The 230686-nt window shown below is 30.7% G+C and carries 183 protein-coding genes (2 of these 183 running past the window's edge); 65 read left to right on the top strand and 118 right to left on the bottom strand.

The window, feature by feature from the left end; genetic code table 11:
• The 3 genes from gldE to B5464_RS08195 form a co-directional block, all read left to right on the top strand.
• Positions 1-1276, top strand: the 3' portion of a protein-coding gene (gene gldE, locus B5464_RS08205; protein ID WP_172830874.1) for a gliding motility-associated protein GldE. The gene continues 53 nt to the left of window position 1, outside the view; only the last 1276 of its 1329 coding nucleotides appear in the window; its start codon lies beyond the left edge, outside the window; its stop codon occupies positions 1274-1276.
• Positions 1269-1820, top strand: coding sequence for a gliding motility lipoprotein GldD (gene gldD, locus B5464_RS08200; RefSeq protein ID WP_079737970.1), 552 nt, complete (start codon positions 1269-1271; stop codon positions 1818-1820). The genes gldE and gldD overlap by 8 nt, the downstream gene beginning before the upstream one ends.
• Positions 1821-1920: 100 nt before the next feature.
• On the top strand, positions 1921-3510 hold the full coding sequence (locus B5464_RS08195; RefSeq protein ID WP_079737969.1) for a hypothetical protein: 1590 nt from the start codon (positions 1921-1923) through the stop codon (positions 3508-3510).
• A gap of 38 nt (positions 3511-3548) precedes the next feature.
• On the opposite strand, the gene B5464_RS08190 is transcribed toward B5464_RS08195, so the two are convergent.
• The 13 genes from B5464_RS08190 to rplU form a co-directional block, all read right to left on the bottom strand.
• A complete protein-coding gene (locus B5464_RS08190; RefSeq protein WP_079737968.1) occupies positions 3549-5318 on the bottom strand; it encodes a DNA mismatch repair protein MutS in 1770 nt (589 codons plus the stop codon).
• A gap of 9 nt (positions 5319-5327) precedes the next feature.
• Positions 5328-6407 carry a HesA/MoeB/ThiF family protein gene (locus B5464_RS08185; protein ID WP_079737967.1) on the bottom strand — a complete coding sequence of 360 codons (1080 nt, stop codon included), beginning with the start codon at positions 6405-6407 and terminating at the stop codon, positions 5328-5330.
• Complete coding sequence (locus tag B5464_RS08180; RefSeq protein WP_079737966.1) at positions 6408-7511, bottom strand: NTP transferase domain-containing protein; 1104 nt, start codon at positions 7509-7511, stop codon at positions 6408-6410.
• Positions 7498-7980 carry a cyclic pyranopterin monophosphate synthase MoaC gene (gene moaC, locus B5464_RS08175; protein ID WP_079737965.1) on the bottom strand — a complete coding sequence of 161 codons (483 nt, stop codon included), beginning with the start codon at positions 7978-7980 and terminating at the stop codon, positions 7498-7500. The genes B5464_RS08180 and moaC overlap by 14 nt, the downstream gene beginning before the upstream one ends.
• Positions 7980-9170 (bottom strand): molybdopterin molybdotransferase MoeA, encoded by a 1191-nt coding sequence (locus B5464_RS08170; protein ID WP_079737964.1) that lies wholly within the window; start codon positions 9168-9170, stop codon positions 7980-7982. The genes moaC and B5464_RS08170 overlap by 1 nt, the downstream gene beginning before the upstream one ends.
• On the bottom strand, positions 9167-9703 hold the full coding sequence (locus tag B5464_RS08165; protein ID WP_079737963.1) for a GRAM domain-containing protein: 537 nt from the start codon (positions 9701-9703) through the stop codon (positions 9167-9169). Before B5464_RS08165 ends, B5464_RS08170 begins: the two co-directional genes overlap by 4 nt.
• 245 nt (positions 9704-9948) lie before the next feature.
• Positions 9949-10941, bottom strand: a complete 993-nt coding sequence (gene moaA, locus B5464_RS08160) for a GTP 3',8-cyclase MoaA (protein WP_079737962.1) — start codon at positions 10939-10941, stop codon at positions 9949-9951.
• The gene (locus B5464_RS08155) at positions 10934-11350 is read right to left on the bottom strand and encodes a hypothetical protein (protein WP_079737961.1); all 417 of its coding nucleotides are present in this window, start codon (positions 11348-11350) and stop codon (positions 10934-10936) included. The genes moaA and B5464_RS08155 overlap by 8 nt, the downstream gene beginning before the upstream one ends.
• On the bottom strand, positions 11350-11763 hold the full coding sequence (locus B5464_RS08150) for a DUF6691 family protein (protein ID WP_079737960.1): 414 nt from the start codon (positions 11761-11763) through the stop codon (positions 11350-11352). Before B5464_RS08150 ends, B5464_RS08155 begins: the two co-directional genes overlap by 1 nt.
• 85 nt (positions 11764-11848) lie before the next feature.
• Entirely contained in the window at positions 11849-12406 is a 558-nt protein-coding gene (locus B5464_RS08145) for a YeeE/YedE family protein (protein WP_079737959.1), read from the bottom strand.
• A gap of 62 nt (positions 12407-12468) precedes the next feature.
• Positions 12469-13701 (bottom strand): 3-deoxy-D-manno-octulosonic acid transferase, encoded by a 1233-nt coding sequence (locus tag B5464_RS08140; protein ID WP_079737958.1) that lies wholly within the window; start codon positions 13699-13701, stop codon positions 12469-12471.
• 106 nt (positions 13702-13807) lie between these two features.
• Positions 13808-14068, bottom strand: coding sequence for a 50S ribosomal protein L27 (rpmA, locus tag B5464_RS08135; RefSeq protein ID WP_015481656.1), 261 nt, complete (start codon positions 14066-14068; stop codon positions 13808-13810).
• Between the two features lie 40 nt (positions 14069-14108).
• Complete coding sequence (rplU, locus tag B5464_RS08130) at positions 14109-14768, bottom strand: 50S ribosomal protein L21 (protein ID WP_079737957.1); 660 nt, start codon at positions 14766-14768, stop codon at positions 14109-14111.
• 266 nt (positions 14769-15034) lie between these two features.
• On the opposite strand from rplU, the gene B5464_RS08125 reads away from it, so the two are divergent.
• Complete coding sequence (locus B5464_RS08125; protein ID WP_077810865.1) at positions 15035-16342, top strand: pitrilysin family protein; 1308 nt, start codon at positions 15035-15037, stop codon at positions 16340-16342.
• 9 nt (positions 16343-16351) lie between these two features.
• On the top strand, positions 16352-18406 hold the full coding sequence (locus tag B5464_RS08120) for an insulinase family protein (RefSeq protein WP_079737956.1): 2055 nt from the start codon (positions 16352-16354) through the stop codon (positions 18404-18406).
• Positions 18407-18461: 55 nt separating this feature from the next.
• On the opposite strand, the gene B5464_RS08115 is transcribed toward B5464_RS08120, so the two are convergent.
• Positions 18462-19337, bottom strand: a complete 876-nt coding sequence (locus B5464_RS08115) for a DMT family transporter (RefSeq protein WP_079737955.1) — start codon at positions 19335-19337, stop codon at positions 18462-18464.
• A 94-nt stretch (positions 19338-19431) separates the two neighbouring features.
• Here B5464_RS08115 and B5464_RS08110 point away from each other — a divergent pair, with 94 nt between their 5' ends.
• Entirely contained in the window at positions 19432-19905 is a 474-nt protein-coding gene (locus B5464_RS08110) for a cation transporter (RefSeq protein ID WP_079737954.1), read from the top strand.
• 72 nt (positions 19906-19977) lie between these two features.
• On the opposite strand, the gene B5464_RS08105 is transcribed toward B5464_RS08110, so the two are convergent.
• Both B5464_RS08105 and B5464_RS08100 read right to left on the bottom strand, forming a co-directional pair.
• A complete protein-coding gene (locus tag B5464_RS08105) occupies positions 19978-21990 on the bottom strand; it encodes a hypothetical protein (RefSeq protein WP_079737953.1) in 2013 nt (670 codons plus the stop codon).
• A 131-nt stretch (positions 21991-22121) separates the two neighbouring features.
• Entirely contained in the window at positions 22122-24872 is a 2751-nt protein-coding gene (locus tag B5464_RS08100) for a TonB-dependent receptor (RefSeq protein ID WP_079737952.1), read from the bottom strand.
• A 260-nt stretch (positions 24873-25132) separates the two neighbouring features.
• On the opposite strand from B5464_RS08100, the gene B5464_RS08095 reads away from it, so the two are divergent.
• A complete protein-coding gene (locus tag B5464_RS08095) occupies positions 25133-27385 on the top strand; it encodes an inorganic phosphate transporter (protein ID WP_079737951.1) in 2253 nt (750 codons plus the stop codon).
• Between the two features lie 76 nt (positions 27386-27461).
• Here the strand turns inward: B5464_RS08095 and B5464_RS08090 are convergent, their stop codons facing one another.
• Both B5464_RS08090 and uvrC read right to left on the bottom strand, forming a co-directional pair.
• Positions 27462-29660, bottom strand: coding sequence for a patatin-like phospholipase family protein (locus B5464_RS08090; protein ID WP_079737950.1), 2199 nt, complete (start codon positions 29658-29660; stop codon positions 27462-27464).
• 2 nt (positions 29661-29662) lie between these two features.
• The gene (gene uvrC, locus B5464_RS08085) at positions 29663-31456 is read right to left on the bottom strand and encodes an excinuclease ABC subunit UvrC (protein WP_079737949.1); all 1794 of its coding nucleotides are present in this window, start codon (positions 31454-31456) and stop codon (positions 29663-29665) included.
• A 183-nt stretch (positions 31457-31639) separates the two neighbouring features.
• On the opposite strand from uvrC, the gene B5464_RS08080 reads away from it, so the two are divergent.
• From B5464_RS08080 to B5464_RS08050, 5 genes are all read left to right on the top strand, one after another.
• On the top strand, positions 31640-32038 hold the full coding sequence (locus B5464_RS08080) for a hypothetical protein (protein ID WP_079737948.1): 399 nt from the start codon (positions 31640-31642) through the stop codon (positions 32036-32038).
• A 1424-nt stretch (positions 32039-33462) separates the two neighbouring features.
• Positions 33463-34254 carry a sensor histidine kinase gene (locus B5464_RS08065; RefSeq protein WP_079737946.1) on the top strand — a complete coding sequence of 264 codons (792 nt, stop codon included), beginning with the start codon at positions 33463-33465 and terminating at the stop codon, positions 34252-34254.
• Between the two features lie 12 nt (positions 34255-34266).
• On the top strand, positions 34267-34947 hold the full coding sequence (locus B5464_RS08060) for a response regulator transcription factor (protein WP_079737945.1): 681 nt from the start codon (positions 34267-34269) through the stop codon (positions 34945-34947).
• Positions 34948-35111: 164 nt separating this feature from the next.
• Entirely contained in the window at positions 35112-35702 is a 591-nt protein-coding gene (locus tag B5464_RS08055; RefSeq protein ID WP_197684948.1) for a phage tail protein, read from the top strand.
• Positions 35703-35814: 112 nt separating this feature from the next.
• Positions 35815-43131, top strand: a complete 7317-nt coding sequence (locus tag B5464_RS08050; RefSeq protein WP_079737943.1) for an MBG domain-containing protein — start codon at positions 35815-35817, stop codon at positions 43129-43131.
• A gap of 59 nt (positions 43132-43190) precedes the next feature.
• Here the strand turns inward: B5464_RS08050 and B5464_RS08045 are convergent, their stop codons facing one another.
• The 11 genes from B5464_RS08045 to B5464_RS07900 all read right to left on the bottom strand — a co-directional run bounded on the left by B5464_RS08045 (position 43191) and on the right by B5464_RS07900 (position 85339).
• A complete protein-coding gene (locus B5464_RS08045; protein WP_079737942.1) occupies positions 43191-43796 on the bottom strand; it encodes a DUF4230 domain-containing protein in 606 nt (201 codons plus the stop codon).
• Between the two features lie 31 nt (positions 43797-43827).
• On the bottom strand, positions 43828-44445 hold the full coding sequence (locus B5464_RS08040; protein WP_077810849.1) for a lipoprotein signal peptidase: 618 nt from the start codon (positions 44443-44445) through the stop codon (positions 43828-43830).
• Positions 44446-44487: 42 nt separating this feature from the next.
• The gene (locus tag B5464_RS08035; RefSeq protein WP_079737941.1) at positions 44488-45132 is read right to left on the bottom strand and encodes a hypothetical protein; all 645 of its coding nucleotides are present in this window, start codon (positions 45130-45132) and stop codon (positions 44488-44490) included.
• A 57-nt stretch (positions 45133-45189) separates the two neighbouring features.
• Positions 45190-45567: a molecular chaperone DnaK gene (locus B5464_RS08030; RefSeq protein ID WP_077810847.1), complete on the bottom strand. Its 378-nt coding sequence runs from the start codon at positions 45565-45567 to the stop codon at positions 45190-45192.
• Positions 45568-45571: 4 nt separating this feature from the next.
• Positions 45572-49048, bottom strand: a complete 3477-nt coding sequence (gene ileS, locus B5464_RS08025) for an isoleucine--tRNA ligase (protein WP_079737940.1) — start codon at positions 49046-49048, stop codon at positions 45572-45574.
• A 113-nt stretch (positions 49049-49161) separates the two neighbouring features.
• A complete protein-coding gene (locus tag B5464_RS08020) occupies positions 49162-51135 on the bottom strand; it encodes an OmpA family protein (RefSeq protein WP_231963571.1) in 1974 nt (657 codons plus the stop codon).
• Between the two features lie 16 nt (positions 51136-51151).
• Positions 51152-52069: a type IX secretion system membrane protein PorP/SprF gene (locus B5464_RS08015; protein WP_079737939.1), complete on the bottom strand. Its 918-nt coding sequence runs from the start codon at positions 52067-52069 to the stop codon at positions 51152-51154.
• Between the two features lie 25 nt (positions 52070-52094).
• Complete coding sequence (locus B5464_RS14335) at positions 52095-77771, bottom strand: Ig-like domain-containing protein (RefSeq protein WP_172830873.1); 25677 nt, start codon at positions 77769-77771, stop codon at positions 52095-52097.
• 26 nt (positions 77772-77797) lie between these two features.
• Positions 77798-81733, bottom strand: coding sequence for a DUF11 domain-containing protein (locus B5464_RS07910; protein ID WP_172830872.1), 3936 nt, complete (start codon positions 81731-81733; stop codon positions 77798-77800).
• Positions 81734-82086: 353 nt separating this feature from the next.
• Complete coding sequence (locus B5464_RS07905; RefSeq protein WP_154066952.1) at positions 82087-84423, bottom strand: DUF11 domain-containing protein; 2337 nt, start codon at positions 84421-84423, stop codon at positions 82087-82089.
• Between the two features lie 151 nt (positions 84424-84574).
• Positions 84575-85339, bottom strand: coding sequence for a TerB family tellurite resistance protein (locus tag B5464_RS07900; protein ID WP_077810843.1), 765 nt, complete (start codon positions 85337-85339; stop codon positions 84575-84577).
• Between the two features lie 156 nt (positions 85340-85495).
• Here B5464_RS07900 and B5464_RS07895 point away from each other — a divergent pair, with 156 nt between their 5' ends.
• The 3 genes from B5464_RS07895 (at position 85496) to B5464_RS07885 (ending at position 86877) form a co-directional block, all read left to right on the top strand.
• Positions 85496-85906, top strand: a complete 411-nt coding sequence (locus tag B5464_RS07895; RefSeq protein ID WP_077810842.1) for a BrxA/BrxB family bacilliredoxin — start codon at positions 85496-85498, stop codon at positions 85904-85906.
• Positions 85907-85980: 74 nt separating this feature from the next.
• Positions 85981-86214 carry a hypothetical protein gene (locus tag B5464_RS07890; RefSeq protein ID WP_079737937.1) on the top strand — a complete coding sequence of 78 codons (234 nt, stop codon included), beginning with the start codon at positions 85981-85983 and terminating at the stop codon, positions 86212-86214.
• A gap of 3 nt (positions 86215-86217) precedes the next feature.
• Positions 86218-86877, top strand: coding sequence for an HD domain-containing protein (locus B5464_RS07885; protein ID WP_079737936.1), 660 nt, complete (start codon positions 86218-86220; stop codon positions 86875-86877).
• Positions 86878-87071: 194 nt separating this feature from the next.
• Here B5464_RS07885 and B5464_RS07880 read toward each other — a convergent pair whose 3' ends face one another.
• Positions 87072-87941, bottom strand: coding sequence for an AraC family transcriptional regulator (locus B5464_RS07880; RefSeq protein WP_079737935.1), 870 nt, complete (start codon positions 87939-87941; stop codon positions 87072-87074).
• A 203-nt stretch (positions 87942-88144) separates the two neighbouring features.
• Here B5464_RS07880 and B5464_RS07875 point away from each other — a divergent pair, with 203 nt between their 5' ends.
• The gene (locus B5464_RS07875; protein ID WP_079737934.1) at positions 88145-88729 is read left to right on the top strand and encodes a DUF3244 domain-containing protein; all 585 of its coding nucleotides are present in this window, start codon (positions 88145-88147) and stop codon (positions 88727-88729) included.
• A gap of 94 nt (positions 88730-88823) precedes the next feature.
• Here the strand turns inward: B5464_RS07875 and B5464_RS07870 are convergent, their stop codons facing one another.
• From B5464_RS07870 to B5464_RS07830, 10 genes are all read right to left on the bottom strand, one after another.
• Positions 88824-89606 carry an enoyl-CoA hydratase/isomerase family protein gene (locus B5464_RS07870; protein ID WP_079737933.1) on the bottom strand — a complete coding sequence of 261 codons (783 nt, stop codon included), beginning with the start codon at positions 89604-89606 and terminating at the stop codon, positions 88824-88826.
• 35 nt (positions 89607-89641) lie between these two features.
• Positions 89642-91051, bottom strand: coding sequence for a PAS domain-containing sensor histidine kinase (locus B5464_RS07865; RefSeq protein ID WP_079737932.1), 1410 nt, complete (start codon positions 91049-91051; stop codon positions 89642-89644).
• Positions 91052-91100: 49 nt separating this feature from the next.
• Positions 91101-91565, bottom strand: a complete 465-nt coding sequence (locus tag B5464_RS07860; protein WP_079737931.1) for a hypothetical protein — start codon at positions 91563-91565, stop codon at positions 91101-91103.
• A gap of 94 nt (positions 91566-91659) precedes the next feature.
• Positions 91660-91917 carry a SemiSWEET family sugar transporter gene (locus B5464_RS07855; protein WP_077810834.1) on the bottom strand — a complete coding sequence of 86 codons (258 nt, stop codon included), beginning with the start codon at positions 91915-91917 and terminating at the stop codon, positions 91660-91662.
• Between the two features lie 90 nt (positions 91918-92007).
• A complete protein-coding gene (locus B5464_RS07850) occupies positions 92008-95358 on the bottom strand; it encodes a class I tRNA ligase family protein (protein ID WP_079737930.1) in 3351 nt (1116 codons plus the stop codon).
• Positions 95359-95507: 149 nt separating this feature from the next.
• Positions 95508-96059 (bottom strand): DUF2911 domain-containing protein, encoded by a 552-nt coding sequence (locus B5464_RS07845; protein WP_079737929.1) that lies wholly within the window; start codon positions 96057-96059, stop codon positions 95508-95510.
• A 92-nt stretch (positions 96060-96151) separates the two neighbouring features.
• The gene (locus tag B5464_RS14330) at positions 96152-96268 is read right to left on the bottom strand and encodes a FeoB-associated Cys-rich membrane protein (RefSeq protein WP_154066951.1); all 117 of its coding nucleotides are present in this window, start codon (positions 96266-96268) and stop codon (positions 96152-96154) included.
• Positions 96268-98379, bottom strand: a complete 2112-nt coding sequence (gene feoB, locus B5464_RS07840; protein WP_079737928.1) for a ferrous iron transport protein B — start codon at positions 98377-98379, stop codon at positions 96268-96270. Before feoB ends, B5464_RS14330 begins: the two co-directional genes overlap by 1 nt.
• Positions 98379-98609, bottom strand: coding sequence for a FeoA family protein (locus B5464_RS07835; RefSeq protein WP_077810830.1), 231 nt, complete (start codon positions 98607-98609; stop codon positions 98379-98381). The genes feoB and B5464_RS07835 overlap by 1 nt, the downstream gene beginning before the upstream one ends.
• 52 nt (positions 98610-98661) lie before the next feature.
• Positions 98662-99342, bottom strand: a complete 681-nt coding sequence (locus B5464_RS07830) for an SCO family protein (protein WP_079737927.1) — start codon at positions 99340-99342, stop codon at positions 98662-98664.
• Between the two features lie 172 nt (positions 99343-99514).
• Between B5464_RS07830 and rseP the strand changes: the two genes are divergently transcribed.
• On the top strand, positions 99515-100861 hold the full coding sequence (gene rseP / locus B5464_RS07825; RefSeq protein WP_077810828.1) for an RIP metalloprotease RseP: 1347 nt from the start codon (positions 99515-99517) through the stop codon (positions 100859-100861).
• 292 nt (positions 100862-101153) lie between these two features.
• Here rseP and B5464_RS07820 read toward each other — a convergent pair whose 3' ends face one another.
• Together B5464_RS07820 and B5464_RS07815 are read right to left on the bottom strand one after the other, a co-directional pair.
• Positions 101154-102020, bottom strand: a complete 867-nt coding sequence (locus tag B5464_RS07820; protein WP_079737926.1) for a cupin-like domain-containing protein — start codon at positions 102018-102020, stop codon at positions 101154-101156.
• A 246-nt stretch (positions 102021-102266) separates the two neighbouring features.
• A complete protein-coding gene (locus B5464_RS07815; RefSeq protein WP_079737925.1) occupies positions 102267-104087 on the bottom strand; it encodes a TonB-dependent siderophore receptor in 1821 nt (606 codons plus the stop codon).
• Positions 104088-104154: 67 nt separating this feature from the next.
• On the opposite strand from B5464_RS07815, the gene B5464_RS07810 reads away from it, so the two are divergent.
• From B5464_RS07810 to B5464_RS07775, 8 genes are all read left to right on the top strand, one after another.
• Complete coding sequence (locus tag B5464_RS07810) at positions 104155-105657, top strand: PLP-dependent aminotransferase family protein (protein ID WP_079737924.1); 1503 nt, start codon at positions 104155-104157, stop codon at positions 105655-105657.
• A gap of 78 nt (positions 105658-105735) precedes the next feature.
• Positions 105736-106995: a Y-family DNA polymerase gene (locus tag B5464_RS07805; protein ID WP_079737923.1), complete on the top strand. Its 1260-nt coding sequence runs from the start codon at positions 105736-105738 to the stop codon at positions 106993-106995.
• Between the two features lie 42 nt (positions 106996-107037).
• Positions 107038-107472: a LexA family transcriptional regulator gene (locus B5464_RS07800; protein WP_077810823.1), complete on the top strand. Its 435-nt coding sequence runs from the start codon at positions 107038-107040 to the stop codon at positions 107470-107472.
• A 69-nt stretch (positions 107473-107541) separates the two neighbouring features.
• The gene (locus B5464_RS07795) at positions 107542-108243 is read left to right on the top strand and encodes a Bax inhibitor-1 family protein (protein WP_077810822.1); all 702 of its coding nucleotides are present in this window, start codon (positions 107542-107544) and stop codon (positions 108241-108243) included.
• 152 nt (positions 108244-108395) lie between these two features.
• Positions 108396-108899: a DUF2975 domain-containing protein gene (locus tag B5464_RS07790; protein ID WP_079737922.1), complete on the top strand. Its 504-nt coding sequence runs from the start codon at positions 108396-108398 to the stop codon at positions 108897-108899.
• Positions 108900-108902: 3 nt separating this feature from the next.
• Positions 108903-109403 (top strand): DUF2975 domain-containing protein, encoded by a 501-nt coding sequence (locus B5464_RS07785; protein ID WP_079737921.1) that lies wholly within the window; start codon positions 108903-108905, stop codon positions 109401-109403.
• A 3-nt stretch (positions 109404-109406) separates the two neighbouring features.
• On the top strand, positions 109407-109910 hold the full coding sequence (locus tag B5464_RS07780) for a DUF2975 domain-containing protein (RefSeq protein ID WP_079737920.1): 504 nt from the start codon (positions 109407-109409) through the stop codon (positions 109908-109910).
• Between the two features lie 2 nt (positions 109911-109912).
• On the top strand, positions 109913-110119 hold the full coding sequence (locus tag B5464_RS07775; RefSeq protein ID WP_079737919.1) for a helix-turn-helix transcriptional regulator: 207 nt from the start codon (positions 109913-109915) through the stop codon (positions 110117-110119).
• Between the two features lie 190 nt (positions 110120-110309).
• Here B5464_RS07775 and B5464_RS07770 read toward each other — a convergent pair whose 3' ends face one another.
• From B5464_RS07770 to B5464_RS07760, 3 genes are all read right to left on the bottom strand, one after another.
• Positions 110310-112808 carry a DPP IV N-terminal domain-containing protein gene (locus B5464_RS07770; protein ID WP_079737918.1) on the bottom strand — a complete coding sequence of 833 codons (2499 nt, stop codon included), beginning with the start codon at positions 112806-112808 and terminating at the stop codon, positions 110310-110312.
• A gap of 96 nt (positions 112809-112904) precedes the next feature.
• On the bottom strand, positions 112905-114125 hold the full coding sequence (locus B5464_RS07765) for an NAD(P)/FAD-dependent oxidoreductase (protein WP_079737917.1): 1221 nt from the start codon (positions 114123-114125) through the stop codon (positions 112905-112907).
• A 4-nt stretch (positions 114126-114129) separates the two neighbouring features.
• The gene (locus B5464_RS07760; protein WP_079737916.1) at positions 114130-114579 is read right to left on the bottom strand and encodes a nucleoside deaminase; all 450 of its coding nucleotides are present in this window, start codon (positions 114577-114579) and stop codon (positions 114130-114132) included.
• A 56-nt stretch (positions 114580-114635) separates the two neighbouring features.
• Here B5464_RS07760 and B5464_RS07755 point away from each other — a divergent pair, with 56 nt between their 5' ends.
• On the top strand, positions 114636-116402 hold the full coding sequence (locus B5464_RS07755; RefSeq protein ID WP_079737915.1) for a 1-deoxy-D-xylulose-5-phosphate synthase: 1767 nt from the start codon (positions 114636-114638) through the stop codon (positions 116400-116402).
• Positions 116403-116452: 50 nt separating this feature from the next.
• Here the strand turns inward: B5464_RS07755 and B5464_RS07750 are convergent, their stop codons facing one another.
• The 5 genes from B5464_RS07750 to B5464_RS07730 all read right to left on the bottom strand — a co-directional run bounded on the left by B5464_RS07750 (position 116453) and on the right by B5464_RS07730 (position 125084).
• A complete protein-coding gene (locus B5464_RS07750) occupies positions 116453-119098 on the bottom strand; it encodes a T9SS type A sorting domain-containing protein (protein WP_079737914.1) in 2646 nt (881 codons plus the stop codon).
• A 50-nt stretch (positions 119099-119148) separates the two neighbouring features.
• On the bottom strand, positions 119149-120486 hold the full coding sequence (locus B5464_RS07745) for a deoxyguanosinetriphosphate triphosphohydrolase (RefSeq protein WP_079737913.1): 1338 nt from the start codon (positions 120484-120486) through the stop codon (positions 119149-119151).
• Positions 120487-120564: 78 nt separating this feature from the next.
• A complete protein-coding gene (locus B5464_RS07740; RefSeq protein WP_079737912.1) occupies positions 120565-121236 on the bottom strand; it encodes a hypothetical protein in 672 nt (223 codons plus the stop codon).
• Between the two features lie 338 nt (positions 121237-121574).
• Positions 121575-123974 carry a ribonucleoside-diphosphate reductase subunit alpha gene (locus B5464_RS07735; protein WP_079737911.1) on the bottom strand — a complete coding sequence of 800 codons (2400 nt, stop codon included), beginning with the start codon at positions 123972-123974 and terminating at the stop codon, positions 121575-121577.
• A 138-nt stretch (positions 123975-124112) separates the two neighbouring features.
• Positions 124113-125084 (bottom strand): ribonucleotide-diphosphate reductase subunit beta, encoded by a 972-nt coding sequence (locus B5464_RS07730; protein ID WP_079737910.1) that lies wholly within the window; start codon positions 125082-125084, stop codon positions 124113-124115.
• 411 nt (positions 125085-125495) lie between these two features.
• On the opposite strand from B5464_RS07730, the gene B5464_RS07725 reads away from it, so the two are divergent.
• On the top strand, positions 125496-126518 hold the full coding sequence (locus tag B5464_RS07725) for a heme A synthase (RefSeq protein ID WP_079737909.1): 1023 nt from the start codon (positions 125496-125498) through the stop codon (positions 126516-126518).
• 21 nt (positions 126519-126539) lie between these two features.
• Here the strand turns inward: B5464_RS07725 and B5464_RS07720 are convergent, their stop codons facing one another.
• Entirely contained in the window at positions 126540-126962 is a 423-nt protein-coding gene (locus tag B5464_RS07720) for a molybdenum cofactor biosynthesis protein MoaE (RefSeq protein WP_077810808.1), read from the bottom strand.
• Between the two features lie 92 nt (positions 126963-127054).
• Between B5464_RS07720 and B5464_RS07715 the strand changes: the two genes are divergently transcribed.
• Positions 127055-127327 carry a DUF3817 domain-containing protein gene (locus B5464_RS07715; RefSeq protein ID WP_079737908.1) on the top strand — a complete coding sequence of 91 codons (273 nt, stop codon included), beginning with the start codon at positions 127055-127057 and terminating at the stop codon, positions 127325-127327.
• A 3-nt stretch (positions 127328-127330) separates the two neighbouring features.
• Here the strand turns inward: B5464_RS07715 and B5464_RS07710 are convergent, their stop codons facing one another.
• From B5464_RS07710 to B5464_RS07700, 3 genes are all read right to left on the bottom strand, one after another.
• Positions 127331-127573, bottom strand: coding sequence for a MoaD/ThiS family protein (locus tag B5464_RS07710; RefSeq protein ID WP_079737907.1), 243 nt, complete (start codon positions 127571-127573; stop codon positions 127331-127333).
• 9 nt (positions 127574-127582) lie between these two features.
• Complete coding sequence (locus B5464_RS07705) at positions 127583-130057, bottom strand: DUF5686 and carboxypeptidase regulatory-like domain-containing protein (protein ID WP_079737906.1); 2475 nt, start codon at positions 130055-130057, stop codon at positions 127583-127585.
• A 126-nt stretch (positions 130058-130183) separates the two neighbouring features.
• The gene (locus B5464_RS07700; protein WP_079737905.1) at positions 130184-131209 is read right to left on the bottom strand and encodes a LacI family DNA-binding transcriptional regulator; all 1026 of its coding nucleotides are present in this window, start codon (positions 131207-131209) and stop codon (positions 130184-130186) included.
• Positions 131210-131386: 177 nt separating this feature from the next.
• Between B5464_RS07700 and B5464_RS07695 the strand changes: the two genes are divergently transcribed.
• The 10 genes from B5464_RS07695 (at position 131387) to B5464_RS07650 (ending at position 149749) form a co-directional block, all read left to right on the top strand.
• Positions 131387-134014, top strand: coding sequence for a TonB-dependent receptor (locus B5464_RS07695; protein ID WP_079737904.1), 2628 nt, complete (start codon positions 131387-131389; stop codon positions 134012-134014).
• A 100-nt stretch (positions 134015-134114) separates the two neighbouring features.
• The gene (locus B5464_RS07690) at positions 134115-135413 is read left to right on the top strand and encodes an MFS transporter (protein ID WP_079737903.1); all 1299 of its coding nucleotides are present in this window, start codon (positions 134115-134117) and stop codon (positions 135411-135413) included.
• A 1-nt stretch (position 135414) separates the two neighbouring features.
• Positions 135415-136356, top strand: a complete 942-nt coding sequence (locus B5464_RS07685; protein ID WP_079737902.1) for a carbohydrate kinase family protein — start codon at positions 135415-135417, stop codon at positions 136354-136356.
• A 7-nt stretch (positions 136357-136363) separates the two neighbouring features.
• Entirely contained in the window at positions 136364-138100 is a 1737-nt protein-coding gene (locus B5464_RS07680) for a glycosidase (protein ID WP_079737901.1), read from the top strand.
• Between the two features lie 92 nt (positions 138101-138192).
• The gene (locus B5464_RS07675; protein WP_079737900.1) at positions 138193-140475 is read left to right on the top strand and encodes an NADP-dependent malic enzyme; all 2283 of its coding nucleotides are present in this window, start codon (positions 138193-138195) and stop codon (positions 140473-140475) included.
• Between the two features lie 36 nt (positions 140476-140511).
• Positions 140512-141093, top strand: a complete 582-nt coding sequence (ruvA, locus tag B5464_RS07670; protein WP_079737899.1) for a Holliday junction branch migration protein RuvA — start codon at positions 140512-140514, stop codon at positions 141091-141093.
• A gap of 4 nt (positions 141094-141097) precedes the next feature.
• On the top strand, positions 141098-148213 hold the full coding sequence (sprA, locus tag B5464_RS07665) for a cell surface protein SprA (protein ID WP_079737898.1): 7116 nt from the start codon (positions 141098-141100) through the stop codon (positions 148211-148213).
• A 30-nt stretch (positions 148214-148243) separates the two neighbouring features.
• Entirely contained in the window at positions 148244-148624 is a 381-nt protein-coding gene (gcvH, locus tag B5464_RS07660; RefSeq protein WP_079737897.1) for a glycine cleavage system protein GcvH, read from the top strand.
• Between the two features lie 52 nt (positions 148625-148676).
• Positions 148677-148967 carry a VanZ family protein gene (locus tag B5464_RS07655; protein WP_231963569.1) on the top strand — a complete coding sequence of 97 codons (291 nt, stop codon included), beginning with the start codon at positions 148677-148679 and terminating at the stop codon, positions 148965-148967.
• A gap of 62 nt (positions 148968-149029) precedes the next feature.
• Positions 149030-149749 carry an energy transducer TonB gene (locus tag B5464_RS07650; protein WP_077810794.1) on the top strand — a complete coding sequence of 240 codons (720 nt, stop codon included), beginning with the start codon at positions 149030-149032 and terminating at the stop codon, positions 149747-149749.
• A gap of 410 nt (positions 149750-150159) precedes the next feature.
• On the opposite strand, the gene B5464_RS07645 is transcribed toward B5464_RS07650, so the two are convergent.
• Positions 150160-150513 carry a toxin-antitoxin system YwqK family antitoxin gene (locus tag B5464_RS07645; protein WP_079737896.1) on the bottom strand — a complete coding sequence of 118 codons (354 nt, stop codon included), beginning with the start codon at positions 150511-150513 and terminating at the stop codon, positions 150160-150162.
• 163 nt (positions 150514-150676) lie between these two features.
• Between B5464_RS07645 and B5464_RS07640 the strand changes: the two genes are divergently transcribed.
• The 3 genes from B5464_RS07640 (at position 150677) to B5464_RS07630 (ending at position 152537) form a co-directional block, all read left to right on the top strand.
• Positions 150677-150877: a dodecin family protein gene (locus B5464_RS07640; RefSeq protein ID WP_079737895.1), complete on the top strand. Its 201-nt coding sequence runs from the start codon at positions 150677-150679 to the stop codon at positions 150875-150877.
• A gap of 131 nt (positions 150878-151008) precedes the next feature.
• Entirely contained in the window at positions 151009-151815 is an 807-nt protein-coding gene (locus B5464_RS07635) for a mechanosensitive ion channel family protein (protein WP_079737894.1), read from the top strand.
• Between the two features lie 32 nt (positions 151816-151847).
• On the top strand, positions 151848-152537 hold the full coding sequence (locus B5464_RS07630) for a hypothetical protein (RefSeq protein WP_079737893.1): 690 nt from the start codon (positions 151848-151850) through the stop codon (positions 152535-152537).
• Here B5464_RS07630 and tsaB read toward each other — a convergent pair.
• From tsaB to B5464_RS07560, 14 genes are all read right to left on the bottom strand, one after another.
• Positions 152534-153220 carry a tRNA (adenosine(37)-N6)-threonylcarbamoyltransferase complex dimerization subunit type 1 TsaB gene (gene tsaB, locus B5464_RS07625; RefSeq protein ID WP_079737892.1) on the bottom strand — a complete coding sequence of 229 codons (687 nt, stop codon included), beginning with the start codon at positions 153218-153220 and terminating at the stop codon, positions 152534-152536. The genes B5464_RS07630 and tsaB overlap by 4 nt on opposite strands.
• Before the next feature lie 91 nt (positions 153221-153311).
• Positions 153312-154634 carry a TolC family protein gene (locus B5464_RS07620; RefSeq protein WP_077810788.1) on the bottom strand — a complete coding sequence of 441 codons (1323 nt, stop codon included), beginning with the start codon at positions 154632-154634 and terminating at the stop codon, positions 153312-153314.
• A gap of 190 nt (positions 154635-154824) precedes the next feature.
• Positions 154825-155046: a hypothetical protein gene (locus B5464_RS07615; RefSeq protein ID WP_079737891.1), complete on the bottom strand. Its 222-nt coding sequence runs from the start codon at positions 155044-155046 to the stop codon at positions 154825-154827.
• Entirely contained in the window at positions 155039-155578 is a 540-nt protein-coding gene (locus tag B5464_RS07610) for a DUF420 domain-containing protein (RefSeq protein ID WP_079737890.1), read from the bottom strand. The genes B5464_RS07615 and B5464_RS07610 overlap by 8 nt, the downstream gene beginning before the upstream one ends.
• Positions 155571-156215 (bottom strand): SCO family protein, encoded by a 645-nt coding sequence (locus tag B5464_RS07605; protein ID WP_079737889.1) that lies wholly within the window; start codon positions 156213-156215, stop codon positions 155571-155573. The genes B5464_RS07610 and B5464_RS07605 overlap by 8 nt, the downstream gene beginning before the upstream one ends.
• Before the next feature lie 5 nt (positions 156216-156220).
• Complete coding sequence (locus B5464_RS07600; protein ID WP_079737888.1) at positions 156221-156871, bottom strand: hypothetical protein; 651 nt, start codon at positions 156869-156871, stop codon at positions 156221-156223.
• Positions 156872-156948: 77 nt separating this feature from the next.
• Entirely contained in the window at positions 156949-157287 is a 339-nt protein-coding gene (locus tag B5464_RS07595) for a cytochrome C oxidase subunit IV family protein (RefSeq protein ID WP_077810783.1), read from the bottom strand.
• Between the two features lie 18 nt (positions 157288-157305).
• Positions 157306-158280: a cytochrome c oxidase subunit 3 gene (locus B5464_RS07590; protein ID WP_079737887.1), complete on the bottom strand. Its 975-nt coding sequence runs from the start codon at positions 158278-158280 to the stop codon at positions 157306-157308.
• A 57-nt stretch (positions 158281-158337) separates the two neighbouring features.
• A complete protein-coding gene (locus B5464_RS07585) occupies positions 158338-158922 on the bottom strand; it encodes a cytochrome c oxidase subunit 3 (protein ID WP_079737886.1) in 585 nt (194 codons plus the stop codon).
• Between the two features lie 10 nt (positions 158923-158932).
• Positions 158933-159835, bottom strand: a complete 903-nt coding sequence (gene cyoE, locus B5464_RS07580) for a heme o synthase (RefSeq protein ID WP_079737885.1) — start codon at positions 159833-159835, stop codon at positions 158933-158935.
• A 200-nt stretch (positions 159836-160035) separates the two neighbouring features.
• A complete protein-coding gene (locus B5464_RS07575) occupies positions 160036-162108 on the bottom strand; it encodes a hypothetical protein (RefSeq protein ID WP_079737884.1) in 2073 nt (690 codons plus the stop codon).
• Positions 162101-162682 carry an acyltransferase gene (locus B5464_RS07570; RefSeq protein WP_079737883.1) on the bottom strand — a complete coding sequence of 194 codons (582 nt, stop codon included), beginning with the start codon at positions 162680-162682 and terminating at the stop codon, positions 162101-162103. The genes B5464_RS07575 and B5464_RS07570 overlap by 8 nt, the downstream gene beginning before the upstream one ends.
• A 2-nt stretch (positions 162683-162684) precedes the next feature.
• On the bottom strand, positions 162685-163431 hold the full coding sequence (gene deoC / locus B5464_RS07565; protein WP_079737882.1) for a deoxyribose-phosphate aldolase: 747 nt from the start codon (positions 163429-163431) through the stop codon (positions 162685-162687).
• A gap of 69 nt (positions 163432-163500) precedes the next feature.
• On the bottom strand, positions 163501-164241 hold the full coding sequence (locus B5464_RS07560) for an energy transducer TonB (RefSeq protein WP_079737881.1): 741 nt from the start codon (positions 164239-164241) through the stop codon (positions 163501-163503).
• Between the two features lie 333 nt (positions 164242-164574).
• Here B5464_RS07560 and B5464_RS07555 point away from each other — a divergent pair, with 333 nt between their 5' ends.
• Both B5464_RS07555 and B5464_RS07550 read left to right on the top strand, forming a co-directional pair.
• Positions 164575-165309: a LytTR family DNA-binding domain-containing protein gene (locus B5464_RS07555; protein WP_079737880.1), complete on the top strand. Its 735-nt coding sequence runs from the start codon at positions 164575-164577 to the stop codon at positions 165307-165309.
• 3 nt (positions 165310-165312) lie between these two features.
• On the top strand, positions 165313-167229 hold the full coding sequence (locus B5464_RS07550; protein ID WP_079737879.1) for a tetratricopeptide repeat protein: 1917 nt from the start codon (positions 165313-165315) through the stop codon (positions 167227-167229).
• Here the strand turns inward: B5464_RS07550 and B5464_RS07545 are convergent.
• Complete coding sequence (locus B5464_RS07545) at positions 167221-167790, bottom strand: DUF3109 family protein (protein ID WP_079737878.1); 570 nt, start codon at positions 167788-167790, stop codon at positions 167221-167223. The genes B5464_RS07550 and B5464_RS07545 overlap by 9 nt on opposite strands.
• Before the next feature lie 85 nt (positions 167791-167875).
• Here B5464_RS07545 and B5464_RS07540 point away from each other — a divergent pair, with 85 nt between their 5' ends.
• Together B5464_RS07540 and B5464_RS07535 are read left to right on the top strand one after the other, a co-directional pair.
• The gene (locus B5464_RS07540) at positions 167876-168463 is read left to right on the top strand and encodes a MarC family protein (RefSeq protein ID WP_077810772.1); all 588 of its coding nucleotides are present in this window, start codon (positions 167876-167878) and stop codon (positions 168461-168463) included.
• A gap of 1 nt (position 168464) precedes the next feature.
• Positions 168465-169070: an FAD-dependent oxidoreductase gene (locus tag B5464_RS07535; RefSeq protein WP_172830871.1), complete on the top strand. Its 606-nt coding sequence runs from the start codon at positions 168465-168467 to the stop codon at positions 169068-169070.
• Positions 169071-169123: 53 nt separating this feature from the next.
• On the opposite strand, the gene glmS is transcribed toward B5464_RS07535, so the two are convergent.
• The 3 genes from glmS to B5464_RS07520 are packed head-to-tail and all read right to left on the bottom strand — an operon-like array spanning position 169124 to position 173415.
• Positions 169124-170980 carry a glutamine--fructose-6-phosphate transaminase (isomerizing) gene (gene glmS / locus B5464_RS07530; RefSeq protein WP_079737877.1) on the bottom strand — a complete coding sequence of 619 codons (1857 nt, stop codon included), beginning with the start codon at positions 170978-170980 and terminating at the stop codon, positions 169124-169126.
• A 13-nt stretch (positions 170981-170993) separates the two neighbouring features.
• Entirely contained in the window at positions 170994-172595 is a 1602-nt protein-coding gene (locus B5464_RS07525; protein ID WP_079737876.1) for a DUF4270 family protein, read from the bottom strand.
• A gap of 10 nt (positions 172596-172605) precedes the next feature.
• Positions 172606-173415: a glycogen/starch synthase gene (locus tag B5464_RS07520; RefSeq protein ID WP_079737875.1), complete on the bottom strand. Its 810-nt coding sequence runs from the start codon at positions 173413-173415 to the stop codon at positions 172606-172608.
• 97 nt (positions 173416-173512) lie between these two features.
• Between B5464_RS07520 and panC the strand changes: the two genes are divergently transcribed.
• The 4 genes from panC (at position 173513) to radA (ending at position 177231) form a co-directional block, all read left to right on the top strand.
• On the top strand, positions 173513-174364 hold the full coding sequence (gene panC / locus B5464_RS07515) for a pantoate--beta-alanine ligase (RefSeq protein WP_079737874.1): 852 nt from the start codon (positions 173513-173515) through the stop codon (positions 174362-174364).
• Positions 174365-174388: 24 nt separating this feature from the next.
• Positions 174389-174739: an aspartate 1-decarboxylase gene (panD, locus tag B5464_RS07510; protein ID WP_079737873.1), complete on the top strand. Its 351-nt coding sequence runs from the start codon at positions 174389-174391 to the stop codon at positions 174737-174739.
• Between the two features lie 2 nt (positions 174740-174741).
• On the top strand, positions 174742-175686 hold the full coding sequence (locus tag B5464_RS07505; RefSeq protein ID WP_079737872.1) for a lysylphosphatidylglycerol synthase transmembrane domain-containing protein: 945 nt from the start codon (positions 174742-174744) through the stop codon (positions 175684-175686).
• Between the two features lie 183 nt (positions 175687-175869).
• Positions 175870-177231: a DNA repair protein RadA gene (gene radA / locus B5464_RS07500; RefSeq protein WP_079737871.1), complete on the top strand. Its 1362-nt coding sequence runs from the start codon at positions 175870-175872 to the stop codon at positions 177229-177231.
• Positions 177232-177306: 75 nt separating this feature from the next.
• Here radA and B5464_RS07495 read toward each other — a convergent pair whose 3' ends face one another.
• Positions 177307-178053, bottom strand: a complete 747-nt coding sequence (locus B5464_RS07495; RefSeq protein ID WP_077810764.1) for a uroporphyrinogen-III synthase — start codon at positions 178051-178053, stop codon at positions 177307-177309.
• Between the two features lie 18 nt (positions 178054-178071).
• Positions 178072-178659 carry a DUF4271 domain-containing protein gene (locus B5464_RS07490; protein ID WP_231963674.1) on the bottom strand — a complete coding sequence of 196 codons (588 nt, stop codon included), beginning with the start codon at positions 178657-178659 and terminating at the stop codon, positions 178072-178074.
• 134 nt (positions 178660-178793) lie between these two features.
• On the opposite strand from B5464_RS07490, the gene B5464_RS07485 reads away from it, so the two are divergent.
• Genes B5464_RS07485 through B5464_RS07470 form a run of 4 tightly spaced genes read left to right on the top strand, consistent with a single transcriptional unit; the run spans position 178794 to position 181816 of the window.
• Positions 178794-179516, top strand: coding sequence for a polyprenol monophosphomannose synthase (locus B5464_RS07485; RefSeq protein ID WP_079737869.1), 723 nt, complete (start codon positions 178794-178796; stop codon positions 179514-179516).
• Between the two features lie 6 nt (positions 179517-179522).
• A complete protein-coding gene (locus tag B5464_RS07480) occupies positions 179523-179984 on the top strand; it encodes a GNAT family N-acetyltransferase (protein WP_079737868.1) in 462 nt (153 codons plus the stop codon).
• Positions 179985-179990: 6 nt separating this feature from the next.
• Complete coding sequence (locus B5464_RS07475) at positions 179991-181331, top strand: dihydroorotase (RefSeq protein ID WP_079737867.1); 1341 nt, start codon at positions 179991-179993, stop codon at positions 181329-181331.
• A gap of 2 nt (positions 181332-181333) precedes the next feature.
• The gene (locus tag B5464_RS07470; RefSeq protein WP_079737866.1) at positions 181334-181816 is read left to right on the top strand and encodes a DUF4296 domain-containing protein; all 483 of its coding nucleotides are present in this window, start codon (positions 181334-181336) and stop codon (positions 181814-181816) included.
• Between the two features lie 3 nt (positions 181817-181819).
• On the opposite strand, the gene B5464_RS07465 is transcribed toward B5464_RS07470, so the two are convergent.
• On the bottom strand, positions 181820-182818 hold the full coding sequence (locus B5464_RS07465) for an SDR family oxidoreductase (protein WP_079737865.1): 999 nt from the start codon (positions 182816-182818) through the stop codon (positions 181820-181822).
• Between the two features lie 62 nt (positions 182819-182880).
• Between B5464_RS07465 and tyrS the strand changes: the two genes are divergently transcribed.
• Complete coding sequence (gene tyrS, locus B5464_RS07460) at positions 182881-184173, top strand: tyrosine--tRNA ligase (RefSeq protein ID WP_079737864.1); 1293 nt, start codon at positions 182881-182883, stop codon at positions 184171-184173.
• Between the two features lie 99 nt (positions 184174-184272).
• On the opposite strand, the gene B5464_RS07455 is transcribed toward tyrS, so the two are convergent.
• The 5 genes from B5464_RS07455 to B5464_RS07435 all read right to left on the bottom strand — a co-directional run bounded on the left by B5464_RS07455 (position 184273) and on the right by B5464_RS07435 (position 187012).
• Entirely contained in the window at positions 184273-184713 is a 441-nt protein-coding gene (locus B5464_RS07455; RefSeq protein WP_079737863.1) for a YHS domain-containing (seleno)protein, read from the bottom strand.
• A 77-nt stretch (positions 184714-184790) separates the two neighbouring features.
• Entirely contained in the window at positions 184791-185438 is a 648-nt protein-coding gene (locus B5464_RS07450) for a DsbA family oxidoreductase (protein WP_079737862.1), read from the bottom strand.
• A gap of 3 nt (positions 185439-185441) precedes the next feature.
• On the bottom strand, positions 185442-185756 hold the full coding sequence (locus B5464_RS07445) for an EthD family reductase (protein ID WP_079737861.1): 315 nt from the start codon (positions 185754-185756) through the stop codon (positions 185442-185444).
• 80 nt (positions 185757-185836) lie between these two features.
• Positions 185837-186388, bottom strand: coding sequence for a carboxymuconolactone decarboxylase family protein (locus B5464_RS07440; protein WP_079737860.1), 552 nt, complete (start codon positions 186386-186388; stop codon positions 185837-185839).
• A 63-nt stretch (positions 186389-186451) separates the two neighbouring features.
• On the bottom strand, positions 186452-187012 hold the full coding sequence (locus tag B5464_RS07435; RefSeq protein WP_079737859.1) for a TetR/AcrR family transcriptional regulator: 561 nt from the start codon (positions 187010-187012) through the stop codon (positions 186452-186454).
• Positions 187013-187098: 86 nt separating this feature from the next.
• On the opposite strand from B5464_RS07435, the gene B5464_RS07430 reads away from it, so the two are divergent.
• Complete coding sequence (locus B5464_RS07430) at positions 187099-187899, top strand: DUF6503 family protein (RefSeq protein WP_079737858.1); 801 nt, start codon at positions 187099-187101, stop codon at positions 187897-187899.
• A gap of 37 nt (positions 187900-187936) precedes the next feature.
• On the opposite strand, the gene B5464_RS07425 is transcribed toward B5464_RS07430, so the two are convergent.
• From B5464_RS07425 to nfsB, 7 genes are all read right to left on the bottom strand, one after another.
• The gene (locus tag B5464_RS07425) at positions 187937-189823 is read right to left on the bottom strand and encodes a monovalent cation:proton antiporter-2 (CPA2) family protein (RefSeq protein WP_079737857.1); all 1887 of its coding nucleotides are present in this window, start codon (positions 189821-189823) and stop codon (positions 187937-187939) included.
• A 3-nt stretch (positions 189824-189826) separates the two neighbouring features.
• Positions 189827-190423, bottom strand: a complete 597-nt coding sequence (locus tag B5464_RS07420) for an NAD(P)H-dependent oxidoreductase (RefSeq protein ID WP_079737856.1) — start codon at positions 190421-190423, stop codon at positions 189827-189829.
• A gap of 29 nt (positions 190424-190452) precedes the next feature.
• On the bottom strand, positions 190453-191076 hold the full coding sequence (locus B5464_RS07415; protein WP_077810748.1) for a MarC family protein: 624 nt from the start codon (positions 191074-191076) through the stop codon (positions 190453-190455).
• A 118-nt stretch (positions 191077-191194) separates the two neighbouring features.
• Complete coding sequence (locus B5464_RS07410) at positions 191195-191995, bottom strand: SDR family NAD(P)-dependent oxidoreductase (protein ID WP_079737855.1); 801 nt, start codon at positions 191993-191995, stop codon at positions 191195-191197.
• Between the two features lie 24 nt (positions 191996-192019).
• Positions 192020-192982 (bottom strand): 2OG-Fe(II) oxygenase, encoded by a 963-nt coding sequence (locus B5464_RS07405; protein WP_079737854.1) that lies wholly within the window; start codon positions 192980-192982, stop codon positions 192020-192022.
• 171 nt (positions 192983-193153) lie between these two features.
• Positions 193154-193993 (bottom strand): DUF4437 domain-containing protein, encoded by an 840-nt coding sequence (locus B5464_RS07400; protein WP_079737853.1) that lies wholly within the window; start codon positions 193991-193993, stop codon positions 193154-193156.
• A 27-nt stretch (positions 193994-194020) separates the two neighbouring features.
• Positions 194021-194680 (bottom strand): oxygen-insensitive NAD(P)H nitroreductase, encoded by a 660-nt coding sequence (gene nfsB / locus B5464_RS07395; RefSeq protein ID WP_079737852.1) that lies wholly within the window; start codon positions 194678-194680, stop codon positions 194021-194023.
• Positions 194681-194924: 244 nt separating this feature from the next.
• Here nfsB and B5464_RS07390 point away from each other — a divergent pair, with 244 nt between their 5' ends.
• On the top strand, positions 194925-195266 hold the full coding sequence (locus tag B5464_RS07390; RefSeq protein WP_077810746.1) for a helix-turn-helix domain-containing protein: 342 nt from the start codon (positions 194925-194927) through the stop codon (positions 195264-195266).
• Positions 195267-195285: 19 nt separating this feature from the next.
• Here B5464_RS07390 and B5464_RS07385 read toward each other — a convergent pair whose 3' ends face one another.
• Positions 195286-196260: an acyl transferase gene (locus B5464_RS07385; RefSeq protein WP_079737851.1), complete on the bottom strand. Its 975-nt coding sequence runs from the start codon at positions 196258-196260 to the stop codon at positions 195286-195288.
• Positions 196261-196421: 161 nt separating this feature from the next.
• On the opposite strand from B5464_RS07385, the gene B5464_RS07380 reads away from it, so the two are divergent.
• Positions 196422-196766, top strand: coding sequence for a hypothetical protein (locus B5464_RS07380; RefSeq protein ID WP_079737850.1), 345 nt, complete (start codon positions 196422-196424; stop codon positions 196764-196766).
• Here the strand turns inward: B5464_RS07380 and B5464_RS07375 are convergent.
• Positions 196754-197806 carry an isoaspartyl peptidase/L-asparaginase family protein gene (locus B5464_RS07375; protein WP_079737849.1) on the bottom strand — a complete coding sequence of 351 codons (1053 nt, stop codon included), beginning with the start codon at positions 197804-197806 and terminating at the stop codon, positions 196754-196756. The genes B5464_RS07380 and B5464_RS07375 overlap by 13 nt on opposite strands.
• A gap of 115 nt (positions 197807-197921) precedes the next feature.
• On the opposite strand from B5464_RS07375, the gene B5464_RS07370 reads away from it, so the two are divergent.
• On the top strand, positions 197922-199463 hold the full coding sequence (locus tag B5464_RS07370) for an aldehyde dehydrogenase family protein (protein ID WP_079737848.1): 1542 nt from the start codon (positions 197922-197924) through the stop codon (positions 199461-199463).
• Positions 199464-199522: 59 nt separating this feature from the next.
• Here B5464_RS07370 and B5464_RS07365 read toward each other — a convergent pair whose 3' ends face one another.
• From B5464_RS07365 to B5464_RS07355, 3 genes are read right to left on the bottom strand one after another with little or no spacing between them, the layout of a single operon-like run.
• Entirely contained in the window at positions 199523-200653 is a 1131-nt protein-coding gene (locus B5464_RS07365) for a hypothetical protein (protein ID WP_079737847.1), read from the bottom strand.
• A complete protein-coding gene (locus tag B5464_RS07360; protein WP_079737846.1) occupies positions 200634-201158 on the bottom strand; it encodes a hypothetical protein in 525 nt (174 codons plus the stop codon). The genes B5464_RS07365 and B5464_RS07360 overlap by 20 nt, the downstream gene beginning before the upstream one ends.
• Positions 201148-201690 carry an RNA polymerase sigma factor gene (locus B5464_RS07355; protein ID WP_079737845.1) on the bottom strand — a complete coding sequence of 181 codons (543 nt, stop codon included), beginning with the start codon at positions 201688-201690 and terminating at the stop codon, positions 201148-201150. Before B5464_RS07355 ends, B5464_RS07360 begins: the two co-directional genes overlap by 11 nt.
• A gap of 110 nt (positions 201691-201800) precedes the next feature.
• On the opposite strand from B5464_RS07355, the gene B5464_RS07350 reads away from it, so the two are divergent.
• The 4 genes from B5464_RS07350 to B5464_RS07335 all read left to right on the top strand — a co-directional run bounded on the left by B5464_RS07350 (position 201801) and on the right by B5464_RS07335 (position 206637).
• Positions 201801-203168 (top strand): DUF1800 family protein, encoded by a 1368-nt coding sequence (locus B5464_RS07350; protein ID WP_079737844.1) that lies wholly within the window; start codon positions 201801-201803, stop codon positions 203166-203168.
• An 11-nt stretch (positions 203169-203179) separates the two neighbouring features.
• Positions 203180-204370 (top strand): DUF1501 domain-containing protein, encoded by a 1191-nt coding sequence (locus tag B5464_RS07345; RefSeq protein ID WP_079737843.1) that lies wholly within the window; start codon positions 203180-203182, stop codon positions 204368-204370.
• A gap of 109 nt (positions 204371-204479) precedes the next feature.
• Positions 204480-205319 carry a LytTR family DNA-binding domain-containing protein gene (locus tag B5464_RS07340; protein ID WP_079737842.1) on the top strand — a complete coding sequence of 280 codons (840 nt, stop codon included), beginning with the start codon at positions 204480-204482 and terminating at the stop codon, positions 205317-205319.
• A gap of 103 nt (positions 205320-205422) precedes the next feature.
• Complete coding sequence (locus tag B5464_RS07335) at positions 205423-206637, top strand: hypothetical protein (RefSeq protein WP_079737841.1); 1215 nt, start codon at positions 205423-205425, stop codon at positions 206635-206637.
• A gap of 60 nt (positions 206638-206697) precedes the next feature.
• Here the strand turns inward: B5464_RS07335 and atpG are convergent, their stop codons facing one another.
• From atpG to trxA, 19 genes are all read right to left on the bottom strand, one after another.
• Positions 206698-207564, bottom strand: a complete 867-nt coding sequence (atpG, locus tag B5464_RS07330; RefSeq protein ID WP_079737840.1) for an ATP synthase F1 subunit gamma — start codon at positions 207562-207564, stop codon at positions 206698-206700.
• A gap of 49 nt (positions 207565-207613) precedes the next feature.
• Positions 207614-209191 carry a F0F1 ATP synthase subunit alpha gene (gene atpA / locus B5464_RS07325; protein ID WP_079737839.1) on the bottom strand — a complete coding sequence of 526 codons (1578 nt, stop codon included), beginning with the start codon at positions 209189-209191 and terminating at the stop codon, positions 207614-207616.
• A 21-nt stretch (positions 209192-209212) separates the two neighbouring features.
• On the bottom strand, positions 209213-209770 hold the full coding sequence (atpH, locus tag B5464_RS07320; protein ID WP_077810728.1) for an ATP synthase F1 subunit delta: 558 nt from the start codon (positions 209768-209770) through the stop codon (positions 209213-209215).
• Between the two features lie 6 nt (positions 209771-209776).
• On the bottom strand, positions 209777-210277 hold the full coding sequence (locus B5464_RS07315; protein WP_079737838.1) for a F0F1 ATP synthase subunit B: 501 nt from the start codon (positions 210275-210277) through the stop codon (positions 209777-209779).
• A 94-nt stretch (positions 210278-210371) separates the two neighbouring features.
• A complete protein-coding gene (gene atpE / locus B5464_RS07310; RefSeq protein ID WP_013620961.1) occupies positions 210372-210563 on the bottom strand; it encodes an ATP synthase F0 subunit C in 192 nt (63 codons plus the stop codon).
• A 74-nt stretch (positions 210564-210637) separates the two neighbouring features.
• The gene (gene atpB, locus B5464_RS07305; protein WP_077810726.1) at positions 210638-211771 is read right to left on the bottom strand and encodes a F0F1 ATP synthase subunit A; all 1134 of its coding nucleotides are present in this window, start codon (positions 211769-211771) and stop codon (positions 210638-210640) included.
• 78 nt (positions 211772-211849) lie between these two features.
• The gene (locus B5464_RS07300; protein WP_079737837.1) at positions 211850-212239 is read right to left on the bottom strand and encodes a DUF6168 family protein; all 390 of its coding nucleotides are present in this window, start codon (positions 212237-212239) and stop codon (positions 211850-211852) included.
• A complete protein-coding gene (locus tag B5464_RS07295; RefSeq protein ID WP_077810724.1) occupies positions 212232-212450 on the bottom strand; it encodes an AtpZ/AtpI family protein in 219 nt (72 codons plus the stop codon). Before B5464_RS07295 ends, B5464_RS07300 begins: the two co-directional genes overlap by 8 nt.
• Positions 212416-212844, bottom strand: a complete 429-nt coding sequence (locus B5464_RS07290) for a polymer-forming cytoskeletal protein (RefSeq protein WP_077810723.1) — start codon at positions 212842-212844, stop codon at positions 212416-212418. Before B5464_RS07290 ends, B5464_RS07295 begins: the two co-directional genes overlap by 35 nt.
• Positions 212844-215072 (bottom strand): tetratricopeptide repeat protein, encoded by a 2229-nt coding sequence (locus B5464_RS07285; protein WP_079737836.1) that lies wholly within the window; start codon positions 215070-215072, stop codon positions 212844-212846. Before B5464_RS07285 ends, B5464_RS07290 begins: the two co-directional genes overlap by 1 nt.
• Before the next feature lie 142 nt (positions 215073-215214).
• Positions 215215-215910 carry an ABC transporter ATP-binding protein gene (locus tag B5464_RS07280; protein WP_077810721.1) on the bottom strand — a complete coding sequence of 232 codons (696 nt, stop codon included), beginning with the start codon at positions 215908-215910 and terminating at the stop codon, positions 215215-215217.
• A gap of 22 nt (positions 215911-215932) precedes the next feature.
• On the bottom strand, positions 215933-217399 hold the full coding sequence (locus B5464_RS07275; RefSeq protein ID WP_079737835.1) for a DUF5687 family protein: 1467 nt from the start codon (positions 217397-217399) through the stop codon (positions 215933-215935).
• Positions 217400-217450: 51 nt separating this feature from the next.
• A complete protein-coding gene (locus B5464_RS07270; protein ID WP_079737834.1) occupies positions 217451-218158 on the bottom strand; it encodes a hypothetical protein in 708 nt (235 codons plus the stop codon).
• A 12-nt stretch (positions 218159-218170) separates the two neighbouring features.
• Positions 218171-218872, bottom strand: coding sequence for a hypothetical protein (locus B5464_RS07265; RefSeq protein WP_079737833.1), 702 nt, complete (start codon positions 218870-218872; stop codon positions 218171-218173).
• Positions 218869-219546: a hypothetical protein gene (locus B5464_RS07260; RefSeq protein WP_079737832.1), complete on the bottom strand. Its 678-nt coding sequence runs from the start codon at positions 219544-219546 to the stop codon at positions 218869-218871. The genes B5464_RS07265 and B5464_RS07260 overlap by 4 nt, the downstream gene beginning before the upstream one ends.
• 3 nt (positions 219547-219549) lie before the next feature.
• Complete coding sequence (locus B5464_RS07255) at positions 219550-220197, bottom strand: hypothetical protein (RefSeq protein ID WP_079737831.1); 648 nt, start codon at positions 220195-220197, stop codon at positions 219550-219552.
• A gap of 4 nt (positions 220198-220201) precedes the next feature.
• Complete coding sequence (locus tag B5464_RS07250) at positions 220202-220852, bottom strand: hypothetical protein (RefSeq protein WP_079737830.1); 651 nt, start codon at positions 220850-220852, stop codon at positions 220202-220204.
• 1 nt (position 220853) lies between these two features.
• Positions 220854-221192 (bottom strand): PadR family transcriptional regulator, encoded by a 339-nt coding sequence (locus B5464_RS07245; protein ID WP_079737829.1) that lies wholly within the window; start codon positions 221190-221192, stop codon positions 220854-220856.
• 185 nt (positions 221193-221377) lie between these two features.
• On the bottom strand, positions 221378-221737 hold the full coding sequence (trxA, locus tag B5464_RS07240; protein WP_077810714.1) for a thioredoxin: 360 nt from the start codon (positions 221735-221737) through the stop codon (positions 221378-221380).
• Positions 221738-221937: 200 nt separating this feature from the next.
• On the opposite strand from trxA, the gene B5464_RS07235 reads away from it, so the two are divergent.
• The 3 genes from B5464_RS07235 to B5464_RS07225 all read left to right on the top strand — a co-directional run bounded on the left by B5464_RS07235 (position 221938) and on the right by B5464_RS07225 (position 227399).
• Complete coding sequence (locus tag B5464_RS07235; protein ID WP_154066994.1) at positions 221938-224019, top strand: prolyl oligopeptidase family protein; 2082 nt, start codon at positions 221938-221940, stop codon at positions 224017-224019.
• 135 nt (positions 224020-224154) lie between these two features.
• On the top strand, positions 224155-226230 hold the full coding sequence (locus B5464_RS07230) for a M13 family metallopeptidase (RefSeq protein ID WP_079737828.1): 2076 nt from the start codon (positions 224155-224157) through the stop codon (positions 226228-226230).
• A 242-nt stretch (positions 226231-226472) separates the two neighbouring features.
• Positions 226473-227399, top strand: coding sequence for an ABC transporter ATP-binding protein (locus B5464_RS07225; RefSeq protein WP_079737827.1), 927 nt, complete (start codon positions 226473-226475; stop codon positions 227397-227399).
• Here B5464_RS07225 and B5464_RS07220 read toward each other — a convergent pair.
• The 6 genes in view from B5464_RS07220 to B5464_RS07195 are tightly spaced (at most 10 nt apart) and all read right to left on the bottom strand, a layout consistent with a single transcriptional unit that may run on beyond the window.
• Positions 227377-227826, bottom strand: a complete 450-nt coding sequence (locus B5464_RS07220) for a 3-oxoacyl-ACP synthase (RefSeq protein WP_079737826.1) — start codon at positions 227824-227826, stop codon at positions 227377-227379. The two genes, B5464_RS07225 and B5464_RS07220, sit on opposite strands and share 23 nt — an antisense overlap.
• Positions 227801-228388: a 4'-phosphopantetheinyl transferase superfamily protein gene (locus B5464_RS07215; protein WP_079737825.1), complete on the bottom strand. Its 588-nt coding sequence runs from the start codon at positions 228386-228388 to the stop codon at positions 227801-227803. Before B5464_RS07215 ends, B5464_RS07220 begins: the two co-directional genes overlap by 26 nt.
• A complete protein-coding gene (locus tag B5464_RS07210) occupies positions 228381-228632 on the bottom strand; it encodes an acyl carrier protein (RefSeq protein WP_079737824.1) in 252 nt (83 codons plus the stop codon). The genes B5464_RS07215 and B5464_RS07210 overlap by 8 nt, the downstream gene beginning before the upstream one ends.
• Positions 228633-228635: 3 nt before the next feature.
• Positions 228636-229910, bottom strand: coding sequence for a beta-ketoacyl synthase (locus B5464_RS07205; RefSeq protein WP_079737823.1), 1275 nt, complete (start codon positions 229908-229910; stop codon positions 228636-228638).
• 3 nt (positions 229911-229913) lie between these two features.
• On the bottom strand, positions 229914-230357 hold the full coding sequence (locus B5464_RS07200) for a 3-hydroxyacyl-ACP dehydratase FabZ family protein (RefSeq protein ID WP_079737822.1): 444 nt from the start codon (positions 230355-230357) through the stop codon (positions 229914-229916).
• Positions 230358-230367: 10 nt separating this feature from the next.
• Positions 230368-230686: the 3' end of a type III polyketide synthase gene (locus B5464_RS07195; RefSeq protein ID WP_079737821.1), read on the bottom strand. It continues 734 nt past the right edge of the window; the window shows 319 of its 1053 coding nt (coding positions 735-1053); its start codon lies beyond the right edge, outside the window; its stop codon occupies positions 230368-230370.

Below are 230686 nucleotides of genomic sequence, written 5' to 3'. Positions count from 1 at the left end.
TACAACTTTAAATAGCATTGCTTTAATTGCATTACTAATTAGTTCTGCTTTAATTTCGGGCTCTGAAATTGCATTTTTTTCACTTTCTCAAACAGATTTAAACGAACTTTCTAATAATGGTAAGGAAGAAAACATAGTAGTTACATTATTAGAAAAACCAAGAAAGTTATTAGCAACAATTTTAATAACCAATAATTTTATAAATATTTTAATTGTTTTATTATTTGCTTCTTTAGCAGAAACACTTTTTGGCAGTTTTAACTTTACTTTAAACCTTTACTTATTTACAGTTTCTATTCGTTTTTTACTAGAAATTATTTTAGTAACCTTTTTAATTTTACTTTTTGGTGAAGTTTTACCAAAAGTTTATGCATCTAGAAATGCTTTAGGATTTTCTAGGAAAATGTCTAAATTTATTAAGTCTGTTAGCTTTTTACTTACACCTTTTAGTATGCCTTTAATTGCTATTACAAAATGGGTAGAGAAAAAATTTGGTAGTAAAGCAAGTAATTTTTCTGTAGAAACACTTTCGCAGGCTTTAGAATTAACATCACAAGGCGCAACTAGTAAAGACGAACAAAAGATTTTAGAAGGAATTGTAAACTTTGGTAATACAGAAACGGTTCAGATAATGAAACCAAGAATCGATATTTTTGCAATTTCTGATGATGAGTCTTACGAAGAAGTTTTAAATAAGATTTTGGTAAATGGTTATTCTAGAAATCCTGTTTATAAAGAAAGTATAGACAATATTATTGGTGTTTTATACGCTAAAGACTTGTTAGCACATTTAAATAAGAAGTCATTTAAATGGCAAAATCTACTAAGAGAACCATTTTTTGTGCCAGAAAATAAAAAGTTAGACGATTTACTTAGCGATTTTAGAGCAAAGAAAAATCATTTAGCCATTGTTGTAGATGAGTACGGTGGCACAAGTGGTTTAGTAACTTTAGAAGATGTTATAGAAGAAATTGTTGGCGATATTAATGATGAATTTGATGATGATGATTTATCATATTCTAAAATAGACGATAATAATTACATTTTCGAAGGCAAAACTTCTATAAAAGATTTTTGCAAAGTTTTAGATGATGAAGACGAAGAAATTTTTGAAGAAGAGAAAGGAGAAAGTGAAACCTTGGCTGGTTTTATTTTAGAGATTTCTGGCAAGTTTCCTAAAAAAGGAGAAAAAATAATTTTTAAAAATTATACGTTTACCATAGAAGCGCTCGATAAAAAAAGAATTAAACAAGTAAAAGCTACAAGAAATGCGTAATATTTTATTATTACTTTTTATAACAACTTTTCTTTCTTGTAAAGAAGATGTGTTGCCAAAACCTAAAGCTTATCTTAGTCTAAAATACCCACAAAAAGAGTATAAAACTTTAGATCTTAAAAGACCATATACCTTTAACGTTTTAAAACACGCTAAAATAATTAACGAAAAAAACAATTGGATAACTATTAAATATCCGAAGTTAAAAGCATCAATAGACATCACATATAGACCTGTTAATAATAACATACAAGAACTATTAACAGAAGCAGAAAAACTAGTCTTTAAACACACTACAAAAGCAGAACAAATTATACCTAAAGACTTTTTAAACGACACAAAAAAAGTATACGGCAGCATGTACGAAATTACTGGTAATGCAGCATCTAACATACAGTTTCATGTTACAGATAGTACAAAAAACTTCTTAAAAGGTTCTTTATATTTTTACGCAAAACCAAACTACGATTCTATTTTGCCTGCAGTAGATTATGTAAAAGAAGATATTTTACACTTAATAGAAACTTTAGAGTGGCAAAATTAAATTTCAAGTAAATTTACCTAGTTTATAAAACAGCTATAACAACGCTAATTTTCTAATAGATTTTTTCGGTTATTTGACAAACTAACCAAACTTATCTATCATGAAAATTAATTTATCAAAAATTTTTGGTGCTTTATTACTGATTTTCTTATTCAATTCTTGCAAAGAAAAAGTTTCTAATACTGTTTTCCCAGAATATGTTTTAAAAATTACGCAAGCAAAAAACACAAATGCACCTGCATTGCAATCTTTTACACATGCCGAATCTTTAGATGGTAAAGAGTGGCTTTTGTTTGCAGGTAGAACAAATTCTTTAGATTCTTTAAACGGCGGAATTCATAATTTAAACGGAAATTATGCTGGTTCTTCTTTTACAAAATCTTCTTACAACGATGTTATTTATGTTTATAATCCTGCAAAAGATGAAGTTTCTGGTAGCTTAACACTTACAGATTTCATTTCTGTAATTGAAAACAAATACAACACAATTAGAGATGGTGTTCCTGCACAATCAAATCCACTTTATCAATTATTACAAACAGTAAAAGAAAACTCAACCATCTTTAAAAACTCAAATGCCTTGGTAAAACAAGTTGGAAAATACTTATACACACTTGGCGGTTATGGACCTTCAGATTTTTCTGATCTTAAAAAAGGTTTTACAACTTACAATCATGTTGCCAAAATAAATGTTAGTAATCTAATAAAACTAGTAAAAGAAAAAACATTAAGCGAAAATGAGTGGACAGATTTACTAAGAGTTGGTAAAAATGACACATTAGTTAGTACAGGTGGCGAATTGTATATTCTCGATGATGTTCTGTATCTTTCTTTAGGCCATAGTTTTGGAAATAGTGCACCAAAATTTTCTGAAGGTCAAAAATATGTAGATGCAGTTTATCCTTTCACTTTAACTAATAATAGTGAAAACATAGCTACTTTAGACATTCAGGTAAATGAACCAATATCAGATATTAGTGATCCAACAAGTAATGCTTCAGACAATATTTCAGTTTTTAGAAGAAGAGACGGACCAATATTACCATCACTATATAAAAATCCTGATAGTAATTCAATAGAAAAAAGCATTGCTATTTATGCCGGAGTTTTTAAACCAGGAGAAACTCTAGAAGCATGGAATGATGCTATTTATGTGCATCCTAATTGGGCAAATAATAACAGTAAATTATATACATACGATACTACTTACAATCAAAAAAACTTTAATATTTATTCTTGTCCGAGTGTAGTTTTATTTGATACCAATAACAATTATTTACAGTCTTTTTTAATTGGCGGAATTGGTGATGGCAAACGCGCTCTTAAACATCATTTATCTGGATTTACAAATTCTAGTGTTCAGATTTCTATGGATATTAGCAGTTTACCTTTAAAAAGCACTCCAAAAACGCTTGACTATAATGTTTTTACAGACCAAGACGAAAATTCGGCTCCATTTTATGGCGCAGAAGCAATTATGTTTCCTAATAGAAAAATAACTTACAGTAAATATTCTGATGAAATTATAGACGTTGCAAAGAGTTTTTCTTCGGATAAAAAAACAATTGAAGTTGGCTATATATTTGGCGGAATAGAAGCTTTTGAATCGAATCCAGGGACTTATGGTGCAAATAAATCGCAAGCATCTAACAAAATCTGGAAAGTAGAAATCACAAAAAACAGTATTTAAAAACCAAAAAAAAGGTAGCTTAATTAAGCTACCTTTTTTTAAATTATTTCCATTTTTTGCAACAAGAAAGAGGCGTTCATATTTTTACAAATTCCGTCTTTTAAAGTATAATCAAAATGCAACTCATTATTTACTATTTCTGCATCAAAGTAATAGTTTTTTATATCTTTAAATTCATTTTCTAATGCACATAAACTTACATCGTGTGTTGCAATTATACCTGTAGATTTAGATTTCGATAATTTTTCTACAAACTTTTTAGATCCAATTGCCTTGTCTTTACTATTCGTTCCTTTCAAAATTTCGTCTAAAATGATAAAATAATCTTCATTTTCAATTTGATCTACTATAAATTTTAATCGCTTTAATTCAGAATAAAAATAAGACTCATCTTCTGTTAAAGAATCTGTGGTACGCATACTCGTGATAAGCTTAATTGGTGCATATTTATAACTTTTAGCACAAACAGGTAAACCACAATTTGCCATAACAATACTTAAAGAAACAGTTCTTAAAAAAGTACTTTTACCAGCCATATTTGCACCAGTAACAATAAAAAATGCTTCTTTTTTTATTGAAAAATCATTGTCAACCCTTTTTGAAGCATTTAACAAAGGATGCCCTAAATTTTCACCATCGATTATATTCTGATGAGAAACTATTTCTGGAAAAACAAAGTTAAGTTTGTTAAAAGTAAAATTGGCTAAAGAATTTTTAGCATCAAAAAAAGCAACCACTTCAAACCATTTTTCAACAACATGTTTATAGTTAGAAATCCATTTTTCTACTTTGCATGCATTGTAAATTTCAGTTAAAAACAAACCGTTACCTACAACAGCAATTAAAATATTATTTCTTTGATCGAACGTATCTAAAATTCTTGCAAATTCTTTAAATATTTTTGATGCTTTTTTTGATTCAGAGTTAATAATCGTTTGTTTTTCTACTAATATTTCTGAATCAAATTTTTCATTTTCTATCTCATTTAATAAAACATGATATTGCTTAAAGGTTTCTCTAACTTTATCGGTTTCAGAATACAGATTACTAGTTTTTTTTAAAAATCTACCTGTTATAAAAAGACCTATAAAAAACCAAAATATTAAATAAGAAAAGGGTAAAAATCCGAATGAAATTAAACCAATAAGTGCTATAGAAATCAAAGAAAATACTACCTGAACTTTCGATAAAACCTTAGGAAAAACACTTTTATAATTAGAAAACCACGATACTATAAAATTTGAATTTGTTTTAACAGAAACTAAACTTGCCAAAGCAGCAAAATTCTGTCTCCAAATAGCTTTTTCAGACAATTCTTTAATTGCTTTTTGTTTACTTTCTATAAAAGTTGTTGCATTTTCTGATAATAACTTTGCTAAAAAATGTTTACCATCTATTGTTTTGGTTCTGTTTATATTCTGAAAAAAAGAACCTTTACCAAACAAATCGATGTCGTTACTATAAAAATGTGTAGGATTTATAAATTCCTCACCTGTTTCTAAATGATGAAATTCTCCATTTGCTACACTAATTTCATCTTTATTTATAGCTATTTTTGCATTTATAATTGCTCTTTTTCGTTGTAAATCTATGTGTTTAACTACTAAAAAGCTAAATAAAACTGCACCTAAAAACCCAACAATAAAAATATCTGGATAAGCGCCCAAAGTTAGATATATTAAAAGGAAAGTTCCTATAAAAACAGTAAATCTAAAAACACTTAAGTTGATAGATTTTCTTTTTAAACTAGCTGCTTCGTTTTCTAATTCCTTTTTTGTATTTGTATAAAAATCTAGTACTTTACTCATTAAAAATATTTATTTGTAAGAAGAAATTCCGCCAGTTAAACTTAAAACTTCTAAATCTGGATACTCTTTTTTTAATCTTTTAGTAGCTCTATAACTGTTTAAACCACGCTGACAAACCATAACATACGTTTTATTTTTATCAACCTTAATTTCTGATGCTTTAAATTTATTAATATGAATCGTTTGCTGTACTTTAAACGGTAATTTCAGATTATTTAAAACTGCAATAATTTCTAAATTCTCATCGCCCAATCTATTTTTTAATTGTTCTGATGTTATTTGCCAATCTAAATTCTGGCCAGAACAAGCGGCATCAACATACGTTTGAACCTTAAATAATTTTGCAATTTTATCTTTTAAAACCGATGTTTTTAACTTCATTTTTAATTGTGTGTTTTGCAACGAATTGTAAATTAACAATTCATTTATTAACGGATTCCCTATGCCAGTTATCAATTTTAAAACCTCATTAACTTGTGCAATCGCAATAATACCAACAATAGCATTTAAAGTACCCGCTTCTTCACAATTAGGTATATCTGTTGCCATTTTGGGAAAAGCATCTCTTAAATTGGCAGAATAACTACCGTCTTTTTGCTGTACATTAAACGTAGCCACATAACCATCAAACTTATATAAAGAACCATAAACCAAAGGCTTACCTTTAATTACACAAGCATCGTTTATTAAATATTTGGTAGGTAAAGAATCTGTACCATCAATAACAACATCTACGTTTTCTATCAGTTCTAAAACATTGTCTTTTGTAATTGGTTTGTTTGTAAAACTCACCTCTGTAAATGGCGCTCTTTTTTTTATAAATTCTGATAAAACTGCAGCTTTGGATTTTCCTAAATCTTCTAAACTATAAAAAACTTGACGATGTAAATTTGTAACATCAACGGTGTCAAAATCAATTAAATGCATTTTTCCAATTCCGCTTGATGCTAAATACACCGCAATCGGACTTCCTAAACCACCGCAACCAACTACTAAAACAGAAGCTTTTTGCAATTTTTCTTGCCCAATTTCACCAATTTCTGCTAAAGTAATTTGACGTTTAAAAAGTTGATTTTTCTCTATTTTCATTTATGAACTAATCTCTTTTTTAGCTCCTCTATATTCTTCTGGTGTATTTACATTTCTGATGAAATCATCATCAATTTCTACAATTTCAACATCAGAATTGATTAACATTTTTCTAGGACAAGAATATCCTTGCGCTAAATATTGTAATAATAATGGATATGCTTTTGGCTCGTAAATAGTAATTAATGGCTCTGGAAAATCTTTATTTTTTCCTTTAATTACCGTGGCAACTTTAGACGGATTTCTACGTTCTAAAACTAATTTTATAATACTTTCATCTACAAAAGGAAGATCTGTTGCTAAAACAAACCAAGCAGAATTTGGATCTTTCTGAAAAGCAGAACAAATTCCGCCAAAAGGACCTAAATCGATAAATTTATCTGCTATCTCACTTTCATTTTCTGCTTTATGTACAGAATAAAAAGTCTCTAAATTATTAATTTCTAAAAGTGTTTTTGCCACTTCTTTTTGAGGTTTTCCAAAATAATTGAGTTCAGATTTATCTTTACCCATTCTTGTACTTTTACCGCCAACTAAAACCAACCCTTTTATTGGTGCAATTTTTTCTTGAATTAAATTGTTTATATGATTAGAAATTGCATCGATTTCATCAATCGAATAACATATTTTATTTTTAATATTTGGGTATTTTTCAACTAAAAAGTCAAAAAATTCGGTCTCAGAATTCAGTTTTAAAATAAATTGTATATTATCTAATTGCGATAACCTTTTTAATACAGAAGCTTCTTTAGCTTCGTCTAAAATTAAAATTTGTTTGGCTCCTTGGTAATGATTTCCGTTGATAAAAACATAATCAAACTGGGCAAAATCTAATCTTTGTTGATATTTATTTAAGTTTCCGGTAGTTGTAATTTGCAGGTTTCCTTGATGATGAAAGACATATTCTGACAATTGATTTCCTTCTACATTCTTCGCGTGAGAAGCATCAAAATAGGCCAATTTATAACTTGGTAACTTTCTAGATACTTGATGCACTAAATCTGAAATTACACTACAATTTGCACCTAAAATAGAAATTTCATTAGGCGCATGGTTATCGTTATCTCTTCTTTCTAAATTTGTATGTTTGCTATGCTTTTTCATTTTTAATATCAGATTTTCCGCCTGTTTTTTCTAACAATTTCACTTCTTTAATTACCATTTTCTGACTGATACTTTTACACATATCATAAATAGTTAAACACGTAATATTTGCGCCGGTCAAAGCTTCCATTTCGACACCTGTTTTACCTGTTATTGTCACTTTACAAAACACTTCTATATTTTCTGAATCTACAATTTCAATATATACATCGACTCCGTTAATTAGCAAAGGATGACACATTGGAATTAAATCAGAAGTCTTCTTTACTCCCTGAATTCCTGCAATAATTGCAGTTTGAAAAACAGGTCCTTTTTTAGTAACTAACTCATCATTTGTAAAATTCGCAATTACTTCTTTTCCTAAAAACATAGTTGCTTTAGCAATAGCTGTTCTTTTGGTAATTTTCTTATCAGAAACATTTACCATTTTAGGGTTATTCTTTTCGTTTAAATGACTAAAACCACTCATTATCTATATCTGATTATTGGGAAATTTTCACCATGTTTAAAAAGTATTTTTTCCGTTTTTGGTAATTGAATAAAAGCACCTGCATTAACCAAACTTGCTAAATCTCCAGAACCATTTCCTTTTACCGGAAAAGCTACTAAGTGTCCAAATTTACTTTTTAATTTTACTTGTAAAAAAAACTCTAAATTGGGTTTAAATGATACATTTTCACCTAAAATTGCAGTTTCTTCTTCTATTTCTAATCCTGTAGATTTATAATACCAAGGATAAAAATACGCCAAACAATTTACAAATGTTGAGATGGGATTTCCAGGAAACCCAAAGACGTTACATTCATTCGTTTTTCCATAGAAAAAAGGTTTTCCTGGTCTTTGCGCTACTTTATGAAACAATTTTTCAACACACAATTCCTCAAAAACTTCTGGCAAAAAATCGTATTTTCCTTTGCTAACTGCGCCACTAAAAAGCAATACATCATAATCTTTTAAAAAACCTTTTATTTTTTGCTTTAAAATAGGTTTATCATCTGTAATATGAGCAGTTTCGGAAGGAATTTGTAATCTTTCTAACAAAGAAACCAACGTAAAAACATTACTTCTTCTAATTTGATGTTTTAACGGAATTTCATTTACGCCAACCAATTCATCTCCCGTAGAAACAATCATAACTTTAGGCTGTTTTGCAACTTTTACTGTTGATTTACCAACCGTTGCTAAAACACCAATTTCTGCCGCTGAAATTATTTTATTTTCTGTAATTAATACATCGCCAACCTTTCTATCTTTACCTTTTACATGCACATTCTGACAATCATTTATTATATTAATATTGATTGTTGCAATTCCGTTTTTAAGCGTAACATCTTCATAACGAATTACTGTATTTGCATTGTTTGGTAAAACAGCGCCAGTCATAACTTCAATACAATTTTCTTTGTTTTGAAGCGTCATTTGTTCACTTCCTGCAGCTTGTATTCCTTCTACTTTAAAATCTCTTTGTCCGTTTTTAAATGCGTTAAAATCGATACAAATTCCATCCATAGAAACTCTATTAAATGGCGGAAAGTCTCTATCTGCAAGAATATTTTCTTTTAAAATTCTACCCACAGATTTTAGAAACGGAACTTCTTCTACTCCGAAGTTATAGGCTGAATTTAAAATTATATCCTTTGCTTCTTTAACTGAAATCATACGTTTAATTTATCTAGAATATTTTTTAATTCAACATCTCTGTTATTCACAACAAAGCAATATTCATCACCCTTTTTGGTAGTTATTTTGATTCCATTATCTCTTAACTTAAAAGTTTTTCTTTTTGTAACAGAAACTATATCATTATAATCAATATTTGTCTGTCCTTTTTGGATATTTAAAGAGTGGCTTTTAAAAATCAATCTTTGATTCGTTAAAAATATTTTACCTCCAACTCCTTCAAATCCTCTAAATAAATTTGCAAAAATCTCTCTTTCTAGCACTTCATCTGCTAGTAAACCTGGTTTAATAGTATCAACTCTTTTCCCTACAAGCTTATTCTTAAGTTTAGGAAACAAGAAAATAAAAAAAAGTGTCATGGCAACACCATAAATTAATGACTGACCTACCAAGTTTTTTAAGGTTAGCTCATTATCTAATAAATATAGAATAAAACCATACCCGAAAGTTACAGAAACACTTAATAATGTAATTTGTTTCCAATTAAGTTTTACTTCAAATTTTTTTTCCATAATATTCTTGTTTTTTATTTAAAAATTATAAATTCCTAAAAATTAATGACAAACCATAAAAAAGCATAAGTATTAAAAATAACCAGTTTTTAAAAAAAGACCTAAATGTTATCTTTCTGGACTTCTTTTCATCAGTATTATTAGATATAAAAAACTTAATAATTATAACTATTTTACATAGTATTACAATAAAAACACCTGTTTCCATAGCATGAACTTCAAAAATGTTATTTAATGCATACATATTACCCACCAATTGTGCTCATACTTTCAGAAGCACCACCGTTTTTTCTATTTGCTTCTGCAACAAAACCATTTTCTGGTTTGTCTTTTACTAATCTTAAGAAAAGTTCTTTTAAATCTTCATTCGATGCTCCTTTTCTAATAAAATCTCTTAAATTAAAAACGCCATCATCAAACAAGCAGTTTTTAAAAGTTCCGGTACTTGTAATTCTAATTCTATTACAATCGTTACAAATAGTTCTTGTAAATGCAGGTATAATTCCGAAAGTTCCTAAGTGGTTTTCTACTTTATAATTTCTAGAGGTTGATGATTTCTCGGACTGGATTTCATCCACAGAAAACTCGGTTTTAACTTCATTTAAAATTTTAGTAAACGTCCAGTTTTCTTGCATATCTCTTTGCCCTTTTCCGTTAAAAGGCATTTCTTCTATAAAACGAACTGCAACATTTTTGTCTTTTGTTAATCCTACAAAATCTACAATTTCATCAGTATTAAAACCAGATTGTACAACCACATTTAGTTTTAAATTTAAACTGCTTTTTTCTAGTAATTCAAAAGTTTTATAAACTTCAGGAAAAACGTCTCTTCTAGTAATTTTGGCAAACTTATCTCTTTGTAAACTATCGATACTTAAATTGATATTCTTTACTTTTTTAAGTTTTTCAATTTTATCAATATGTTGTGAAATTAATGCACCATTTGTTGTAATATTTATGGCATCTAACAAATCGTTATAAGACAGCATTTCTAAAAACCCAACAAAATCTTTACGCACAAAAGGTTCGCCACCAGTTAAACGTACTTTATTAACGCCTAATTCTGTTAAAACGCGAATTAAACGATACATTTCTTTAAAGGTTAATAGCTCTTGTCTTGGCACAATGTCTATACCATGAGCAGGCATACAATATTGACAACGTAAATTACAACGGTCGGTTACTGCTAACCGAACGTATTCCATTTGTCGCCCAAAATTGTCTACAAGTTTACTCATTAAAAGATTTTAAATCTGGTTGTAAAATTTGTTGTTTTGCTTCTTTTGATGTAAAAATATTACCAGAATAAAACGAGGCAATAATTTCTTTAAAATTAGTTTTTAATTTTGAGAATTCCTTTATAAAATCTTGAAAATCGTAGGCATTAGAATTCTGAATGTACTTGTGCATAATTTCTATAGAAGCATAAGTAACTGTTGCATTGTATTTTCCGTCTGCATTGTATTTATCTGCAAAAGCTTTTAATTGTTCACTGTATTTTTTAAAAGCAATTTCTTTACCATATTTTGTAATATAAATCCAAGCTAATCGCAAATGTGCCTCATGCGTAAACCATAAAGGTTTAAAAGTATTATTTGTAAACTTTGTTTCAAATTCTGCATCAGAAATTTTCCAATGACGTTCCATTAATTTGGTAGTTTTTTACTTAGCATACCATAAATTAAGGTACCTAATAAAGCGCCAACTAATAAGATTAATGCAGGCATCAATTTAAACCCAAGAATAACAAAAATTGGGGCTGCACAAGCACCAGAAATACCCCAACCTAAACCAAAAAATGTTCCTCCTAAAATTGTTCTTACAAAACCTTTTTTCTTTGGTTTTGGCACTATTTTATTACCGTTTATATCTTTAATTTTTCCGCTTTTAAATAACTGCATAAAAATTGCAGAAATTAATACAGCACCGCCAATAATACCATACATATGAAAAGATTGAAACTTAAACATTTCGTAAAAGCGAAACCAAGAGATTGCTTGAGTCTTACTTAACACAATTGCAAAAAAGATTCCTAGTATTAAAAATTTGATATTTTTCATTTAATTATATTTTTATAACTTTTGATTTGCTTCTTGACTGAACACAAAAAGACAAATTGAATTTTATTTATTGGTGATGTATCTACTAAAACAATAAAGGTATTACAAACCAAGTTGCTATTATTCCGCCAATAAAAAAGCCAATAACCGCCAATAAAGAAGGCAATTGTAGGCTACTTAAACCTGTAATTGCGTGGCCAGAAGTACATCCGCCAGCATATCGCGTACCAAAACCTACAAATACACCAGAAATTAATAATATTAAAAAACCTTTTAGAGAAAAAACAGCAGCATCACCAAAAATTTCATCAGGAAAATATTGATTACCAATATTAGAAAAACCTAGCTCACTTAACTCTGTTACAGTTTTCGGGTTTAAATCTATTGTTTGGTTTGGTGTTAAAAAATATGCCGAAATAAAACCACCAATAATTAAACCAACTACAAATAGCAATGCAAAATCTCTATCTTTCCAATCTTTTTTAAAATAATCAGAAAATTTATCTGCACCAGCCATTGTACATAAGGTTTCAAAATTAGTAGAAGCTCCAAAGTTTTGACCGAAATAAAAATACAAAAGCAACGAAATTGCAATTAACGGCCCGCCAACATACCAAGCCCAAGGTTGTAAAATAATATCCATAATTAATCTATTTTTATTTATTCTGTATTTTATCCAAAGAGATAAAAACGAATAAACTCTTTTTAAATTTTATTGTTTAAATAATTTATAATTTGTTCTGTTGCACCAAGGTTGTCTTTTATATACCTCTTATTGATAACACCTGTTAAATTTCTAAAGCTTTGATCTTCTTTTAATTTTAATAAAGATTCTGTGAATTCTTTCTGATTATTTATTGACAAACAACCTCCTATTTTGACCAAGTCTACTGCTTCTTTAAATTTGTCGTATTTATTTCCAATAACCACAGGAATTCCAAAAGTTGCAGGTTCTAAAATATTATGCAAGCCAGTTTTTAAACCTCCGCCAACATAAGCAACGTTTGCATTAGCGTAAATTTTAGTTAAAATACCAATTGTATCGATAATAAAAACTTGATATTCTGAAAGATTTTTATCTGATCTATTAGAAAATAATACTGTTTTTTTATTGATTAATTTTTGCAATTCTAAAACTGCATCTACTTTAATATTGTGTGGTGCAATGATAAAATTTTCGTCTTCTTCTGCATTATTGTTGATATAATTTACCAATAAGCTTTCATCTTCTTGCCAAGTACTTCCTGCAACAATTGTATATTTTCCATTTTTAAATTCAGTTATAAAATCTAAAGAATTATCTTGTTCTAAAATTTTTGAAACTCTATCAAAACGTGTATCACCAGCAACGGTTACATTGTTAAAGTCAATTGAATTTAGTAATTTTTTAGATTCTTGATTTTGCACAAAAAAATGATGAAAAGCCTTTAAAGACTCTCTCATAAAACCTCCGTAACTTTTAAAAAATAATTGTTTTTCTCTTAAAATACCAGAAACTAAAATTGTAGAAATTTCTTTTGATTTTAACTCATTTAGAATATTTGGCCAAAATTCATACTTTATAAAAATTGCCATTTTGGGGTTTACAATTTCTATAAACTTTTTAGCATTTGACTTTGTATCTAAAGGTAGGTAACAAACAACATCTGCCAGCTTATAATTTTTTCTTATTTCATAACCCGACGGTGAAAAAAAAGTGACTAATATTTTGTAATTATTATAACCTTTTTTTAACTCTTCTATAATAGGTCTAGCTTGTTCAAACTCGCCTAATGAAGCTGCATGAAACCAAATTGTTTTTTTATTCTTTAGAACTTCAATTTTAGAAAAGGTTTCTTTTCTTCCATTTATAAAAAGCTTAATTTTCTTATTAAAAAGACCAATTATTGGCAGTAAAATAGTTGCTTTAAAAAGTACTAAATTGTATAGAAATTTCATGAGCGTAAAAGTACAAAATACAAACAAGTTCATTAACAACCGTAAGCACAAAAAAAGCTCAAACAAATTAATGTTTGAGCTTTTATGCTTTTTGAAAACTTAAATCTTAAGCTTCAAATGGAGTTACAGATACGTAAGATCTGTTATCTCTTTTCTTTTGAAATTCTACAATTCCATCAACCTTTGCATGTAAAGTATGATCTTTACCCATGTAAACGTTTTCTCCTGGATTGTGCGTAGTACCTCTTTGACGAACAATAATGTTACCTGCAATTGCAGCTTGTCCTCCAAATATTTTTACTCCTAGTCGTTTCGATTCTGATTCTCTACCATTCTTCGAACTACCTACACCTTTTTTATGTGCCATGTTATTGAGTTTTTATAGGTTAAAGTTAAACTATAAGGATTTATTTTTCAATACCTCCGTCTAATCTATCTTGTAATTCTTTTAATTCATCCCATTTACCTTCTGCAGCTAAACCAGCTTGTTTTGGCCAAGTATCAGTCACAATGTGAGATAATCTTGAACTTGCTTCAGATAAAATTTCACTTAATTTAGATGCTTCAGTTTTAGCTACTTTTGCAAAAGTATCTAAACCTGCGTTTACTAGAGCTTCAGCAGCTTTAGGTCCTGCACCTTCAATTTTCTTTAAGTCATCTCCTTTAGAAGATTTCTTTGGAGCAGCTTTTTTAGCTTCTGCCTTTGGAGCAGCCGCTTTTTTAGTTACAGCTTTCTTAGTTGCTTTTTTAGCACCAGAAGCAGCAATAGATTCAATTTGAATCTCTGTTAAAGCTTGTCTATGTCCATTTTTCTTTTGGTAACCTTTTCTTCTTTTCTTCTTGAAAACGATTACTTTATCACCTTTTAAGTGACTTAAAATTTTGGCCGTTACTGCGGCTCCTTCTATAGCTGGGGCGCCAATCGATACACTTCCATTGTCATCTAGTAAAAGAACGTTATCAAAACTTACTTCTGATCCTTCTTCTCCTTGTAAACGGTGAACGTATACTTTTTGGTCTTTTGCTACTTTAAACTGCTGCCCTGCTATCTCTACGATTGCGTACATACTATTTGTTTTGCGTATTTATACTTATTATACACTTTCTCTATAGAAAATGCGGATGCAAATATACATATTTTTTGCAACTCTACAACATTGCTGTAAAAAAATAAACTATTTAATAATCAAGCAAATAAATAAGGTTTGCCCTTTATATTTTATAAGATTCTCACTATTTTTGAAAATAACTTACAAAAAAAGTTAATTTGTTGTAACAAAGATAATTTATCTGCGTCATACAAAGCATCAACTATTAATTAAATAAAAAATAAATGAAAAAAAGTATTTTATCTCTTGCTTCAGCATTGTTGATTGCATTTTCTGCAAACGCACAAAAGGTTGAGTTTGAAGAGTACAAGTTAGACAACGGACTACATGTAATACTGCATCAAGACAAATCTGCCCCAGTAATTATTACTTCTGTAATGTATGGTGTTGGTGGTAAAGATGGTGACAGAAAAAGAACAGGTTTTGCACATTTCTTTGAACACTTATTATTTGAAGGAACTAAAAACATAAAAAAAGGAGAATGGTTTAAAATTGTTTCTTCTAACGGAGGAAGAAATAATGCAAACACATCTCAAGATAGAACTTACTATTATGAAATTTTTCCTTCTAATAAATTAGAATTAGGTTTATGGATGGAATCTGAACGTTTATTGCATCCAATTATCAAACAAGAAGGTGTAGACATTCAGAATGAAGTTGTAAAAGAAGAAAAAAGACAACGTACAAGACCTTATTCTAATCTTTTACCAGAAATATCTAAAAACATCTTTAAAGTGCATCCTTATAAAGATCCAAATGTTGGATATATGGATCATTTAGATGCTGCTACGTTAGAAGAGTTTTTAGCTTTTAACAAAAAATACTATGTACCAAACAATGCAACTTTAGTAGTTGCTGGTGATATGGATATTGCTGCTACCAAAAAAATGATTGAAGATTATTTTGGGCCAATTCCAAGAGGTGAAGAAGTAGTAAGAACTTTCCCAAAAGAAGAACCTATTACAAAAGAGTTTAAAGCTAAAGCTTATGACGAGAATATTCAAATTCCTGCAATTGTAGCAGCTTATAGAACTCCTTCTTTTAAAACAAGAGATTCTAAGGTTTTAGATATGATTTCTACGTATTTAAGCGGTGGTAAAAGTTCTGTTTTATACAAGAAAATTGTAGATAAAAAGAAAATGGCTTTAGCAGTACAAGCTGCAAATGTTTCTCAACAAGATTATGGTGTGTACGCACTTTTTGGTATTCCTTTAGGAAAAACTCCTTTAATGGATTTAATCAAAGAAATTGATGAAGAAATTTTAAAAATTCAAACAGATTTAATTTCTGAAAAAGATTACCAAAAAATTCAAAATCAATTTGAAAACAATTACGTAAACTCAAATTCTAGTGTGGTAGGTATTGCAAATTCTTTGGCTAGATACCACGTAATGTACGGTGATACTAATTTAATAAATTCTGAAATAGATATTTATAGATCTATTACTCGTGAAGAAATTAGAGAAGTTGCAAAAAAATATTTAAACAAGAATCAAAGATTAATCTTAGAGTACTTACCTAAGAAAAAATAATTAAGAAAGATGAAGACAAAAATTTTATCAATTATAGCAGTTATAACCATGTCTTTTGCCACAAATGCGCAAATAGACAGAAGTAAAATGCCTACACCAGGACCAGATCCTGTTGTAAAATTAGGAAGTGCAGAAAAATTCTCTTTAAACAACGGATTAACAGTAATTATGGTAGAAAACCATAAATTACCTAGAGTTTCTGCTACTTTAAGAATAGACAATAAACCTTATTTAGAAGGAAATATTTCTGGTGTTTCTGGTATGATGGGAAGCTTATTAGGTAGAGGAACTACTAATATTTCTAAGGATGATTTTAATGAAAAAGTAGATTTTTTAGGTGCAAGTGTAAGTTATTACAGTACTGGCGCTTCTGCTAGATCATTAAAAAAATATTTTCCAGAGGTTTTGGGTTTAATGGCAGACGGTGTTAAAAACTCTACATTTTCTCAAGAAGAATTCGACAAAGAAAAAGAAGTTACTTTAGAGAATTTAAAATCTACAGAAAAAAATGTACCAGCAATTGCAGGTAGAGTTCAAAATATTTTAGTGTATGGTAAAAATCATCCTTACGGAGAATTTACAAGTAAAGAAACTATAAATGCGATTACGTTAGAAGATGTAAAAAACAATTACAATACATATTACAAACCTAACAATGCTTATTTAATTATTGTTGGTGATATCAATCCAAAAGAAACGAAAAAGTTAGTAAAAGATTTATTTGAAGGTTGGCAAAAAGGAGAAATCCCAACATCAACTTATCCTGCTCCAAAAAATTTACCAACATCAGCAATTAGTTTTGTGAACATGCCAAACGCAAAACAATCTGAAATTTCTGTAATTAATACTACAGATTTAACTTTAGGAGACAAAGATTATTACGCTGCTTTATTAGCCAATAAGATTCTTGGTGGCGGTGGTTCTGCAAGACTTTTTAACAACTTAAGAGAAGACAAAGCCTATACTTATGGTTCTTACTCTGGTATTAGCCAAAGTAGAGAAGACAACACAGCAACTTTTAGAGCAACTGCAAGTGTTAGAAACATGGTAACCGATAGCGCTATTGTAGAAATCAAAAAAGAAATTAACAAAATTCGTTACCAAAAAGTTACAGAAAAAGAACTACAAGATGCTAAAGAAGAATACATTGGTGGTTTTGTAATGGATGTTCAAAAACCTGCTACTGCAGCAAGTTATGCTTTAAACATTGCTTTATATGATTTACCAGAAGACTTTTATGCTAACTATATTAAAAACATCAACTCTGTAACTGTAGGTGATGTTCAAAATGCTGCTATCAAATATTTTAGAGGAGATAAAGCTAGAATTATGGTAACTGGTAGAGGGATTGACGTTCTTAAAAACTTAGAAAAAACTGATTATGTTATTAGTTATTTTGATAAAGAAGGAAATCCTACAGAAAAACCAGAAATGACAATGCCAATTCCTGAAGGAATGACTGCAGAAACTGTAGTTAATAAGTATTTAGATGCTATTGGTGGTAAAGACAAAGTTATGGCTGTAAAAACTACCATGATTGTTTCTAATGCAACTATACAAGGTACGCCTTTGGTTATGACAATGAAAGCTGCTGCACCTAATAAATCTTCTCAAGAAATTGCGGTTATGGGTAATGTAATGCAAAAAACTGTTTTTAACGGTGCCACAGGATATTCTTCTGCAAGAGGTCAGAAAAAAGATATGACTGCAGAACAAATTACAAAAGCTAAAAGCGGTAACGCACTTTTTAGTGATTTAGCTTACAGCGCTGGTAAACTTTTAAGAATAGAGCCTTTAGATGGTAAAAATGCTTATGTTTTAGGATTTAATGACAAAGAAGTGTTTTATGATGCAACTACCGGATTAAAAGTTAAAGAAATTACCACTACTAAGACTCCAGATGGAAAAGAAGTAAAAACACCAACTGTTTATTCTGATTACAAAGAAGTTAACGGAGTTAAGTTTCCGCATGCAATCGGAATTAAATCTGGACCAATGAACTTAGATTTTGTTGTAAAAGAAATTAAAATAAATGAAGGTGTTTCTGATGCAGATTTTAACTAATCAACTTTAGAATCATACATTTTACAAAGAGCCAAGATTAATTTCTTGGCTCTTTTTATTTTTTCTTATTTACTAGATAAACTCCAAAAAGTATAATTACCCCAGCAAATATTTGAAGAGGACTTAACTTTTCTCCGTCTAAAACTCCCCAAAAAATGGCTACTAACGGGATTAAATATGTTACAGATGATGAAAAAACTGGATCTGAAATATGAACCAATTTATTGTATATTGTTTTTGCGATTCCTGTTCCTACAATTGATAAGATAGCTAAATACCCTAAAGACTGCATCAAAATCTTATTATTAACATCAAAATTTTTAAAAAAATCTGTAAAACTTAAAACAATAAAAGCAGGTACAATCAATAATAAAAAATTACCAGTAACAATAGACAAAGCATTTAAATCATTTAAATACTTTTTTACCATATTAGCATTAAAAGCATAACCTATCGAAGCTATAATAATAAGAAACGCATACCAATAATTTTGATCAGGATTTAAAGCTGCTCCTTTTAAAATCAAAATTAATGTACCAATTAAACCAATTAAAATACCATATAGTTGTGTTCTTTTAAATCCGAAACCAAATACAATTGCACCAAAAATAAGTGTATTAAATGGCGTTAAAGAATTTAAAATTGAAACAATAGAACTGTCTATTGTTGTAATTGCAAAAGCAAATAAAAAACCAGGTACAAAAGTGCCAGCAATAGATGTAAAAACGATGTATTTATAATGCTTTTTCTTGATTTTTTTAAGTGACGGAAAAGCGACTAACAATAAAAATATCGAAGTAAAAATCATTCTTAACGCACCCAACTGTATTGGTGTAACACCCAATAAGGCTTTTTTCATCAGAATAAAAGAACTACCCCAAACCAAAGAAAGTAAGGTTAAATACAACCATTTTTGTTGCTGATTATTCATGCTTCGTATATTTCTGAGTACAAAAGTGTAACAAATATTAAAATATAAACACGATTATTGATAAATTTGTAACATAATTTAATAATTAAATATTATGAACACTAAAAGAATATTATTTTCTATAGCTATTACTTGTTTCGTTTTTATAGGATGTGCTAAAGATGTAAAAAAAGAGAATGTATCTCTAGCTATTTCTGGTATGACTTGCGAAATTGGTTGTGCAAAAACAATTCAATCTAAATTATCTAAAAAAGAAGGTGTAATAGATGCCAAAGTTGTTTTTAATGATAGTATTGCTAATATCGCTTACGATGCAAACACAACATCTAAAAGCGAATTGATTGCTTATGTTAACGGAATTGCTGGCGGAGATTTATATACAGCTTCAGAAACTTCAACAGAAGTAACTAAAACTAAAAAATCACATACTTGTTCTGATGATTGTAAAGAAAAGTGTGAATTAAAAGCAGAAAAAAAAGGCTGTTGTTCTGGTAAAACAATCGACGGAAAAATGGTTTGTGCAGAAGATTGTAAAATGGCTTGTTGCGACAAAAAAGAAACTGTTTAAAACAACAGTAATTCTATAAATTAAAAAAAGCAGGCTTAAAGCCTGCTTTTTAATTTTTATAAAAGTTTTAGATTATAAACCTGCACTTTTCCAAGTCCAAGTAGAAACATCTACTTTAGTTCCTGTTTTATAGTCTGCTGTAGTTGTTGCTGCAGCACCATCTATAATAACATTTGCTAAAGGACCATTGTCTTTCATATCGATGTTCTTAGCATAACCTTCTAACCAAATGTTAGTAATAGTTGCACCAGAAGTCTTTTTAAATTGTAAAGCAGTACCATCTACAGTAGAAATAGCAGTTAAGTTTACAAACTTAGGGTTTCCATTAGCTTTATCACCTTCAAAAGCAGTAGAAAAACCAGATTTAGTATGAGAAATGTAAGTATTAGTTACAGTACCATTCCATCCTTCTGTCCAGTCTACAGAATCATCTTCGTTATTTTCTAAGTATAAGTTTGAAGCAGAAACTGTTCCACCGAAAAACTCTACACCATCATCTGCACCATCAACTACAGAAATGTTTTCTACAGTTGTACCAGAACCTACAGCGTAAAAAGAAACTCCGTTGTATTGAGATTCAGAATTAATCTGAGCACCAGTTCCTTTAATTACTAAGTACTTAATAGATCCAGAGTCATCCGCATCTTCTGTTCCACCGTAAATAAAACCACCAACTTCTGCTTCTGCATTAACACCCGCAGACGTTGTTGCTTTACCACAAATTGTTAATCCACCCCAATCTCCTGGCTCACCAGAAGCAGATGCAATAACTACTGGGTTAGTTGCAGTACCTTGAATATCTATTTTACCACCTTGTAAAACTGCAATGTAAACACCAGTTCCACCGTTTCTTGCAGTAATTTTTGTTCCTGCAGGAATTGTTAAAGTTGCACCAGATTGTACAATGTAAGAAGAGTTTAATGTATAGTTAACAGAAGCGTCTAAAGTTACATCTGTAGTTACAGCACCTTGTAAAGCACTAGTTTCAAAAGATAAATCTGTTGGTACCCAATCGAATGCAGAAGCTGCAACAGTTGGTACAACAGTAGTGTTTAATGTATAGAAGTACTCACCTGAAGCAGTCATTTCTTCTTCTGTAGCTAAAGCAACTGGCGTGTATCCATCAGAAAAAACTACGTTAGAAGTAGCACCACCATCTGCCATATCTAAATCTACATCATAACCACTTAAAGATAATCCAGTGATTGTTCCTCCAGAATTCTTTTTAAATTGTAAAGCTTTACCACCAACAGTAGAAATAGCTGTAATATCGTTAAATTTAGGATTTCCGTTATCTTTATCTCCTTCGAATGCAGTAGAAAAACCAGATTTAGTATGAGAAATATAAGCAGTATTTACTGTTCCATTCCATCCTTCTGTCCAATCGATAGAATCATCTTCGTTGTTTTCTAAGTATAAGTTAGAAACAGAAACTGTACCACCAAAAAACTCAACACCATCATCAGAACCATCTATAACAGCAACATTACTTACAGTTGTACCAGAACCTACAGCGTAAAAAGAAACACCATTATATTGAGAGTTTAAGCTAATTTGAGCACCTGTACCTTTAATAACTAAATAGTTAATAGAACCAGAACTGTCTTGATCGTTAGTACCACCATAAATAAAACCACCAACTTCTGCTTCTGCATCTACACCTGCAGTTGTTGTAGCTTCACCACAAAGAGTTAAACCACCCCAATCACCAGGATTTCCTGAAGCTGAAGACATAATTACTGGAGATGATGCTGTACCTTGAATATCTATTTGACCACCTTGTAAAACTGCGATAAAAACGCTTGTTCCGTTGTTTAATGCTTGAATTTTAGTTCCTGCTGGTATTGTTAATTTAGCACCAGAGTCAATAGTAAAAGCTGCATTAAGATTGTATGCCACACCAGGATCTAATGTGTAATCTTCATCTAAATTACCATTCATTATCCCAACCTTTAAGTTTTCTATAACTTCAGATTCGTTACCTGGTAAAATAATATCTGGCTCATCACTACCACAATTGGTTAATGTTAAAGTAGCAAGCGAAAAAGCTACGATATTAAGAATTTTAAAAACTGATTTTTTCATTGTATTTTGTTTGATTTTAATTTTCCACAAAGAAATCAACTAATCCTTTTCTTTTCTTTATGTAAATATTAATCCTATGTTAGCATTTATTACAAAAACTACCCTTTTGTTAAATAATCGTTAACCTAGTCTTAGAAAGTATATTTTACGCTTAATGTAAGCTGACTTCCTTTCTTATAAGATAAAACAGTTTGGTTTGTTTCTATCTCTGTAATTAAGTCTCTAACTTTTTGAGTTTGTTTAATTTCTGGGTTTAATAAGTTTCTACCTACAAACTTTACTACTAAATTATCTGTAAGTTTTTTACTTACAACTAAATCTAAAGCAACAAACCCTTTTTCTAAAATCTCGTCATTATAAAGAGATGCACTATTTGCAAAATCTTCTGGAGATCCTAAGGCAAATATTTTATCCGAAGAATAGTTACCAGTTAAAGTTGCAATAAATTCTTTTTCTTTTTTATCACTGTAACTTAAAGAACTATTTATAATAAAGTCTGAAGCACCTTGTAAACTAGATTCTGTAATATCCTTATATTGAAAGTCTTTTAACAAATCTTGTTTTAACCACATTTTAGTAATGTTACCAGTAATGTTTAAAATACCTTCATCGTCATCATTTTTTATTAAATCTGTTTTAGCTTCAAGTTCTACACCATAAACTTCTGCTTCATCACCTGTATTAGAATACACAAAGTTACCAGAAGAACCTCTTGCTTGCGCTAAGTTAATTGGGTTTATAATTTGCTTATAAAATGCCGTTGCAGAAAACAATTGCCCTCTTTGTGGAAACATTTCGTATTTTAAATCTAAGTTATAAATGTCAGATTTTTCTAACTCAGGGTTTCCTTTAATTACACGACCTGTAGGAGAAACATACTCGAAAGGTGCTAATTCTTTAAATTCTGGTAAAGTTTGTGTAATACTTGATGCGAAACGTAAGTATTGATTTTCTTGAATTTCGTATTTTAAATTTACACTTGGGTATAAACTTTCGTATACTCTATTAATTGTACCTAGTCTACCCACATAATTTGTTACATCCCAAGTAACATCTAATTCATTTCTTTCGTAACGTAAACCTAAATTACCAGAAAGCTTTTCGTTTAATTGAAAATCGAAGTTTACATAACCTGCCATAATATCTAAATCTGCATTGTATCTATCTACCTCACCTACTCTTAATCTTAAACCATTGTTAAAATTAGTTGGTGTAAAAGTTTCTGATAAATCATCTATAGAAGGTGCCGTAAAATCTTTTGCTCTAACACCAACAAATAAAGATCTAAAAGTTCTTTCTTTGTGTCTAAAGTTTACACCATAATTTAAAGAATATGGCTTATCGTCATCTTCGTTTTTAGCACCTAAAGCCCATTTATTTTCTATAAAAGCAGTATATTCTTTATCTTGAATTTTCTGAGTAGATTTTCTTTGCTGATAATCACCAACGTGAGAATACTGAATTAATGGCGAATTTGTAATATCTAAAATATTAACTTCGTTTCTAATTCTGTTTGGCTCTTCTGCTAATACAAAATTGTAACCTCCAGCCCAATTTATTGTATTATTCTCGTTCCATTTATGTTCTCCCATTAATTGGTTTACAAACATTGTTGTTTGTAAAAAGTTTTGATCTCTTACAAAAGCGCCTTCTTCTTGCGGATCTTGATCAAAAACATATCCTAAACCATTTCTACCTTGCTCGTACAAGTTTGTTCTACCTGTATTTACAAAAAGTGTATTGTATTTAAGTTTATTATTATCGTTTAATTTTATTTTAAAGTTTACATAACCTGTTGTATTGGCTACAGAACTATACTGCTCTGCATCAGAAAAACTATTATCTAAAACATTAGATCTGTAAGAATTAAAAACACCTTGTTGGTGTGTAAAAGATTTTGAGTGAGAACCCGTTAAGAAAACAGATACATCTTTACCTAAAACCGTAAATTTATTTGCTGCAGTAAAAGAACCACTAAAATTAACCGGTGTAGACATTGCTTCTGTACCCCAACCTTGGTTTGTAATTAAATCTTGTAATGCAAATGTTTTTTTATGAAAACCTAAAGTAACATCATTATTAATAATTGGTGTTCTAAAATCGCCGTTTAAACTTGTTACGTTTGTGTTAGTACCACCAGAAACAGATATAGAAAAACCTTTTTTAGTATACTCTTTAGAACCTATATCTACATTACCAGAACCTTGGTCTGCATAACTAGAAGTAGCATATGTTTTACTTACACCTATATTTTTAATAACACTTGTAGAAAATAAGTTTAAGTTGATGTTTTTGTTTGATACATTATCCGAAGGAATAGCTAAACCATTCATAGTTGTAGATAAGTATCTATCACCTAAACCTCTAATAAATATATTTCCAGTTCCTTCACTTTTTGTAACACCAGAAATTTTAGTTGTTGCATTTGCTGCGTTAGATACACCAACCTTAGCTAATGTTTGCGCGCCAATACTTTCTTTAATTACAGTTGCTTTCTTTTGTTCTAATAATAATGCATTTGCAGATTCTTTACTTGTAGATGTTTTAATAACAACCTCATCTAAACCTACACCTTCTTCTGCAGACATAACTTGGTTTAAAACTACAGTTTCTCCTGCCTTAATTGTAAATGTTTTTTCAACAGTTTTGTAACCTAAAAAACTAAAAGAAACAACATGTGTTCCTACAGGTACTTTAATAGAGTAATTTCCATCAAAATCAGTTGTTGCTCCAACATTTGTACCTTTAATTAGAACATTCGCAAAAGGCAAAGGCTCGTTATTTGTTTCTTTATCGGTTAATAAACCCTTTAAAGTTCCTTTGTCTTGCGCGATTAACACTTGACTTAATGCTATAAAAGCAATAAATAAAATTTTCTTCATTTTGTATGTTATTTACTTTGGCAAAAGTCCGTTAGGTTTGTAAAGTCTATGTTAGTTGTAAATTATCGTTGCGTTATTAGCGCGTTAAGGCAATGTTAACCAAGCGTGTTTATATGTTAATTTAACATTTCTTAATAATTTTATGGTTTAATAATAAAATTGTTATTTTTGACGCGTTCTTAAATGAATTTCATAACATTAAGATAACGTAGTCAACAGATTGAGTATTTAACTTTGCTGCTTAAAATTTTTGAAGAAAAATGGGTGATCCATATATTTTGATGCTTGTCGCTTTAGCTGTTTTAGCTATTGTAGATTTAGTTGTTGGTGTAAGTAATGATGCAGTAAATTTTTTAAATTCTGCCATAGGTTCTAAAGCCATTTCTGTAAAGAAAATAATGATTATTGCTAGTGTTGGTGTCTTCTTTGGCGCTGTAACTTCTAGCGGAATGATGGAGGTTGCAAGAAAAGGTATTTTTAATCCTGGTATGTTTGTTTTTCAAGATGTTATGTACATCTTTATGGCAGTAATGATTACTGATATTCTATTGCTAGATATCTTTAACTCTTTAGGAATGCCAACTTCTACAACCGTTTCTATTGTTTTTGAACTTCTAGGATCTGCTGTAGTTATTGCGCTTATTAAAATTGCAAATAACGATGCCGAAAACATTAGCGCTATCTGGAATTATATTAATTACAATACCGCTACAGATATTGTTTTAGGTATTTTACTCTCTGTAGTTGTTGCTTTTTCTGTTGGTGCAATTGTGCAATACTTCTCGAGACTTATTTATTCTTTTAACTTTGAAACAAGACCTAATTATATAAATGCTTTATTTGGCGGTTTTGCAATTACAGCAATAACATATTTTATAATAATTAAAGGTTTAAAAGGTACAGATTTCTATGGCAGTATCGCTGGGTTATTAGAAGGAAATACAATACAAATTATAGCTGCTAGTTTTTTAATTTGGACATTAATTTCTGGATTGTTAATTCGTTTTTTAAAGATTAACATTCTTGTTTTAATTATAGGTGTTGGTACTTTTTCTTTAGCAATGGCTTTTGCTGGTAACGATTTAGTAAACTTTATTGGTGTGCCAATTGCAGCATTAAACTCTTATGAAGCTTGGAGTGTTTCTGGTGTAGATCCTCAGTTATTTTCTATGGGAAGTTTGGCTAAAAAAGTACCTTCTAATATTTGGTTACTGCTACTAGCTGGTGCAATTATGGTTGTAACTTTATGGACCTCTTCTAAAGCTAAATCTGTAATAGAAACTGGTATTAATTTATCTAGACAAGGTGAAGGTCATGAAAAATTTCAACCTAATAATGTATCTAGAGTTGTTGTTAGAGCTGCAATGTTTTTAAATGTTGGTATTAATTATATCATTCCAAAGAAAACACAAACATTTATCAATTCTAAATTCGAAAAACCAGTTTTACAACTTACAAAAGATAAAACTTACGAAATGCCTGCTTTCGATTTAGTTAGAGCTTCGGTAAACTTAATTATGGCAAGTGTTTTAATTTCTATAGCTACTTCTATGAAGTTGCCACTTTCTACAACTTATGTAACATTTATGGTTGCAATGGGTACTTCTTTAGCAGATAGAGCTTGGGGTAGAGAAAGTGCAGTTTATAGAGTTGCTGGTGTTTTAAATGTAATTGGCGGTTGGTTTTTAACTGCAATTATTGCATTTATTGCAGCAGGTGTTATTGCTTATTTAATTAGTTTACATATTGCATCTATCCCTTTATTATTAATTCTTTTAGCTGTTTTAATTGGTAGAAACACCATAAAACATCGTAATAAAACAAAAGAAGTAAAAAAGAAAGATTACATAGAAAGAGCTGAATTAATTACTATTAATGGTGTAATTGAAGAAAGTGCAGACCATATTTCTGGTGTTGCAGAAAGAGTAAACAAATTGTATACAAACGTTGTTAACGATTTAGCAAACCACGATTTAAATAAACTTCGTAAAACAGATAAACACGTAGAAAAGCTTAATAATGAGATTGACAGCTTAAAAGATGGTGTATTCTATTTTATAAAATCTCTAGATGAAACATCTGTACAAGCTAGTAGATTCTACATTATGGTTTTAGGTTATTTACAAGACGTTGCGCAATCTATAAGTTATATTTCTAGAGCAAGTTACAAGCACGTAAACAACAATCATAAAAACTTAAAGAAAGGGCAATTAAAAGATCTTAAAGAAATTGATATTGAATTGGCTTCTCTTTTAATGAAAGTAAATGCTACTTTTAAAAATAGAAGTTTCGATGATTTAAGTCAGATTATTTTTGAAAAAAGACAACTCTTAAACCATGTTTCTGATTCTGTAGAAAAGCAAGTTGCTAGAATTAGAACTGATGAAACAAGCCCAAAGAATACAACTCTTTATTTTAGTTTATTACTAGAAACAAAAGATTTAATTTCTGCATTAATGAACCTTTTAAATACATACGAAGAGTTTTTTTTAACTACGAAATCTAAAAAATAAGATTACTATTTATAAATTAAAAAAGCCATGAATTAATTCATGGCTTTTTTTTGTTTATAGTTTTAATTTTAGTTTTTTAAAACCAAAACCCTAAATTAAATAACCATTGCCCATCTGTATGATCTGGCGTCCAGCTATATTTTATTTCTATAGGTCCCAAAAAAGAATCGTAACTATAACCCAAAGCATAACCAGATTTTACATTTTCGAATAAATCTAAATCTTTAAATACATTGTCTTCTAATCGTGCATAATTTGCTATAAATGAAAAATAATGAGAATCGCCTACTCGATATCTAAAATCAAATTGAGATTTTATAAAAGAATTGTTAGACAAATCTGCCAATTCGTAACCATATAAAGACACAAAAGTATTTATGTAATTTTGATTGTAACCACCTAGATAAAAATCGAAAACATTAGAGCTTGGTTGCCCAAAAGTAAAACCAGCTTCATTAGTATTTAGAAATGTAAATCTATCAAAAAAGGTTTTAGCAAAACCTAAAGTTCCTTTTGCTTGTGAAAACATTGTAAAATTATCATTATAATCTGTTGATGCGACATACCATTTAAAATTTAAGTCAGCAAAATAACCTTTGGTAGCAAAATATTTTTTATCGTAAGTGTCTAATTTTATATATCCGAAGGCATTAAAATAATTACTTCTATCGATTATTGTTTCTGGCACATCATTAGTAGATAATGTTTCTGTTGATGCTTTTAACCATTTATGTTCTACACCTACACCTAAAGCAAATTTTCTATTAAATGTAGTCTGAAAAAAGGCTTGATTGGTAATATCTGTATAACTTAAGTTGATACTACTTACGTTGGGCAAATCTGATACTTGATTATATTTCGAATTACTCCTAAAGTGATTGTAACGAGATCTAAACCCGTAACTTATATAAAAACCATTATCAACAAAATAATTTAAATTGTATCTTAAATTATCACCTAAAATCATGTCTAAAGAAAACAAATCGTTTTTTTTAAGTAAATGTTTTTGGTTGTAACTAGCCAAAACACTCGACTTATACAACAAGTCGTAATGTACACCTAACTTTAAGTTTGCATTTTCGTTAGCTTCTTTTAACTTAAAGTCTAACAAATAACTTCCGTCTACTTTTTTAATTAAATTATATTCTATTCGGTTATAATTTCTTGTTGCAGAAAGCAAATAAATCTTCTTTGTAATGTCGTTTCTAGATAAACTATCTCCATTTTTTATATTTAGTTTCCCCAAAACAAATGCTCTAGTATAATAAGAAGCTCCATCAATTCCAATATCAGAAATCAATAACTTTTCTGTGCTAAATTCTAAGTTTTTTCTTTTCTTTTTTGTTTGTTGTTTGGCCGCAATTTCATCAAAAACCTTTGCATATTTAGAAGCTTCAATAACACCTTTTTTTAAAATTTCTTCTTTTTTATCAAAATCTACAACTGTATAATTATAAATTTCTGGATGAATATAAACATCTAACTTTTTTACCTCTTCATCAGATTTACTATACATTTTATAGCTCATAATCTGGTTTAATAAAGCAACAACAGAGTTTATTTTATCTTTCTGAAACAGTTTACCTTCTACATCTACACCAATCACAATATCCATTCCTTTTTGCTTTAAAATACTCACAGGAAAATTATTTGCAATACCACCATCAATTAACAGCTTATCATCAATTTCTACAGGATTTAAAAGTGATGGAAAAGAACCACTTGCTCTTAAAGCTAATGGTAAAGAGCCTTTTTCTAAAATTACTGGCGATCCGTTTTCTACATCTGTTGCAATACAAAAAAACGGAATTGAAAGTTTAGAGAAATCTTGATTGCCATCTACAGAATCGAAAAGTTCTAACAATAAGTTTAATACATTTTGTCCTTTAGAAATTGCTCTTGGTAAACCTATTTTACCTTTGTTAACAGGCAGTGTAACTACAGATTTTTCACCATACTCTTTCTCGAAAAAGGTTTCTGAACTTCTAGGTAATCGATCTCTTAACAGCGTTAAGAAATCTGTTTTTAGAATAATTTCTTCTATTTGATTTGCAGAATAACCAGCGGCATACAAACCACCAACAATTGCGCCCATACTTGTACCGCCAACATAATCTATTTGTATGCCAGCCTTATCAATTGCTTTTAAAACGCCAATATGAGCAAAACCTTTGGCACCTCCTCCGCTTAAAACCAATCCTACTTTTGGCTGTTTACTTTGCGTATAAATACTTAAGGTGATAAGAGAAACAAAAAAAAGTAGTTTTATTTTCATGATTATTGTTTGTGATAATAATTGTAGACTTTTAAAGCTCTAGAATTACCAATTGTAGCTTTTAAATCTTCTAGAGATGCTTCTTTTACACGTTTTGCCGATTTAAATTTACGCAATAATGTAGTAATTGTTTGTTTACCAATATCCGGAATTTGTTCTAACTCAGATTTTATAGCACTTTTACTTCGTTTATTTCTGTGAAATGTTATTCCGAATCTGTGCGCCTCATTTCTTAAATACTGCGTAATCTTTAAGGTTTCAGATTTTTTATCTAAATATAATGGTATTGGATCATCTGGATAATAAATTTCTTCTAATCTTTTAGCGATACCTATTATGGCAATTTTACCACGCAAACCTAAAACCTCTAAACTTTTTAATGCTGATGAAAGCTGTCCTTTACCACCATCTACAATAATTAATTGTGGTAACGGTTTGTCTTCTTCTAACAAACGTTTGTACCTTCTAAAAACAACTTCTTCCATAGAACCAAAATCGTCTGGACCAACAACAGTTTTTATGTTGTAATGTCTGTATTCTTTTTTACTTGGTTTACCATCTCTAAAAACAACACACGCAGCAACTGGGTTTGTACCTTGTATATTCGAATTATCGAAACATTCTATATGACGAGGCTCTACAGAAAGGCGTAAATCTTTTTTCATTTGCGCCATTATTCTTTTTGTATGTCTTTCTGGATCTACAATCTGAACCTGTTTAAATTGCTCTTGTCTATAATATTTTGCATTTCTTTGAGACAGCTCTACAATACGTTTTTTATCGCCTAATTTAGGAATTGTAACTTTTAAATTTTCACCTAAATCTACTTTAAAAGGCACATAAATTTCTGGCGATTGCGATTCGAAACGTTGTCTAATTTCTACAATAAATAATTCTAATAATTCTTTATCTGTTTCGTCTAACTTCTTTTTAATTTCTGTGGTATGCGACTGTATGATCGATCCGTTAGAAATTTTTAAAAAATTAGCATAACCATGGGTTTCATCAGAAATAATAGAAAATACATCTACATTATTTATCGACGGATTTATAATAGTACTTTTAGATTGATAATTGCTAAGTAAGTCTAATTTTTCTTTAATTTTTTGCGCCTCTTCAAACTCCATGTTTTCAGCAAAATTTAACATCATTCTATTAAATTTCTCTAGGCTTTCTTTAAAATTACCTTTTATTATGTTTCGAATTTCTTTTATAGACTCGTTATAATTTGTTTCGGTTTGCAAAGCTTCACAAGGGCCTTTACAGTTTTTTAAATGATATTCTAAACAAACTTTATATTTGCCTTCATTTATATTCTGATGACTTAAATCGTAATTACATGTTCTTAAAGGATATAATTCTTTTATTAAATCTAATAAAACTCTTACTGTTCTTATAGAAGTGTATGGTCCGTAATATTCAGACCCGTCTTTTATAACTCTACGTGTCATAAAAACTCTAGGAAAACGCTCTTTTTTTATACACAACCAAGGGTAACTTTTATCATCCTTTAATAAGACATTATAGCGAGGTTTGTATTTTTTTATAAGATTGTTTTCTAATAATAAAGCATCTGTTTCTGTATTTACAACAATGTGTTTTATACGAACAATCTTTTTTACTAGAACTCTTGTTTTACCGCTATCGTGGTTTTTATTAAAGTAAGAAGCAACTCTTTTTTTTAGGTTTTTAGCTTTACCAACATAAATAATTACATCATTTTTATCAAAATATTGATAAACACCAGGTTCTTTTGGTAAGGTTTTTATTTGAAGCTCTAAAGAAGGTATAGACATAGCACGAAAATACCAATTTTTAGTACATATTTAAGAATGTATTACTAGATTATTTTTTAACATTTAACAAGTATAAACACCTAATTTTAAGTAATTAGTTAATAGTTAACACACAAGTTTACATTATTTTACATATTTTTATTCCCTAACCAAACTTAATATTAACACTTAAATTAACTACAAATGTCAACGAAACCAAACGACATACCAAAACCAAACCCAAGAAACACTATTAGTTTAAAAATTGCAAAAGACTGGGCTAAAAGATGGCGTAAACTAGAAAGTAGCTACAACAATTATAATGATTGTAGAGCATTTAACATTCCTTTAAAAGATTTACAAGAAGTTATAGATGAAGGCGCAGCAAGCGTTAGAGCATACATTGGCGTAGAAAAAACAATGGTTGAAGGAGAAAAAGTATACATCGAAAAATTAATGATGGTTGGTGTAGACAAAAATGGAAAAGATATGATTTCTTCTAAAGACGGACTTACTTTAGATGATGAAGGTGGAGATATTTATGACTTCTCTGAACCTTGCCCAAATGTTTGTGATGAAGAAAGTCCTTTAAATGGAGGTTGATAAATTTATTACAGAGCTAGGTATTTATATTTTATTACTTAATACTGTATTATTTATAACTAGTTATAACAAGAATTACAAAGCACTAAAATACTTTATTATGTATTTGGTGCTTTGTTGCGTTATTCAAAAAATATCAAGTGATATTAGCGCAAAAGGTGATAATAATTTATACTTAAGCCATTATTTTTTTACTGGGCAATTTATTTTTCTAAGTCTTTTTTTTTCAAAAATACTTGAGTTTAAAAAAGTAGCTAAATTTATTTTAGGTTTTACTATTGCTCTTACGGTTATTATTATAACATATTTTTATTTACACGAAGAAGCTTATCGAAAATGGAGTGAATTCGAAATTGTTTTAACCTCAACGCCTCTTTTAGTATATAGTTTTCTGTATTTTTTAAAAAAGATAGAAGTAAGTACAAGTAAAAGGTTTATCTATTTTAATTCTGGCTTCTTTGTTTACACACTTTGTAGTACACTTATTTTTTTGTTGGGTAACCTTGTTACTAAACACATTAAATCATATGTTTGGGATATTAATCAACTGCTGTATTTATTTTTTCAAATAGCAGTTTTAATAGAATGGATTAAAAACTTTAGAAAACAATTTTTATTTCGTTTCAATAAGAATAAAATCTAATCGCAGCATTTTACAATCTTAACAATTTATATGGATTCAATTTTTATAGTACGAAAAAGCCTTATTTACTTAGGTTACGTTGTTTTATTTATAAATGTTATTCTGTATAGTGTAACATATAAGCAAAAATCTATTGCCTATAAATATTTGTATTTCTTTTTACTGTTAAGTTTAATCATTCAAATTATTAGTTCTTATTTAGCTTTTAAAAAAATTAATAATTTATTTTTCTTTCATGTATTTACCATTGGTCAATATATTTTAATGAGTTTGTTTTTTAGTACAGTTTTAACCAATCAAGTAATAAAAACCATCTTAAAATATAGCTGTGTAATTTTACCAATAACACTTATTGTAGTTTTTTGCTTTAAACCTGATTTGCTATTTCGGTTTAATAGTATAGAAATTCTTGTATTTTCAATTCCTTTAATCATTTCTAGTTTTGTTTTTTTTATCGAAAAAATTGATTCTAAAAACAAAAAGTACATCTACTTTAATTCAGGTTTTTTCTTATATCTAATTTGTAGTACATTATTGTTTTCTGCAGGTAATATTCAAACGACAACCACACGTTTATTGTGGTTATTAAACTCTTTTATTTACTTATGTTATCAAGTTTTGATTGTAGTAGAATGGAATAAAATTTTTAGAAAAAACAAAAAACTAGAGCAACAAGTATAAATACCTGTTTTTTCTCTTAGGTTTTTTATATCGCTAATTTTCAACTATTTTTAAATAAAAATTTTTCCTTAATTTCGTTTTTACTTTTCAAAAACCCCTTATGGAAGAATTCTTTGCTAAAGAAGATCAAGTGATTGTTATTGTACTAATAGGTGTTTTATTACTCCTCTTAATGGGAGCTGCCCTACTTTTATTTTTCTTTTTCTCAAGAAAAAAAATAGTAGCAAAAGAGTTAGAGAAAAAAACTTTGCAAATAAACCATCAAAAAGAAATAATACAATCTATAATAGTAACGCAAGAAGAAGAACGCAAAAGAATTGCACAAGATTTACATGACGATATTAGTTCTAAACTAAATGTTATCAATTTAAACGCAAATCTTTTAAAAGACGGAGAATTAAGCCCAGAAGAATACTTATTTGTTAACGAAGGTATTTTAGATGTAACAGATAAAACTCTAGAAAGCGCTAGAAAAATTGCACACAATCTTTTGCCTCCAATTTTGGCTCAGTTTGGTTTAAAAGACGCCATAGAAGAACTGGCAGACAGTTTTAATAATAGTAGAAAAATTAATATTGATTATAAAATTTTATATCCAAAGAAACATTTATCACCACAAAATGAATTGCATTTATTTAGAATTACCCAAGAGCTAATTAACAACTCTGTTAGACATGGTAAAGCTAGAAATTGTACCATCAAAATTAATTATAACAGTAACAAATTATATTTTGATTATGCAGATGACGGTATCGGTTTTAATTCTGAAAACATAGAAAATAAAAAAGGCCTTGGCATAAAAAATATAGAAAGTAGAGTGTCTTTACTAAATGGTCAATTTCAATTAAAAAGTAAACAAAACGAAGGTTTTAAAATTTTAATTACAATATAATACCCTAAGATTATGAGTAAAATTAACATAGTAATAGCAGATGACGAAGAACTTTTTAGAAAAGGCATGCGTTTTCTATTAGAAAGAGAACCTAATTTTAATGTTGTTTCTGAAGCCGGTAATGGTGAAGAATTACTTAATTTTATTCATACAACAGAAGAATTTCCTGATGTAATTTTAATGGATTTAAAAATGCCAGAGATGAATGGTATAGAAGCTACCAAAGCCATACATAAATCGCATCCAAACATTAAAATTATAGCTTTAACAAGTTACGATGGTAAATCTTTTATAACAAACATGATCGATGTTGGCGCATCTTCTTACTTGCTAAAAAACACCAATCCAAAAACTGTAATACATACCATAAACGAAGTTTTTAGTAAAGGATTTTTCTATGATGAAAAAGTACTTAAAATAATACACGAAAACATAATTTCTTCGAGTGGTAAACGTATTAAAAGCGATTTAGATAAAAACTTACTATCTAAACGAGAATTAGAAGTTTTAGAACTTATTTGCGAGCAATTTACAACTGCAGAAATTGCAGAAAAACTTTTTATTAGTCCAAGAACCGTAGAAGGTCATAGAAACAACTTATTATTAAAAACCCAATCTAAAAATGTGGCTGGTTTGGTAATTTATGGAATACAAAAGAAATTGATAGAAATTTCACCCGATTTTCACCTATAAACTTCGTAGAAGTTTTCTTTAGGGTATATATACTTGTTTTTTAAGTATATATACCCTTTTTGCTTTTTAAGAAGTTACGCTCTTAAACACATCAAAGGTTCACCATACATTTGGATTGTATAAAGTATATAAACTAAACTTATTAACTTAAAAATTTAATTATTATGGAACCATTTATTGGACAAATTATGGCATTTGTAGGAAACTTTGCAATTAGAGGATGGGCAAAATGTGACGGTCAACTAATGTCTATTTCAGAAAACACAGCTCTTTTTTCTATTATAGGAACAACTTATGGTGGAGATGGAAGAACCACTTTTGCTTTACCAGACTTAAGAGGTAGAGTGCCTATGCATTATGGAACTGGTAACGGGTTAACCACTAGACCATTAGGCGCAAGAGGAGGGCAAGAAACACACACTTTAACCAGCTTAGAAATGCCTTCTCATAGTCACACTGTTTTAAATAACTCAGCTCAAGATCAGCATGTAATGTTGAGTAAAGATGCTGCTGTAAATCAAATACCTGCTGAAGGGGATGTACCTGCAGCTGCCCAATTTGGTTCAGGACTAAGCGCAACAAAAGTAAATGCCTTTGGACCAGCAACAAATTTAGTGAATGGACAAACTATTAGTGGAAGTGCAGGACTTACCATAGCAAATAATGGTGGAAGTCAAGCTCACAACAATATGCAACCATTTGAAACTGTTAACTATTTAATTGCTTTAGTAGGTGTTTTTCCTTCTAGAAGTTAAATATAAAAGAATAGAATTTTCTAAAATAGTATTCAAATTAATGAAACAGGTAGAAATACCTGTTTTACTGATTAATCTAATCTTTATATTTGTTTAACTAAACTTTTTTATTATGAAAAAAAATACTTTTCTTTTAATTTTTATATTCCTTTTATTTATCAATAACAATTATTTACAAGCTCAAGTAACTCCTTCACCAAGTACTATGGAATTTGGCTCATCTATAGTTGTTTTAGCAAATAACTCAAACCCAAGTGCGGATCAAAGCTCTAATGCTCTTTTAAATGGTTTTGATATGGCTGGTATAAGTAACGGTTCTATTTTTTTAGCTTTTGCAACTAATGGTAATGGTGCTGGCACAGACGCAATTGGCGGAGGAAGTGATGCTGTTTTAGGATGGATAGGAAATGGAACTGCATCTGTATCTTCAGGAACATTAACTACAGATAGTGGTAATGAAATTGGTTTAACTTCAGTCAATTTTGCTTATGAGCAAGCTTTAGGTGGTTCAATTATAGACTTTACTTTTACTGGAAAAAAAGACGGTGCTACAGTAGGTACTTTGTCACTTACATCACCTGCTCACAATTCATCAATAATTGTAGATTTCACAAGCCCTACAACTGGTTCATTTTCAGAAATTGATGAGTTAGTTATTACTCCAGCCTCACCTATATTTGGAGGTTTTGTAATAGATGAGTTAATTGTAACAGCAGCAGTACCTGCGAATACAGCCCCAATAATAGGAGGTACAGTAGCAAATCAAAACGTAAACGATACTGCAACAATACAACCTTTTTCATCAATAACAACCACAGATGTAGATGGAGATAATTTATCTGCAACTATAACTTTAGATGATAACGCTAAAGGTGTAATAACTGGTGATGTTTCTGGCTCAGGACCTTATACTATTTCAAATAGAAATCCAGCAGCAATGCAAACCGCATTAAGAGCTTTGGTTTTTAACCCAACAGATAATAGGTCATCAACCTCAGAAACCACAACATTTACAGTTGTTGTTAATGATGGTACAGATTCAGATACAGATAATGGAACTACTGTAATTTCTAATGCTGTGTCACCAACAGTAACAAGTGTAAGTTCTTCAACAGCTAATGGAATCTATAAAACAGGAGATAATATAACTATTTCAGTTACATTTTCTGAAAACGTAACTGTTACAGGAACTCCTCAAATTACTCTAGAAACTGGAACTACAGACAGAACTGTAAATTTCTCTTCTGGTAGTGGATCCACAACTTTACAATTTACATACATTGTGCAAGCAGGAGACTCAAGTGCGGATTTAGATTATGTTGCCACAAACTCTTTAACTGCTGGTTCAGGTATTCGAGATTCAGGAAATAAAGACGCTACACGAACATTACCAATTCCTGGTGCAGCCAATTCTTTAGGTAATAATAAAGCAATTGTTATTGATGGTGTTGCTCCTACTGTAAACAGTGTTTCTGTTCCTGCAAACGCAACTTACACTTCAGGTCAAAACTTAGATTTTACAGTTAATTTAAGTGAAAATATAACCGTAAATACTACTGGTGGTTCTCCACAAATTGCAATTACAATTGGTTCAACTACTCAGCAAACTGTTTATCAAAGCGGTTCAGGAACTAATGCCTTACTTTTTAGATATACTGTTCAAGCAAGCGACTTAGATACTGATGGAATTACAGTTGGAACCTTAAATGCTAATAGCGGAACATTGCAAGATTCTGCTGGTAATAATGCCAACTTAACTTTGAATAGTGTTGGTAATACAGCGTCTGTTTTAGTTGATGCAGTTGCTCCTAATGGTTATAGTGCATCCATAGATCAATCAACTATAAGAGCTGCTAACGATGATAAGGTAAGTTTTACTTTTGCTAATGCAGAAGTAGGATCAACTTATAATTATACATTTACTAGTGATGGAGGTGCCGGTTCTGTAACAAACTCTGGAACAATTACTACTGCTACAGATAAAATTTCAAATATAGATTTAAGTGGATTACCCGATGGTACTATTACACTAAATGTATCTTTAACAGATGTTAATGGAAATACTGGAAGCAATACTTCAGATACAGTGACAAAAAACACAGTATTAATTGCATTAACCATTACTGGTTTAACGGCTACAGATAAAACGTATGACGCTACAACTGCAGGAAGTGCAATGGGTACAGCTACTTTAAGCGGAGTAATTGGCGCGGATGATGTTTCTTTAGGTGGAAGTCCAGTATTTACTTTTGCTTCTGCAAATGCAGGAACTAATATCAATGTTAACACCACAGGATATACAATCTCTGGAACTGATGCTGCAAACTATACATTAACGCAACCTTCTTTAACTGCAGATATAACAACTGCAGCACTTACTGTTACTGGTTTAACGGCTACAGATAAAACGTATGACGCTACAACTGCAGGAAGTACAACGGGTACAGCTACTTTAAGCGGAATAATTGGCGCGGATGATGTTTCTTTAGGGGGAAGTCTAGTATTTACTTTTGCTTCTGCAAATGCAGGAACTAATATCAATGTTAACACCACAGGATATACAATCTCTGGAACTGATGCTGCAAACTATACATTAACGCAACCTTCTTTAACTGCAGATATAACAACTGCAGCACTTACTGTTACTGGTTTAACGGCTACAGATAAAACTTATGATGCTACAACTGCAGGAAGTACAACGGGTACAGCTACTTTAAGCGGAGTAATTGGCGCGGATGATGTTTCTTTAGGTGGAAGTCCAATATTTACTTTTGCTTCTGCAAATGCAGGAACTAATATTAATGTTAACACCACAGGATATACAATCTCTGGAACTGATGCTGCAAACTATACATTAACGCAACCTTCTTTAACTGCAGATATAACAACTGCAGCACTTACTGTTACTGGTTTAACGGCTACAGATAAAACGTATGACGCTACAACTGCAGGAAGTACAACGGGTACAGCTACTTTAAGCGGAATAATTGGCGCGGATGATGTTTCTTTAGGGGGAAGTCCAATATTTACTTTTGCTTCTGCAAATGCAGGAACTAATATCAATGTTAACACCACAGGATATACAATCTCCGGAACTGATGCTGCAAACTATACATTAACGCAACCTTCTTTAACTGCAGATATTACTGCAAAAGCAATTACAATTACTGCTGATGCAAAAACAAAAGTGTATGGAGAAACGGATCCAACGTTGACGTATTCTGTAAGTCCAAGTTTAGAATCTGGAGATGTTTTAACGGGAAGTGTAGCAAGAGCAACTGGTGAAGATGTAGGGACATATGCAATTGCATCAACTTTAGCAAACAGTAATTACAATATTAGTTTTACAAGTGCAGATTTCTCAATCACTCAAAAAGCAATTACAATTACTGCTGATGCAAAAACAAAAGCGTATGGAGAAGCGGATCCAACGTTGACTTATTCTGTAAGTCCAAGTTTAGAATCTGGAGATGTATTGACAGGAGGTTTGTCAAGAGCAACTGGTGAAGATGTAGGAACATATGCGATTTCTTCTACTTTAGCTAACAGCAATTACAATATTAGTTTTACAAGTGCAGATTTCTCAATCACTCAAAAAGCAATTACAATTACTGCTGATGCAAAAACGAAAGTGTATGGGGAAACAGATCCAATGTTGACTTATTCTCTAAGTCCAAGTTTAGAATCTGGAGATGTATTGACTGGAAGTGTAACAAGAGCAACTGGTGAAGATGTAGGAACATATGCGATTTCTTCTACTTTAGCTAACAGCAATTACAATATTAGTTTTACAAGTGCAGATTTCTCAATCACTCAAAAAGCAATTACAATTACCGCTGATGCTAAAACAAAAGTGTATGGAGAAGCGGATCCAATATTGACTTATTCTGTAAGTCCAAGTTTAGAATCTGGAGATGTATTAACGGGAAGTGTAGCAAGAGCAACTGGTGAAGATGTAGGAACATATGCGATTGCATCAACTTTAGCAAACAGTAATTACAATATTAGTTTTGCAAATGCAGATTTCTCTATCACTCAAAAAGCAATTACAATTACCGCTGATGCTAAAACAAAAGTGTATGGAGAAGCGGATCCAATGTTGACTTATTCTGTAAGTCCAAGTTTAGAATCTGGAGATGTATTGACTGGAAGTGTAGCAAGAGCAACTGGTGAAGATGTAGGAACATATGCGATTTCTTCAACTTTAGCAAACAGTAATTACAATATTAGTTTTGCAAATGCAGATTTCTCTATCACTCAAAAAGCAATTACAATTACTGCTGATGCAAAAACAAAAGTGTATGGAGAAGCGGATCCAACGTTGACTTATACTGTTACTCCTAGTTTAGAATCTGGAGATGTTTTAACGGGAAGTGTAGCAAGAGCAACTGGTGAAGATGTAGGAACGTATGCAATTGCTTCTACTTTAGCGAATAGTAATTATGCAATCTCTTTTACAAGTGCAGATTTCTCAATCACTCAAAAAGCAATTACAGTAACTGCTGATGCAAAAACAAAAGCGTATGGAGAAGCGGATCCAACGTTGACTTATTCTGTAAGTCCAAGTTTAGAATCTGGAGATGTATTGACAGGAGGTTTGTCAAGAGCAACTGGTGAAGATGTAGGAACATATGCGATTTCTTCTACTTTAGCTAACAGCAATTACAATATTAGTTTTACAAGTGCAGATTTCTCAATCACTCAAAAAGCAATTACAATTACCGCTGATGCAAAAACAAAAGTGTATGGGGATTCAGACCCAATGTTGGCTTATTCTGTAAGTCCAAGTTTAGAATCTGGAGATGTATTGACAGGAGGTTTGTCAAGAGCAACTGGTGAAGATGTAGGAACGTATGCGATTGCATCAACTTTAGCAAACAGTAATTACAATATTAGTTTTACAAGTGCAGATTTCTCAATCACTCAAAAAGCAATTACAATTACTGCTGATGCAAAAACAAAAGTGTATGGAGAAGCGGACCCAATATTGACTTATTCTGTAAGTCCAAGTTTAGAATCTGGAGATGTATTGACAGGAGGTTTGTCAAGAGCAACTGGTGAAGATGTAGGAACATATGCAATTGCTTCAACTTTAGCGAATAGTAATTATGCAATCTCTTTTACAAGTGCAGATTTCTCAATCACTCAAAAAGCAATTACAGTAACTGCTGATGCAAAAACAAAAGCGTATGGAGAAGCGGATCCAACGTTGACTTATTCTGTAAGTCCAAGTTTAGAATCTGGAGATGTATTGACAGGAGGTTTGTCAAGAGCAACTGGTGAAGATGTAGGAACATATGCGATTTCTTCTACTTTAGCTAACAGCAATTACAATATTAGTTTTACAAGTGCAGATTTCTCAATCACTCAAAAAGCAATTACAATTACCGCTGATGCAAAAACAAAAGTGTATGGGGATTCAGACCCAATGTTGGCTTATTCTGTAAGTCCAAGTTTAGAATCTGGAGATGTATTGACAGGAGGTTTGTCAAGAGCAACTGGTGAAGATGTAGGAACGTATGCGATTGCATCAACTTTAGCAAACAGTAATTACAATATTAGTTTTACAAGTGCAGATTTCTCAATCACTCAAAAAGCAATTACAATTACTGCTGATGCAAAAACAAAAGTGTATGGAGAAGCGGATCCAACGTTGACTTATTCTGTAAGTCCAAGTTTAGAATCTGGAGATGTATTGACAGGAGGTTTGTCAAGAGCAACTGGTGAAGATGTAGGAACATATGCGATTTCTTCTACTTTAGCTAACAGCAATTACAATATTAGTTTTACAAGTGCAGATTTCTCAATCACTCAAAAAGCAATTACAATTACTGCTGATGCAAAAACGAAAGTGTATGGGGAAACAGATCCAATGTTGACTTATTCTCTAAGTCCAAGTTTAGAATCTGGAGATGTATTGACTGGAAGTGTAACAAGAGCAACTGGTGAAGATGTAGGAACATATGCGATTTCTTCTACTTTAGCTAACAGCAATTACAATATTAGTTTTACAAGTGCAGATTTCTCAATCACTCAAAAAGCAATTACAATTACCGCTGATGCTAAAACAAAAGTGTATGGAGAAGCGGATCCAATATTGACTTATTCTGTAAGTCCAAGTTTAGAATCTGGAGATGTATTAACGGGAAGTGTAGCAAGAGCAACTGGTGAAGATGTAGGAACATATGCGATTGCATCAACTTTAGCAAACAGTAATTACAATATTAGTTTTGCAAATGCAGATTTCTCTATCACTCAAAAAGCAATTACAATTACCGCTGATGCTAAAACAAAAGTGTATGGAGAAGCGGATCCAATGTTGACTTATTCTGTAAGTCCAAGTTTAGAATCTGGAGATGTATTGACTGGAAGTGTAGCAAGAGCAACTGGTGAAGATGTAGGAACATATGCGATTTCTTCAACTTTAGCAAACAGTAATTACAATATTAGTTTTGCAAATGCAGATTTCTCTATCACTCAAAAAGCAATTACAATTACTGCTGATGCAAAAACAAAAGTGTATGGAGAAGCGGATCCAACGTTGACTTATACTGTTACTCCTAGTTTAGAATCTGGAGATGTTTTAACGGGAAGTGTAGCAAGAGCAACTGGTGAAGATGTAGGAACGTATGCAATTGCTTCTACTTTAGCGAATAGTAATTATGCAATCTCTTTTACAAGTGCAGATTTCTCAATCACTCAAAAAGCAATTACAGTAACTGCTGATGCAAAAACAAAAGCGTATGGAGAAGCGGATCCAACGTTGACTTATTCTGTAAGTCCAAGTTTAGAATCTGGAGATGTATTGACAGGAGGTTTGTCAAGAGCAACTGGTGAAGATGTAGGAACATATGCGATTGCATCAACTTTAGCGAATAGCAATTATAACATTAGTTTTACAAGTGCAGATTTCTCAATAACTAAAGCAAGTCAAACTATTTCTTTTGCACCATTAACTCATGATAATGAAGATAGTTTTACACTTACAGCAACAACAACCTCTGGTTTATCTGTTGTATATAGTAGTTCAGACACGTCTATTGCAACAATAAGTGGAAATGTAATTACGATAATTGCTTCAGGATCTGTTACAATTACAGCATCTCAACCTGGAAATAGTAATTATAATGCTGCAACAGATGTTACACAGATATTAAATATAACAACACTTAGCAATCCAGACATATTGTTTGAAAGTAGTAATGTTCTTTTATATCCGAATCCAGCAAAAAATAACATTAAAATTAGATTAGGAATCGAAAAAGCGAATATTAATATTTTTGATATGTCAGGAAAATTAGTAAAAACACAAAAGGATTATATTTCTGATAATAATATTGATATTTCAGATTTACCAATTGGTGTATTTGTTATAAGAATTAATAACGATAAAAAAATGATTACTAAAAGATTGACAAAAACTGAATAGTTTTCAGCAATCAACTTAATATAAAAGAGCTATCAAATTTAATTTTGATGGCTCTTTTTTTATTGCCTTAATATGGTAAAATCATCCAACAAATTTTCTTTTGTATTATCTACAACTTGCCAATTATAAATTGCAGTTAGTTGATATATCTTAGACAATTCTTCTAAAAGCCTTTCTTTTGCTTTTTGTTTTAAAGCAGTTAATTCTATAGTTTCTTCTATTTTAAGAATACTATTTTTATTGATTTTATTTAAGTCAGATTTTGAAAAGGAATTGAAACTACTTTGCTGTAAATCGAAATATTTAATGTCTGGAGAAATATTTACTTCTTCTTTCGGTATTTTATTGATGTAAATAGTCTTACCAATAGAATCTATTTGAAGTTCTAATTTAGATAAATCATAACCAACTTCTACCGAAGCAGTAACAGTTACAATAGCTTTTTTATCAAATGAAAGGTAATTGTAAAAATATTTTTTTGAGTCTGAATAATTATAAACTTCAGAAAAAACACCTTTAGAAACAACAAGTTTACTTAGGTTTTTGATAGAATTTACTACAACCTGAACTTCTTCTTTCTTAACGGTACTGTTCTCTTTTTTATACCACAATTTTGCAAGAATAAAACCCAAGAGAAACACCAAAGCATATTTTAGAAAACGCATTTTTAAATCTTTTTCTAAAGATACTAAAAGTTTAGTCTTTTACTGTTTGCTCTTCTTTTGGAAACGCTTGTTTACTAAAGATAAATAAAAGTGCTACACCAACGCTAATAAAAGCATCTGCAGGATTAAATATGTATTGAAAAAACGTAAAAAAATCTCCACCAATTACAGGAATCCATTCTGGTAAAGTTCCTTGCCAAATAGGAAAATAAAACATATCTACAACTTTACCGTAAAACAAGTTACCGTATGGTTTATCAGCAAATAATGTTGCTACTTGATGGTTAGAATGATCGAAAATAACACCATAAAAAACAGAATCTATAATATTACCTACTGCACCAGAAAAAATTAATGAAATCGCAATAATTACACCGTTATGCACTTTTCTTTTGATATTACCAATTAACCAATAAATTATTGCAGAAACCGCCACCAATCTAAATAAAGTTAAAAATAGTTTACCGGCTTTACCGCCAAACTCAAAGCCCATTGCCATACCATTATTTTCTGTAAAATGAATTCGAAACCAATCGAAAACCAATACCTCTTCACCTAAAGCAAAGTTGGTTTTTACATAAATTTTAATAATTTGATCTAATAAAATAGCGATTACTATTGTAAATATTGCCAGTTTCTTTTTTGACATTTTTTTTAATTTGTGCTCACAAAAATAACAATATTATTGTCTTTATAAGTGCGTTAAGTAAATATTCCCTTTATTTGATGTAATAGTAAGTTTTTTAAAGTTTTTACTATTTAATTCCTGATATTCTTTTTGATAAAAAGCACTGTCTATTTTTATCTTTCCGTTTTTAGAAGCTACGTTTATAGTTGCGTTTTTTATCTTTCCAAAAACCTTACCAGCATAAATTTTTAATTCTAAATCTTTTTGTATGGTATCTAATTTTACGATACCGTTTTCTAAAAATACGCTAAGGTTTCCTTTAAAACTTTTGCTATGTATATTAACATATTCACCAAAAATGGCAACATTTCTATTTTTTGGTATTTTTATGGTTGCTGATGCTCTTTTTAACCTTTCTGTAATGTATTTTCTAAAAACTACTTCTGGTGTTTTTAAATCAGGAATTTTAAATTTAATTTCTAATTCTTTATTTTTTTCATCAACAATAATATGTTGTTTGTTTGGATTTTCTGCATACAAGAAGATTTCTAAAAACTTAGAGTCTGAGTTTTCTAAAGTAAAGCTATCTAAGCCTTCCGTAGAAATTGCTACTGCTGTCGCTGTACTTGTAATTTTTTTTAAAACCTTTTTTTGGCAAACAGTAACCGAAGAAATAAAACTTAATAAAAGCAAAAAAATTGCGCGCATATTATTTAGTTTGTTAATTAAAAAAAGCTTTCAAGTAACTTGAAAGCTTTTTTTAAATTATTGTTTGCGTTTTGCCTCGATACTTAGTGTAGCATGTGGCACTAACTTTAAACGTTCTTTTTGTATTAATTTACGCGTTACTCTGCAAATACCATACGTTTTATTTTCTATTCGAATTAAAGCATTTTTAAGATCTCTAATAAACTTTTCTTGCCTAATTGCTAATTGCACATTTGCTTCTTTGCTCATTACTTCAGAGCCTTCATCAAAAGATTTAAAAGAATGCGAAGTATCATCTGTACCATTACTAGCATCATTTTTATAAGAGCTTTCTAACAAAGCTAAATCTGCCTTTGCTCTGGCAATTTTCTTCTCTATAATCTCCTTAAATTCTTGTAAATCAGCATCTGAGTATTTTAACTTAACATCTGACATATTCTTACATTTTTTCTATTAATATTCTACTTTTAATGGTATCAAATTCAATTTCTGTACCATTAGTTAACTCGTCTACAAAAACCAATTCTTTGGTTAATGTTTCACTCATAATGTAGTCTTTATTATCTAAAATAGATTTTTGTAAGTTTTCGAAATTTAAAACCGTTAATTTTATTTTATCTGTTACTTCTAAACCTGTGTCTTTACGTGCATTCTGAATTCTATTTACCAATTCTCTGGCAACTCCTTCTTTACGTAACTCTTCCGTTATTGTAACATCTAAAGCAACTGTTAACGCCCCCTCATTTGCAACCAACCAACCTTCTATATCTTTAGATGATATCTCTACATCTGAAAGTTCTAAAGTAATATTTTTTCCATTAACGTCAAGAGAAATGTTTTTATCTTTTTCTATTTTGTTAATATCTTCTTGGTTAAATTTTTGCACTTCTGCCGCAATAAAACGCATATCTTTACCAAATTTTGGCCCTAATGCTTTAAAGTTTGGCTTAATTTGTTTGATTAAAATATCTGAAGCATCGTCTAAAATATTAATCTCTTTTACGTTTACTTCGTTTTTAATTAAGTTGGCTACAGCTAAAATTTCTTCTTTTTGTTGCGCAGTATCAACCGGAATCATAATTTTTTGTAATGGTTGACGCACTTTTATTTTTTCTTTTGCTCTTAATGATAAAACTAAAGAAGATATTGTTTGTGCATTTTCCATTTTACGCTCTAAACTCTTATCTACAAAGCTTTCGTCGTATTTTGGGAAATCTGATAAATGAATACTTTCTGATGATTCTTTACCTGTTACAGAATTTAAATCTTGATACAATCGATCCATAAAAAACGGAGCAATTGGCGCACTTAACTTAGCAATTGTATTCATACAAGTATACAATGTTTGATATGCAGAAATTTTATCTGTTTCGTAAGTTCCTTTCCAAAACCTTCTTCTACTTAAACGCACATACCAGTTACTTAAATAATCTTGTGTAAAGTCTGAAATTGCTCTTGCAGCTCTTGTTGGCTCGTATTCTGAATAAAACTTATCTACTTTTGCAATTAATGTATTTAATTCAGATAAAATCCATCTATCTAATTCTGGTCTATTATCTAAAGCGATATCGTCTTCTTTGTATGCAAAACCATCAATATTTGTATATAAAGTAAAGAATGAATAGGTGTTGTAAAGTGTACCGAAGAATTTACGTTTCACCTCTTCTATACCGTCTAAATCAAATTTTAAATTGTCCCAAGGGTTTGCATTAGAAATCATGTACCAACGTGTTGCATCTGCACCGTATGTTGATAATGTTGTAAAAGGATCTGTTGCATTACCTAAACGTTTAGACATTTTATGTCCGTTTTTGTCTAAAACTAATCCGTTAGAAACAACATTTTTATAAGCTACAGAATCAAAAACCATTGTTGCAATTGCATGTAACGTATAAAACCAACCTCTTGTTTGGTCTACTCCTTCTGCAATAAAGTCTGCCGGAAAAGATTCGTTACCATCAATTTTCTGTTTATTTTCGAATGGATAATGCCATTGAGCATAAGGCATAGAACCAGAATCGAACCAAACATCTATTAAATCGCTTTCTCTTTTCATTGGTTGCCCAGAAGCAGAAACTAAAGTAATTTGATCTACAATGTTTTTATGTAAATCTAATTTCGCATAGTTTTCATCAGAATTGTTATCAACTTCAAAATCTTCGAAAATATCTTTTGCTAAAACGCCAGCTTCAACAGCTTTTGCCATTTCTTGTTTTAATTCTTTTACAGAACCAATACAAATTTCTTCTTTACCATCTTCTGTTCTCCAGATTGGTAACGGAATTCCCCAATAACGAGATCTAGATAAATTCCAATCGTTTGCATTTGCCAACCAATTACCAAAACGGCCAGTACCTGTAGATTCTGGTTTCCAATTAATGGTTTTGTTTAACGAGTGCATTTTATCTTTTACATCTGTTACTTTAATAAACCAAGAATCTAATGGATAATATAAAATTGGTTTATCTGTACGCCAACAATTCGGATAACTATGTTTGTATTTTTCTACTTTAAAAGCTTTATTTTCATTCTTTAACTTTAGCCCTAAACGTTCATCTACAGATAAATATTTATCTTGATTTTTTAGAACTTCTGTTAAATTCTCTTTCTGAATTTTTAATTCTTCTTCTAAATCTTTTTCATTTAAATACTCTGCTTTTACATATTCTCCTGCAAAACCATAAATATCATCTTTAATTTCTTTTCTAAACCTACCTTGTAAATCTACTAAAGGAACCAAATTATCGTTCTCGTCTTTTATTAATAAAGGCGGAATCTCTGGTGAAGCCTGTTTTGCTACTAAAGCATCATCGGCACCAAAAGTAGGTGCTGTATGTACAATACCTGTACCATCTTCTGTGGTTACAAAATCTCCAGAAATTATTCTAAAAGCGTCTTGTTTGTTTTCAAACTTACAACCGTAATCTAACAATTGCTCGTATTTAATACCAACTAAATCTTTACCAACAAATTCTTTAACAATGTAAAAAGGAATCTTTTTATCGCCAGCATTGTATGCTTTTAACTCTTCTAACGTTTCAACTTCAACATTATTTTTACCACCAAATTGTTTGCCAACTAATTTCTTGGCCAACACAACTTTTGTTGGTTTAAATGTATACTGATTATAAGTATCTACTAAAACATATTCTATTTTTGGGCCAACAGTTAATGCTGTATTACTTGGCAATGTCCATGGTGTTGTTGTCCAAGCAATAAAGTTAATTGCACCTTCATTTTGTAAAAATTCTGGCAATGTACTTTCTATTGCTTTAAATTGTGCAACAATAGTTGTATCTGTTACATCTTGGTAAGTTCCGGGTTGATTTAACTCGTGAGAACTTAATCCTGTACCAGCTTTTGGCGAATATGGCTGTATTGTATATCCTTTGTAAATTAACTTTTTACTGTAAATTTCTTTTAACAACCACCAAACAGACTCCATATATTTAGGTTCGTAGGTAATGTATGGATCTTCCATATCTACCCAATAACCCATTTTCTGCGTTAAATCGTTCCAAATATCTGTATAACGCATTACTGCTTTTCTACATGCCGCGTTATAATCTTCTACAGAAATCTTTTTACCAATATCTTCTTTTGTGATGCCTAACTCTTTTTCTACACCTAATTCTATAGGTAGACCATGCGTATCCCAACCAGCTTTTCGCTTCACTTGGTAACCTTTCATGGTTTTGTAACGTGGAAAAATATCTTTAATAGCACGTGCTAAAACATGGTGAACTCCTGGAAGACCATTTGCAGACGGTGGTCCTTCGAAGAATACAAAAGGTTCTGCACCTTCTCTTGTTGTTACACTTTTTTCAAATATGTTATTTTCTTCCCAGTAGTTAAGAATTTCTTCTGCAACTTTTGGTAAGTCAAGACCTTTATATTCAGGAAATTTCGCGCTCATTTTCTTTCTTTTCTTATAAGAATGCGAAATTAATCATTTTCTTGTAATTCTTAGATTTATGGCAAAAAAAAAGAGCCTAATTAAAGGCTCTTCTAATATGTTTGTATTTTTTGCTACATTTTTATAATAACAAACTCTGTTCTTCTATTTGCTTGATGTTGTTCTTCAGAGCATTTAACAGTATTTGTATGGCTATTATTATCTACACAATTGTTAACCAATCTTGTTTCTCCGAAGCCTTTTCCAGAAATTCTATAATTAGAAATTCCTTTATTAATTATATAAGCTACAGAAGATTTTGCTCTTCTATCTGATAACGCTTCATTGTAAGCTTCATTACCTCTAGCATCTGTATGAGAACTAGATCTAATTACTAGTTTTTCATATTTTTTCATGATTTTAACAATTTTATCTAACTCTATTGCAGCATCTTCTCTAATGTTAGATTTGTTATAATCAAAATAAATTGGTCTAATTTTAATTATCAATTCTCCTCTTTCGTTATAAGTAAAGTCTGATATAACTTTTAAATCAAAATCTAATTTTAAATCTACTGTTTTATCTGATGTAGTTTCAAAAGATACAGTATCTGGTTGGTAATACTCTTTTGTTGCTTTTAAAGTATATTTTTTATTACATGGCAAGCTAAATGTAAATTTTGCATTTGCGTCTGCATAAATTTCTTCTATAACTTCGCCTTTATCGTCTTTTAAAACAAGCTTAGCGCCGGGTAAAATATTATTAAATTTCTTATCTTTTACAAAACCTGAAACAATTTGTACGCATGGTGTAACTTCTGGCTCGATAAGCGATTCTACAGCATAAATATCATCATCTCCTAAACCACCTTCTCTATTAGAAGATAAATATCCTTTTTTTGTAATTGAATTGATAGAAAAAGCAAAATCATCTAATTTAGAATTTACTGGTGCTTTTAAATTTTCTGGCTTGGTGTATGTTCCATTTTCTTTTTTTGTTGAAAAAATATCTAAAGCTCCTATACCAAAATGACCATCCGAAGAAAAATATAGTACATCATCATCAGAAATAAAAGGAAACATTTCTCTACCTTCTGTATTTACCGTAGTTCCTAAATTCTGAACTTCGCCAAAGCCACCATTTCCTTTAATTTCTACCACATAAATATCTGTACCTCCAACTCCACCAGGCATATCAGAAACAAAATATAATTTTTTACCATCTTTACTAACAGACGGATGACCCACAGAATATTCGCTACTATTAAATGGTAATTCTACTACGTTATCCCATTTATTGTAATTCCATTCTGCTTTTAAAATTTTTAAATTATTATACCCTTCTTTGTCAACTTTATATTTACCTGCTACATAATTGTTTCTTGTAAAATACATTGTTTTTTTATCTGGAGAAAAACTAACAGAAGATTCGTGATATTTAGAGTTTACCTCGTCAGAAAACATTGGTCTCACTTCAGAATCATCACCTTCTACAGTTGTAATTTTTTCTTTTACAACTTTAAAAATATCCAGAAAATATTTATCGTTTCTTGTATGACTTCTTTTTACAAATAAATTTCTTTCTCTTGGTGAAGAAAATAAAATTGTATTTCCGTAGTCTGTCACACCAAAATCTGAATATTTTGTGTTGATACTTCTTTGGTTAACTACTGTAAAATTTGGTTTTCCATTTTTTAATTCATCTAAGGTTACTTCATCATTAGTAAAGTTTTCTCCTCTAGAATCATTCTGCTTCTGTTCATGAAATTTTTTCATCCATAAATTAGATGCATCAAATTTACCAACACTTCTTAGGGTTTGTGCATATCTAAAAATGTGCTCTGGGGATTGATTAGGGTACTTATTAAATAAACGCTCATAAGCACTCGAGGCATTTTGCATATTCACATTAAAATAATAACTATCTGCAAGTCTTTGCAAAACATGCTCTGTTGCATTTTCTGATGCTAATTTCTCATAAGCTTCTGCGGCAAAAACATAAGATAAGTTTTCAAAGTAAGTATCTGCTTTTTTAGTTTCTTTAGTTTGCCCAAGTATGGTTAAAGAACTAAATAAAAGTACGATTGTAATTTGTATTGTTTTTTTCATAATTGTTGTGTTAAAACTAAAAGAATCTTGGAGATTTAATTTTATTTCTTTCAAAATCGAAATTAAATAGCACAAAAACTTCGTGCGAACCAGAGTTAAAATTACCCAAGTTTGTTAATGTATAATCATAAGCATAACCTATTCTTAAACTTTTTGATGCTCTTACATTTATTAATGCAGAAACAGATTCATCTAATCTGTAAGAAAGTCCAAATTCTAATTTGTCATATAAAAGTACATTTCCAGAAAAATCTATTGATAATGGTGCACCTTCTGCAGCCTTTACCATTGTAGATGGTTTTAATTTAACATCATCAGATAAATCGAAAACATAACCCGTTGTTAAAAAAAAGTGTTTTCTTTCTGATGCTCTTGTTACTTGACCACCTTCTTTTTCGAAATGAAATGTTTGTAAAAGATTTGGTATTGATAAACCTGCATAAAACTTATCGGTATAATAAAATGCACCTGCACCTAAGTTTGGTAAAATTTTATTTGCATTCTGATTTATAAATGCTTGATCATTATCATTTACTGTGTTTAAACATGGTAAACAAACATTAAAAAATGTGAAGCCTGCTTTAATACCTAAAGCTAAATTTGCATTTTCACCCACTTTTAATGTATAAGAAAAATCTCCGTATACATTTTGTTCTTCTACCGGACCAATTTCGTCTACAATAACAGAAAAACCTAAACCAACATTTTTACCTACAGGAGAATTTATTCCTAACGTTAATGTTCTAGGTGCTCCGTCTATACCAACCCATTGTGATCTACCTAAAAGATTTACACTTAGAACATCATATGACCCAGCATAAGCCGGGTTTATGATATTCATGTTATACATATATTGTGTATACTGAGGGTCTTGTTGTGCTTTTACAGAAACAGTAAATAATAGCACTGTAATTATTACAATTAATTTTTTCATTTTTATTGCCTTTATTTTTTATCTGTTATCTATTTAAATATACCCAACCTGTAATTGGTTTTCTAACGCCGTCATTAAAGTAAATAATGTAGAAATAAGTTCCTGTTGGTACTGGTTTACTATCGTTTAGAGTTAATCTACCCGTAGAGTAACCGTCCCACCAATCTGGACTCGTTTTACCATTATTACTATACTCGTACACTTTATTACCCCATCTATTAGATATTTCTAATTTAAAATTAGGATAATTAGCTAGTGCAGGTATTACAAACGTATCGTTGTTACCGTCTCCGTTTGGAGAGAATGCATTCGGAACCAAGTCACAATTTGTAACATCCATATGATCTTGAATCTGATCATTGTCACAATCGAACATGTATTCATCGATAGTTAATATTCCATCATTATCATCATCAATATCTTGGAAATCTTTTTTATCATCTGAATCCGTATTTCTAACAACATAACTTAAAATACCGCTATCATCAAACGTTTCTAAATCGTTAAATAATCCGTTCAATCCAGAACCTGTGTCAGAACCATCTATAACTCCGTCATTATTAGCATCTGTTGCACCAGAACCAGATTCTTCTAAATCTGTTAAACTATCTCCGTCTGAATCTAAATCTAAATGATCTGGAATACCGTCATTATCTGTATCTAAACTATTATCACCTCCATTTTCGATAAAGTCTGGAATACCATCATTATCATCATCTAAATCTACACTATCTGGTACGCCGTCTCCGTCGGTGTCATCTGCATCTAAATAATCTGGAATTCCGTCTAAATCATCATCATCATTGTTTAAGTTAGAGTCTCCGTTATTATCTTCATCCGAAGTATCAATTCCATCGCCATCATCATCGGTATCTAGATAATTTGGTATACCATCTTTATCGGTATCATCATCTGTTGGGTCTCCATTGATTAAAGCTACATCTTCATCCGAAGTATCAATACCATCTCCATCGTCATCTGTATCTAAGTAATTTGGTATACCGTCTTTATCAGTATCATCATCTGTTGGATCTCCGCTAACAGAAACAACATCTTCATCTATTGTATCAACTCCATCACCATCATCATCTGTATCTTGAAAGTCTGGTTTACCATCCTTATCTGTATCAATAGGTGTATAATCTATAGTTCCGCTTTCTGGCGTTACCTCAACTCCGTCGAATAATCCATTAGAACCAGAACCAGTATCTGCACCGTCTATTACACCATCATTATCAGCATCTAAAGCTCCATTACCAGCTTCTACGACATCGTTTACACCATCACCGTCTGAATCTAGATCTAAATGATCTGGAATGCCATCATTATCTGTATCTCTTAATGGATCACCATTTTGCTCAACTGAATCTGGTATCCCATCATTATCATCGTCTAAATCAATATTATTAGGAATTCCATCTCCATCTGTATCACCTTCTACCGTAATTGTTACCGTTTCAGTTTTACATACTGATGGACTTACAGCTGTATTACAAACTGTATAATCTACTGTTACTGTTGTTCCTTCTTCTCCTACGGCTGGTATATAGGTCATCTCTCCGGTTAATGGATCAAAACTTACAACACCTGTAGCCGTTCCTGTTCCAGCATCTGTTAATGTCGTATTAGTTCCTGGTAAGTAGTCATCATTTGCTAATACATTTACAACACCTGTTGTATTAATAGTTACTACTAACACATCTGAACTTACGGTTGGAACCAATGGATTTGGATCTGATGAATCTGGATTACCATCATTATCATCATCTAAATCTGTAACATCTGGATCGCCATCATTATCATTATCCGATTGAACTGTAATTGTTACCGTTTCTGTTCTACAAACTGATGGATTAACTGCTGTATTACAAACTGTATAATCTACTGTTACCGTTGTTCCTTCTTCTCCTACCGCTGGTATATAAGTCATCTCTCCGGTTAACGGATCAAAACTTACAACGCCTGTAGCAGTTCCTGTTCCGGCATCTGTTAATGTTGTATTAGTTCCTGGTAAATAATCATCGTTTGCCAATACATTTACAACGCCTGATAAACCTTCTACAACCGTTAACACATCTGAACTTACGGTTGGAACTAATGGATTTGGATCTGATGAATCTGGATTACCATCATTATCATCATCTAAATCTGTAACATCTGGATCACCATCATTATCATTATCTGATTGAACTGTAATTGTTACCGTTTCAGTTTTACATACTGATGGACTTACAGCTGTATTACAAACTGTATAATCTACTGTTACTGTTGTTCCTTCTTCTCCTACCGCTGGTGTATAAGTCATCTCTCCGGTTAACGGATCAAAACTTACAACGCCTGTAGCAGTTCCTGTTCCAGCATCTGTTAATGTTGTATTAGTTCCTGGTAAATAATCATCATTTGCCAATACATTTACAACGCCTGATAAACCTTCTACAACCGTTAACACATCTGAACTTACGGTTGGAACTAATATATTTGGATCTGATGAATCTGGATTACCATCATTATCATCATCTAAATCTGTAACATCTGGATCACCATCATTATCATTATCCGATTGAACTGTAATTGTTACCGTTTCTGTTCTACATACTGATGGACTTACAGCTGTATTACAAACTGTATAATCTACTGTTACTGTTGTTCCTTCTTCTCCTACCCCTGGTGTATAAGTCATCTCTCCGGTTAATGGATCAAAACTTACAACGCCTGCAGCAGTTCCTGTTCCAGCATCTGTTAATGTCGTGTTAGTTCCTGGTAAATAATCATCGTTTGCTAATACATTTACAACGCCTGATAAACCTTCTACAACCGTTAACACATCTGAACTTACGGCTGGAACTAATGGATTTGGATCTGATGAATCTGGATTACCATCATTATCATCATCTAAATCTGTAACATCTGGATCACCATCATTATCATTATCTGGTTGAACTGTAATTGTAACTGCTGTCGTTTTACATACTGATGGATTTACAGCTGTATTACAAACTGTATAATCTACTGTTACTGTTGTTCCTTCTTCTCCTTCAGCTGGTGTATAAGTCATCTCTCCGGTTAATGGATCAAAACTTACAACACCTGCAGCAGTTCCTGTTCCTGCATCTGTTATGGTCGTGTTAGTTCCTGGTAAATAATCATCATTTACTAATACATTTACAACACCTGATAAACCTTCTACAACCGTTAACACATCTGAACTTACGGTTGGAACCAATGGATTTGGATCTGATGAATCTGGATTACCATCATTATCATCATCTAAATCTGTAACATCTGGATCGCCATCATTATCATTATCTGGTTGAACTGTAATTGTAACTGCTGTCGTTTTACATACTGATGGATTTACAGCTGTATTACAAACTGTATAATCTACTGTTACTGTTGTTCCTTCTTCTCCTTCAGCTGGTGTATAAGTCATCTCTCCGGTTAATGGATCAAAACTTACAACACCTGCAGCAGTTCCTGTTCCTGCATCTGTTATGGTCGTGTTAGTTCCTGGTAAATAATCATCGTTTGCTAATACATTTACAACACCTGATAAACCTTCTACAACCGTTAATGTTTCTGGACTTACACCTGGTACTAGTGGATTTGGATCTGATGAATCTGGATTACCATCGTTATCATCATCTAAATCTTCACTATCTGGTATTCCGTCATTATCTGTATCTAAAGAATCTAAATAATCTGGTGTTCCATCATTATTATCATCATCATCATTAAAATTACCATTGTTATTGTTGTCTTCATCCTTAGTTAAAACACCATCATTATCGTCATCTTCGTCTAAATAATTAGGTATCCCATCATTGTCAGAATCGTCATCCGTTGGATCTCCGTTAATACTAACAACATCTTCTTCTAAAGTATTAATACCATCATTATCATCATCTATATCTTGGAAATCTAAAACTCCATCTTTATCTGAATCTTGAGGGTTATTGATTGTTGTACCGCTTTCTGCGCCATCTTCTATTGCATCAAATAATCCGTTTGCACCAGAATTTGTTTCTGCACCATCAATTCTTCCATCGTTGTCTAAATCTACTTGTCCAAAGCCTGACTCTATTAAATCGCTAATACCGTCACCATCTGAATCTAAATCAAGAGAATCTGGAATACCGTCTTTATCTGTATCTCTTAATGGATCTCCGTTTTGTTCTACTGAATCTGGAATTCCGTCATTATCATCATCTAAATCTACGCTATCTGGCACACCATCGTTATCATTATCTTTAATTTCTCTGTAATCTACTTCTGGTGTAGATGTATTATCAAGGTCTGGTAAATCTATTGCACCGTTATCTTGATCATCATTTACATCAAATAATGCACCTGCTGTGTTATTGTCATCATAACTATCTAATAAACCATCTGCATCAGAATCATTATTAACAGTTGCCTTAACAAAACCGGCTTCTTCTGTATCATTTAAACCATCATTATCTGAATCTAAATCTAAATAATCTGGATTAAAATCACCTTCTGTATCTACAGGTATTAATCCGCTTATTACAGCATTGTTATCGTAAGCATCTATTAAACCATCCATATCTGCATCTGCTGTTGCAGAAATTGGCTTGATATAACCTGCTGTAGTTTGCGCTTCTACGTTATCAGGAATTCCGTCGTTATCTGAATCAATATCCTTATCATCTGATATTCCGTCTCCGTCGCTATCAATACCATCATTTACTGTAAATAATGGGAATGTTCCAGGACCTGAGTTTTCTGAAGTTCCGTTGGTTTGTGATGGAGAGCTTGATGCCGTATTTCCTTCAAACAATCCGTTTATTGCACAACCAGAGAATAACACAGAACCTAAGTTTGTATTTGATGATGCTGATAATAATTCTGCAGAGAATCTAATATCAAAAGCAGAAGTATTATAGTAACCAAAGTAAGTTGCTAACCTTGGTGATACATCTACACCTGCATAAGTATCATCTGGTCCCTCAAAAGTTACTAAACCAGTTGCTGAGTTATCTGTAACAGTTAATAATGTTGCATTATCTACCGCATATAAACCTGGTCTAGAAAGTATTACAGATTCTCTAGCGTTAGCTCCATCTATATCAAATATGGCACCACTAAATCTACTAATATTGTAAAGAGTGTTAGTATTATCGTTAACTAATGTAACTCTAAATGCCATTTCTGCTTTATTACCTGTTGGTGTTGGCACAGTGTATTCTGGTTGCCAAGCATCTGGATTACCTGTAGTAGAATTATCTATAGAAATTAATGAAGCTCCTCCTTTAATGTCTGTAATTTCTACAATTGCATCTAAAATTCCACCCGTTCCACCGAAACCTGTAACATCTACAACATTTTCAAAACGATATTTAGCTCCTATAGAACCCGAACCAGAAACACCTGTTCCTGCTACATAAGTTGGATTTTGGAAACTTACGTTTGGTAAAATACAACCAGGGTTGTTTGCTGATGATGAAGGAATATATCCTAACGATTCAACTACATCTACAATTCCATCGTTATCATCATCAATATCTATATCATCTGTAATACCATCACCGTCTGTATCAACTAACACTCCGAAAGTAATTTTATCTCTAAAATCTACTTCTGCTGTTCCTGGATCTTGATCGTTAGGGAATAATGTAACATCTTGATTGTTATTTGATGCTGCATCTGGATCTGTTAAGCCGCCTGTGTTTAAATCAAACGCATCATCTAAACCATCTCCATCTGAATCTACTCCTGAAAATACATTTCCATTGTCTGCAACATTATCTCCATCTGTATCATAAGCTTCAACCGTATCTAGAACACCGTCGCCATCTGAATCTACATCTGTATAATCTGGCGGATCTATACCATCTGTATTTAATGGGAATCTAATTGGGTTACCAGATCCTGGTGCAGTTTCATAAACATCTGCTAAACCATTGCCATCAGAATCTACTCCTGGTGCAATGTAACCCACTGTAGTTTGCCATTCGATGTTATCTACAATTCCGTCATTATCTGAATCTAAATCTAAATAATTTGGCAATGCATCTGAATCTGCATTTTCTGGATTATTTACTGGAGATCCTGTTATAGAACCACAAGGCGCACAGTCTAAATCGTAAGCATCATCGATACCATCTTTATCTGTATCTACACCTGAAGGAGCTACATACGTTAATGGATTTTGCGCTTCGATGTTATCTATAATTCCGTCTGCATCTGAGTCTAAATCTTTGTAATTTGGAACTCCGTCGCCGTCTGAATCTAATACTGGTAATGGATTATTAGCAATCGTATCATCTAAACCATCATTATTAGTATCTGTAAAGTTATCTACTTTACCGTCTCCATCTGCATCAACTCCGCCTGCTTCAACTAAGTCAGAAATACCGTCATTATCTGAATCATTATCAAACTGATCTATAATTCCGTCTTTATCTTTATCAAAATTATCGTCAATTCCGTCATTATTCTCATCTAAAGTAATATTATCTGGATCTTTATAATCTGGAATTCCATCATTATCGGTATCTGCTAATGGATCATTTCCTCCATTTTCAACAACATCTGAGATTCCGTCATTATCATCATCTAAATCAACACTATCAATAATTCCGTCTCCGTCTGTATCTGGAAGAACTGTAACAGTTACCTGTGCTTCATTAGATAAAAGACCATTATTATCCTCTACCGTATAAATTACATTAGCCTCACCTGTAAATTCTAATTCTGGTGTAAATACTATATTACCAAGATTATCAACAGTATAAGTTCCCTCACCTGCAATAATTAATGGTGTAGTAGAATTACCTGTGTTACTAGCATTGTTAGGATCTATTAATATTATTGTAGATGCATCTACAGTACCATCAGTATCTGTATCATTTGCAGTTACAGTTGGTATTGTTACTGGTGTGTTTTGAATTGTTGTTTCAGTATCATTACCTGCAACTGGTGCATCGTTTTCTCCTGTAACAGTAATATCTAATGTTGCATCACTATTTTCATTTCCGTCTGAAACTGTATAAGTAATCTGAGGAACATTACCTGTAAAGTCTAATGCAGGTGTAAAAGTATAACTACCATCAGAATTTATAATTAAATCTCCTTCTGTTAAAGAAATTGTATTTCCTGCTGGTGTATCTACGCCTCCTACAGTAAATTCTAATATTGTTAACGGAGTTCCTTCAACGTCATTATCGTTAATTAATAATCCATTTGAAGCGTTTACAGCTAATACAGTATCTTCTGCAGTTGTATTAACATCTGCAACGGCATTTGGTGCATCATTTACAGCTGTAATTGTTATTCCTATTATTGCTTCGTTAGAAACTAAACCTTCATTATCTTCTACTGTGTACTTAATATCTGCAACACCATTAAAGTTTGGCAACGGTGTAAAAACTACATTACCTAAAGTATCTACAGAATAACTACCAACACCAGATATAACTAATGGGTTAGAAGAGTTACCTGTATTTGCTGCGTTGTTAGGATCTATCAATATAATAGTAGTTGCATCGATAGCTGCACTATCATCGGTATCGTTATTTGTTATTAATGATACATTTACTGGTGCATCTTCATTACTAGTATTTCCTAAATCATCTACAGCAACTGGTGCATCATTAACACCTGTTACAGATATGTCTAGAGTACTTGTTGTTGATAATGAACCGTCTGTAACTGTATAAGTAACTTGAGGCACAGCACCTAAGAAATCTGTTGCTGGGTTATAAATATAACTACCATCTCCGTTTACAGTTATTGCACCTTCTACTAAGTTTACTGTTGTACCTGCAGTATAATCTGTTCCGTTTATAGTAAACTGTGTTAATGTTAAAGGCGTACCGTCTGTATCTGAATCGTTAATTAACAATCCTGCAGAAGCGCCAACACTTAATTGTACATCTTCTGGTGTTGTATTAGTATCTGCAATAGCAACTGGCACATCATTAACAGGAGTAATATTTAATGTTAATGTACTACTAGAATTGTCTGTTGGTGTTCCGTCTGAAATTGTGTAATTAATTACCGGAACCGAACCATTATAATTTGCTGTTGGTACAAAAGTATAACTACCATCTGCATTAATTGTTATTTGACCTTCTGTAATTGTTGCTGTTTCTCCTGCAGTATAGTTTGTACCATCAACCTGGAAAGTAACTACAGTTAGTGTTTCTCCTGGATTAGAATCGGTATCATTATTTAATAAACCATTTACTGCATCTACAGTTAAAGTTACATCTTCTGGTGTAGATTCTGCATCTGGATTTGCAACTGGTGGCAAGAATGATTTTGGCACTGTAATATTTACAGTTGCAGTGTCACACAAGCCATTAGTATCACAAACTTGATATTCGAAAGAATCTGACCCTTTGTTAAAACCAGGGTTTGGAGTATAAGTTATTGTATTATCTCCGTTAATTACCACAGTACCATTTGCTGGCTGAGTAACAATTGATGAAACATTTAACACGTCTCCATCTACATCTGTATCATTTGGTAAAACAGCTATTACTACTGCTACTCCAGGATCTGTTGATGTCACGTCATTTGTTGCTACAGGCGCATCATTTATAGGAGAAACTGAAATATCTAATGTTGAGTTTGCTGTATTTGCACCATCTGTAATTGTATAGGCAATTTGTGGTAAAGAACCATTAAAATTAGCAATTGGTGTAAATGTGTAACTACCATCAGAATTTATTAATAAACTTCCTTCTGCTAAAGAAACTGTGTTTCCGGCAATATAAGTTGTACCGTTTACTGTAAATGTTGTAACACTTAAAGAACTGTTTTCTGTATCAGAATCATTAGTTAATAATCCGTTTGCAGCAGTAACCGTTAACGGCGTGTCTTCATTTGTAGTATTTGTATCTAAAACTGCAATAGGTACATCGTTAATTGGATTTACAACTATATCTAGTGTACTCATCACAGAATTTAACCCATCATTTGCTGTATAAGTTACTTGTGGTACATCACCATTAAAATTAGAGGCAGGCGTAAATGTATAACTACCGTCTGATTCTATTTGTAAAACACCTTCTGTTAAGCTAATTGGAGCTCCTACAGTTTCTGAATTACCATTGATAGTTAACGCTGTAACAGTTAAAGTATCATTTTCTAAATCTGTATCATTAGCTAGAATACCGTTTGCTGCTGATACTATTAATGGAGTATCCTCATTCGTATCATTTGAATCTGCGATAGCAACTGGTGCATCGTTTACTGCAGTTACAGTAATATCTAAAGTTCCTGGTACTGTTGCTGAACCATCTGTAACATTATATGTTACTTGCGGCACTACTCCGTTAAAATTAGATGCTGGCGTAAATGTGTAACCTCCATCAGAAGTAATTTTTAAAACTCCTTCAGTAAAAGTTGCGGTTTCACCTGCACCATAAGTTGTACCGTCTACAACAAAAGTTGCTATACTTAATGGATCTCCGTCTAAATCTGAATCATTTGTTAACAATCCGTTTGCTGCAGTTACAATTAACTGCGTATCTTCTGTTGTCGAATTTACTTCGTCTACAACCACCGGATTATCATTTACTGATGTTACAGTAATTCCGATTGTTGCAACATTTGATGTTAATGGCGTTCCGTCGTTATCCTGAATTGTATAATTAATATTTGCTGGTCCGTTAAAATTATCTGCCGGATCAAATGTTACATTTCCTAAATTATCAACAGAATAAGTTCCAACTCCTGCAATTAATAATGGTATTGCAGTGTTTCCTGTATTTGTTGGATCGTTTGGATCTATTAAAGTAACTGTTGATGGATTTACAGCAACATCATCTGTATCATTATTACCAATTGTAGCAACGGTAACATCGGTATCTTCTAATGTTGTTGTTCCTAAATCATTTAATGCTATCGGTGCATCATTAACAGGTGTAACTGTTATATCTAAAGTTCCAGGAACTGTTGCAGAACCATCTGTAACATTATAGGTTACTTGCGGTACTACTCCGTTAAAGTTAGTTGCTGGTGTAAAAATATAACTACCATCTGATGAAATTTCTATAGAACCTTCTGGTAAACTTACCGTTTCACCTGCTGTGTAAACGTTTCCTCTAACTTCAAAAGTTGCTATACTTAATGGATCTCCGTCTAAATCTGAATCATTTGTTAACAATCCGTTTGCTGCAGTTACAATTAACTGCGTATCTTCTGTTGTCGAATTTACTTCGTCTACAACCACCGGATTATCATTTACTGATGTTACAGTAATTCCGATTGTTGCAACATTTGATGTTAATGGCGTTCCGTCGTTATCCTGAATTGTATAATTAATATTTGCTGGTCCGTTAAAATTATCTGCCGGACCAAATGTTACATTTCCTAAATTATCAACAGAATAAGTTCCAACTCCTGCAATTAATAATGGTATTGCAGTGTTTCCTGTATTTGTTGGATCGTTTGGATCTATTAAAGTAACTGTTGATGGATCTACAGCATCATCATCTGTATCATTATTACCAATTGTAGCAACGGTAACATCGGTATCTTCTAATGTTGTTGTTCCTAAATCATTTACTGCTATTGGTGCATCATTAACAGGTGTAACTGTTATATCTAAAGTTCCAGGAACTGTTGCAGAACCATCTGTAACATTATATGTTACTTGCGGCACTACTCCGTTAAAGTTAGTTGCTGGTGTAAAAATATAACTACCATCTGATGAAATTTCTATAGAACCTTCTGTTAAACTTACAGTTTCACCTGCTGTGTAAACGTTTCCTCTAACTTCAAAAGTTGCTATACTTAATGGATCTCCGTCTAAATCTGAATCATTTGTTAACAATCCGTTTGCTGCAGTTACAATTAACTGCGTATCTTCTGTTGTCGAATTTACTTCGTCTACAACCACCGGATTATCATTTACTGATGTTACAGTAATTCCGATTGTTGCAACATTTGATGTTAATGGCGTTCCGTCGTTATCCTGAATTGTATAATTAATATTTGCTGGTCCGTTAAAATTATCTGCCGGATCAAATGTTACATTTCCTAAATTATCAACAGAATAAGTTCCAACTCCTGCAATTAATAATGGTATTGCAGTGTTTCCTGTATTTGTTGGATCGTTTGGATCTATTAAAGTAACTGTTGATGGATCTACAGCAACATCATCGGTATCATTATTACCAATTGTAGCAACGGTAACATCGGTATCTTCTAATGTTGTTGTTCCTAAATCATTTACTGCTATCGGTGCATCATTAACAGGTGTAACTGTTATATCTAAAGTACTTGTTACTGTATCTATTGTACCATCTGTAATTGTATAAGTTACTTGTGGTAAATTTGCAGTAGAATCTGATGCTGGTACAAACACATAACTACCATCTGCATTAATAGTTATAGAACCTTCTGTAACATTTGCAGTAGTTCCTGCTGTAAAAGTAGTTCCTCCAATTTCAAATTCTTTTACAGAAAGTACATCTCCATCGATATCTGTATCATTATCTAATATTCCGTTTGCAGCATTTACTGTTAACGTAGTATCTTCTAAAGTAGTTTCATTATCTTGATTTGCTATCGGAGCATCATTAATAGGATTAACAGTTATATCTAAAGTACTAGTTGCGTTTGGCGTTCCTGTACCATCTGTAATTGTATAAGTTACTTGTGGTACTGCGCCATTAAAATTAGTTGCTGGTTCAAAAGTATAACCACCACCTGCATTAATTGTTAAATTACCTTGTGGTAAATTAGCTGTACTTCCTGCTGCATAATTTACACCTCCTGCAGTAAACTGTGTTACTGTAATAGCATCTAAATTTGCATCCGTATCATTCTTAATTAAGCTTTTTGCATCAGCATCTGCTACTACTAAGTTAACTTCTTCATCTGTTTGATTAGTATCTGGATTTGCAACCGGAGAGAATGCAGATTGTGGTACTGCAATTGTTACAACAGCAGTATCTGTTCCTCCATTTCCATCAGAAATTTCATAAGTAAATGTGTCTGTTCCGTTGTTAAACCCTGGTTGAGGTGTATATGTAACTACATCGTCTGATGTATCTGCAGGAGTTCCGTTATCAAAAATTACAGCGGTACCTTTTGTTGGTGCAACAGTAATATTACTTATTGATAAAATATCTCCATCTAAATCAGAATCATTTGTTAATACCGGAATATTTACTGAAATATTTGGATCTGTAGATGATGTATCATCTAGCGCCACCGGATTATCATTTACAGGCGTTACAGTAATTTTTAATGTACTGTTTGCTGTATTTACACCATCTGTAGCTGTGTAAGTTACAGTAGGTACAGCTCCGTTAAAGTTTAATGCTGGCACATAATCGTAACTACCATCTGTATTTAAAGTAATTGTTCCTGATGGAATTGTAGCAGTTTGTCCTGCTGTGTATGATGTTCCAGATACTGTAAATTTACTTACAGTTAATGCATCTCCATCAATGTCAGAATCGTTGTTCAATACTCCATTAGCTGCGTTTACATTTAGCGTTACATCTTCTGATGTTGTATCTGTATCTGCAATTAATGTTGGTGTATCATTTGTTGGATTTACTGTAATAATTAATGTTGATGTAGCTGAATCTGTTCCGTCTGAAACTGTATAAGTTGCTGTTTGTACAACCCCGTTAAAGTTTGGTGTTGGCACAAATGTATAACTACCATCTGTATTAATTGTTAAATCTCCTTCTGTAACAGAAACTGAATTTCCTGCTAGAACAGTTGTTCCTCCGATTTCAAATTGCGTTACGCTAATTGAATTTGTATCAATATCAGAATCATTTGTAAGAACACCATTTGTTGATGCTACATTTAAGGTTACATCTTCATTTGTTTCATCTGTATCTGCAATTGCAGTTGGCGCATCATTTACAGGATTAATAGACAATGTTAAAGTGCTATTTGCTGTATTGGCTCCATCTGAAATTGTGTAATTAATAAGAGGAACAGCTCCATTATAATTTAATGCTGGCGTAAAGTCATAACTTCCGTCTCCATTAATTTTTAAAACTCCTTCTGTTATTGTTGCAGTTGCACCCGCTGTATAAACTGTACCGTTTACGGTAAATTGAGTAACAGTTATTGCATCACCTTCTGGATCAGAATCGTTATTCAATAATCCGTTTGCAGCATTTACATTAATTGCAACATCTTCATCTGTTGAATTGGTATCTGTATTTGCAATTGGCGAATCATTAACAGCAGTTACGTTAATATCTAATGTTGTAGATGCTGTTAAAACACCATCTGTAATTGTGTAGGTTACTTGAGGCACAGCTCCGTTAAAGTTACTAGCTGGCACATAAGTATAACTACCATCAGAATTTAATTTGATTGTTCCTGCTGATGTAGTTGCAGTTTCTCCTGCTAAATAAGATGTAGTTTCTACTACAAAACCAGTTACATTAATTACATCTCCATCTAAATCAGAATCATTTTTAAGTACTCCGTCTGCTGGTACAACATTTAAAGCGACATCTTCTGTAGTTGAATTTGTATCTAAAATTGCTGTTGGTGCATCATTTGTTGCATTTATCGTTAACGTTAATGTACTATTAGCTGTGTTTGTACCATCTGTAATAGTATAATTAACAACAGGAACAGCGCCATTATAATTTAATGCTGGTGTAAAACTATAACTACCATCTGCATTTATTTGAATATCTCCTTCTGTTATACTTGCTAAAGTTCCAGCAGTATATTCTGTTCCTCCAATTGTAAATTTAGTTACAGTTATTGGGTCATTTTCTGGGTCTGAATCATTATTTAATAATCCGTTTGCTGCGGTAACATTTAATGTAACATCTTCGTTGGTTGCATTTGTGTCTACGTTTGCAAATGGCGAATCGTTTATTGGAGTAACATTAATATCTAAAGTTGATGTTGAAGTATCATTACCATCTGTAGCCGTATAAGTTACAGTTGGCACCGCGCCATTAAAGTTAGTTGCTGGTGTATAAACATAACTACCGTCTGCATTTAACCTTAAAGTTCCTTCTGATAAGTTAGCTGTATTTCCTGGTGTATAATTTGTACCACTAACTGTAAATTGAGTTACCGTTAAGCTATTATTTTCTTTATCTGTATCGTTACTTAAAACTCCGTTTATTGCAGATACATTTAATTGAATATCTTCTTGTGTACTATTTGTATCTACTACTAAATCTGGTGCATCATTGATTGGTGTTACTTCTATTTTTAAAGTTGTATTAGAAGTATTTGTACCATCTGAAACAGTATAAGTAACTGTAGAAACTGGTCCGTTGAAATCTGTTGTAGGTGTATATTCATAACTACCATCAGAATTTAATTTGATTGAACCTTCTGCAAAATTTGCTGTTTCACCTGCATTGTAAGTTATACCAGCAACAGAAAATTGTGACACAGTTAATGGATCTACATCAATATCAGAATCATTATTTAAAACCCCATTTGCTGCATTTACGGTTAATACTGTATCTTCTGATGTAGTATCTGTATCTAACACTGCCGTTGGCGCATCATTTACAGGAGTTACACTAATATTTAATGTACTTGTTTCTGTTAATGAACCATCAGAAACCGTGTAAGTTATTTCTGGTACATTCCCGTTAAAATTTAATGCTGGTAAAAATGTATAACTACCGTTTGCATTTAATTTTAAAGTTCCTTCTGTTAAAACTATATCTTCTCCTACGTTTTTAGGTGTGCCTCCAATAGAAATTGCTGTCACTGAAATTGCATCACCATCAACATCAGAATCATTATTTAAAACTCCGTTTGCTGCTGCTACAGATAATAATGTATCTTCTAAAGTACTGTTTACATCTGGATTTGCATCTGGCCTATCATTAATAGGATTTACTGTAATATCTAATGTAGATGTTGTAGTTGTTATACCGTCTGAAACAGTATAAGTAACTTTTGGGATACTTCCATTAAAGTTTGTTGCAGGAGTTAAAGTATAACTACCATCAGAATTAACTACTAAATCTCCTTCTGTAATAGAAGCTGTATTACCTGCTAAGTATGTAGTTCCATCAATAGAAATCTGTGTTACCATTAAAGGATTTCCGTCAACATCAGAATCATTACTTAGAACACCATTTGTTGCATTTACATTTAATGTGTTTCCTTCATCAACAGAATTTACATCGGCTGTTGCAACAGGAACATCATTTGTTCCGTTAATAGTAATTCCAATTGTTGCTTGATTTGAAGAAACTAAACCTTCATTATCTCTAATTGTATATTTAATATTTGCATTTCCATTAAAATTGGCTACAGGAGAAAACAAAACATCTCCGTTATTATTAACCGTATAAGTACCCACGTTTACAATTATTAATGGATTCGTAGAGTCTCCAAAATTAGAAGCGTTGCTTGGATCTATAAGTCTTATTGTTGATGGATCTACAGAACCATCATCTGTATCATTAGCACCAATTGCTGTTACAGTAATTGGGTTATCTTCATTTCCTGAATTTCCTAAATTATCTACTGCTACTGGCGGATCATTTACCGGTGTTACAGAAATATTTAATGTTGCATCTACATCTACAGTACCGTCTGTTAATGTATAAGTAACTTCTGGGAAGCTTCCATTAAAATCTGTAGCTGGTGAAAAAGTATAACTACCATCACTTAAAAGTGTTAGTGTACCTTCTGTAACCGTTACAGTTGTTCCTGCAGTACTAACTGTACCGTTAATTTCAAATTCTTTTACAGAAATTGCATCTCCGTCTAAATCATCATCATTATCTAAAACTCCATTTGCAGCAGTTACATTTAAAACTGTATCTTCATTTGTTGTATTAGTATCGTTTTCTGCAACTGGTGTATCGTTTACTGGTGTTACTTCTATATCTAGTGTACCAGATGCATCTGTTGTTAAACCAGAATTATCTGTTACAACATATGTTACTTGAGGTATATCTCCATTATAATTTAATGCTGGTATAAATTCATAACTTCCGTCTGCATTAATTTTTAAAGAACCTACCGCTGGAATAACTGATGTTTCGCCTGCTAATTTAGAACCAGGAATACCATCTACAGAAAAACTTACAACAGATAAAGTATCTAAGTTACCGTCGGTATCATTCTTTAAAACTCCGTTTGCAGCTAAAACCGTTAATGTAACATCTTCTAAAGTAGAATTTGAATCTGGATTTGCAACAGGTGGAAATGGTGAAATAGGAACTGTTACATTTACAACTGCTGTATCTGTGCCCCCATTTCCGTCTGATATTTCATACGTAAAACTATCAGACCCGTTATTAAACCCAGCATTTGGTGTATATTTAACTGTACCGTTAGGATTTATACTTGCAGTACCGTTCGCTGGCTGAACTGTAATACTACTTACAGAAATCGTGTCTCCGTCTAAATCATCATCATTTGACAATACCGGAATATCTATTGCAACTCCTGGATCTGTACCTGCTGAATCATTATTAGCAACTGGCGCATCATTTATTGGTGTTACTGTTATATTTAATGTGCTATTTGCTGTGTTTGTTCCGTCACTTACAGTATATGTTACTTGTGGTACTGATCCATTGTAATCTTCCTCTGGTACAAATGTATAGCTACCATCTGAATTTACTGTTAACGTTCCTACATTTGGTATTGCTCTTACTCCTGGTGAACCTGCTGAAACAGGAACTGTTATTCCGCCAACTACATATTGAGTAACAGTTAACGTATCTGAATCAATATCTGTATCATTATCATCTATTAATCCGTCTGCTTTTGCTACTGTTAATGTTACATCTTCATTTACTGTGGCAACATCTGGATTTGCTACTGGCGCATCATTTACTGCTTTAATTGTAATAATCTCATTCGCAGTGGCTGTTTCTCCGTTACCATCATTTATTACATAAGCAAATGTTGAGGTTCCGTTGTAATTCGCATCTGCTTTAAAACTAATTGCTCCTGCTGCTGAAACTGTTACGATTCCATCTGGAACTGTAATGCTTTGTGCTGTTCCTGGTATTAATGCTGTTCCGTTGATACTTGTAATTGAGATTGTGTCTCCGTCTACATCATCATCTCCTGTTAACGGTAATAAGGTTACAGCTGTATCTTCATTTGTTGTATATGTATCATCAACAGCTACTGGCGCATCGTTTACTGGTGTTACTGTTATATTTAATGTGCTATTTGCTGTGTTTGCTCCATCACTTACTGTGTATGTTACTTGTGGTACTGATCCGTTGTAATCATCTAAAGGTACAAAACTATAACTACCATCTGAATTTACTGTCAACGTTCCTACATTTGGTATTGCTCTTACTCCTGGTGAGCCTGCTGCAACCGGAACTGTTATTCCGTCGACTACATATTGAGTAACAGTTAACGTATCTGCATCAATATCTGTATCATTATCATCTATTAATCCGTCTGCTTTTGCTACTGTTAATGTTACATCTTCATCTACTGTGGCAACATCTGGGTTTGCTAATGGCGCATCATTTACTGCTTTAATTGTAATAATCTCATTTGCAGTGGCTGTTTGTCCGTTACCATCACTTATTACATATGCAAATGTTGAGGTTCCGTTGTAATTCGCATCTGCTTTAAAACTAATTGCTCCTGCTGCTGAAACTGTTACGGTTCCATCTGGAACTGTAATGCTTTGTGCTGTTCCTGGTGTTAATGCTGTTCCGTTGATACTTGTAATTGAGATTGTGTCTCCGTCTACATCATCATCTCCTGTTAATGGTAATAAGGTTACAGCTGTATCTTCATTTGTTGTATATGTATCATCAACAGCTACTGGCGCATCATTTACTGGTGTTACTGTTATGTTTAATGTGCTGTTTGCTGTGTTTTCTCCATCACTTACTGTGTATGTTACTTGTGGTACCGATCCGTTATAATCAGCTAATGGTACAAAACTATAACTACCATCTGAATTTACTGTCAACGTTCCTACATTTGGTATTGCTCTTACTCCTGGTGAGCCTGCTGCAACCGGAACTGTTATTCCGCCAACTACATATTGAGTAACAGTTAACGTATCTGCATCAATATCTGTATCATTATCATCTATTAATCCGTTTGCTTTTGCTACTGTTAATGTTACATCTTCATTTACTATCGCAACATCTGGATTTGCTACTGGCGCATCATTTACTGCTTTAATTGTAATAATCTCATTCGCAGTGGCTGTTTGTCCGTTACCATCATTTATTACATATGCAAATGTTGAGGTTCCGTTGTAATTCGCATCTGCTTTAAAACTAATTGCTCCTGCTGCTGAAACTGTTACGGTTCCATCTGGAACTGTAATGCTTTGTGCTGTTCCTGGTGTTAATGCTGTTCCGTTGATACTTGTAATTGAAATCGTATCTCCGTCTACATCATCATCTCCTGTTAATGGTAATAAGGTTACAGCTGTATCTTCATTTGTTGTATATGTATCATCAACAGCTACTGGCGCATCATTTATTGGTGTTACTGTTATATTTAATGTGCTATTTGCTGTGTTTGTTCCGTCACTTACAGTATATGTTACTTGTGGTACTGATCCATTGTAATCTTCCTCTGGTACAAATGTATAGCTACCATCTGAGTTTACTGTTAACGTTCCTACATTTGGTATAGCTCTTACTCCTGGTGAACCTGCTGAAACAGGAACTGTTATTCCGCCAACTACATATTGAGTAACAGTTAACGTATCTGCATCAATATCTGTATCATTATCATCTATTAATCCGTCTGCTTTTGCTACTGTTAAAGTTACATCTTCATTTACTGTCGCAACATCTGGATTTGCTACTGGCGCATCATTTACTGCTTGAATTGTAATAATCTCATTTGCAGTGGCTGTTTCTCCGTTACCATCATTTATTACATAAGCAAATGTTGAGGTTCCGTTGTAATTCGCATCTCCTTTAAAACTAATTGCTCCTGCTGCTGAAACTGTTACGGTTCCATCTGGAACTGTAATGCTTTGTGCTGTTCCTGGTGTTAATGCTGTTCCGTTGATACTTGTAATTGAGATTGTGTCTCCGTCTACATCATCATCTCCTGTTAATGGTAATAAGGTTACAGCTGTATCTTCATTTGTTGTATATGTATCATCAACAGCTACTGGCGCATCATTTACTGGTGTTACTGTTATATTTAATGTGCTGTTTGCTGTGTTTTCTCCATCACTTACTGTGTATGTTACTTGTGGTACCAATCCGTTATAATCAGCTAAGGGTACAAAACTATAACTACCATCTGAATTTACTGTTAACGTTCCTACATTTGGTATTGCTCTTATTCCTGGTGAGCCTGATGCAACAGGAACTAGTGTTCCGTCGACTACATATTGAGTTATTGATAATGGATTGGCATCTACATCTGAGTCATTATTTAATAAACCATTTACAGTATTTACATTTATAGTAACCTCTTCTTCTTCTGTTGCAGAATCCGGATTTGCAACTGGTGCGTCATTTACCGGTGTTACCGAAATATCTAAAGTAGCTTGATTAGAAACTAAATCATCATCATCTTTAACTGTATATAAAATATCTGCAGATCCGTTGAAGTTTTCTAAAGGAACAAAAGTTACTGTTCCTAAAGCATTTACCGAATACGTACCAACATTTGCAATTACTAAAGGATCTCCATTAGAACCTGTATTCGCTGCATTATTTGGATCAATTAAAGTAACAGTTGAAGCGTCTATTGTACCGTCTACATCTGTGTCATTTGCCCCTATTGTTGTTAAAGTTTGTGTTGCTCCTTCTAAACCAGAAGAAGTATCATTATTAGCAATTGGCGCATCATTTACATCAGTAACTGTAATTCCTATTACAGCCTCATTAGAAACATTATTATTACTATCTTTTACAGTATAATTAATGTTTGCCGCACCATTGTAATTTAAAACTGGTGTGAATTTTACATTTCCTAAAGGATCAACCTCATAAGAACCAATATTAGCTATAACTAATGGTGTACCTGTTGAACCTGTATTTGAAGTATTATTTGGATCTATCAAAATTACTGTTGATGGATCTGGATTTGTATCTTCTACATCTGTATCATTCGCTACAATTGTTGCAACTGTTATAACTGTATCTTCATTTGTTGAATTGTTTAAATCATCTACAGCAACTGGTGGATTATTGTTTACCGTTAATGTTGCTGGTGGTGTTGATGGTGTTTCACAACTATAATCTGTTTTAGAAACAATTACCTGATATTGGTAATTATTTTCTGTTGTAGATAAGTTAGAAATAGTTAAAGAATTTGTAGTTACTCCTGCATATTTACCTCCGTTGGTAATATTTGTAAAAGTAGAACCACCATCTGTACTTTCTTGCCATTGAAAAACATTACCTGTTGATGTTACTTCAAAAGTTACACTACCTTGAATAAAACCAGATTGATCTTGAGGTTGCTGACTAATTACTACTGGTGTACCAGCTGTAATAACATTTGTATTACTACCTGAATATGAAGTAGTAGCACCTGTAACCGTACCATTTGTTGCATAACCTGTACCTGCTACTTCTCCTGATTTTGTAGTACTTTCTATATGACCTGCTTCTCTTACATCTGGACAAGAATCGTTGTCTGAATCTGTATCTTGATGATCAGGTGTACCATCTAAATCTGTATCGAAATTATCGTTAATTCCGTCTGAATTTGTATCAACAAAACCTAAATAATCTGGATCTTTATAATCTGGAGTTCCATCATTATCTGAATCTGCGTCTGGATCTACATTACCTAGCGTTTCAGCTGTATCTAAAATACCATCATTATCATCATCTAAATCTAAAGCATCAGCAACGCCATCATTATCATTGTCTAAAATGTCTCTGTAATCTACATCTCCACCTGTATTTAAATCGCCATCTTCATCTGCAAAATCTGTTTTTGGGTCATTATATATTCCGTTAGCGTCATCATATCCGTCTACACTTTCAGAAGTGTTTTCTAATCCATTTACACCTGTAGTTCCGTTAGTTTTTCCATCTCCATTAGTATCTAATGCAGCATTTCCTACCTCTACAATATCTTTTAAAGTATCATTGTCTGAGTCTAAGTCTAAATAATCTGGTGTTCCGTCATTATCTGTATCAACAGGAACAACAGCGGTTCCAACTCCGTTTGTAGAATCATAAGCATCATTTAAACCATCCTCATCTGTATCATTTGCTGCTGGTAGAATGTAACCTAAAGTACTTTGTGCCTCTACATTGTCTGGAATAGAATCATCATCTGAATCTAAATCTAGATAATTTGGTAAACTATCTCCGTCTGTATTTGGTATTGTTAATTTTTCACCTGGGTTTAAAGCAGTATCTGCGTTACCATTTCTATCATCATAAGGGTCAATTGCATCTATCAACCCATCAGAATCTACATCATTTAACGACCCTGCACCATATTTTCCATCTCCATCTGGATCTATTCCTCCAGCTTCAATTACATCTGTTATTCCGTCATTATCAGAATCTAAATCTACAAAGTTAGGATTGTCTGCTCCTGCAGTATTTGGTATTGTTAAACTTGAAGTCTCGCTAGTTCCTGTTGTTGCTGTATCTGGTGAAACTGCTAAGGGAATTCCTTTAGAATTTACTTCTGTATTATCTAAAACACCTGTTCCTGGTTGTCCATTTCCATCTGGGTCAACTGTTCCTCCTGCTTCAATATAATCTGTAATACCATCATTATCTGTGTCTAAATCAAAATAATTAGGTATTCCATCTCCATCTTTATCAGACGGATTTGTTCTTGGATTATTATCACCATCTTCATTAAAATCTTCATCAACATCTAAAATACCATCGTTATCATCATCTAAATCTACGATATCATTAATTCCGTCACCATCATTATCTTGAGTAGAAGACTCTCTCCAATCTCTGTCTCCTCCAATAGGATCTGTATCTGGCTGTGTTTTTGCACCACCATTTACGCCAGATTGATCTCCGTTTGTTGCATTATTTGCTGTTGATATTCCTGAAACATTATCAAAAGCGTCATCTAAACCATCTCCATCTGCATCATTAAACTTATCAGGATCAATAGACCCGTCTGCAATTGGGTTTCCTAAATTATCTGTATCTCCCGTTAAATCTCTATTTGCATCAATTGAATTGTCTATGTTGTTCTCAGAAATATCAAATATCCCATCATTTTCAGAATCTGAATCTGCGTAATCTGGTGCAGAACCACCATCTGTGTTTGTGTAACCAATTCCTACTCCTCCATTATCAACATCATAAGCATTATCTAAACCATCTCCATCTGTATCTACTCCTGAAGGAGCAATATAACCTGTAGTTGATTGTCCTTCAATATTATCAATAATTCCGTCATTATCAATATCTATATCTAAATAATTTTTTACACCATCGCCGTCTCTATCTTGATTAAATCCAAAACTTCCTAAAATATTACCACTAAAATCTGGGTCATTAGTATCTGCTAAACCATCTGCATCTGCATCTGCTGGTATTCCTGTACCAACAATACCATTATTATCGCCATCCGTTACTTCAAAATTACCTTCAAAAGTATCTGGTAATCCATCGCCATCTGAATCTAAATCTAAATAATTAGGAATTGTATCTGTATCTGAATTTAAAAATGTTGGAAAAGTTCCTTCATTATCTATAGTGTCATGCCAACCATTATTGTTTGCATCAACAAAACCATCTACAATACCATCATTAGTGGTATCGTTATAAGTTACATTATTAGAAAAAGCTTCTTCTGTATCTGAAATACCGTCGTTATCTGAATCTCTATCTAAAAAGTTAAATAAGTTTGCATTTATATCTGATGCAGCATCTGTATTTATTGGATTATTTGCTGCAACACCACTTTCTGCGGCAGTTTCTAAACCATCTGCAAAACCATTTGCACCAACACTAACTGCTGCTGCATCTGCAATACCGTCATTGTTTGTGTCTGCATAACCCGCTTCTAAAACATCTGGAATAGCATCGTTATCTGAATCTAAATCTAAGTGATTTGGAATTCCGTCACCATCAAAATCAAAACCTGTAGCAATACCGTTTCCGTCTAATGTTCCAGAATCTGCATCTAAGTAATTTGGAGTTCCATCATTATCTGCATCTGCAGTTGGATCTGTACCTAATCCTTCAACAGTATCTAAAATTCCATCATTATCTGAATCTAAATCTGCTATATCTGCTACACCATCATTATCTGAATCTACATTTATTGTAATTGTTAATGTTGATGAAGCTGTTCCTGGTGTTCCAGTGTTATTATCTGTAATATTATATGTTGTTACTGGTACTGGCCCAGAATAATTTGCTGTCGGAACAAACTCATAACTACCATCAGAGTTAATTTGCAAAGTACCAACTCCTGCAATAGTTGCAGTTTGTCCTGCGTTATAATTTGTTGCGTCTCCTGCAATAGTAAAAGTGGTTACATTTAAAGTGGTTCCTGCATCAACGTCAGAGTCATTATTTAAAACTCCGTTTGCAGCATTAACTGTTAATGTTGTGTTTTCTGTAGTTGAATTTACATCTGCATTTGCTTCAGGAGCGTCATTTACAGATGTTATTGAAATATCTAGTAAAGCTTCATTAGATGCAAAACCACTATCATCATTTATTGTATAGTTGATGTCTGCATCGCCATTAAAATTATCTTCGGGAGTAAAAGTTACATTACCTGCAGCATCTACAGTGTAAGTTCCTTTACCTGCAATTACTAAAGGATTTCCTGTTTCTCCTGTATTTCCTGCATCTGTAGGATCTATTAAAATTATTGTTGATGGCACAACATTGCCATCTTCATCTGTATCATTATTACCAATTGTTGCAATATTAACAGGATTATCTTCTAATGCAGTTCCTGCGTCTGAATTTGCAACTGGTAAATCGTTTACAGCTGTTATTGTGATATCTGCTGTACCTGTTACTGGTGCTGCTATTCCGTCTGAAACTGTGTACGTAAATTCCCCCGGATCTGCTACTCCGTCGTAAGCAGTTGGTGCATCATAGATTAAACCCTCTACTTCTGCAGCAGTTAAATTAGAATTGTTTGCAACAACATCTCCGTTTGCTTTTTTAACAATTCCTAAATTTGGCAAACCTGTAACTGTTATTGTAATTGCATTTGCATCTGGATCTGTAGGCGCCGTTAAACCTAATGATGTACCCGTACTTTCTTCTGCAACAGTAATTGCATTGCTACTTGCTACTGGCGGATCATTTGTAAAAACAGTTAATGTTCCTGCATCTGAAATTGTAGGACAAGCATAAGTAGATTTAGAAACAACAACTCTATATTTGTAATTATTCTGTGCGCTTGTTACACCTGTAATAGTTAATGTATTTGTAGCTGTACCAGAATAAACACCACCGTCTAAAACAGTATTGTAAACTGTACCACCATCTGTACTAATTTCCCATTGAAAAATTGTACCATCTGTAGTTACGGTAAAAGTAGTGTTTTCTCCTACTAAAATATTTCTATTTGGTGGCTGAGCAGTTATAGAAGCTGCTGTACCTGCAGTTGAAACATTAGTATTTGTACCTGTATATGCCGTTGTAAAACCTGTAACTCTACCGTTTGTTGCGTTATAACCTGAACCCTGAACTTCTCCGGGCATTGTAGAGCTTTCTGTATGACCAGCTTCTAATACATCGTTACAACCATCACCATCTGCATCTGTATCAAATTGATCTATAGTTCCGTCTAAATCTATATCATATCTATCGTCTATGTTATCAGAATTTGAATCTACAAAACCAGAAATTGCAGGATCTTGGTAATCTAAAACTCCGTTATCATTAGTATCAACAATCGGGTCTCCGCTTGACGCATTTTCTGCCGAATCTAAAATACCATCATTATCATCATCTAAATCACAACCATCTGCAACACCATCATTATCGTTATCTAAATTATCATCAAAACCATTACATTCATCCACAGAATCTAAAACTCCGTCACCATCTGTATCTCCATCTACAACTACAATAATTTGTGCAGTTTCGCAATTATTTGCATTTGAACTATCACAAATTTTATAAACTAATGTATAACTTCCTGTTGCAGAATTTGCTGGTACAGATACTAAACCATCTGCATTAATTGTAGCACCGGTTAAGCCGTCTAAATCTATTAATGAGACTGTAACATTGGTAGAAGTTGCTGTTACACCATCTATTGTATCATTTGTAAAAACATTACCAGCAGTTCCACCATTAATACCATTTACAGCTGTTGCTGAAAAATCATCATTTGTTGCAACAATATTTGATATTGCAAATACTGATGCAAATGAAATATCATCTTCATGAACATTTTCTGTATGAGTTGCAGTTTCTGCCGTAGTAATTTCTGTACTTGTAACACTAAATACATTATCTACTTTTGTAGCTGTAATATCTGCTGCAGTAATTGTGTAAGAACCTGTGTACACCCAGCTCTCATCTGCATCTAAAATACTATTGTTATTTAAGTCTCCGCTATTTAATGTCATAGCAGTTCCTTTAGAGCTTGAAATCGCTACATTATTTAAAGGAATTGCACCAGAATTATATACCGCAACGCTATAATTAATTATATCGCCGGCATTTTTACTTCCGTCTGGAGTAGTTGCATTTGGCACAATTGTAATCGTTTGAGCGAAACTTGCGCTAATTGAAATAAATAAGAATGCGACAAGCAGAAATAACTGCCTTGTCTTTTTACTAAATTTATTTTTCAAGTTGAAAAGTGTGTACATTTTTTCCATCTTTTTAAATTTATTTATTAGTTATTACTGTTAGGTGTAGAATCTTTATCTGTTTCTGATGTAGAAAAGATTTCTGTATTGTTTGTAATAATTACACCTAAAGTATTTATTGTTGCTGCTATTTTAAGTTCTACAGAGTCATTAACTCCTATTGTAAGAGAACTTAAATCCCAGATACCAGTTGTTGGATTGTAGGTTGTATTTGTTGCAATTACAGAACTTGCTGCATTGTATGTTAAACCTGCTGGAAGCAAATCTCTTACCTGAACATTTGTTGCAGGTTGAGGCCCCGAGTTAGTTAACACCAATGTAAATATTACTGTTTCACCAATCTTTAAAATTGGTTTATCAACCTTTTTTGTTATGTTTAAATCTATAGCACAAGCTAAACTTACATTTGCATCTATAACATCGTTTGTAGAAGCTTGAGTAAAACCTGTTGCTCCTTGGCCACTAACAATAGGACTTCCGTTTGCATCTACATTAGCCCCTAAATTTTGTGAACTTCCACCAATACTACCACCTGTAAAAGTTGATAATTTATCTAAAGTTAATGTTGCTGCACCTTCAATTGCATCTGGACATCCGTCATTGTCTGAATCTGTGTCTAATGAGTTTGGAATACCATCTCCATCAAAATCGTAATTTGAACAAATAGGAACTACTACATCTATACCAAAATTTGCTGTTGAACCAGATACAGCGCCATATACACTTGTCCCTGTTCTTAGTGTAATAGGGTAACTTCCGGTAAAATAAAATACACCATCTGCACCATCATTATCGGCATCTAACTCATTAGAATGAAAACGATTACCAGGGTTTCCTGGTAGTGCTGCTAAACCGTCTGAAGATGTCCAGCCTGCAGGAGTTGCCACAGGTTGCTGAGATATTGGCTCAAAATATTGATAATAATCAGAAATGTTGTCTAAATCTGTAAAACGTAATGCTACAGGAATATTATTATTAGAAGAAGTTATTGTTACTAAATTAGAATTCTGACTTACATCAACTTCATAAGTTAACCTAATATTTGGTGATGCTGTATGGTTAGTCCCATTAAATATACCACCTAGACCAACTGGATTGCTAAGTGTAGCCGTAAATGTTACTACTTCTCCATCTACAGTAACTGTTCTAGTTGCTGTGTTTGCATCAACCTGAGTCCAATCTGTAGTATTTGTTATTAAGGTTGTGTTGTTACAGTCGTCTTCTACTGTATCTAAAATACCATCATTATCATCATCTACATCTACCGCATCTGGTATGCCGTCTTTATCATTATCATCACAAGTAATAACTGCTGTATTTAAATAATAAGCATTTGGTGTTGCATAAGAAGCTGTTGTTACTTTCCCTTCTGCATCAACCGCAGGAGCGCCAGAGCCATAAAATCCATTATTATCTGAATCTGCATCTGCTAAACCATTATAATAAGCCTCATCTGCATCTGAACATCCATCATTATCACTATCTGAATCTAAATAGTTTGGTATTCCGTCTTTATCAAAATCACATGGTGCTTCTTCGCTATACCTAAACTCGTCAATACCAAAATTATCTGCACCAAAACTATCTGTAATATAAGTTGAACTATGCCTAATTTCTATAGTAGAAACTGGTCTTGGTTGAATAAAACCAATAAAAGTTTCTAAATTTTGACCTACAGTAATGTTAGATAAAAAATTACCTGCGCCATCTTTTAAAGCAACCAAACCAGAAATACCAGAACCAACCGATTTATCTGGACCAATTTTAAATATCAGTTTCCCATCTGCATAAATTCCCCATTCATCTTCAAAACTACCAGCCGAACCATGATCAAAATAATCTACCAAATCAAATCCGAAGCTGTAAACCGGATTTGTAAAATTAATAAATACACTTGTTGTTAAATTTTGATCCGTTTCAGATCTAGGATCTCCAGGAACAATTGAATAACCAGAACCAGAAGCCCCAGATATAAATGAATCTGCATTTGTTACGCTTATGCCAACTGCACTTGTATTTGCAGCAGCACTAACATCTGAACTTATAGTAAGTGATCCGTTAGAAAATGTTGTACTTGTAAAGTCACTTTCAGATACTACAACACTTCCTGCCTCTGATATTGCACCAGACCAACCAGATTCTATATATCCATTTGCATTTATGTTATTTGAAACTGAAAAATATCGCCCGTGAGAACTCTGATAATAAGATGCATCTGCGGCTGCACTTAAAGGAGTCAAGGGGCATTCTATAGAATCTAAAATTCCATCATTATCATCATCTAAATCTACACTGTCTGGCACACCGTCATTATCTGTGTCATAACAAGCAGATACCGTTTCATCTAAATAAACAGCATTAGGTGTATTATATGAGGCACCTACAACTCTACCTTGACCATCTACCGTTACTGCGCCATTGCCATAAAACCCATCATTGTCTCCATCTACTCTTAAAGTTGTTCCAAAATATGCTTCGTTAGCATCTGTACAACCATCGTTATCAGAATCTGAATCTAAATTATCTGGAATACCGTCACCATCTGTATCTCTACAAATAATAGACTCTATGGTAATAGTAGTTGTTAATAATTTTGTAAGTATATTTCGAATACCTCCTTCATTAATTTTAATATCATCTACAATTAAATTAAAAGAACTTGTTGGTTCATCTGGTGAAAATGTAGCATTATAATCTCCCTCTACCAGAGGGTTTCCTATATTAAAAATTACTTCAGAAACAGCACCTTGGTTTACAAAATTATTAAAATCAAAATCATTTAATTGTGCTTGGGTTACACCAGAAACTGGTGTTGCACCTACTGGAGATGTAGTAATTTGACCGACAGATAATGTATTGCCTGCTACGGTTAAATTAGACCAAGAACCCGGTACATCTGCCGCAATTGCGTCTTGAGCTGTAGAATTATCCATATCGGAAATACCACCAAGCCCAATTGATATAAATTTTAACGGAATACCATCTGCAGAAAATGCAGAAACCCTTAATTTAGGCTGATCATTTATATCATTTCCTGCAATTTCAAAACCTATTTCACCGATGCTAATATCACCAACTACAGTTCCGTCATTAGGGCCATAATCAGGAAAACCTGCATCATCACCAACAGTACCTGCAGCTTCTAAAACTACCCTGTTGCCATCTACATCTTTATACACTAACTTACCTCCACTATTTACATCACCAAGTAGACTTTCTGTAGAATCTAATGTAAATGTAGAACTTGTAGCTGTCTCACAACCTTCTTCGGTATCTAAAATACCATCGTTGTCATCATCTAAATCGTCTTCATCTACAACTCCATCTCCGTCCGAATCTAATGGAGCAGATACTTGAGATGTAACATTTATATTATCAAGAGCAATATCACTAGTAAACTGAGTACCTCTTGTTGACTGAAATCTTAATTTAACTAGTTTACCATCAAAATAACTTAAATTTATTGGGTTTGTTCTTGACCAATTATTACCTTGATTACCCGTTATTGTAAAAACATTGGTTAAACTACCTTCATGATTTACAAATACATCTAAAGAACCCATAGCGTTTACATCTGCTGAATTGGCCCACATGTGAAAATCGAAAACTAATTGTACATTTTCTTTACCTCTAAAATCATAAACCTTTTCTATCCAAGCCACATCTCCAGTGGTACCACCAGTTGCCTCATAATAAATATATGTTGCGCTTCCAGAACCAGTTGTTGGTCCAGTATTTGGACTTGGCGTAGAACCAGTAGTTCTTACCCAATTACTTTGGTCTCCTGCAATATTTACCCAGCTATCAAAAGATGTTTCGAAAGTATCTTGAGCCAAAGATGTATTTGTACTTGCAAAAGCAAACAACAGCATTAGAAAAACTGGTAGTAAAGTCGCATTATTTCTTGTTAAAGAAAAATTATTCTTCAACTTAGTTATGCTATGTGATATGTAATTTTTCATAATCATATATAATTGTATATAACCTTTAACCTGTTATCGCCCATAGCAATTACAGATTTGTATTTGTAAAAAGAAATGTATTCTTGTGTAAGAAAAAAATTTTCTGAAAACCTTAAAACCAAAGCACAGATAAAATTACTCTTCTTTAAAAAGGGAAGTGATGTTAGAAGTAATTTTGATTCCATACGCTTTTCGGGGGTTAAAAAGTACAATCATAACAAATTTAATAAAAATTTATAATATTTATTAACAAATGTTAATTTTTTTCTTAAAAGCAAAATTAAAATATAAGCGTGTATTAAAATAAATCTATCGATAAAATACAATTTAAGACCGATGAAGTGCAGTATTGCTTAGTTTTCTGAATTAGGAAAAGAGTCTAAATCCTTTTGTTCTGTCTTAAAAACTTCTGTTTTATTTATTATTAAAACATTTAAATCTGTAACTTTTGCTCTGATTTTTAAAACAATTGAATTGTTTTGTAATAAATCTAAAGCAGAAACATCCCAAATTCCGGTAGTGGAATTATAAGTTGTATTTACAGGTATTTCTGAACCTAAGCCTACATATTCTAAACCAGGTGGTAATAAATCCTTAACTTGAATACCTGTAGCTGTATCTGGACCTTTGTTACTTAAAGTAAGCGTAAAAGTTACAATATCATTTAATTTTACAACTGATTTGTCAACTGTTTTATTTAAAGATAAATCTATTTTTTTAGAAACTAACGTAAAACTTTCTATTAAATCATCCGCAGAGTCGTTACTATCTACTTGATCTTGTGTATTAGAAACTACATTAGAAAAAACACCTTCTTCTGGCTTATTAGGTACTTTAGATACAAATTTTAAAGTAAACAATTCTCCAGCTTCCATAGTACCAATTGTCCAATCTGGACTTACCCAAGTACCTTGACTTGGAGTAACACTAATTAAATCTAACTGTGTTGGAAAAATATCTCGAATCACTAAATTAGTTACAGGAAACAAACCAAAACTTTGAACCGTAACCGTAAAATTTACCTCGTCTCCGTCTGTTAAATCACCTGAAATATCGGAAGTTTTTTTCACCACAATATCAGGATCACAATTAAAAACGTCTACAGTTTTAGAAGAATAAGAACAGGTACCTTCTGTAACAACTAAATAATATTCTCCAATGCTATCTGGTGTATAGACTGCAGATGTTGCACCCGCAATTATATTTCCGTTTTTATACCATTGGTAAGCATCAAAATTTTTAGTACTCTCTTCTAAATTTCCTGCCGGAAAACAACCACCACCAGTAATTTCTACACCAACAACTGGCACAGTATCAAAGCCAGAAAAATAACCCGCCAAACCAGCGTTAGCCCCTAAACTCATAAAGGTACCAACAGCTATTGGCCCAGAAGAATTAACATCTATTTCACCAGACAAACCGTTTACATAAAAAGTTTTCCAATCTGAAGTTCCTGCGGGAAAAACAGGTGTTGGTAAAGGTACTAAAACACCATTTTCTCTAACTTTTATATTTGTATTTGGCGTTAATGCAGATGCTATAATTGTAATTGCAGACTCGTTTGTAAGAAAACCAGCAACTCTATCTATATCTGATATTTCATCCATTAAATTTGGAAGTAAACAATTAACTGGTGCAATAAAATTCATACCAATTGTTTGAATTTTATTTCCTGTAGCACCCTGTAAACATTGATAAGCATATGCCTCTCTAGATGTTGTAACAAACATACTTGCCCCAGCATTGGTAGAAGAGTAATTACTACCCGGAATCTCTAAATATTCGCCGTCATTTATTGTTCCTATTAAATTTCCGCCAGCAAATACTTGTGTATTATTTTGTGTTGCAACAATTATAGGAAACTCTGTTTCATTTGTACCATTTCCTCTAACAAAAACATATTCTCTACCAAGATTTTCTACAGCTACAGGTTGATCTATACCAACATCTCTACTTTGGCTTCCGGTTCTTACACCTACGTTTAGTCCACCATTACTTATGACTATTGGTTTTGTTGCTTCAATCTTAGCACCCAACCAACCGTCTACATTAGAAGCACTTTGATTCTTTACAGCTTCTAATACAAAAGATTGCCCTTTATTAAGACTTATCGTTTGAGAAGTACCTGTAATACCTCCTGCGTTTGTTCCTTTTCTAAATCTAACACCACTATCATATCCCGAAACTGTTACAACTGTTCCGTCTTCTGTAGCCATCATACCAAGGGTTGTAGACAATTTTCTATTATTATTATCTTCTGCTCTGTTTGGTATTCCTCCCCATCTAAACTCTGTTCCTTTAGCTTTTGAACCCTTTGAAGTTAAAGAACCAGCTTGTGCACCAGATCTCCCTCTATAATTTACATAAAATTTTTGCCCGCCAGGAGCAATAATTCTTAAACCCGCAGTTGATAAAACTTCTCCGGTATTTGTATCTGTTACTAAAGTTATATTATTATCTCCGTTGCCTAAACCGTTAGAATTATCAAATATTTTACCAGAACCTTTAACTAAACCTGTAAGAGTTAACAATGGAGTTGTACTATTACCTCTATAAATCTCTATGGGAAAAGGTGTCGTTTCTGGAGTTGAAAAATATACCGCTTGCTGCTGTATACCTGCGTTATTAAAAACTTGTTTTAAAGGTGGTAAATAATGCTCACTATCTAATTGAGCATAATTATTTGACACACAAAATATTACAATTATAAAAGTAAAAAATAATTTTATTGAAATAAATTTTAACAAAGGCACTTTTAAACTCAAACTAGTTTTTTAAATGATGATTCTAAATACATAAAGTTCAAATTTATGCATTTTTATTTACATAGGTAGGTAGCTTTTACATTCCTCGCTCTTTCTTTATTCGGTCGTAAGCTTCTTGTATCCTTTGAAATTTTTCATTTGCACCTTTTAAATGCTCTTCGCCCAAGTCTTGTAATTTATCTGGATGGTATTTTTTAACCATTTTTCTATATGCCTTTTTAACCTCGGCGTCTGTTACAGATTTCGAGATTTCTAAAATTTTGTATGCATTATCAGACTCATCATAAAACATTGCTTTTATAGAAATATAATCTTTATCATTAATGTATAAATAACCTGCAATTTTTCTAATTTCTTCTACTTCGCTCTCAGTAACAAAACCATCTGCTTTCGCAATACCAAATAAGAAATGTATTAATTGCAATCTAGATGCGTGAGGCATGTGTTGCCTAATTTGAATACAGACTTGGCGTGCAGAAATATCTTTTTTAACAATACCGTTAAACAACTTAAAAGCACTATTTGCTCTTTGTTTACCATACATGTTTACAAACTGATTTCTTACAAAATCTAGTTCTTTTTCGTCTATTTTACCATCAGATTTTATTACAATAGATGCTAAAACAAGTAAACTCATTTCAAAATCTCCAGACTGTGTATTATTACCGCCTCTTGATTTACCAGAATTTCTTTGCCTTTCGTAATCTATTCTTTCTTGCTTTAAATCATCTTCAGAAAAACCATCTACAAAACTACCTATTGCAAAACCAATTGCAGCACCTATTGGCCCTCCAAAAGTAAATCCTAAACCCGCACCTAACCATTTTGTAAAATTTCCCATATTCTTTTTTGTATGTTTTCAAAGATATGAAAACTACATTTTTTAAGACAAAAATTAGTGCATCAATTTTATTGATATATGCATTGAAACATCAATATCTATAAAGTTGAATTTTACTGAACTAATACTTATCTTTGTACTTTAAAATAAACAATTATGTATCCAGAAGAATTAGTAAAACCAATGCGTGATGAGTTAATTAACGCTGGTTTTGAAGCATTATATACAAGTGAAGACGTTGAAAACGCAATGTCTAAAGAAGGTACAACTTTAGTAATGGTTAACTCTGTTTGTGGTTGTGCTGCTGGTACTGCAAGACCAGGTGCAATTGCATCTTTAGGAGCAGATAAAACACCAACAAACTTAACAACTGTTTTTGCTGGTGTAGAAAAAGAATCTACACAAAAAGCACGTGAGTTTATGGTTCCTTTTCCTCCTTCTTCACCAGCAATTGCCTTATTTAAAGATGGTAATTTAGTACATATGTTAGAAAGACACCATATAGAAGGTAGATCTGCACAAATGATTGCTCAAAATTTAGCGCAAGCATACGAAGAGTTTTGTTAAGCAACCTATATTAAAGAATTAAAAAATCCATTCTAATTAAGAATGGATTTTTTATTTTTACTAAAATTATTAAAATGGCATTTACAACATATACTAAACAAGAGCTTACTAAAAAGCTAAAGACTCAAAAAAAAATGTTTGCAATAAAGTGTGTTGTAATTGTTTTAATGGTTTTCTTTTCAATATTTTCTACTATAGAAAACGGTATGTCTTTTCATACATTTTTACCATTATTTTTTATACCGATGAGCATCTATATGTTTATAGAAATGAAAAAAATAAAAACAGAATTAGCTTCTAGAAAGTAAAAAATGAATCAAGAAAAAATTATTACAGCAACAATTGCATTTGTAAAAGAAGAATTAAAAAATGCAGAAGGTGGGCACGATTGGTTTCATATAGAACGTGTTTTTAAAAATGCAATATTAATTTCTAAAGAAGAAAATGTAGATGTTTTTGTTGTTTCTTTGGCAGCTTTATTACACGATATTGCAGATCCAAAATTTCATAACGGAGACGAAACAATAGGGCCCAAAGTTGCAAACGATTTTCTTAAAAAACAAAACGTTGAACCTACAATCATTAAACACGTTGTAGACATTATAAATAACATTTCTTTTAAAAACTCTTTCGAAAATACTAATGCCAATTTTAATTCTAGAGAATTACAAGTTGTTCAAGATGCAGATAGATTAGACGCAATTGGCGCCATTGGTATTGCAAGATGTTTTAATTACGGTGGTTTTAAAAACAGAGCGCTTTACGACCCAGAAATTATTCCTAATTTAAATATGACAAAAGAGGAATATAAAAACTCTAGCGCACCAACCATCAATCATTTTTATGAAAAACTTTTACTTCTAAAAGATAAAATGAATACTACGTCTGGAAAAAAGATTGCTGCAGAAAGACATCTTTTTATGGAAACTTTTCTAAAACAATTTTATGAAGAGTGGAACGGCGTTAAATAACTAAAAATTATAATTTAGATAAAATCAATAATCAGAAATTATAGTTTTTAACACCTTAAAATGGTTTTTAAAGCAGTTTTTATTTTATAAAACCCAATTACAAAACACAACTCAAATAAAGCTATTAGAATCCTTTATTTTAATTTTTTTGATCAAATGGGATAAAAATCTAAAGTTCTAAACTAATTTTTTCTCTATTGAACTAAATTCAACATTTCACTTCTATACTTTGAAGCAGATTTCCCCGTAAATTCTTTAAACAATTTATTAAAGTGAGAAAAATTGTTAAAACCACACTCATAACAAATATCTGTAATACTCATATTACTTTCTGATAATAATTTTGTTGCATGCACAACCCTATATTCATTTACCAACTTGGTAAAAGTTTTAGAGGTTGTTTTTTTAAAGAATCTACAAAACGCCGGAACCGTCATACTTACTAAGCCCGCAATTTCATCTAAACTTATATGTTGATTAAAGTTCTCGTTAATATGTTTAAATATAATATCTATCTTACTACTGTCTTGCGGTTGAGTTTCAAAAGCAAAACCATCTGCATTTAAAATAGTATAATCATCTGTTAAAGCCAATTCTTTTAAAATATGCAAAAAAGAAATAATTCTACTTGCTCCTTCTAAATCTGCTAACTCTTCTATTTTAGCACCAATTCTCTTTTTAATTTCAATATTAAAACGGATTCCTTTTTTTGCACGCTCAAATAATTGATCAATGGCAATCATTTCTGGAATCTTAAAAAATTCTGCTCCTAAGAAATCTGGCTTAAACTGTATTAAGGTTTCAGAACCATTTGTAGTTAATCGATCTGTAAAACCTAAATGTGGCAAATTAGAACCAATAAGTACTAATTGACTATTATTAAAATAACTTATATGGTTACCAATATGTCTTTTACCTTTTCCTTTATTAACGTATACAATTTCTATTTCTGGATGAAAATGCCAAAATGCTTTATTCTCCTTTAAAAACTGTACGTGTTTTTTAACCAACAAAGAACTACCAAAACTTGGCGTAATTTTTTCTAAAGTAGGTTTTGTTTTCATTTAAATAATTTAAGCTACAAAATTACAACACTTAAATGTAATAAAATATATAAAATTAACTTTATTATGTGCTAAATTAACCTACAACGAAATAGTCGGTATTTGTGATGATAATTTAGCATATATATTAATCAATTTTGATGTTTTTGGGGTTGTAAAACCGCCATACATTTGTAGTGTTAATAATCATTAAATGAAAAACAATGAAAACAACAATTAAAAAGTACTTATTAGTAGTAGTTATGATGTTAGGAACATTAATGAACTACGCAAACGTAAATAGTAACTCTATAGACGTTGTAAAAGGAAAGAGAGTAAGATTAGAGTATAGAACTGTAAAAAAGGGACATACTTTATCTATAAAGAACGAAAACGGAACAGTAATTTATACTCAGGTAATTAAAAATACAGGTTCATTTTCTCAGATATTTGATTTATCTAAATTAGAAAAAGGAAATTACACTACAGAATTAGAAAAAGATTTCGAAATAATAGTAAAATACTTTACTGTAAACGAAGGTGAAATTTCTTTTAACGACGAAAAAACAATCTTTAAACCAGTAATTAGAGCAGAAGACGACACAGTTTATGTATCTAAAATTACATTCGAAAAAGAGCCAGTAAAAGTAGAGTTATACTACGAAAACGAAATTATTTTTTCTGAAACTGTTACAAATACAGAAGATGTATTAAGTAGAGTTTATAAAGTATCAAAAGAAATAAAAGGAGACTACAAAGTGGTTATAAAAAGTGATAATAGATCTTACGTACAAGATTTTAATCTATAAAAATTTAGTTAATTGTTTCATCAGATTACTGCTATAATTTGATGCAAAAAGCGAACCTTGATTGGTTCGCTTTTTTTATGCTATTTTTTTAAAATTATTTTCCCGGAAAATTCGCTTTTCTTTTTTCTAAAAATGCAGTAGTACCTTCTTTAAAATCTTCTGTGCCAAAACAGTTACCAAAAGCTTCTATTTCTGTATTAAAACCATTTACACCATCTTTATAATTAGCATTTACAGCACTTATTGCTGCACTTATTGCAACAGATGAATTTCTTAAAATTTTAGATGCCAATTTTTCTGCTAAAGGCATTAATTCTTCTTGCGTAGTTACATAATTAACCAAACCATTTTGCTTTGCTTCTTCTGCAGATATCATACCGGCAGTCATAATCATTTCCATAGCTTTACCTTTACCAACCAATTGCGGTAAACGTTGTGTACCACCATAACCTGGTATTACACCTAAAGAAACTTCTGGTAATCCCATTTTAGCATTATCAGAAGCAATTCTAAAATGACACGCCATTGCCAATTCTAAACCACCACCAAGCGCAAAACCATTTACTACAGCAATTACTGGCGTAGCTAAATTTTCTACAAAATCGAATAACATTTCTTGTCCTGCTTTTGCCAAACTACCACCTTCTTCAATAGAAAAGTCAGAAAATTCAGAAATATCTGCTCCGGCAACAAATGCTTTATCTCCGCTACCGGTTACTAAAATTGTTTTTACACTTGCATCGTTATCTAAACTTTTAAAAGCCAGATGTAACTCTTCTATAGTTGCTTTGTTTAAGGCATTTAATTTTTTGGGTCTGTTAATAATTACTTTGGCTAAAGCCGCTGATTTTTCAACTAATATATTATCAAAATTCATGTAATGTATATTTATTATTAAATTGTAATTCGTCTTTATTTTTTTGGCAAGGTTACGGTAAATACAGTTCCTTCACCTTCAGTAGAAGTAAAAGATATTTTACCATCGTATGCTTCTATAATATTTTTAATCATTGCTAAACCTAATCCCATTCCGCTAGATTTTGTGGTAAATTTTGGCTCGAAAATTAAATCTTTTACATCATTAGAAATTCCTTTTCCGTTATCAGAAACAACAATTTTTATTATATTCTGATGCTCTAAAACCTCGACTTGTATTAACGGATTTTCTTCATTCTCTGTAGCTTGTATGGCATTTTTAACCAAATTAGTTACAATTCTAATTAACTGGGTTTTATCTAAAAAAGCAAATAATTCTTTGTTTTCTGGAAGATATTTTATCGATTTTTCGTTAAATATATCTAAAGCCAATTTTACAACACTAATTACTTCTATTTCTTCTTTTTTCTGAGTTGGCATTTTTGCAAAGTCAGAAAATGCCGATGCAATAGAACTCATAACATCTATTTGCTGAATTAAAGTTTGACTATATTCTGCTAATTTTTCTTTAATATTTTCGTCTTCTGGATTAAATTTTCTCTCGAAACTTTGTACCGATAAACGCATTGGTGTTAACGGATTTTTTATTTCGTGAGCAACTTGTTTTGCCATTTCTCTCCAGGCTTGTTCTCTCTCGCTTCTTGCTAATTTTGCTGCACTTTCTTCTAATTGATCAATCATATTATTATACGCAGCAACCAAAACTTCAATTTCTGAACTTGCTTTGTTTAATATAATTTTCTCGTTTCTTTCATTCAAACGTGTTTGCTGCATTTTGTCTGAAATTGTTTTAATAGAGCGTGTTATATAACTAGATAAAAAATAAGCTAAAGATATTGCTACTAAAAACATTAGTGCGTATACCAAACTTAACCTGTAAATAAATTCTTTTAACTCGTGTTCTATTTCTGAATTGTCTTGAGTAAATTGTAATTCTAAAATACCAATTCTTTTAAATTTTGGATCTGTGATATAAGAATATGATGTTTGATATCCTGTACCATCAATTTGTTTGTTTTTAAAAATTCTATGATTCGAATTTTGAGCCAATTCGGTAACAATAAAATCTGTTAAAGGCGTATTATCTATCTTTTCGAAAGCGTTACCAAAAGAGGTTTTTAGCATCTTACCTTGTAAGTCATAAATAGTAATGTTTAATTTATTTATAGATGAAATTTCGTAAATTCTATTCTGAAAAATTTTTGGAAGATTTTCTGTTTTTACAGCATACGTAGTTTTATTTGTAAGCTCTAATTCTATAGTTTTTTTGGCAATGGCTTCTTTACGCTCAAACCTTTGTATATTATAGTCTTTTGTTTGCTCGTCGTATTGATAAACAGTAACTACCAGAATTAATACTGATGCCAACAGCACCAACAAAATCATCGATAAGAAAATACGTATTCTTAAAGATATGTTTTTAAATAAACTCAAATTATTCAGTTTTAATTTCTTTCGTTTTCATTGTTAAAAAATCATCTGCAACACCATCATTATCCCAATCATATTTACTTTCCCCCATAAATCCTTCTTCTGTTTTTGTGATTTTGTAACTTACCTTCATCTCTTTATTATTATAAAAAAAAGAAACCTGTAAAGAGTCTCCAACCACATTCCATGTACCATCGGTTTCTAATATTTTCTGATTAGAATTGGTTAAAAACCAAGCTGTAAAAGTACCATCTAAATTGTATTTAGATTGGGCTACTTGTATAGGATTATTATCAAATTTATCTTCAAAAACATTTAAAGAATCTGTATTTTCAAAAGTTGGCATTTCTATTTTTAAATAATTAGTTTCCCAACTTTTTGCCATATATTTTTCTAAGGATTCTTCTTGTTTACAGGCACCAAAAAGCATTCCAAAAATCAATATAAAGAAGAAATAATTTGTTTTCATTTGAAGTTTATTTTAGGTAGGACAAGATAGTTAAATAAAAAGCCATTACAAATACTGTAATGGCTTTATCAATTTCACATTAAAAATATGTTTTCTATTTATGTTTCAACTTCATAATTATTAAATACATAGAAGACACTGCTGTAATTGTATTGGCTAAAATCATGGGTAAACTATTTAAATAAATACCGTAAATAAGCCATAAAACAATACCTAAAAAAAACACAATAAACATTGTTAAAGACAACCCAGAAGTATCTTTGGTTTGCCATGTTTTATATACTTGCGGTAAAAAAGATATGGTAGTTAGTAGCGCTGCTAATAAACCAATAATTTCAAAAAAAGCGTTCATAATTATTCTTTAATCAGATTTCAAAAAAAGAAGGAATTCAATATTTAAAAATATCAAATTCCTTACTTATTAAAATTTTATATGGTTTTATTAACCTACAATATTTACAATTTTTCCTGGTACAATAATAACTTTTTTAGGTGTTCTACCATCTAATTGTGCTATTGTTTTTTCGTGCTCCATTACTGTTTTCTCGATTTCTTCTTTAGATAAATCTAAAGGAAGTTCTAATGTAAAACGCATTTTACCGTTAAAAGAAATAGGATATACTTTGGCACTTTCTACTAAATGTTTTGCATCAAAAACAGGAAAAGCTGCTGTAGATATAGATTCTTTATTTCCTAATCTACTATACAATTCTTCTGTAATATGTGGTGCATAAGGCGATAATAATACCAATAAAGGTTCTAAGATTTCACGCTTGTTACATTTTAAAGCAGTTAACTCATTTACAGCAATCATAAATGTAGAAACAGATGTGTTAAAAGAGAAATTCTCTATATCTTCTTCTACCTTTTTAATTGTTTTGTGTAATGTTTTTAATTCTTCTTTGGTTGCTTTATCATCAGAAACAGAAAATTCTTCTCCGTTAAAATAAAGTTTCCAAAGCTTCTTTAAAAATGAAGAAACACCAGAAATACCCGAAGTTTTCCATGGTTTTGCTTGCTCTAAAGGTCCTAAAAACATTTCGAACAAACGCAATGAATCTGCACCGTACTCTTTTACAATATCATCAGGATTAACAACATTGTACTTCGATTTAGACATTTTTTCTACTTCACGCCCAACTTTATAAACTCCTTCCTCTAAAATAAATGCGGCATCTTTATACTCTGCATTTAAAGGATGTTCTTTAAATCCTTCGATATCTAAATCATCCGAAGCATTTACCAAAGATACATCTGCGTGCAAAGGTGTTTTAACAATCATTACTAAATCTGCGTAATTAGGATTTAGTAAACCATTATCTAATAAATAATTTTTAACAACAGTTTCAAATTCGTCATCAGAACTAAATAAATTTTTAGAAACAAAAACGGCCGGTATTTTCTCGATAACATCGTCGTTAGATTTGTCTATTGCGCAACCGTTTTTAACAAACGGAGTCGCTTTGTAAACAAACGCAGAAGTTCCTAAAATCATACCTTGGTTTATAAGCTTTTTAGCAAACTCATCTACAGGCACAATTCCTTTATCAAACAAGAATTTTTGCCAAAAACGAGCATATAGTAAATGCCCTGTTGCGTGTTCGGAACCACCAATGTATAAATCTACTTCTTTCCAGTAATTTAAAGCTTCTTTGCTTGCAAATTCTTCTGTATTAGAAGCATCCATATAGCGATTAAAGTACCAAGAACTTCCTGCCCACCCAGGCATTGTATTTAACTCTAATGGATAAACTGTTTTATTCTTTAATTTATCATTAGAAACTACTTTTTTAGCACGAGAATCCCATGCCCATTCTGTTGCATTTCCTAATGGTGGTTTACCATCTTCTGTTGGTAAATATTTTTCTACTTCTGGCAACACAATTGGTAAATGTTTTTCATCTATCATTTGTGGCATTCCGTCTTTATAATAAACAGGAAAAGGTTCTCCCCAATAACGTTGTCTACTAAAAACAGCGTCTCTTAATCTGTAGTTTATTTTACCGTAACCAAAACCTCTTTTTTCCATTTCGTAAATGGCAAGTTTTAGTGCTTTTTTATATTTTAATCCTGATAAAAAGTCTGAATTCGCAATTACAGTCCCTTCTTTATCTGTGTGTGCTTCTTTAGAAATATCTACGCCTTCGAAGATATTAGGAATCGGAATACCAAAATGTTTTGCAAAATCATAATCACGTTGATCGCCGCAAGGAACCGCCATTACTGCACCTGTGCCATAACTTGCTAAAACATAATCTCCAATCCAGATTTGAACCTTTTCACCAGAAAAAGGATGTATAGCATATGCACCTGTAAATGCCCCAGAAATAGTTTTTACATCTGCCATTCTATCACGTTCAGATCGTTTAGCTGTTGCAGCAATATAAGCTTCTACTTTTGCTTTTTGAGCGTCTGTTGTAATTTTAGAAACTAATTCGTGCTCTGGTGCCAACGTCATAAAACTTACACCATAAATGGTATCTGGTCTTGTGGTAAAAACATCAATTTTATATTCGTTTTTCTTTTTAACAACTTCTTTTGCAGTTGTTTTTTCAATTTCTTTCGGAAACTGAATTGCTGTATTTATTTCTGATACAACTTTTACAACATTATCTAAAACCTCTTCATTTGTAAAACGTATTACATGAAAACCTTCGTTATTAAAATAAGTTGTTCTTTCTGCTTCATCTTCTTTACCAGAAAACTCTACTATTAAGTTTTTAGCAATACATACAAAATCTACCATAAAGGTACCAATTGTATACTTTTTTCTAAATTTTGATGCTCCTTTTTTGTTCTTTAACTCATTCCAAAGTGTAGTTTCTGCTTTAGTTAAATTTAATCGAACTTCTTTTAAATCTTCTAATTCTTTATAAGATAGTTTTACTTCTGATGATGTATTTACAGCAGTTTCTTCTACTTTAAAAGTTACCATAGCACCTTGCGAACGCCCAATCCAATTGGTTTGAGAATCTTTTAATGGTTGTGGCCAATCAATTTTTTCTAAACCGTCTAACAAACGTTGTGCATAAGCAGAAATTCGCATAGACCATTGCGTCATTTTTTTACGAATTACCGGATGACTTCCTCTTTCTGATACTCCGTTTACAATTTCATCATTTGCCAAAACGGTTCCTAATGCTGGACACCAATTTACTTCTGTATCAGATAAAAAAGTTAAACGATATTGTAATAAAATTTCTTCTTGTTCTTTCGCTGAATAAGCTTTCCATTCATCCGCAGAAAAAACAGCTATATCTTCATCTGAAACTGCATTTACATTTGCGTTTCCTTCTTTATTAAAGATTTTTTCTAAGCTAGAAATATCTTCTGCTTTGTCAGCATCTTTGTTATACCAAGAATTAAATAACTCAATAAAAATAGATTGCGTCCATTTATAGTATTCTGGACTAGAAGTTCTTACTTCTCTGCTCCAATCGAAAGAAAAACCAATCTTATCTAATTGTTTTCTATACGTTGCAATATTTGCTTCTGTAGTTTTTGCAGGATGTTGCCCTGTTTGTATTGCATATTGTTCTGCAGGCAAACCAAAAGAATCATACCCTTGCGGATGCAATACATTAAAACCTTTATGACGTTTGTAACGTGCATAAATATCACTTGCAATATAGCCTAAAGGATGCCCAACATGTAAACCTGCACCAGACGGATAAGGAAACATATCTAACACGTAATATTTTGGTTTTTCAGAATTATTTTCAGCTTTAAAAGTTTCGTTTTCTGCCCAAAACTTTTGCCAATTTTCTTCTATTTCTTGATGATTATATTGCATTTGATTCTTTTATTATAGGGTGCAAATTTACATTTAATCTTTAGAAGATTAAAGTAAAAAAGTACTTGCTTAAACAGTTAAGATATTTTAAAAATAAAAAAGCCTTCTAATAAAAATTAAAAGGCTTTTTTACAAGTTTTAAATTGTAATTATTTTTCAATAATTTCTGTTTTAATCGGCACAGATACTACTGTATTTGCCCAACCCATTTTTAAAGTCATATCATCTTCAAAAATCATAGAAAAAGCTTCTATATTTTCTTCAGATTTAGAAACAGTACCTTTTACTCTAATTACATCTTCTATTTCTTTGTAGGTATAATGCCCCCAAACGTTTCTAGCTTTATTTAAAATAACTGTCCAATCTCCTTCTGCAGAAGGAATTGTAAACAAAGAATACGTTCCTGCTTTTACTGCTTTACCACCAAAAAATACGTCTTTAAAAAATGTAATTTCTGCAGCTTCGTTTGCTCCGGTTCTCCAAACTTTACCTGCTGGTGCTAATTTTGCTAAATCTCTACCTTTTAACTGCGGACGACCATAAACAACTTTTACTACCTTATTTGATTCTCTCCAATTGTCAGGAAACGTAGAAGCATCCATAGGACTTACATCTAATTTTTTCCATTTTTGCGCAAAAGAATCTGTACCACTAAGTAATGTAATTGCAAATACTGCAATTGCTAAAATTGATTTTTTCATGTTTTTAAAATATGTTTTGTTAATGTATTTGTTTCAAGTCTTTCAAAAGTAGAAATCATTACAAGAAAAGACAATTAATATTCTGTTAAGTTTTAATGGCAATCGCAACCTGTATTACAATTTCCTTTTTTCTTTGCAGGAAAAACATACTTTTTACCTAAAAAGAAAACAGCTAAAACCACTAAAATATAAACGATTACCTCTTGCATTAGCTTAATAATTGATATACTATAAACGATGAAACATAAGCCAATAAAGCCATACCAAATAATTGTATTAGAGGCCACCTCCAGGTTTTGGTTTCTCTTTTTACAATTGCTAACGTTGCCATACACTGCATTGCAAACGCATAAAACACCATTAAAGACATACCAACCGGAAAATTGAAACGATTTTTACCAGTTTCTAAATTTACTTCAGAACGCATTTTTTCTTTAATTGTGGTTGTATCTTCATCATCAGACTCTACACTATAAATTGTTGCCAAAGTTCCTACAAAAACTTCTCTGGCTGCAAAAGATGTTATTAAAGCGATTCCTATCTTCCAATCATAACCCAAAGGTTTTATAACTGGTTCTATAGTTTTACCCATTATACCAATATATGAGTTTTCTAATTTAGAGGAAGCTATTTTTTGATTTAACTCGTCTTCATTTAAATTATTGTTTGCTACATTTTCTATAATGTTTTTCTCTGCATTTTTAAAAGATTCTGGTCCGTTAGAAGCCAAAAACCACAATATAATAGACAAGGCTAATATTATTTTACCTGCACCAAATACAAATGCTTTTGTTTTTTCTACTACTTCAAAAAAGATATTTTTAACAGAAGGAACCTTATAGTTTGGCATTTCTATTATAAAAAACGATTTTGATTTTACTTTTAAAGTTTTATGCAATATATAAGCTGCTAAAATTGCTGTTGCAAACCCTAAACCATACAAAGAAAGTAAAACTAAACCTTGTAAGTTTAAAAATCCGAAGATTCTTTTATTCGGTATTATTAACGCAATTAAAATTGCATAAACTGGTAAACGTGCAGAACAAGTTGTAAATGGTGTTACTAAAATTGTAATTAAACGCTCTTTCCAACTAGAAATAGTTCTTGTTGCCATTATGGCTGGTATTGCACAAGCGGTACCAGAAATTAACGGAATTACACTTTTACCATTCATACCAAAACGACGCATAATTTTATCCATTAGAAAAACAACACGACTCATATAACCTGTTTCTTCTAAAACAGCAATAAATAAAAATAGTATTGCAATTTGAGGTATAAATATGATAACTCCTCCAATTCCAGGAATTATACCTTCTACCAATAAATCTGTTAAAACACCTGGTGCTAATTTACTTTTTACAAAGTTTGATAAATCAGCAAATGTGGCATCAATAAAATCCATTGGTACCGTTGCCCAATCAAAAACAGATTGAAAAATTACCAAAAGGATTAAAAAGAAAATTACGTAACCAAAAATTTTATGTGTAAAAATTTTATCTAATTTACTTCTTATATCTGTAGCTTTACTTTTGTCTACTAAATACGTTTTCTTTAAAATTTTATTTATCTCTTGATAACGATAAATTGTTTCTTTATGCTGATATTTTTTTAACTTAGATACATCTTGCTTAAAGGCAAGTAACTTTTCTTTTTCTTCTTTACTTATGGTATCTGGGTAATTGTTCTGCGTTACCATTAACCATAGTTCATATAAAGAATAGTTAGGGCTAATTTCTTTTAGTTTAGAAAAATAATCTGGATCTATTTTAGAGTTAATTCCGCATAAAGGTGCTGCTTTTGCCGCAACATGGCAACGAATAATTGCAGCCTTAACATCTTCGATTCCTTGATTTTTTCTGGCACTAATTAAAACTACTTCGGTATTTAGCTCTTTTTCTAAGGCAGATAAATCTATAGAAATTCCTTTCTTAGTCATTTGATCTACCATATTAATAGCCAAAACTGTCGGAATTTCTAAATCTTTAATTTGAGAAAACAATAAAAGATTTCTTTTTAAGTTCTCTACATCTGCAACCACTAAAATTACGTCTGGTGATTCTTTTATATCTTTTTTAAGTAATGTTTTTAATACAATACTTTCATCTAAAGAAGTAGGATTTATACTATATGTTCCTGGTAAATCTGTAATTAAGGCATTTTGGGTTGCAGATAATTTACTTGTACCTTGCTTTTTATCTACTGTAACTCCTGGATAATTACCAACTTTTTGATTTAAACCTGTTAGTTGATTAAATAAAGAAGTTTTTCCGGTATTAGGATTTCCTATTAAAGCAACTTTTATATCGTTTTTAGGCATTATAAATTTGCTTTTAAGATTCTTATTTTTGAAGCTGTTTCTTTTCTAATGGCCAAGTGACTACCGTTTACACAGATATATAACGGGTCTTTTAAAGGCGCTATTTGCACCAATTCTACTTCGGCTCCTGGCAAACAACCCATTTCTAGTAATTTTAACGGAATAAAATCTAAAGATTCTTCAGATATATACCCCATTTCGCCAATATGTAAAGATGCAATTGTGCTCAATATTTTGTTTTTGGATTAGCAAAGATAATCATTTAGAATGATTCTAAACAAGTTATTCTGATGCATATTCATCCTTTAACAAAACAATATCGTTTTTTAACTTCTCCATATCTTCTTTTTCCGTACCATCATAATACCCACGAATACGTCTATCTTTATCAACTAACACAAATTGCTCTGTATGTATAAAATCATTTTCATCTCCGTTTCCTTCATCTAAAACAGCAAAATAACTTTTTCTAGCAAGCTCGTAAATATGCTGTTTAGATCCTGTGGTTACATTCCACTTACCATCTACAACTCCTTTTCTTTCTGCATATTCTTTTAACACAGAAACACTATCTATAACAGGTGTTACAGAGTGTGAAAGAAACATAATATCTTTATCATTTTTGTAAAAATCTTGCAACTCGCTCATATTATAAGCCATTGCAATGCAAATAGTTTGACAACGTGTAAAAAAGAAATCTGCTACGTAAATTTTATTTTTGTAAGTATTATTCGTAATTATTTCTCCGTTTTGATTTGTTAGTTCAAAATCTGCAATTGTATGATCTTTTGTAATATGTTTCATAGAAAAATCTACCAATCGCGGATTTACATCTGCAGGACTATAGACTTTTAGCTTAGTATCTACTTTTAACAAATGATAAAAAACAGGTATCGCAACCGCAGAAAAAACTGCTAAAAAAATAAGAGTCGGAATCGATTTTTTAAAGAATTTAATTTCCATAATACAACGTTTATATTGCAAAAATACGACTTAAAAACAGTCAAAAAAAGGAAACAAAATCAAAAGCTATCTAAAATCTATGTTAAATAAAAAAAGCTAGTACTAATTGTTCTTTTACAACTCTCTCGAAAACCTTACATTTGTTTCTTATTTAATTATGATTTAACGCTGAATGGAAATATTAATAAAAGCATCGCAATTTATACTAAGTTTATCTTTATTAATTGTTTTGCATGAATTAGGGCATTTTATCCCTGCAAAATTGTTTAAAACTAGAGTAGAAAAATTCTACTTATTCTTCGATTATAAATTCTCTATTTTCAAGAAAAAAATAGGAGAAACTGTTTACGGTATTGGCTGGATTCCGTTAGGAGGTTATGTAAAAATCTCTGGTATGATAGACGAAAGTATGGATACCGAACAAATGGCTTTGCCACCACAACCTTGGGAGTTTAGATCTAAACCTGCATGGCAACGTTTAATTATTATGCTTGGTGGTGTTTTTGTAAACTTTGTTTTAGGTATTTTTATTTACATAATGCTAATGTGGGCCTATGGTGAAAAATATTTACCAAACGAAAATGTAAAGGATGGTGTTTGGGTAGAAAATAAATTAGCAGAAAACTTAGGCTTACAAACCGGTGATAAAATTTTAACTGTTGATGGTCAAAAAGTAAAAAAATTCTCTGGATTATCTTTAGAATTCATCAACGGTAACACTTATCAAATAGAAAGAAACGGACAAGTTTTAGACAAGGAAATACCAGAAGATTTTATTTCTCAATTAATGGATCGAGGTAAAGATGCTGGTAATTTTTTAAATGTTAGATATCCTTTTGTAATTGCAAAAGTTCAAAAAGATTCTTTAAATGCAAATGCAAATATTTTACCAAAAGATATTGTTACAGCAATTAATGGCACATCAATTACTTATTATGATGAAGCTAAAAAAGAACTTGCAAAGTATAAAGGACAAGAGATTTCTTTAACAGTTAAAAGAAACAACGAAACAAAAGAAATACCCGTAAAAGTTTCTAACTACGGAAACTTAGGTGTAGTTTTTGGCGGAACCTCTTTTAAAGATTTAGAACGTTTAGGTTATTACGATTTAGAAGAAATAGAATATTCTTTTTCTGAGGCAATACCTGCTGGTTTAAACAAATCTTGGAAAACCCTAACAGATTATATAAAACAATTAAAAAAGATTTTTAACCCAAGTACTGGCGCTTATAAAGGTTTAGGTGGTTTTATTTCTATAGGAAGTATTTTTCCGGATACTTGGAGTGCACAATCTTTCTGGGAAATAACTGCTTTCTTATCTATTATGCTAGGTTTTATGAACCTTTTACCAATACCTGCCTTAGATGGTGGACATGTAGTTTTTACACTTTGGGAAATGATTACAGGTAGAAAACCAGGAGATAAATTCTTAGAATATGCACAAGTAGTTGGTTTTATTCTACTAATTGCATTATTACTTTTTGCAAACGGAAATGATATATTTAGACTCTTTAAGTAGCAAATTTAAAGAGTTAACTCATAAAAAAAGCTTCACAATTATTATAATTGTGAAGCTTTTTTTTTATAATCTGAAAGATCTATTTATCAAAGGAAACCAAGTATAACTCGTATTACACTTATCGCATGCGTAACCCTTTGTACCCGGAAAAAGTCTAGAAATGCCTTTTCTCTTCATTCTATGTCTAGATTCAGATTTACATTTTGGACATGCCTTCATAAATAAAAAGTTTAGTTAGTTTTCGCAATTTAGTAAAAACCTAAACATATAACAACAGGTAAAATCACCTTATTTAAAAGCCATTTAACTTATTAGTTCTTGTAATTGCTTTTTCATTCTTCCAATCTATCCATTTTTGCCCTTTAATTCGCCTCATTACATTATCTATTGTTCGCATTACAAACACATTGTAAATTGCCTTAGAAAGGTTTTTAGGCTTTCTTGCAATAGCTCTTAAACTCATAGAAAAACCTGGCGTTATGTATTTCATATAATGCCAATATCCTTCTGGCATGTATAGTACTTGCCCATGCTCTAAATGTGTAGTATAACCTTTCGCTTTCTTTAAAGCTGGCCATTTATCGAAATCTGGATTCGAAAAATCGATATCTTCTCTCACAATTAAAGAATGCGGAATTTTATACAAAAAATCATTTTGCTTTTGATCGAATAGAATTACTTCTTTTTTTCCTTCAAAATGAAAATGAAAAATATTAGCCAAATCGATGTCATAATGCATAAATGTATGCGAATTTGTACCACCAAAAAATAACATTGGTAAACCTTTCATCAAACGTAAACCAAAATCTGGAAACTTAAAATCTTTTTGTAAAACGGGTACTTCCTTCAAAATATTCCAAAGAAAAATTCTGAATTTGGTTGGTTCTCTTTTTAGCAAATCTACATATTCAGACATTTTCATTTTAGCATGCGGCTCGTTAAAGCCATCTTTAAAATCTACAGGTCTATCATCATATAAAGGCACTACTTTGTCTCCGGCAACTTGCTTCATATACTCTAAATTCCATTTAGAATATGCTGGCCAATCATTTACAAAATTCTCTATTACTACAGGTTTTTGTGGCTTAAAGTAATTTTTTATAAAGTCTTCTTTGGTTATTGTTTTTACCGTATCAATTTGAGATAAGTTTAAACTCATACTATTAAAAATTAAGCGGCAAAGTTAAGAAATTGTAAATTAATCGCTTTATTTAAAGGAAAAAACCGATCGTTTCAAAAAATGATGGTATTGGTAATTTCTATTGAATTCGAATGAATGACTTAATTTAATTTGTATCAAACTTTATTAATTAGCATCTGTTATTTACCGTTAACTTCAATTTATAAAAAAAACCTGTTTTTCAACAGGTTTTTTAATTTCATTAACTATAAAGTTCTACAATTTTTAAAAATTGTAACGCAAACCAAATAAAATGTTGCTTGGTGGCATTGGTAAAAAACCAGATTCTATATATTCTGCATCAAAAATATTATTTGCTGTAACTGTAAAGTTAAATTTATTTACTGCAACAATTACAGAAGCATCCCAAACATTATAACTTGGTCCTACGGTTCTATCTGCATGCTTGTAAATAATATTCTGACTTACATTTTTAAATAACCTTGTAGAAAAACGTGTTATAAATTGATGCTTTAAAGTGTTTAATCTATAACGAGACAAACTTCTGTTTTGATCATTTATATCATCTTCTATAAATGTGTACCCAAATGATAAATTCTGATCAAAATCTTTAATTTTAAATGTATAATTAGCGTTAAACTCTAAACCTTGCGTATTTACTTTAGCAATGTTTGTTGCCGTAAATTTGTTTTGAGCATCATTTTGTCTAATAAAATCTATGATATTATCAGAAGCTCTGGTAAATAAAGATAATGTTGCAAAAAAGTTATGATCAGTATATTTTAAACCAAACTCTTGCGCAATTGCTTCTTCTGGTTTTAAGTTAGGGTTTCCGGTTGTACTAGAGTCATTGTAATATAAATCTGTATACGTTGGTATTCTATACGTATAACCAATATTCCAATAATATTTAAACTTATCAGACAATTTTAACCCAATATCTAAACCAGGAAATGCATGAAATTTAAAGTCTGAAAAATAAGTTGCTGCTACACCCGGAGTAATATCTACAGCACCAAATTTAAAACGATGTTCTAAAAACACATTTGCCATTGTTCTGTTTCTTTTACCCAAGTTATTACTACTTATAAAAACTCTAGAAACATCTACACCAAAACCGGTAACCCCTAAATTAGACGTATAAGATGCATTTGTCTCTACACCAACTTTATTTGTAATATGCAGGTTTCTATAAAAATCTGGATCATCTCTTTTTAATAGAAAAATATCCTGACCTCTTCTCCAATAAATTCTTGGTGTAATTTTAAGATTTTCTGATTTAAAAGTTGTAGAAATTCCTAATAAACTATTCTGAGTTTCCTCATATTCATTTAAACCAAAAGCTTCTGGCGTGTAAAAGTTTTGCGCACCAAATTTTTTGTCGAAAAAAGTAGCTAAAACCTCGATTGGTTGATTGTTCTTATTAAAAACTCCTTTTAAGAAATAATTAAAATTATTGTAATCAGAATTTTCTCTATAACCATCTGATGTTAAAGCACCAACATGCGCAATAATCGATGTGTTTTCAAACTCTTTACCAACGGTTAAAGACCCGTTTAATTGCCCAAAAGAACCCGCTTCAACATTTAAAGAAGCCGTGTTTTTTAACCTTTTTTTAGTTACAATGTTTATAGCGCCGGTAAATGCATTTTGACCAAAAACCCTTGCAGCTGGTCCTTTAATAATCTCTATTCTTTCGATAACTTCGATAGGCAAAGCAGCATTTAACGTATGGTGACCTGTTTGCGCATCGTCCATTTTAATTCCGTCAATTAAAAGTAAAGTTTGATCAAAACCACCACCTCTAATGTATAAATCTGCTTGACTTCCTGCAGTTCCTCTTCTTCTAATATCTACACCAGCTACTTGTTGTAATAAATCTGCAACGTTTGTAGCTGCACTATTTTTTATAATTTCTGATGTTATGATATTTATAGTTCTAGAATTTTCTTTAAAAGGTAAATCGATTCTATTTGTTGTAATTACAACTTCTTTTAAAGTATCTCTTTGTGCCGTATTTTCTTGTGCTTTTACAGATATTGCACTTAAAACTAAAGCAAATAATAAGGTAAATTTAATTTTCATGAATAATGATTTTATTATGATGCAAAACTCGTAACTTTCACGACGATTAAACTAGTCCAGTTTTAAAATGAAAGATAGTCCGGTTAATACTCTTTTTAAAGAAACAATTAATTTTGATAAGTCTGCAGCACAACCTGTTTACATACAAGTTACGCAACAAATTATAAATGCAATTCAAAGAAAACATTTAAACAAAGGCACAGCATTACCTGGTACTAGAGTTTTAAGTAAACTTTTAAAAATCCATAGAAATACCGCAGTTGCTATTTATGATGAATTGGCATCACAAGGTTGGGTAGAAATTATTCCTAATAAAGGTACTTTTATATCTGCATCCGCAGTACAAAAAAGAAAAATAAAAGCGCCTGTACAAAACGGAAATGAAACATCTAATTATGCTACAAATGCTGGTTTTCCTTTTCAAAATTCTTTTCATTTAGCTTCTACTACCCAAACTACAAAAGCAAAGTATACTATTAACGATGGCAAACCAGATTTACGTTTGCATCCTGTACATCAATTTTCTAGATGGTATAGCGCAGCGATGAAACGTAAAACATTGATTAAAAAATGGAACAGATCAAACGAAATTTCATACTCTTTGTTTCAAACCGAATTGTGTAATTATTTAAATGCAACTAGAGATTTTTTTATCAAACCAGAAAACTTAATAAGTACTAGAAGTACAGAGATGAGTTTGTACATTGTTTCTCAACTTCTGATAAAACAAAACGATGTTGTTTTAGTAGGAAATCTTAGTAATTATGCTGCAAATATGATATTTCATCAAGCTGGTGCTGCTATTAAAACGATTCCTGTTGATAAAAACGGATTGGATGTAGATTATATTAGAAAACATTTTATAAAAAACAGCATAAGATGTGTATATGTTTGTGCGCATAGAGATTACCCAACAACAGTAACTTTAAGCGCAGAACGTCGTTTGGCATTACTTGCTTTAGCAAAAGAGTTTGGTTTTGCTATTATAGAAGATGATTACGAGTACGATTTTCAGTACGATGGCGTTGCAATGTTACCAATTGCAAGTGCAGACACAAACGGATTGGTCATTTATTTGGGTAAACTAGGTCAATCTTTATTTCCGAGTTTTCAAACCGGATTTATAGTTGCGCCAAAAAATGTCATTTCAGAAGCCAAAAACTACTTGCAATTATTAGACGAACAAGGCGATTTAATTCAGCAGCAAATGCTATCAGAATTAATTCACGAAGGCGAGATTCATCGTTTAATGAAAAAAAACATTGTAATCTATAAGCAAAGGCGAGATTCTTTGTCTAAACTACTCACCCAACACTTTTCTAAAATTGCAACATGGCAAATTCCTGATGGTGGTTTGGCTATTTGGTTGCAATTTAAAAAACATATTTCTCTTATAAAATTAGCAGAAGAAACACAAAAAAACGATTTATTTCTGCCCAAAACCATCTTATATCAAGATAAAAACACGTGTGCAATTCGGTTTGGTTTTGGACATCTAGAAAAAGAAGAAATGGTAATCGTCATCAAAAAATTAAAGCATGCTTACACAAAATTGGCATCCATTTCTTAAAAAAGATACAATCGTTTTTTAACAGATTAAGATATTAACAATCTTAATTTGAGCCTATTTTTTTTATAATTTTGTAACATGTTTGCGCTAATAGATTGTAATAATTTTTATGCTTCTTGTGAACGCGTTTTTAACCCGAATTTACAAGGAAAACCAGTTGCTATTTTAAGCAATAATGATGGTTGTGTTATTTCTATGAGCGACGAAGCCAAGAAATTGCAACTACCTTTTGGTGCGCCAATTTTTAAATGGGAACAATTTTGTAAAAGCAATAATATTACTGTTTTGTCTTCTAATTATCCGTTATACGGAGACATGAGTACGCGTGTTATGAATATTTTGGCGGGTTTTTCTCCGGATATAGAAGTGTATTCTATTGATGAGTCTTTTTTAGAATTAAAGGGTTTTGAAAATTACGATTTGTCTAACTACGCAACCAAAATGCGAAGTAAAATTTTAAAATGGACAGGAATACCTACTTGTGTAGGTATTGCGCCAACAAAAGCCCTTAGCAAAGTTGCCAATAAAATTGCGCGTTCTAACTTAAAACAGTCTAAAGGCATTTGTATTATCGATTCTGAAGAAAACAGAATTAAAGCGTTAAAATGGACTAAAATTGGCAATGTTTGGGGAATTGGAAGTCGCTTAAAAAAGCGTTTACAGGCAAAAGGCTGTGAAACTGCTTACGATTTTACACAACTACCAAGCGATTGGGTTTTAAAAAATTTTTCTATTGTAGAATGGCGTTTGCAAAAAGATTTACAAGGCATTTCTAAAATACCTTTAGAAGATGCTGTTACTTCTAAAAAGATGATTGCTACTACAAGAAGTTTCGAAAACACATATGCAGATCTAGAAAATATTACCGAACGTATTTCTACTTTTGCATCGAGTTGCGCTAAAAAATTACGCGAGCAAAATTCGAATTGTCATGTAATAACAGTATTTCTTAGAAGCAATCGTTTTGATAAAAATCAAGCGTATTTAAAAGAAAATAAAACAGTTTTTTTATCTTATCCAACAGATTCTACGTTAACAATTTCATCTGCAGCAATAGCCGCGGTAAAAACTATTTTTAAGAAGGATGTTAACTATAAAAAAGCTGGCGTAATTATTTCTGGCTTGGTACCTAACGATAATTTTCAGCTAAATTTATTTAGTCATGAAAACCCGAAACACAAACCACTAATGTCTGCAATAGACAATTTAAATAAGAAATTTAAAGGCGATAAAATTAAACTTGGCAATCAAGATTTAAACCGAACCTGGAAAATGAAACAAAATCGATTGTCTAAAAAATTTACCACCAATATTAACGAAGTTTTAATTGTAAAATAAACTCTTTAAAATTTAAAGAAATGTTTTAATTTGCAAAGTATTATGACAACATCTAAAAATCTTACTTTTTTTACACCAAAGGCTTCTTCTGGAGATGGCGCTGTTTTGGTTGATGTTGGCATTTCTGCTGGTTTTCCTTCGCCTGCAGACGATTTTAGAGAAACTAGAATTTCTTTAGATGATGAACTGATACAAAACAAAGACGCTACTTTTTTTGCTAAAGTAAAAGGACAATCTATGATTGATGCTGGTTTAGACGACAACGATTTATTAGTAATCGATAGAAGTTTAGAACCTGCCAATAACAAAATTGCGGTTTGCTTTTTAGATGGCGAATTTACCGTAAAACGTTTACGTGTAGAAAAAAACGAAGTTTGGTTACAACCAGAAAACCCTAATTACCCAATTATAAACATTACAGAAGATAACGATTTTGTTATCTGGGGAATTGTAACCAATGTTATAAAGAAAGTATAAATTTCTTCTCTCTCTTTTTTACTTCAGCTTAAAAAAGAATATCTTTATTTTTTAAAAAATTATATTACTATGGAAAATACGTTTGAAAACAAAACGATGTTAATTAATGCTACCGATTTAGATCGAGTAGAATTCTACAAAAAAACATATGCACACGTTGCTGGTGGCGTACTTTTATTTGTTTTATTTGAATATTTACTATTACAAAGCGATGCTATTGTAACCTTTATGATGTCTATGACACAAGGTTGGCGTTGGTTAATTATGTTGGGTGGTTTTATGCTGATTACAAATTATGCAGAAAGCACAGTTTTAAAAACTGCAGATAAAAACATACAATACATGGCCTATGCTTTGTATGTATTTGCACAAGCAATTATTTTTGTGCCATTATTGGCAATTGCCATTTATTATACAGAAAGTGAAGATTTAATACAACAAGCTGCATTAGTTACTTTAGCTTTATTTGCAGGTATTTCTGCAGTTGTTTTTCTAACTAAAAAAGACTTCTCTTTTCTTAGAACAGGTTTAACAATTGGCTTTTTTATAGCTTTAGGTTTAATTGTTGCAGGTTCGTTATTCGGTTTTAATTTAGGTTTATGGTTTTCTGTTGGAATGTGTGTTTTAGCTGGTGGCTCTATCCTATACCAAACATCTAACTTAATACACAAATTTGGTACAGAAGATTACATACCAGCTTCTTTAGGTTTATTTGCTTCTTTAATGCTACTTTTCTGGTACGTGTTGCAAATATTTATGTCTAGAGATTAAGATCCAATTCATTTAAAAAATTTTAGAAAAATCAGAAGTTTAAACTTCTGATTTTTTTTTATCCTAAAACAATAAAATTACTCTTTTTTAGTATTTTATTATTGTTTTTCAATAATTTTTATATATTTGGATTATCAAAAATATATGAAATAATGAAAAAACTTAATATTCTAAAAGCAATTGTAGATTTTCTTTGGATTTTTTCTATACCCATTGTGTTAATTATAATCGGCATATCAATTGCGGTTTTCTTTGTCGATTTAAACGATTTAAACATCAAAATAAACTCAATAGATTTTGATAACAATACGCCATTATCAAAAATATTACTTTCAATTGCTGCTTTAAATTATTTATTGATAATAGCTGCTTTGTATTTTTTTAGAAAAGTATTACACTTTTTTATAAGAGTAAAAATATTTGAAGAAACAGTTATAGCATCATTCAAAAAAATTGGAAACTTGTTAGCTATTTCTGGTATAATTTCTTTAGTAATTTCATTTATAAATAAGATTTACTTTCAGCAAAAAATATCTTTAGAATTTGGTTTAAATCAACACTTGGTAATTATTTGTTTAGGATTGTTCTTTTTAACACTAAGTGAAATTTTTAAAATTGCCAAAAACACAAAACTAGAAAACGATTTAACTATATAGTTTATGAAAGACACACAAGACTTAAAAAAAGGAATTAAAACATTTTCTTTCGTTTTTGCGTTTATTCTTTTTCTATATCCAATTAAAGCATTATTTGCTTATATGGAAAACGATTTCAGTTATTTAGGTATGGTAATTAATAACGCAAGTTCTAGTGTTATTTGGATAAAATTTGGTGTCAAATTTATAGCCAGTATTGTGTTTTTTATAGGTTTTTACAATTTGATAAAAACTCTAAATTTTAAAGACATTGAAAATATCTTTTCAATCGAAAAAATATTGCTGTTTAAAAAAACAGGTTTTTACTTTTTACGCGCCGCAGCAGTCGGTAGTTTAACAATTTTTGTAGATATTTTTGATGGTAAATTTGCCAGCTTAAAGATGAGTACAGACTTTATATTCATCTTATATTTTTCTATGATTATGGGTTTTTTCTTCTACATTTTTAGTAAAATATTAGAAAAAGCCAAAGAAGTAAAACAAGAAAACGATTTAACAATATAGTTTATGAAAAATATACAATTATTTAAAGGAATAGTGCTTTTCTTATTTATGATGGTACTTTTATGGTTTTTATTGGATAACGTCTTAACAATATCTGCACTAATTTTAGAAAAAGATGTTCTATTTTTAGGTTATTTTAATAACGAAGACACTCCTCTTTATTTAAAAATTTTAGTAATTATAAAGTTTTTTGCATTTAGTCTTTTTATTTATGGTGCTTCTTATTTAATTAGAATCTTGCTTATAAAAAACTTAACCGATTATTTTAATAATAATACTTTTTCCTTTCTTTTTAAAGCAGGCAAACTTATTGCGATATCTAATTTTATTTCATTTCTTTTAAGCTTTTCTATATTTTTTGTTGATTATAAGTATATAATTTACTTTAACGCAGACTCTAGATACTTATCTTTATTAATGATAATTTTCGGTTTCTTTTTAATTGTTTTTAGCAAGGTTTTAGTTGAAGGAAAAAAATTAAAACAAGAAAACGACCTAACAATATAAACATGGCAATTATTGTAAACTTAGATGTAATACTTGCCAAACGCAAAATGCGAAGTAAAGAATTGGCAGAAATAATTGGTATTACCACAGCAAACTTATCCATCTTAAAGTCTGGTAAAGCTAAAGCAGTTCGTTTTTCTACTTTAGAAGCTATTTGCAAGGCTTTAGATTGCCAACCTGCAGATATTTTAGAATATCAACAAGATTAAAAAAACATCTCGATACAATTTTGCAAAAAAGCAAAATCACTCGATGTGACAGGCTACAAGTTTAAAAAATCTAATTGTCAGTTCGAGTGATTTTTCTGACGAAGGAAGAAAAATTGTATCAAAAACTTATAAATTGAAATAAAAAAGCTCCGAATTTTCATTCGGAGCTTTTTAAAACATAAAAATAGAATTATCTATTCATTGGTTTATTTAAATTCATAAATAAAATATCTGTATCAGTAGCTTCTTTGCCTAACAAATACTTACTAAAATGATCTGCTCTTAACCAGAAAGAGTATTCTGTCATACTACCAAAACCATGTCTTTGTCCTGGCATAATCATAAATTTAAAACGTTTGTTTGCCTTAATTAATTCGTTTGCCATTCTTATAGTTCCTGCCGGATTTACGTTATTATCCATATCACCATGAATCAACATTAAATGTCCTTTAAGATTTTTTGCTAAAGATTGATTGTCATCAATTTTATATTTATGAGAAATTTTTCCTTTTGCATCTATTTCTTCTTTTACACCATGATGCGTTTCACTCCACCAAGAATTGTACACATTATTATCGTGATTTCCGGCTGATGAAACCGCCGCTTTAAAGAAATCTGGATATACCAACATTGCTGCAGTAGACATAAATCCACCACCAGAATGACCATAAATTCCTACTTTTTCAATATCGATAAACTTGTGTTTGTTAGCCAATTGCTGTGCAACATATTTTTTATCAGCCAAACCATAATCACGTAAATTACCGTAACCATAATTATGATACCATTTAGATCTATCTGGATGACCACCTCTGTTTCCTAAAGTAATTACAACAAAACCAACTTGGGCCATTCTATCTAAACGATCCATTCTGTAAGAAAAAGATTTGTTTACAGCTTCTGTTTGCGGCCCAGGATATACATATTCTAACAACGGATATACTTTTGTAGAATCCATATCAAAAGGCTTGTACATTACTCCGTAAATATCTGTAATTCCGTCATCTGCTTTTACTTTAAACGGTTCTGGAAATTTGTACCCAGATGCAAATAATTGCGATAAATCTGCCGTTTCTAAATCCATAACTTTACGCCCGTTTGCGTCTCTAAGTTCAGATTTTGGCACAGTATTTACCCTCGAATAATTACTCACAAAATATTTATTAGAATCTGCCATAGAAGTAGTTGCTGTAAAATCTCCAGCATCTAATGTTTTCATTCCAGACCCGTTTAAATTAATTTTATAAGTATGTAAATAATAAGGATCTTGTTTTTTATTAACACCGTTTGCAGTAAAATAAAGTGTTCTTGTTTTTTCATCTAAACCAGCAAAACCATCTACATGATAATCTCCTTCTGTCACTTGATTTTTTAAGTTTCCTTCAGAATCATATAAGTAAAAATGCGCCCAACCATCTCGTTCTGCCCAATGTAACATTTCTTTTTCGTTGTTTAACAAAATTAACGGACGAGACTCGATATATGTATTAAAACGTTCTTCTATTAACGTTTTATATTCTCCTGTATTAAGATCTGCAACATTAATATCATACTTTTTGCGATCTCTAGAAATTACACTAAAATATATTTTTCCTTTTTTTGATAAAAGCAAAGAAGGTCTAAAATCATCATCTCTACTAGATTGTTTTCTAGGTGCTCTAAACACAGAAATACTTTGTTGACGTACTGTATCTAAAGGAACTTTTATGTGAGATTTTGAAGGAATATCAAAAATTAATAATTCAGATTTATAATATTCTTGTTCTCCTGGCATGTGGTATTTATAGGTTTCTAAAGTTGGTCTTTTTTTACCTGTAGAATTAATTACCCATAAATCTTTAATATGTCTAGAGTCAGATTTTTGAAATACAAACTTTTTAGAATCGTGAGACCAAGTTCCCCAAACACCTTTACGCTTGTCTTTGTTTTTTTCTTTATCTACATTATCTTCTCTAGAACCACCGCCGTATCCGTAGTTTTCTTCTCCGTCTTTAGTCCATTGATTTTCTACAACCGTACTATCTTTTTCATCTTTAATAAACTTTTTAAAGTTTACTTTATCCATCCAGTACAAATTGTAATTTTTAGAATATAAAACGATAGAACTATCTGGTGCTACATTTGCCCATCTTAACCAAGGTTTTTTTTCTTCCTTTTTAGTATTGATTATTGTCAAACCGTTTCCGCCTAACTTATATTCTAAATAATAAGTTTTCTTCTCCATTTTAGGCTTTTTCTTTTTAGCCTTTTTACTCGATGTAGAATCTTTCTTTTCTTCTTTTTTATCTTCGACAACGGCAACTTCTTCTGTAGATTTTACTCTAAAACGAATTGCATTTTCTGCTTTGTTAAATTTAAATCTAAAACGAGGTAAATGTTTTGCATCGTATGGGTCTTTGGTAATTTCTGTTAACCATTTTGCCATTTTAACATTATCGAAAAGTAGTTGCTTCGATTTTCTATCTGCATCTACTAAGTAATAATTAGAGCCTTCTGATGTTTTGTAAGAATACCAAAAACGGTTTCCTTTTTTTAACCAATGCGGACTAACATTTGTAGAATGCACCATTTTCGCTAAGTTTTTTGGCGAATATTTTGCTGCTGCTCTATAATTTGGTTCAGGGGTTTCTTGTGCAGTTATTGCTATTGTAGCAAATAATGACAAGAATAAGAGTAGAATGTTTTTCATCTGTAAGAGAATTTAATTAGTTCTTGTAAAGTTCTCTAAAACAAACTATCTCGCAAATTTTTAAGATTTTTTTATAAAATATTTAACAAAAATATATTAAAAACGATCTTTTTTAAAAGCGAATTCTATTTTTAATCGAATTAATTGAAAAAATCGTAAAACAACTTGGTTGTATTTAAAGTTAAATAAACTGTCTATTAAAACGTCTGTACTAAAGTTTTCATGAAAAAATTGCACCCTATTTTCTATCTGAATATCAGTATATTTACTGTACATTCTTTGACTAGAAACCTCGCTTAAACGCCATTTAAAGAGTTTTCTTCTACGCCATTTTTTTCGATAATTATCAAAGTTTGTTGTGCCTTTTACCAAATATTCATCAATATAAACACATGCTAAATCTGCACTTTGCATTGCATATCTAATTCCTTCACCACCTCTTGGATTTATTGCAGAAACAGAATCGCCCACTGCAATTACTTTATTATTGTAGAATTTATCTTTTAAACCTTCAGAATATCTTAAAATACCACCATGAACATCTAATAATTTATAAGTATCACACTTTAAATATTCTTTAATAATTTGTTCGGTAATTTTCTTAGTAGTTTTATCTGTATTTTCTTGATTAAGAGATTTTAAATGTGTTTTTCCTGCACCAACTTTTAAGATATTTTGCTCCATCGGAAAAATCCAAGAATATCCTTTAATTGCCCATTTATGTCCTAAAAAAAAGACCAATTGATCTTTGTATTTCTCATAAATCTCTGGCGCAACTTCTATTAAATATTCTGTACCGCTACCCAAATTCATTATTGGTTGTACTTCTTTATCATCGTACATTACCTTTCTAAGTGGCCCTGTAGCATCTACAACTAATTTACTTTCTACCTCTATAATCTCTGTAGACTTCGCTTTTTGTAAAGAAACAATTACAGATTTTTCATTTACTTTTTTACTGATGTATTTATAGCCTGTTAAAACTTCTCCGCCAAAACTCTTTGCATCATCAGCTAAAAATTGTTTTAATTTTCCGTAATCTAAAACAACACCTTTGTTTTTATTTCCTTTCCAGAAATAACTGTTTTTTGTACACTGAATGGTAATATTTTTCCAGTAAGCACCAATAACTTTGTTTGGTAAATCAAATTCTTTTAAAGGCGCTAATGTCATACCAGCGCTAGAAAAATTATTATCCAAAAAAGAAGGAAAGCGCTCTACTAATAAAATTTTATGTCCTTTTTTGGCTAAATTTCTTGCAACTTGCCCTCCTGCCGGACCACCACCAATTACAACTACATCGTATTTCTGCATCATAAAATTAATTCAAATTACGTTTCTGAATAAAAAATCGTTTTAAAATCTGTGCACAATCATTCTCTAAAATTCCTGCTACAATTTCTGTCTTTGGATGCAATTTTGTTCCTAAATTTCTAAAACCTCTTTCGGGTTCTGATGCACCGTAAACAATCTTTCCTAATTGTGCCCAATAACTTGCTCCTGCACACATTTGGCAAGGTTCTAGCGTAACATATAATACACAATCTTTTAAGTATTTTCCTCCTATAAAATCTGCGGCAGCTGTAAATGCTTGCATTTCTGCGTGTGCTGTTACATCGTTTAACGTTTCTGTTAAATTATGCGCTCTTGCAATTATTTGATTTTTAAAAACAACAATTGCACCAACAGGAACTTCACCTTTATCAAAAGCAAATTCTGCTTCTTGTAAGGCTTTCTTCATAAAATAAACATCGTCGAAAGGTTGTATCATTTTTTGAAATATAAAAATCAATATTACAAAAAGTTAAATTGTATTTTTGCATTCTCATGACAAATTTGTTAGACAACATATCAAACCCAAAAGATTTACGCAAATTAAATCCAAATCAGTTACCGCAACTTGCAAAAGAATTAAGAGCGTTTATTATTGATATTGTTGCTACAAAAGAAGGGCATCTTGGTGCTAGTTTAGGCGTTGTAGAATTAACTATTGCTTTGCATTATTTATTTGAAACTCCAGACGATTTATTAGTTTGGGATGTTGGGCATCAAGCATATGGTCATAAGATTTTAACCGGAAGAAAAGAAGTATTTCACACGAATAGACAATTTGGCGGAATTGCTGGTTTTCCTGCTAGAAAAGAAAGTGAATTTGATACTTTTGGTGTTGGGCATTCTTCAACATCAATTTCTGCTGCTTTGGGAATGGCAATAGCATCCAACTTAAAAAATGAAACAGAAAGACATCATATTGCCGTAATTGGTGATGCTTCTATTGCTAGCGGAATGGCTTTTGAAGCTTTAAACCACGCTGGTGTTTCTAATGCTAATTTATTAATCATATTAAACGACAATGCAATTGGTATTGATCCTGCTGTTGGGGCTTTAAAAGAATACTTAACAAAAGTAAAAAGTGATAAAAAATTAGCGGCTCAAAATAACATCATCAAAGCTTTAAACTTCGATTATTCTGGACCAATTGACGGACACGATTTACCTAAGATTTTAAAGGAATTAGAGCGCTTGAAATCTGTTAAAGGTCCAAAATTTTTACATGTTATTACCACAAAAGGAAAAGGTTTAAAAAAGGCCGAAGAAGACCAAGTAACGTACCATGCGCCTGGAAAATTTGATAAAATTTCTGGAGAAAGAATTAAAAAGGAAAAAAGCTTGTATACCAAATATCAAGATGTATTTGGACAAACGATTGTAGAACTAGCAGATAAAAATTCACGAATTGTTGGTATTACACCTGCCATGTTAACGGGTAGTTCTTTAAAGTTAATGTTAGAAAAACACCCTAACAGAACTTTTGATGTTGGTATTGCAGAACAACATGCAGTAACATTGGCTGCAGGTATGGCAACTCAAAATTTAATACCATATTGTAATATCTATTCTACATTTTTGCAACGTGCTTACGACCAAGTAATACATGACGTAGCTTTGCAAAATTTACCGGTTATTTTTTGCTTAGATAGAGCTGGTTTAGTTGGTGAAGATGGTGCAACGCATCACGGTGTTTTCGATTTAGCTTATCTACGTTTAATTCCGAATTTAATTATTTTTGCACCAAGAAATGAAATTGAATTAAGAAATATTTTATATACCGCTCAGTTAGGGTTACAAAAACCAATTGCAATTCGTTATCCTAGAGGAACTGGTAATATTATTGACTGGAAACAACATTTCGAAAAAATTGAAATTGCTAAAAGTCTTTGTTTACAAAAGGGAAATAAAACGGCTATTTTGTCTGTTGGCACAATTGCTGAAAATATTTCTGAAGCTTTAAAATCGGTAGATTCTCCTTCTGATTTTTCTCATTTTGATATGCGATTTGTTAAACCATTAGATGAAAATAGTTTGCATAAAATAGCTAAAACGCATCAGAATATTTATACTATCGAAGATGGAACAGTAAAAGGAGGTTTTGGAACTGCTATTTTAGAATTTATGGCAGAAAATGGATATCAAAATAAAGTAGAAATACTTGGTATACCAGATGATTTTATTGAACATGGTAGTGTAACAAAGCTACAACAAACACTTAATTTAGATGTTGATAGTTTAATTTCTAGATTTAATAGAGCATAAAAAACGGCACTAAAATTAGTGCCGTTTTTTGAATTATAAACTTTATAAAATTATTCTATTATAATTTTTCTCGAAGATTTGTTATTGTTCTTATCTACTAAATTTACAATATAAATTCCTGAATTAATATTTAATGAAATTGGTTGTTTTTCATTGACACTAAAATCTAAACTAGAATTATAAACTTGTCTTCCGGCAGTATCAAAAATATTTATTTTCACTTTACCTAAAGTGTTTTTAGCAAATACTGTAATATCTCCTTTAGAAACTGTAGGGTAAACAGTAAAAGCTTTGTCTTTATTTAACACATCTGCAACAGAAGCTGTGTTATCAGTAAAGTTAGCTGTAAACATTCCTCTACCATGTGTAGCTGCTAAGATTAAATTATCTGAAGCTCTATACTGTAGCATATCTACTCTAACATTTCCCATTCCAGAAGATGCAGGTTCCCAAACAACTGTTTCTGCGGTTACATCGCTTGTTTTCCATATTCCTGCTTCAGTAGCTAATAGTACCTCTTTTCTATCTAAAGGATTGAATAAAGACCATCTTACAGGAATATCTGGCAGGTTACCTTCAACATCTGTCCAGTTATCTCCACCATCATTAGTGTACCAAACACTTTTTACTCCGTAATTAGAATATGTTAGTAGGATTTCATCATCCGAAGCACCTAGTTCTACACACGAAACAGAACCTGTAATAGATGGTGTTCCTAAAGTTTTTGAGGTATCATCATTTGCATTAATGTAAACAACTCTTCCATCTTGAGTTCCTAAAAAAACCTTTCTATCAGATTTGTTATGTGATGAAACTCTAATATGTGTAACATCTATATCAAACAAAAAAGGAACAACAATCGTATCTCTAGTTATAAAACTTTGATTTTGATAATCAGGATTTAATATTGCTCTAGTGATAGAACTATCTTCATTAAAAGAATAAAAAATATTGTTTTCACTGTCATAATCAGCAGGGTTTATAAAACTTGCATTTCGATTGTCAACCAATGTTGTAACTCTTGGTGTAGTTTCGGAATTAGAAAAATCATATAAATAAAAATTATTGTTCTGTGTTGAAGCAATATAATATAAACCTCTTTGAGTATTAACCGCAGTTTGATCAATAAAACTTAAGCCTCCGTCACCACCTAATAACTCTGTAGAATTACTTAAGCCAGATTCAAATAAATAATTAGTACCATTGTCTTGAGCACCACCTAAAAAAGCGTTTGTGTTTACTGGATCAATCGCACCAGAATAAAATTGGGTAACATTAAAATCTAAATTTCTAGCCTCTAAACTACCAAATGGTAAGTCTGATGATCTTTTTCCATAAAATATACCTCCATCAGTTGAAAAAATAATCCCGTCAGTATTTGGTCTAAAAGCAATATTGTGTTGATCAGCATGAACAAACTTCACTGAGTTATCTCTATCTAAATCCCAACTAGAGACTTTAAACCAGAAATCACCTCCATTTCGACTTTTAAAAATATTAATACCACCTACATAAACTTCATCTTCATTTGTTGGGTTAACTTGAATTATTAAATCATACCATGCCTGCCCTCTTGTAAAATCACTATCTGGTATCGATGAATCTCCAGAATCTTTTGGAGTGTTAGACAATGACTCCCATGTATTTCCTGAATTTGTAGTTTTTACAATCTCGCCCAATCTACTAGCACTTGCAATCATTGCATAAACTACATTAGAGTTTGATTGAGCAACTGCTAAATCAACTCTTCCTAATGAAGATAATGAAGACCTATACCTTTGGGTAAAGGTTAATCCGTTAGTAGATGAATAAATTGTTCCGGATGAATCACCTAACCAAATTGTGTTATCCGAAGCTAATTCTAAATCTCTATAAGCTCCAGAAGATTCTCTATTCCATGTTAAACCACCATCTGCAGATCTAAAAATACCAGAACCTTGACCACCATCTAAATCTTGCATTGCCGCATAAACAACTCCAACTCCAGCTTCATTTCTAACTATCAAATCATAAACATATTCAAAGCCCGATGTTGTTGCTAAATTATCCCACGTTATACCACCATCTGTTGTTTTCCAAATTCCTGCGCCATTTACTGCATCTACATTTCCCCAACCTTCGCCGGTACCAACATAAAATATATTATTCTGAACTGGATCATAAGCCATTGCAGAAATAGCAAAATTTGACATATCAGAATTCACCATAGTCCAAGGTGAATTTTCATCTGTAATATCTTCGTTTTTCCAAATTCCACCGCTTACACCACCTGCAAATACACGCTTACTTTCTGCATCATTTGGGTCAAACATCATTGCTCTAACTCTTCCTGCTACTGTTTTTGGACCTCTAGATTCCCAATTCAAAGTTGCTGTAGATTTAGAACTAGCTTCTTGTTTTACCTTTTTACCATATTTTAAAGCCTTTACCAATCTATCTTGATGTAACTTTTTAGTATTAGGATCCATAGTTCTTAAAAAGTCTTGCTCAAAAGCTAAATCTGGTCGATCTTTTTTCGGCATTGCCTTAATCTCTTCTTTTGTTAAAGGAGCTCTTTTAGCATATGGATGATTCGCCAAGTACTCGGCATATTCTTTTTGTTTTTTTTCAAACTCTGTTTCTGAGTTATAATTTACTAAAAGAACAGTTATAATGGCTATAATTGCCAAAATAGAAAAAGATAATTTTTTATTCATATTTATAATTTCTTTAAAAAAGTCATCAAATTTAGTGATTATTAATAGCTTTATATAATATTACCGGTTAATTTTTTATGCATTCGTATGGCATAACTATCTGATATTCTAGAAACATAACTACAAACCTGCATTATCCTATCATACAAGTTTGATGTTTCTGTTTTGTATTCTTCTGGTAATAAATTTAAAACCAAGTTGTCAAAATTTGATGAACAACCTTCAAACTTATTATTTAATGCTGTTACAAAAACATCTAATAAGTCTGCAATAATTCTATAACCAGCAACTTCTTTTTCTATGACTTCTGTGCTTTTGTAAATTTTAGAAACACTTATTTTAATTATGTCGTTAATTTGAGCCTCAAACTTACACTTGTCTAATAAAGATTTTTCGAAAGTACCGTTTAAAATTGCTTCTTCGTTGTCTAAAAAGATTGTTACTGCTTCATTAATTAAAACACCAATTGCTAAAGCTCTTAAATAACTAACTCTATCAGTTTTATGTTGTAAAGAATGATACTTTTTGATATCGATTGTATCTTTTACCAATTTAATCATGTATTCTAAAGCAAATTCTTCGTCTATTAAACCAAGATTTATTCCGTCTTCAAAATCTATAATTGTATAGCAAATATCATCTGCAGCTTCAACTAAATAAGCTAAAGGATGTCTATAAAAAGAAATACCCTCAGATTTTTTTTCGAGCATTCCTAAATCTTTTACTACATCTAAAAATGCTTCTTTTTCTGATTGAAAAAAGCCATATTTTTTATCTACAATATGATTAGTTGGCTTTTTAGGGAGACTTTCTTTAGGATATTTTAAAAACGCGCCCAAGGTTGCATAACTTAATCTTAAACCACCAGAAATTCCTTTTCTAGATTCGGTTAAAATTTTAAATCCGTTTGCATTTCCTTCAAAATCAATTAAATCTTGATATTCTTTATCGGTTAGTTCATTTTTATATTTTACACCTTTACCCGTTTTAAAATACTCGCCAATTGCTTTTTCTCCTGAATGACCAAATGGCGGATTCCCGATATCGTGCATAACAGAAGCTGCGGCAGTTATTGCGCCAAAATCGTTAAACGTATAACCTAAATCTACCAAGTTAGGATGACGTTCTAACAACGCTTTACCAACTCTTCTACCAAGTGTTCTACCAACCACAGAAACCTCTAAACTATGGGTTAAGCGCGTGTGTACAAAGTCTGTTTCAGATAACGGAATTACTTGTGTTTTGTCTTGTAAACTTCTAAATGCAGATGAAAAAATAATTCTGTCAAAATCTACATCAAAACCTAATCGTGTTTCATCTTGTGCAATTCTTGGTCTTTTTTGAGTATCGCCAAAGCGTTTTAAAGAAAGGAGTTGTTCCCAGTTCATCATAATTATAAAATATTTTCGAAATTAAACAAAAAAGAAAAAAGAGAAGCTTTTCAACTTCTCTTTTTCTTAATTTAATTAAGCTACATTCCAAAATCGTTTAACTTCTTCACAAATATTTCCAATTTGTAAAAGAAGTCTTTCTGGCTTTTCCGGAGAAGAAACTATCCTTTCACCAAAAACATCCATAGAATAGCAAATTTCTGGCAGCGGAATCGCATCATATTCATCGGCTATTTCTGAAATATGTTTATGTAAAATAGTTGCTACAATTTTTAATTCTTGGTTGTCAAAAATATTTCCTTTTGACAAATGAATTTTTACACCTCCAATATATTTTTTCCCATTATATTGAATCGTAAAAACGATATCAGGAGAAACAGTAATTTCTACATTATTAATAAATGTTGATTTGATTGGTCTCTTTTTTATTATGGTTAAGTTATGGTTTTTAAGCATTTCAGGGATTTCAATATTCAAATATTTTTGCATTCCTTCGAGTGACACAAACTTATTTTGAATCTGTCTTGGCTTCTCTGCAACTTTTGTTTTTAACCTATTTGAACCTTCTATTATTGGAGCTCTATCTCCATTAAGTGAAAGTGATTTTTTAATAGAAGCTCTTGATGTTTGATGCCAACCAACCATAATAATTGACGGTTCTTTTTGACTACGGATTACTCTCTTTTTTTTTGATTCTGTACCTTTGATAAAATCGATCAAAGGATTTATTGAAATTTTATATTCCATTATATACTTTGTTATTAAATTAATAAATATGTTAACAAGTACAATAAATGATCATAACTCATTTAATAACTTGTTTAAAATTTGGAAAAATAACTTGGTGAAGAGAATCGTATTTTGTAGTTTTGAAAAAACAAAAGGAAAGGAGATTGAGTAGTCTCCAAATTCTTTTCAATAAACTAATCTTTTAGCCTGCAAGCAAAAATTAGAAAAAAATTACCAAGAAGCGATATGTCTAGTATCGCTTTTTTTTATGCTTATTATTTTTATCTCAAATACAGTTATTTTTAATTATTAATATTAAAGAGAAGCCTTTCGGCCTCTCTTTTTTACTTTTTAAATTAAGAACCACACATTAAGCAATCGTCGTCTGGTGCTCCGTTTTTAGAAGCATCTACCATTGCTTTAAATTCTGCAGCACTCATTGGTTTTTCTTCTTCTATAACTTGCGCTTTCTTTTCTTTAGAAACTGTAAACTGAATTGCATTTACCGCAGATTTTGTTCTTAAGTAATACATTCCTGTTTTTAAGCCAGATTTCCAAGCATAAAAATGCATAGAAGTTAATTTACCATAGTCTGGATCTTTTAAGAATAAGTTTAGCGATTGAGATTGATCGATAAAGTATCCTCTATGGCGCGCCATATCGATAATATCTTTCATACTCATTTCCCAAACAGTTTTATATAACTCTCTTAATTCTGCAGGAATTTCTTCGATATGTTGTATAGAACCGTTTGCACGCATTATACTTTCTTTCATATCATTATCCCATAAACCTAATTCTACCAAGTCTTCTAATAAATGTTTGTTTACAACAATAAACTCACCAGATAATACTCTTCTTGTATAAATATTAGATGTATAAGGCTCAAAAGCTTCATTGTTTCCTAATATCTGAGAAGTAGATGCTGTTGGCATTGGCGCAACTAACAACGAGTTTCTTACACCGTGTTTCATCACTTGTTTACGCAACTTAGCCCAATCCCAGTTTCCGCTTAACTCATCATCTTTAATTCCCCACATGTTAAACTGAAATTCTCCTTTAGACATTGGAGAACCTTCGAAAGTAGAGTAAGGTTCTTTTGCTTTTGCAATTTCCATAGAAGAAGTTACAGCTGCAAAATACATCGTTTCAAAAATTTCTTGATTCAGCTTTTTAGCTTCATCACTTGTAAAAGGTAAGCGCAATTGTATAAATGCATCTGCTAAACCTTGTATCCCTAAACCGACTGGTCTATGTCTAAAGTTAGAGTTTTCCGCCTCTATAACAGGATAAAAATTAGCATCTATTACTGTATCTAAATTACGTGTTACTTTTTTAGTTACGTCGTATAATTTTTTATGATTAAAGTATTTTTCTCCGCCTTCTCTTTCAGAAATAAACATTGGCAAAGCAATAGAAGCTAAGTTACAAACCGCAACCTCATCTTCTGCTGTATACTCCATAATTTCTGTACATAAGTTCGAAGAACGAATTGTACCTAAATTTTTCTGATTCGATTTTCTGTTTGCTGCATCTTTGTACAACATATATGGCGTACCTGTTTCGATTTGAGATTCTAATATCTTTTCCCAAAGCTCACGTGCCTTTATCGTTTTTCTACCTTTACCAGCTGCCTCGTAACTTGTGTATAAACGCTCGAATTCTTCATCATAAGTATCGTATAAATGCGGACATTCATGAGGACACATTAACGTCCAATCTGCATCTTGTTCTACACGTTTCATAAATAAATCAGAAATCCACATTGCATAGAATAAATCTCTAGCACGCATTTCTTCTTTACCATGGTTTTTCTTTAAATCTAAAAAGTCGAAAATATCTGCATGCCATGGTTCTAAATACATTGCAAAAGATCCTTTACGCTTACCACCACCTTGATCTACATAACGAGCAGTATCATTAAAAACCTTTAACATTGGCACAATACCGTTTGATGTACCGTTTGTACCAGCAATATAAGAACCTGTAGCTCTAATATTATGTAAAGACAAACCAATACCACCAGCAGATTGCGATATTTTTGCAGTTTGTTTTAATGTGTCATAAATACCTTCAATACTATCATCTTGCATTTGTAATAAAAAACAAGAAGACATTTGAGGTTTTGGTGTACCTGCATTAAAAAGAGTTGGTGTAGCGTGTGTAAAATATTTTTTACTCATTAACTCATAAGTAGCAATTGCTTCATCAATATCATTTTTATGAATACCTATAGAAACACGCATTAACATGTGTTGTGGACGTTCTGCTATTTGACCGTTCAATTTTAATAAATATGAACGTTCTAATGTTTTAAAACCAAAATAATCGTAATTAAAATCTCTATTGTAAATAATAGTAGAATCTAATTTTTCTGCATTTTCTTTAATGATATTATATACCTCATCTGCCAATAATGGTGCTTTTTTGTTTGTACGAGGATTTACATAAGTATACAAATCATCCATTGTTTCAGAGAATGATTTTTTAGTGTTTTTATGTAAGTTAGAAACAGCAATTCTTGCCGCTAATTTTGCATAATCTGGGTGTGCAGTTGTCATTGTAGCGGCAGTTTCTGCGGCTAAATTATCTAATTCTGATGTTGTAACACCATCATATAAACCTTCAATTACACGCATTGCAACTTTTACCGGATCTACAATTTTATTTAAACCGTAGCACATTTTTTTTACTCTTGCCGTGATTTTATCGAACATCACCGGCTCTTTTTTACCGTCTCTTTTTAGTACAAACATTTTTCTATTTGGTTTTTTTTATTAATTATTAGAGCCCACAAAAACGTCCAATTTTTTAGGATACTCTTTTTACTACTTCTTATTTTGTATGAATTAACGCCTAAGAATAAACGGCGTTAATTTTATGTATTCTGATAATTAAAAATCAGAATCGAAACTAATACTTCCTGTTCCACCAGATTTTACACCGGCTTTTTGGTATTCTGATACTCTTTTTTCGAAGAAATTAGTTTTTCCTTCTAAAGAAATCATTTCCATAAAATCGAAAGGATTTGTTACATCGTAAACTTTATCACATCCAAATTCTAATAACAATCTGTCTGTAACAAACTCTAAGTACTGAGTCATTAATTTTGCATTCATACCAATTAAACTAACTGGTAAAGATTCTGTAACAAACTCACGTTCTATATTTAAAGCATCTACAATAATTTCTGTAATACGCTCTTTTGGCACTCTATTTACCATGTGATTATTGTGTAAGTGTACAGCAAAATCACAGTGCATACCTTCGTCTCTAGAAATTAATTCGTTAGAAAAAGTTAAACCTGGTAATAAACCTCTTTTCTTTAACCAAAAAATTGAACAAAATGCGCCAGAGAAGAAAATACCTTCTACTGCTGCAAAAGCAATTAAACGCTCTGCAAAAGAGTCAGATTCTATCCATTTTAATGCCCAATCTGCTTTTTTCTTAATTGCCGGAAAAACTTCGATAGCTCTAAATAAATTGTCTTTTTCTACTTCATCTTTAACATAAGTATCTATTAATAAAGAATATGTTTCAGAATGAATGTTTTCCATCATTATTTGAAAACCATAGAAAAATTTAGCTTCAGAATATTGTACTTCGTTTACAAAGTTTTCTGCTAAGTTTTCGTTTACAATACCGTCTGATGCAGCAAAAAATGCTAAAATATGCTTTATAAAATAACGCTCATCGTCTGTTAACTTAGATGTCCAATCTACAAGATCTGCTGTAAGATCAATTTCCTCTGCCGTCCAAAAACAAGCTTGTTGTTTCTTATACCATTCCCACAAATCATCGTGTTGGATAGGAAAAATTACAAAACGGTTGTCATTTGGTTGTAAAATAGGCTCTAATACAGACATTTTTTATTGAGATTTTTGAGAATTATTATTTGTTAAAACGAGTTCTACAAAGATTGGGTTTTTTGTTCCAAAATGAAAGTCATACTTATTCACAAATCCCTTGAAGTTTTTAACAAAAAGACAAAAATTATGATTTTCGTTAAATTTTAACACTATTTTATTTTACTAAAAATCAACCCATTAAAAGAGTAAAATTAGCTAAACCATTGCTACTATTGACATTCTTAAAACGTAATTTGAAAAGTTTTTTTTATCAATTTTATTTCAGATTTGGTTTTTAAAATTAACTGTTTTCTCTTAATTAAATTTTAATCAAAAAAGGTTATTTAGAATTTTTAAAGATAACAGAAGACTATTTAAATTCTTTTTGCTACCCCATTTTTGAAGTATCTTTGCAAAAAGACTTTTCTAATGAAAAATAGGTTTCCAAAAATTGTACAAATTGCTATAATTTCTGTTTATTTAATATTTTTAGCGGGTTCTGTTGTTAGAATGACAGGTTCTGGAATGGGATGTCCTGATTGGCCAAAATGTTTTGGTTATTACATACCACCAACATCCGAAGAACAAATTACTTGGCAACCAAATACCAATTATAAAAAAGGAATTATAATTATTAAAGACGAAGTTTTATTTGTTGCAGAAAAAGACATACAAACTGCAACAGACTTTAATATTAATAATTGGGTAAACTATACAAAACACGATTACGCAAAATTTAACAAATACCATACTTGGACGGAATATATAAATAGACTTGCATCTGTTTTATCTGGTTTTGTTTTTCTATTTTTAATATACAGTGCTTTCAAAAATAGAAAAAAAGACAAACGAATTACTTGGTTAGCTTTTTGCGCATTTTTTCTAATGCTTTTTGAAGCTTGGTTAGGTAAAACGGTAGTAGACACAAATTTAACACCTGCAATTATTACCATTCATATGGTGGTTGGCTTGATAATTATTGCTCTTTTATTAAAATTAAATTTTATTGTTACTGATAAAAGAACAACTTTTAAATACAATTCCGTTTTTAACAAACTACTAATAGTTTCTGTAATTTTTTCTTTGATTCAAATTGCAATGGGAACCCAAGTAAGACAATTTATTGATGAGCAAGTAAAATTATATGGTTTCGAAAACAAGAATTATAGTTTAATGAATCCTAGTTTTAAATTTTACTTTCATAGATCTTTTACTATTGCAATTGTTTTGGTAAACTTTGGTATGTTGTACTTAAACCAAATTAAAAACCTTGGTTATAAATTAGTAAATTGGATTGTTGCCTTAATTTTTATCGAAGTAATTTCTGGTATTTTAATGTATTATGCAGAAATTCCTTTTGGTACACAAGCAGTGCATTTATTAGCAGGAGCAATTTTGTTTGGTTTACAATTTTATTTATGGCTTCAAAGTAGAAAAACCATAAATAATTAACAGCTATCAATTTTTATTGATTTAAGGATGCGCGTTCACCCAAACTTCGCCATCAGAAAAGTGTTCTTTTTTCCAGATTGGCACGGTTTCTTTTAAAGTATCAATAATAAATTCGCACGCTAAAAAAGCTGCTTTTCTATGCTTTGACGATACCGCAATAATTACCGGAATATCTCTTATTTGTAATTCGCCTTCTGCATGATGAACAGCTACTTTTTTTACATCAAATTTTTCGAGTGCTAAATCTGCAATTTTCTGCATTTCTTTTAGCGCCATCGGTTTATACGTAGAAAAATCTAACTTTTTTACTTCTTTGCCTTCTGTATCGTTTCTAACAGTACCTACAAAAACAGATATGCCACCGCAAGAATCGTCTTCAACAAAAGCATAACAAGCATTTAGATCTAATTTTTCTGATGTAATTTTTATTGAAGTTCTCTGCATAATTTTTTAAATCTAAAACAAGTTAAACGCTTTTAGCAAAAATAATAATTCATGATGTATCTTTGCAAACTAATATTTTATACTTCAAAAAAATGAAAAGTGTCTTTAGAATTGTTAGCTTGTTAGAAGGGGTTTCTTATTTACTTTTACTTTTTATAGCAACACCTATTAAGTATTTACAAGGCGATGCTTCTTATGTAAAAATGTTAGGTATGCCACACGGAATTTTATTTATGTTGTACATTGTTTTAGCAATTGTTATTAAAAAAGAAATGAACTGGAACAATAAAACATTGGCTATTGTTTTAATTGCTTCTATAATTCCTTTTGGAACTTTTTATGTGGATAAAAAATATTTAAGATAATTGCTAACCTCCGCTAACTGGCGGAATAATAGCAACAACATCATTTTCTTTTAAAATTAAATCGTCTTCTGCATATTCTTCATTTACGGCAATTGCATAAGAATTTATATTTTCTATTGACGGATGTTCGTCAATCAAAAATTGCTTAAAATCTTTGATTGAAAGATTGTTTTCTAAGACAAAGTCTAATTGATTTTCTCCTATCAAATCAGAAGTAATGCCAAAAAAGAGTGTTTTTATTTTCATCTATATTATTTAATTAAAAAGGCTAAATCTAAACAAAAAGCCATTTTCTGATACACCATTATAGTTAGACATTACATAATCTAATCTTAAAAAGCGCCATTTACCAAAACCTAAATTATCTAAACCAACAGAATATTCTGTGTAAGGTTTTGCATCTGCCATTACCATTGCTTTAGAACCTGCTACCAAGTAAAAATTAAGCTTATTTAATAACGGAATTTTACCTAAAATTGCTCCTCTAAAATTATGTTCTAAATGAGCCTCTGCATATTTATCATTAGAGTAAAGTTTATAATAATCTAACAAACCAAAACTACTAATTCCTGCGGTTTTTAAAGGATATGTTAATTCGTTTCCGTTGGGTTGTAAATAATCCATAAAAGCAATGTTTTTCTTTTTTAAGAAAATTCCTGCCCTTAAATTGTATCTAAAATTACCATAATTACCTGCATTTACAAAATGATTAATGTTTGTTGTAAATAAATCAGAATTTAATTCGGAATTAGAAGCTCCAAATCTTTTTCTATATCGAATACTTACAGACGGATATTTATTATTTCCTATATTTTGCTTGCTATCTGGATACGACAAGAATTTTTGACCAAAAACAAAACGTGTTCTTAAATCTAAAGTTGCAATTTTATGCTCTGCAAAAGGAGCCGTATTAAAACCTGAGCGATTTAAAGGATTGTTAGATGTATAACCGCCGTTTTCTTCTTTTGAAGTCCAAGAAAAATCTGTGGTATTAAATAGCGGTTTTCTATTTGCATATTCTAAAGTTCCAGAAAAGTAAATTCCGTTTTTAATTTCTTGAGAATACGTAATTTCTGCAGCTTGTTTCTCGTAAATTTTCAAATAATTAAGATTACTCAATAACGAACTTAAAGAGTTGTTTAACCTTGCTATAGGGTTTCTTTCGTTAAACTGTGGTGTTGTAATACCAATTTTTGCAAATAATCTTGGTCTAGAAATATTGTTCCATTTTTTAGAAAAATACACAGATGGCCTTATTTTTTTCTCAGAAAAACTATAATTAGCATTTACACCTGCACTCCACCACTTACCGGTATCATTTAAAGATTTAAAATAATTAAACCCAACACCTGTATAAAAACCTTGCACTGTATTAAAACCCGTTCTTAACAAAGGGCCGTTGTAAGAAAAAGATTTATCTTCGAAAGTATTATTAAAACTGTAACCAGTTATAGGATCTAACCAACCAAATTTATTGCCTTTTGCATCAATAGAATCTAAATATTTTTTAGATTTTCTTAGCACCTTAATACTATCTTTAACTTTATAATCTGTTACCTCTTCTAATGTTAAAGGGATTGGTCTTAACTTGTTCCAGAATAAAGTATCTTTTTTTGTGGCGCTTTCTTCAAAAGACAAAACCTCATTTGTAAAAGTTGTTTCTGTAAAGTTTGGTTTAAAATTATAATCAGAATAGGTATAAGAGAATTTTCCGCTAGGTTTAAAACCCAGAAAATTTAAATCGAAATCTAATGTTTGATTTATTAAAACCCAACCTTTTATTTCTTCGGAATAATTAAACCCTTGAGTTACTTTTAAAGTATTTACAATTGGAATATTAGTTTGCGCGCCGGTTGTGGTAACATCTATACCGTACAACGCCCAATCGTCTTCTACAATATAAATAAAACCTTCAAAAACTCGGTCGTTTTTACGTTTTGGTAAAAGTTGTATTTTATTTATTAATTTTTGATTTTTATCATAAAAGGTTCCTACCAATTTATAGTTATAATAAGTAAAAGCGTTCGTAGAAATAGGAGAAACTAAACCGTTAAAAATTTCGATACTATTTTCGTATAAATCTAAATTAGACTCTTCTGCTCTATTAAAACTTACACCATTATCTTGACCAGACACTTTAGACGCAACAATTTTTTCTTTAAATTTTTTCGGCTTTTTTTGAAATGAGATCTTAGAAAATGTTTCAGATAAATAAATAATTCCGCTTCTTGTAGAATCTAAACCTCCACCAAAATCACCCATACTTTGTCCGAAAAATTTTTCTGGCGCATCTTTAATTCTTGTCAAACCTCTAGAGTAAAACTTAGCAGTATAATTGGCGTACTTTTCTGTATTCTTATCTTTACTTTTTATAGCGTTTCTAATTATTCTATTTGCAGGATTGTCTTTTGTAGAAATAACTATTTCGTTTAACTGCACATTTTCTTCTATTAAAACGGCATTTAATTGAAAAGGAAAGCTTGTAATTGTTACTTCCTTTTTTAAAGTTGTAAAACCTATAAACTGAAAAATTACAGTATACTTTCCAGGTTTTTTTAGGTTTAAAAGGTAGTTTCCTTCTTCATTAGTTGTAGTTCCTGTAATTGTATTGTTTAAATAAACACTTACAAAAGATAACGGATCTCCTTTTTGGTCTGTAACAGTTCCTTTTACTTGTGCTTTTAAAGAAAATGCAATGCATAAAAAGAAAATTAAAGTAATTTTTTTCATAAATAATTGAGGTTGATTGCTGCAAACTTAATTTTTAAATGCTTAGCAAATGTTTAATATTTGTTAAACGAAATATAAAATGTTCACAAAAAAGTAAGACTACTATTTTATGTAAATGGTTGCCTCTTATTTATTTTTAGTGGAATCTCTAACTACTAAATCTGTATCTAAAACTACTTGTTTATGAGTTATTAACTTATTTGCCTTTCTACTTTTAATTTCTTTAAAAAGTAATTTAAAAGCTTTTTTACCCATTTCTAATCCTGGTTGATTTATAGTTGTTAGGCTTGGTGATATCACCGAAGCCATAAACCAATTACTAAACCCCACAATATTAATATCTTCTGGTACTTTTACGCCTCGATCGTTAAATTCTTTCATAGCACCAATTGCAACTAAATCTGTGTTTATAAAGATTCCGTCAACATCATCATGATCTTTTAAAAGTTGTTTTGCATTGGCTTTTCCTTCTTCAAAACTCGCATCACCACATTCACAGGTGTAAACCAAAGAAACATCAAACTCTAAATCGTTATCTAACAATGCTTTTTTATATCCTAAAAATCGATCAATAGAATTTTGAGGAAGTAAAGGACCTCTAAAGTGAGCAATTTTCTTACAACCTATATCTATCAAATACTGTGTTGCAGTATAAGCAGCTTTTCGATCATCAATAATAACTTTAGAACATTTTACAACTTTAGCTATTTTATCAAACATCACAATAGGTGTTTGCTGATTTATAACTTTGTTTAAATGTGAAAAGTCTGATGTTTCATTCGCTAATGAAATTAAAATTCCGTCAACTCTTTTTCTAAGTAGTAAATCGATTTGTTTTTGTTCTAATTCATACGATTCGTTTGATTGAAGAATAATAACCAAATAACCTTTTTTTTCTGCTTGCGCTATAATACCTTTAATTACAGATGAAAAAAAGTGATGCACAACCACCGGAATAATTAAACCTATAGTTTTAGATTCTTTAGTTCTTAAGTTCACCGCAAAAGAATTTGGCTGATAATTTAACAACGCCGCGGTTTCTCTAACTAGTTTTCTTGTTTTTTCACTAACATCTGGGTATTCTTTTAATGCTTTTGACACTGTTGTGATAGAAATACCTAACTCTTCTGCAATATTTTTTAATGTTACCAAATCTTAATCTGTTGATTTAAATTAAATTAGTACTCAAATATAAGCAATTAAATAAATCGAAAACGTTTTCGGTAAATCGAAAACGTTTTCGATTTATTAATTTGATAAAAAAATTGGGTTAAAATTTAACTTTACTTAAGAAATGATTAACTAATTATTAAATTCACAATCAAAAAAATGAAAAAACTAACAAATCTTAAAGGTTTACTTTTAATGTTATTCCTAGCAGGGACATCTACATTATTAGCACAATCTAGTATTTCTGGAACAGTAAAAGACCAAAACGGAGAATTAATTCCTGGTGTAAACATCATTTTAAAAGGAACCACAATAGGAACAAGTTCGGATTTTGATGGAAATTATGAAATTAAAAATATTAAAGAAGGTGTTTATACATTGGTTGCTTCTTCTTTAGGTTTCGACAATTTTACAAAAGAAGTTAATTTTAATTCTCCTAAAATTGTTTTAAACATCGTTATCGTAGAAAATGCACAATCATTAGATGAAATTATAGTTACTGGTGTTGTTAACCCAAAATCTAAAATAGAATCTAGTATTTCTGTTTCTACAGTTGGTATTAAACAAATAGAACAAGCTTCGCCAAGATCTGCTGGTGAACTTTTTAGAAACATACCTGGTATTCGTGCAGAATCTTCTGGTGGAGAAGGTAATGCAAACTTTAATGTACGTGGTGTACCAGTTTCTTCTGGTGGATCTAGATATTTACAGTTACAAGAAGACGGTCTTCCACTTATGCTATTTGGAGACACTTCTTTTGGTAATGCAGATAACTTTTTACGTATAGATTCTAATGTAGGTAGAGTTGAAGCAATTAGAGGTGGTTCTGCTTCTACACAAACTTCTAATGGTCCTGCTGGTATTATAAACATGATTAGTAAAACTGGTAGAACAGAAGGTGGTACAATTGGTGCAACTTATGGTTTAGACTTTCAATCTAGTAGATTAGATTTTGAATACGGTACACCTATTAGCGAAGGATTGTATTATCATGTTGGTGGTTTTATGCGAGTTGGCGAAGGACCAAGAAACATTAGTTACCAAGGTAATAAAGGTGGTCAAATTAAAGCCAATATAACAAAAGAGTTTAAAAACGGTTATGTACGTACTTATTTTAAATACTTAAACGATAAAACAGTTATGTACATGCCAATGCCAGTAAGTTTAACGGGTACAAATGCAAACCCAACTTTTGGAAACTTACCTGGTTTTGATATTACTTCAGATTCTCCTCATTCTGTAAATATCCAAAATACATATAGTGTATACGATGGAAATCCTACTCAAAACGATATGAGAAGCGGTAACAACCCAGTAAGTTCGGCAATTGGTGCAGAATTCTCTTTTGATCTAGGTGATGATTGGAAAGTAAACGGTAAAGCAAGATATTCTAACAATTCTGGTCAATGGAATGCTCCTTTTACTGCTAACGTTGGTACTGTAGCAGAAATAGAAGCTTTAGTTAGAGGTGCTTCTGGTGCAACTGGTGCTTTAACTTATAAAGACGGAACACCATTTAATCCTGCAAACGGATTAGCACAAGATATTAGATACTTTGATGTTACTATAGAAGATTTAAGCAACTTTTTTAGCGATGTAAAAGTTACTAAAGCAATTAATGATAATATAGGAGTAACAGTTGGTATGTTCTCTGCAACACAAAACACAAAGATTGGTTGGCAATGGAGTTCTGCCGTTTCTGAAGTAGCAGGAGACGGTAAAGCTAGACTTGGTATTTTCGAAGGATTTTCTGAAGGTGGTGCTTATTCATATGGTCAGCCAGTTTGGGGTAACTGTTGTCAAAGAAAATACAATACAGTACACAATGTAAATTCTCCTTATGTAGGGGTAGATGCAGAAATTAATGAAAAATTAAATTTTGATGGTAGTATTCGTTTTGAAAATGTAAATGTTAATGGTTCTATCAATTCTGGTCAATTAAGTAATTTAGATGCAAACGGAGATTTAATTGGTTTTGATTATGATAGTGATGGTGAAATTAGTGACTTTGAATCTACAATACCAACTATAGCTGGTAACCCAGGACAAGCAATTAGCGACAATTATAATTTTATTTCTTACTCTGCTGGTTTAAATTATAAAATTAACAACGGTACTGCTGTTTTTGGTAGATATAGTAAAGGTGCTTCTGGTAGAGCTGCAGATAGAAATAATTACGGAACAGATGGTTTAGGAGATGTTCAATTTGATGAAATTTCTCAATTCGAAGTTGGTTTAAAAAAGAGATTAAACAACGGAGTTTTAAATGTTACTGGTTTTGTAAGTAATACAGACGAAGGTATTAGTAACGAATTAAACAGAACAGTTGGTAATCCATTTAAAGCATTAGGTTTAGAAGTTGAATCTGCATTAAGTTTTGGTAACTTCGGTATAAATGGTTCTGTTACTTATACAAAAGCAGAAATTGATGGTGGTGCAAACCAAGGAAACACACCAAGAAGACAAGCAGATTTTGTTTATAATCTAGCGCCAACATATTCTTTTGGTACCAGTAAGCAACACTTATTAGGAATTACAATTTTAGGTACATCAGAATCTTACGCACAAGATGATAACGATTTAGTTATGCCAGGTTACGCATATATAAACGCTGTAGCAAAAGTAAGTTTAACTAAAGGATTATCTTTAAGTGTAAACGCTAACAATTTATTTGATACAATAGGTGTTACAGAAGTAGAAGGAAACGGTAACATTGCTGGCGGTTTAGCTGCAGCAAGAACAATTTCTGGTCGTTCTACAACAATGACATTACAATATAGTTTTTAAAGTTTGAGTTAATAGTAAGTTTGGTTATTAAGAAAAGGGCCAACGTACATTCTGTTGGTCCTCTTCTTATTTTAAAAAATCATTTAAAAATTATACCATAATGTTAAAAAAACCTAGCCTAAGTTTTTGGCAAATATTAAACATGAATGTTGGATTCTTCGGAATTCAGTATAGTTTTGGCTTACAACAAAGTGCAGTTACACCAATTTACGATTTTTTAGGTGCAAGTCCAGATCAAATTCCAATTTTACATCTTGCTGGTCCTGTAACAGGTTTATTAGTACAACCAATTATAGGAGCATTAAGTGATAAAACCTGGAGCCCGAGATTCGGACGAAGAAAACCTTATTTTTTAATTGGCGCAATTTTGTGTAGTCTAACATTATTTGCTTTCCCTTTTAGTAGTTCTCTTTGGATGGCAGCCGGCCTCTTATGGATTTTAGATGCTGGTAACAACACCGCAATGGAACCTTATCGAGCACTAATCGCTGATAAATTAAACACAGAACAACAACCTTTAGGCTTTCAAATGCAAAGCTTTTTTACAGGTTTAGGACAAGTTTTGGCCAATTTATCTCTATTTATTTTTCCATTAATATTTATAGGAACAACTGGCGCATTACCAACCTGGGTTTACGCATCATTTTTCTTAGGTGCTGTTTGCTCTATAGCAACTATTCTTTGGAGTATTAAAAAAACTAAAGAAATTCCGCCAACAGAAGAAGAGCTACAAAAACTAAGAGAAAAGAAAAGTATTTTAGAACCGCTAATAGAAATATTTTCTGCAATAAAGCACATGCCAAAAGTTATGTGGCAGTTAGCATTGGTTTATTTATTTCAATGGTATGCTTTATTTTGTTATTGGCAAAACTCTTCTAAAAGTGTTGCCCTTTCTGTTTGGAATGCGACTCCAGAAAACAAAGAAGCCTATAGCGAAGCTGTAAGCTGGACAGGTTTAGTTAATGGTTGGTATAACGTTGTTACATTTTTAGTAGCATTTGCATTGGTTGGTTTTGCTAAAAAATTCAGTCCTAAAAAAGTACACGCTTTCTGTTTAATAATTGCCGCAATTGGTTTCTTAGCATTCCCGCATATCGAAAATAAAAATTTATTATTCTTTGCAATAACAGGCTTTGGTATTGGTTGGGCAAGCATGATGGGTATTCCTTATTTAATGGTCGTTGCAGATATTCCTAAAGAAAGGTATGGCGTTTACATGGGCATTATAAACATGATGATTGTAATTCCAATGATAATTCAAACATTATCGTTTGGTTATATCTTAAAAAACTTTTTAAATAACGATCCTCGAAATGCAATAACCTTTGCTGGCGTTTTACTAATTATCAGTGCAATTTTTACGCTTTTTATTAAAAGTAAAAGCAATTTAAAAAAATAAAATTTTGAATAATAATAGAAATATAGACATTTTATGTGTTGGTGAAGTACTAGTAGATTTTATTGGTCATCAAACAGGTGTTTTAATTAACAACACAAGAGACTACCATAGATATCTTGGTGGTTCGCCTACAAATGTAGCAATGAATGCAGCAAGATTAGGGCTTAAACCAGTAATGGTTTCTACTGTTGGTAACGACGGTTTTGGCGAATACATTTTTAAAAGATTAAAAGAAGTTGGTGTTAATATAGAAAATATAAAGGTTTTAGAAAACAAACCAACAAGTGTAATATTTGTTTCAAAATCTGAAGGAACGCCCGATTTTATACCTTTTAGAGATGCCGACAGATATATTACTAAAGATCAAATATCCAAAGAAACATTATCAGATTCAAAAATATTTCATACAACATGTTTTGCTTTAAGTAAAGAACCTGCACAAAGTACAATTCTAAAAAAAGCAGAAGAAGCATATAAATTAGGTTGTAAATTAAGCATCGATTTAAATTACGCAAAGAAACTTTGGGAAAGTAGAGATCAAGCTTTTAAAGTGATTGAAGCTTACTGTAAATTAAATCCGTTAATAAAAATTAGCGAAGATGATATGCTACGACTTTTTGAAAAAGAACTTCCTCATGATCAAATATTTAAGTTTTTTCATGATTTAAATGTAGATACAGTTTGTTTAACTTTAGGTCAAGACGGTGTAAAATTATCTCAAAAAAACAAAAAGGTAATTGCTTTACCTGCCATTAAAGTTGACAAAGTAATGGATACAACGGGTGCAGGAGATGCTTTTTGGTCGGGCTTTTTATTTGCTTACATAAAAGAAAAACCAATAGAAGAGTGTTTAAAAGTAGCATTACAACTTGCGGCATTAAAATTACAAAACGTAGGTAGATTACCAGACAACATTAATATTTTATCTAAACTTTTAGAATAATAAACAAATGAAGCTAGAAGAAAATAAAACTTTTAACGGAGTTATGTTAAACGCATACCCGGATAGTATTGGAGAGAAATTAGCAGACACTATTAATATGCTTAAAATGCCAGAATTTAAAGATGTTTTCTCTTTATTCTACATTTTACCCACATTTTTTAATAGCGATTTAGATAGAGGTTTCTCTATAATCGATTACAATTTAAATACTAATTTGGTTTCTAAAGATGATTTAAAAGCTTTAGAAGAACTAAACATAATGCTAAAATTCGATATCGTTTTAAATCATTTATCTGTAGCTTCACCTCAATTTAAAGATTTATTAAAAAACGGAGAAAAATCTAAATACAAAGACTTTTTTATCAATTGGAATTCTTTTTGGGAAGGTAACGGAACAAAAAATGAAGATGATATAATAATTCCTAAAAAAGAATTTTTAGATAAATTGTTCATGAGAAAATCTGGACTTCCAATATTAAAGGTTCCTTTTCCAGACGGCACTAAAAATCCTTACTGGAACACTTTTTATCAAGACATAACATATTATAAAATTTCTTCTGAAGAAATATGTAAAATCACTAGTTTACCTTTAAACAAGGCTTCAATAATTTCAGAAAAAATAAACACAGCATTAGATGCTAATCAAGATTTATCAACTATTAATTTTGATGATTTTAATGAGTTTAAAAATGATGTTTTAAACTTTGTTAATCAAAAAGCATCCTATTTAGGTCAGATGGATGTGAATGCAAAATCTGAACTTGTTTGGCAGTTTTACGAAGAAACTTTAGCCAAAGTTAAAAGTTTTGGTTGTAAAATTTTAAGATTAGATGCTTTTGCTTATTTACACAAAGAAATAGGACAAACAAATTTTTTTAACAAACCTGGCACTTGGACATATTTAGACAGAATTAATGAAATTGCTAAAAAAAACGACCTTATTTTATTACCAGAAATTCATGCAGAATATGGTTTAAATTTACATGATGAAGTTGCAAAAGAATCCTACCAAATTTATGATTTTTTCTTACCTGGTTTAATGATTCACACCCTAGAAAAAGCAAACAACAAAGCGCTTTTAACTTGGATAAACGAAATTATAACTAAAAATTATAAAACCGTTAACATGTTAGGTTGTCATGACGGTATACCTGTTTTAGATTTAAAAGGAAAAGAAGTTAACGGTAATTACAATAAAGGTTTACTAAAAGACGCCGAAATCGAAACTATAATGAATACAATTATGGATCGAGGCGGAAGAGTCAAAAATTTATATGATCCGTCAGGAAAAAAAATATCTTACTACCAAATAAATGCAACATTCTTTAGCGCTCTAGGCGAAAGTGAAGAAAAATTATTATTAGCTAGAGCAATTCAATTATTTATGCCTGGTATTCCTCAGGTTTGGTATTTAGATATTTTTGCTGGTAAAAATAATTATGCAGCAGCAGATAAAGGCGGAAGCGGTGGTCATAAAGAAATAAACAGAACAACCCTTTCAAATACAGACATCGAAGAAGGCTTAAAAAAAGATATTGTTAAAAACCAGCTTAAACTTATGCGTTTAAGAAATACTTCTAGTGCTTTTTTAGGTAAAATATCTTGTAGTACTTCCAAAGAAAATGAATTAGAAATTACATGGACAAACAAGAATGAGTTTGCAAGATTATCTGCCAATTTAAGTTCTTTGAATTTTTCTATAAATTATTCAAAAAACAATAAGATTACAGAACTGGTTTTTTAAACAACTCTAGAATCGATTATTCTTTGTTATTTAATATGGTCTTTCATTGAAAACCCTATCTTTGTATGCTTAAACAAGCAAACAAATATTATATGAGTGATTCTAGAAAAAGACACGAAGCCTTAGTATATCATGCAAAACCAAAACCAGGAAAAATTGCGGTTGTTCCTACAAAAAAATACGCAACACAGCACGATTTAGCTTTAGCGTATTCTCCTGGTGTAGCAGAACCTTGTTTAGAAATTGCAAAAGATAAAAATAACGTTTATAAATATACTGCAAAAGGAAACCTAGTAGCTGTAATATCTAATGGTACAGCAGTTTTAGGTTTGGGTGATATTGGCCCAGACGCCTCTAAACCTGTAATGGAAGGTAAAGGGTTACTTTTTAAAATTTTTGCAGATATTGATGTTTTTGATATTGAAGTAGACGCTACAGACGTAGATCAATTTATACAAACGGTTAAGGCAATTGCTCCTACTTTTGGAGGAATTAATTTGGAAGATATTAAAGCTCCAGAAGCTTTTGAAATCGAAAGAAGGTTAAAAGAAGAGTTAGACATTCCGGTAATGCACGATGACCAACATGGTACTGCAATAATTTCTGCAGCTGCTCTAAAAAATGCCATCGATATTACAGAAAAAGACATTAGTAAAGTTAAAATTGTAGTAAATGGTGCCGGTGCCGCTGCAATTTCTTGTACTCGTTTATACTTAAAATTAGGTGTAAAAAGAGAAAATGTTGTAATGTGCGACAGTAAAGGGGTTATTAGAAAAGATAGAGGCAACTTAACTTCTCAAAAAGAAGAATTTGCAACCGATAGAGATCTTAATACTTTAGAAGAAGCAATGCAAGACTCTGATGTATTTATTGGTTTATCAAAAGGGAATATCGTTTCGCCAGAAATGCTTTTATCAATGGCAAAAAACCCAATTGTGTTTGCAATGGCAAACCCTGTACCAGAAATAGAATATGATGTTGCCATAGCAACAAGAAAAGATATAATTATGGCAACAGGTAGATCAGACCATCCTAATCAAGTTAACAATGTACTTGGTTTTCCTTTTATTTTTAGAGGAGCTTTAGATGTAAGAGCTACAAAAATTAACGAAGAAATGAAACTTGCCGCAGTGCATGCATTAGCAGACTTGGCAAAAAAATCTGTACCAGAACAGGTTAATATTGTGTATGATGAAGTAAGCTTAACTTATGGGAAAGAATACATCATTCCAAAACCTTTTGATCCAAGATTAATTTATGAAATTCCACCAGCAATTGCAAAAGCAGCAATGGATTCTGGAGTTGCTCTAGAACCTATTTCAGACTGGGATAGATATAGAGAAGAATTAATGGAGCGTTCGGGATCTGGAAGTAAAGAAATTAGACTTCTGCATAACAGAGCAAAAAGCAATCCTAAGCGTGTAGTTTTTGCGGAGGCAGATCATTTAGATGTTTTAAAAGCAGCACAAAGAGTTCACGAAGAAAAATTAGGAAAAGTAATTTTATTAGGACGAAAAGAAGTAATTCTAGAACTGAAAGAAGAAATCGGTTTTACTGCAGATGTGCAAATTATAGATCCTAAAACAGACGAAGAAAAAGAAAGAAGAATCCGTTTTGGAGAAGCTTACTGGAAAACACGTCAAAGAAAAGGTAGAACTTTTTCTGAAGCTAAAAAATTAATGCGAGAACGTAATTATTTTGCAGCAATGATGGTAAATGAAAGTGAAGCAGATGCTTTAATTACCGGATATTCTAGACCTTACCCAACGGTTGTAAAACCAATGTTAGAGTTAATAGAAAGAGACAAAGATGTTACTAAAATTGCAGCTTGTAATTTAATGTTAACAAAACAAGGTCCTTTGTTTTTAGCAGATACAACCATTAACCAAAATCCTTCGGCTAAAGAATTGGCTAAAATTGCTCAAATGACAGGTAAGTTTGTAAACATGTTTGGTATGAAACCAAATATAGCCATGTTATCTTACTCTAACTTTGGATCTTCAACTTCAGAAACTTCTAAAAAAATTAGAGAAGCGGTATCTTATGTGCATCGTCACTTTCCAGAAACGGTTATCGACGGAGAAGTACAAGCAGATTTTGCTTTAAACTCTGAAATGCTTGCTAAAGAATTTCCGTTTTCTAAATTAAATGGTAAAAAAGTAAATGTTTTAATTTTTCCAAACTTAGAATCTGCAAATATTACTTACAAATTATTAAAGCAAGTAGAAGGTGCAGAATCTATTGGACCCGTAATTTTAGGTTTTAACAAACCAGTACATATTTTACAATTAGGTTCTAGTGTAGATGAGATGGTAAATATGGCAGCATTAGCTGTTGTAGATGCGCAACAAAAAGAAAAAAGAAACAACAAATAAAAAGTAGTATTTTAGAAGCCTGAAAAAGATAATTTTATGATTACACAAGTTAGAGGAAGACTCGTAGAAAAAAGCCCAACCGAAGTTGTAGTAGATTGTAACGGTGTTGGTTATTTACTTCATATTTCTCTAAATACATTTTCTGCATTGCCTGCAGATGAGAATATAGTTCTGTATACGCATCTTTCTATAAGGGAAGATGCGCATACACTTTTTGGATTTATCAATAAAACAGAAAGAGCCGTATTTAAATTCTTAATTTCTGTATCTGGTGTAGGCCCAAGCATTGCTAGAACAATGTTGTCTTCTATGACTTCGGAAGAAATACAACAAGCAATAGCATCAGAAAACGTAAAATTAATACAATCTGTAAAAGGTATTGGGGCAAAAACAGCCCAAAGAGTTATTGTAGATTTAAAAGATAAAATCTTAAAGACTTTCGATATCGACGAAGTTTCTGTAACAGTAAGCAATACAAACAAAGAAGAAGCGTTATCTGCTTTAGAAGTTTTAGGCTTTCAAAGAAAACAATCAGACAAAATAATAACAGCAATTTTAAAAGAACATACAGATGCTTCTGTAGAAAAAATTATAAAATTAGCCTTAAAAAGCTTATAATCAATTGGGTACAATTTTTAAAAATACGTTTTTATTAATAGCAATTATCTTAACGGTAAGTTTATCTACTTATGCTCAAGACACTACAGAAAAAGACTCAACAAAAGTTAACAAAGACAAAGTAGATTTACGTTACGATTTTAAAAGCACCCAAAAAGGTGGTTTATACTTAGATGATTTATCTAAAAAAGAAATCATTTTTGATAAAGTTTTAAATAAATATGTAATTGTAGAAAAAATTGGGAATTACTACACAAGAACTCCTATTTATTTATCGCCAAGAGAGTACCAACAATATCGATTAAAAAGAGACATGTTGCTTTACTTTAAAGATAAAGTGAGTGCAACAAACGGAAAGAAAAAAGGTTCTAAAGAAGCACAAAAAGATTTATTGCCAACTTATTATGTGAACAACAAGTTTTTCGAAACTATTTTTGGCGGTACAGAAGTAAAAGTAACACCAACTGGTAGCTTAAATTTAAAGTTAGGTTTTATCTATCAAAACACAGATAATCCGCAAATATCCGAAGAAAATAGAAGTAATTTTACTTTTGATTTTGATCAGCAAATTAACGCAAGTATAAGAGCTAAAGTTGGTAGTAGATTAGAGTTTACAGCAAATTACGATACACAAGCCTCTTTCGATTTTCAGAATTTAGTTAAAGTTGGTTTCGAACCAAACGAAGACGACATCATACAAGGTTTAGAAGCTGGTAATGTATCTATGCCAATTAAAAACTCTTTAATAAACGGAGCCCAAAGTTTATTTGGTGTAAAAACCGATTTAAAGTTTGGTAACACCAATATTACTGCAGTGTTTTCTCAGCAAAACTCAGAAAGCAAAACCGTTGTTGCAGAAGGCGGTGCATCAATACAACCTTTCGAATTAAGAACTACAGATTACGATAATGACAGACACTTTTTCTTATCGCAATATTTTATAGATAATTATGCAAATTCGCTTAAAAACTATCCGTTAATTAATAGCCCAATTAATATAACAAGAGTAGAAGTTTGGATAACGAATAGAAACGCAAGTACAGAAGATTATAGAAGTATTGTTGCTTTTGCTGATATTGGCGAATCGGAAAACCAAGTTTTGGTTGATGAAAATGGTGTTGTATTAAATCCTGCAATTACACAACCACAAGTTGCTGGTAACAATTTACCTTTTAATGGTGCAAATAGAATTGGTACAGAAATTATTCCTGCAGGTGGTATAAGAGATATTTCTACTGTTGATAGCTCTTTGCAACCATACAACATGCAAAACGGAACTAATTATTCGGTTTTAGAAAATGCTAGAAAATTAGATGCAAACGAATATCGACTAAATCCGCAATTAGGTTTTATTTCTTTAAATAGAAGATTAAACGATGGTGAAGTTTTAGCTGTTGCTTATGAATATACAGTAGCGGGTAACGTTACAGGAAGTACAAAAAACTCTTTTAAAGTTGGTGAGTTTTCTAATGATGGTATACAAGCACCTAACAATTTAGCGGTAAAATTATTACGATCAGAAATCTTACAAACAAAAAGAACAAATGTAACTACCGGAGAAGATGAAGCTTTTCCTACTTGGCGTTTAATGATGAAGAACGTATATGCTTTAGGCGCTTTTCCGTTAACTCAAGATGGTTTCCGTTTCGAAATTCAATACAGAGACGATCAAACAGGTATACCTTCTAATGTTTTACAGAATGCTGCAACCGTAGGTATTTCTAACTTACCTTTATTACAAGTTTTAAAATTAGATCAATTAGATCAAAGTCAGTTTAGATCGCCAGATGGTTTTTTCGATTATGTAGAAGGAATTACAGTAAATTCTGAAAACGGATTTATCTTTTTTCCTGAACCAGAACCTTTTGGTAACGATTTAGCAGATGAATTAACAAACCCTGCAGATGAAGATTTTATATTTAAAGAATTGTATTTAAACACTAAAATCAACATTAAAAATAATTTTCAAAATAAAGACAAATACTTTTTAAAGGGATATTTTAAATCAGAAAATTCTGGCGGAATACCAATTGGCGCTTTCAATGTTCCTAGAGGTTCTGTTAGAGTTTCTGCTGGCGGAAGACAATTGGTAGAAGGTGTAGATTATGTTGTAGATTATTCTTTAGGAAGAGTGCAAATTATCGATCCGGGTTTACAAGCTTCTGGTGTTCCTATTAGCGTATCTACAGAAAATAACGCTGTTTTTAATCAGCAAAGAAAAACTTTTTTTGGTATTGATGTAGAACACAAATTTTCTGAAGATTTTGTGGTTGGTGCAACTTATTTAAATATCGAAGAAAGACCTTTAACACCTAAAGTTAATTTTGGTGCAGAACCTATTAACAACACCATGTTAGGGTTTAACTTTAATTACGCTACAGAAGTGCCTTATTTTACAAAACTGGCAAACAAATTACCGTTTGTAGATACAGATGCGCCTTCTAATTTATCTGTTCGTGGTGATATGGCTTATTTGATTCCTGGAACACCAAGCGGAATTGACGTAACAGGTGCAGCAACTTCTTATATCGATGATTTTGAAGCGTCGCAAGTGCCAATTAGTTTACTTTCTTCACTAGATTGGTATGAAGCGAGTACACCTAAATATTTTCCTAACTTTAACGGAGAAAGTGATGGGTTATCTTACAACTATAAAAGAGCAAAATTAGCTTGGTACAGCGTAGATCAAATATTTTACGGTGTTGGTGATACACCTGCAAGTATTGATGCTGACGAACTTTCTAGAGCAGAAACAAGACAAATTAATTACAGAGAATTGTTTCCTAATGTACAATTAGATATTACGCAAAACTCTTTAGTTAGAACTTTAGATTTAGCTTATTTTCCGGCAGAAAGAGGTTCTTATAATTATGATCCTGCAGCAACAATACAAAACGATAAAGTAACATTACCAAACCCAGAAACTAGATGGGGAGGAATTATGCGACCTTTAACAACAAATAATTTTGATCAAGCAAATGTAGAATATATGCAATTCTGGATTATGGATCCTTATCAAAATTACTCTATCACAAACGAAGAAGGTTTACCTGCTGGCATAGACCCAAACAATCCAGCAAATCAAGTTGGAGATTTGTATATAAATCTTGGTAATATCTCTGAAGATATTTTGAAAGACAATCGTAAAATGTACGAAAACGGTTTACCAGAAGATGGTTTAAAAGTTAATGGTAATAATGTTAACAGAACTACTTGGGGAGATGTTCCTAGAAATCCATCGATAATTTATGCTTTTAATGAATTAGATGATGCAAGAACAAACCAAGATATTGGTTTTGATGGTCTAAATGATGATGAAGAACGTAATTTACCAGGCATTGGACAATATGCAAATTTAACAGATCCTGCGGCAGATAACTTTCAGTTTTTTAGAGGATCAAATCTAGACGCAATAAACGCATCATTAATAACTAGATATAAAGACTACAATAATACTCAAGGTAATTCGCCAACCTTAAATCAATCTACAGAACCTTACCCGACATCTTCTACAACGTATCCAGATACAGAAGACATCAACAAAGATCAAACAATGAATACTGTAGAAAGCTATTATGAATATAGAATTTCTATGAATCAGAACGATTTAAGAAAAGGAGTTGGTTATATTGTAGATGAAAAAACTACAACGGTTACTTTAGAAAACGGAAATACACAACAAACAAAATGGTATCAATTTAGAGTTCCGGTAAGAAGCGGAACGCCTGTAAATGGTATTTCTGATTTTAATAGTATTCGTTTTGTAAGAATGTTTTTAACCAATTTTAGAATGCCAGTGGTAGTACGTTTTGGTGAATTAGATTTGGTTAGAGGTGACTGGAGAAGGTATGTTAGAACTTTAGATCCAACTACAAACCCAGATAGAGAATTAACCCAAGACGAACTAAATGATTTTGAAGTTGGTGTTGTAAGTATAGAGCAAAATGAAGGAAGTTATATACAACCACCAGGTATCGAAAGAGAGCGTTTACAAGGTAGCACAACAGTACAATTGCAAAACGAACAATCGGTTACTCTAAAAGTTACTAGATTAGAACCAGAAGAAACAAGAGCTATTTACAAAAACATAAGTGTAGATTTAAGACGTTTTAAGCAATTAAAAATGTTTATGCACTTACAAGAAATAGAAAGAGAAGCTGTTGTTAACGATAATGAATTAGCTGCTGTAATAAGATTAGGAACCGATTTAAATGAGAATTTTTATCAAATAGAATTGCCTTTAAAAGTTACAAAAACCGGAACATCTGCTTTAGACATTTGGCCAGAAGCAAATAATTTAGATGCCTTTTTAGAAACTTTTGGTAAGATAAAATTAGAAAGAAACAATGTTAACTTTCCGGTAAACGAAATTTATCAATCTCAAGAGCAAGACCCAGATTTACCATATACAATTAGTGTAAAAGGAAACCCAACTTTAGCACAATTAAGAACAATAATGTTAGGTTTAAAAAACATTTCTTTATCACCTAGAAGTGCAGAAGTTTGGTTTAACGAACTTCGATCTGCTGGTTTTGACAATAAAGGTGGTTGGGCTGCTGTTGTTAATGCAGATGCTAATTTTGCTGATGTTGCAAACGTTTCTTTAGCCGGAAGCATGTCTACAATAGGTTTTGGTAATGTAGAGGATAGGGTAAACCAACGTAGTTTAGACGAGACAAAACAATATGATGTTGCTACAACTGTAAATTTGGGCAAGGTTTTAACGCCCAAGAAATGGGGAATTCAATTGCCAATGAGTTATAGTATCGGAGAAAAGTTTATTGATCCAAAATACGATCCGCAGTACCAAGATGTAACTTTAGAAGATGCTTTAGAACAAAACCCTAATAGCGAGTTTTCTAGAGATTATACTAAAAGAACAAGTATTAGTTTTATCAATGTAAAGAAAAATAGAAATCCGAATTCAACCAAAAAACCAAAGTTTTATGATGTTGAAAATGTTTCTGTTTCTTATGCTCATAACAAAGAGTTTCATAGAGATTACAATATTCAAAAATATGTAAACGAAAACGTAGTTGCAGGTGCTACTTACAACTATAATTTTCAGCCAAAATCTATAGAGCCTTTTAAAAACATAGGTTTTTTACAAAGCAAATATTTAAAACTAATTAAAGATATTAACTTCAATCCGATACCATCTACAGTTGCAGTAAATTCTAGAATTAATAGAAATTTTACAGAACAACAATCTAGAAATTTAGTTGCAGGTTTATCTGATCAACCAGCATTAAAGCAACGTAGATTTTTATTTGATTGGGATTATACTGTTGGTTTCGATCTAACTAAATCTCTTCAGTTTAACTTTAATGCAACCAACAGTTACATTTACGATACTTTTGATACGAATGAAGATATTCAGATTTTTGATGATTTCTTTAACACAGGTAGAGCAAACCATTATCATCAAAAGTTAAACGGAACCTACCAGTTACCTATAAATAAAGTCCCTTTTTTAAGTTGGGTAAAAGCAGATTATGCGTACACAGCAGATTTTGATTGGCAAGCTGCAGCACAAAGTACAATAGATGTAAATGGTACCGATGTTGCTTATGTAGATTTGGTTGGTAACGTTGTTCAAAATTCAAACACCCACAATTTAAATACGACTTTAACTTTCGATAAGTTCTATAAAAGCTTAGGTTTCGAAAAGTTACTATTATCTAAAAATCAAAGAAAAAATGCAAAAGGAATTTCTGGAAGTGGTTTACCTCCTGCTCCTGGACGAGTTAATTCTAAGAAAAAATTATCGGTAGGTAAACAAATTTTAAAAGGTGTTTATGATGTAGTTACCTCTGTAAAACAAGGTAAAATAAGTTATTCAGAAAATAATGGTCAGTTTTTACCAGGTTACACAGAAGACATTGGCTTTTTAGGTGGCGCACCAACTTCTTTTGCTTTTGGTAGCCAAGTAGATATTAGAAATAAAGCATTACAAAACGGTTGGTTAGTTGGCCCAAGAGATCCAGATAATAGCGAATATTATAATAAAACATACAGCAGAACTCATTACAATAAATTAGATTACACTTTTACAGTTAAGCCTTTTAAAGATTTAAATATTGATGTGAGAGGTAATAAAATTAAAACAAGAGATTTATCTCAGCAATTAGATGTCATCGAAAACGGCACAACAAACGGAGCATTAGATTTTAGTGCGCCAGCTTTTGAGACAGGAAACTTTAGCACGAGTCATTCTATGATTGCAACTGCTTTTAAAGACGGTGATGCGCTTTTTGAAACTATGAGAACATATAGATCTGCAATTTCAGAAAGATTAGCTGAAGAAAATGGTGGTAATGCAACAAATTACGGTAGCAATAGTCAGCAAGTTTTATTACCTGCATTTATGGCTGCATATTCGGGTTCTAGCCCAGATAAAGTGAATACTAGTTTGTTTAGAAATATTCCGATACCAAATTGGACTCTAAGATATACTGGACTTATGAAATTAGATTTCTTTAAGAAGAACTTTAGCAACTTTGTAGTTTCTCATGGTTACAAATCTTCTTACACGGTTTCTAGTTTTACAAATAATTTACAATACGATTCTAATAATCCGTTTAGCACAACAAATTCTTCTGGAAATTACGAACCAGAATTATTAATTTCTGCAGCAACTCTAGTTGACGAATTTTCTCCGTTAATTAAAGTTGACATGAAAATGAGAAACTCTTTCTCTTTAAGAGGAGAAGTAAAAAGAGACAGAACATTAACAATGAATTTTAACAACAGCACCTTAACAGATATAAAAGGAACAGAATATATCTTTGGTTTGGGGTATGTTTTTAAAGATGTAAAGGTAAATACTCGTTTTACAGGTAAAAAGACAACCCTTAAAGGAGACGTTAATTTAAGAGCAGATGTTTCTTTAAGAGATAATTTAACACAAATTAGATCTGTAGATGAAGATAATAATCAAATAAGTGGCGGACAAAGATTATTTTCTATTAAATTTACAGCCGATTACAGATTGAGCGCAAATTTAACGGCATCGTTTTATTACAATCATCAAACATCTAGATATGCTATATCAACCACTTTCCCGCGTCAAGCAATAAATGGTGGCTTTAACATTATCTATAATTTAGGAGGAAATTAAAAACAATAAACAACCAATAATAATATTAAGATGAATATTCCAGCAGAATTAAAATACACAAAAGATCACGAGTGGCTAAGAATTGAAGGAAATGTAGCAACTATAGGAATTACAGATTTCGCACAAAGTGAATTAGGAGATATCGTTTATGTTGATGTAGATACTTTAGACGATACTGTTGAAGAAGGAGAAGTTTTTGGTTCTGTAGAAGCAGTAAAAACTGTTTCAGATTTATTTATGCCTTTAAAAGGAGAAGTAACAGAATTTAACGAAGAGTTAGAAGACGAGCCAGAATTAGTAAACTCAGACCCATATAATAAAGGTTGGATGATAAAAATTGAAATATCAGACAGCTCGCAAATAGATAATTTATTAGATGCTGAAGCTTACGAAAAACTTATTAAGGGATAAAAAATTACTTTTTGCTGTAGCCATAGCAATACTAATTTTGTACTTAAGCTTAATGAAAATGCCTAAGTACAATGTATCTATTAGCAATATAGACAAATGGCAACATAGTTTTGCTTATACTGTCTTATCATTGTCTTGGCTTTTTGCATTACAAAAGTTCAATAAAAATTATTTAATTATAATTAGTTGTATCTCTTTTGGCATAATTATTGAAATTTTACAAGAAACTGTTACCTCATATAGAACAGGCGATTTTTTAGATATTATTGCGAATTCTGTTGGTGTACTATTAGGTTTATTAATATTTAGCATTTTTTTTAAAAAAAAAGAGGTTAAAAAATAAAAAGACTTGTATTTAACACAATAATTTAGTTAAATTAGCGAACTATATAAAACTCTTATTCAATGGAAATAAAGAAAAACCCGAAATCGAACTTAGAAAATTACAGTAAAATATTTATGCAAATAGGTTTAGTATTAGCCTTATTTGTTACTTATGCTGCAATCGAAAAGAAAACATACGACAAAACTACAAGTTCTTTAGGTGTAGTTAATATGAACGCAGACATGGAAGAAGACATTCCAATTACTGAAAGAGTAGAGCCTGTAAAACCTAAAACTCCACCACCACCAACTCCAGAAAAAATTGAAGTTGTAGAAGATGAAAAGGAAGTTGAAGAAACTGTAATAGAATCTACTGAAACAGATGAAACTGAAGCTGTAGAAGTTGAGGAAATTGTAGAAATCGAAGAAGCAGAAGAAGTTGTAGAAGATGTAAACTTTATGATTATTGAAGATTCTCCAGTATTTCCTGGATGTAAAGGAAGTAAGCAAGAGTTAAAAAATTGTTTCAGTAAAATGGTACAAAAACACTTTTCTAGAAAATTTGATGCAGATTTACCTAATGAATTAGGTCTTTCTCCAGGTAAGAAAAGAGTATTTATTGGTTTCAAAATTGATAGACAAGGTAACATTGTTAATGTACAAGCAAGAGCACCGCACCCAAAAATTAAAGCGGAGGTTATCAAAGTGATGAAGTTATTACCTAAAATGAAACCAGGTAAGCAAAGAGGTAAGCCAGTTGGTGTTAGTTACAACATTCCTTTCTCTTTATTAGTAGAGTAATCAAATAAAAATTATAATATATAAAAAACGCTCAGAACAATATTCTAAGCGTTTTTTTTTGCTTTTATTTGAAGTAATAAATGAAACGAATAGTCAATTTAATAATTAACATTTGTTGTATTCTTAAAATAGAAATTCTTTATAAATAATAAAACAACAAACATAAAGTGAATTTTAAGAATACAGACTACATTCATTAGCTTTAACTCATTAATAAAGAGAAATATTAACGGTTTTGTTTTGGTTCTATCAGAAGAGTTCAACAAAACTACAACATAATCTTAGCATTCTTTTAAATACGTTTAGATTATAGTTATTATATTCCATCAAAGATTTGGTTAGAATGTCTATAAACACAAAAAAGCCTAAAGTAAAACTTTAGGCTTTTTTGTGTTTATAGTAGAAAAATATTATTTATTTGTAGCTACTTTAGTTTCAGCTTTCCACAAATTAACACTTTCTATAGTATTGTTGTTGTAAGTTACTTCTTGCAAAGAACCAGCATTATTCCAGAAAAACCATTTTCCAGTTTTTTTACCTTCTTTATAAAAAGCCATTTGAACTTTATTTCCTTCTTTATCAAAACGAGTCCAAATTCCTGTTAATTTTTTATCTTTAAAATAACCTTCTGTTCTAATAGATCCATCCTCATGGTAGTAAGTAGCCTTTACTAAATCTCCTTCTGCTTCATAAGTTGGCTTAATATCTTGAGAATATCCTATTGCTGCGATGCATAAAAATGCTATTGTTAAAATTTTTTTCATGATTTTTCTGTTTTGAGGGTTAACACTTGGTTTACAAATATAACACTTTTATAACAATTTACAAACATTTACATAACATTAAATTAACATTGAGAATTATTACAACAATAATCTATTGATTTTCTTATATTTACATAACATTAATCTTAAAAAATCATATAACATGGCAGTAATGAAAGTAATAGAAGTTTTAGCTAACTCAGATAAAAGTTGGGAAGACGCAACAAAAAAAGCAGTAAAGCAAGCTTCTAAATCTGTAAAAAACATTAAATCTGTTTTTGTACAATCGCAAAGTGCAGTAGTAAATGACGATGAAGTAACCGAATTTAGAGTCAACTTAAAAATAACATTTGAAGTAAACTAATACAAAAGGCGATTTATTAAAATCGCCTTTTGTATTATCGATAATGTAAATAAAAATTTTTAAGACACACAAATAATGGCAATAGATACATTATTACTAACTTTGTTTTAATAATTTAAAAAACAAAAACAATGGAAGAATATATCGAAAATATTAAAGATGTATTGGTAGAATATACACCGAAAGTATTAATGGCATTAGCCATGTTAGTTATTGGTTTAATAGTAATTAAAATAATTATTAACACAACTACAAAAATTCTTAAGAAAAGAAATGTAGATATTACACTTCAAAAATTTTTAGGAAATTTACTTAATTGGGTTTTAAAAATATTATTGTTTATAACTGTTATTGCAAAGTTAGGTGTAGAAACAGCTTCGTTTGCCGCAATTATAGCCGCTGCAGGTTTAGCAGTAGGCCTTGCTTTACAAGGATCTTTAGCTAATTTTGCTGGAGGAGTTTTAATAATGATTTTTAAACCAATGAAAGTTGGAGATTTGATACAGGCTCAAGGAGAAACCGGAGTTGTAAAAGAAATTGAAATTTTTACAACGAAATTAACAGGTCTTTCAAATAGAGAGATAATTATACCTAATGGTGCACTTTCTAACGGAAACATAATTAATTTTACTACAGAAGGAACAAGAAGAGTAGATTTAGTGTTTGGAGTTTCTTATGATGCTGATATTAAACCAACAAAAGATGTTTTATTGAATGTTTTAACTTCTCATCCAAAAGTTTTAAAAGATCCAGCACCTAGTGTTACAGTATTAGAACTTGCAGATAGTTCTGTTAATTTTGCAGTAAGGCCATGGTGTAATACAGAAGATTATTGGAAAGTATATTTTGATGTTACTGAAAACACAAAAATAGCATTAGATAACGCCGGAATTGAAATACCTTATCCGCATCAAGTGGAAATTCAAAAAATGGCATAATTTTTGCATCAAACTTAAATAAAATATAAATTATGAAAACAAACATTTTTACAACAATTTTAGCGTTATTTATAAGCTTAGGAGCTTTCGGTCAATCTATTAGCACTGGTGGCGGGAATACATATAATACTTTATTTATGACACCAGGCACTCCTTCCTTTGTTAAAAAGAACAAAGAAAATTTAAAGGAATTTAAGAAAATTTCCCATAAAATGTACTTATCTAATAACTACTTGACTAGTAAAATAGATAAAATGGAAGGGACTGTTCCAATGAAATATAACATTTATAAAGATGAAATGGAGTTTTCAAAAAATGGACAAATTCTATTTTTAAGTAAACAAGAAGGTAGAAAAGTTTTTTTTACAGACTTAAATAAAACTTACACTATCTTAAACTATAATGGTAAACTAAGGTATTTTGTAGTGCATAACGATGGTAAAAATAAATTACTAAGCAGAGAAATTATAAAATATATAGAAGCAAAACCCGCTCAGTCTAGTTACGTAAGCAGTAAACCAGCAAACTTTAAAAGAAAAGATGATGTTTTCTACTTGATTTCAAATAACTCAATTGTAGAAATTTCGACTAAAAAGAAAAACTTTTACCCGTTATTTGGTTCAAACTCTTCAAAAATTAAAAAATTTGTAAAATCTAATAAATTAAATATCAAAAAAACAGAAGATTTGAAAAAGATTGTTATGTATTCAAATACAATTTAAAATGTAGATTTTTTCTTTTTTTCTGGAATAACAATAAAGTCTTTCAAATAAAAAGGCTCAAAATAAGCGACATCTTCGATGTCGTTTTTTTTGTATTTTAAATAAGACAATGATGCCATTTCTTTAGAAGAAGGAAACTTCTCATCTATAAAAACTGCATTTTTATGAGTTATAATTTGTTTACATTTCTCAGATCCATCACCTAGAAAATATACTTTAGATTGTTCTAATTCTTTTGCAAAAGAACCTTCATCTATTATTTCAGCTTTTGTATCACGTACATTAACATTTTCAAAATTAAAAATCGCTGCATATACTTCCATTCTCCTTGCATCCAACATTGGTACTATAAAGCCTTTTTCAATAGATATGGCGTAAGATAATGCTGTTAAGGTATCAATAGATATTAAAGGACAATTTAAAGCAAAACAAAGCCCTTTAGCAGCAGACACACCAATTCTAAGTCCTGTATAAGACCCTGGACCTTTACTAACGGCAATTGCACTTATTTGCGATTTTGTTATAGCTGCTTTTTGTAGTACTTCTTCTATAAACGGATGTAATACTTCTGCATGGGAATAATTACCATTATTTAACTCTTTCATAGCTAAAACAACTCCGTTTTCTGCTATGTTTACAGAGCAGTTTTTAGTTGATGTCTCTATGTTTAATATAATTGCCAATGTTCTTTTTTTTACAAAGATAGTATTTCAAAAAAAGAAAACCTCACAAGTAATAAAACGAGTGAGGTTTAAAATGTAATATTGAGGGTTTTTAAAAAACTAATTCTCCAGAATAGAATTGTAATACTTTTGTTTTGAACACGTAATCGTATTTAGAACGAATCATTGCCCCTTCTGCATTTACCAACCTTGTTCTTACCAAATCAAAATCGAATAAAGTCATTGCACCGTAGTTGTATCTTTCTTGTGCGTTTTTAAAAGCTTCTTTTTGTGCTTCTAAAGAAATTTTTGCTGCTTCATATGCTTTTAAACTTGATTTTACGTCTAAAAAGGCTTGTTCTATAGTTTGTTTTAAAGCTAACTTTTGACTCTCTAATCTAGTTTCTGAGATTTCTTTATTAATTTTAGATTGTGCTAATCTATTTTTAGTTTGGAATCTATTAAAAATAGGGATGTTTAAAGAAACACCTACATTATAACCTAAATTGTCATTTAGTTGTTTGAAAAAATAATCATTTGTAAAAATCTCATTAAATCTATGACTGTAACCTGTTCCCATACCTGCAAAAGCAGTTACAGTAGGTAAAAAAGCACCTTTGGTAAGTTCTATATTAAAATTTGCATTGTCAATTGCCAATTTAGCTCTTGCTATTTCCGGCATATAATTTAAAGATTTTTGAAATACTGATGAAGAATTCGCATACAACAAATCTGATGACGGTGATGCAACTTCTATCGGTGCAACGTCAAAATTCTCTGCAGGTTCTTGTAACAATTGTGCTAAGTTTAATAATGCCAGGTCTAATGCATTTTCTTGTAAAATTACATTTTGTACATCATTAGCTGCTGTAGACTGAAAATTTAAAAGTTCTCCTTTGGCAATTACACCTGCATCAAATCTAGCTTTTGCAGCATCAATTTGTTTTTTACTAATTTCTGCTTGTACTTTTGCGACTTCTAAGTTCTCTTTAGCAAATAATACATTTAAAAAAGTATTTACAACTCTTAAAGAAATATCATTTTCTATTTGTTTTAAATCTAATAAACTAGACTCTACACCAAGTTGAGCTTGTTTATATGTATTTGTATTTCTAAAACCGTTAAATAAGGTTGCACTAGAACTTAAATCAAAAGAAGCATTAAAGTTATCCGTAGAAATTCTTGCATTACTAATATTATCAATAAAAGAACCGAAACCAAATCTACCAGAAGAACTACCATTTAAGTTTGGTAAAAAATTACCTTTTGCAATTTCTACATCTTTTTTTGCCAATTCTACACTTAACTTATTCTGTTGTATAGATATGTTTTTGGCTAAAGCTTGATTTACAGCTTCTCTTAATGTCCATTTTTTTTGTGAAAAAGTAGCTATTGAGGTACAAAGGGCTACAAATAAAATAAGTTTGGTTTTCAAAATCTTTAATTTTAATTCTGCGTTAATTGATTTATTATTTCAATAATTAAAACAAAAATAGCTTAATCTACTAAAAACCAGAACAGTGAACAGACTAGAATTTAAATAATAAATAGAACTTATTTTTTGTTTGTTTTAATAAGACGACTAAAATTAAAATATGTTACAGTAAATCTCTCTTATTTATTTGTTAATTTTTAGCCTTCTTTTTATACCTGTAAAGTGTGTAAAATAAAACTCCAATTAATAAATAAGGAAAAATCATTAAATATGTTATACCGTTATTTACACCTTCTGCCATAGAAATATCTCCATTCTCTACAACAGCTTTACACATAGCGCACTGAGAATAACCATTAAAAACAGTAAGTAAAAAAATTACTGTAAATAAAACTATTTTGTTTTTATACATAATAAGGAGATATCATTAGATAGACTATAACCCCTGTAACTGCAACATAAAGCCAAATAGGGAATGTTTTTTTTGCTACTTTTTTATGTTCTGGAAATTTACCCAATTTTGCTTTCATGTATGTAAACAACACAAAAGGAATCACGATAACAGATAATACAATATGAGTAATCAAAATAAAATAATATATATATTTAATAACACCTTCTCCACCAAAAGTAGTAGAATCTGTTGTCATGTGATAAGCTATATACATTAGTAAAAATAAAAGAGAACATGCAATTGCAAGGCTATTAAGTTGTTCATGTAATTTTCTGTTTCCTTTTTTAATTGCAATTACTGCTGCAATTAAAAGAATTGCTGTAATACCATTTATAGTTGCATAAATAGGTGGCAAAAACTTTAAAGGAGCTACATCAAAACCTAATTCTCTTAAGTTGATACCAAATAATGCGGCTACAGCAATAGGAATTACTATAGATAAAGCTGTAATAATCTTTTTATATTTTTTTTCTTGTGCTAAATTATTCATTTAATAAAATTTTAATGTCTTCTTTCAATTCTTTAATCTGATCAGGAAAAGTTTGTTCTTCTATAGCCCTGTAATACATAATAGGATTACCATACTCATCTTTTCTAGACCGAATGTAACCGTCTTTATCTACTAGCGCAAATAAACCCGAATGCTCAAAACCACCATGTTCTTCGTCTCCTTTTCCGGCATATAATTTAAATCCTTTATTAGAAAGTGCATAAACTACATCATCGTTTTTACCTGTTAGCAGATGCCAATTTTTATGTGTAATTCCGTTTGATTTTGCATATTCTTTTAAAACTTCTGGTGTATCGATTTCTGGTGTTATAGATATAGAAGCTATTCCGAAGTTAGGATTCCCAAAAAATTCATCTTGAATGGTTAACATTTTCTGGTTCATTATCGGACAAATAGTAGGACAAGTAGAAAAGAAAAACTCTACTACATGCACTTTACCTTCAAAATTTTTATTGGTAATTGTTTTACCTTCTTGGTTTGTAAATTCAAAACTTGGTACTTTATTAAATTTTACCAAAACAGAATTTTTAAATCTGTCTACAACTTTAGGCACAGTGTAAATACCAAATAGCAAAATGATAAATGCAATACCTATAAAAGAATATTTTTTGTTCATATTACTTAAATTTTTCTTTCTGCCTTGTTTTTATTTTTCTCTTTAAAAGCTGCGTAGTATTCGTAATATAATACGTTAACATCATCTTTTAACTTATCTTTTAACTCTGCCACAGAATTCATATCATAACCAAATAAGACTTCTTTTTCATCTAATCTACCACGAAGATTTACGCCTTTGTCAACTAAAAAAGCTTTTGAACTTCCTAAATTAATTAATTCTTCATTAGTTTCGAAACTGTTATAAAGCTTCAAAATATTTTCATCGGATGCCGCAATAAAATTCCATTTCTTCATGTCTGTAAAAGCGCCTAATTGCTTTTTTACATTATTTGCTTCTACTTCTTTACCTAAAGGATATATACCTATTATTTGGAATTTTTTGTTGTCTATAAATTCTTTATAAATTTTCTGATTCAAATTAAAAAGACTCGATTTATTTTTGTCGATATCGTTACCCAAAAAGCAGATTATAGAAACTTTATCATATAATTTTACAGTATTAGTTTCATCAATCGTAGAAACATCTAAAACACGCTCGGTAACAATTGGAAGTTTTGTGAAATTATTTTGCCCCGTAGACAGCAATAAGAAACAGATTAAAGGAAATATAAATAATAAAAATAATACGACTCTTTTTTTTGTAAACAACTTCATAATTAATCCTTTTAAAAAATGTTACTTCTTAAGTTTTGGGTATAAAAAAAGGTGGTTAAAAAACCACCTTTATTATATTACCATTTTACAAGTGGTGATAATGTATCGAATAAATAGCCTCCTTCTATTAAGAGTAAGGTTACTAAATAGCAAATTAGAAAAACTCCAGACCAAACTATTGATCTTCTAAACCATTTCTTTTCTCCTTCTAAGTGCATAAAAACCCAAGCAATACCATAAGCCTTTGCTAAAGTTAAGATTATAAAAATCCAATTTAACCAACTAGTTCCTGGACCATGTAAGTGTAAAGCATCTGGTTTAATAATACCTAAATAAACCTCTACTAAAGTTATTACAGAAAGAATACCAAAAACGATCCATATTCTCTTTGTGTTTGATTCGTGTGCGTGTGCCATTTGTATCTATTTTATTTATTAAACTAAGTAGAAAAAGGTAAATACAAATACCCAAACTAAATCTACAAAGTGCCAATATAAACCAACTTTTTCTACCATTTCATAATGTCCTCTTTTTTCATATGTACCTAAAATTACATTAAAAAAGATGATGATATTAATTATTATACCAGATAATACGTGAAAACCATGAAAACCAGTAATAAAGAAGAAGAAATCTGCAAAAATTGTATTACCATACTCATTTGCTTTTAAGTTTGCCCCTTCAACTACCATTTTAGTTTTAGCCAGTTGTAAAGAACCTTCTTCTCTAGATAATATTGTTTTTTTCTTGTTGTCTATTAATTCTGTTCTTACTTGAATATCTGGGTTAGCGTTGTAAGCAGCTAAAACTTGTGCTACAGAATAAGTAGCAATTGTTTCTTCACTTTGAAACCATAAACCATTTTTTCTAGTGTGCTCTACCCTATCATCTGTTCTTTCTCCGGTAACAAAATCTGCTAAAGCAATTTGTTTACCGTCTTTTACAAATTGTAAAACTTTACCATCTGTAGTTTTAACAGCACCATAAGAACCTTTAATAAAAGTATTCCATTCCCAAGCTTGCGAACCAACAAAAATAATACCTCCAATAATTGTAGCAAACATATACCATGCTACTTTATTTTTTTTCATTTGATGACCAGCGTCTACGGCTAATACCATTGTTACAGATGAAAATATTAAGATAAACGTCATAATAGCAACGTAAATCATTGGAAATTCTCCGTGTACAAAAGGTACGTGAGTAAAAACCTCATCTGCTATTGGCCAAGAGTCGATAAATTTAAAACGAGTTAAACCATAAGCAGCTAAAAACCCTGAAAATGTTAATGCATCTGATAAGATGAAAAACCACATCATCATTTTACCATAACTAGCGCCAAATGGTTTTACACCACCACCGCTCCAGGTTTCTTTTTTGTCAGTTGGTACAGCAATATTTGCTTCCATAAATGTAATCTATTAATTAAATGTTAGAAATAGTTTCGCAAAATTAATCATTTTTCATCACCTAATAAAATAGAAAAAGAAAAATAGATAAATCCATAGTATATCTACAAAATGCCAAAAGATAGCGCCAAGTTCAAACCCCAGCAAATCATTTGGTTTATATTTATATTTAAAATGATTATAAATAACAACAAAAAGTACAATAACACCAGCTATCAGGTGAAAAACATGCATTAATGTAATACCAATTATAAACGATGTAGACACTGTGCTACCTGGTCCTGTAAAATACAAACCAAGACTTTTTAGTTCGTTAAAACCTTCATATTGTTGCCAAATAAAAGCGATACCTAAAATAAGTGTTACTACTACAAATATAAGCGATAACTGTCTTTTATCTTGTTTTAAAAATCTTTGAGACAAAATTAATGTAATACTACTTAATATAATTAGTGCTGTACTTGTATAAAATGCAATTGGCAAATCAAAAGTAACCCAATCATCTCTTTTCATGCTTATTACATAAGCACTTGTTAAACCTGCAAAAAACATAACCATACTAATCATCGAAACCCACAACATTGGTTTTGCAGATTTTTTTCTAGCAACAGTTAGTTCTTGTTGTAATGTTTGTTCTTCCATCTGTCTTCTTTTAATGTAAAAATTTATCTACCACATATATAATTTGTACTACTGTTATGTACAAAACACTAGATAACATTAACTTTCTTGCATCAATATTATCTTCACTTTTATATAATTTTACTCCGTAAAAAAGCATCATCACACCAAATAAAGCAACTATTATAGCTGTTATTGGGTGAATATAAAATGAACCAGAAACTTTTAACACAGGTGCTATTGATACCAAGATCATTATTACTGTGTAGAAAATAATTTGTTTAATTGCGCCTTTGTCTTTAGAACCCATTGGCAACATATTAAATCCTGCTTTTTTATACTCTTCAAATTGCAACCATCCAATCGCCCAAAAATGCGGGAATTGCCAAAAAAACTGAATCATAAATAAAAACCCTGCTTCTATACCAAAATTGTTTGTTGCAGCAACCCAACCTAACATAAATGGTATTGCACCTGGTATTGCACCCACAAAAACAGTTAATGGTGTTACAGATTTTAAAGGCGTATAAACACAAGTGTATAAGAATATAGATATTGCGCCAAACAATGCAGATTTAGGGTTTATACTGTACAAAATTGCCAAACCAAAAATTGTGAATAAAACTGCAATTGTTAACGCGACGTTTACAGACATTCTACCTGTTGGTAAAGGTCTATTTTGTGTACGTTTCATTATAGCATCTGTATCTTTTTCTATAATTTGATTAAATGCATTAGATGCACCAACCATAAAAAAACCACCTAAACCTAAAAGAAAGAGTGTAAAATAGCTCACAGTTTCTACTGCTAACAAATATCCTGCAATAGAAGAAAACACAACACTTAAAGACAAACCAACTTTTGCTAATTGTTTTAGGTCTGAAATAATACTTTGCATAGATGTTTTCTTATCGGAAATAACTGTTGAATTCATATTACTACCATTATTCTGCAAAGATATTTGATAAAAATGAATCTACCATAGCTTTTAAGAGTTTTGATAATAAATAAAAAACCCACTCAATAAATTGAGTGGGAAAATTGCTATGAAAAAGAAAAAGTGTGATTCTATAGAAGAATCACACTGCAAATATAATCATTATTCGATTATAAAAACCAAAAATTTATATAAAATTAAAAATCTAAATACCAATTAAATAAATCTGCTCGTATTCCGGCAGAAAACCATACTGTATTTCCTTCTGGATATGTTTGAGTAGAAACTTTTGGCGAAAACTTTCTGTATGTAAAGCCTGCAAATAAACTTAGTCTATTAGACGGGTTGATTAAATAATTACCTTGTAAATCTGCAATAAAAATATTTGCAGTATTACCTTGTGCCAATTCATTACCAACATCGCTAAATCTATCTTCATAAGATTGATAAATGTTACCACCATAACTAATTGCCTCATCTTCAAAGTCAAATCCTTTTTTACCTAAGGTTAACTTACCACTAAAAGACCATCTGTCTTTCTTATATCTTGCAATTGCAATTGCTTCATAAAAGTTTGCTCCCCACAAATGCCCCATTGGTTGGCTATAGTTACCATAATTTAAAATAGGTGTTTTGTGAGCAAAAGTATAAGGTCTAGCATAATTGTATTCTAACTGTAGAAATAAATCATCAACATTAAATGCATCAAAGTATTTTGCACCTAATTGATACGCAAATTTGTTTTGCCATTTCCCTAAATCATTTAAATTTCCTACTGAAAATTCATCAACAATTAATTGAGAGTATAAAGAAACATTGTTATTTAACTTGTATTTACCTGTTAAACCAATAATAGCATTACCAGAATCTTCTCCTCTATTAAATTCTACGGATCTATAGAATATCACCGGATTAAAAAACGCTGCATCAAAACCATTTTCTCCTGTAGATATTGCTGTTTCAAAGAATCCGATATTTAATTTCTCTGTTAAGTTTAAACTTAAATAATGTGCTGCAATATATTTTCTAGCATGCTCGTTAGGATTGGAAGCAGATGAAATTGATGGCTCTGTATTCCACATCCAAACATTTGTGTATTGCAATTTCCAAAAATCTACTTTCATCTTTAAGTAAGTGGTTGGTGCAGAAACATCCGATAAAATAAAAGATCTGTAACCGTCACCAATAAAATTTCTACCATTACCAAATTGAAATTGCATAAATTTATTTGGTTGAAAAGCTAAATAACCTTCTGCAACAGGATAATCGAATGCATCATCCTTAAAAGCCTTCGCTTTTCCTCTACCAGGAACTAAACCATCAGAATTTTTTGGTCTAGTTAATAAAGATCTGCTACTAATAAAGCTATTTACATAATCTGCAAATCTTGCCTGACTTTCATAAACCGTTGCAGAGTAAGAAAACTTATCACCCAAACCTCCATTAACAGTTAAAATTCTAGAGTTGTTATATGTATAAGAAACATCAGAATTGTCTTTTCCTAATTGTACATCAACTAGAAAATCTAAAGTCAACCAAAAATCTTTCTTTTTTACTTGCAGTAAATGTTCATTCCATAGTTTTCTGCCCAACCAAGACTCTTTATTCGGTTTTAAAAACTTTGTTTTCTCTTTACTTAAATCTAAATATTTATTTATTTCATTATAAACATATGGTTTAGAAGCTGTATGCGTACCACTAGCTTTGTGCAATGCAAATTCATAATCTACATAGTTTTGATGTGTAAAAGGAATATTTAACAAGCTATTATGTTCTAAAAAAACAGAATCTGCCAATCTACTTTTTTCTACAGTTATAGATAAATCTTCTTTCGAAGTCAAAAAACTCTTTTTTATTGGTGCCTTGGTTTCTTTATTATTTTTTAAAACCGGAAACTGAATTGGCAATTCAAATTGCATTTCTACACTTCTATTATTATATTTTGCAGGAGTAATTCTTGTAAAAACCTTAAAAGCTCTTAAAACTTCTTTCTTTATTTCTTGGTACGGTGTGTTTACATAGATAACCTCAAAATCACCTTCTTTAGTTACTATAAATAAAACATTTGCTGTACCTTTATATTGTTCATTTTCTACATTTGCAGGTGTTTTAAACTCTGCAAAAAAATGTTTTTTTGTGGTTTCGTAAAAACAGTTTTCTATGGATGTTATTTCTGATCCTTTACAACCATCAAAAACAGGATACCTCTCTGACTGAGCATAAAATAAAGAAGGTAATATTAAAACTAAAAGGAAGAATTTTTTAATCATTTTTTAACTGTATAACTATATTATTTTTTAATTGATATTTCTGATTACTCTCTTTACAAACGGCAAAACCGTTATCATCGAAAATTAATCTATGCCCATATTCGCTTACCCAACCAATTTGTTTAGAAGGGTTGCCAACTACTAAAGCATATGGTAAAACCTCTTTAGTAACAACGGCTCCTGCGCCAACAAAAGCATATTTACCTATATTATTACCACAAACAATGGTTGCATTAGCACCAATACTAGCACCTTTTTTTACAACTGTAGTTTTATATTCGTCTTTTCTTTTAATTGCACTTCTTGGATTTATTACGTTTGTAAAAACCATAGAAGGGCCAAGAAAAACATCATCTTCGCAAATAACACCAGTATAAATAGAAACGTTATTTTGCACTTTTACATTACTACCCAAAACAACTTTAGGCGAAACCACAACATTCTGACCAATATTACAACCTTTACCGATAACACAATTAGACATTATGTGGCTAAAATGCCAAATCTTAGTGTCTTTGCCTATTGTGCAATCTGTATCTATAACAGCTGTTTCGTGTGCAAAAAAATCTTTCAAAATTAATAACCTTGGTTTACGTTCTGTATTTTATTTATAATTTGTTTAGAAGAAGAAGTTCCTATTCGGTCAACTCCTAAATCTATCATTTTAGTTGCCATTTCATAATTTTTAACTCCGCCAGCTGCTTTAACCTTTAATGGTTTTGCATTTTCTAGAATTAACTTTATAGTTTCTAAAGTTGCGCCGTTTGCAGATTTATCATCAGTTTTAAAAAAACCTGTAGAGGATTTAACAAATACATTTTTTGCATTTTCTAATCCAAACTTTTCAATTACAACTTCTTTTATAAGCTGTGAAATTACAATTATTTCTTCACTAGATAATGCGGCAACTTCTATAATAAATTTTGCTTTCTTATTATGTTTTAGGCAAAGCGCAGTGCATTCTTCTATTTCTTTTTTAATTGATGAAATTTTGCCGTTTTTAAACGCACTATAATCTACAACAAAATCTAATTCATCTGCAGTTAAATTAATAGCTTCTTTTGCTTCTGAAATTTTGTTTTCTAAGGATGAGTTCCCAGCAGGAAAATTGATAACAGTCCCTATAACTACATTTGATTTTGCATCATTTAAAAGTCTTCTTACAACTTTTATGTAATTGGCACGAATCATAATCAATTTATACTCATATAAAATTGCTTCTTCAACCAAACTTATAACATTTTGAAGGTTTTCTTCTTCGGTTATACCAGCTTGTTCTGCAGTCTTTAAATAGGTAGCATCTAAAAATTGATTTATTTTCATGCTACAAAAATAACAAAATCTAAACTATACAATACTAAAAAGCCCAACCAATTGGTTGGGCTTAAAATATTACTCTACACTAAATGCGATGGGCAAATTATATCTAACTCTTACAGGTCTATTTCTTTGTTTTCCTGGGGTAAATTTAGGCAGTTTTTTTATCAGTCTACTTGCTTCTTTTTCTAACCTTTTGTGTGGTGCTCTAATTTTTACATCGACAACGTTTCCTTTGTCATCAATTAAAAATTGTGTCTGAATTTTATGAACCCCAGAGTGTAAACCTAATTCATTACCTAAACCTGCATCAAAGTTACGTAGCACAAACTGTTTCATTTTTTTATCAAAACATATTTTATTTTCTTTCTTAGACAAACCTTCACAACCCTTAAAAACAGGTGCGTCTTCTATATTAATAAACGGTACATCGTTAATTACTGGATTCTCATCAGGAATATCAACCTCTACAATATCATCAGCATTTATAATAACGGGTTCGTCTTCTGATGTATCTATTACAGTTTCTACAACATCGTTTTTAACTTTCTGAACCTCTTCTGGTATAAAAACTTGTGGTTTTATAGCCTTAGGTTTCGGATTTGTTTTGACTTCTTTTACAAATTCGAAAACCTGTGTGGGTTCTAAATATATTTTTTCGGACGAATACTCTTTTATTTCTGCAACAGTTTTCTTTGAAGTTTCGTGCTCTAGAGTTATATAAACAATAAAAAGAACGAGTACAAGACCTAATTGTGTAAAAATGTTAGAGAATTTCTCTAATTGCTTTGAAGGTAGTTTTTTAAGGTTTTTCATAATTAAGAAATTTTTTATGTTAAGACTTTGTTAAAACAAAGAACGTGCCATAAAAAAAAGCATCACTTATGTGATGCTTTAATAAAACTGATTAGCCCCCTACAGTTAACCAGTTTCAAATTTCAAAAAAATTGTTGCATTCCCCTAAAATGCTATACAAATCTAAATAAAAACAAGAGTGTTAAATTTTAGACTTGTACAAATGGTTCTTAAAAATGTATAATTGGTCTGTTTTTTTATCAAAACGTAAAAATTATAAGACAAAAAGTATGTTAATTAAGCAAAAGTGTTACTAAATTTATATAATATAGCAATTCTGAATAAATTACAATCATGTTAAAAGCTGTTATTATAGATGATGAACCGAAAGCCATACAAGGCTTATCTTGGGAATTGTCTAATTTTGAAAATGAAATTAGTATTGTCGCTACCTTTAATGAGCCTGAAGAGGCTTTAAAATATTTAGCTGTTAACGAAATCGATTGTCTATTTTTAGATATCGAAATGCCTACAATGGATGGATTTCAGTTTTTAAGTAAATTAACAACTAAGAATTTTGCAGTTGTAATTACGACTGCTTATAACGAATACGCAATAAAGGCGCTTAAAAACGAAGCTATTGATTATCTTTTAAAACCTATTGATACAGATGATTTAGAAGAAACTATTGCTAAAGTAAAAAAGCATAATTTACGATCTATAAATTCAAACGATATAGAAAAAGTGTTATTGAATTTTAATGACAAACAGACTTCAAAAAAAATTACGCTTAGCACAGATGGTAAGCTTATTTTTTTAGAACCGTCTGAAATTACATTTATTGCTTCTGACGGAAATTACTCAACAATTTTTACCGATGACAACAAAAAAATAGTGGTAACCAAGAAGATAAAAGAAATTCATGCCTTATTACCACAAAACGTTTTCTTTAGAATCCATAATTCTTATGTTATCAATTTAAATAAAGTAAAAGAATACTTAAAAACCGATGGTTATGTTGTGTTAGAAAACAATCATAAAATACCGGTTTCTAGAAGTAAAAAAACAGAATTCTTAGAAAAATTTTAATTTATGAAGTCTAAAATATTTTTAATTCTGTTTTACCTTTTATCTAATGTTCTTTTTAGTCAAAAAAATGATTTAAAAAGTAAATTAACTTATCTTATTTTTAACAAACCCACTAGCATTAGTGCTATCGATTCTATTTTTAAAGGTAACGAGAAAAACAAAAAAATTTTAGAAGAAATAATTGCAACAAGTAAAGAAAACAATTATTTGGAAGGATTATTTTACGGTAAAAGTACTTTAGGAAAATATTATAGAGATATTTCTTTATTTAATGAAGCTTTAATTCAATATAACGAAGCCTTAAAAATTAGCAAAGAATTAAATAGTATAGAAAATGAAATTACTACCTTAAATAATATTGGCTCTGTTTACAGAAGGCAAGACGAAATAATTAATGGTTTAAATTACCATAAAGAAGCATTAGACAAAGGTTTAAGTGTAGAAAACCCAAGTATAGAAATTCAGAAATTAATTAGTATTTCAGAAAACGGAATTGGTAACATTTACAATTCATTGAAACAATACAACCTGGCTCTAAAAGAGTTTGAAAAATCTATCGTAATTCATCAGAAATTAAATTACAAATTAGGTTTAGCTATCAATCATAAAACAATTGGTACTGCTCACGAAGCTTTGGGTAATTTAGATGAAGCTCTAAAAAGTTTTAAAAAATCTTTAGATTATAATAATCAAATAGACTCTAAAATTGGTAAAATTATTTGTGGTTATAGTATTGCAAATGTTCTTACAAAAAAAGGCAATCATCAAAAAGCATTAAAAACCGTGAGTGCAGTTTTACCGCTAGCAATAGAAGAAAACGACAAGTTTTATTTATCGAATACATATAATACCTTGGGCTTATCCTACGGATATTTGGGCAATTATGATGAAGCAAAAAAATATTTACTTACTGCTTTAGAAATTGCCAAAAAGCATAAAATTCAAACAATTGTAGTAAAAGCAAACGAAAACTTGGCTTTCTTATACAACAAAACAGGCAATTATAAAGAAGCTTACAGCCATTATAAAGTTGCAAAAGAAGAAGATTTTAAAACATTTAACGCAAGAAATTTAATTTATGTTAGAGACCTAATTACCGAGTACAATAAAGAAAGAGCAGAAAACCAAATTAAAGATTTAGCTAAAAAAAATCAAATTGCACATTTAAAAGTAACTCGAAATAGAAATTTACTAATTTTTTCTATTAGTATTCTTTTATTTATAGTTGTTACCTTGTTTTATAGAGGTCAGCAAAAAGAACTTAAAACTGAAAAAAAGATTCTTTCTTTAAAACAAGATGCATTAAGAATGCAAATGAATCCTCATTTTATGTTTAACGCGTTAAACTCTATAAAGCTTTACATTATAGAAAATGATCAAAAAAAGGCTACTTCTTACCTAAATAAATTTTCTAAATTGATGCGAAAAATTTTAGAGGCTTCTTCTATTCAAGAAACTAGTTTAGCAGAAGAATTAGAAACAATGAAACTTTATATGAGTATAGAGAATATTCGTTTTTCTAATGAAATTGACTTTCAGATTAAAAATGATGATGCAGTTAATTTAAACGCAATTAAAATACCTCCTTTAGTTTTACAACCTTTTCTAGAAAACTCTTTGTGGCATGGTTTATCAACTAAAAAAGAGAATAAAAAAATGAGTATTACGTTAGAAAAAGTATCTAACGAGTATATTAAAATTGAAATTGAAGATAACGGAATAGGTAGAAAGGCTGCTGCTAAAATTAAAGCAAAAAAATCGATTCAAAGAAAATCTATTGGCATCGAATTAACCAAAGATAGATTAGAAACTTTTGCAAAACCTCTTAAAAATAATTTTGAATTAACTTACAAAGATGTTGTTAACGAAAACAACAAAACCTGCGGAACAAAAGTTATTTTAATGTTTCCTCTATTTTAGATGTTTTTCTGCGACTTTTTCTAATTCTGCGTACCAATTTTCGCCAAACTTTCTAATTAAAGCTTGCTTTACAAATTTGTAAACCGGCACTTGCAACTCTTTACCTAGAGTACACGCATCGTCACAAATTTCCCATTTATGATAGTTTACAGCAGAAAATTCACTGTAATCTTTCACTCTAACTGGGTATAAATGACAAGAAACAGGTTTTTTCCAATCAATTTCACCTTGATTATAAGCTTCTTCTATTGCACAAAGTGCCGTATTTTTTTCATCAAAAATTACGTAAGCACAATCTGCACCATTAATTAATGGGGTTTCTAACTCACCCCATTCGCTAGTAACCCAAGTACCTTCTTTTTCAATTACCTCAATTCCTTCTTTTCTTAAAAAAGGTTTTACTTTAGGATATATATCTTCTAAAATCTTGGTCTCTTCTTTATCTAAAGGCGCACCCGCTTCGCCGTCTATGCAACAAGCACCTTTACAAGCAGAAATATTACACACAAAATCTTTTTCGATTATATCTTCTGATACTATAGTTTTTCCTAGTTGAAACATGCTACAAAAATAAGATAATTATTTTCTTTAATTTTACACTTCAGTAAAGTAAGTTGACTAATTTTGCAAAATAAAATAAACGATTATGAATTTTAATTTTAAAGAGATATTTACCGCCTTTATGGTACTTTTTGCTGTAATTGATATTATTGGTAACATTCCTATTATTATCGATTTAAGAAAGAAAGCAGGCCACATTCAATCTGAAAAAGCGTCATTAATTGCTGGTGTAATTATGATTATTTTTCTGTTTTTAGGACAAAGTTTATTAAGTTTAATTGGTATTGATGTAAATTCTTTTGCTGTTGCTGGTTCTTTTATTCTGTTTTTTATTGCATTAGAAATGATTTTAGGAATCACTCTTTATAAAGATAGCGAAGATGGTGTAAATGCTATAACAGCTTCTGTTTTTCCTTTAGCATTTCCTTTAATTGCTGGTCCTGGTAGTTTAACAACCTTATTGTCTTTAAGAGCAGAGTTTCATATAGAAAATATTATAACAGCTGTTTTATTAAACGTAATTTTAATTTACGTAGTTTTAAAAACATCTTCTAAGATTGAAAAACTAATTGGTCCTAACGGAATTCAGATAATTAGAAAAGTATTTGGTGTTATATTATTAGCTATTGCTGTAAAATTATTCGCTCAAAATATTAAAGCTTTATTTATTTAATATGGTTTTTGATGCTTTAATACTTGGTGGTGGTGTTTCTGGTTTACAGTGCGCATTAGTTCTTGGTTCTGCAAAAGACAAGCCTTTTTTTGATCAAAAAAAGGTCGGAATTATCATGCATCAAAAAAATTCTCATCTGCAAAATGCTTTATTTAATAATGTTTTAGGTTTAGCTCCGGTAAAACTAGGAAGAGAGATTCTTACAGAAGGAAAAAAACATTTAGAAGAACTTTATAGTGAAATTCAGCAAATTGAAAATGAAAAGGTAATTGCAGTCAAAGAATTAGCAGATACTTATCAGGTTAAAACAAATAAAGCCACCTATCTTTCTAAAATAGTAGTTTTAGCTTTAAATTATTCTAAACCATTTACTATTGATGGGTTCGATGAGTACATTATACCGCATAAAAAAGCAAATCCAGAGAAAGACAGAATTCAACTTTTAAACAACGATCACTTTATAAAAAAAGGTCTTTATTGCTGCGGAACAATTGCAGGACATAGAAGTCAATACGCCATTGCCGCAGGAAGTGGAGCAGCAGTTGCAACAGATATTTTAACTCTTTGGAACAATAACAAACACGTTAAAATTCATCATAAAATTTAACAATAAAAAAGCCAGCTAATTAGCTGGCTTTTTTATTTTATTTAAATCAATATTTACTCTACCGTAACCGATTTTGCAAGGTTTCTTGGCTGATCTACATTTTTATTTAGCATTACAGCAATGTGGTAAGATAATAACTGAAAAGGTATTGTTGTTAATAACGGTGTTAAAGCCTCTTCTGTTTCTGGTATTTCTATAACATGATCTGCAATTTCTTTAACTTGAGTATCACCTTCAGTTACAATTGCAATAATTTTTCCTGCTCTAGATTTAATTTCTTGAATATTACTTACAACTTTTTCGTAGTGTCCTTTGTTTGTTGCAATTACAAAAATCGGCATATTCTCGTCAATTAAGGCAATTGGACCATGCTTCATTTCTGCAGCAGGATACCCTTCTGCATGAATGTAAGAAATTTCTTTAAGTTTTAAAGCACCTTCTAAAGCAACAGGAAAATTAAAGCCTCTACCTAAATATAAACAATTTGGTGCATCTTTATAAACTGCTGCTATTTCTTTTACTTTTTCATCAATTTTTAATAAGTCTTCTACCTTTTTTGGTATCAGTTGCATTTTTTGTAAAAATGTTCTTAATTCAGACTTAGAAATTTCTCCTTTTTTAGAGGCTAATTTTAATGCAATTAATGTTAAAACAGTAATTTGAGTAGTAAAAGCTTTTGTTGATGCTACACCTATTTCTGGTCCTGCGTGCGTATAAGCACCAGCATCTGTTTCTCTAGCAATAGAAGAGCCAACTACATTACAAATACCAAATACAAAAGCACCTTTAGATTTTGCTAATTTAATTGCCGCTAAAGTATCTGCAGTTTCACCAGATTGTGAAATTGCAATAACTACGTCTTTAGATGTAATTATTGGGTTTCTATATCTAAATTCTGATGCATATTCTACTTCTACAGGAATACGAGCTTTATCTTCAATTAGGTATTCTCCAACCAAACCTGCATGCCAAGAAGTACCACAAGCAACAATGATAATTCTCTCTGCATTTAAGAATTTATTCATGTGATTGTCTATTCCAGCCATTCTAATAACCCCTTCATCTGGTAACATTCTACCGCGATAAGTATCTATAATTGCCTTAGGTTGCTCATGAATTTCTTTCAACATAAAATGGTCGTAACCACCTTTTTCAATTTGATCTAAACTAATCTTTAACTTTTGAATATTTGCATCAACTAAAGAATCGTCTTTTATCTTACGTATTTTAATTCCTTTATCTAATTTGATGATTGCCATTTCTTCATCTTCTAAATAGATAGCATCTTTCGTATACTCAATGAAAGGAGAAGCATCAGAAGCAATAAAAAACTCTGAATTATCTTTACCAACGCCAATTGCAATCGGACTTCCTAAACGAGCTACAATAATTTCGTTAGGTTTTGTTTTATCAAAAACCGCAATGGCATAAGCACCAATAACATTATTTAAAGCTAATTGAACTGCCTTACCTAATTTACAATTTTCTTGTTTTTTAACTTCTTCAATTAAGTTTATTAATACCTCTGTATCTGTATCACTCTTAAAAGTATAACCTCTAGATATTAATTCTTTCTTTAAAGTATCGTAATTTTCTATGATTCCGTTATGCACGATAACTAGATTTCCAGATTGAGAAGAATGAGGGTGAGAGTTTGTATCATTAGGTATTCCGTGAGTTGCCCAACGTGTATGACCGATTCCTATTTTACCAACCTTTCTTACTTCTTCATTATTCGTAATAGATTCTAATTCAGAAACTTTTCCTTTAGTTTTAGATAAGTGAATTTTCTCTCCGTCATACATCATAAGACCAGCACTATCGTAACCTCTGTACTCTAATCTCTTTAATCCGTTAATTACAATAGGGTAAGCATCTCTAAAACCTATATAACCCGTAATTCCACACATAACAATTAATTTTTTAATTCTTTTTCTTTGAATAAGATATTTTCAACTGAGCTCTTCTGGCTCCGTTTAAACTTTCATCACCGTTTAAAATAGATACAGATTTAGGATTCCAGTTATATCTAGTATACGTAGTATCTGCAATTTGAGCATCTGTATTATTAAACACCTTTAGCCTTAACATAGGGTTATAATTCGTCTCACCACTCAATAAATCAGAAACATAATCAGTAATTTTAAATACATAATTATCTTTCTTACTATTTTCTCTAACCAAGTTTCCACCAAAAGTAGCAGATTCAGAATAACTATCTTTTACATGACTTAAGATAGGTGTTCCCGTCGCAGAAACGCCTCTTTTATATAAATGAAGTCTATTTGGTGCAGTAACTGTATCCGAAGATTGATTTATGTAAAAAGTTAAGGTAGCATCATTTATTAACCATTCTTTGTTTTTAAGGACAGAAATTTGATTTCCTTGTAAAATCTCTACATTAGCTTCAGAACCAGCAGCTCCTTGTATTTTTACTTCATTATTTGCTGGGTAAACCTTGTTATTAACTGCATATTTACTGTTGATAATACCGCCTAATTGAAACGTATGTGTTTTTGTAATCACAGTATCAATTTCTGTACTGTTTGCTTTAAAAAACGTGTTTGTATAGTAAACTTCGATTAATGGATTTAACGCAGCAGTTGCAGAACTTCTTAAATTAAAAGCAATTAAAGAACCTCCTTCTTCTCCAGAATCATGTACTTTTTCTTTTGCCTCAATTACAATTCCTCTAAAAAAATTATTAAAAGTATTCTGAGAATCGAAATTAGATGTACCATAATTATCTAAAAACGTTTCTTTTACAAATGTTTCGTCTAAAGGTATAATAGCCATTGGCAACCCAATTTCTGAAGCAGCACTAGAAGTATATCTAATAGTGTCTGTTTGATGAATTGCACCTAAACTATTCCTTCTTTTAACAATCACTAAAGTATCGCTAGGATTTGGTTTAAAATCCATATCTTCTTCAATAGTCAATGGTGTAGATTTTGTCTGATAAGTTGCATCAGAAAAAAATGAATTTGTTTTTGTAGGATCCTCTGGATTAAGAGTATTTAAATATGTATTTAATTCATAAATATTTAAAGTAAAAGGTAATTCTTGATTTCCTATAATAGAGTCTAAAGTATAAACTGGTCTATCTGTATTAGAAACTAACGTTGAGTGATATGGTAGTCTTAAAAAAGCTGTATCAATTGTAGTTTCATATGCTAAATTATCAGGGTTTTCATAAGACACAATTTCTAATTCTGGATCTATGCTAATTTGAGAGACAATAGATGCTTCTATTTTTTCATACTCGTCATTAATATAAGTTCCTAAAAGATATTGCCCTTGTAAACCAAAATAAGGTGATGATAGTAACTCTAAACCGTCTGCTTTAACATTATCTATTGGTGCATTAGAAACCAAAACTTCTAATATCGTATCGTTTGTAGTAAACTTTGTATTACTTACAACACCACTATTTATATCTGTAAAATCTTTTTCGCAAGAAATAACACCTGCAAGTACTAGTAATAAAACACCAAAATAGGCATTCTTTCTAAAAATATTTTTCACACTAAAATAATTAAGTTGCTGAAACTAAATCAGCATAAAAATTTAAATAACTTTCTTTAAAATTCTCTTCTTGAAAACCTAAAACAGGAATTTCTTTATCTTCTATAAAAGAAGTTAATTCTTCTGAAATGTCTTCACTACCATGTATAATTGCATCAGAATTTTCTATGGCACTTTTTAATATATTAGTATGGTTAGGTGTACTAATTGTTGCTATTTTACTATTATCATTTAAATCGAACTTAACTTTATCTGCTAATTCTTCATCTAAATTTCCTTCGAAAGGATTGTTGTAAATAGAAGTAACAATTTTACTTTCTGTAAACAATGGTTCTTCATTATAAAACTCTCTTAAATAAAGTGGTAATAAAGAAGCCATCCAACCATGCACATGAATAATGTCTGGAGCCCAGTTTAATTTCTTCACAGTTTCTACAACACCTTTTGCAAAGAAAATTGCACGTTCGTCATTATCTTCAAAAAGCGTATCGTCTTCATCAGTAAAAACGGCTTTTCTTTTAAAATATTCTTCATTATCTATAAAATAAACCTGCATTCTTTCTTTTGGTATCGATGCAACTTTTATAATTAATGGCATATCCATATCATTCACAACTAGATTCATTCCAGAAAGACGAATTACTTCATGTAATTGATGTCTTCTTTCGTTTATTACGCCATATCTTGGCATAAAAATTCTAGTTTGTACTCCTTTAGAATGTGCATTTTTAGCTGCATTAAATGCAGTTGACGATAGTTCTGTTTCTGGTAAGTAAGGTACTACTTCAGATGAAACGAATAATATTCTCTTGTCCTTCATTAAATCAAACTCTTTTATGAGATTTGCAAAAATACAAATTTTTATGCTAATATCGTGTTAAAATGGTAAGTTTGCACACTTTAGCAACAAGATAACAATGAAAATATTCAACAACAAAAAAGACCTAAAAGACTGTATTTTAGAGTATAAACTCAATAAAAAAACAATAGGTTTTGTACCAACTATGGGCGCTTTACACCAAGGTCATTTGTCTTTAATACAAAAAGCAAAGAAAAAAAATGACATTGTTGTGGTAAGTATTTTTGTAAATCCTACGCAGTTTGACAATGCAGAAGATTTAGAGAAATATCCAAAAACATTAGAAAACGATTGTAAACTTTTAGAGTCTGTTGCTTGTGATGTTTTATTTACACCTTCTGTTGATGAAATTTATGCCGATAAAATTATCTCTGAAAAATTTAGTTTCGACGGATTAGAACACCAAATGGAAGGAAAATTTAGAGATGGTCATTTTGATGGTGTTGGTACAATTGTAAAAACTTTATTTGAAATTGTAACACCTAACAAAGCCTACTTTGGCGAAAAAGATTTTCAGCAATTACAAATTATAAAAAAGATGGTGCAAAAGCATCAGCTTGATGTAAAAATAAAAGGCTGCCCTATTTTTAGAGAAGATGATGGTTTAGCAATGAGTTCTAGAAATACTAGATTAACAAAAGAACATCGAGAAATTGCACCGTTTATTTACAAAACGCTTAAAAAAGTTAAGAAAAATTTTGGCACAAAAAGTGTAATAGAATTAAACGAATGGGTAGAAAATCAATTTAAAAATCAACCTTTATTAGAGTTAGAATATTTTACAATTGCAGAAGAAAAAACTTTAGAAACTGCAGAAACTAAAATAGATAATAAAAAATACAGAGCCTTTATTGCTGTATTTGCAGGAGAAATAAGATTGATAGATAACATTCGACTAAAAAATAATTAACTAAAAAAATAGTATTTTTGCCATATGTTAGTACAAGTAGTAAAATCTAAAATCCACCGTGTAAAAGTTACAGGTGCAGATTTAAATTATATAGGAAGCATTACCATAGATGAAGATTTAATGGATGCTGCAAATATTATTGAAGGAGAACGTGTTCAAATTGTTAATAATAATAACGGAGAACGTTTAGAAACGTATGCAATACCAGGACCAAGAGGAAGCGGAGAAATTACACTAAACGGTGCAGCTGCAAGAAAAGTTGCCAAAGGAGATGTATTAATTTTAATTGTTTATGGTTTTATGGAACTAGAAAAAGCAAAAACATTTAAACCTTCTTTAGTTTTTCCTAACGAAAAAGACAATACACTTACTTAGTTTTGAACATAAAGAAAATTTTAAAAACTATATTACCTCTCGCTTTGGGAGGTTTTTTAGTTTGGTATTCTATCTCAGAAATATCAATAGAAACCTTAGCTACCTACTTTAAAGAAGCAAATTATAGTTTTATTTTTCTAGGTTTATTTTTTGGTATTTTAAGCCACTTATCTAGAGCATATCGCTGGAAATTTATGCTAGAACCATTAGGCTTTAAACCTAAATTTACTAATAGTGTTTTAGCTGTTTTGGTTGGCTATTTGGTAAATTTGGCATTACCAAGAGCCGGTGAAATCTCTAGAGCAACTGTAATGGCAAACTACGAGAAAATTCCGTTCGAAAAAGGCTTCGGTACCATTGTCGCAGAAAGAATTGCAGATTTAATTATGATGCTTTCTATTGTTGCAATTACACTATTTGTTCAATTCGATTTTATTTACAACCTACTTACAAAAAACTTTAACCCAACAAAAATTATTATTGGCTTAGCAGTTTTAATTATTGGTTTTTACATCTTTACATCATTTGTAAAAAAAGCAGAATCTGGTTTTTTATTAAAAATTAAAACTTTTGTTACCGGTTTAATAGAAGGCGTTACAAGTATTTTTAAAATGAAAAATAAATGGGCTTTTATTTTTCATACTATATTTATCTGGGTAATGTATGTTGCTATGTTTTGGGCAACAATACCCGCTATAGATGGCTTAGAAGTACCTTTTGGCGGAATTCTAATCGGTTTTATTGCCGGTGGTTTTTCAATTGCAGCAACAAATGGCGGTATTGGTTTATATCCAATTGCTGTTGCTAGCGCGTTAGCTTTATTTAACGTTGCCACAGAACCGGCAACAGCTTTCGGTTGGATTATGTGGACCGCGCAAACCGCAATGATTATTATTTTTGGTGGATTAGCATTTCTGTTTTTACCAATATATAATAAAAGTAAATAATTTTTTTGGGCGTTACCTAAAGGTCGCGCTTTACACTATATCTTTTTGCGAAAAGGCAAAAAGAATGCCGTTTCAATCGCTAACGCAACTATTTGGTTACTAATTACACAACTAAAATAGCTGTTATAAATTAATTTTACTTTGTAACTTTACTTGTTTAATACTTTTAATCAAAAAAATTAAATGGCTAAAACCAAAACAACTTTTTTCTGTCAAAACTGTGGCACACAACACGCAAAATGGGTTGGGCAATGTGGCGCTTGTAAAGAATGGAACACCATTGTAGAAGAAGTTATTCAAAAAGAAGAAAAACATGTTTGGAAACAATCTACAACTGCAAAACAAACAGTTAACAAACCTTTAAAAATTGCAGATATTGTTCTAAATCCAGAAGAAAGAGTAGTTACCAATAACAACGAGTTAGATACTGTTTTAGGTGGCGGATTGGTAAAAGGATCTGTAACACTTTTAGGCGGAGAACCTGGTATTGGTAAATCTACATTATTACTACAGGTTGCTTTAAATATTAGTCAAAAAGTATTGTATGTTTCTGGTGAAGAAAGTCAATCTCAAATAAAAATGAGAGCAGAAAGATTAGATGCAAAAAATTCTAATTGTCTAATTCTAACAGAAACAAGCACACAACAAATTTTTAAAAACATAGAAGAAACTATGCCAGATGTTTTGGTTATAGATTCTATACAAACATTGCATACAAACTCTATAGAAGCATCACCAGGTACAATTTCTCAAATAAGAGAAACCTCTGCAGAATTGATAAAGTTTGCAAAAGAAACCGCTACTCCTGTTTTATTAATTGGTCATATTAACAAAGAAGGAAACATTGCAGGACCAAAAATTTTAGAACACATGGTAGATGTTGTTTTACAATTTGAAGGAGACAGAAATCATACTTATAGAATATTAAGAAGTCAAAAAAACAGATTTGGTTCAACATCAGAACTAGGTATTTACGAAATGCTTTCTAACGGCTTAAGAGAAATCTCAAATCCGTCTGAAATACTAATTTCGAAAAAAGATGCAGATTTAAGCGGAACCGCAATTGCATCAACCTTAGAAGGAATTAGACCGTTAATGATAGAAATTCAGGCTTTAGTTTCTACAGCAGTATATGGAACTCCGCAAAGATCTACCACCGGTTATAATCTAAAACGTTTACACATGATTTTGGCTGTTCTGGAAAAAAGAGCAGGTTTTAAATTAGGTGCAAAAGATGTTTTTTTAAATATTACTGGCGGAATAAATGTAGATGATCCTGCAATAGATTTGGCTGTTGTAGCGGCAATTTTATCGAGTAATCAAGACATAGCCATTAATCCAAATGTATGTTTTGCTGCAGAAGTTGGTTTGGCCGGAGAAATAAGACCGGTTTCTAAAATAGATCAAAGAATTACCGAAGCAGAAAAATTGGGTTACAAAACACTTGTTGCTTCTAAGTACAATAAAATTTCTTCTAAAAACCATTCTATAAGACTTGTTTTAGTTGGTAAAATAGAAGAGGCATTTGCTACTTTATTTGCTTAATTCGAAATAATAACAAACACAAAAAAACCAAGCAAATTTGCTTGGTTTTTTTTTATTAATTTAAAATATAGTGTTTTACTTTTTGTTAACACTTTTAATATATTTATCTAAAGCCATCGTCATAGAAGGTGTTTCTGGAGACGGTGCTTCTATATCACATTTAAAACCAGCTTCTGTTACTGCTCTTACTGTAGAGTTACCAAAGGCTGCGATTCTTGTGTTGTTTTGTTTAAAATCTGGAAAATTTTGTAATAAAGATTCTATACCAGAAGGACTAAAAAACACTAAAACATCGTAAAATACATTCTCTAAATCAGATAAATCACTTACAACTGTTCTATATAAATCTAAACGTTTCCATTTTACACCAATTTTATCTAATTCTTGCGGCACTAATGGCTTTAATTTATCAGAAGATGGTAATAAAAAGTTTTCTGTTTTATGTTTCTTAATTAACTTAATTAAATCAGGAAAAGTTCTGTTACCAACATAAATTTTACGTTTTCTGTATACTACATACTTTTGTAAATAATAAGCAACTGCTTCAGATTGACAGAAATATTTCATATCATCTGGCACTTTAAAACGCATTTCTTCAGCAATTTTAAAGAAATAATCTACGGCATTTCTACTCGTTAAAATTATTGCAGAAAAATCTTTAAAGTCTATTTTTTGGTTTCTAACTTCTTTAACAGGAATTCCTTCAACATGAATAAAAGATCTAAAATCAATCTTTACTTTTTGTTTATCAGACAAGTCAAAATATGGGGAAGTTTCTGTCTTAGGTGCAGGTTGCGATACTAATATCGTTTTCACTTTCATACGCTTTCGTTTTTTAAATTAAAGCATCAATTTAAACAGTGTTAATAACGGTGCTATTTCGAAGGCGCAAATGTACAAAATAAAATAAAACAACTCGCTAAAAATCAGGTTTTTGTTATTTCTAACAAGAAATATAAATCTAAAAACATATAAGATTAAAGAGAAATATATAAAATTCTCAGGATTTAAGGGGCTGAATTGAAATACAATATAACCAATTAATAGTATAAAACTTAAAGAATATTGGTAACTAAATTTAGAAACTATGTAGTATCGCACATGTTTTTTCATTAAAAACAAACTAGCAATGGCATTTTCTAGCACTCTCTTAGCAGAAAAGTAACATAAAACAATCAAGAAAAACTTTAGAAAAGAACCAAAATTGTTTGCAAATGTTGCGTGATTTTTCGAGACAATAAAATGTAAGGCCAAAGATAAAACTGTAATAAAAAAAAGAAAAATAAGACTGTAAAAAGAACTAAATATAGAAGTATCTTCTTCGGCTTCGTCCTCTACAAAACCTTTATTAAACATTGCAAACACATAGCCTCTAAGCTTTACATAATCTATAATTTTTAATGCCGCTATCAACGAAAATAGAAACACCAAAACTATGGGAATCCAACTTGTATTTTCTGATATTTTTTCGACTGCTTGCACTTTCTTTCTTATAAGATATTAACACAAAATTAGTAATTAAAAAATGTATATTTGCATTCTTACCACATGAAATTTCATATATGTCAGATTGTCTTGTTATCATACCAACTTACAACGAAAAAGAGAACATAGAAGCCATTATTAGAGCGGTATTTAATCAAGAAAAAAAGTTTCATGTTTTAGTTGTAGATGACAACTCTCCAGATGGTACTTCTACAATTGTAACAAATTTAATTAAAGAATTTCCTAATCAACTTTTTATAGAAAACAGAAAAGGCAAAAATGGTTTGGGTACAGCTTATATTCATGGTTTTAAATGGGCATTGGCTAAAAAGTATGATTTTATCATCGAAATGGATGCCGATTTTTCTCACAATCCAAAAGATTTAGTTCGTTTATATAATGCATGTTTTACCAACCAAGGTAATGTTTCTGTAGGCTCTAGGTATGTAAACAACCAAGTAAACGTAGTAAATTGGGATATGAAAAGGCTTCTACTTTCTTACTTTGCCTCTAAATACGTTCGTTTTATAACTAGAATTCCGGTTTTTGACACAACTGCAGGTTTTGTATGTTGGCAACGTAAAGTATTAGAAACTATAAATTTAGATAAAATTAAATTTGTTGGCTACGCTTTTCAAATAGAAATGAAATTTAAAGCATGGAAACACAAGTTTAAAATTAAAGAAGTTTCTGTAATTTTTACTGATAGAGATTTAGGCGCTTCTAAAATGAGCGGAAACATAATTTCGGAAGCTCTTTTTGGTGTTATAAAAATGAGAATTAAAGGTTTACCAAAATAAATTACAATGAATCAAGTTTCTATAAGGCCTGCAAATTTAAACGACTTACAAATCTTATTAGAATTTGAACAAGGCGTTATTAAAGCAGAAAGATCTTTAAATCCTTTTTTAGCAGAAGGTAAATTATTTTACTACAATATTCCAGAATTAATTTCTGATGAAAACACACAATTATTGATAGCTACAATAAATAATATTCCTGTAGCATCTGGTTATGTAAGATTAGAAAAATCAAAAGTATATCATAAAAATTCTACACATGGCTATATTGGTTTTATATTTGTAAAAGAAAAATATAGAGGTCAAAAAATAAGTAGTCTACTTTTGACAGATTTAAAAAAATGGGCAAAAGAAAATAACACTAACGAATTAAGGTTAGATGTTTACAGTAATAATACAGCAGCAATAAAAGCATACGAACGTTTTGGTTTTACCAAAAGTTTGGTTAATATGAGAACAGAAATATAAGTAAAAATGGCAAAATCAACATTAATAAAAAACGCAACAATAGTTAACGAAAACAAAACTTTTAAAGGTGATGTTTTAATTGAAAATGAAATTATAAAAGAAATTTCTACAGAAATTAAAGCTCCTGAAAATGTTACCGTTATTAATGCTGATGGCAAATATTTAATTCCTGGTTTTATTGATGATCAAGTACATTTTAGAGAACCCGGTTTAACACACAAAGCAAATATTGCCACAGAAAGTAGGGCTGCAGTTGCTGGCGGAATTACAACTTTTATAGAAATGCCAAACACCGTACCGCAGGCAACAACACAAGAATTATTAGAGGATAAATTTAAAATTGCCGCCAACGATTCTTATGCAAATTACTCTTTTATGTTTGGTGGTACTAACGATAATTTAGATGAATTGTTAAAAACCGATCCTAAACAAGTTGCCGGAATAAAATTGTTTTTAGGTTCTTCTACCGGAAATATGTTGGTAGATAACGAGGCTGTTTTAGAAAAGATTTTTTCATCAACAAAAATGATTATTTCTGTACATTGTGAAGACGAGGCAACTATCAGAAAAAACACACAAGAATATAAAGATAAATATGGCGATGATATTCCTGTAAAATTTCATCCAATTATTAGAAGTGAAGAAGCTTGCTATTTATCTTCATCTAAAGCCATAGAATTAGCAAAGAAAACAGGTGCTAGATTGCATATTTTTCATCTTTCTACTGCTAAAGAAACCGAACTTTTTAGAAACGACATTCCTTTAGAAGAAAAGCAAATTACAGCAGAAGTTTGTATTCATCATTTATGGTTTTCTGATAAAGATTACGAAGAAAAAGGAACACATATAAAATGGAATCCGGCTGTAAAAACAGAAAACGACAGACAAGGTTTATGGAAAGCTTTGTTAGACGACAGAATTGATGTTCTAGCAACCGACCATGCACCACATACATTAGAAGAAAAAGATAATGTTTATACAAAAGCACCAAGTGGCGGCCCTTTAGTGCAACATGCTGTTACTGCAATTCTAGAAAAAGTAAAAGAAGGTGTAATTTCTATTGAAAAAGCAGTAGAAAAAATGAGCCACAATCCTGCTAAGTTATTTCAAATTGAAAAAAGAGGGTTTATAAAAGAAGGTTTTTATGCCGATTTAGTTTTAATTGATGCAAATAAACCGCAAACTGTTTCTAAAGAAAACATTTTATACAAATGTGGTTGGTCTCCTTTTGAAGGTACAACTTTTTCATCTACAATTACACATACGTTTGTAAATGGTAATTTAATGTATAATGAAGGTGCTTTTAATGATACTATTAAAGGAAAACGAATTACTTTTAATAGATAAGCATGAGAAACGCTAGCTATATTCTTATATTTTTAGTTTTAGTTTTAGTTTCTTGTAATAGTAATACTATTTTCGAGAAACCTAAAGATCTTATTCCTAAAGATACTATGAGTCTTTTATTACAAGAAATGATGATTGCCACAAGTGCAAAATTCATTAAAAATAAAAATTCAGAAAAAAACATCAATTATATGCCGCTTGTTTACAACAAGTTTAAAATTGATAGTACACGTTTTGATAAAAGCAATTATTATTACATGTCTAAAATCGATTTGTATCAAAAAATATTAGAAGATGCGGTAGAAAATATCGAAGCTAGAAATACTGTTTATAAAGACCTTAAAACAAAACTAGACTCTATAAGAAAAGATTCTTTAGACAGAATTAGAGACAAGCAAAAAAGATTAGACAGCTTAAAGTTAGTAGGTAAGTTAGACACTTTAGCAACCGGTAAAGTTTTAGACGAAATTATAACACGAGAGTAAAGTTTACTTCGTGTAGTTTTTTACAACATTATCAATTACCTCATCTACTTTATCAAAGTTAAAATTTAGTACTTTATTTATTTTTTCTGATGAATATTTAGAAACTTCGTGTGCAGATTTTGCCGAGTATTTACTTAATAAAGGTTCTTTTTTTGTGAAAAACGATAAGAAAGATGCAAATCGCCAAAGTAAACTTGTTTGCCATCTTTTTATTTTAATTGATGGTCTTTTTTTACCAAAAGCATCTGCAATTAAAAAGAAAACTTCTTTGTAAGTTTTGTTTTCTGACACCAATATAAAGCGTTCATTTTTAATATTAGAATCCATTAAAAACATCATTGTTTTTACAACATCTTTTACACCAATAAACCCTGTAATACCTTCTGTAAAATATTTAAATCCGTTATACACTTGGCTAAATAATTTACCGGAACCAGCAAACCAAAATCCGCTTCCTAAAATTACTCCCGGATTTACAATAACAACCTCTACACCTTCTTGGCTTGCTCGCCAAACTTCCATTTCTGCGCCAAACTTAGTAATCGAATAACCGCTATTGTCTTCTTCTTTATTCCATTCGTTTTCTTCTGTAATTAATTGTCCGTTTAATGCATCACCTACAGAAGCAATAGAACCCACAAAACACATTTTTTTAACCTTAGCATCTATTGCAAGGTTTACAATTATAGCAGTACCATGTATATTAACCTTTCTCATTTCTCTATAATCTTTCGGATTAAAAGAAATAAATGCAGCACAATGATAAACTTTTTCGATGTTTTTAAATGCAGGTATCATTGCCGGAACCTCTGTAATATCTGCCTTAAACCAATCTATTTTAGTAATTAAAGAAGTGTCATCTGTGTAATAATAAAAAACTTTTTCTACAGCTTTAATTTTTTCTTCAGATCTATAAATTGCACGTATTTTTTCATCATTTTTAATTAAATGATATAACAAATGTGCACCAACTAAACCTGTTCCTCCGGTTACTAAAATCATACTGCTAATTTAGTATATTTTGTTCGATAAAGTTATATTTGCTAACTGATAAACAGAATACAATGAAGAATTTTATTGAAGAATTAAAATGGAGAGGAATGTTGCACGACAGCATGCCAGGAACTGAAGAACATTTACTAGAAGAAATGAGAAGTGCTTATGTTGGTTTTGATCCAACTGCAGATTCTTTACATATTGGTAATTTAGTACCAATTATGTTGCTTGCTCATTATCAAAGATGTGGACACAGACCTATTGCTTTGGTTGGTGGTGCAACTGGTATGATTGGAGATCCTTCAGGAAAATCTGCAGAACGTAATTTGTTAGATGAAAAAACATTGCGTCATAATCAAGAATGTGTAAAAGGACAATTAGGCCATTTTTTAGATTTTGAATCTGATGCAAAAAATGCTGCAATCTTGGTGAATAACTACGATTGGATGAAAGATATATCTTTCTTAGATTTTATTAGAGATATTGGTAAGCATATTACTGTTAACTACATGATGGCTAAGGATTCTGTAAAAAACAGAATTAGTTCTGAGTCTAAAGACGGTATGTCTTTTACAGAGTTTACTTATCAAATGGTACAAGGTTATGATTTCTTGCATTTATTTAGAGAAAACGCAACTACTATTCAAATGGGTGGTTCTGATCAATGGGGAAATATTACTACAGGTACAGAATTAATTCGAAGAATTGGAAACGGAAAAGGATATGCAATTACATGTCCGTTAATTACAAAATCTGATGGTTCTAAATTCGGAAAATCTGAAGGTGGCAATGTTTGGTTAGATGCTAAAAGAACTTCTGCTTATAAATTTTACCAATATTGGTTAAATACTTCTGATGAAGATGCAGAAAAGTATATTAAAATCTTTACTTTTTTAGATGAAGAAACTATTAATTCTTTAATTGAAGAACATAAAGAAGCGCCTCATGTACGTGTTTTACAAAAACGTTTAGGAGAAGAAGTTACCACATTAGTTCACGGAAAAGAAAATTATGAAAAAGCAATTGCTGCTTCTAATATCTTATTCGGAAAATCGAATGCAGATGATTTAAAATCTTTAGACGAACAAACGTTTTTAGATGTTTTTGATGGTGTACCACAAGCAACTGTTTCTGTAGAGGATGTTTCAGAAGGATTAGATATGATTGCTGCTTTATCTGCAAAAACAAACTTTTTAAAATCTAACGGAGACGCAAGAAGAGCTTTAAAAGAAAATGCAATTTCTGTAAATAAAGAAAAGGTTAAAGAAGACTTTACAATTTCTAAAGAAGACTTAATTGCAAATAAATATGTGTTATTACAAAGAGGTAAAAAAACTTACTATTTACTAAAAGTAGATTAGTTATTACTTAAAAAAACAAAGAAGAGCTGAATTTATGATTCAGCTCTTCTTTTTTCAACAACATTCACAATCTCCCCCAAGACTGCTTTCGACTATCACTTATTTTTTAGTTATTTTTTTCCAGTTTTTATCGGCTTTTATTTTAAGTTCATCAACACCTTCCTTCTTCCATAATTTTAACGTATTTGTTCCCCAAGAATTATAAAATAAGTATAGTTTTTTATCTCTAATTTCAAAAGTTTCTGGGTCTATAGAGACTTTTTCGGCTTTAACACCAATAGCGTATGCACAATAACCTCCATATTGCGGTACGTAATTTTCTGGCGCATTTTTAAAAATATCTAAATTTTCTTGAGATGAAAACTTAAACTTTACTCCGTCGTAATTTGCTGTATATTTTTTATCTCCTTTTTCTGCTTTATTACTAAAATAAGCTACAACATCATAACCCTCTGCAACATATCCTTTTTTTAAATTATAATCTTGTGCAAAAATAGTTGCAGAAAAAGCAAGTACTAAAAATGTTATTAAATTTCTCATCGAATTGGTTTCTATACTAAGTCGAGATAGAGTGTTTTTAATTACATTAAAGATTTGTTAAATAAATTATCTAAAACTTATTTTTCTTTAATCAGTTCGGTTAAAACTTGCTTAAAAGTAGCAATAGGTTGCGCACCTGTAACTGCACTTTTTCTATCAAAAACAATTGTTGGCACAGAATTTACACCTAAGTTTTTCCAATAATTTTGTTTATTTCTAACTTCTAACCTAGCTTTTTCATCATCTAATTTAGCCAATCCTTCATCAGCATTTAAACCAACCTCTAAAAGCGCTTCTTTTAAAATTTCTTTTTCTGAAACATCTTTTCTATCACTAAAAAAGGCTTTCGTTAAAGTCATTTTTAACTCGGTTTGTTTATCAAAATCTTTGGCATATTCTAATAAAACATGAGCATCAAAAGTGTTTACCATTCTCATATCATCAAAATAATCAAACTTAAACCCTAAATCTGCGCCTATTTCTGTCATGTTGCGTTTAGACTCGTTTTGTTGCTCTATTGTAGAACCATATTTTTCTGTAATATGTTCTACTACATTCTGACCTTCTTTTGGCATATTCGGATTTAACTCAAATGGTTGCCATTCTATTTCTATTTGATCTTTAACACCTAATTCTTCAATTGCTTTTTCTAATCGTTTATAGCCAATTGTGCACCAAGGGCAAACTACGTCTGATACAATATCTATTTTTAATTTATTTGTCATTTTCTAAAATGTTATTAATTCACTTATTTGAAGTTCTCCCTGTACATTACTGTAATTTTTTACATCTTCTGCAAACATTTTTGCATGCGGACCAAAAGATTCTTTAAAGCTTGCAATACTATCAAATTTTAAATGTGCAATTGCTACATAAGGCGCCTTTTCTTCAGGATTTCTTCCTGCTAATCCTAAGTCTAATTCAATACCTTTTAAAGCGTTTCCTAAAGCTTTAATTACCATTGGTAAATGCGAATTTTTATAATATGTTGCATCAAAACGAACATCTTTTACATTTGGATACATTACTGATACTTTAATCATTTTTACTATTTTTTAAAAAGAAACCTTCTGCAAAGATACAGAAGGTTTACAGTTATAATTTTACACTAAAAAATTAGAGTTTACTTTTTTGACCAAGCAAATTTTTCGAAAGCTACATCTACAGGTGTATTTGCAATATGGTTTGTATAGTTACTAATTGTCTTTTGAGATAACCCTAAAATAATATCTAAAACATGCTTCTCTTGGTAACCTGCTGCATAAAAAGCATCTAAATCTGCTTGAGTAACATTACCTCTGTTCTTTACAATTGCTAAAGTCATTGTACGTAATGCTTCTAATTTAGAACTTTCTAAAGGAGTTTCGTTACGTAATGCCTCTGTAATGTTTTCATCAACTTTCATCATTTTTGCGATTCCTGTATGCGCTGGTACACAATAATGACATGAATGCTCTACATTAATTGCTTGCCAAACTACTGTAAGTTCTTCTTCGTTAAAAGATGATTGTGTAAATAACTCGTGTAACGTTTGGTAAGCCTGTAATATTTGAGGAGAACCTGCTAAAACGCCATGTAAACCAGGTATCATTCCGTATGCTTTTTGAGAGTTTTCTAATAAAGGCTTTGCATCTGCAGGTGCAGATTCGATGTTGTGTATTTTTAATGTTGTCATAATTTTACTTTTATTTACTATTTATATTTCTAAGCAGTCGCTTAGTTTATGTTCAAAAAAAAACTAATTATTTAAAAAAGTCATTTCTATAATTTCTTCTAATTCTTTTGTGTTGTATACTTTAGATGCTATCGATAAACCTAAAAGGCTATTCATAAGAAAATTTGCTTTCTTATCAATTAACACCTCTTCGTAGTCGTTTTGTTTTAAACTTCTTACAAACAATTGTTTTATTTCATTCGAAAAAAACAATAACTCTTTCATTATTAAAGGGTTTTCTTCACTTTTTAATTCACTAACAGTATTTGTTACCAAACAACCTTTGTAGCATGCGTTTTCTTTAGAGAATTCTAAAAAATTAAAAAAATAGTCTTTAATATCTTTAATTCCGTTTTTACCATTTTCTAAAATGTCTGTAATCTGTCTAATTTGTTTTCGATAACATTTTATACTCTCTAAAAAAACACCTTGTTTATTACCAAAACTAGCATAAATAGAAAATTGATTAATTCCCATTTCTTTTTCTAACATTCTAACAGAGGTATTTTCATAGCCATTTCGCCAGAATAAAGCCATTGCTTTTTCTATAACTACTTGCTCGTTATATTGTTTTTTTCTTGCCATTTTAAATAATAGACCACAAAACTAAGCAAATGCTTTGATATAAAAAAATCTTTCATACTTTTGCAACACCTTTAATACCTTTTTTTATGAAAAACATTATCTATTTATGTCTTATAACACTAATTTTTATTTCTTGTAAAGAAGAAAAAAAAGCGACAGAGCCTAAGACAGAAACAATTAAAATTGAAAAAAACACAGCTTTAAAATATCCGAAGAATTTATTAGATATTTTTGATGCTCATGGAGGTATAGAAAACTGGCAAAAAATGAAGTCTCTTGTTTTTACAATGGAAACTAAAAACGGAGATGAAGTAATTGCAACCAATTTAAAAAGCAGAGAAGCTTTATTAACAAACAAAAAAAGTACAATTGGTTTTGACGGATCTAAAGTCTGGTTAAAAAATAAGTCAAAAGAAAAATACAAAGGATATGATCCTATTTATGGCTATAATTTGATGTTTTATTTTTATGCGATGCCTTTTATTTTAGCTGATGATGGTATTAATTATAAAGATGCAGAACCTTTAGTATTTGAAGGAAAAACTTACCCAGGAATTGAAATAACATATAATAATGGTGTTGGTGAAACACCAGAAGACAGATATGTTTTATATTATAATGCAACAACTTTTAATATGGAGTGGCTTGGTTATACTGTTAATTTTGTTGAAGGAATCGACAAGAAAGAATTACATTTTAGAAGATATAAAGATTGGCAAAATGTAAATGGCTTAATACTACCAAAATCTATTATTGGCTATACTTTTAAAAATGATAAACCAATTAAACCAAAAGGAACCAACATATTTAAAGATGTAAAACTATCTGAAAAAGCATTTGATTTAAAAATGTTTAAAAAAACAGAAAACGGTAACTATTTAAATTAAAATAGAAACCGCATAGATAAAAATCTATGCGGTTTTATTATTTTTTAGACTTGTTTAAAATTTCTCTAATATGCTCACTATCCCAATGATTATCAAACTCTACAATTCCTCTTTTAAAATCTTCATTTAAAAATTTTTCTTGCTGTTCTAATTCCTTTCTAGCTTTAAAAATATAATCATCTTCTCGCTTCGTTTCTGTAGCTAACCGTCTAAGACTTTCTACATCGTATTTAATAAAGTTTTGAACCTGCCTATTTAATGTATATTTTCTAAAACCCATTTTACTTAAAACATCTTTTGCCAAAACTAAAGATGTTTCTAAAGATTCTCTATAAATATTTTGTTCTCCGTTGTTTAAAAGCTCGTATGCATCGTATCTATTTTTAGTACGAATCATTAATTCTACTTGCGGATATTTCTCTTTTACAATTTTACTAATTGCTTTCGAAACACTAATTTTATTGGTAGCACAAATAATAATTTTTGCTTCTGCAATACCTGCAGATTCTAATAAATCTTCTCTTGTAGCATCGCCATAATACACTTCGAAACCCATTTTCCTTAGAAAATCTACACGATTAGAATCGTGATCTAAAATAGTAGCTTCTACACCATGAGATCTTAAAAATCTTCCAATTGTACTTCCAAAATGCCCAAAACCAACTAAAATTATTTTTTGAGATTTCGCAATATGATCCATAGGTCTTTTTACAGATTCTTTTGTACCTACTTTTGGTAAAATAAAGCGCTCATTCACAATGCTAATTATTGGCGTTATTGCCATACTTAATGCTGTAATTACAAGTAGCATATCCATTTGTTCTTGCTCTAAAATATTTAGACCAAACGCAAAAGACAGTAACACAAATGCAAATTCACCAACTTGCGCCAAACTAAACGTTAATAATAATTTTTGATCTAATTTTAACTTGAAAATAGAACCAGTAATATATAAAACCAACCCTTTCATTACAATAATTGCAATTAGAACTCCACCAATAGTAAAAGGGCTTTTAGCAATAACAATAAAATTAATTGAAGCACCTACAGCCATAAAAAACAGCCCTAAAAGTAAGTTTTTAAAGGGTTCTAATGTACTTTCTAGCTCGTGTTTAAACTCACTATTAGAAAGAACAACTCCACCTAAAAAAGCACCTAAAGCCGGACTTATACCAACAAACTCCATTAAAAATGAGATTCCGAATACAATTAACAAAGCCGCAGCAATTAACAACTCTCTTACGCCAGTTTTTGCAACTTTTCTTAACATTGGCACCACCAAATAATTACCAACTACTATAATTAAAACAACAGATAAAATGATTGCCAAAGTTTGAAAACCTATTGGTAAACTTTCTAGTAAACTAGAAGATTCTGAATGCGTATTTGTAGTTTTTGTTGATGCTGAAGTAGAAAGTAGCGGTATAAAACCCAACATAAATATTACAATAATATCTTGAAATAACAATATAGAAAATGCAGAAGTACCAAAATTGGTATCCATTAAACCTTTTTCTTTAATTGTTTGCATTGCAATTGCTGTAGAAGAAAGTGCTACTGCCATAGAAATTACTAAAGAAACTTTCCAATCGAAACCAAGAAAAGTAAATAACAAGTAAGAAAGTAACATTGTAGCAGCAACTTGTATTCCGCCCATTCCTAAAATGGTTTTACGCATTTTCCAGAAGTTTTTGGGTTCTATTTCTAAACCAATTAAAAACAGCATCATTACAACACCAAATTCTGCAAAATGAAGTATATCCTCGCCTTCCTCTCCAATAAAACCTAAAACATATGGTCCTATTAAAACACCTGCCAATAAGTAACCAATCACAGAGCTTAGTCCTAATCGCTTAGCGATAGAGACACAAATAATGGCTCCAAGCAAAAACATTATAGCTTCAAAAAGTAAACTTCCTGTCATTTTTTACTCGTTTTTAAGTTGCGGATAATCATTTATAAATGACGTTTGTTCTACATTATTTAATAAAACATCAGACTTTAATAAATCTATCAGTTTTCCGTAGTTTAATTTATAGTTTTCTAATTTTTCATCAGAAAGATTGTGAGTTCCCATAACTGCAAACGGCGGTAAATAATTCATTCCGCATAAATTTGCAGTTTGCTCAAAAGGTCTTAAAAATTGTGCTACGGTAAAACTATTGTATCCTTCAGAACAGTAGACTTCTTTAGAACCACCAGTTGTAATAACGTTTAAACAAATTTTATTGTGCAACGCTTTTCCTTCTGGCCCATAAGCCCAATTAAACTCGAGAACCATATCAATCCATTGTTTCATTAATGGCGGGCAACTATACCAATAAAAGGGATGATGCCATATTATAACATCGTGCTTATTTAAAAGTTCTTTTTCAAATTTTACATCAATATGAAAATCTGGATATTCTTCATACAAATCATGTACTGTTACGTTTTCTATATCTTTAATATGATTTATTAAAACCTTGTTTACTCTAGATTTCTCGTAGTTTGGGTGAGAAAATAGTACTAAAACTTTTTTCATTTTTGATACGTTTTTGTAACGTTTAAAGCCTAATTAGAAATTAAATCGAAAGATATTTTAATTCCTTGTATAATCATTCCGGTACCAATAATTGCAATAATTAACCCCATAATTTTACCAATTACAGAAATGATATTATTACCAACAATTTTTACAATTAAATCGCTAATTCTAAATGTAAAATAAGTTAATAAACTCATAGAACCAAAGATAGCAATTACCATAAATAACTGTAAAGGTGCTGCATTAGAAACAAAATTCATAGCGGTTACAATTGTTCCAGGACCAGCAAGAATAGGAATTGCTAAAGGAGAAACCGCAATATTTTCATCAATATTTACATTTTTTATACTCTTAACATTCGATTTTTTAGACTGTAACATCTCAAAACCAATAAAGAATATTAAAATTCCGCCAGTAATTTTAAAAGCCGGAATACTAATATTAAATAATTCGAAAATATATTTTCCTAAAAGGATAAAAACAGTAACAATAATAAACGCAATAATATTTGCTCGTTTATTAATATCTCTTTTTGTTTTTTTATCTGCGCCTTCTGTTAACGACAAAAATACCGTCATGTTAGAAATAGGATTTGTAATCGCAAAAAAGCCTGTAAATACTGTAATTGCAAACGTAATTAAGTTATCCATTTAATATAAATTTATTTTTTTAAAGGATCTTGATTACCCTTATATCTTTTATTGATAATTTGCAGAATCACGAAAATTATCTTTAGATAAATGTACAATAAGATTTTTTAAAACACGATTATATAATGCGATTAGTTATTTCTAATAATTCTGATATTTTAACTTCATCATAAGCATCTGGATGTGCAGGTGAAAAACGCCCAATTGTTTCGCCTTTATCGTTATCAAAATATTTTCCTGTAGCGTCTTTATAAGCATTAGAAGTTGCTAAATCATATAAAATATCTACACCTTTTTCTGCTGGAGACCAATGTTGCCCATAAGCTTCTTTCGCCATTTTGGTATTTAGTAACGACCCTGGATTAACAGCAATTGTAGTGATATTTGGATGTTGTTTTGCAAAATGAAAACTCCACATGGTTAAAGCTAATTTGCTTTGTGCGTAAGCATCGCTTGCATTAATAGAAACAGCTCCTGTAAGAATCCCTTTTTTAACAGTTGATTGTGCAGCAGAACTTAAATTGACAATTCTTGTTTCTGATCCTTTTTCTAAAATAGATACAATAGATTCCGTTAAAATATAAGGCGCTAAATAATTAACAGACATTCTAATATCTAATCCGTCTTTTGTTTTTTGTAAAGGTGCTTTAAAAATACCTGCATTATTAATTAAAACATCTAAACTTGATACTTCATTTTTAATTTGTTCCGCAAGTTGTTTTACAGCATTTAAATCTGAAAAATCGGCAACAAATCCTTTTATATTTTTGTTGTTTGAAGCATTTTTAATTTCGGAAATAACACTATCTACTTTAGCTTTGTTTCTTCCGTGAACATATACTTCATGGCCTTCTTTGGCTAGTTTTAAAGCAGTAAGTTTTCCTATACCGTCTGTGCTTCCTGTGATTAATATATTCATATTCTATTATTTTTTTAATAATTTTTAAAATGGCGCAAACGTATCTTTAGTTCCTTTTGGCACGCTCCAACGTTCACCAGCTGAAATATTTTCTGATGTTACATTCTCTGACGTTAAGTTATTTACATTACCATAACTACTTGTACTTCCTCTTGGCACTTGCATTCGATCTCCGTATAACCAAACTACCAAATTACTTCGTTGTCCGCTAGTAATAGGATGTGTAGCATGTGGCACATTACCTCTGTGAATAATTGCTTTTCCTGGTTCAAAAATAGTTTGCACTGTTTTTCCGGAAGCTTTATCATAGAAATCAACTTCAGATCCTGTAAATACCTCTTCAGGTAAGTTAATATTAATATTTAAAGTAGCTGCTGAAGCATCTGTGTGTGCATGTAAATCTTTATCCTTATCTGGATTATATTGAATTGAAAAACCAAAAGTTTGATTATCGTAACCATAAGTACCAAGTAATAAACGTGCAATTGGACGCATAAAACGATCCATCATGTCGTTATAAAAGGCTTGGAAACTTGGTGCTGCTAAATGACCTTCTGAACGTTCATCTAACATCATTCCATAACGATTTAATTGTATTCCATATGGTGCACGCTTAGGAATTTCAGAATTTACTACGTCTTCTAAATACTTACGGAATTCCGCTAAGCGTTCCACATCAAAAAACTGTGCAACATAAACACCCGGAATAATTTCTTCCCATAAATCGGCAACAGCGTTTTCTTTTTCTGGGTTTTCCCAAGCGTCATTTATTGCTTTTCGCAATTTTGAATCAAGTAATGTTTCATCAGGAATTAGTAAATTGTCTTTGTTTTCCATTTCCCAAGTTGCCCATGCTTCTTCCAGTAATTTTCTATAATTATTCCAAAACTGTGATACTGAAGGTTCACGATTTAATGAAGCCTCACGAGTTGGTTGCGTAAGTGCACGTGCTTGTTCTAGTGCATTGGTATTTGTTATTGTTTTCATATCTAATTTTTAGATTCTTTTTTGAATATCGATAACTACTAGTTTCTGCATTTAACTTTTATAATCAAATTACATTATGAATTGAAAAAGCCACACATAATATTAAATATTTGGTGGCTTCGTCTAATATTAATCGATACTTGGGGTTTAATTATATTTTAAAATTAAAAGTTATTTTGAAATCACTTTATAATTTCCGTTACTTCTAATATAAAGCACCGTTTCTATTTCTGCTGAAATAATTGAAGTTGCATTTTCTGCTGCTCCGAAATAAGATGGTGCGTTTAATTCCTTTTTATCTTCTTTTTTAGAAAACTGATGTGAAATTCGACCAGAAATAACTACAGCTCTAAAATTCGGACTTAAATTTTTAATTTTTCCTTTAAAACCAGCAGGTAATTTTATTAAAGAAGCACGTAATCGATTTTTTTCGTGGCTTCCCCATAAAAAGGCAGTTTCTACATTACTTTTTTCTGAAATCCATTCAATATCATCGGCATTTAACCAAACTAAATTTGTTTTATCAACATTAACAGGTCTTTCTCCATTATCAAAAGCTTCGGATGTTGGCTTTACCAAATATGGTCCTTCTTGTATATCTAAAAAAGCCATGTTTTCCTCACCATCTGCTGCAGTCATGTGTGCTTCTCCTGCTGGTTGTTGCCAATAAGATCCTGCAGGTAGCCATTGTTTTTCTGCATTTTCATCATCATTATGCAATAAACCTTTAATTACCACTCCGCGATATGTGATATTATGAATGTGTGGTGGCGAAGAAAATCCTTTATTAAATTTCACTAAAAAACCTGCTGGTTCATTTTTGGTTCTGTCTCCCCAAAGTTTTCCTGCTGCTGGACTTTTATCGCCTCGCAACGGATTTAACCAACCCCATTCTACAGTTTCTGCAGTTACTACTTCGTTTATAGACTTAATATTGTCTGTTGTTGGTGTTTGCGCGTTTGCATAAAAACCTATTACTAATGCGAATGTGATTAAAATATTTTTTTTCATGACATTAAATTTCAGGAGAAATACGAATTATATTTCAGTGAATAACTCACTTTCTGGCAATCTAGATTTTGGTGTTTTATCTGTTGAATTAAAATCAGAATCTGCTCTGTAACCTATAGAAACAGCAACTAAAGCAGTAAAACCTTTTTCTCTTAAACCAAATTCTTCATCTAATGCTTTTACATCAATACCTTCCATTGGAGTTGCATCAATACCTAAACTAGCAACACCTAATAAAAAGCTTCCTATGTTTAAGTAAACTTGTTTTTCCATCCAGTGTTGTTGGTCTTTTAAATCGTATTTGTGAATCCCAGCAAACGCTTTAACAGCTCCTAAAAATCCGTTTTTTATATCTTCATTTGGAAATCTACCATTCTTATCTTCAGTATCTGCAATATGTTGGTAATAAGCATCATCTGCATCAATTTTAGAACAGAATAATACAACTGCTGATGCATTAGTTACTTTAGGTTCATTAAAATGAAAGAAACCTTGAGTTCCTTTTGCAATACGTGCTTTACCTTCTGTAGTTTCTGCAACTATAAAATGCCAAGGTTGCAAGTTTACACTCGATGGGCTCATTCTTAATAAATTTTTGACTTCTGCCATATCTGCTTCAGATATTTTTTTTGTTGAGTCAAATTCTTTAGTTGTGTATCTCCAGTTTAATGTTTCAGTTAAATTCATTTGTATATATTTTAATTATGTTGATTTTTTAATTATACTATAAAAAGTATAGTGCAAAAGTAATTAGAGAATCTAAAACACACAATAACGGTCGAAAATGATAGTACAAATTATTTCAACAAAAAACCACCTAAACACAACAATATCAATACATTTAGACGAATGTTAAATTTACTATAAAAAGTATAGTTGTATAATTAATGATAGTATACTACCTTTGCATAAAAATTCAATAAAAGCTAATATGTATAAATTAAATGGTAAAGAATATCCTTGTTGTGCGAGTTTAACAATGGGGTTTATTGGTGGAAAATGGAAAACAGTTATTCTATTTCATTTAAGAGAAAAGACACTTCGTTATAACGAATTACGAAAAGAAATGCCATCGGTTACAGAACGTACATTAAGCTTACAATTAAAAACTTTAGAAGAAGATGGCTTAGTTAAACGTAAAGTTTACACTTCTAAACCGCCTTTAAAAGTAGAATATTCTTTAACAGATTTTGGTAAAAGTTTAATACCTGTTGTACAATCTATAGCAGATTGGGGAAATTATGCTGTAGAAAATTATAAAAAAATTAGTTAGGCTTTATTCAATCTCATTACTACAATACCATTAAATTACAACCTCTAATATCCGAATTGTCGAAACGCCCTATAATTTCGAAAGAATTATCTGTATAGACTTTACCAAGGTCTTGCGTAGCAATAAAAGAACAAGAGTTATAATTGGCTAAATCAATAACATTAATTCCGCCATTTTTACCATGCGAATTAATACTTAAAGCGTCTTCTGTATCTCTTGTTAAAATTTGCATCCATGGCGGTGTATTAAAAATTCCGTTTCCTTTAGAATATCCCTGACTTAGTAATTCTGTCATTCCGTATTCTGAATGAATTTCATCAACACCAAAACCAGATTTTAAAATTTTATGCAATTCTTCTCTAACCAATTCTTTTCTCCTTCCTTTCATTCCACCGGTTTCCATAACAATGGTATTATTTAATTCGAATTGATGTAAATCAATCAAATCTAACAAAGCAAAAGAAACCCCAATTAAAAGTACTTTTTCGCCTTTAGCATCTAATTCTTTAAGCTTTTTTGCCAGTTCTTCTAAATTATTTAGGTAAAAACCACTTTCTGTTTTTTTCGATTTTTTAATTAAATCATCAACCATAAAAACCAAAGAAGAACCTGTTCTTTCTAAATAGTTTGGCAATAATGCGAGTACTGTATAATCTTCTATATTTCCGTAGAAATAATCAAATCCTTTTAAATAACTTTCTTTATAAAGATTCAAATCTGTAACATAATGCTTACTTGTAATGCTACCTGTTGTACCAGAACTTGTAAAAACAGTATCAACTTCATCTAAACTTGCAATTACCTTTTTACTTTTAAAAAACTGAATTGGTAAAAAAGGAATCTCTTCTACTTTAGAAATATCTGATGGGTGAATGTATAATAAATCGCAAAAAGATCTGTAAACTCTATTATTTTTAAATTGATGTTTAAAAACCTCTAAAGCAACTTGGTTAAGCTCTTCTGCTGTATGTATGTTAAAAATCTTGTCTGTCATAACTTATTGCAAAAATAAGATTTAAAGAATACGTTTATGAATTATTACTTCTCTTTTAAAGAAGAATATTACATCTTTAAAGTAAAAAGCGAACCGTTCATCCAAAAAATAGACAAAAGATTTTTGTTTCATATTATTTTTATCTTCCAAAATTAATATAAATGAATTTATCTAAAAATACATATAGAACTATTACAGGTGTTAAAGAAGTTGTAGAACTAACAAAAAGAAAGTACCACCAATGGTTAGTGTATCAAGATAATAAACCTGCTTATTTTGTAGATTTTTACGATTTAAAAGAAGAATCTAACGCAATGATGAATAGTTTGGTTTTGTGTACAGACAATACTATAAGCGAGGTTTTAGAACTTATTAATAAACGCAATAATATAAATTTATCTATTCCTAAAATTTCTAGAATTGGTTTGAAAAAAAAGATAAAATCAGAACAAGCAGAATTAGATTTAAAACCAATTCCTAAAAAATGGTTGGCTTATTCTTTATAGATTTTTACAACTAAATTTCCTTTTTCATCCATAGATGCTCTATACATACCAGCGGTATTAAATTCAAAAGACATATTACCGTTTTTATCTAGAGCTACAACTCCGCCAGTTCCACCAAGTTTGGTTAATTTATCTTGTATAACATTTGAAGTTGCCTCTTTTAAAGATTTCTGCTGATATTCCATTTGAGCAGAAATATCATAAGCAACTTGAGATCTAATAAAGTATTCTCCCCAACCGGTAGAAGAAACACCACAAGTTAAGTTATTTGCATAGGTACCAGAACCAATTATTGGTGCATCACCAATTCTTCCCCAACGTTTATTTGTCATTCCACCAGTAGAAGTTCCTGCTGCAATATTTCCGTTTTTATCAAGAGCAACGCAACCAACTGTACCAAATTTTGCATTTTTAATATCTGCATCATAAAAAGCAGCTTTTTTATCATCATGGTCTAATTCTGTCTTATTTTTATTTTTGATTCTCTTTAAAGATTCAAACCTTCTATCAGTAAAAAAATAACTTGGGTCTACAATTTCCAATCCTTTTTCTTTTGCAAAAACTGAAGCTCCTTTACCAGATAACATTACATGATCTGAATCTGTCATAATTTTAACTGCTAATTCAATCGGACTTTTTACATTGGTAACACCTGCAACTGCACCAGCATTTAGTGTTTTACCATCCATAAAAGATGCATCCAACTCATTGGTTTCTTCATGCGTAAAAACGGCTCCTTTACCTGCATTAAACAATGGAGATTCTTCCATTACTTGTATCGTTTTTACAACGGCCTCTTGACTTGTACCACCGTTTTTAAGTATTGTATGCCCAACAGTAATTGCTTCTTCTAGTTTTGCTTTGTAGGCTGCTTCTTTTTCATCAGACATATTTTTCTTTAAAATTGTACCCGCACCACCATGAATTATAATTGCAAAATCATTTACTTTTTTTGTGTTTAAGGTTTCTTTTTTAGTTGATTCTGATGTACAGCTTAATAAAAAAGCAAAGGTTACAATGGCAATAAAGAAGTTTTTCATTTTTACAGTTTGTTTAAAATTAAACAAATTATATCATTTTTGTTTAATTTATATATGTCTAAAATAATTCGTAATTTCGAACTTCTAAATTAAACAACTAAAACGTAATAACAAAATGACGGATTTTGGAATAAAAAACGCCTTACAAGAATTAGGTTTAAAAGATATAAATAATGGTACATCTACCGGTTCTAATAACTTTTCTAACGGAGACGTTATAGAATCTTACTCGCCAGTAGATGGTAAGTTAATTGGTAAAGTAAAAACGACTACCAAAGAAGATTATGAGAAAGTGATGGAAACTGCAACAAATGCGTTTTTATCATGGAGAAATATGCCTGCACCACAAAGAGGAGAAATTGTACGCCAGTTTGGTAATAAATTAAGAGATTTAAAACAACCTTTAGGAAAATTAGTTTCTTATGAAATGGGAAAATCTTTGCAAGAGGGCTACGGAGAAGTTCAGGAAATGATAGATATCTGTGATTTTGCTGTAGGTTTATCTAGACAATTAAACGGACAAACAATTCCGTCTGAAAGACCAGGACATGTTATGAGAGAACAATGGCACCCAATTGGTGTTGTTGGTATTATTTCTGCATTTAATTTTCCGGTTGCAGTTTGGGCATGGAACACTGCTTTGGCGTGGATTTGTGGTGATGTTTGTGTTTGGAAAGCTTCTGAAAAAGCACCTCTTTGTTCTATTGCTTGTCAAAACATAATTGCAGACATTTTAAAAGAAAATAATTTACCAGAAGGAATTTCTTGTATTATAAATGGAGATTATAAAGTAGGTGAAATGATGACTGCTGATACTAGAATTCCATTAGTTTCTGCAACAGGTTCTACAAGAATGGGAAGAATTGTTGGCGCAAAAGTTGCCGAACGTTTTGGGAAATCTTTATTAGAATTAGGTGGTAACAATGCAATTATTATTACACCAACTGCAGATTTAAAAGTTGTAGTTCCAGGAGCTGTTTTTGGTGCCGTTGGTACTTGCGGGCAACGTTGTACATCAACAAGAAGATTAATTATTAACGAATCTGTTTATGATAAAGTAAGAGATGCAATTGTTGGCGCTTATAAACAATTAACTATTGGAAATCCTTTAGATGAAAAAAATCATATTGGCCCATTAATCGATAAAGATTCTGTAAATACATATTTAGAAGCTATCGAAAAAGCGAAAAATGAAGGCGGAAATGTTTTAGTAGAAGGCGGAGTTTTAGAAGGAAAGGGTTACGAATCTGGTTGCTACGTTAAACCCGCAATTATAGAAGCAGAAAATCATTTTGAAATTGTACAGCACGAAACTTTTGCGCCAATTTTATATTTAATGAAGTATTCTGGTGAAGTTGAAAATGCAATTGAAAAACAAAATGGTGTTGCTCAAGGATTATCATCTGCAATTATGACCAACGAAATGAAAGAAGCAGAGAAATTCTTGTCTTATGCAGGTTCAGATTGCGGAATTGCAAACGTTAATATTGGTACTTCTGGTGCAGAAATTGGTGGTGCTTTTGGTGGCGAAAAAGAAACTGGTGGCGGTAGAGAATCTGGTTCTGATGCTTGGAAAGTGTATATGAGAAGGCAAACAAATACTATAAATTATTCTGATGAATTACCTTTAGCACAAGGAATTAAGTTTGACTTGTAAAAGAAATTCAATTTTATAAAATAATAAAGCCTCAACTATTTTACGTTGAGGCTTTAATTTTACTTGATATTTAAAATTCCGTTTTTTAATTCAATTGCAATATTTCCCTGGCTTACTTTGTTTTCTTTTACTTTTTTCTCTAAAATTTTATCAAGTTTTTTATCCTTCGAAAGACCAAAAGAGGTTTTGGTTTCGTTCATATTTAAAGTGGTATTATGCCCAAACACATCCATAGAAAAGTTTGACTTTGTTATGTTATATAAATTTAGTTCAGAATAATCTCCTTTTAAATTGAATTTTATGAAGTTTTTACTAAAATTATACAGGTAAAGTTTGCTATTAAAATCGTTAAGATCTACATTTTTACCAATTTCACCAATTTGAATTCTTGATGTTTCTGTAGCAAAACTAATATTGGACATTTCGCCAATAACCACTTTATTCATATCTAAAAACTCTATTCTTCCGTTATTAATTTCTTCAGCTTGAAAAATTCCATTCGAAGCAATAATTCTATTTTCTTTACCAAGAATTTTTTTGAATTTGAAATGTGTTTTAAAAGAATTTAATATGAAAGATTTTTCAATATCATATTTAAATTCAATTTTAGAATGAAGGGTTTTTATCTTAATTTTTACATATTTAGGTACTTTTATTGCAAAATACTGCTTAAACTTTCTTACCGATTTACCCCAATCTTTGTTTGGACTCTCCATTTTAAGTTTTTTAAAATAATCATCTACGTAAGAGCCTTTACTAAAACCAATTTCTTTTAAAAGAGAATCTTTAGATTTATATTGATACTGATTTTTCTTTATCGTAGAAAAAATGTCTCTAATATATTTTTTATAAGCTTCTAAACCTATATCTAAACTATACAATTCACCTAAATACATTGAGTTTTTTACATTAAGTTTTACTGTATTATCTGTTTTAACTGAACTTGCATTTAATCCGTTAAAAACTTTAAATTGAGTCTTTTTGGAATCTTCATCAAATAGAATAAAATAATCGAAATGAATTTTATTATCATTAGACTCTTCAAAGACAATGGATACGTTGTCAATATCAATATCTAAAGTAGTGTAATTATCAACATTATAACTTTCTTTTAATACTAATTCTTTTTTTTGCGCAAGGGTTATACTTGTTATTGAAAGAAATAAAATACTAAATATATATGGTTTCATTACTGGCGTTTTTTGGGTTCAACTCTTTAATGTGCTCATTAATTTCTTTAATTAATTGCAAACGTCTTTGCAGGTTGGTTATTAAAGATTCTAATAAATTAATATCGTTTGGAAATTTTTTTAATTGTTTTGTAATTTTTTGATATTCTAATTTTGATTTCTCTAATTTTTCTTCATATTTATGTACTAAAATCGTGTCTGTTGCAATTTCTTTAAAACTATTCCATTCTTTGTTTATAGAATTTAAATAGTCTTTTTCAATAGCTTGCATTTGCAGTTCGATAGCTGATTTTTGAGGCAAAGAAATCGTATTTTTATAAAGCAACACACTAGAAATTATCAACAATAAAGAAGCAGCTATTTTTAAAAATTTATAACTCTTTTTAGGTTCTTTTTTAGTTTGATGTTCATCTAATTTTTTGATAAAATCTTCACGATGATTTTTTGGTAAATCTTTTTTAAAATCATTTTTTACCTTAAATAAATCTCTAATATCACGTTCCATATTCTTCATTTTTTAAAAGGTTTCTTAACGCTAATTTTCCTCTTCTTAATTGGGTTCTAGACGTTTTTACCGGTATTTTTAATATTTCGGATATTTCTTCATGATCATAACCTTCTATTAAATACAACTTTATAACTATTTGATATTTCATTTTTAAAGAATCTATAGCATACAGAATTTCTTTTTTATCAATGTTTGCATCAAAATTCCAATTCGTATCATCTAAAATTTCTAAAGGATAATTATCTAAAGAAATAGTTTCTAATTTTTTCTTTTTTAATATATCAATACAAGTATTAATAACTATTTTCTTTAACCAAGCACCAAAACTGTTGTCCTTCTTATAAGATTCTAGATTTAAAAAAGCTTTTAAAAAAGCATCTTGCATTGCATCTTTTGCTTCTTCTTCATTTTTAAGATACCTACATGCTATAAAAAACATCGCTTCACAAAATAAATCATAGAGCTTTATTTGAGCTTTTTGATTCCCTTTTTTGCTTTTTGAAATTAAAAGATATAATTCTTTAGACATTAATTAGTTGGTTCTATTATTAAAAACGAAAAAGATAGTTAAAGGTTTCATTTTTCTTAATTTTTAATTCTAAAAATTAAACTATCTTTAATTCTTTTAGTCTAAAGTTCATGAAATCTGCACACATTCAACATTTATATAACAGAATTGGTTTTGGTATTTCACCAAAGGAATTAGCTCGTTTATCAAAAAAAAGCAAAAAAAATGTTATTAATGAACTTTTTAAAGCTTCAGAAAACGCAACTATTTTACAAGGTGATACTTCTTTTTTAATTGGTAAAAGCTATCAAGATTTTAAAAAAGAGCGAAAAAAACTTCAAAAAATAAGTAGAAAAAAAGTAAAAGAATTTTCTACTGCTTGGTTTACAAGATTAAATAATCCTACAGAAATTTTACGTGAAAAAATGACCTTATTTTGGGCAAATCATTTTGTTTGCGAAAGTAAAAACATCTTGTTTGCAGAGAGTTACAACAATGTACTTCGTAAAAATGCCTTAGGCAATTTTAGAGATTTTATAAAACTGGTTTCTAAAGAAGCTGCAATGCTTGGTTACTTAAACAATAAACAAAACAAGAAAAAAAGTCCGAATGAAAACTTTGCACGTGAATTAATGGAACTTTTTACGCTTGGTCAAGATAATTATACCGAACAAGATATTAAAGAATCTGCACGCTCTTTTACGGGTTATAATCATAAGCTTAAAGGAGAGTTTATCTTTAGAGAAAAACACCATGATAATAATGAAAAAATCTTTTTTGGTAAAAAAGGTAATTTTAATGGTGATGATATTATAGATATTATTTTAGAACAAAAACAATGTGCTAGATTTATTTCAGAAAAAATTTACCGATATTTTGTTAATGAAAACATCAAAACAAAGCATATTGATGAGATGGTTGATGTATTTTACAAAGATTATAATATCGAAAATTTAATGCGTTTTGTATTACTTTCTAAGTGGTTTTATGAGGAAGAAAATATTGGTACTAAAATAAAATCGCCTATAGAACTCTTAGTTGGTATAAATACCATTGTACCTTATAAAATTGAAAAAAAGAACCAAATACTGTTGGTTCAAAAATTGTTAGGACAAATATTATTGAGTCCGCCTAATGTTGCAGGTTGGAAAACTGGACGAAATTGGATTGACAGCAACACCATTATAACGCGCTTACGTTTGCCTTCTATTTTGTTAAATAATGCAGAAATTGCTTATTCAGAAAAAGGAGATGAAGAAACAATGATTACTAATTTTAAGAAAAGAAAATTAAGAAAAAAAGCTTTTATAAAAGTAAGTGCAGATTGGAGTTCTTTTGAAGAAAATTTTAAAAATAAATCGAATAAAGATTTGGTACATCTAATAATTACATCAAAAGTAAATAAAGGAACCGCAGAAATGTTAGAGAGAAATGAAAAACTGTCTAAACATGATTTTGTTGTACAATTAATGAGTTTGCCAGAATATCAACTTTGTTAAAATAAGAACACATGAAACGTAGAGATTTTTTAAAACAATCAACTTTTGCTTCTGGAATGTTTTTTGTGCCTCAATTTTTAAAGGCTTTTGAGCACAACACCAACTCGATATTTAGCAATAAAAAAGTAGTAATTATTCAGTTAAAAGGAGGTAATGATGGTTTAAACACAGTTGTACCTTTTAACAACGATATTTATTATCAACAAAGAAATAATATCGCCTTAAAACAAGCAGATTTATTTAAAATTTCTGATGAAGTCGGGCTTCATAAAAGCTTACAACCTTTACAAAAATTGTATGACAAAGGTTTTCTAAGTATTATAAATAATGTTGGATATCCTAACCCTAACTTATCTCATTTTAGAGCTACAGATATTTGGCAAACTGCTAGTGATAGTAATGAGTTTTTGCAAAACGGTTGGATTGGGCGTTATTTAGATTTTATTAAAGGAAACCCTTACACTGCTATCGAAGTTGATGAAAGTTTGTCTTTAATGATGAAGGGAAAAACACAAAACGGATTAGCAATTACAGATTCTAAAATGTTTTACAATTCTATGAAAGCACCGTTTTTTAATAACGTTGTTTCTAATTATAATGATGCGCATCTAAGTGAACATAATTTAGGTTATTTGTATAACACCATGATTGATGCAAAATCGTCTGCAAAACATATTTACGAAAAAACGAAAACAAAAAACTCTTCTGCAGAATATCCAAAAAATTTATTTGGTAAACAATTAAAAAATATTTCTCAGTTTATTAATTCCGGATTAGAAACGCAAGTATATTACGCAGGTTTAAGTGGTTTTGACACACATGCTAACCAAACAAATACACAAGCAAGATTATTGAATTTGTATGCAGAAACTATGGAAGTTTTTATAAATGATTTACAAAAAAATAACACTTTTGATGATGTGCTTATTCTTACATTTTCAGAATTTGGTAGACGTGTAAAACAAAACGAATCTAAAGGAACAGATCACGGAACAGCAAATAATGTTTTTCTGATGGGTAAAAACCTAAAAAAACAAGGTTTATATAATAGTTTGCCAAATTTAGCGAACTTAGATAAAAACGGAAATTTAAAATACGAAATAGATTTTAGAGAAATTTACGCTACTATTTTAGACAAATGGTTAAAAGTAGATGATACAGCTATTTTAAACAAATCGTTTTCTAAATTAGGATTTATATAAAACTTGATATTCTAAAAATAATCTGCTAAATTCGTTCGACCTGTAATTGTATAATTAAAAAGGTATTCTAAAATATATTTTTAAGGCATAAATATTATTGTAAAAAACAATGATCTCACTTAATAAGACGATAGCGTATACCCAAAATTGGAAACCTACTTTTTTGATTGCTTTATTGTTAGGTACAGTAATTCCGGTTTTGTTAATTACCTTAGAGCCTTTTGATAATAGTAATAGTTTTTCATATAAATATTTAATTCTTTCTGGTTATTCCGTTTGTATAATAATACCGATTTTAATATTTCATCCTATAGAAAATTACGTTTACAAAATTCAAACAAAACGATGGTTTATAGTAAACGAGTGTATTTATATTATTAGCACATTATTTGTAATCTTTATTTTTTCTTTCTTTTATCACTTCTTTGTAATTAGCGGTTTAACTTCTTTTACCTATGAATTAATCTGGAGTTTTATAAAATCTTTTGGAGTACCTTTTACACCTATTGTAGTGCCTTTGTGGCTTTATTTACGGTCTAAATACGGTCAAATAGAAGTTCCTAATTATGATAAATCGAGCACTAAAAAGGTTAAAAAAATTACTATTAATGGAACCAATAAATCTGAAACCTTAACCATTTTTGAATCGGATTTTATTTTTGCAAAAGCCCAACAGAATTATGTAGATATTTATTTTAATACAGATAAAGGCATGCAACAAAAAACCTTAAGAAGCACGCTATCTAATATTATAAAACAACTACCTAAAGCTTGGCAAGTGCATCGCTCTTACTTGGTAAATTTAGATTATCTTAAAACTGTAGAAGGCAATGCTAGAAAACGTTTTATAAGAATTACAACAACCGAAGAGACTATTCCCATTTCTCAGGTTTACTATAAGGCGCTTAATAAAAGACTTTCAAATTCGTCCCAAGAGCTTCAAAAATAGCCCGTGTATTTCAATTTTAACCCAAAAACCTCAGGTTAATCACACTCTTTTTTTTCATTTGTTTGAATGTGTTCTATTTGCTGTGAACTTAAAAAACTAACAAATGAAAACTCTTAATTTTTTTATCGCAGTAATTTTATTACTAATTCTAACAAGTTGTTCTTCTAGTAAATATGTTAACTATTTAGAAGATCATACAGAAGTTGTTAAAATGACAGATTCTCTTCAATTTAATTCACTTGATGATAGCTTCTATAATAACAAACTATTTTTAGTAGGCGAAGTTCATGAAGTTGAAACATCCCCAAGAATAGATTTTGCAATGTTCACACAACTTAATCAGAAAATACATATTGATACTTACTTAGCCGAAATGGATATTGCTCAAGGTTATTATCTTCAAGAATATATAAAAGGTTCAAATGAAATTACATTGAAAGAGATATTAAAAAAATGGCCAGTTTACATAGGTAGAATATCTGAACAACATAGAAATAAATGGGTAAAAATGAGAGCTTATTATGCTCAACTTCCTCATGACAAAAAGTTTAATCTAGTAGGAATTGATAGAATTGCAGATTTCGATTTGATTAGAAAACTATTAAAAGAAAAACTGCCTGTAGTATATCATAAAGATATTGATAGTGAAAATGAGTATTTAATTTCTTGGTCTAAGAATAAACTAGATATGATTATAGAAAAAGAAAAACCTCATTTGAGTATGAATACGATCAATTTATTAAAAAATATAGCGTACAATTTAAATAATTATAAGGTTACAAGAAGTAGAGACAAATTCATGTTTCATAACTTTAAAAGATTATACACACAAAAGAACTGGGAAAACAAAAATCTTTATAGTGGATTGGGTTTTTCACACACATTACAAGCTTATAGATATACTTTTGCTGGTCGAATTAAAAAAGATATGCAATTACCTTACTCTAATAAAGTGGTTAGCTTAAATACGTTGTATGTAGATTCTAGATTAACTGTTGATAGTAAAGCCTTACCAAAGTTTATGCAAGATAAAGGCAAAGCATTTACTCGATTTAAGTATTCTCAAGATAATAGGTTATTTATGTATATTGAAGGTATAGCGGATTATAAAAAAGTTACAGAACCAAACTCGATTAGCTTACTTAAATTAGATGCTACAGATTCTCCTTATCTAAACTCGTCTAGAGGTACTAAAGTTAAAAAACTTATAACCATTTGGGATGCTTACGATATTATAGATGGTACATCTACAACAGACTATGCACAATATATTTTGTTTGTTAGAAATGCAGATTGGATTAAGCCTGATGAAAATTAGATAAATAAAAAAGAGCTTATCATAAATGATAAGCTCTTTTTTTATTTTATAAAACTAAGATTAGTTGTTTAACGCTTCTGCACCACCAACAATTTCAAGAATTTCATTTGTAATTGCTGCCTGACGTGCTTTGTTATAAGTCAATAACAATTCGTCTCTTAAATCTTTAGCATTGTCTGTTGCTTTATGCATTGCAGTCATTCTTGCTCCGTGTTCAGATGCAAAACTATCTCTTAATGCTTTATACAATTGCGTTTTTAAAGATTTTGGTATTAAAGCCTCTATAATTTCTTCTTTAGAAGGCTCAAAAATATAATCAGAATTTACAGCACTTGCATCACCACCTTCAATTGGCTTAATTGGTAAAAATTGCTCTACCTGTGTAATTTGAGTAGCTGCATTTTTAAATTGATTGTAAACAATTTCAATTTTATCATACGTACCATCAACAAATAACTCCATTAAGTTTTCTGCAAGAGAAGCTACATTACTAAAAGTTAAATCATCATAGATATCACTTCTATTAGCTGTAACATTATATCCTTTAGATAAAACATCATTTCCTTTTTTACCTATTGTAAATAAATCTACAGAAGTATTGCTATATTTTTCGTTTATAGTTTTTACTACTTCTTTTGTAATAGAAGAGTTAAAACCACCACATAAACCTCTATTAGAAGTAATAACAACTAATAAAACTTTAGAAACATCTCTTTGTTTAGAATATTCTCCACTAGCATCACTTTCTAATGTTGCACTTAAATTTTGCAACAATTCTGTAAGTTTAGAAGAATATGGGCGCATAGCCGTAATAGCATCTTGCGCTTTTTTCAACTTTGCAGCAGATACCATTTTCATGGCAGATGTAATCTGCATTGTAGATTTAATAGAAGTAATTCTATTACGTATTTCTTTTAAGTTAGCCATACTATGAGTATTTTATTATTCCCGCTTTCGCGGGAATAATAACTATATGTTATGCAAATTGCTTAGAAATTTCTTTAGCTGCTGCCTCTAAAACATCAGTAGCTTCGCCTGTTAATTTACCAGACTTTAAAACATCTAAAGTATCTCTATGCTTTGCGTTTAAATAATCGATATAATCTTTTTCGAATTTCTTTACTTTTTCTACAGGAACATCTTTTAGTAAGTTCTTAGAACCTGCATAAATAATTGCAATTTGATCTTCTACAGAAAAAGGATCGTTTTGAGCTTGCTTTAAAATTTCAACATTACGTTGTCCTTTAGAAATTACACTCATTGTTGCAGCATCTAAATCTGAACCAAACTTAGCAAAAGCTTCTAATTCTCTAAACTGAGCTTGATCTAATTTTAATGTACCAGATACTTTTTTCATGGCTTTAATCTGAGCGTTACCACCAACACGAGATACAGAAATACCTACGTTAATTGCTGGACGAACACCAGAGTTAAATAAATCTCCATCTAAGAAAATCTGTCCATCAGTAATCGAAATTACGTTTGTTGGAATATATGCAGAAACGTCACCCGCTTGTGTTTCGATAATTGGTAATGCAGTTAAAGAACCTCCACCTTTTACGATTCCTTTTAAAGAATCTGGTAAATCGTTCATTTCACTTGCAATTTTATCATCATTAATAACTTTTGCAGCACGTTCTAATAATCTAGAGTGTAAGTAAAATACATCACCAGGATAAGCTTCACGTCCTGGAGGTCTTCTTAATAATAAAGAAATCTCACGGTAAGCAACAGCTTGTTTAGATAAATCATCATAAATAATTAAAGCTGGTCTTCCAGAATCTCTAAAATACTCTCCAATTGCAGCTCCGGCAAATGGTGCATAAACTTGCATTGCTGCAGGGTCTGATGCATTTGCTGCTACAATCGTAGTATAAGCTAAAGCTCCTTTTTCTTCTAACATATTTGCAATTGCAGCAACTGTAGAAGCTTTTTGACCGATAGCAACATAAATACAATAAACTGGCTCACCAGCATCGTAAAATTCTTTCTGATTTAAAATAGTATCTAACGCAACTGTAGATTTACCAGTTTGACGGTCTCCAATAATTAACTCACGTTGACCTCTACCAACAGGAATCATTGCATCAATAGATTTAATACCTGTTTGTAACGGTTCTGTTACTGGTTCTCTATAGATTACACCAGGAGCTCTACGCTCTAAAGGCATCTGATAAGTAATACCTTCTATTGGTCCTTTACCATCAATTGGGTTTCCTAAAGTATCTAAAACACGTCCTACAACTCCTTCACCTGCATTTAATGAAGCAATTCTTTCTGTACGTTTAACAGTAGAACCTTCTTTTACTGATGTAGCAGTACCTAACAATACAACACCCGCGTTATCTTCTTCTAAGTTTAATACGATTCCTTCTAGACCTCCTTCGAACTCTACTAATTCACCATATTGAACATTAGATAGACCGTAAACACGTGCGATACCATCACCTACTTGTAAAACAGTTCCTACTTCGTTTAAAGTAGCTTTAGCTTCAAAATTTGTTAACTGTTCTTTTAAAATTGCTGATACTTCAGCTGGTTTAATACTTGCCATCTTTTATGATTTGATGTATAATTAAATTTTTGGAATGAAATGACTGTTGTCAAATTCCTTTCTTAATTCGTTTAAATAATTAGAGATACTTGCATCATACTGCACATCTCCAACGCGTAGAATAAATCCTCCTAAAATATCTGGATTTATAACATTTTCTAGATTTGCTTTATTACCTGTTAACGCTACAATTTTATCTAAAACTTGCTTTTCTACTTCTTCTGTTAAAGGTACTGCTGTAGTTACCTTGGCAACCTGCGTACGCTTTAAGTGATCAAAAACAATTGCATATTTTTGTGCAACTGGGCGCAACATTGCAATTCTTTTGTTATCTTTTAACAAATGAAATAAACCTAGTGTAATATTGTTTACTTTACCCTGAAACAATGCCGTTAGAACATTCATTTTGTCTGATGCTTTAACAATAGGGCTGTTTAACATTACCTCTAAATCTTTGTTCTCTGCAATGGTAGCAGCTACTAACGACATGTCGTCATTAACCGCAGCTTCAGACTTGTTGTCTAATGCTAGATTTAAGATTGCTTTAGCGTAACGTAATGCTGCTCTTGCGTCTTTCATTTATACTTAGTTTAAAGTAACTTCTTTTAAAATACCTTCTACTAAATCTAGTTGGTCTTTTTTGTTAGATAATTCTTTTTTAATTACAGATTCTGCTATACCAATAGATAATTCTGCAACATTCTTTTTAATTTCTGCTAAAGCTGCTTGCTTTTCTTGTTGAATAGAAGCGTTTGCCTTTTCTATTAAATTTGCTGTAACTTCTTTTGCATCTTCTTTAGCATCAGAAATAATTTTGTCTTTTATTTCTCTTGCCTCTTTCATCATTGCATCTCTTTCTGCTCTTGCTTCTTTTACAAGCTTTTCGTTATCTGCTTGTAAATTCTGCATTTCTCTACGTGCATTTTCTGCAGCTTGTAAAGCATCTTCGATACCATTCTCTCTATCTTCTAAAGAGTTTAAAATTGGTTTCCAAGCAAATTTTTTCATCAAAAATAATAAAATTATTAAGATGACGATTTGCATAATGAACAACCCTGGTGAAAAATCGTTTAATAAAGTTTCCATGCTATAAACTAATTATATTGTTTTTTGTTTAATTTAAAAACACTTTCTGTAACCAACCGTTACAGAAGAGTGTTTTTGTTTCTTTTTTAGGAAATTATGCTTTCCCTAAGATTAATGCACCAAATGCTAAACCTTCTAATAAGGCTCCAATGATGATCATTGCAGTTTGAATTTTACCAGCTGCCTCAGGTTGACGAGCAATACCTTCCATTGCTTTTCCACCGATTTGACCTAATCCAATTCCACCACCGATTACGATTAATCCTGCTCCAATTAAATTGTACATACTAATTGATTTTTAAATATATTAATTAAACAAATTCTAATTCTTCTTTTGTACTTGATTATGCATCAAGATTTCTAATGATGATCATGTTCTTCAACAGCCATCCCAATAAATAACGATGATAACATCGTAAAAATAAACGCTTGTAAAAAGGCTACTAAAATTTCAATAACCATAATAAATAATGCCAACACTAAAGACATACCTGTAGACGCTACTGGCCCAAAAGCTTCTTTCATTGTTACCATTAAAGCAATTAAACTCATTACCACAAAGTGACCTGCTGTAATGTTTGCAAATAAACGCACTAATAAAGAGAAAGGCTTAATTAAAATAAAACCTGCCAATTCTATTACTGCTAATATTGGTCTTAAAATTACCGGTACACCTGGCATCCATAATGTGTGTGCCCAAAAATCTTTACTACCGTTTGTAATGTAAATTACCATTGTAAATAAAGCTAAAGCAACTGTAACTGCAATTTGACCTGTAACGTTAAAACCTAACGGAGTTAAACCTAATAAGTTCAAAATCCAAATAAAGAAAAATACCGTTAATAAAAAGCCCATAAACTTTTTATACTTTTTCTCTCCAATATTTGGTCTTGCTATTTCGTCTCTAACATAAATTACCAAAGGCTCTAAAACTCTACCAAATCCTTTTGGCACTTTTCTAGATTTGTATTGTTTTGCTAATGCAGAGAAACCTAAAAACATTAAAAGAGAAGCAAATAAAATACCTACTACACTTTTTGTGATCGAAAAATCTAATGTTTTGTGTGCGTTTGTTGCGTGGTGTGTTTCATCAAAAGAAACAGCTGTTGCTCCTTTTTCTAATTCATAAATCTTACTATGAATTTTTGTGAATTTTAATCCGTTTTTTTCTACAATTACATGTCCATCATCATTATGATGAAATTCTGAAGACATAAAAGTTACTAAACCTTCGCTAGACCATAAAATTACAGGTAAAGGAAAACCAAAATGTTTTCTTTCTCCTTGATCTGTAGAATAAGAGAAAAAAGTAAAGTCGTGAGAATCTTTTAAGTGATGTTTAATATAATCAGTAACTTCTTCTTGTGTATTTACCTGACCACCATCGTTTTCCGAATGGCTTTTCTTACCTGTTTCTGAGGCAAAAGTTGTACTTGTAATAACCGCTATTACTGCTATTGTAAAAAACTTAATTATTTTTTGTGCAATCTTCATTGTAAAAATACGCTTTCTAAATTCGGCGCAAAGGTACGCAATAATTCAAAAGTACAAACCTTTTTTTCAAATTTAAATTTATAGTTTTTTATTTCTAATTTTTGATACGATAATTCCTTCTGTTGATAAAAAAACGAAAGTGGGTAATAAGAATGATAATTTTGCTATAACAGACAAAGAATCTCTTTCTATTATTGATGAATAAAAGGCTACGCAAAAAAACAGTAATTTTAAAAATAAAGCTCCTAAATATATATAACCTAAGTCTTCTGGTTTTTTATTAACACTTTGAAGCAATAATAAATTTACACAAATTAGTATAGAAAAACCGCTATGAAAAAGATATAGTTTTTGCAGGTTAAAAGGTAGTATTTCTTTATAACTCTCTATAATAATTTGATGTAAAAAAAAGCCTGAAAAATGTAAACCAAGAAAAACTACGAGTACAATTACTATTTTTTTAATCATTTATTTTATTTGCTTGTTTAATAAGAGCATATGTTGCTAAAAAAATAGCAACTAAAGTAATTGTTGTTGTTAAAAATGAAGTGTCTAACTTTTTATCTAACCATTCTCCTAAAAGAAAGCCTAAATATATTGTTAACCCCATTTGCAAGCCCGCACCAGATAACTGTATTGCTTTATTAAGCGGTTTTTTCTGAGCGTTTTTTTGTTTCATTACCACTTTTATTAAGTTCTTTTAATGCACCCTTCATTGCACAAGTAGCATTAAAAGTGGCACCTGGTTCTATAGATAGTTTACCTATAACCACATCTCCAGAAATATTTGCTGTACTTTTTATTGTTAACGTATTTGCTACAGATAAATCTCCAGAGAATTTACCTTCTATATCTGCATTAGTAGATTCTACTGTACCTTTTATTACACCTTCAGAACCAATAATTACTCTTCCTTTAGTTATTAAAGTACCTTCTAATATACCGTCTATTCTAAAATCTCCTTCAGAGACAATATCTCCTTTAAATGTAGAGTTTTTGGCAATTACATTTCTTTCCATAGTTCTTGGGTTTGCTTTTTTCTTTTCTTTTTTAGGTTCTTTGCTGCTAAACATTACTCTTTTGTTAATTGTTTTAAAATTTCTTTCGCTTTTTTTCCTTCTTCTGTACTTCCGTAATTAATAGCAACAAATTCTAATGCTCTTTTGTAAGTTTCTTTATCTAGGTACTTACCAATTGCATATGCTTTTAAAAGCTCGAATTTTGGTTTTAATTTAGAATTGTTAATTGTAGGTAAAACATCGTTTACATTAACAAGAACATTTTTAAACTCTCCTTTTTTGTAAAGATAATATAGTTTTTTGTAAGTTTTTTCTACCTCGTTTACAACTTCTTTGTTTTCTATTTTATTTTCTGGATTTTTTATAATCTGAGCAAAAACCGTGTTGGGATATTCTGATAGAATAACATTTTTATGCGTATTCGATTTTTCTAAATTTCCGTTTTTATTGTAAATTTGATACAAATGCCAATTTATTGGTAATACTAACTCGGCTTTCGGGTTTAAACTAAGCACTCTTTCTAATCTTCTTATTGCTAAGTTTTCGTTTTTAAATTGTTCTTTATAAATTAATCCTAATTCGTATAAAGCTTGATTTCTATCAATTTTTAAAGTGTCTATTTTTTGTTTTTCTGTCGGAATTGTTTCTAAATAACTAGCTAAATCGTACCTAGTATTTATTTTTGAAACATTTACAGAATCGGTATTTCTAGTATTGATGCTTGCATTTGCAGACCAACGCCAATTGTCTTCTAACTTTCTGTTTCCCCAAATTTTCTGGAATTCTGTTTTACCAAAACTAACTACTTGGTTATTATAAAAATACCATTCTCCTTTACTATTGGTTTGTAACGAACTTGAATTTGCACCAAATGCTATTTGATTTAGTCTTAATTGCGCAGCTTCTTCGTCTTGCTTTTTTAAATTTTCTATATAATTTTTAAAATAAGATTCTTGTTCATTTTTTGGTAAAGATGCAATTCTAATTATACTATCGTTTGTAGCAACTACATCTTCGAAATTAATTAACGACGCTAAGTTTTTATACTTTCTTTTTACTCTTCTAATTCGAAGTGCTAAAGAATCTGTAGAAACATTTAAAACACTATCGTAATAACTACTTGCAAATTGATACTCAGAGTTTTTAAAATATAAATTTCCTAAATTCTCGTATGTAAAACTTTTCTGCTTATCGCCACCATTTTTGGCTCTTAAAGATCTATTGTAATAATCTACAGCCAAAGCAATACTATCGTTTTTTTCGTGTAAAGAGGCAACTTGATAATACAACTGATCTAAATATGGTCTATTATCTCTATCTTCTATTAATTTCTCTAACCTAGACAAAACACTCGATGAAATAGAATCGTTAACAACGTTCTTTGCCAATTCTATATTTGCATGAATTTTATATTTGTATGGTGCTTTTTTAAAGTTTGCAAGTTTGTTAAAAACGGCTGCAGCAGAATCTTTTTCGTTTTCATTGGCATACATTTGCCCTAAAACAAACATATTTCTGGCTGCTTGTGCTTTATTTTCTTGTGTTCGTGTAGCTAAAATTAAATGTTTTTTTGCTTTTTGTAAACTATCAGATTTTACATAAGCCATTGCCAAAGCAGTATTTGCTTGCTCTTTGATATCGTTTGGCAAATCTGCTTCTAAAGTATCTGTAACCACCAATAAAAGTTTCATGGTTTCTATGGCAAACTCTTCATTATCCATTCTAATATTTGCTTTTGCACGCCAAATTTTAGTTTCTGCAATTAAATTTGCATTCGGATAATTTGCAATTACATAATTAAATGCCTCTACAGCAGGTACAAAACGTTGCGAATAATAACGAGCTTTACCAAGTAATAAATAAGCATCGTCTATTTTTCGGTTTCTTTCTAAACCGTTAATATTCATGCCATGTTTTTGTATTGCTTTTACCGCTTTTTCTTCTGCCTTTTCAAAAGGACCAGCAGGTTGTGTTGTTGCTGTTTTTTCTTTTTTGCTGCCAAAACCAGCTCCGAGACTATTGTTTTTAAAAGTTGGCGCAACAATTTTACGATCATCAAAAACAATTGGTTCTATTGGTAATTGCTGAAACCAATCATCTTTATAACCTTGGTTAATACCTTCTATTCCTTTTTTAAATGCTTCTTCACCATTAAATAAAATATTAAAGTGAGACGTTAAAGCGTGGTAGTTTCTACTAATAACAGTATCTTTTTTTGTACTACATGCGTAGATTGTTCCTAAAAGAACGGTAAATAGAAGTATTTTGTTTAGTTGTTTCATAAAATTAAAAAACTCTTATCTAAAACTAATTTCTAGTGAAAATAGTATAAATAAGAGTGTAAAAATAGTAATAAATTAAGAATAGACTAAAATGTAAGAAAACATTTATGCTATTGTAGTTATTTGTTTTGTTTTTAATTTGTTACAAAGCAAAATAACTTTCTAATTCTTTTAAGGTTTCTTCGGATGTTTTTATGTCGTTTACCACGGTTCCTTTATCTAAAACCACAATACGTTCGCAAACTTCTGTTACGTGTGTTAAATCATGACTAGAAACTAAAACGGTAATATCTCTATCTTCTGTTAGTTTTTTAATAATTTGCTTTAATCTAATTTGTGTTGTGGGATCTAAGTTTGCAAAAGGCTCATCTAAAATAACCACTTTAGGGTTTCCCATCATTGCAGCAACAATGCCGGCTTTTTTCTGATTTCCTTTACTTAAATCTCTTAAATATTTCTTTTTCCCAACAATTTCCCCATTAAAAAAATCTTCAAATTGTGCTATAAATTTAGCAACATCTTCTTTATTCATACCTCTTAAATCACCAATAAAATCGAAATATTCTTCTGGTGTTAAATAAGATATTAAAAATGATTCGTCTATAAAAGAACCTGTAAAATTTTTCCAATCTTCGCTTTCACTAACAACTATATTATTATTTTTAACAGAACCAGTTGTTGGTCTAATTAAATCTAATAAAATATTAAATAAAGTAGTTTTACCTGCACCGTTATTACCAACCAAACCAAAACTTTGACCTGTTGGAATGTCTATTTTTTCTACGTTTAAAACTTCTGTTTTTCCGTATTTTTTTGAAACTGTATTTATTGTAATCATTGTTTTTTCTTTTTAGGTTTAATTATGCTTCTTTTCCGAAAGCATTAATCATCACATATTTATTTTTTATGTACTGTTTTTCTATCAGGTTTAAAGCATATTTTTTACACAATAAACTTATTATTCCTATAGATGCCACTACGATGTAACCAGAATTACCGCCTACAAATTTGTCGAACAACCAAAAAACCAACATAGGAAAAACCATTAATGGCAGTATAATTAAAAACTGAGTTGCACTTGTACCTTGTGTGTTACCAAATCCGCTTTTATTTAAATCAATTCTTTTTCTATTAAAAGATCCTGCAAATAATAAAAAGAGTGAATTAAAACCGATATTAAAGATTGCACCGGCGGTAATCATTAAAAAAATATCGATTCCGAAATACAAATACGGAAAACTTAATATGTATAAAAAAGAGGTCATAAATACCATTAAAATCCATTTAGATTCTAAAAACTTACGGTATTTAAAACTCTGACTCATTAACATTTTGTAATGTGCACTATCCCAAGCAGGAATAAACTGACCGTAATTTAAGGCAAAACCACCTGTTACAAATAAAGAGGCAAACATTAACATTGCTGGCATTTCTCTGTATGTTTTTTGGGTGAAAAATATCAATCCGTAGAACAAAAATAAAAACGACATTAAAAAGACCGTTTTTGTTCTTTTGTTTCGCCAAATTAAACGCATATCGTTTTTAATAAATGGCGCAACATCTCCTAATTTATCTGTAAAAGATAAGTCTAAAGACTTTGCTTCTTCCACTTTTTGAGAAACTGCTTCATCTAAATACACAAGGTTTCTTAATTGTTTGTAGTTTAATTGATACAACAAAGCCAACACCACTAAAAAAATTAATGCGTAAATTGGGTTTTGATAAATGCCATCAAAAACAGATCCACCATACGATGTAACATCAAAAATGTTAAACTTTTGTAAACCAATTAAGGTTAATAAAGTAACAGCTATTACACCTAAAGCAACTTTATTTTTATTAATTAAAAAATTTAAAAAATTGGCAGATTGAATAATTAATATCAGCGCAAATAACCAACCTAAAACACCCGAAGTATTGTAACCCTCTTTTATTAAAACTACAGAAAAAGGGATGTAGAAAAATAAACCTAAGATGTTAAAAAACGAAACAGAAGATTTACCTAAAACATAATGTACCAATTTACTTTTTTTAATTGGTAAAATTAACATCGGTTTTATATTCATAACCGGCAATTTTTGCATTAGATATCTAAATATTAAATCTCCTAAAATTGCATATAACAAATAAGAATTTACCAATTGTAATGGGTCGGATTCTGGAAATTGTTTCTTTAAAATATAATAACCTCCAATACCTATTATTAAAAAAGTAGCTAAAAAATACAGGACAAAAAAGCCCATAATTATTTTAATGGCAATACTTTTTCCGAAGGAAGCTGATCGAAGAAATTGCTTCCATTCTAGTTTTAAAAAGCGTAACATCATAAGTTTAGTAATTAGTTAGATTGATAATAAGTAGTTAAGTATTACAATTTGTTACAAATTATTTACAATTTTATACTCGGGATATGTTTCTATTAACAATTGTTCTGCTTTTTCTGGCAACACATAATTAGAAATATAAAACAAAATGCACAACAACGTTAAGACTACAGAAATTACAAAAAGCCAATAGATATTTAAGTGACTAAAATCGAACCTTGTTAAGTTAGCAATGTTAAATAAATTTACAAAAGTAAAGCCAGTGTAAGTGTTTTTGGTTGTACCAAGCATTGCTTCTAACAAAAAAACTTTCTCTTTTTTAATTTCTTTTTCTTTATGCTTTTTTCTAATTTTATAAGCGCTGACTCCTTCTAAAGTTATTAAAATCAATAAGGTTCCTAAAAAAATATATTCTGAAAACTTTACTTGTAAAACAGTGAAAAATGCTAAAAAAACAGTACTTGTAATTACAATTTTTGGAAACGTAAACCACTCTTTGGCAAAGTTTAGAATAATGTTCCAGTAGCGTTTATTCATTTGTTTTTGCTTTTCTTCTACAACATCCATAAAACCAAAAACGCCAAATTTTTTAAATGATTTATCTCGAGCATCTTCAAATGATAAATTCGGATTTTCAATCCAAATTTCTTCAATATCGTTTGCCAAATGGTCTACCAATTCGCTTTGTACATCGTAATGATAAACGTAATGTTTTCGTGTAAATTTAAAAAGTTGCGCTATATGGTTTTGAGTAAGTTTCATTATCAAAATAAATTATGAAAATTTATATTCTGGATACGTTTCTTGTAATAATTCTTCTGCTTTTTTAGGAATAACAATTAGAGATACATAACCAAAAAGAATTAGTAAAGTAATTATAGCAGCAGACAAGGCTTTTCTAAAATCGCCCATCAACAAAAAATCTTTAGCATTATCTGGAAATAAAAAATCGAAAGCGTATAATAAAATTAAAGCAGAATTACCAATACCATTAATAGCTATAATGTTTTCGAACATCCATTTTTTGCCTGTTTTATTGGTTTTCTTTTTTAATTTTCTACTATTTTTAATTATTGTATAGCATTCTAAAAGAATTACAACAATAAAAACGGCGATATATATATTGTATGCATTTGGTAATTTTTGTAATTGATAAAAACCTAAAAAAAGCAATGCTGTAAGCACTATTTTGGGCAATCTAAACCATTCTTTTATAAATTTTAGAATAATTTTAAAATACCTTTTTGTCATTTGAGTTTGTTTTTGCTCTACAACATTCATAAAGCCAAAAACACCAAATTTTTTAAATGATTTATCTCGAGCGTCTTCAAATGATAAATTCGGATTTTCAATCCAAATTTCTTCAATATCGTTTGCCAAATGGTCTACCAATTCGCTTTGTACATCGTAATATTCTACATAATGTTTTCTAGTGAATTTGTAAAGTTCTTGTATGTGGTTTTGGGTCAGTTTCATTCTTTAATCAACTTTTTATAAATACTTTGAGCAACTTTAAACTCTTCGTACATAAAATTCACTCCAATTGCTAAAAAAGGGATAATTATTGCCATAATTACGGCTACATATAAACTACTTAATTTCTCAAACTCAAATAAAAATTCAGGCCAATTCAAAGCTATATTTAAAATGGCTAAAGGAAGAGATACTAAAAAAATAAGACTATTTAATTTTGATGATTGAAACACCTTATATTTTAAAAAGAAACCAAAAATAAAGATTAAGAATAAACAAATGAGACTAATAAAAGAGTATTTTATTAGTGTTGCATTATCATAAATTATAAATAAATATGCCCAAAAAATTAGTATTAGAAACAAACTCTTTAACTTTAGATAATATGTTTTGTAATATTCTGAAAAATTTTTTCTGTTATTTTTTGCATATTGAGTTATTATCCTTTGAAAAACATGGTCTAAGCCACCACCATTAAAATTTTCTTTCCACCCTAGTTTTACAAGAGCGTCTTGCACCAATTCTTTAAATTGATAATTAGAATGCGAAATTTGTAAACGTTTTTCTACATCTAAAACTACATGATCTAACATTTCAATTCTAATATCCCAAAACTTTATACCCTCATTTTCTAATAAATGATCGATATATTTTACTTGCTCTTTTGTTAATTCCATAGCTTATGAAATTTTATATTGTTGAATTGCTTCTTTGTGTTTTTTATAAAAGTGGAAATAACTGAAAGTCATCCAAAGGAAAGAACAGAGCATTCCAATATTAATTCCATTCAATTCATTCACACGTGTGAAAAAAATTGCTAAAACAATTAAACCTGTAAACGCTCCTAAACTTTTAGATTTCAAAATAAAACCATAAGTAGTTTCGATTTTATGATTATTACTAAATAACATGTATACAAATGATATTAAAGTTAAAACTATAACTCCTTTTAAAGTATTGAATAAACCGTATTCTTGTGGGTTTTCTATTTTAAAATTAAAATGAGTTAATAATAAAAAAGGCAAAAAATAAGAGGTTAATAAAAACACATATTGTTTCCAATAAACTTTTTTAGCTTTCTGAATCACAATTTTTGGTGCAGTAAAACCAAGTCCAAAAAACATACTGGAAGTTTCTTTAAATTGAGGATTCCATTTTTGTTTAGAAGTTGCAAAAGCATTGTGAAAAGTTACTTTTTCTTCTTCTATTTTTTCTTCAATATCAGAAATAATATGATCTAAAATTTCTAATCGAATATCGATATAATCAATCTGTTTTACATCTAAATAATGTTCTACTCTTTGTATTTGTTCTTTTGTTAATTTCATAGCATTAGTTTAACAAGTGTTTGTATTTTTCTAAGATGATTTTTCTATGTTTTCTCAAAACAATAAAAGCTGCAACACCATAATTAATAGTAAATAAAGTATAAACTATAAATATATAATTATTAGAAGTTATATAATGTTGAAAATCGAAACTTAACGGAAGTTGAACCATTAAGAATGGCAACCAAATTTCTGAACCTAAAAGCTTAACTTCTTCTAACTTTTTTAATTTCTTTTTATTTATCATTCCAAATAATAAAGATGCAGACATAACTATGGATTGTGAAATAACTAGTGAAAACCATAACCATTTATCGTTTAAAATTTCAGCAAAAAAATAAAAAACAATAACAACTAATAACGAATAAGGAATCAATTTAAAATCAATAAAAAATCTAAAAAAATGCTCCCAAGTTTCTTTTCTGTAAGAAATTTTAAGAGCACTCACTCCGTTAAAAACAAACTTTTTTATAAACTCTAATTCATTGGATAAATACTGAGATAAATTTCCATTTTCTGTAGTTGCTTCAAAATCAAGAATTAGATGATCTACCAACTCAATTCTTGTTTCTTCGGAAATTGTTGGGTATTTTCTGAGTAAAAAATCCTCTAAAAAAACCAACTGTTTTTCTGTTATTTCATAACGCTTTTCCATCCTACTCCAAACTTAATTTAGGATTCACCAATTGCTGCATTGTTCTTAAAAACTCTTGCATTTCATCTAACTTGTTGGCAGTTTCTTTGGTACCAGATTCTGTTAACTTGTAATATTTACGCAATCTATTACCCACTTTTGCAACCTCTACATCTAGCAAACCATCGGCTTCTAACTTGTGTAAAGCTGGGTACAAGGCACCTTCGGTAATTTTAAGTTCGCCTTTGGTTAATTCTTTTACTTTTTGTGTAATTTCATAACCGTACATTTTATCATTACTTTCTAATAATTTTAAAATAATGGTTTGCAAAGAGCCTTTGTATAATTTCTGATTTCCCATTTTTATAATGTGTTTTTGTCACTTCAATTTAAAAATCACCTAAATTGACAATTTTTGAATATCGATGGTCAAATATACATAATTTTCTTATACATAGAATTCTTATGTATTATTTTTTTGACAAAAAAATCCTGAGTTTTAAAAAACTCAGGATTTAATTTAGAAACTTCTTTTAAGAATCGTTATTACTTTTCTACTTTTAAAACCTCTTTAATTATGCGTTCTAAATCTGCTTTTGGTAAAGCTCCGTTTGCCATTTGTGGTTCTCCTTCTGCAGGACAAAATAACATAGATGGTATGCTTCTAATACCAAAAGCGGCAGATAATTCTTGTTCTGCTTCGGTATCAATTTTATAAATATCTATTTTACCTTCGTATTCTTTAGACAATTCTTCTAAAATTGGCGCAATCATTTTACAAGGACCACACCAATCTGCATAAAAGTCTATTAATGCTGGTCTTTTACCTTCAAATTTCCACTCTTTATTTTTTTCAAAATTAAATACTTTTTCTAAAAATGTTGCTTTTGTTAAATTTTCTGTCATATGAATGTTTTTAATTCAACTTTGTTGAATTTTAATTTTATATTTATTTTACTACAAAATTAGTCGTAAAAACCTCTAAAGTATTACAAATAGCTATCGATAACAAACATCGTAAAGTTAAAAACAGTTAAATCATTCTTTAATAAAGCGATTATAATTTAATTTTGATAAAACAATTAACTTTGTTTGGTATACTAAACATCATAAACACACTTACATTGATTTACCCAAAAACAGAAAAAAAACCAGTTGTAGACACCTTTTTTAATACAACCGTTATCGATAATTACAGATGGTTAGAAGATGATAGAAGCGCAGAAACAGAAGCTTGGGTAAAAGCACAAAACAAGGTTACTTTTAACTATCTAAATCAAATTTCTTACAGAGATCAATTAAAAAATCGATTGGCTAATTTATGGAACTATGAAAAAATAGGTACGCCTTTTATAGAAGGCGATTACACATATTTTTCTAAAAATAATGGTTTACAAAATCAGAGCGTAATTTATAGAACCATAGATAATTCTGAACCAGAAATATTTTTAGATCCAAATACTTTTTCTAAAGACGGTACAACTTCTTTAGGCGCATTAAGTTTTTCTAAAGATGGTAAAACCGTCGCATATTCTATTTCTGAAGGTGGTTCTGATTGGCGAAAAATAATTATTATTGATGTTGTTTCTAAAAAACAAAAAGAACCGGTTATTGTTGATGTAAAATTCTCTGGAATTTCTTGGTACAAAAACGAAGGTTTTTACTACTCTAGTTACGATAAACCAACCGGAAGTGAGTTGTCTGCTAAAACAGATCAGCATAAATTATATTATCATAAGTTAGGAACTTCGCAAGAAGATGATGTTGTTATTTTTGGCGAAAAAACATCAGAAAAACACAGATATATTGGTGGCTATGTTACAGAAGATAATCGTTTTTTAGTAATTACTGCACAAATTTCTACTTCTGGTAACAAATTATTTATCAAAGATTTATCCGAAGAAAAAAGCACACTAAAACCAATTATAGAAACGCTAGAAAGTGATACTTATGTAATTGCGAACAAAGCTTCTACACTTTTTTTAGCAACCAATTTAAATGCTCCCAATAAAAAAGTTGTTACTGTAGATTTTTCGAATCCTACACCAAAAAATTGGCAAGATTTTATACCAGAAACAGAACATGTTTTAGCTATTTCTAAAGGTGCAAATTATTTGTTTGCAAATTATATGGTAGATGCGGTTTCTAAAGTTTTTCAATACAATTTTAATGGCGAACTTATAAGAGAAATTTCTCTACCAGGTATTGGTTCTGTTACGGGTTTCGGTGGAAAAATAGAAACTAAAGAATTGTATTTTTCTTTTACGAATTACAACACTCCGAATTCGTCTTATAAATTCAATCCAGAAGATGGCTCTTACCAAACATATTGGAAACCAAAAGTGGCTTTTAATACTGATGATTATATAAGCAAACAAGTTTTTTATCCGTCTAAAGATGGCACTAAAATTCCGATGATTATTACACACAAAAAAGGAATTGAGTTAAATAGCAAAAATCCTACTATTTTGTATGGTTATGGCGGCTTTAATGTAAGTTTAACGCCTAGTTTTAGTGTTGCAAATTTAGTTTGGATGGAGCAAGGTGGTGTGTATGCTGTTGCGAACTTGAGAGGTGGCGGAGAATATGGTAAAAAATGGCACAACGCGGGTATAAAACTTAAAAAGCAAAATGTTTTTGATGATTTTATTGCGGCGGCAGAGTTTTTAATTGATAGTAAATATACTTCATCAGAATTTTTAGCAATTCGTGGTGGTTCTAATGGCGGACTTTTAGTTGGCGCAATTCTTACGCAAAAGCCAACTTTGGCAAAAGTTGCGTTGCCTGCTGTTGGTGTTTTAGACATGCTGCGTTATCATACATTTACTGCAGGCGCAGGTTGGGCATACGATTACGGTACTGCCAATGACAACAAAGAGATTTTTGACTATTTAAAAGGATATTCGCCTGTACATAATGTAAAAAAAGGAACTACATATCCTGCAACATTAATTACAACCGGAGATCATGATGATAGAGTTGTACCAGCACATAGTTTTAAATTTGCAGCAGAATTACAAGAAAAACATACGGGTAAAAATCCTACATTAATAAGAATAGAAACCAATGCGGGCCACGGGGCCGGAACACCTATTGCAAAAACAATAGACCAATTTGCAGATATTTTTGGTTTCACTTTATTTAATATGGGCTTTAAAAAACTGCCTAAAAACCTACAAAACAGCTGATAAATTTAAAATAAAACTTTTTTAATTATTTAATTACCTTTGGTAATAATCAATAAGGTAATTACAAAAGTTAAAAAGATGTAACATTATATTTTTTAAGACACTAATTATCATAACACTCAAATTACACAAATAATGAAAACATTTAACAAGGTTCTTTTTACAACTGCAATTGCATCTTTTGCTTTTGTTGCTTGTAAAGAAGAAAAGCCAGAAGAAAGATCTGCCGGTATTATTATTGAAAACATGGATACTTCTGTAAAAGCATCTGATGATTTTTTTAGACACGTAAATGGTACTTGGATCGATAAAACAGAAATTCCAGAAGACAGAACATCTTGGGGTGGTTTTGGTGAATTACGTAAAAAAACAGATGAAGATGTTTTAACTATTTTAAATGATGCCATAGCGCAAAAAGATTTTCCGAAGATAAAAGATGCACAAGGAAATGAAATAGATTCAGATCAAGAAAAAGCAGTAAACTATTACCAAACAATAATGGATACTGTTGCTAGAAACAAACAAGGTAAAGCACCTGTTATGCCTTTTTTAGCTAAAATAGAAGAAATAAAAACAAAGAAAGATGTACAAAACTATATTACCAATATGGCGCCTTATGGTGGTGCTGGTTTTTATGGTTTTGGTGTTTACAACGATTTAAAAAACAGCAGCCAATACGCAGGGTACATGGGTGGTGGTTCTTTAGGTTTATCTAGAGATTACTACGTAGATGCAAAAGTTGCAGATAAATTGGCTAAATACGAAATATTTGTTGCTAAAATGCTTCAAGAATTTGGTGATGATGAAGCTACAGCTAAGAAGAATGCTGCCACAATTGTTGCTTTTGAAACTAGTTTAGCAGAACCAATGATGACAAAGGAAGAACGAAGAGATACACGTAAAATCTACAATCCAATGTCTGTTGCAGAGTTAACAAAATTAGCACCAGCTATCGATTGGAAAGCTCATTTAGAAGGAATAGGTGTTACAGACTTAGAAACAATTATTGTTACAGATCCTGCTTATTTTAAAGCTATGAGTAAAATTTTTACACAAAGATCTGTAGAAGACATGAAATTATTATTCCGTTGGAACACTATAAACAGTTCTTTAAGCTCTTTATCTACAGACTTAGAAACTGCAAATTGGGAGTTTTATAGCAAAGAAATGCGTGGTGCTAAAAAACAACGTGCAAGAAACGAGCGTGCTTTAGGTAACTTAAACGGTGCCGTTGGTGAAGCTTTAGGTAAATTATACGTAGAAAAAATGTTTCCGCCAGAAGCAAAAGCAAAAGCAAAAGAAATGATAGACAATGTAATGTTAGGTTTCGAAAAAAGAATTGCTGGTTTAGAGTGGATGAGTGCAGAAACTAAAGAAAAAGCATTAGAAAAATTACATAAATTAACTGTAAAAATTGCGTATCCAGATGTTTGGAAAGACTACTCAGAATTACAAGTTAAAGGTTTAGACGAGGGCGGTTCTTATTTTGAAAACAGTATTAATGTTACAAAATGGAACTATAATAAAAATATGGATAAACTAGGTAAAGAAGTAGACAGAACAGAATGGGGTATGTCTCCGCAAACTGTAAATGCTTATTTTAATCCAACAAATAACGAAATTGTATTTCCGGCAGCAATTCTACAGCCTCCGTTTTACGATTACAAAGCAGATGAAGCTGTAAATTATGGTGGAATCGGAGCAGTTATTGGTCATGAAATTTCTCACAGTTTCGACGATTCTGGATCACGTTTTGACGGTGACGGAAACCTTAAAAACTGGTGGACAGAATCAGATTCTGAAAAATTTGCAGTAATTGGTAAGCAATTGGTAAAACAATACTCAGATATTATTGCTATTGATTCTATGCACTTAAATGGCGAATATACTTTAGGTGAAAACATTGGCGATTTAGGTGGTGTACAAGCAGCTTACGAAGGTTTACAAATCTTCTTAGAAAAAAGCGGTAGACCAGAAAAAATTGATGGTTATACACCAGAACAACGTTTTTTCCTTTCTTGGGGAACCATCTGGAGAACTAAAATGCGTGATGAAGCTCTTAAAAACTTAATCATGACAAATACACACGCTCCAGGTATGTACAGAGCATACATGCCACTTAAAAACGTAGACGCTTTTTACGAAGCTTTCGATGTTAAAGAAGGCGACAAAATGTATTTAAAACCAGAAGAAAGAGTAAGAATCTGGTAAGATCACAGACCTTTTTAGTATAATTTTCTTTTTAAAATTTATACATTAAAATTTAAAACCGATACTTTCGTATCGGTTTTTTTGTGTTTTTTTTGGGCGTTACCTAAAGGTCGCGCTTTTCGCACTCGCTTTTTATTCGTTCCTCATAAAAGAGCTCAAACAAATGCTACAATCGCTAACGCAGGCATACTTGCTATCTAAATTACAACAACAAATACAAATAGAAACCTTATTTTTGTAAGATGCTAAAAGTCCAAAATATCTCTTTCGGGTACACTAAAAACAAAATGGTTTTAGACAACTTTAACTTCAATATAAAAGAAGGAGAACATTTGTGCGTTATGGGAGAAAGTGGCTGCGGAAAATCTACACTTTTAAAAGCAATTTACGGCTTATTAGATGTAAATAAAGGAACAATTTTCTGGAAAGATCATCAAGTTCTAGGTCCAGAGTTTCATCTAGTTCCTGGTATGGATTTCTTTAAATATGTAGCGCAAGATTTCGATTTAATGCCTTACATTTCTGTATCAGAAAATATTAAAAAATTTCTATCTCGTTTTTATCCAGAAGAAAGCGAAAAAAGAACACAAGAATTATTAGAAGTTATAGAAATGACGGCTTTTGCAAACACAAAAGTTAAAAATTTAAGTGGCGGACAAAAACAACGTGTGGCAATTGCTAGAGCCTTGGCAAAAGAACCAGAATTACTATTATTAGACGAACCTTTTGGCCAAATAGACAACTTTAAAAAAAACTCTTTAAGAAGAAAACTTTTTGCCTATTTAAAAGAAAAAAATATTGCGTGTATTGTTGCTACACACGATAAAAATGATGCACTTTCTTTTGCAGACACTTTGCTAATTATTCGCAATCATAAAATAGTAGTTCACAATGCACCAAAAGAAATTTACAACAACCCAAAAAGCAAGTATGTAGCAGCTTTATTTGATGATGTAAATGAAATTATAGTAAACAGTAAACATGTATTATTATATCCGCATCAAATAAAAATTATCGATAATTCTAATAGCATTGCTATCGTAAAAAACGCATATTTTAAAGGTTCTTTTTGGTTAATAGAAGCTGAGTTTGAAAATCAACTTGTGTTTTTAAATCATAAAGATTTTATAGAAACGAATACTAAAATTAAGCTATCTCTAGAATTTTAAACACATTTCCGTTAAAAGAAATTGTTTCGTCTTTTTGCTTTCCTAAAAGCAATTTCCCTATTGGTGATGAAACGGAAACTGCAAAATAATTTGTGTTTTCTATAGTTAAATGACCCGCAGAAATACTCAAGAAATAATTTGCCTTATCCGTATAAACAATACTGCCTAAATGTGCATTTTTAGAAGTTTTAGAAATATCAATTTTTGCTAAAATTTCTTTCATTTGTGTAATTCCCGCCAATTGTTGGCCAGCTTTCTCCATTTCTAATTGCAACATTGCTCTACCGGTTTCGTGCTTATCGCCTGCAGAACTTTTAGTTTCTGTTTGTAGTGCTTTTTGGTTAGAAGAAATAACTTCTTCTACATTTTGCAAACGTTTCTCTACAAATTCTTTACAATTATTATAAAGTGCTTCTTTCAAATTCATTGTTTAGTGTAAATGCAAATGCTCCGTAATTTCCATGATGAGAAATAGAACAAGATTGTGTTATTTTTTTCTCTCGATAATAATATAAAGGCGCACCAACAGAAGATTTTCTTTTTGTAATTTCTTCTAATTTCAAACTAACTATTGATGCTAACTCCGTTTTTAAATCTTTATCTACATTATCTGATTTTCCTATTTTCGAAAAAATAGAAGTTGTAGTTGCGTTTTGTTTCGCAATAGTAGAAACATAAAAAGGATTAAAAGTTGTAGTTGTATAAAAAATTTTGTCTTCAAAAAAAACAGTGCCTTTATCTTCAGAAATTATAGTACATTCAAATTTTAAAGGTGCAAAAAAGCGCTTTTCTACTTGTTGTGTATAACATTTATAAGCAGCTTCTTTCATAGACCAAAATTGCCAAACTTGTAAAAACGGATTTTTAGAATTGTAAATTTCTTGCTGTTCTTTTTGGGTAAATTGTTTCTCTAAAAAACCATTTCTTTGCCAATTGCTTTGAGTTTTAGCAAGGTTTAAATCAACAATATCATTCCCAACACTATGCATTCATTTTTTCTTGAATAATTGCTACGGTTGCTTTTACAGAAAGCATTTTCTCCATAGAATCGTTATCTATCTCTATGTTAAATTCATCTTCAACATCCAAAATAATATCTACTAAATTTGCAGAATTTATTTCTAAGTCGTTAATAAAATCGGTGTTTTCAGAGATATTTTTAAAACCATCTTCATTTTGAACATAAGGCTTTACAATAACTGTTAACTTGCTTATAATTTCTTCTTTTGTCATTTTTTATTCTGAATATTTTTTAAAGATAACACAAGCATTTACATCACCAAAACCAAAGCTAGCTTTTGCTAAAATAGTAATATCTTTCTCTATTATTTTTGTAGGAATTTTATCCTTAGAAATTAGTGTTGCAATTTCTGATTGTACATCTTCGCAATTGATATTTGGAAACACAAATTGTTCTTTAATTTGCAAAACTGCTGCCACAGACTCGATTGCGCCAGAAGCTGCCAAACAATGCCCAACCATAGATTTTAAAGAGTTTATATACGGAAAATCAACTCCTTTTCGATTTAAAGCCTTTGCCCAATTTTCTATTTCTAAACTATCTTTAGAGGTTGCTGTTAAATGACCATTAATTACATCTATTTCATCCGCAGAAATTCTAGCATCAGAAATTGCGGCAGTAATACATTTTTGCACCGCTTCTGCATTTGGTGCCGTTAACGTTCCGCCATTTCTTTGTCCGCCAGAATTTATATTTCCGCCTAAAACCTCTGCATAAATAGTTGCGTTTCTGGCTAAAGCACTTTCTAAAGACTCTAAAACCAAAGCCCCAGCACCACTTCCCGGAACAAAACCAGACGCCGTTGCACTCATGGGTCTAGAACCTTTTTCTGGTGTTTCGTTATGCTTGTAAGACATTACGCGCATCGCATCAAAACCACCCCAAGTGTATAAACTACTATCGCTAGAACTACCAACTAACATTCGTTTTGCTTTGCCGCTTTGTATTCTATCAAAACCGATTAAAAGCGCTTCTGTACCCGTTGTACAAGCAGATGAATTTGTAGTAACCTGATTTCCTAAACCAAGAATTCCGCCTAAATAAGCAGAAATGCCGCTTGCCATGGTTTGTACTACAGAAGTACTTCCTAAACGTCTTACGTTTTGATCATCAATTTTATAAATTGCTTCTCTAAATTTTTCGATTCCAGAAGTTCCTGTTCCAAAAATTAAACCCGAATCGTAATCTAAACCTGAGTTATCATCAACAGAAAAACCAGCATTTTTCCAAGCATCAATACCAGCCATACAACCATATAAAATAGAAGTAGAATTAAAACCACGTAATTGTAAAGGCGATAAATATGTTTGTTTTTTTTCTTCGGAAACCACTGGAATACCGCCAATACAACAAGAAAAACCTTTGTCTTTTAAATTCTGATGATAAGTAATACCAGATTTTCCTGTTTTTATTGCATTTGTAAATTCTTGCAAACCAACTCCGTTTGGGGCAACAACTCCTAAACCAGTAATTACAACTCTATTTTTCATTTTTTATTTTGCGATTATCATTCCAGATATAGTACCTCTACAAACCAACTCATCATTGGCGTTTAGCATCTTTACTTTACACTTTAGTTTATTAAATCTAAAATATTCTTTTTCTGAAATTACAGTTACTTTCTCGTTAGGTAAAACCGGTAAAAAGAAGTCTACTTCATTAGAAGTTAATGCAATTTGTGGTTTTTTTTCTTCGGATGAAATTTGATCTTCCAAAAGAAAAACTCCTAAACAAACAACACCAATTTGCGCCATTGTTTCCGTTAAAATAACACCAGGCGTAATTGGATTATTTTTAAAATGTCCTTCGTAAAAAAACTCGTCTTCTCTATAAGTATATTTTCCTTTAACGCCTTTTTCTGAAATTTCTGTAAGTTCACCAACAAACAAAAAGGGTCTTTTGTAAGGTAAACTTTTTATGATTTTAGTTGAATTCATCTTATTGTTTTTACCACTCTAACAAAATTCTTTGTGCAGAAAAACCAGGACCAAAACTTAACATAATTCCTCTTTCTCCTTTTGCAGGATTTCTATCCATAAAACGTTCTAAAACGTATAAAACAGTGGCGCTAGACATATTACCATACAAGCGTAAAACTTCTTTTGTATCGTCTATATTTTTACCTAAAACACCAAATAAAGCTTCTACAGTTTGTACAATTTTCTTTCCTCCGGGATGAAAAATCAAATGGTCGATATCATCAATTTTTAAATTATTTTTTTCTAAAAAAGGATGAATTATTGCCGGAAAATGATCTGATATTGTC

Source organism: Polaribacter sp. KT 15 (assembly GCF_900143115.1).
Lineage (GTDB): Bacteria > Bacteroidota > Bacteroidia > Flavobacteriales > Flavobacteriaceae > Polaribacter > Polaribacter marinaquae.
This window is presented reverse-complemented; position numbering and strand designations above follow the sequence as displayed.

Excerpts from the sequence above, each read along its gene's own strand:
- gldD (WP_079737970.1), top strand. The coding sequence starts at position 1,269 with ATGCGTAATATTTTATTATTACTTTTTATAACAACTTTTCTTTCTTGT.
- B5464_RS08195 (WP_079737969.1), top strand. The coding sequence starts at position 1,921 with ATGAAAATTAATTTATCAAAAATTTTTGGTGCTTTATTACTGATTTTC.
- B5464_RS08190 (WP_079737968.1), bottom strand. The coding sequence starts at position 5,318 with ATGAGTAAAGTACTAGATTTTTATACAAATACAAAAAAGGAATTAGAA.
- B5464_RS08185 (WP_079737967.1), bottom strand. The coding sequence starts at position 6,407 with ATGAAAATAGAGAAAAATCAACTTTTTAAACGTCAAATTACTTTAGCA.
- B5464_RS08180 (WP_079737966.1), bottom strand. The coding sequence starts at position 7,511 with ATGAAAAAGCATAGCAAACATACAAATTTAGAAAGAAGAGATAACGAT.
- moaC (WP_079737965.1), bottom strand. The coding sequence starts at position 7,980 with ATGAGTGGTTTTAGTCATTTAAACGAAAAGAATAACCCTAAAATGGTA.
- B5464_RS08170 (WP_079737964.1), bottom strand. The coding sequence starts at position 9,170 with ATGATTTCAGTTAAAGAAGCAAAGGATATAATTTTAAATTCAGCCTAT.
- B5464_RS08165 (WP_079737963.1), bottom strand. The coding sequence starts at position 9,703 with ATGGAAAAAAAATTTGAAGTAAAACTTAATTGGAAACAAATTACATTA.
- moaA (WP_079737962.1), bottom strand. The coding sequence starts at position 10,941 with ATGAGTAAACTTGTAGACAATTTTGGGCGACAAATGGAATACGTTCGG.
- B5464_RS08155 (WP_079737961.1), bottom strand. The coding sequence starts at position 11,350 with ATGGAACGTCATTGGAAAATTTCTGATGCAGAATTTGAAACAAAGTTT.
- B5464_RS08150 (WP_079737960.1), bottom strand. The coding sequence starts at position 11,763 with ATGAAAAATATCAAATTTTTAATACTAGGAATCTTTTTTGCAATTGTG.
- B5464_RS08145 (WP_079737959.1), bottom strand. The coding sequence starts at position 12,406 with ATGGATATTATTTTACAACCTTGGGCTTGGTATGTTGGCGGGCCGTTA.
- B5464_RS08140 (WP_079737958.1), bottom strand. The coding sequence starts at position 13,701 with ATGAAATTTCTATACAATTTAGTACTTTTTAAAGCAACTATTTTACTG.
- rpmA (WP_015481656.1), bottom strand. The coding sequence starts at position 14,068 with ATGGCACATAAAAAAGGTGTAGGTAGTTCGAAGAATGGTAGAGAATCA.
- rplU (WP_079737957.1), bottom strand. The coding sequence starts at position 14,768 with ATGTACGCAATCGTAGAGATAGCAGGGCAGCAGTTTAAAGTAGCAAAA.
- B5464_RS08125 (WP_077810865.1), top strand. The coding sequence starts at position 15,035 with ATGAAAAAAAGTATTTTATCTCTTGCTTCAGCATTGTTGATTGCATTT.
- B5464_RS08120 (WP_079737956.1), top strand. The coding sequence starts at position 16,352 with ATGAAGACAAAAATTTTATCAATTATAGCAGTTATAACCATGTCTTTT.
- B5464_RS08115 (WP_079737955.1), bottom strand. The coding sequence starts at position 19,337 with ATGAATAATCAGCAACAAAAATGGTTGTATTTAACCTTACTTTCTTTG.
- B5464_RS08110 (WP_079737954.1), top strand. The coding sequence starts at position 19,432 with ATGAACACTAAAAGAATATTATTTTCTATAGCTATTACTTGTTTCGTT.
- B5464_RS08105 (WP_079737953.1), bottom strand. The coding sequence starts at position 21,990 with ATGAAAAAATCAGTTTTTAAAATTCTTAATATCGTAGCTTTTTCGCTT.
- B5464_RS08100 (WP_079737952.1), bottom strand. The coding sequence starts at position 24,872 with ATGAAGAAAATTTTATTTATTGCTTTTATAGCATTAAGTCAAGTGTTA.
- B5464_RS08095 (WP_079737951.1), top strand. The coding sequence starts at position 25,133 with ATGGGTGATCCATATATTTTGATGCTTGTCGCTTTAGCTGTTTTAGCT.
- B5464_RS08090 (WP_079737950.1), bottom strand. The coding sequence starts at position 29,660 with ATGAAAATAAAACTACTTTTTTTTGTTTCTCTTATCACCTTAAGTATT.
- uvrC (WP_079737949.1), bottom strand. The coding sequence starts at position 31,456 with ATGTCTATACCTTCTTTAGAGCTTCAAATAAAAACCTTACCAAAAGAA.
- B5464_RS08080 (WP_079737948.1), top strand. The coding sequence starts at position 31,640 with ATGTCAACGAAACCAAACGACATACCAAAACCAAACCCAAGAAACACT.
- B5464_RS08065 (WP_079737946.1), top strand. The coding sequence starts at position 33,463 with ATGGAAGAATTCTTTGCTAAAGAAGATCAAGTGATTGTTATTGTACTA.
- B5464_RS08060 (WP_079737945.1), top strand. The coding sequence starts at position 34,267 with ATGAGTAAAATTAACATAGTAATAGCAGATGACGAAGAACTTTTTAGA.
- B5464_RS08055 (WP_197684948.1), top strand. The coding sequence starts at position 35,112 with ATGGAACCATTTATTGGACAAATTATGGCATTTGTAGGAAACTTTGCA.
- B5464_RS08050 (WP_079737943.1), top strand. The coding sequence starts at position 35,815 with ATGAAAAAAAATACTTTTCTTTTAATTTTTATATTCCTTTTATTTATC.
- B5464_RS08045 (WP_079737942.1), bottom strand. The coding sequence starts at position 43,796 with ATGCGTTTTCTAAAATATGCTTTGGTGTTTCTCTTGGGTTTTATTCTT.
- B5464_RS08040 (WP_077810849.1), bottom strand. The coding sequence starts at position 44,445 with ATGTCAAAAAAGAAACTGGCAATATTTACAATAGTAATCGCTATTTTA.
- B5464_RS08035 (WP_079737941.1), bottom strand. The coding sequence starts at position 45,132 with ATGCGCGCAATTTTTTTGCTTTTATTAAGTTTTATTTCTTCGGTTACT.
- B5464_RS08030 (WP_077810847.1), bottom strand. The coding sequence starts at position 45,567 with ATGTCAGATGTTAAGTTAAAATACTCAGATGCTGATTTACAAGAATTT.
- ileS (WP_079737940.1), bottom strand. The coding sequence starts at position 49,048 with ATGAGCGCGAAATTTCCTGAATATAAAGGTCTTGACTTACCAAAAGTT.
- B5464_RS08020 (WP_231963571.1), bottom strand. The coding sequence starts at position 51,135 with ATGAAAAAAACAATACAAATTACAATCGTACTTTTATTTAGTTCTTTA.
- B5464_RS08015 (WP_079737939.1), bottom strand. The coding sequence starts at position 52,069 with ATGAAAAAATTAATTGTAATAATTACAGTGCTATTATTTACTGTTTCT.
- B5464_RS14335 (WP_172830873.1), bottom strand. The coding sequence starts at position 77,771 with ATGTACACACTTTTCAACTTGAAAAATAAATTTAGTAAAAAGACAAGG.
- B5464_RS07910 (WP_172830872.1), bottom strand. The coding sequence starts at position 81,733 with ATGAAAAATTACATATCACATAGCATAACTAAGTTGAAGAATAATTTT.
- B5464_RS07900 (WP_077810843.1), bottom strand. The coding sequence starts at position 85,339 with ATGGGAAATTTTACAAAATGGTTAGGTGCGGGTTTAGGATTTACTTTT.
- B5464_RS07895 (WP_077810842.1), top strand. The coding sequence starts at position 85,496 with ATGTATCCAGAAGAATTAGTAAAACCAATGCGTGATGAGTTAATTAAC.
- B5464_RS07890 (WP_079737937.1), top strand. The coding sequence starts at position 85,981 with ATGGCATTTACAACATATACTAAACAAGAGCTTACTAAAAAGCTAAAG.
- B5464_RS07885 (WP_079737936.1), top strand. The coding sequence starts at position 86,218 with ATGAATCAAGAAAAAATTATTACAGCAACAATTGCATTTGTAAAAGAA.
- B5464_RS07880 (WP_079737935.1), bottom strand. The coding sequence starts at position 87,941 with ATGAAAACAAAACCTACTTTAGAAAAAATTACGCCAAGTTTTGGTAGT.
- B5464_RS07875 (WP_079737934.1), top strand. The coding sequence starts at position 88,145 with ATGAAAACAACAATTAAAAAGTACTTATTAGTAGTAGTTATGATGTTA.
- B5464_RS07870 (WP_079737933.1), bottom strand. The coding sequence starts at position 89,606 with ATGAATTTTGATAATATATTAGTTGAAAAATCAGCGGCTTTAGCCAAA.
- B5464_RS07865 (WP_079737932.1), bottom strand. The coding sequence starts at position 91,051 with ATGATTTTGTTGGTGCTGTTGGCATCAGTATTAATTCTGGTAGTTACT.
- B5464_RS07860 (WP_079737931.1), bottom strand. The coding sequence starts at position 91,565 with ATGAAAACAAATTATTTCTTCTTTATATTGATTTTTGGAATGCTTTTT.
- B5464_RS07855 (WP_077810834.1), bottom strand. The coding sequence starts at position 91,917 with ATGAACGCTTTTTTTGAAATTATTGGTTTATTAGCAGCGCTACTAACT.
- B5464_RS07850 (WP_079737930.1), bottom strand. The coding sequence starts at position 95,358 with ATGCAATATAATCATCAAGAAATAGAAGAAAATTGGCAAAAGTTTTGG.
- B5464_RS07845 (WP_079737929.1), bottom strand. The coding sequence starts at position 96,059 with ATGAAAAAATCAATTTTAGCAATTGCAGTATTTGCAATTACATTACTT.
- B5464_RS14330 (WP_154066951.1), bottom strand. The coding sequence starts at position 96,268 with ATGCAAGAGGTAATCGTTTATATTTTAGTGGTTTTAGCTGTTTTCTTT.
- feoB (WP_079737928.1), bottom strand. The coding sequence starts at position 98,379 with ATGCCTAAAAACGATATAAAAGTTGCTTTAATAGGAAATCCTAATACC.
- B5464_RS07830 (WP_079737927.1), bottom strand. The coding sequence starts at position 99,342 with ATGGAAATTAAATTCTTTAAAAAATCGATTCCGACTCTTATTTTTTTA.
- rseP (WP_077810828.1), top strand. The coding sequence starts at position 99,515 with ATGGAAATATTAATAAAAGCATCGCAATTTATACTAAGTTTATCTTTA.
- B5464_RS07820 (WP_079737926.1), bottom strand. The coding sequence starts at position 102,020 with ATGAGTTTAAACTTATCTCAAATTGATACGGTAAAAACAATAACCAAA.
- B5464_RS07815 (WP_079737925.1), bottom strand. The coding sequence starts at position 104,087 with ATGAAAATTAAATTTACCTTATTATTTGCTTTAGTTTTAAGTGCAATA.
- B5464_RS07810 (WP_079737924.1), top strand. The coding sequence starts at position 104,155 with ATGAAAGATAGTCCGGTTAATACTCTTTTTAAAGAAACAATTAATTTT.
- B5464_RS07805 (WP_079737923.1), top strand. The coding sequence starts at position 105,736 with ATGTTTGCGCTAATAGATTGTAATAATTTTTATGCTTCTTGTGAACGC.
- B5464_RS07800 (WP_077810823.1), top strand. The coding sequence starts at position 107,038 with ATGACAACATCTAAAAATCTTACTTTTTTTACACCAAAGGCTTCTTCT.
- B5464_RS07795 (WP_077810822.1), top strand. The coding sequence starts at position 107,542 with ATGGAAAATACGTTTGAAAACAAAACGATGTTAATTAATGCTACCGAT.
- B5464_RS07790 (WP_079737922.1), top strand. The coding sequence starts at position 108,396 with ATGAAAAAACTTAATATTCTAAAAGCAATTGTAGATTTTCTTTGGATT.
- B5464_RS07785 (WP_079737921.1), top strand. The coding sequence starts at position 108,903 with ATGAAAGACACACAAGACTTAAAAAAAGGAATTAAAACATTTTCTTTC.
- B5464_RS07780 (WP_079737920.1), top strand. The coding sequence starts at position 109,407 with ATGAAAAATATACAATTATTTAAAGGAATAGTGCTTTTCTTATTTATG.
- B5464_RS07775 (WP_079737919.1), top strand. The coding sequence starts at position 109,913 with ATGGCAATTATTGTAAACTTAGATGTAATACTTGCCAAACGCAAAATG.
- B5464_RS07770 (WP_079737918.1), bottom strand. The coding sequence starts at position 112,808 with ATGAAAAACATTCTACTCTTATTCTTGTCATTATTTGCTACAATAGCA.
- B5464_RS07765 (WP_079737917.1), bottom strand. The coding sequence starts at position 114,125 with ATGATGCAGAAATACGATGTAGTTGTAATTGGTGGTGGTCCGGCAGGA.
- B5464_RS07760 (WP_079737916.1), bottom strand. The coding sequence starts at position 114,579 with ATGATACAACCTTTCGACGATGTTTATTTTATGAAGAAAGCCTTACAA.
- B5464_RS07755 (WP_079737915.1), top strand. The coding sequence starts at position 114,636 with ATGACAAATTTGTTAGACAACATATCAAACCCAAAAGATTTACGCAAA.
- B5464_RS07750 (WP_079737914.1), bottom strand. The coding sequence starts at position 119,098 with ATGAATAAAAAATTATCTTTTTCTATTTTGGCAATTATAGCCATTATA.
- B5464_RS07745 (WP_079737913.1), bottom strand. The coding sequence starts at position 120,486 with ATGAACTGGGAACAACTCCTTTCTTTAAAACGCTTTGGCGATACTCAA.
- B5464_RS07740 (WP_079737912.1), bottom strand. The coding sequence starts at position 121,236 with ATGGAATATAAAATTTCAATAAATCCTTTGATCGATTTTATCAAAGGT.
- B5464_RS07735 (WP_079737911.1), bottom strand. The coding sequence starts at position 123,974 with ATGTTTGTACTAAAAAGAGACGGTAAAAAAGAGCCGGTGATGTTCGAT.
- B5464_RS07730 (WP_079737910.1), bottom strand. The coding sequence starts at position 125,084 with ATGTCTGTATTAGAGCCTATTTTACAACCAAATGACAACCGTTTTGTA.
- B5464_RS07725 (WP_079737909.1), top strand. The coding sequence starts at position 125,496 with ATGAAAAATAGGTTTCCAAAAATTGTACAAATTGCTATAATTTCTGTT.
- B5464_RS07720 (WP_077810808.1), bottom strand. The coding sequence starts at position 126,962 with ATGCAGAGAACTTCAATAAAAATTACATCAGAAAAATTAGATCTAAAT.
- B5464_RS07715 (WP_079737908.1), top strand. The coding sequence starts at position 127,055 with ATGAAAAGTGTCTTTAGAATTGTTAGCTTGTTAGAAGGGGTTTCTTAT.
- B5464_RS07710 (WP_079737907.1), bottom strand. The coding sequence starts at position 127,573 with ATGAAAATAAAAACACTCTTTTTTGGCATTACTTCTGATTTGATAGGA.
- B5464_RS07705 (WP_079737906.1), bottom strand. The coding sequence starts at position 130,057 with ATGAAAAAAATTACTTTAATTTTCTTTTTATGCATTGCATTTTCTTTA.
- B5464_RS07695 (WP_079737904.1), top strand. The coding sequence starts at position 131,387 with ATGAAAAAACTAACAAATCTTAAAGGTTTACTTTTAATGTTATTCCTA.
- B5464_RS07690 (WP_079737903.1), top strand. The coding sequence starts at position 134,115 with ATGTTAAAAAAACCTAGCCTAAGTTTTTGGCAAATATTAAACATGAAT.
- B5464_RS07680 (WP_079737901.1), top strand. The coding sequence starts at position 136,364 with ATGAAGCTAGAAGAAAATAAAACTTTTAACGGAGTTATGTTAAACGCA.
- B5464_RS07675 (WP_079737900.1), top strand. The coding sequence starts at position 138,193 with ATGAGTGATTCTAGAAAAAGACACGAAGCCTTAGTATATCATGCAAAA.
- ruvA (WP_079737899.1), top strand. The coding sequence starts at position 140,512 with ATGATTACACAAGTTAGAGGAAGACTCGTAGAAAAAAGCCCAACCGAA.
- gcvH (WP_079737897.1), top strand. The coding sequence starts at position 148,244 with ATGAATATTCCAGCAGAATTAAAATACACAAAAGATCACGAGTGGCTA.
- B5464_RS07655 (WP_231963569.1), top strand. The coding sequence starts at position 148,677 with ATGAAAATGCCTAAGTACAATGTATCTATTAGCAATATAGACAAATGG.
- B5464_RS07650 (WP_077810794.1), top strand. The coding sequence starts at position 149,030 with ATGGAAATAAAGAAAAACCCGAAATCGAACTTAGAAAATTACAGTAAA.
- B5464_RS07645 (WP_079737896.1), bottom strand. The coding sequence starts at position 150,513 with ATGAAAAAAATTTTAACAATAGCATTTTTATGCATCGCAGCAATAGGA.
- B5464_RS07640 (WP_079737895.1), top strand. The coding sequence starts at position 150,677 with ATGGCAGTAATGAAAGTAATAGAAGTTTTAGCTAACTCAGATAAAAGT.
- B5464_RS07635 (WP_079737894.1), top strand. The coding sequence starts at position 151,009 with ATGGAAGAATATATCGAAAATATTAAAGATGTATTGGTAGAATATACA.
- B5464_RS07630 (WP_079737893.1), top strand. The coding sequence starts at position 151,848 with ATGAAAACAAACATTTTTACAACAATTTTAGCGTTATTTATAAGCTTA.
- B5464_RS07615 (WP_079737891.1), bottom strand. The coding sequence starts at position 155,046 with ATGTATAAAAACAAAATAGTTTTATTTACAGTAATTTTTTTACTTACT.
- B5464_RS07610 (WP_079737890.1), bottom strand. The coding sequence starts at position 155,578 with ATGAATAATTTAGCACAAGAAAAAAAATATAAAAAGATTATTACAGCT.
- B5464_RS07605 (WP_079737889.1), bottom strand. The coding sequence starts at position 156,215 with ATGAACAAAAAATATTCTTTTATAGGTATTGCATTTATCATTTTGCTA.
- B5464_RS07600 (WP_079737888.1), bottom strand. The coding sequence starts at position 156,871 with ATGAAGTTGTTTACAAAAAAAAGAGTCGTATTATTTTTATTATTTATA.
- B5464_RS07595 (WP_077810783.1), bottom strand. The coding sequence starts at position 157,287 with ATGGCACACGCACACGAATCAAACACAAAGAGAATATGGATCGTTTTT.
- B5464_RS07590 (WP_079737887.1), bottom strand. The coding sequence starts at position 158,280 with ATGGAAGCAAATATTGCTGTACCAACTGACAAAAAAGAAACCTGGAGC.
- B5464_RS07585 (WP_079737886.1), bottom strand. The coding sequence starts at position 158,922 with ATGGAAGAACAAACATTACAACAAGAACTAACTGTTGCTAGAAAAAAA.
- cyoE (WP_079737885.1), bottom strand. The coding sequence starts at position 159,835 with ATGAATTCAACAGTTATTTCCGATAAGAAAACATCTATGCAAAGTATT.
- B5464_RS07575 (WP_079737884.1), bottom strand. The coding sequence starts at position 162,108 with ATGATTAAAAAATTCTTCCTTTTAGTTTTAATATTACCTTCTTTATTT.
- deoC (WP_079737882.1), bottom strand. The coding sequence starts at position 163,431 with ATGAAAATAAATCAATTTTTAGATGCTACCTATTTAAAGACTGCAGAA.
- B5464_RS07560 (WP_079737881.1), bottom strand. The coding sequence starts at position 164,241 with ATGAAAAACCTTAAAAAACTACCTTCAAAGCAATTAGAGAAATTCTCT.
- B5464_RS07555 (WP_079737880.1), top strand. The coding sequence starts at position 164,575 with ATGTTAAAAGCTGTTATTATAGATGATGAACCGAAAGCCATACAAGGC.
- B5464_RS07550 (WP_079737879.1), top strand. The coding sequence starts at position 165,313 with ATGAAGTCTAAAATATTTTTAATTCTGTTTTACCTTTTATCTAATGTT.
- B5464_RS07545 (WP_079737878.1), bottom strand. The coding sequence starts at position 167,790 with ATGTTTCAACTAGGAAAAACTATAGTATCAGAAGATATAATCGAAAAA.
- B5464_RS07540 (WP_077810772.1), top strand. The coding sequence starts at position 167,876 with ATGAATTTTAATTTTAAAGAGATATTTACCGCCTTTATGGTACTTTTT.
- B5464_RS07535 (WP_172830871.1), top strand. The coding sequence starts at position 168,465 with ATGGTTTTTGATGCTTTAATACTTGGTGGTGGTGTTTCTGGTTTACAG.
- glmS (WP_079737877.1), bottom strand. The coding sequence starts at position 170,980 with ATGTGTGGAATTACGGGTTATATAGGTTTTAGAGATGCTTACCCTATT.
- B5464_RS07520 (WP_079737875.1), bottom strand. The coding sequence starts at position 173,415 with ATGAAGGACAAGAGAATATTATTCGTTTCATCTGAAGTAGTACCTTAC.
- panC (WP_079737874.1), top strand. The coding sequence starts at position 173,513 with ATGAAAATATTCAACAACAAAAAAGACCTAAAAGACTGTATTTTAGAG.
- panD (WP_079737873.1), top strand. The coding sequence starts at position 174,389 with ATGTTAGTACAAGTAGTAAAATCTAAAATCCACCGTGTAAAAGTTACA.
- radA (WP_079737871.1), top strand. The coding sequence starts at position 175,870 with ATGGCTAAAACCAAAACAACTTTTTTCTGTCAAAACTGTGGCACACAA.
- B5464_RS07495 (WP_077810764.1), bottom strand. The coding sequence starts at position 178,053 with ATGAAAGTGAAAACGATATTAGTATCGCAACCTGCACCTAAGACAGAA.
- B5464_RS07485 (WP_079737869.1), top strand. The coding sequence starts at position 178,794 with ATGTCAGATTGTCTTGTTATCATACCAACTTACAACGAAAAAGAGAAC.
- B5464_RS07480 (WP_079737868.1), top strand. The coding sequence starts at position 179,523 with ATGAATCAAGTTTCTATAAGGCCTGCAAATTTAAACGACTTACAAATC.
- B5464_RS07475 (WP_079737867.1), top strand. The coding sequence starts at position 179,991 with ATGGCAAAATCAACATTAATAAAAAACGCAACAATAGTTAACGAAAAC.
- B5464_RS07470 (WP_079737866.1), top strand. The coding sequence starts at position 181,334 with ATGAGAAACGCTAGCTATATTCTTATATTTTTAGTTTTAGTTTTAGTT.
- B5464_RS07465 (WP_079737865.1), bottom strand. The coding sequence starts at position 182,818 with ATGATTTTAGTAACCGGAGGAACAGGTTTAGTTGGTGCACATTTGTTA.
- tyrS (WP_079737864.1), top strand. The coding sequence starts at position 182,881 with ATGAAGAATTTTATTGAAGAATTAAAATGGAGAGGAATGTTGCACGAC.
- B5464_RS07455 (WP_079737863.1), bottom strand. The coding sequence starts at position 184,713 with ATGAGAAATTTAATAACATTTTTAGTACTTGCTTTTTCTGCAACTATT.
- B5464_RS07450 (WP_079737862.1), bottom strand. The coding sequence starts at position 185,438 with ATGACAAATAAATTAAAAATAGATATTGTATCAGACGTAGTTTGCCCT.
- B5464_RS07445 (WP_079737861.1), bottom strand. The coding sequence starts at position 185,756 with ATGATTAAAGTATCAGTAATGTATCCAAATGTAAAAGATGTTCGTTTT.
- B5464_RS07440 (WP_079737860.1), bottom strand. The coding sequence starts at position 186,388 with ATGACAACATTAAAAATACACAACATCGAATCTGCACCTGCAGATGCA.
- B5464_RS07435 (WP_079737859.1), bottom strand. The coding sequence starts at position 187,012 with ATGGCAAGAAAAAAACAATATAACGAGCAAGTAGTTATAGAAAAAGCA.
- B5464_RS07430 (WP_079737858.1), top strand. The coding sequence starts at position 187,099 with ATGAAAAACATTATCTATTTATGTCTTATAACACTAATTTTTATTTCT.
- B5464_RS07425 (WP_079737857.1), bottom strand. The coding sequence starts at position 189,823 with ATGACAGGAAGTTTACTTTTTGAAGCTATAATGTTTTTGCTTGGAGCC.
- B5464_RS07420 (WP_079737856.1), bottom strand. The coding sequence starts at position 190,423 with ATGAAAAAAGTTTTAGTACTATTTTCTCACCCAAACTACGAGAAATCT.
- B5464_RS07415 (WP_077810748.1), bottom strand. The coding sequence starts at position 191,076 with ATGGATAACTTAATTACGTTTGCAATTACAGTATTTACAGGCTTTTTT.
- B5464_RS07410 (WP_079737855.1), bottom strand. The coding sequence starts at position 191,995 with ATGAATATATTAATCACAGGAAGCACAGACGGTATAGGAAAACTTACT.
- B5464_RS07405 (WP_079737854.1), bottom strand. The coding sequence starts at position 192,982 with ATGAAAACAATAACAAATACCAATGCACTAGAACAAGCACGTGCACTT.
- B5464_RS07400 (WP_079737853.1), bottom strand. The coding sequence starts at position 193,993 with ATGAAAAAAAATATTTTAATCACATTCGCATTAGTAATAGGTTTTTAT.
- nfsB (WP_079737852.1), bottom strand. The coding sequence starts at position 194,680 with ATGAATTTAACTGAAACATTAAACTGGAGATACACAACTAAAGAATTT.
- B5464_RS07390 (WP_077810746.1), top strand. The coding sequence starts at position 194,925 with ATGTATAAATTAAATGGTAAAGAATATCCTTGTTGTGCGAGTTTAACA.
- B5464_RS07385 (WP_079737851.1), bottom strand. The coding sequence starts at position 196,260 with ATGACAGACAAGATTTTTAACATACATACAGCAGAAGAGCTTAACCAA.
- B5464_RS07380 (WP_079737850.1), top strand. The coding sequence starts at position 196,422 with ATGAATTTATCTAAAAATACATATAGAACTATTACAGGTGTTAAAGAA.
- B5464_RS07375 (WP_079737849.1), bottom strand. The coding sequence starts at position 197,806 with ATGAAAAACTTCTTTATTGCCATTGTAACCTTTGCTTTTTTATTAAGC.
- B5464_RS07370 (WP_079737848.1), top strand. The coding sequence starts at position 197,922 with ATGACGGATTTTGGAATAAAAAACGCCTTACAAGAATTAGGTTTAAAA.
- B5464_RS07365 (WP_079737847.1), bottom strand. The coding sequence starts at position 200,653 with ATGAAACCATATATATTTAGTATTTTATTTCTTTCAATAACAAGTATA.
- B5464_RS07360 (WP_079737846.1), bottom strand. The coding sequence starts at position 201,158 with ATGGAACGTGATATTAGAGATTTATTTAAGGTAAAAAATGATTTTAAA.
- B5464_RS07355 (WP_079737845.1), bottom strand. The coding sequence starts at position 201,690 with ATGTCTAAAGAATTATATCTTTTAATTTCAAAAAGCAAAAAAGGGAAT.
- B5464_RS07350 (WP_079737844.1), top strand. The coding sequence starts at position 201,801 with ATGAAATCTGCACACATTCAACATTTATATAACAGAATTGGTTTTGGT.
- B5464_RS07345 (WP_079737843.1), top strand. The coding sequence starts at position 203,180 with ATGAAACGTAGAGATTTTTTAAAACAATCAACTTTTGCTTCTGGAATG.
- B5464_RS07340 (WP_079737842.1), top strand. The coding sequence starts at position 204,480 with ATGATCTCACTTAATAAGACGATAGCGTATACCCAAAATTGGAAACCT.
- B5464_RS07335 (WP_079737841.1), top strand. The coding sequence starts at position 205,423 with ATGAAAACTCTTAATTTTTTTATCGCAGTAATTTTATTACTAATTCTA.
- atpG (WP_079737840.1), bottom strand. The coding sequence starts at position 207,564 with ATGGCTAACTTAAAAGAAATACGTAATAGAATTACTTCTATTAAATCT.
- atpA (WP_079737839.1), bottom strand. The coding sequence starts at position 209,191 with ATGGCAAGTATTAAACCAGCTGAAGTATCAGCAATTTTAAAAGAACAG.
- atpH (WP_077810728.1), bottom strand. The coding sequence starts at position 209,770 with ATGAAAGACGCAAGAGCAGCATTACGTTACGCTAAAGCAATCTTAAAT.
- B5464_RS07315 (WP_079737838.1), bottom strand. The coding sequence starts at position 210,277 with ATGGAAACTTTATTAAACGATTTTTCACCAGGGTTGTTCATTATGCAA.
- atpE (WP_013620961.1), bottom strand. The coding sequence starts at position 210,563 with ATGTACAATTTAATTGGAGCAGGATTAATCGTAATCGGTGGTGGAATT.
- atpB (WP_077810726.1), bottom strand. The coding sequence starts at position 211,771 with ATGAAGATTGCACAAAAAATAATTAAGTTTTTTACAATAGCAGTAATA.
- B5464_RS07300 (WP_079737837.1), bottom strand. The coding sequence starts at position 212,239 with ATGATTAAAAAAATAGTAATTGTACTCGTAGTTTTTCTTGGTTTACAT.
- B5464_RS07295 (WP_077810724.1), bottom strand. The coding sequence starts at position 212,450 with ATGAAACAAAAAAACGCTCAGAAAAAACCGCTTAATAAAGCAATACAG.
- B5464_RS07290 (WP_077810723.1), bottom strand. The coding sequence starts at position 212,844 with ATGTTTAGCAGCAAAGAACCTAAAAAAGAAAAGAAAAAAGCAAACCCA.
- B5464_RS07285 (WP_079737836.1), bottom strand. The coding sequence starts at position 215,072 with ATGAAACAACTAAACAAAATACTTCTATTTACCGTTCTTTTAGGAACA.
- B5464_RS07280 (WP_077810721.1), bottom strand. The coding sequence starts at position 215,910 with ATGATTACAATAAATACAGTTTCAAAAAAATACGGAAAAACAGAAGTT.
- B5464_RS07275 (WP_079737835.1), bottom strand. The coding sequence starts at position 217,399 with ATGATGTTACGCTTTTTAAAACTAGAATGGAAGCAATTTCTTCGATCA.
- B5464_RS07270 (WP_079737834.1), bottom strand. The coding sequence starts at position 218,158 with ATGAAACTTACTCAAAACCATATAGCGCAACTTTTTAAATTTACACGA.
- B5464_RS07265 (WP_079737833.1), bottom strand. The coding sequence starts at position 218,872 with ATGAAACTGACCCAAAACCACATACAAGAACTTTACAAATTCACTAGA.
- B5464_RS07260 (WP_079737832.1), bottom strand. The coding sequence starts at position 219,546 with ATGGAATTAACAAAAGAGCAAGTAAAATATATCGATCATTTATTAGAA.
- B5464_RS07255 (WP_079737831.1), bottom strand. The coding sequence starts at position 220,197 with ATGAAATTAACAAAAGAACAAATACAAAGAGTAGAACATTATTTAGAT.
- B5464_RS07250 (WP_079737830.1), bottom strand. The coding sequence starts at position 220,852 with ATGGAAAAGCGTTATGAAATAACAGAAAAACAGTTGGTTTTTTTAGAG.
- B5464_RS07245 (WP_079737829.1), bottom strand. The coding sequence starts at position 221,192 with ATGGGAAATCAGAAATTATACAAAGGCTCTTTGCAAACCATTATTTTA.
- trxA (WP_077810714.1), bottom strand. The coding sequence starts at position 221,737 with ATGACAGAAAATTTAACAAAAGCAACATTTTTAGAAAAAGTATTTAAT.
- B5464_RS07230 (WP_079737828.1), top strand. The coding sequence starts at position 224,155 with ATGAAAACATTTAACAAGGTTCTTTTTACAACTGCAATTGCATCTTTT.
- B5464_RS07225 (WP_079737827.1), top strand. The coding sequence starts at position 226,473 with ATGCTAAAAGTCCAAAATATCTCTTTCGGGTACACTAAAAACAAAATG.
- B5464_RS07220 (WP_079737826.1), bottom strand. The coding sequence starts at position 227,826 with ATGAATTTGAAAGAAGCACTTTATAATAATTGTAAAGAATTTGTAGAG.
- B5464_RS07215 (WP_079737825.1), bottom strand. The coding sequence starts at position 228,388 with ATGCATAGTGTTGGGAATGATATTGTTGATTTAAACCTTGCTAAAACT.
- B5464_RS07210 (WP_079737824.1), bottom strand. The coding sequence starts at position 228,632 with ATGACAAAAGAAGAAATTATAAGCAAGTTAACAGTTATTGTAAAGCCT.
- B5464_RS07205 (WP_079737823.1), bottom strand. The coding sequence starts at position 229,910 with ATGAAAAATAGAGTTGTAATTACTGGTTTAGGAGTTGTTGCCCCAAAC.
- B5464_RS07200 (WP_079737822.1), bottom strand. The coding sequence starts at position 230,357 with ATGAATTCAACTAAAATCATAAAAAGTTTACCTTACAAAAGACCCTTT.